This window comes from Pseudomonas ekonensis (assembly GCF_019145435.1).
Classification (GTDB): Bacteria; Pseudomonadota; Gammaproteobacteria; order Pseudomonadales; family Pseudomonadaceae; genus Aquipseudomonas; species Aquipseudomonas ekonensis.
On sequence record NZ_JAHSTS010000002.1, the window covers coordinates 1770001 to 2000686 of the forward strand.

Annotated in this window: 198 protein-coding genes, 2 tRNA genes, 1 pseudogene and 1 riboswitch (1 of these 202 cut by a window edge); of the genes and pseudogenes, 103 read left to right on the forward strand and 98 right to left on the reverse strand. The window is 66.1% G+C overall.

Going from position 1 to position 230686, the window contains the following annotated elements; translation table 11 throughout:
• Positions 1–468: 468 nt before the first annotated feature.
• A complete protein-coding gene (locus tag KVG96_RS21135) occupies positions 469–1962 on the reverse strand; it encodes a CoA-acylating methylmalonate-semialdehyde dehydrogenase (protein ID WP_085640943.1) in 1494 nt (497 codons plus the stop codon).
• Positions 1963–2037: 75 nt separating this feature from the next.
• Complete coding sequence (gene aptA, locus KVG96_RS21140; RefSeq protein WP_217893775.1) at positions 2038–3387, reverse strand: omega-aminotransferase AptA; 1350 nt, start codon at positions 3385–3387, stop codon at positions 2038–2040.
• Between the two features lie 138 nt (positions 3388–3525).
• On the opposite strand from aptA, the gene KVG96_RS21145 reads away from it, so the two are divergent.
• From KVG96_RS21145 to KVG96_RS21155, 3 genes are all read left to right on the forward strand, one after another.
• Complete coding sequence (locus tag KVG96_RS21145) at positions 3526–4446, forward strand: LysR family transcriptional regulator (RefSeq protein ID WP_217893776.1); 921 nt, start codon at positions 3526–3528, stop codon at positions 4444–4446.
• A 134-nt stretch (positions 4447–4580) separates the two neighbouring features.
• Positions 4581–5231, forward strand: a complete 651-nt coding sequence (locus KVG96_RS21150) for a TetR/AcrR family transcriptional regulator (protein ID WP_217893777.1) — start codon at positions 4581–4583, stop codon at positions 5229–5231.
• Positions 5232–5238: 7 nt separating this feature from the next.
• Complete coding sequence (locus KVG96_RS21155) at positions 5239–5820, forward strand: IMPACT family protein (protein ID WP_217893778.1); 582 nt, start codon at positions 5239–5241, stop codon at positions 5818–5820.
• A gap of 437 nt (positions 5821–6257) precedes the next feature.
• On the opposite strand, the gene KVG96_RS21160 is transcribed toward KVG96_RS21155, so the two are convergent.
• Positions 6258–6707, reverse strand: coding sequence for a hypothetical protein (locus KVG96_RS21160; protein ID WP_217893779.1), 450 nt, complete (start codon positions 6705–6707; stop codon positions 6258–6260).
• 83 nt (positions 6708–6790) lie between these two features.
• On the opposite strand from KVG96_RS21160, the gene KVG96_RS21165 reads away from it, so the two are divergent.
• The 4 genes from KVG96_RS21165 (at position 6791) to KVG96_RS21180 (ending at position 10595) form a co-directional block, all read left to right on the forward strand.
• The gene (locus KVG96_RS21165) at positions 6791–7147 is read left to right on the forward strand and encodes a MerR family transcriptional regulator (RefSeq protein WP_217893780.1); all 357 of its coding nucleotides are present in this window, start codon (positions 6791–6793) and stop codon (positions 7145–7147) included.
• 19 nt (positions 7148–7166) lie between these two features.
• Positions 7167–7850 carry an SDR family oxidoreductase gene (locus KVG96_RS21170; protein ID WP_217893781.1) on the forward strand — a complete coding sequence of 228 codons (684 nt, stop codon included), beginning with the start codon at positions 7167–7169 and terminating at the stop codon, positions 7848–7850.
• A gap of 249 nt (positions 7851–8099) precedes the next feature.
• Positions 8100–9458: an 8-oxoguanine deaminase gene (locus KVG96_RS21175; protein ID WP_217893782.1), complete on the forward strand. Its 1359-nt coding sequence runs from the start codon at positions 8100–8102 to the stop codon at positions 9456–9458.
• Between the two features lie 183 nt (positions 9459–9641).
• The gene (locus tag KVG96_RS21180; protein WP_217893783.1) at positions 9642–10595 is read left to right on the forward strand and encodes an adenosine deaminase; all 954 of its coding nucleotides are present in this window, start codon (positions 9642–9644) and stop codon (positions 10593–10595) included.
• 24 nt (positions 10596–10619) lie between these two features.
• Here KVG96_RS21180 and KVG96_RS21185 read toward each other — a convergent pair whose 3' ends face one another.
• A complete protein-coding gene (locus KVG96_RS21185; RefSeq protein ID WP_085582610.1) occupies positions 10620–11351 on the reverse strand; it encodes an ArsR/SmtB family transcription factor in 732 nt (243 codons plus the stop codon).
• 225 nt (positions 11352–11576) lie between these two features.
• Positions 11577–12506, reverse strand: a complete 930-nt coding sequence (gene vimR / locus KVG96_RS21190) for a transcription regulator VimR (protein WP_217893784.1) — start codon at positions 12504–12506, stop codon at positions 11577–11579.
• Positions 12507–12623: 117 nt separating this feature from the next.
• Here vimR and KVG96_RS21195 point away from each other — a divergent pair, with 117 nt between their 5' ends.
• From KVG96_RS21195 to KVG96_RS21205, 3 genes are all read left to right on the forward strand, one after another.
• The gene (locus KVG96_RS21195) at positions 12624–12917 is read left to right on the forward strand and encodes a putative quinol monooxygenase (RefSeq protein WP_085582959.1); all 294 of its coding nucleotides are present in this window, start codon (positions 12624–12626) and stop codon (positions 12915–12917) included.
• A 27-nt stretch (positions 12918–12944) separates the two neighbouring features.
• The gene (locus tag KVG96_RS21200; RefSeq protein ID WP_217893785.1) at positions 12945–13958 is read left to right on the forward strand and encodes a zinc-binding alcohol dehydrogenase family protein; all 1014 of its coding nucleotides are present in this window, start codon (positions 12945–12947) and stop codon (positions 13956–13958) included.
• 137 nt (positions 13959–14095) lie between these two features.
• Positions 14096–14269, forward strand: a complete 174-nt coding sequence (locus KVG96_RS21205; RefSeq protein ID WP_170929978.1) for a hypothetical protein — start codon at positions 14096–14098, stop codon at positions 14267–14269.
• A gap of 10 nt (positions 14270–14279) precedes the next feature.
• On the opposite strand, the gene KVG96_RS21210 is transcribed toward KVG96_RS21205, so the two are convergent.
• Positions 14280–15476 carry a multidrug effflux MFS transporter gene (locus KVG96_RS21210; protein ID WP_217893786.1) on the reverse strand — a complete coding sequence of 399 codons (1197 nt, stop codon included), beginning with the start codon at positions 15474–15476 and terminating at the stop codon, positions 14280–14282.
• Between the two features lie 104 nt (positions 15477–15580).
• Positions 15581–15778: a heavy-metal-associated domain-containing protein gene (locus KVG96_RS21215; protein WP_085582618.1), complete on the reverse strand. Its 198-nt coding sequence runs from the start codon at positions 15776–15778 to the stop codon at positions 15581–15583.
• A 150-nt stretch (positions 15779–15928) separates the two neighbouring features.
• Here KVG96_RS21215 and KVG96_RS21220 point away from each other — a divergent pair, with 150 nt between their 5' ends.
• The 3 genes from KVG96_RS21220 (at position 15929) to cueR (ending at position 19311) form a co-directional block, all read left to right on the forward strand.
• Positions 15929–16312, forward strand: a complete 384-nt coding sequence (locus KVG96_RS21220; protein ID WP_217893787.1) for a hypothetical protein — start codon at positions 15929–15931, stop codon at positions 16310–16312.
• Between the two features lie 195 nt (positions 16313–16507).
• On the forward strand, positions 16508–18901 hold the full coding sequence (locus KVG96_RS21225) for a heavy metal translocating P-type ATPase (protein ID WP_217893788.1): 2394 nt from the start codon (positions 16508–16510) through the stop codon (positions 18899–18901).
• Positions 18898–19311, forward strand: a complete 414-nt coding sequence (cueR, locus tag KVG96_RS21230; RefSeq protein ID WP_217893789.1) for a Cu(I)-responsive transcriptional regulator — start codon at positions 18898–18900, stop codon at positions 19309–19311. Before KVG96_RS21225 ends, cueR begins: the two co-directional genes overlap by 4 nt.
• A gap of 138 nt (positions 19312–19449) precedes the next feature.
• Here cueR and KVG96_RS21235 read toward each other — a convergent pair whose 3' ends face one another.
• Complete coding sequence (locus tag KVG96_RS21235) at positions 19450–20346, reverse strand: PA4780 family RIO1-like protein kinase (RefSeq protein ID WP_217893790.1); 897 nt, start codon at positions 20344–20346, stop codon at positions 19450–19452.
• A 567-nt stretch (positions 20347–20913) separates the two neighbouring features.
• Between KVG96_RS21235 and KVG96_RS27860 the strand changes: the two are divergent.
• Both KVG96_RS27860 and KVG96_RS27865 read left to right on the forward strand, forming a co-directional pair.
• A pseudogene (locus KVG96_RS27860) lies at positions 20914–21846 on the forward strand (HAMP domain-containing protein); the annotation flags it as partial.
• Between the two features lie 129 nt (positions 21847–21975).
• A complete protein-coding gene (locus KVG96_RS27865) occupies positions 21976–22704 on the forward strand; it encodes a methyl-accepting chemotaxis protein (protein ID WP_371856110.1) in 729 nt (242 codons plus the stop codon).
• 143 nt (positions 22705–22847) lie between these two features.
• Here KVG96_RS27865 and KVG96_RS21245 read toward each other — a convergent pair whose 3' ends face one another.
• Positions 22848–24125 (reverse strand): acetyl-CoA C-acetyltransferase, encoded by a 1278-nt coding sequence (locus tag KVG96_RS21245; protein ID WP_217893792.1) that lies wholly within the window; start codon positions 24123–24125, stop codon positions 22848–22850.
• A gap of 347 nt (positions 24126–24472) precedes the next feature.
• On the opposite strand from KVG96_RS21245, the gene KVG96_RS21250 reads away from it, so the two are divergent.
• The 4 genes from KVG96_RS21250 to KVG96_RS21265 all read left to right on the forward strand — a co-directional run bounded on the left by KVG96_RS21250 (position 24473) and on the right by KVG96_RS21265 (position 30419).
• Positions 24473–25825, forward strand: a complete 1353-nt coding sequence (locus KVG96_RS21250) for a 3-oxoacyl-ACP reductase (RefSeq protein ID WP_217893793.1) — start codon at positions 24473–24475, stop codon at positions 25823–25825.
• A gap of 2 nt (positions 25826–25827) precedes the next feature.
• Positions 25828–26682, forward strand: a complete 855-nt coding sequence (locus tag KVG96_RS21255; RefSeq protein ID WP_217893794.1) for a MaoC/PaaZ C-terminal domain-containing protein — start codon at positions 25828–25830, stop codon at positions 26680–26682.
• 357 nt (positions 26683–27039) lie between these two features.
• The gene (locus KVG96_RS21260) at positions 27040–28614 is read left to right on the forward strand and encodes a collagen-like triple helix repeat-containing protein (RefSeq protein ID WP_217893795.1); all 1575 of its coding nucleotides are present in this window, start codon (positions 27040–27042) and stop codon (positions 28612–28614) included.
• A gap of 134 nt (positions 28615–28748) precedes the next feature.
• Positions 28749–30419, forward strand: coding sequence for a ShlB/FhaC/HecB family hemolysin secretion/activation protein (locus KVG96_RS21265; RefSeq protein WP_217893796.1), 1671 nt, complete (start codon positions 28749–28751; stop codon positions 30417–30419).
• Positions 30420–31098: 679 nt separating this feature from the next.
• Here KVG96_RS21265 and KVG96_RS21270 read toward each other — a convergent pair.
• From KVG96_RS21270 to KVG96_RS21280, 3 genes are all read right to left on the reverse strand, one after another.
• Positions 31099–31506, reverse strand: coding sequence for a response regulator (locus KVG96_RS21270; RefSeq protein ID WP_085582640.1), 408 nt, complete (start codon positions 31504–31506; stop codon positions 31099–31101).
• A 69-nt stretch (positions 31507–31575) separates the two neighbouring features.
• A complete protein-coding gene (locus KVG96_RS21275; protein WP_217893797.1) occupies positions 31576–31788 on the reverse strand; it encodes a Flp family type IVb pilin in 213 nt (70 codons plus the stop codon).
• A gap of 104 nt (positions 31789–31892) precedes the next feature.
• The gene (locus KVG96_RS21280; RefSeq protein WP_217894259.1) at positions 31893–32102 is read right to left on the reverse strand and encodes a Flp family type IVb pilin; all 210 of its coding nucleotides are present in this window, start codon (positions 32100–32102) and stop codon (positions 31893–31895) included.
• A 343-nt stretch (positions 32103–32445) separates the two neighbouring features.
• Between KVG96_RS21280 and cpaB the strand changes: the two genes are divergently transcribed.
• From cpaB to KVG96_RS21320, 8 genes are read left to right on the forward strand one after another with little or no spacing between them, the layout of a single operon-like run.
• On the forward strand, positions 32446–33396 hold the full coding sequence (gene cpaB / locus KVG96_RS21285) for a Flp pilus assembly protein CpaB (RefSeq protein WP_217893798.1): 951 nt from the start codon (positions 32446–32448) through the stop codon (positions 33394–33396).
• 20 nt (positions 33397–33416) lie between these two features.
• Positions 33417–34640 carry a type II and III secretion system protein family protein gene (locus KVG96_RS21290; protein ID WP_217893799.1) on the forward strand — a complete coding sequence of 408 codons (1224 nt, stop codon included), beginning with the start codon at positions 33417–33419 and terminating at the stop codon, positions 34638–34640.
• Positions 34637–35827 (forward strand): CpaE/TadZ family protein, encoded by a 1191-nt coding sequence (locus KVG96_RS21295; RefSeq protein ID WP_217893800.1) that lies wholly within the window; start codon positions 34637–34639, stop codon positions 35825–35827. The genes KVG96_RS21290 and KVG96_RS21295 overlap by 4 nt, the downstream gene beginning before the upstream one ends.
• Positions 35824–37107 (forward strand): TadA family conjugal transfer-associated ATPase, encoded by a 1284-nt coding sequence (locus KVG96_RS21300; protein ID WP_217893801.1) that lies wholly within the window; start codon positions 35824–35826, stop codon positions 37105–37107. Before KVG96_RS21295 ends, KVG96_RS21300 begins: the two co-directional genes overlap by 4 nt.
• On the forward strand, positions 37107–37991 hold the full coding sequence (locus tag KVG96_RS21305) for a type II secretion system F family protein (RefSeq protein ID WP_217894260.1): 885 nt from the start codon (positions 37107–37109) through the stop codon (positions 37989–37991). Before KVG96_RS21300 ends, KVG96_RS21305 begins: the two co-directional genes overlap by 1 nt.
• Position 37992: 1 nt before the next feature.
• Positions 37993–38877 (forward strand): type II secretion system F family protein, encoded by an 885-nt coding sequence (locus KVG96_RS21310; RefSeq protein WP_217893802.1) that lies wholly within the window; start codon positions 37993–37995, stop codon positions 38875–38877.
• Positions 38878–38899: 22 nt separating this feature from the next.
• Positions 38900–39622 carry a tetratricopeptide repeat protein gene (locus KVG96_RS21315; RefSeq protein WP_217893803.1) on the forward strand — a complete coding sequence of 241 codons (723 nt, stop codon included), beginning with the start codon at positions 38900–38902 and terminating at the stop codon, positions 39620–39622.
• A gap of 17 nt (positions 39623–39639) precedes the next feature.
• A complete protein-coding gene (locus KVG96_RS21320) occupies positions 39640–39912 on the forward strand; it encodes a DUF3613 domain-containing protein (protein WP_217893804.1) in 273 nt (90 codons plus the stop codon).
• A gap of 156 nt (positions 39913–40068) precedes the next feature.
• Here the strand turns inward: KVG96_RS21320 and KVG96_RS21325 are convergent, their stop codons facing one another.
• The 3 genes from KVG96_RS21325 to KVG96_RS21335 form a co-directional block, all read right to left on the reverse strand.
• Positions 40069–40443, reverse strand: a complete 375-nt coding sequence (locus KVG96_RS21325) for a DUF6124 family protein (RefSeq protein WP_217893805.1) — start codon at positions 40441–40443, stop codon at positions 40069–40071.
• Positions 40444–41467: 1024 nt separating this feature from the next.
• Positions 41468–42241, reverse strand: coding sequence for a response regulator transcription factor (locus KVG96_RS21330; protein ID WP_367617495.1), 774 nt, complete (start codon positions 42239–42241; stop codon positions 41468–41470).
• 123 nt (positions 42242–42364) lie between these two features.
• Positions 42365–42835, reverse strand: a complete 471-nt coding sequence (locus KVG96_RS21335) for a prepilin peptidase (RefSeq protein ID WP_217893807.1) — start codon at positions 42833–42835, stop codon at positions 42365–42367.
• A gap of 75 nt (positions 42836–42910) precedes the next feature.
• Here KVG96_RS21335 and KVG96_RS21340 point away from each other — a divergent pair, with 75 nt between their 5' ends.
• Both KVG96_RS21340 and KVG96_RS21345 read left to right on the forward strand, forming a co-directional pair.
• Positions 42911–43351, forward strand: a complete 441-nt coding sequence (locus KVG96_RS21340; RefSeq protein ID WP_085582663.1) for a TadE/TadG family type IV pilus assembly protein — start codon at positions 42911–42913, stop codon at positions 43349–43351.
• Positions 43348–46089 (forward strand): PAS domain-containing sensor histidine kinase, encoded by a 2742-nt coding sequence (locus KVG96_RS21345; RefSeq protein ID WP_217893808.1) that lies wholly within the window; start codon positions 43348–43350, stop codon positions 46087–46089. The genes KVG96_RS21340 and KVG96_RS21345 overlap by 4 nt, the downstream gene beginning before the upstream one ends.
• On the opposite strand, the gene KVG96_RS21350 is transcribed toward KVG96_RS21345, so the two are convergent.
• The 5 genes from KVG96_RS21350 to KVG96_RS21370 form a co-directional block, all read right to left on the reverse strand.
• Positions 46086–48092 (reverse strand): pilus assembly protein TadG-related protein, encoded by a 2007-nt coding sequence (locus KVG96_RS21350; protein ID WP_217893809.1) that lies wholly within the window; start codon positions 48090–48092, stop codon positions 46086–46088. The two genes, KVG96_RS21345 and KVG96_RS21350, sit on opposite strands and share 4 nt — an antisense overlap.
• Positions 48093–48396: 304 nt before the next feature.
• A complete protein-coding gene (locus KVG96_RS21355; protein ID WP_217893810.1) occupies positions 48397–48954 on the reverse strand; it encodes a DUF4136 domain-containing protein in 558 nt (185 codons plus the stop codon).
• A 54-nt stretch (positions 48955–49008) separates the two neighbouring features.
• Positions 49009–49620, reverse strand: a complete 612-nt coding sequence (locus KVG96_RS21360) for a DUF4136 domain-containing protein (protein ID WP_217893811.1) — start codon at positions 49618–49620, stop codon at positions 49009–49011.
• A 12-nt stretch (positions 49621–49632) separates the two neighbouring features.
• Entirely contained in the window at positions 49633–50382 is a 750-nt protein-coding gene (locus KVG96_RS21365; RefSeq protein ID WP_217893812.1) for a methyltransferase domain-containing protein, read from the reverse strand.
• On the reverse strand, positions 50379–50684 hold the full coding sequence (locus KVG96_RS21370; protein ID WP_217893813.1) for a MazG-like family protein: 306 nt from the start codon (positions 50682–50684) through the stop codon (positions 50379–50381). Before KVG96_RS21370 ends, KVG96_RS21365 begins: the two co-directional genes overlap by 4 nt.
• A 173-nt stretch (positions 50685–50857) precedes the next feature.
• Between KVG96_RS21370 and KVG96_RS21375 the strand changes: the two genes are divergently transcribed.
• A complete protein-coding gene (locus KVG96_RS21375) occupies positions 50858–51151 on the forward strand; it encodes a hypothetical protein (protein ID WP_217893814.1) in 294 nt (97 codons plus the stop codon).
• A 50-nt stretch (positions 51152–51201) separates the two neighbouring features.
• Entirely contained in the window at positions 51202–52551 is a 1350-nt protein-coding gene (locus KVG96_RS21380) for an MATE family efflux transporter (protein WP_217893815.1), read from the forward strand.
• Positions 52552–52555: 4 nt separating this feature from the next.
• On the opposite strand, the gene KVG96_RS21385 is transcribed toward KVG96_RS21380, so the two are convergent.
• The 6 genes from KVG96_RS21385 to KVG96_RS21410 all read right to left on the reverse strand — a co-directional run bounded on the left by KVG96_RS21385 (position 52556) and on the right by KVG96_RS21410 (position 59216).
• Positions 52556–53350 carry a DUF4123 domain-containing protein gene (locus KVG96_RS21385; protein ID WP_217893816.1) on the reverse strand — a complete coding sequence of 265 codons (795 nt, stop codon included), beginning with the start codon at positions 53348–53350 and terminating at the stop codon, positions 52556–52558.
• Positions 53347–54660, reverse strand: coding sequence for a type VI secretion system Vgr family protein (locus KVG96_RS21390; protein ID WP_217893817.1), 1314 nt, complete (start codon positions 54658–54660; stop codon positions 53347–53349). The genes KVG96_RS21385 and KVG96_RS21390 overlap by 4 nt, the downstream gene beginning before the upstream one ends.
• A gap of 233 nt (positions 54661–54893) precedes the next feature.
• Positions 54894–56807 (reverse strand): arginine decarboxylase, encoded by a 1914-nt coding sequence (speA, locus tag KVG96_RS21395; RefSeq protein ID WP_217893818.1) that lies wholly within the window; start codon positions 56805–56807, stop codon positions 54894–54896.
• Between the two features lie 219 nt (positions 56808–57026).
• Entirely contained in the window at positions 57027–57398 is a 372-nt protein-coding gene (locus KVG96_RS21400; protein ID WP_217893819.1) for a translation initiation factor Sui1, read from the reverse strand.
• 189 nt (positions 57399–57587) lie between these two features.
• Positions 57588–58145 (reverse strand): NUDIX hydrolase, encoded by a 558-nt coding sequence (locus tag KVG96_RS21405; protein WP_217893820.1) that lies wholly within the window; start codon positions 58143–58145, stop codon positions 57588–57590.
• 3 nt (positions 58146–58148) lie between these two features.
• The gene (locus KVG96_RS21410; protein WP_085582691.1) at positions 58149–59216 is read right to left on the reverse strand and encodes a DUF2333 family protein; all 1068 of its coding nucleotides are present in this window, start codon (positions 59214–59216) and stop codon (positions 58149–58151) included.
• Between the two features lie 517 nt (positions 59217–59733).
• Between KVG96_RS21410 and gcbA the strand changes: the two genes are divergently transcribed.
• The 13 genes from gcbA (at position 59734) to KVG96_RS21475 (ending at position 77831) form a co-directional block, all read left to right on the forward strand.
• Entirely contained in the window at positions 59734–61404 is a 1671-nt protein-coding gene (gcbA, locus tag KVG96_RS21415) for a diguanylate cyclase GcbA (RefSeq protein ID WP_217893821.1), read from the forward strand.
• A gap of 51 nt (positions 61405–61455) precedes the next feature.
• Entirely contained in the window at positions 61456–63402 is a 1947-nt protein-coding gene (locus KVG96_RS21420; RefSeq protein WP_217893822.1) for a methyl-accepting chemotaxis protein, read from the forward strand.
• 192 nt (positions 63403–63594) lie between these two features.
• Positions 63595–65340, forward strand: coding sequence for a protein-disulfide reductase DsbD (locus tag KVG96_RS21425; RefSeq protein ID WP_217893823.1), 1746 nt, complete (start codon positions 63595–63597; stop codon positions 65338–65340).
• Positions 65341–65472: 132 nt separating this feature from the next.
• Positions 65473–65925 (forward strand): type II 3-dehydroquinate dehydratase, encoded by a 453-nt coding sequence (aroQ, locus tag KVG96_RS21430; protein ID WP_085582699.1) that lies wholly within the window; start codon positions 65473–65475, stop codon positions 65923–65925.
• Between the two features lie 48 nt (positions 65926–65973).
• Positions 65974–66438 (forward strand): acetyl-CoA carboxylase biotin carboxyl carrier protein, encoded by a 465-nt coding sequence (gene accB, locus KVG96_RS21435; RefSeq protein ID WP_217893824.1) that lies wholly within the window; start codon positions 65974–65976, stop codon positions 66436–66438.
• A 17-nt stretch (positions 66439–66455) separates the two neighbouring features.
• Complete coding sequence (gene accC / locus KVG96_RS21440; protein WP_085582703.1) at positions 66456–67814, forward strand: acetyl-CoA carboxylase biotin carboxylase subunit; 1359 nt, start codon at positions 66456–66458, stop codon at positions 67812–67814.
• A gap of 274 nt (positions 67815–68088) precedes the next feature.
• Complete coding sequence (gene prmA, locus KVG96_RS21445) at positions 68089–68967, forward strand: 50S ribosomal protein L11 methyltransferase (RefSeq protein WP_217893825.1); 879 nt, start codon at positions 68089–68091, stop codon at positions 68965–68967.
• Positions 68968–68997: 30 nt separating this feature from the next.
• A complete protein-coding gene (locus KVG96_RS21450; RefSeq protein ID WP_217893826.1) occupies positions 68998–70287 on the forward strand; it encodes a DUF3426 domain-containing protein in 1290 nt (429 codons plus the stop codon).
• 185 nt (positions 70288–70472) lie between these two features.
• Complete coding sequence (gene dusB, locus KVG96_RS21455) at positions 70473–71483, forward strand: tRNA dihydrouridine synthase DusB (protein WP_217893827.1); 1011 nt, start codon at positions 70473–70475, stop codon at positions 71481–71483.
• Entirely contained in the window at positions 71480–71800 is a 321-nt protein-coding gene (fis, locus tag KVG96_RS21460) for a DNA-binding transcriptional regulator Fis (RefSeq protein ID WP_085582714.1), read from the forward strand. Before dusB ends, fis begins: the two co-directional genes overlap by 4 nt.
• A gap of 83 nt (positions 71801–71883) precedes the next feature.
• Entirely contained in the window at positions 71884–73491 is a 1608-nt protein-coding gene (gene purH / locus KVG96_RS21465; RefSeq protein WP_217893828.1) for a bifunctional phosphoribosylaminoimidazolecarboxamide formyltransferase/IMP cyclohydrolase, read from the forward strand.
• A gap of 167 nt (positions 73492–73658) precedes the next feature.
• A complete protein-coding gene (gene purD, locus KVG96_RS21470) occupies positions 73659–74951 on the forward strand; it encodes a phosphoribosylamine--glycine ligase (protein ID WP_217893829.1) in 1293 nt (430 codons plus the stop codon).
• Between the two features lie 102 nt (positions 74952–75053).
• The gene (locus KVG96_RS21475) at positions 75054–77831 is read left to right on the forward strand and encodes a hybrid sensor histidine kinase/response regulator (protein ID WP_217893830.1); all 2778 of its coding nucleotides are present in this window, start codon (positions 75054–75056) and stop codon (positions 77829–77831) included.
• Here the strand turns inward: KVG96_RS21475 and KVG96_RS21480 are convergent, their stop codons facing one another.
• Both KVG96_RS21480 and KVG96_RS21485 read right to left on the reverse strand, forming a co-directional pair.
• On the reverse strand, positions 77832–78548 hold the full coding sequence (locus tag KVG96_RS21480; RefSeq protein ID WP_217893831.1) for a hypothetical protein: 717 nt from the start codon (positions 78546–78548) through the stop codon (positions 77832–77834).
• 62 nt (positions 78549–78610) lie between these two features.
• On the reverse strand, positions 78611–79405 hold the full coding sequence (locus KVG96_RS21485) for a hypothetical protein (RefSeq protein ID WP_217893832.1): 795 nt from the start codon (positions 79403–79405) through the stop codon (positions 78611–78613).
• Between the two features lie 252 nt (positions 79406–79657).
• Between KVG96_RS21485 and KVG96_RS21490 the strand changes: the two genes are divergently transcribed.
• Positions 79658–80254, forward strand: coding sequence for a MarC family protein (locus tag KVG96_RS21490; protein ID WP_217893833.1), 597 nt, complete (start codon positions 79658–79660; stop codon positions 80252–80254).
• Positions 80255–80316: 62 nt separating this feature from the next.
• Here KVG96_RS21490 and KVG96_RS21495 read toward each other — a convergent pair whose 3' ends face one another.
• The 6 genes from KVG96_RS21495 to KVG96_RS21520 form a co-directional block, all read right to left on the reverse strand.
• Entirely contained in the window at positions 80317–87381 is a 7065-nt protein-coding gene (locus tag KVG96_RS21495) for a TcdA/TcdB pore-forming domain-containing protein (RefSeq protein WP_217893834.1), read from the reverse strand.
• 274 nt (positions 87382–87655) lie between these two features.
• Positions 87656–89356: a precorrin-3B C(17)-methyltransferase gene (cobJ, locus tag KVG96_RS21500; protein WP_217893835.1), complete on the reverse strand. Its 1701-nt coding sequence runs from the start codon at positions 89354–89356 to the stop codon at positions 87656–87658.
• On the reverse strand, positions 89356–90090 hold the full coding sequence (locus KVG96_RS21505) for a precorrin-2 C(20)-methyltransferase (protein ID WP_437180512.1): 735 nt from the start codon (positions 90088–90090) through the stop codon (positions 89356–89358). The genes cobJ and KVG96_RS21505 overlap by 1 nt, the downstream gene beginning before the upstream one ends.
• Positions 90087–90713 carry a precorrin-8X methylmutase gene (locus KVG96_RS21510; RefSeq protein ID WP_085582734.1) on the reverse strand — a complete coding sequence of 209 codons (627 nt, stop codon included), beginning with the start codon at positions 90711–90713 and terminating at the stop codon, positions 90087–90089. The genes KVG96_RS21505 and KVG96_RS21510 overlap by 4 nt, the downstream gene beginning before the upstream one ends.
• Positions 90706–92004, reverse strand: a complete 1299-nt coding sequence (cobG, locus tag KVG96_RS21515; protein ID WP_217893836.1) for a precorrin-3B synthase — start codon at positions 92002–92004, stop codon at positions 90706–90708. The genes KVG96_RS21510 and cobG overlap by 8 nt, the downstream gene beginning before the upstream one ends.
• A gap of 143 nt (positions 92005–92147) precedes the next feature.
• On the reverse strand, positions 92148–92798 hold the full coding sequence (locus KVG96_RS21520) for a hypothetical protein (protein ID WP_217893837.1): 651 nt from the start codon (positions 92796–92798) through the stop codon (positions 92148–92150).
• 183 nt (positions 92799–92981) lie between these two features.
• On the opposite strand from KVG96_RS21520, the gene cbiE reads away from it, so the two are divergent.
• The 26 genes from cbiE to KVG96_RS21650 all read left to right on the forward strand — a co-directional run bounded on the left by cbiE (position 92982) and on the right by KVG96_RS21650 (position 118917).
• Complete coding sequence (gene cbiE, locus KVG96_RS21525) at positions 92982–94193, forward strand: precorrin-6y C5,15-methyltransferase (decarboxylating) subunit CbiE (protein WP_217893838.1); 1212 nt, start codon at positions 92982–92984, stop codon at positions 94191–94193.
• Positions 94186–95283, forward strand: coding sequence for a cobalt-precorrin-5B (C(1))-methyltransferase (locus KVG96_RS21530; protein ID WP_217893839.1), 1098 nt, complete (start codon positions 94186–94188; stop codon positions 95281–95283). Before cbiE ends, KVG96_RS21530 begins: the two co-directional genes overlap by 8 nt.
• On the forward strand, positions 95280–96008 hold the full coding sequence (locus KVG96_RS21535) for a cobalt-precorrin-6A reductase (RefSeq protein ID WP_217893840.1): 729 nt from the start codon (positions 95280–95282) through the stop codon (positions 96006–96008). Before KVG96_RS21530 ends, KVG96_RS21535 begins: the two co-directional genes overlap by 4 nt.
• A gap of 159 nt (positions 96009–96167) precedes the next feature.
• Positions 96168–96470, forward strand: coding sequence for a type II toxin-antitoxin system RelE/ParE family toxin (locus tag KVG96_RS21540; RefSeq protein WP_217893841.1), 303 nt, complete (start codon positions 96168–96170; stop codon positions 96468–96470).
• A 3-nt stretch (positions 96471–96473) separates the two neighbouring features.
• The gene (locus tag KVG96_RS21545) at positions 96474–96764 is read left to right on the forward strand and encodes an addiction module antidote protein (protein WP_217893842.1); all 291 of its coding nucleotides are present in this window, start codon (positions 96474–96476) and stop codon (positions 96762–96764) included.
• Positions 96765–96861: 97 nt separating this feature from the next.
• Positions 96862–97263, forward strand: coding sequence for a DUF2946 domain-containing protein (locus tag KVG96_RS21550; RefSeq protein WP_217893843.1), 402 nt, complete (start codon positions 96862–96864; stop codon positions 97261–97263).
• Between the two features lie 48 nt (positions 97264–97311).
• Positions 97312–97791, forward strand: a complete 480-nt coding sequence (locus KVG96_RS21555; protein WP_217893844.1) for a copper chaperone PCu(A)C — start codon at positions 97312–97314, stop codon at positions 97789–97791.
• 21 nt (positions 97792–97812) lie between these two features.
• Positions 97813–98253 carry a DUF2946 domain-containing protein gene (locus KVG96_RS21560; RefSeq protein WP_217893845.1) on the forward strand — a complete coding sequence of 147 codons (441 nt, stop codon included), beginning with the start codon at positions 97813–97815 and terminating at the stop codon, positions 98251–98253.
• Between the two features lie 84 nt (positions 98254–98337).
• Positions 98338–100452, forward strand: coding sequence for a TonB-dependent copper receptor (locus KVG96_RS21565; RefSeq protein ID WP_217893846.1), 2115 nt, complete (start codon positions 98338–98340; stop codon positions 100450–100452).
• Between the two features lie 156 nt (positions 100453–100608).
• Positions 100609–101988, forward strand: coding sequence for a PepSY-associated TM helix domain-containing protein (locus KVG96_RS21570; protein WP_217893847.1), 1380 nt, complete (start codon positions 100609–100611; stop codon positions 101986–101988).
• A 151-nt stretch (positions 101989–102139) separates the two neighbouring features.
• Positions 102140–104263: a TonB-dependent receptor gene (locus KVG96_RS21575; protein WP_217893848.1), complete on the forward strand. Its 2124-nt coding sequence runs from the start codon at positions 102140–102142 to the stop codon at positions 104261–104263.
• Between the two features lie 12 nt (positions 104264–104275).
• Complete coding sequence (locus KVG96_RS21580) at positions 104276–105064, forward strand: ABC transporter ATP-binding protein (RefSeq protein ID WP_217893849.1); 789 nt, start codon at positions 104276–104278, stop codon at positions 105062–105064.
• Positions 105061–106008, forward strand: coding sequence for an ABC transporter substrate-binding protein (locus tag KVG96_RS21585; RefSeq protein ID WP_217893850.1), 948 nt, complete (start codon positions 105061–105063; stop codon positions 106006–106008). The genes KVG96_RS21580 and KVG96_RS21585 overlap by 4 nt, the downstream gene beginning before the upstream one ends.
• On the forward strand, positions 106005–107015 hold the full coding sequence (locus KVG96_RS21590) for a FecCD family ABC transporter permease (RefSeq protein WP_217893851.1): 1011 nt from the start codon (positions 106005–106007) through the stop codon (positions 107013–107015). The genes KVG96_RS21585 and KVG96_RS21590 overlap by 4 nt, the downstream gene beginning before the upstream one ends.
• Before the next feature lie 283 nt (positions 107016–107298).
• A complete protein-coding gene (gene urtA, locus KVG96_RS21595; protein ID WP_217893852.1) occupies positions 107299–108564 on the forward strand; it encodes an urea ABC transporter substrate-binding protein in 1266 nt (421 codons plus the stop codon).
• A 159-nt stretch (positions 108565–108723) separates the two neighbouring features.
• Positions 108724–110226, forward strand: coding sequence for an urea ABC transporter permease subunit UrtB (gene urtB, locus KVG96_RS21600; protein WP_217893853.1), 1503 nt, complete (start codon positions 108724–108726; stop codon positions 110224–110226).
• Positions 110226–111305 carry an urea ABC transporter permease subunit UrtC gene (gene urtC / locus KVG96_RS21605; protein ID WP_217893854.1) on the forward strand — a complete coding sequence of 360 codons (1080 nt, stop codon included), beginning with the start codon at positions 110226–110228 and terminating at the stop codon, positions 111303–111305. Before urtB ends, urtC begins: the two co-directional genes overlap by 1 nt.
• Positions 111302–112174, forward strand: coding sequence for an urea ABC transporter ATP-binding protein UrtD (gene urtD, locus KVG96_RS21610; RefSeq protein WP_217893855.1), 873 nt, complete (start codon positions 111302–111304; stop codon positions 112172–112174). The genes urtC and urtD overlap by 4 nt, the downstream gene beginning before the upstream one ends.
• Before the next feature lie 117 nt (positions 112175–112291).
• Positions 112292–112990, forward strand: a complete 699-nt coding sequence (gene urtE, locus KVG96_RS21615) for an urea ABC transporter ATP-binding subunit UrtE (protein ID WP_217893856.1) — start codon at positions 112292–112294, stop codon at positions 112988–112990.
• Between the two features lie 30 nt (positions 112991–113020).
• Positions 113021–113860 carry an urease accessory protein UreD gene (locus KVG96_RS21620; protein WP_217893857.1) on the forward strand — a complete coding sequence of 280 codons (840 nt, stop codon included), beginning with the start codon at positions 113021–113023 and terminating at the stop codon, positions 113858–113860.
• Positions 113861–113952: 92 nt separating this feature from the next.
• Complete coding sequence (locus tag KVG96_RS21625) at positions 113953–114255, forward strand: urease subunit gamma (protein ID WP_004887254.1); 303 nt, start codon at positions 113953–113955, stop codon at positions 114253–114255.
• A 9-nt stretch (positions 114256–114264) separates the two neighbouring features.
• On the forward strand, positions 114265–114798 hold the full coding sequence (locus KVG96_RS21630) for a GNAT family N-acetyltransferase (protein WP_217893858.1): 534 nt from the start codon (positions 114265–114267) through the stop codon (positions 114796–114798).
• Positions 114799–114804: 6 nt separating this feature from the next.
• Entirely contained in the window at positions 114805–115341 is a 537-nt protein-coding gene (locus KVG96_RS21635; protein ID WP_217893859.1) for a GNAT family N-acetyltransferase, read from the forward strand.
• Complete coding sequence (locus KVG96_RS21640) at positions 115338–115643, forward strand: urease subunit beta (RefSeq protein WP_217893860.1); 306 nt, start codon at positions 115338–115340, stop codon at positions 115641–115643. Before KVG96_RS21635 ends, KVG96_RS21640 begins: the two co-directional genes overlap by 4 nt.
• A 130-nt stretch (positions 115644–115773) precedes the next feature.
• On the forward strand, positions 115774–117474 hold the full coding sequence (ureC, locus tag KVG96_RS21645) for an urease subunit alpha (protein ID WP_217893861.1): 1701 nt from the start codon (positions 115774–115776) through the stop codon (positions 117472–117474).
• A 315-nt stretch (positions 117475–117789) separates the two neighbouring features.
• Positions 117790–118917 (forward strand): sensor histidine kinase, encoded by a 1128-nt coding sequence (locus KVG96_RS21650; RefSeq protein WP_217893862.1) that lies wholly within the window; start codon positions 117790–117792, stop codon positions 118915–118917.
• A 107-nt stretch (positions 118918–119024) separates the two neighbouring features.
• Here the strand turns inward: KVG96_RS21650 and KVG96_RS21655 are convergent, their stop codons facing one another.
• Both KVG96_RS21655 and KVG96_RS21660 read right to left on the reverse strand, forming a co-directional pair.
• Positions 119025–119330, reverse strand: a complete 306-nt coding sequence (locus KVG96_RS21655) for a chaperone modulator CbpM (protein ID WP_217893863.1) — start codon at positions 119328–119330, stop codon at positions 119025–119027.
• Between the two features lie 23 nt (positions 119331–119353).
• Positions 119354–120298 (reverse strand): DnaJ C-terminal domain-containing protein, encoded by a 945-nt coding sequence (locus KVG96_RS21660; protein ID WP_085582797.1) that lies wholly within the window; start codon positions 120296–120298, stop codon positions 119354–119356.
• 289 nt (positions 120299–120587) lie between these two features.
• Between KVG96_RS21660 and KVG96_RS21665 the strand changes: the two genes are divergently transcribed.
• Positions 120588–121856, forward strand: coding sequence for an Hsp70 family protein (locus KVG96_RS21665; protein WP_217893864.1), 1269 nt, complete (start codon positions 120588–120590; stop codon positions 121854–121856).
• A 128-nt stretch (positions 121857–121984) separates the two neighbouring features.
• Here KVG96_RS21665 and KVG96_RS21670 read toward each other — a convergent pair whose 3' ends face one another.
• The 3 genes from KVG96_RS21670 to KVG96_RS21680 all read right to left on the reverse strand — a co-directional run bounded on the left by KVG96_RS21670 (position 121985) and on the right by KVG96_RS21680 (position 124297).
• On the reverse strand, positions 121985–122998 hold the full coding sequence (locus tag KVG96_RS21670; protein ID WP_217893865.1) for an AI-2E family transporter: 1014 nt from the start codon (positions 122996–122998) through the stop codon (positions 121985–121987).
• Between the two features lie 135 nt (positions 122999–123133).
• The gene (locus KVG96_RS21675) at positions 123134–123439 is read right to left on the reverse strand and encodes a PsiF family protein (protein WP_011332224.1); all 306 of its coding nucleotides are present in this window, start codon (positions 123437–123439) and stop codon (positions 123134–123136) included.
• Positions 123440–123502: 63 nt separating this feature from the next.
• Positions 123503–124297: an AraC family transcriptional regulator gene (locus KVG96_RS21680; protein ID WP_217893866.1), complete on the reverse strand. Its 795-nt coding sequence runs from the start codon at positions 124295–124297 to the stop codon at positions 123503–123505.
• A gap of 97 nt (positions 124298–124394) precedes the next feature.
• Here KVG96_RS21680 and KVG96_RS21685 point away from each other — a divergent pair, with 97 nt between their 5' ends.
• Entirely contained in the window at positions 124395–125282 is an 888-nt protein-coding gene (locus KVG96_RS21685) for a DMT family transporter (protein WP_217893867.1), read from the forward strand.
• Between the two features lie 9 nt (positions 125283–125291).
• Here KVG96_RS21685 and KVG96_RS21690 read toward each other — a convergent pair whose 3' ends face one another.
• The 3 genes from KVG96_RS21690 to KVG96_RS21700 all read right to left on the reverse strand — a co-directional run bounded on the left by KVG96_RS21690 (position 125292) and on the right by KVG96_RS21700 (position 127218).
• Complete coding sequence (locus tag KVG96_RS21690) at positions 125292–126182, reverse strand: esterase/lipase family protein (protein ID WP_217893868.1); 891 nt, start codon at positions 126180–126182, stop codon at positions 125292–125294.
• Positions 126183–126273: 91 nt separating this feature from the next.
• Positions 126274–126579, reverse strand: a complete 306-nt coding sequence (locus KVG96_RS21695; protein ID WP_217893869.1) for a DMT family transporter — start codon at positions 126577–126579, stop codon at positions 126274–126276.
• Positions 126580–127218: an FMN-dependent NADH-azoreductase gene (locus KVG96_RS21700; protein ID WP_217893870.1), complete on the reverse strand. Its 639-nt coding sequence runs from the start codon at positions 127216–127218 to the stop codon at positions 126580–126582. It abuts the gene before it with no gap.
• A 92-nt stretch (positions 127219–127310) separates the two neighbouring features.
• On the opposite strand from KVG96_RS21700, the gene KVG96_RS21705 reads away from it, so the two are divergent.
• Positions 127311–128243, forward strand: a complete 933-nt coding sequence (locus tag KVG96_RS21705) for a LysR substrate-binding domain-containing protein (protein ID WP_217893871.1) — start codon at positions 127311–127313, stop codon at positions 128241–128243.
• 101 nt (positions 128244–128344) lie between these two features.
• Complete coding sequence (locus tag KVG96_RS21710; protein WP_085630920.1) at positions 128345–128875, forward strand: ferritin-like domain-containing protein; 531 nt, start codon at positions 128345–128347, stop codon at positions 128873–128875.
• 148 nt (positions 128876–129023) lie between these two features.
• On the opposite strand, the gene KVG96_RS21715 is transcribed toward KVG96_RS21710, so the two are convergent.
• Positions 129024–131102 (reverse strand): AsmA family protein, encoded by a 2079-nt coding sequence (locus KVG96_RS21715; RefSeq protein ID WP_217893872.1) that lies wholly within the window; start codon positions 131100–131102, stop codon positions 129024–129026.
• 357 nt (positions 131103–131459) lie between these two features.
• Here KVG96_RS21715 and KVG96_RS21720 point away from each other — a divergent pair, with 357 nt between their 5' ends.
• From KVG96_RS21720 to KVG96_RS21750, 7 genes are all read left to right on the forward strand, one after another.
• The gene (locus KVG96_RS21720) at positions 131460–131966 is read left to right on the forward strand and encodes a hypothetical protein (RefSeq protein WP_085630924.1); all 507 of its coding nucleotides are present in this window, start codon (positions 131460–131462) and stop codon (positions 131964–131966) included.
• 174 nt (positions 131967–132140) lie between these two features.
• Entirely contained in the window at positions 132141–132773 is a 633-nt protein-coding gene (locus KVG96_RS21725; RefSeq protein WP_302471332.1) for a TetR family transcriptional regulator, read from the forward strand.
• Positions 132774–133047: 274 nt separating this feature from the next.
• Entirely contained in the window at positions 133048–133548 is a 501-nt protein-coding gene (gene ureE / locus KVG96_RS21730; RefSeq protein WP_085582821.1) for an urease accessory protein UreE, read from the forward strand.
• The gene (locus tag KVG96_RS21735) at positions 133545–134219 is read left to right on the forward strand and encodes an urease accessory protein UreF (RefSeq protein ID WP_217893874.1); all 675 of its coding nucleotides are present in this window, start codon (positions 133545–133547) and stop codon (positions 134217–134219) included. The genes ureE and KVG96_RS21735 overlap by 4 nt, the downstream gene beginning before the upstream one ends.
• 23 nt (positions 134220–134242) lie before the next feature.
• Positions 134243–134857 (forward strand): urease accessory protein UreG, encoded by a 615-nt coding sequence (gene ureG, locus KVG96_RS21740; RefSeq protein WP_217893875.1) that lies wholly within the window; start codon positions 134243–134245, stop codon positions 134855–134857.
• 27 nt (positions 134858–134884) lie between these two features.
• Positions 134885–135457, forward strand: coding sequence for a HupE/UreJ family protein (locus KVG96_RS21745; RefSeq protein WP_217893876.1), 573 nt, complete (start codon positions 134885–134887; stop codon positions 135455–135457).
• Between the two features lie 109 nt (positions 135458–135566).
• The gene (locus KVG96_RS21750; protein ID WP_217893877.1) at positions 135567–136700 is read left to right on the forward strand and encodes an AGE family epimerase/isomerase; all 1134 of its coding nucleotides are present in this window, start codon (positions 135567–135569) and stop codon (positions 136698–136700) included.
• A 102-nt stretch (positions 136701–136802) separates the two neighbouring features.
• Here KVG96_RS21750 and KVG96_RS21755 read toward each other — a convergent pair whose 3' ends face one another.
• From KVG96_RS21755 to amaB, 8 genes are all read right to left on the reverse strand, one after another.
• Positions 136803–137567 (reverse strand): SDR family oxidoreductase, encoded by a 765-nt coding sequence (locus KVG96_RS21755; protein ID WP_217893878.1) that lies wholly within the window; start codon positions 137565–137567, stop codon positions 136803–136805.
• A 773-nt stretch (positions 137568–138340) separates the two neighbouring features.
• Positions 138341–139057 (reverse strand): ABC transporter ATP-binding protein, encoded by a 717-nt coding sequence (locus KVG96_RS21760; protein ID WP_217893879.1) that lies wholly within the window; start codon positions 139055–139057, stop codon positions 138341–138343.
• Positions 139054–139926: an ATP-binding cassette domain-containing protein gene (locus tag KVG96_RS21765; RefSeq protein ID WP_085582836.1), complete on the reverse strand. Its 873-nt coding sequence runs from the start codon at positions 139924–139926 to the stop codon at positions 139054–139056. The genes KVG96_RS21760 and KVG96_RS21765 overlap by 4 nt, the downstream gene beginning before the upstream one ends.
• Positions 139923–141224 (reverse strand): high-affinity branched-chain amino acid ABC transporter permease LivM, encoded by a 1302-nt coding sequence (gene livM / locus KVG96_RS21770; protein ID WP_217893880.1) that lies wholly within the window; start codon positions 141222–141224, stop codon positions 139923–139925. The genes KVG96_RS21765 and livM overlap by 4 nt, the downstream gene beginning before the upstream one ends.
• A gap of 3 nt (positions 141225–141227) precedes the next feature.
• Complete coding sequence (locus tag KVG96_RS21775; protein WP_085582841.1) at positions 141228–142142, reverse strand: ABC transporter permease subunit; 915 nt, start codon at positions 142140–142142, stop codon at positions 141228–141230.
• A gap of 240 nt (positions 142143–142382) precedes the next feature.
• The gene (locus KVG96_RS21780) at positions 142383–143516 is read right to left on the reverse strand and encodes a branched-chain amino acid ABC transporter substrate-binding protein (RefSeq protein ID WP_085582843.1); all 1134 of its coding nucleotides are present in this window, start codon (positions 143514–143516) and stop codon (positions 142383–142385) included.
• A gap of 368 nt (positions 143517–143884) precedes the next feature.
• Positions 143885–145168 (reverse strand): L-pipecolate oxidase, encoded by a 1284-nt coding sequence (gene amaA, locus KVG96_RS21785; RefSeq protein ID WP_217893881.1) that lies wholly within the window; start codon positions 145166–145168, stop codon positions 143885–143887.
• Between the two features lie 90 nt (positions 145169–145258).
• Entirely contained in the window at positions 145259–146749 is a 1491-nt protein-coding gene (amaB, locus tag KVG96_RS21790) for an L-piperidine-6-carboxylate dehydrogenase (RefSeq protein WP_217893882.1), read from the reverse strand.
• Positions 146750–146933: 184 nt separating this feature from the next.
• Between amaB and KVG96_RS21795 the strand changes: the two genes are divergently transcribed.
• The 3 genes from KVG96_RS21795 to nadE all read left to right on the forward strand — a co-directional run bounded on the left by KVG96_RS21795 (position 146934) and on the right by nadE (position 150020).
• Positions 146934–147845: a LysR family transcriptional regulator gene (locus KVG96_RS21795; RefSeq protein ID WP_217893883.1), complete on the forward strand. Its 912-nt coding sequence runs from the start codon at positions 146934–146936 to the stop codon at positions 147843–147845.
• 119 nt (positions 147846–147964) lie between these two features.
• The gene (gene pncB / locus KVG96_RS21800; protein ID WP_217893884.1) at positions 147965–149188 is read left to right on the forward strand and encodes a nicotinate phosphoribosyltransferase; all 1224 of its coding nucleotides are present in this window, start codon (positions 147965–147967) and stop codon (positions 149186–149188) included.
• 4 nt (positions 149189–149192) lie between these two features.
• On the forward strand, positions 149193–150020 hold the full coding sequence (gene nadE, locus KVG96_RS21805; protein ID WP_217893885.1) for an NAD(+) synthase: 828 nt from the start codon (positions 149193–149195) through the stop codon (positions 150018–150020).
• A gap of 185 nt (positions 150021–150205) precedes the next feature.
• On the opposite strand, the gene azu is transcribed toward nadE, so the two are convergent.
• Positions 150206–150652, reverse strand: a complete 447-nt coding sequence (azu, locus tag KVG96_RS21810; protein WP_085582855.1) for an azurin — start codon at positions 150650–150652, stop codon at positions 150206–150208.
• A 343-nt stretch (positions 150653–150995) separates the two neighbouring features.
• On the opposite strand from azu, the gene KVG96_RS21815 reads away from it, so the two are divergent.
• The gene (locus KVG96_RS21815) at positions 150996–151583 is read left to right on the forward strand and encodes a cytokinin riboside 5'-monophosphate phosphoribohydrolase (RefSeq protein ID WP_085582857.1); all 588 of its coding nucleotides are present in this window, start codon (positions 150996–150998) and stop codon (positions 151581–151583) included.
• Positions 151584–151722: 139 nt separating this feature from the next.
• Here KVG96_RS21815 and KVG96_RS21820 read toward each other — a convergent pair whose 3' ends face one another.
• The 11 genes from KVG96_RS21820 to rnr form a co-directional block, all read right to left on the reverse strand.
• The gene (locus KVG96_RS21820) at positions 151723–152613 is read right to left on the reverse strand and encodes a transglutaminase family protein (RefSeq protein ID WP_217893886.1); all 891 of its coding nucleotides are present in this window, start codon (positions 152611–152613) and stop codon (positions 151723–151725) included.
• Entirely contained in the window at positions 152613–155099 is a 2487-nt protein-coding gene (locus tag KVG96_RS21825; RefSeq protein WP_217893887.1) for a circularly permuted type 2 ATP-grasp protein, read from the reverse strand. The genes KVG96_RS21820 and KVG96_RS21825 overlap by 1 nt, the downstream gene beginning before the upstream one ends.
• Before the next feature lie 88 nt (positions 155100–155187).
• Positions 155188–158463, reverse strand: coding sequence for a transglutaminase family protein (locus tag KVG96_RS21830; RefSeq protein ID WP_217893888.1), 3276 nt, complete (start codon positions 158461–158463; stop codon positions 155188–155190).
• 239 nt (positions 158464–158702) lie between these two features.
• On the reverse strand, positions 158703–161006 hold the full coding sequence (locus tag KVG96_RS21835; protein ID WP_217893889.1) for a YgiQ family radical SAM protein: 2304 nt from the start codon (positions 161004–161006) through the stop codon (positions 158703–158705).
• A gap of 123 nt (positions 161007–161129) precedes the next feature.
• On the reverse strand, positions 161130–162527 hold the full coding sequence (gene dnaB / locus KVG96_RS21840; protein ID WP_085582867.1) for a replicative DNA helicase: 1398 nt from the start codon (positions 162525–162527) through the stop codon (positions 161130–161132).
• A gap of 135 nt (positions 162528–162662) precedes the next feature.
• Entirely contained in the window at positions 162663–163109 is a 447-nt protein-coding gene (rplI, locus tag KVG96_RS21845) for a 50S ribosomal protein L9 (protein WP_085582869.1), read from the reverse strand.
• 21 nt (positions 163110–163130) lie between these two features.
• The gene (locus tag KVG96_RS21850; protein WP_217893890.1) at positions 163131–164024 is read right to left on the reverse strand and encodes a hypothetical protein; all 894 of its coding nucleotides are present in this window, start codon (positions 164022–164024) and stop codon (positions 163131–163133) included.
• Positions 164025–164061: 37 nt separating this feature from the next.
• The gene (gene rpsR / locus KVG96_RS21855) at positions 164062–164292 is read right to left on the reverse strand and encodes a 30S ribosomal protein S18 (RefSeq protein ID WP_002551829.1); all 231 of its coding nucleotides are present in this window, start codon (positions 164290–164292) and stop codon (positions 164062–164064) included.
• 28 nt (positions 164293–164320) lie between these two features.
• Complete coding sequence (rpsF, locus tag KVG96_RS21860; RefSeq protein ID WP_085582873.1) at positions 164321–164749, reverse strand: 30S ribosomal protein S6; 429 nt, start codon at positions 164747–164749, stop codon at positions 164321–164323.
• A 249-nt stretch (positions 164750–164998) separates the two neighbouring features.
• Positions 164999–165760, reverse strand: coding sequence for a 23S rRNA (guanosine(2251)-2'-O)-methyltransferase RlmB (rlmB, locus tag KVG96_RS21865; RefSeq protein WP_217893891.1), 762 nt, complete (start codon positions 165758–165760; stop codon positions 164999–165001).
• A complete protein-coding gene (gene rnr, locus KVG96_RS21870; RefSeq protein ID WP_217893892.1) occupies positions 165757–168372 on the reverse strand; it encodes a ribonuclease R in 2616 nt (871 codons plus the stop codon). The genes rlmB and rnr overlap by 4 nt, the downstream gene beginning before the upstream one ends.
• A 227-nt stretch (positions 168373–168599) precedes the next feature.
• Here rnr and KVG96_RS21875 point away from each other — a divergent pair.
• The 4 genes from KVG96_RS21875 (at position 168600) to KVG96_RS21890 (ending at position 171783) form a co-directional block, all read left to right on the forward strand.
• Positions 168600–168686 (forward strand) — tRNA-Leu (locus KVG96_RS21875).
• A gap of 165 nt (positions 168687–168851) precedes the next feature.
• Positions 168852–168938, forward strand: a tRNA-Leu gene (locus tag KVG96_RS21880).
• A 272-nt stretch (positions 168939–169210) separates the two neighbouring features.
• A complete protein-coding gene (locus KVG96_RS21885) occupies positions 169211–170221 on the forward strand; it encodes an extracellular solute-binding protein (protein ID WP_217893893.1) in 1011 nt (336 codons plus the stop codon).
• Entirely contained in the window at positions 170221–171783 is a 1563-nt protein-coding gene (locus tag KVG96_RS21890) for an ABC transporter permease (RefSeq protein WP_217893894.1), read from the forward strand. Before KVG96_RS21885 ends, KVG96_RS21890 begins: the two co-directional genes overlap by 1 nt.
• Before the next feature lie 75 nt (positions 171784–171858).
• Here the strand turns inward: KVG96_RS21890 and KVG96_RS21895 are convergent, their stop codons facing one another.
• The 12 genes from KVG96_RS21895 to KVG96_RS21950 form a co-directional block, all read right to left on the reverse strand.
• Positions 171859–173793: a methyl-accepting chemotaxis protein gene (locus KVG96_RS21895; RefSeq protein WP_217893895.1), complete on the reverse strand. Its 1935-nt coding sequence runs from the start codon at positions 173791–173793 to the stop codon at positions 171859–171861.
• Positions 173794–173933: 140 nt separating this feature from the next.
• Positions 173934–175226: an adenylosuccinate synthase gene (locus KVG96_RS21900; protein WP_085582885.1), complete on the reverse strand. Its 1293-nt coding sequence runs from the start codon at positions 175224–175226 to the stop codon at positions 173934–173936.
• Positions 175227–175280: 54 nt separating this feature from the next.
• The gene (locus KVG96_RS21905) at positions 175281–176468 is read right to left on the reverse strand and encodes an ATP phosphoribosyltransferase regulatory subunit (RefSeq protein WP_217893896.1); all 1188 of its coding nucleotides are present in this window, start codon (positions 176466–176468) and stop codon (positions 175281–175283) included.
• 314 nt (positions 176469–176782) lie between these two features.
• Positions 176783–177652: a protease modulator HflC gene (gene hflC, locus KVG96_RS21910; RefSeq protein ID WP_085582889.1), complete on the reverse strand. Its 870-nt coding sequence runs from the start codon at positions 177650–177652 to the stop codon at positions 176783–176785.
• Positions 177652–178827 (reverse strand): FtsH protease activity modulator HflK, encoded by a 1176-nt coding sequence (gene hflK, locus KVG96_RS21915; RefSeq protein ID WP_217893897.1) that lies wholly within the window; start codon positions 178825–178827, stop codon positions 177652–177654. Before hflK ends, hflC begins: the two co-directional genes overlap by 1 nt.
• Before the next feature lie 96 nt (positions 178828–178923).
• A complete protein-coding gene (gene hflX, locus KVG96_RS21920; protein WP_217893898.1) occupies positions 178924–180225 on the reverse strand; it encodes a ribosome rescue GTPase HflX in 1302 nt (433 codons plus the stop codon).
• A gap of 12 nt (positions 180226–180237) precedes the next feature.
• Positions 180238–180498 carry an RNA chaperone Hfq gene (gene hfq / locus KVG96_RS21925; protein WP_003221112.1) on the reverse strand — a complete coding sequence of 87 codons (261 nt, stop codon included), beginning with the start codon at positions 180496–180498 and terminating at the stop codon, positions 180238–180240.
• 94 nt (positions 180499–180592) lie between these two features.
• Positions 180593–181564 carry a tRNA (adenosine(37)-N6)-dimethylallyltransferase MiaA gene (miaA, locus tag KVG96_RS21930; protein ID WP_217894262.1) on the reverse strand — a complete coding sequence of 324 codons (972 nt, stop codon included), beginning with the start codon at positions 181562–181564 and terminating at the stop codon, positions 180593–180595.
• Positions 181564–183486, reverse strand: coding sequence for a DNA mismatch repair endonuclease MutL (gene mutL, locus KVG96_RS21935; protein ID WP_225927440.1), 1923 nt, complete (start codon positions 183484–183486; stop codon positions 181564–181566). The genes miaA and mutL overlap by 1 nt, the downstream gene beginning before the upstream one ends.
• On the reverse strand, positions 183483–184862 hold the full coding sequence (locus tag KVG96_RS21940; RefSeq protein WP_371856111.1) for an N-acetylmuramoyl-L-alanine amidase: 1380 nt from the start codon (positions 184860–184862) through the stop codon (positions 183483–183485). Before KVG96_RS21940 ends, mutL begins: the two co-directional genes overlap by 4 nt.
• Before the next feature lie 51 nt (positions 184863–184913).
• Positions 184914–185384: a tRNA (adenosine(37)-N6)-threonylcarbamoyltransferase complex ATPase subunit type 1 TsaE gene (gene tsaE, locus KVG96_RS21945; RefSeq protein WP_217893900.1), complete on the reverse strand. Its 471-nt coding sequence runs from the start codon at positions 185382–185384 to the stop codon at positions 184914–184916.
• On the reverse strand, positions 185372–186871 hold the full coding sequence (locus KVG96_RS21950) for an NAD(P)H-hydrate dehydratase (protein WP_217893901.1): 1500 nt from the start codon (positions 186869–186871) through the stop codon (positions 185372–185374). The genes tsaE and KVG96_RS21950 overlap by 13 nt, the downstream gene beginning before the upstream one ends.
• Positions 186872–186934: 63 nt before the next feature.
• On the opposite strand from KVG96_RS21950, the gene queG reads away from it, so the two are divergent.
• On the forward strand, positions 186935–187999 hold the full coding sequence (gene queG, locus KVG96_RS21955) for a tRNA epoxyqueuosine(34) reductase QueG (RefSeq protein ID WP_217893902.1): 1065 nt from the start codon (positions 186935–186937) through the stop codon (positions 187997–187999).
• Positions 188000–188006: 7 nt separating this feature from the next.
• Here queG and KVG96_RS21960 read toward each other — a convergent pair whose 3' ends face one another.
• Together KVG96_RS21960 and orn are read right to left on the reverse strand one after the other, a co-directional pair.
• On the reverse strand, positions 188007–188618 hold the full coding sequence (locus KVG96_RS21960) for a trimeric intracellular cation channel family protein (protein ID WP_085582906.1): 612 nt from the start codon (positions 188616–188618) through the stop codon (positions 188007–188009).
• Between the two features lie 157 nt (positions 188619–188775).
• Positions 188776–189318, reverse strand: a complete 543-nt coding sequence (gene orn / locus KVG96_RS21965; protein WP_217893903.1) for an oligoribonuclease — start codon at positions 189316–189318, stop codon at positions 188776–188778.
• A gap of 110 nt (positions 189319–189428) precedes the next feature.
• On the opposite strand from orn, the gene rsgA reads away from it, so the two are divergent.
• Positions 189429–190460 carry a small ribosomal subunit biogenesis GTPase RsgA gene (rsgA, locus tag KVG96_RS21970; protein WP_217893904.1) on the forward strand — a complete coding sequence of 344 codons (1032 nt, stop codon included), beginning with the start codon at positions 189429–189431 and terminating at the stop codon, positions 190458–190460.
• A 48-nt stretch (positions 190461–190508) separates the two neighbouring features.
• On the opposite strand, the gene motB is transcribed toward rsgA, so the two are convergent.
• Both motB and motA read right to left on the reverse strand, forming a co-directional pair.
• On the reverse strand, positions 190509–191576 hold the full coding sequence (gene motB, locus KVG96_RS21975) for a flagellar motor protein MotB (RefSeq protein WP_217893905.1): 1068 nt from the start codon (positions 191574–191576) through the stop codon (positions 190509–190511).
• A gap of 3 nt (positions 191577–191579) precedes the next feature.
• Positions 191580–192431 (reverse strand): flagellar motor stator protein MotA, encoded by an 852-nt coding sequence (gene motA, locus KVG96_RS21980; RefSeq protein ID WP_085582914.1) that lies wholly within the window; start codon positions 192429–192431, stop codon positions 191580–191582.
• A gap of 166 nt (positions 192432–192597) precedes the next feature.
• Here motA and KVG96_RS21985 point away from each other — a divergent pair, with 166 nt between their 5' ends.
• The 4 genes from KVG96_RS21985 to KVG96_RS22000 all read left to right on the forward strand — a co-directional run bounded on the left by KVG96_RS21985 (position 192598) and on the right by KVG96_RS22000 (position 197783).
• Positions 192598–194136 (forward strand): HDOD domain-containing protein, encoded by a 1539-nt coding sequence (locus KVG96_RS21985; protein ID WP_217893906.1) that lies wholly within the window; start codon positions 192598–192600, stop codon positions 194134–194136.
• A 39-nt stretch (positions 194137–194175) separates the two neighbouring features.
• Positions 194176–194991 carry a thiosulfate sulfurtransferase gene (gene rhdA, locus KVG96_RS21990; RefSeq protein WP_217893907.1) on the forward strand — a complete coding sequence of 272 codons (816 nt, stop codon included), beginning with the start codon at positions 194176–194178 and terminating at the stop codon, positions 194989–194991.
• Positions 194992–195010: 19 nt separating this feature from the next.
• Positions 195011–195871, forward strand: coding sequence for an archaetidylserine decarboxylase (gene asd / locus KVG96_RS21995; RefSeq protein ID WP_217893908.1), 861 nt, complete (start codon positions 195011–195013; stop codon positions 195869–195871).
• 157 nt (positions 195872–196028) lie between these two features.
• Complete coding sequence (locus KVG96_RS22000; protein ID WP_217893909.1) at positions 196029–197783, forward strand: cyclic-di-GMP receptor FimW-related protein; 1755 nt, start codon at positions 196029–196031, stop codon at positions 197781–197783.
• Positions 197784–197837: 54 nt separating this feature from the next.
• On the opposite strand, the gene serB is transcribed toward KVG96_RS22000, so the two are convergent.
• On the reverse strand, positions 197838–199052 hold the full coding sequence (serB, locus tag KVG96_RS22005) for a phosphoserine phosphatase SerB (protein WP_217893910.1): 1215 nt from the start codon (positions 199050–199052) through the stop codon (positions 197838–197840).
• Positions 199053–199186: 134 nt separating this feature from the next.
• On the opposite strand from serB, the gene KVG96_RS22010 reads away from it, so the two are divergent.
• Entirely contained in the window at positions 199187–200704 is a 1518-nt protein-coding gene (locus KVG96_RS22010) for an AhpA/YtjB family protein (protein ID WP_217893911.1), read from the forward strand.
• Between the two features lie 406 nt (positions 200705–201110).
• Here the strand turns inward: KVG96_RS22010 and KVG96_RS22015 are convergent, their stop codons facing one another.
• The 9 genes from KVG96_RS22015 to KVG96_RS22055 form a co-directional block, all read right to left on the reverse strand.
• A complete protein-coding gene (locus KVG96_RS22015) occupies positions 201111–201824 on the reverse strand; it encodes a PqiC family protein (protein WP_217893912.1) in 714 nt (237 codons plus the stop codon).
• A gap of 185 nt (positions 201825–202009) precedes the next feature.
• Positions 202010–204265 (reverse strand): DNA topoisomerase IV subunit A, encoded by a 2256-nt coding sequence (gene parC, locus KVG96_RS22020; RefSeq protein ID WP_217893913.1) that lies wholly within the window; start codon positions 204263–204265, stop codon positions 202010–202012.
• A 7-nt stretch (positions 204266–204272) separates the two neighbouring features.
• Positions 204273–204797: a retropepsin-like aspartic protease family protein gene (locus tag KVG96_RS22025; protein WP_085582932.1), complete on the reverse strand. Its 525-nt coding sequence runs from the start codon at positions 204795–204797 to the stop codon at positions 204273–204275.
• Complete coding sequence (locus KVG96_RS22030) at positions 204794–205795, reverse strand: esterase-like activity of phytase family protein (protein WP_217893914.1); 1002 nt, start codon at positions 205793–205795, stop codon at positions 204794–204796. Before KVG96_RS22030 ends, KVG96_RS22025 begins: the two co-directional genes overlap by 4 nt.
• Entirely contained in the window at positions 205795–207702 is a 1908-nt protein-coding gene (gene parE / locus KVG96_RS22035; RefSeq protein ID WP_217893915.1) for a DNA topoisomerase IV subunit B, read from the reverse strand. The genes KVG96_RS22030 and parE overlap by 1 nt, the downstream gene beginning before the upstream one ends.
• A gap of 42 nt (positions 207703–207744) precedes the next feature.
• Positions 207745–208353, reverse strand: a complete 609-nt coding sequence (locus tag KVG96_RS22040; RefSeq protein WP_217893916.1) for a YqiA/YcfP family alpha/beta fold hydrolase — start codon at positions 208351–208353, stop codon at positions 207745–207747.
• A 193-nt stretch (positions 208354–208546) separates the two neighbouring features.
• Positions 208547–209362: a 3',5'-cyclic-AMP phosphodiesterase gene (cpdA, locus tag KVG96_RS22045; RefSeq protein ID WP_217893917.1), complete on the reverse strand. Its 816-nt coding sequence runs from the start codon at positions 209360–209362 to the stop codon at positions 208547–208549.
• 98 nt (positions 209363–209460) lie between these two features.
• A complete protein-coding gene (locus KVG96_RS22050) occupies positions 209461–209913 on the reverse strand; it encodes a DUF1249 domain-containing protein (protein WP_217893918.1) in 453 nt (150 codons plus the stop codon).
• Positions 209904–210521 carry an NUDIX domain-containing protein gene (locus KVG96_RS22055; protein WP_217893919.1) on the reverse strand — a complete coding sequence of 206 codons (618 nt, stop codon included), beginning with the start codon at positions 210519–210521 and terminating at the stop codon, positions 209904–209906. Before KVG96_RS22055 ends, KVG96_RS22050 begins: the two co-directional genes overlap by 10 nt.
• 227 nt (positions 210522–210748) lie before the next feature.
• Between KVG96_RS22055 and KVG96_RS22060 the strand changes: the two genes are divergently transcribed.
• Positions 210749–211495 (forward strand): RsiV family protein, encoded by a 747-nt coding sequence (locus tag KVG96_RS22060; protein WP_217893920.1) that lies wholly within the window; start codon positions 210749–210751, stop codon positions 211493–211495.
• Here KVG96_RS22060 and cytX read toward each other — a convergent pair.
• Positions 211464–212756, reverse strand: a complete 1293-nt coding sequence (gene cytX / locus KVG96_RS22065) for a putative hydroxymethylpyrimidine transporter CytX (RefSeq protein ID WP_217893921.1) — start codon at positions 212754–212756, stop codon at positions 211464–211466. The genes KVG96_RS22060 and cytX overlap by 32 nt on opposite strands.
• Positions 212757–212859: 103 nt before the next feature.
• On the reverse strand, positions 212860–214749 hold the full coding sequence (thiC, locus tag KVG96_RS22070) for a phosphomethylpyrimidine synthase ThiC (protein WP_217893922.1): 1890 nt from the start codon (positions 214747–214749) through the stop codon (positions 212860–212862).
• Positions 214750–214896: 147 nt separating this feature from the next.
• Positions 214897–215002, reverse strand: a riboswitch (TPP riboswitch).
• A 206-nt stretch (positions 215003–215208) separates the two neighbouring features.
• Between thiC and KVG96_RS22075 the strand changes: the two genes are divergently transcribed.
• Complete coding sequence (locus KVG96_RS22075; RefSeq protein ID WP_217893923.1) at positions 215209–216642, forward strand: TolC family outer membrane protein; 1434 nt, start codon at positions 215209–215211, stop codon at positions 216640–216642.
• A gap of 179 nt (positions 216643–216821) precedes the next feature.
• Here the strand turns inward: KVG96_RS22075 and KVG96_RS22080 are convergent, their stop codons facing one another.
• The 6 genes from KVG96_RS22080 to KVG96_RS22110 form a co-directional block, all read right to left on the reverse strand.
• Complete coding sequence (locus tag KVG96_RS22080) at positions 216822–217751, reverse strand: hypothetical protein (RefSeq protein WP_217893924.1); 930 nt, start codon at positions 217749–217751, stop codon at positions 216822–216824.
• Positions 217748–221020, reverse strand: a complete 3273-nt coding sequence (locus tag KVG96_RS22090) for a toxin VasX (protein ID WP_225927441.1) — start codon at positions 221018–221020, stop codon at positions 217748–217750. The genes KVG96_RS22080 and KVG96_RS22090 overlap by 4 nt, the downstream gene beginning before the upstream one ends.
• Complete coding sequence (locus KVG96_RS22095; protein WP_217893925.1) at positions 221017–221847, reverse strand: DUF4123 domain-containing protein; 831 nt, start codon at positions 221845–221847, stop codon at positions 221017–221019. Before KVG96_RS22095 ends, KVG96_RS22090 begins: the two co-directional genes overlap by 4 nt.
• A complete protein-coding gene (gene tssI, locus KVG96_RS22100) occupies positions 221844–223865 on the reverse strand; it encodes a type VI secretion system tip protein TssI/VgrG (RefSeq protein ID WP_217893926.1) in 2022 nt (673 codons plus the stop codon). Before tssI ends, KVG96_RS22095 begins: the two co-directional genes overlap by 4 nt.
• Before the next feature lie 221 nt (positions 223866–224086).
• On the reverse strand, positions 224087–225361 hold the full coding sequence (gene waaA, locus KVG96_RS22105) for a lipid IV(A) 3-deoxy-D-manno-octulosonic acid transferase (RefSeq protein ID WP_217893927.1): 1275 nt from the start codon (positions 225359–225361) through the stop codon (positions 224087–224089).
• An 11-nt stretch (positions 225362–225372) separates the two neighbouring features.
• Positions 225373–226275 (reverse strand): LysR family transcriptional regulator, encoded by a 903-nt coding sequence (locus KVG96_RS22110; protein ID WP_217893928.1) that lies wholly within the window; start codon positions 226273–226275, stop codon positions 225373–225375.
• A gap of 102 nt (positions 226276–226377) precedes the next feature.
• Here KVG96_RS22110 and KVG96_RS22115 point away from each other — a divergent pair, with 102 nt between their 5' ends.
• The 4 genes from KVG96_RS22115 to KVG96_RS22130 all read left to right on the forward strand — a co-directional run bounded on the left by KVG96_RS22115 (position 226378) and on the right by KVG96_RS22130 (position 229831).
• Positions 226378–226710 (forward strand): DMT family transporter, encoded by a 333-nt coding sequence (locus KVG96_RS22115; RefSeq protein WP_217893929.1) that lies wholly within the window; start codon positions 226378–226380, stop codon positions 226708–226710.
• 136 nt (positions 226711–226846) lie between these two features.
• A complete protein-coding gene (locus tag KVG96_RS22120; protein ID WP_217893930.1) occupies positions 226847–228022 on the forward strand; it encodes an NAD(P)/FAD-dependent oxidoreductase in 1176 nt (391 codons plus the stop codon).
• Positions 228019–228831, forward strand: a complete 813-nt coding sequence (locus KVG96_RS22125) for an aldo/keto reductase (protein ID WP_217893931.1) — start codon at positions 228019–228021, stop codon at positions 228829–228831. The genes KVG96_RS22120 and KVG96_RS22125 overlap by 4 nt, the downstream gene beginning before the upstream one ends.
• Before the next feature lie 31 nt (positions 228832–228862).
• Positions 228863–229831, forward strand: a complete 969-nt coding sequence (locus KVG96_RS22130) for a metal ABC transporter ATPase (protein ID WP_217893932.1) — start codon at positions 228863–228865, stop codon at positions 229829–229831.
• A 65-nt stretch (positions 229832–229896) separates the two neighbouring features.
• Here KVG96_RS22130 and hldE read toward each other — a convergent pair whose 3' ends face one another.
• On the reverse strand, positions 229897–230686 hold the 3' portion of the coding sequence (gene hldE, locus KVG96_RS22135; RefSeq protein ID WP_217893933.1) for a bifunctional D-glycero-beta-D-manno-heptose-7-phosphate kinase/D-glycero-beta-D-manno-heptose 1-phosphate adenylyltransferase HldE. Its footprint extends 635 nt past the window's final position; 790 of the gene's 1425 nt are visible here — the last part of the coding sequence; its start codon lies off the right edge, out of view; its stop codon occupies positions 229897–229899.

Below are 230686 nucleotides of genomic sequence, written 5' to 3' on the forward strand. Positions count from 1 at the left end.
GAGCGGTTGGTCAAGTCTTTCGTCCCGACCGAGGCGCGCATTCTACAGCAGCCTCATTTGCTGTCAAGCGGTTATTTTCAGAAGTTTTCAAAATTTCTTTTTCAACTTCAACCACTTGCGCTTTCGATCTCTCGTCAGCGGGAGGCGAATTCTACAGCGTTGCACGCTGCTGTCAACACCTCTTTTCTCCGCTTTCGACCGGGAGGATCGAAACGCCGAAAGGGCCAAACAACGCCACCCTCCTCGACTCCCTCCGGGCTTCGCTGAACTGAAGCGATCCGCTGCCGAAAACTTCATAACTCATTGAATTTCAAGGAGTTTTCCGTTTCGACTGCGCCGGAAGTGGGGCGAATTATAGAGAACTGAAATCTGCCGTCAACACCTTTTTCATATTTCTGTCATATCGATCAAAACACCCCAAAAACAAGAAGGCCGACCTCTTCGAGGTCGGCCTTCTTTTCCCTCTATTTACAAGCTAGGGAACGCGAACTGCGAGGCTTCATGGCTCGAACGCTGCGGCCAGCGCTGGGTGATCGCCTTGCGCCGGGTGTAGAAGCGCACGCCATCCGGGCCGTAGGCGTGCAGGTCGCCGAACAGCGAACGTTTCCAGCCGCCGAAGCTGTGGTAGGCCACCGGCACCGGCAGCGGCACGTTGACGCCGACCATGCCGACTTCGATCTCGTCGCAGAACAGCCGCGCCGCTTCCCCGTCGCGGGTGAAGATGCAGGTGCCGTTGCCGTATTCGTGGTCGTTGATCAGTTGCATGGCTTCTTCCAGGCTGTTCACCCGAACGATGCACAGCACCGGCCCGAAGATCTCTTCTTTATAGATGCGCATCTCGGGAGTGACGTTGTCGAACAGGCAGCCACCCAGGAAGAAGCCTTCTTCGTGCCCCGGTACGCTCAGGCCGCGACCGTCGACCACCAGGGTCGCCCCTGCCGCAACGCCGTCATCGACATAACCGCTGACCTTGTCGCGGGCCTGGCCGGTCACCAGCGGCCCCATGTCCAGGCCGCAGGAAGTGCCGGCGCCGATCTTCAGCGCCTTGATCTGCGGCACCAGTTTGGCCACCAGGGCATCCGCCACCTGGTCGCCGACGCACACTGCCACCGAAATCGCCATGCAGCGCTCGCCGCACGAACCGTAGGCCGCGCCCATCAGTGCGCTGACCGCATTGTCCAGGTCCGCGTCCGGCATCAGCACCGCGTGGTTCTTCGCCCCGCCCAGGGCCTGCACGCGCTTGCCGCGCTTGGTGCCTTCGGCATAGATGTATTCGGCGATGGGGGTCGAACCCACGAAGCTCAGCGCCTTGACTTCCGGCGCCTCAATCAGTGCATCCACCGCTGCTTTGTCGCCGTGCACGACGCTCAGCACGCCCTTGGGCAGGCCGGCTTCCAGCAGCAGTTGGGCGATCAGCAGGGTCGAGCTCGGGTCACGCTCGGACGGTTTGAGGATAAAGCAGTTGCCGCAGACGATGGCCAGCGGGTACATCCACAGCGGCACCATGGCCGGGAAGTTGAACGGCGTGATGCCGGCCACCACGCCCAGCGGCTGGAAATCTGACCAGGCGTCGATGTTCGGGCCGACGTTACGGCTGTACTCGCCTTTGAGGATTTCCGGGGCGGCGCAGGCGAACTCGACGTTCTCGATGCCGCGCTTGAGCTCGCCCACGGCGTCTTCCAGGGTCTTGCCGTGCTCTTCGCTGATCAGTTGGGCGATGCGCGACTCGTTCTGCTCCAGCAGTTGCTTGAAGCGGAACATGACCTGGGCGCGTTTGGCCGGCGGCGTGTTGCGCCAGGCCGGGAAGGCGGCTTTGGCCGCGTCGATGGCGTGCTGGATGGTTTCGCGGCTGGCCAGCGGCAGCTTGTGGATCGCCTGGCCGGTAGACGGGTTGAACACATCGACCGCGCGACCGTTCTCGGTCACCAGTTCGCCATTGATCAAATGCGGGATAACGCTCATCGGGAACTCCTGAATTTGTCCACAGGCACCCGTGACCGGGTGCCTGCCGTTTGTAGGTCTATATAGAGGGAAGAATCAGTCGAGCTTGTTCAGCACGTCGCCGACCGCGTCGAACAGACGGTCGAGGTCTTGCGGCTTGCTGTTGAAGGTTGGGCCGAACTGCAGGGTGTCGCCGCCGAAGCGCACGTAGAACCCGGCTTTCCACAGCGCCATGCCGGCCTCGAACGGACGCACGATGGCGTCGCCGTCGCGGGCGGCGATCTGGATCGCGCCGGCCAGGCCATAGTTGCGGATGTCGATGACGTTCTTCGAACCCTTCAGGCCGTGCAGGGCGTTCTCGAAGTGCGGCGCGACGTCGGCCACGCTCTGCACCAGGTTTTCCTTCTGCAGCAGGTCGAGGGCCGCAATGCCGGCGGCACAGGCCACCGGGTGCGCCGAGTAGGTGTAGCCGTGGGGGAATTCCACCGCGTATTCCGGGGTCGGCTGGTTCATGAAGGTCTGGTAGATCTCGGAGCTGGCGATCACCGCGCCCATCGGGATGGCGCCGTTGGTGACTTGCTTGGCGATGCACATCAGGTCCGGGGTCACGCCGAACGTGGTGGCGCCGAACATGGTGCCGGTACGGCCGAAACCGGTGATCACTTCGTCGAACACCAACAGGATGCCGTGCTGGTCGCAGATCTCGCGCAGGCGCTTGAGGTAACCCTGCGGCGGCACCAGCACGCCGGCGGAACCGGCCAGCGGCTCAACGAAGACCGCCGCGATGTTCGAAGCATCGTGCAGCTCGATCAGTTTCAGCAGCTCATCGGCCAGGGCGATGCCGCCCTGCTCCGGCATGCCGCGGGAGAAGGCATTGCTCGCCAGCAGGGTGTGCGGCAAGTGGTCGACGTCCATCATCGCCTGACCGAACAGTTTGCGGTTGCCGTTGACGCCGCCCAGGCTGGTGCCGGCGATGTTCACGCCGTGGTAGCCACGGGCGCGGCCGATCATTTTGGTCTTGGTCGGCTGGCCTTTCAGGCGCCAGTAGGCACGCACCATTTTCACCGCGGTGTCGGCGCACTCGGAGCCGGAGTCTGTGAAGAACACGTGGTTCAGGTTGCCCGGGGTCAGCGCGGTGATCTTCTCCGCCAACTGGAACGACAGCGGGTGGCCGTACTGGAAGCCAGGCGAATAGTCGAGGGTGCCCAACTGCTTGGCGACCGCCTCCTGGATTTCCTTGCGGGTGTGCCCGGCGCCGCAGGTCCACAGGCCGGACAGCGAGTCGTACACCTTGCGGCCCTTGTCGTCGATCAGCCAGCTGCCCTCGGCGCCGACGATCAGGCGCGGATCGCGCTGAAAGTTGCGGTTCGCGGTGTACGGCATCCAGTGCGCGTCCAGCTTCAGTTGGCTGGCCAGTGGCGACGACGCGTTTTCAGGCATGTTCATGGGCAAAACCTCGCAGGGCGATAAGCGGCAGGGAGATGAAAGTCGTTGTTGCAGCTACGTTGCCACGCCGATAAAGTCGGTGAAATTCAACTTTTCTAACTTTCAGTTAGAACACCGCTAAACATTGAGCCTTTGAACATGAGCAGCCGCCGCCCCGATCCGCTGGCCCAGGTCAGCGACTTTGACATCCGCCTGCTGCGCATCTTCCGCAGCGTGGTCGAGTCCGGCGGGTTCTCCGCGGCGGAGACCGTGCTCGGCATCGGCCGCTCGGCGATCAGCCAGCAGATGAGCGACCTTGAGCAGCGCCTCGGCCTGCGTCTGTGCCAACGCGGGCGCGCCGGGTTCTCCCTGACCGAAGAAGGCCGGGAGGTCTATCAGTCGGCGCTGCAACTGTTGAGCGCGCTGGAAACCTTCCGCACCGAGGTCAACGGCCTGCACCAGCACTTGCGCGGTGAGCTGATCATCGGTCTGACCGACAACCTCGTCACCCTGCCCCACATGCGCATCACCCATGCCTTGGCGCAATTGAAGGAGCGCGGGCCGGACGTGCAGATCCAGATCCGCATGATTGCCCCCAACGAAGTCGAGCAAGGCGTGCTCGACGGCCGCCTGCACGTCGGCGTGGTGCCCCAGGCCAGCGCGCTGTCGGGGCTGGAGTACCAGCCGCTGTACAGCGAACGCTCGCTGCTCTATTGCGCGGTCGGTCATCCGCTGTTCTATGTGGACGACAGGCAACTGGACGACGAACGCCTCAACAGCCAGGACGCCATCGCCCCGACCTTCCGCCTGCCGGCAGAGATCCAGGCGCACTATCAGGCGCTCAACTGCACCGCCAGCGCTTCGGACCGCGAGGGCATGGCGTTCCTGATCCTCACCGGGCGCTACATCGGCTACCTGCCGGATCACTACGCCAGCCTCTGGGTGCAGCAGGGTCGCCTACGGGCGCTCAAGGCGGGCAGCCGCTTCTATGACCTGAGCCTGGCCTCGGTCACACGCAAGGGGCGGCGCCCGCATCTGGTGCTTGAGAGCTTTCTCGACAGCCTGGCGGCCACGCGCTGAAACCCGTGCGCCCCGGCGCCATCGCCAGCAGGCTGGCGACTACAGGGGTTTTATCGCATCAGCTCTTGTCTGGGCGGTGCGGGTGCGCTATCAACGCCACTGGTTGCCCCAACAAAACCGAACCGGAAGCGCCTATGACCCTTGAAGTCCCAGCCCATGGCGGCAAGCCCGCCAGCCGCATTCGTCAGAAGAACGAAGAGACCATCATCAAAGCCGCCGAAGACGAGTTCGCCCGTCACGGGTACAAAGGCACCAGCATGAACACCATCGCCACCAAGGCCGGATTGCCCAAGGCGAACCTGCATTACTACTTCACCAACAAGCTGGGGCTGTACGTGGCGGTGCTGAGCAACATCCTCCAGCTGTGGGACAGCACCTTCAACACCCTCACCGCCGACGACGACCCGGCCGAAGCGCTGACCCGCTACATCCGCGCCAAGATGGAATTCTCCCGGCGCCAGCCGCAGGCCTCGCGGATCTTCGCCATGGAAGTGATCAGCGGCGGCGAATGCCTGACCGAGTATTTCAACCAGGACTACCGCGCCTGGTTCCAGGGCCGGGCGGCGGTGTTCCAGGCCTGGATCGACGCCGGCAAGATGGATCCGGTGGATCCGGTGCACCTGATCTTCCTGCTGTGGGGCAGCACCCAGCATTACGCCGACTTCGCCACGCAGATCTGCCGGGTCACCGGCCGCAGCAAACTGACCAAACAGGACATGGAAGACGCCGGCGACCACCTCATCCGCATCATCCTCAAAGGTTGCGGCCTCACTCCTTCTTTATAAGACGCTTATGCCATTCACCCTCAGCGGCCTTTGCGAATACCGCGAAGAGATTCGCAAAAGCCGTTTCATCACCTTCGCCGCACCGATCGACAGCCCCGCCGACGCGCAGGCGTTCATCGAACGGCACAGCGACCTGAACGCCTCGCACAATTGCTGGGCCTGGAAACTCGGCGACCAGTACCGCAGCAACGACGACGGCGAACCGGGCGGCACCGCCGGCCGGCCGATCCTGGCGGCCATCGAGGCCCAGGACTGCGACCGGGTCGCGGTGCTGGTGATCCGCTGGTACGGCGGCATTCAGCTAGGCACCGGCGGTCTGGCCCGGGCCTACGGCGGCGGGGCCAACAAGTGCCTGCAGGCGGCGGCGAAAACCGAGCTGGTCAGCCGCGTGCCGCTGCGCTGCGCCTGCGCCTTCGGCGAACTGGCCTTGGTGAAACTGCGGGTGGCGGAATCGGGCGGATGGGTGACGGAAGAACACTTCACCGCCAACGGGGTCGATCTGAATCTCGCCGTCGGGCCGGCGCAGATCGAGGCACTGCAAACGCAACTGGCCGATTTGAGCCGCGGGCGGATCGTGCTCCAGCGCTGAGCCCTATCGAGGCGTCGCGCACCCTGACCGCTTATTCCGTACAGTTGCCCACATCGGCTGTGGGCCCGCCTGTGGATAACCTGAGCACATCCCGCTGTAACCCTTCTGTCATGGGGCTTTGCGGGATTTGTTCACTTTTCGCCCACTTTGCCGCTCGAAAAACAAATTCCACACTAAAACAATCAGTTAGCTCGGTTTATCACCTTTGGAAGAAAGCCGGGCGGCGCTTATGCCCGACGTTTGCGCTTGCGCACAAATACTGTGGAGCAACCTGTGGATAAGCCGTTCATGGCTGGCGCAGCCGCCGATTCCGCAAGGTTCACACTGGCTTGATCATTTTTTGATCAAGCCGCGAAGCGCAAAACCTGTGCCGGATCAATGGCCTCGGCGCCAAGTGGCGTTGGCTTATGCAGCCTTCTGCGGTCGAACGCTCTGCCTCACTGGCCGCCGGCCCCTGCCGCAGCGTGGCGCTGACCGGATGGCCAGGAAACAGCTTTATCCACAGGCAACACCTGGGCGATGCCCCACGCCAGCTCAAACAGCAAGAACCCCAGCAGCAACGCGCTGGCGCCGTTAACCCAGGCGTAGGCCTGCCAGGTCGCGAAGGGGAACCTCGCCACCGCGTCGTACCGCCCGTACATCGGTTGCGGATCGCGGATCCGCAGCACCGCCCACACGCAAACCAGCGAGCCCAACAGGTTCGCCATCAGCAAGTGCTCCGGCGCAAACGCCGGCAGTTCTCCGGGCAGACCCAGCGCCCGACCCAGCACCGCCAAACCCTCATGCGCCAGGGCAAAACTCCACGGCGTGGCAAACGCCGCCGTCACGATCAGGTCATACCAGGCACTGCCGCGCACCAGGCGGCGATACTGCGTTGAAGTCCACATCGTCCATGCTCCGAAAATTGAGGGAGCACTCACGCTAAAGCCTGGAGTATGCTCCAGGGTCAAACACTGTCGGGACGTCTCAGATGCGCATCGGTGAGTTAGCCCAGGCCAGCGCCGTCAGCCGCGACACCCTGCGCTTCTACGAGCAGCGCGGGCTGATCGCCGCACTGCGCACGGCCAACGGCTACCGCGACTATCCGCCGGAGACGGTGCAACTGGTGCTCTACATCAAGACCGCCCAGCGCCTAGGGTTCACCCTCAACGAAATCGGCGGCAGCGTCGCCGCGCTGTGGCAGGCGCCCGACCCGGACAACGCCGTCGCGCAACTGCTGCGCGACAAGCTGCAACTGATCGAAACCCGCATCGACGAACTGGGCGCCCTGCGCGCCGAGCTGCAGCAGCGGCTCGGCCAGGCGTGCCCGCTTAACCCACGAGCCTGAACATTCAAGGAAGCCCTTCATGTCCGCAAAAACCGCACTGATCATCGGCGCCTCCCGAGGCCTGGGCCTGGGCCTGGTGAAAACCCTGCTGGCCGACGGCTGGCAAGTCACCGCGACCGTCCGCGATCCGCAGAAGGCCCAGGCGCTGCAAGCGCTGGGCAAGGTGCGCATCGAGAAACTCGACATGGACGACCAGCAAGCCGTGATCGCCCTCAGCCAGCAGCTCAAGGGCGAGACCTTCGACCTGCTGTTCGTCAACGCCGGGGTCAAGGGTCCCGAGGTGCAGACGCCCGGCGGCGCGACGCTGGCGGAAGTGGGCCAGCTGTTCTTCACCAACGCCGTGGCGCCGATCAACCTGGCCCAGCGCTTCGTCGGGCAGATCCGCGACGGCAGCGGCGTGCTGGCGTTCATGAGTTCGGTGCTGGGCAGCGTGACCATGCCCGACGCGCCGGAACTGGCCCTCTACAAGGCCAGCAAGGCAGCGCTCAACTCGATGACCAACAGCTTCGTCACCCAGTTGGCCGAGCAGAAGCTCACCGTGCTGTCGCTGCATCCGGGCTGGGTGAAGACCGACATGGGCGGCGAAGGCGCCGACATCGACGTGGACACCAGCACCCGTGGCCTGGTGGATCAGGTGGACGCGTTCGCCGGCAAGGGCGGCCATCATTTCGTCAACTACAAGGGCGAGACCATTCCTTGGTGATCCCCTGCCCGCGATAGCGGCCTTGCAGGCGCATTCCTGTCGAATGTGCCGCCGTCTTCGCGGGCAAGCCCGCTCCCACGGGGTTCTGCAGTCACCGCATTGGCGGCAGCTGTCCGGTCGGATCCGGCTTGCCCGCGACACGGTTTTGCCCGACACTGCGCACCTCGCCCCCGTGGCGACCCTGGATCAGCAGACAGGGCAACACTGAGCTGGCAACCCTGAACCCCACTTTCAGAGGAGCCGGCCACCATGCCTGCGACCCGTATCTGGCTACAAAATCCCCTCGCGATCTTCACCGCCAACCACCTCGACGCCCGTGGCGGCCTGGTGCTGCAGGACGGCCTGATCGCCGAAACGCTCGCCGCCGGCCAGCGACCGTCCGCGCCGTGCGATCAAGTGTTCGACGCCCGTGAGCACGTCATCCTACCGGGCCTGATCAACACCCATCACCACTTCTACCAGACCCTGACCCGCGCCTGGGCGCCGGTGGTCAACCAACCGCTGTTCCCGTGGCTGAAGACCCTGTACCCGGTGTGGGCGCGCCTGACGCCGGAGAAGCTCGCCCTGGCCACCAAGGTCGCCCTGGCCGAACTGCTGCTGTCGGGCTGCACCACTGCCGCCGATCACCATTACCTGTTCCCGGACGGCCTGGAGAACGCTATCGACGTGCAGGTGCAGAGCGTCCGCGAGCTGGGCATGCGGGCGATGCTCACCCGGGGCTCGATGAGCCTGGGCGAGAAGGACGGCGGCCTGCCGCCGCAGCAGACCGTGCAGGAAGGCCAGGTGATCCTCGATGACAGCCAGCGCCTGATCCGCGAGTACCACGAGCGCGGCAACGGTGCGCAGATCCAGATCGCCCTGGCGCCGTGCTCGCCGTTTTCGGTGACCCCGCAAATCATGTCGGCCAGCGCCGAGCTCGCCGACTCGCTCGACGTGCGCCTGCATACCCACCTGGCCGAAACCCTCGACGAAGAAGACTTCTGCCTGCAACGGTTCGGCCTGCGCACCGTGGACTACCTGGACAGCGTCGGCTGGCTCGGCCCGCGCACCTGGCTGGCCCACGGCATCCACTTCAACCCGGACGAAATCGCCCGCCTCGGCGCCGCCGGCACCGGCATCTGCCATTGCCCGAGCTCCAACATGCGCCTGGCGTCCGGCATCTGCCCGAGCATCGAACTGACCGACGCCGGCGCACCGCTGGGCCTGGGCGTGGACGGTTCGGCGTCCAACGACGCATCGAACATGATCCTCGAAGCGCGTCAGGCCCTGTACATCCAGCGCCTGCGCTACGGCGCCGAAAAGATCACCCCGGAACGGGTGCTGGGCTGGGCGACCAAAGGCTCGGCGAGCCTGTTGGGGCGCACCGACATCGGCGAGCTGGCGGTGGGCAAGCAGGCCGACCTGGCGCTGTTCAAGCTCGATGAGCTGAGGTTCTCCGGCAGCCACGACCCGGTGTCGGCGCTGCTGCTGTGCGGCGCTGACCGGGCCGACCGGGTGATGGTGGGCGGCCAGTGGCGGGTCATCGACGGCCAGGTCGAAGGGCTGGACCTCAAGGGCCTGATCGCCGACCACAGCCAGGCGGCCCGGCAACTGATCGCCGGCGCCTGATCCGGGGGCATCCAGGGCGGGGGCTCTTGCTCCTGCCCTCGGCTGCCTTGATTGGCGCCCCGCCAGCAGGCTGACTGCCACCGTTTTACCCAAGCCGCACGATGATCGCCCGGTCAGGTTTTGCCATCTGTTGCGGCGCACATCTGTAGAATGCCCGCCATCCGCACCTGATGAGAAAAGACCATGTACGACTGGCTGAACGCCCTGCCCAAGGCCGAGCTGCACCTGCACCTCGAAGGCTCGCTGGAGCCCGAGCTGCTGTTCGCCCTGGCCGAACGCAACAAGATCGCCCTGCCGTGGAGCGACGTCGACACCCTGCGCAAGGCCTATGCCTTCAACAACCTGCAGGAATTCCTCGACCTGTACTACCAGGGCGCCGACGTGCTGCGCACCTCCCAGGACTTCTATGACCTGACCTGGGCCTACCTGCTGCGCTGCAAGGCACAGAACGTGATCCACACCGAACCGTTCTTCGACCCGCAGACCCACACCGACCGGGGCATCCCGTTCGAGACTGTGCTCAACGGCATCGCCGCCGCCCTGAAGGACGGCGAGCAGCAACTGGGCATCACCAGCGGCCTGATCCTGAGCTTCCTGCGCCACCTGAGCGAAGACGAAGCGCAGAAGACCCTCGACCAGGCGCTGCCGTTTCGCGATGCGTTCGTGGCCGTGGGCCTGGACAGCTCCGAGATGGGCCATCCGCCGAGCAAGTTCCGGCGGGTGTTCGACCGAGCCCGCAGCGAAGGCTTCCTGACCGTCGCCCACGCCGGCGAAGAAGGTCCGCCGGAGTACATCTGGGAAGCCATCGACCTGCTGAAGATCCAGCGCATCGACCACGGCGTGCGCGCCATCGAAGACGAGCGCCTGATGCAGCGGGTCATCGACGAGCAGATCCCGCTGACCGTGTGCCCGCTGTCGAACACCAAACTGTGCGTGTTCGACCACATGTCCCAGCACAACATCCTCGACATGCTCGAGCGCGGCGTGAAGGTGACGGTCAACTCGGACGACCCGGCGTACTTCGGCGGTTACGTCACCGAGAACTTCCACGCGCTGCACACCCACCTGGGCATGACCCAGGACCAGGCCAAACGCCTGGCGCAGAACAGCCTGGACGCGCGGTTGGTGAAACCCTGACGCCTGACCTGCGGGAACCCATCGCTACGCCATCTCCAGCTCCGGCTCGCGGACAAAACGATGGATTTCCCGCTGCCCCGCCGCCGTCAGCTGCAGCGCCCGGGACTCGTTGAGCAGCATCAGCCAGCCCGACTGCATGAACAGCTGGAGCAAGGCCGCGCCAAGCGAGCCGCCCATGTGCGGGCGGCGTTCGCTCCAGTCGGGACACGCGCAGGCCACCTGCACGTTGCGATGGGCCAGGGCCTGGATGAACACGCCCCGGGCCGCCAGTTGCGTGGCCCCCTTGTGGGTGACCGCGACCCGCTGCTCGAGCTGCTCGATCCAGCCGGCATCGAGCAGGCTCTGGTACAGGTCGGCGGCCAGCGTGCCGCCCAGGTGGTCATCGCAGAAGCGCGCGCGCAGCAGCGGCGACGGGGCCGGTCGCGGCCGCAGGATCGGAGCGGTGCGGGTGAGCGCTGGCGGAATGTCCCGGGGGGCGCTGGCGATCGAAGCGCTGGCCAGTGCCTCGATCGCGGCCCCGACCTCCGGCGCCGCCAGGCGGAAAAAGCGCTTGCGCCCACGGTTCTCGACCTTCAACAGACCACCGGAGGACAACCGCGTCAGGTGCGCGCTGGCCGAAGACGGCGACAGCCCTGCCAGCAGGGCCAGTTCCTCGGTCTGCCGGGCCGAACCGTCCATCAGCGCCCACATCATCGCGCTGCGCTTGGGATCGGCCAGCAACGCGGCGATCTGGCTGATGCAAGGTGCATGTTCCATGTATTCACTCCCTGTTGAATCGATTCGACTACTGCCCGCGGGCATCTTGACCGGTCAAGGACCGACGGCCAAGGCGCGCCGGCCGCCGTGCAGCGGACCGCTCGCGCAAACGTCCGGACAGGCACGAGGCGAGCGTTAGTATAAGCGCGATGGTCGCCGCGTCCCGCGCCGGGACGGGCTGGAGTGGTGATTGATCCTGAGGGAAATTTCTCTATTTGCCTGCGACTAATGATCAATCGTGCGCAAAGCGGGAAACCGGCTACCCACTTCCGCGCATCGGCTGGCGAGCATCACCCGTAAAAGGTTCACCGGCTTACTCAACTGAGCGCGATGGGCGCACAGCAGATTCAGCGGAGCCCGCTCGCACAGCAGCTCAGGCAGCAGCACCCGCAGGCGTCCGGCCTCGACATCCGCCGCCACATCCAGCCAGGACTTGTAGGCGATGCCCGCCCCCGCCACTGCCCACAAGCGCACCACGTCGGCATCGTCGCTGAAGCGGTCGCCGCTGACGGTCAGCCCGACCTCGCGCTTGCCGTCGTGAAAGGTCCAGTGGTCGTGGGCCCGGCCGCCGAGCATGTACAACAGGCAATTGTGCTGCGCCAGTTGCTCCAGATGGCGCGGCTCCCCGCACCGCTTCAGGTAGGCCGGCGCGGCGCACAGCACGCGGCGGTTGTCGGCGGCGACGGGCAGCGCCACCAGGCTGGAGTCTTCCGGCTCGCCGTAGCGCAGGGCGATGTCCACCGGTTGCCGGAACAGGTCGGCGATGCGGTCGCCCAGCAACAGGCGCACGGTGAGCCTGGGGTGTTCGCGCTGGAACTCGTCGAGCCACGGCAGCAGCAGGTTGCGGCCGAAGTCCGAGGGCGCGGACAACTGCAAGACACCGCTGACCTGATCCTGCCCGCTGGCCAGCAAACGCCGGCCCTCATCCAGACTCCCCAGCGCCGCCCGGGCGTATTCGAGAAACCCTTCGCCCTCGGCGGTCAGGCGCAGGCTGCGGGTGGAGCGCGCCAGCAGACGAGCGCCCAACTGTCGCTCGATGCGCTTGAGCGCCGCGCTGGCCACCGCGGCGGACATGTCCATCACCCGGGCCGCCGCCGACAGGCTGCCCAGGTCCGCCGCCCGCACAAACAGCTGCAAGTCATCGAAACGCAGCATCATGACCTCGATTATCAATAAAACATTGAAAGAGACTGTTCTTTTAGCCGGTTTTATCGCGCACCGAAATAGCCAATGATCCACCCCATCGAAAACATCACGCTTGCGGAGCCGAACATGTCCCAGCCCTTCACCGCCATCGCCACCCTGATCGCCAAACCCGGCCGGCAAGAGGCCCTCGAACAGCACCTGCGCGCCCTCATCGCACCGACCCGCGCCGAGGCCGGCTGCAGCCAGTACGACCTGCACCAGGACCTCGCCAACCCGCTGGCCTTCTACATGATCGAACGCTGGGCCAGCGACGAAGCCCTCCAGGCCCACGATGCCAGCGCCCACATCCAGCATTTCCGGGCGCAGGCCGGTGAGTTCCTCGAACACTTCGAACTCAAGCGCCTGCGCGCCATCGCCTGATCCCCTGCCCTTTTCACGGAGCCCCTCATGAAAGCCATCGCCTATTACGCGTCCCTGCCGATCAGCGACGAGAAATCCCTGCAAGACATCGAACTGCCGGAACCGGTCCCCGGCCCCCGCGACCTGCTGGTGGAAGTCAAGGCCATCTCGGTCAACCCGGTGGACACCAAGGTCCGCCAGAACGTGGCGCCGGAAGGCGGCGCGGCGAAAGTGCTGGGCTGGGACGTGGCCGGCACGGTCAAGGCGGTCGGCAGCGAAGTGACCCTGTTCAAGGCCGGCGACAAGGTGTTCTACGCCGGATCCATCGCCCGGGCCGGGGCCAACAGCGAGCTGCATGTGGTGGATGAGCGGATCGTCGGCCACATGCCCAAGTCCCTGGGGTTCGCCGAAGCCGCCGCCCTGCCGCTGACGGCCATCACCGCCTGGGAACTGCTGTTCGAACGCCTGCGGATCCGCGAAGGCGCGCAAGACGAAGGCCAGAGCCTGCTGATCGTCGGCGCGGCCGGCGGCGTCGGTTCGATCCTGACCCAATTGGCCAGCCGCCTGACCGGCCTGACGGTGATCGGCACCGCCTCCCGCCCGCAGACCCGCGACTGGGTGAGCGCACTGGGCGCCGACCACGTGATCGACCACAGCCAGCCGCTGAGCGAAGCACTCAAGCGCGCCGGCATCGACCACGTGACCCATGTCGCCAGCCTGACCCAGACCGACCAGCATCTGGACCAACTGGTCGAGGCCCTGGCGCCGCAAGGCAAACTGGCGCTGATCGACGACCCCAAGGCGCTGGACGTGACCAAGCTCAAGCGCAAGAGCCTGTCGCTGCACTGGGAGTTCATGTACACCCGTTCGCTGTTCGAGACCGCCGACATGCTCGAACAGCACAAGCTGCTCAACCGGGTGGCCGGTCTGATTGACGACGGCACCCTGAAGACCACGGTCGGCGAGCACTTCGGCCGCATCACCGCCGCCAACCTGCGCCGCGCCCACACCCTGCTGGAAAGCGGCAAGGCCAAGGGCAAGATCGTGCTGGAAGGCTTCTGATCCGGACGGACACCGGTGCCGTCCGACGGCGGGCGGCACCGTCAGTCCGAGAGTTGACCCTTGTCACAAATGCGATCGCATTCGGGTCTACAATCGAAACCTCTGCGATGCAATCTTTTACGTACGGGAGGTCAGCAATGAAGATCCTGATAAAAGAAGTGGCAAAGTCCCAGTGGCAAGTCCGTCTTGACCAGCACGCCGTGACATTCCGCAGCGAGGCCGAAGCCTTGGCCTTTACCCGCACCCTCGAAGCGCGCCTTCACGCGCCCCACCGGATCCCCGACCCCGGCCAGCAACGCGCCGCCGGCTGAAGCCTGCGCCTCAGGCCGCGGCCTGCGCCAGCGCACGGGCATTCTGCAAGCGACGGGTGAACACCGCCGCGCTCACCACCAGCAGTCCGCACAGGCTGATGACCATGGCCATCGGCATCGCGCTGCCGTCGTGCAGCACGCCGACCAACGCCGCCGCACCGGACGCGACGCTGAATTGCAGGAAACCGAGCATCGCCGACGCGCTGCCCGCCCGGGCGCCCTGGCCGTTCATCGCACAGGCCGATGCATTCGGCAGGATGCAGCCGAGGCTGGCGATGCAGATGAACAGCGGAATCAGCAGCGGCCACAGCGCAGCGGTATGCAGCGCGCTGACCGCCAGCAGCGTCAGCCCCGCCGCCAGGTACACCCAGACCGCGCGCGCCAGCAGGAACGCCGGGCCACGCTTGGCCAACAGCCGCGCATTGACCTGCGCCACCAAAATGAACCCCGCAGCGTTGGCGCCGAAGAACCAGCCGAAATGCTCGGCCGGGACGCCGTAGAGTTTGATCAGCACGAACGGTGAGCCGGCGATGTAGGAAAACATCCCGGCGATGGCGATGCCGCCGGTCAAGGCGTGGCCGAGATAGATCGGATCCTTGATCAGCCGTCCGTACTGACGCAGCGCGCCGGACAGCGGCTGACGCGGCACATGGGCCGGCAGACTCTCCGGCAGGCCCAGCGCCACCGCCAGCCCCGCCAGCGCGCTGAAGCCGGTCAGCGCCAAGAAGATCGACTGCCACCCCGTGGTGTTGACCAACAGGCCGCCGAGCATCGGCGCCAGGATCGGCGCCAGCCCCATCACCAGCATCAATTGCGAAAAGACCTTGGCCGCCCCCACCGCGTCGCACTTGTCGCTGACCACCGCCCGGGAAATCACCATCCCCGCGCAACCGCCGAGCGCCTGCACGAACCGCGCGCCGATCAGCCATTCCAGGCTCGGCGCATAGGCGCACGCCAGGGAGGCGACGGTGAACAGGCCGATGCCGGTGAGCAGCGGCATGCGCCGGCCGAAACGGTCGGCCACCGGGCCGTACAGCAACTGGCCGAAGGACAGCCCGAGGAAATACGCCGCCAACGTCAGCTGAACGTGTTTCTCATCGGTGCCGAACGCTTGCGCCATGGACGGGAAGGCCGGCAGATAGAAGTCGATCGCCAGCGGGCCGAAGGCGCTCAAGGCACCGAGAATCAGAATTGTACGCAGGTTCATCAGGCATCCAGGTCGGGCTAGGTGTCGGGCATGGGACAAGCCCGACAGTCTAGCCGCGCCGGGACGCCTCGGACAGTCCGGTAGCTCGCTATCTATCGAACCGGTCAGGCGACCTTGACGGCGTAGCCTTCCTCGCTGATGGCGGCGATCACCTGTTCGGCGCTCAGCGCGCTTTCGACGCCGACTTCCCTGGCCGCCAGATCGACCCGCACGCTGGCGGCGGGATCCTTGCTCTGCACCGCCTGGGTGATGGCCCGGACGCAGTGACCGCAGGACATGCCTTCTACCGTGAACACTTGCATGGAACGACTCCTTTTCGAGTGAGGTTGCCGGCAGTCTCAGGCTTGCCACCATGGCAAGGTCAAGTTCTGCGAACAACTGCCGGGCTGGCAATCGACGCTTCAGTCGGCCAAGCTGCGTACATCAATGACTCGATTTCAGGAGATTCAGCCATGCGCTGGTCAGTTTTCAGCCTGTTTGGCTTCCTCAGTCTCTTTGCCGCGATCCCTTCGGCGCACGCCGCCGCCGAGGATTACGGGGTGCTGATCATTTCCCGCGAGCGCCTGGAAGTGTCGACCTCCTGCGAGATCGGCATCTACATCCAGGATCAACTGTCGGCGCGGCTGTTCCAGGAACAGAGCACCTCGTTCAACCTGCCGCCGGGCACCGTGTCGCTGCGCCTGAAACTGCTGCCGGGGCAAATGCCGGGCTGCAATCCGGGCATGCTGGCGCCGGGCTCCCAGGAGATCACGCTCAAGGCCGGCGACGTGCAGAAATACCGGATCGCCATGACCCGCGCCGGCATGTACCTCAAGCGCACCGGCCTGGGCTACTGAGGCTCAGTTCCTGCTTTGCGGCCAGCAGGCTGGCTCCCACGAGTGCTCTGCGCGATCCCCTGTAGGAGCCAGCCTGCTGGCGATAGGGCCCCCAAGGGCACCGCAGCCCCCTGCGACAACCTGGCGATTGGCGCTTGACCTTGCCCGCATGGCAAGGTTGATCCTTGTAGGCATCCACTACAGGGAGTACGACCGATGTCCGAATCAACCACCTTCGACCTGCCCATCGCGGGCATGACCTGCGCCAGCTGCGCCGGCCGGGTCGAGCGGGCCTTGAGCAAGGTCAGCGGCGCCAGCGCCGTGAGCGTCAACCTCGCCACCGAGCAGGCCCGCGTGCAGGCGCCGGGCGACAGCCTGCCGGCGCTGATCGATGCCGTGGCGCACGCCGGCTACAGCGTGCCGCAGCAGACGCTGGAGCTGAGCATCGAGGGCATGACCTGCGCCTCCTGCGTCGGCCGGGTCGAACGCGCGTTGGGCAAGGTCGCGGGGGTGAAGCGCGTCAGCGTCAACCTCGCCAACGAACGGGCCCACCTGGAGCTGCTCGGCGCCGTCGACCCGCAGAGCCTGATCGCCGCCGTGAGCAAGGCTGGCTATTCGGCCAGCGTCTTCGAGCTTGAGCATCCCCCCGCCGACACCCAACAACAACGCCTGAACCATGAGCGCTGGGCGCTGTTCTGCGCCATCGCCCTGGCCTTGCCGCTGGTGCTGCCGATGCTGCTGCAACCGTTCGGCGTGCACTGGATGCTGCCGGCCTGGGCGCAGTTCGCCCTCGCCACCCCGGTGCAGTTCATCTTCGGTGCGCGGTTCTACAAGGCGGCCTGGAAAGCCGTGCGTGCCGGGGCCGGCAACATGGACTTGCTGGTGGCCCTGGGCACCAGCGCCGGTTACGGCCTGAGCGTGTACGAATGGGCCACCGCCGCCGGGCGCATGCCGCACCTGTACTTCGAGGCGTCGGCGGTGGTCATCGCCCTGGTGCTGCTGGGCAAATACCTGGAAAGCCGCGCCAAGCGCCAGACCGCCAGCGCCATCCGCGCGCTGGAGGCGCTGCGGCCCGAGCGTGCCGTCCAGGTCGTCGACGGCCGCGAGCAGGAGGTGGCCATCAGCACCCTGCGCCTCGACGACATCGTGCTGGTCAAACCCGGCGAGCGTTTCCCGGTGGACGGCGAAGTGCTCGAAGGCCAGAGCCATGCCGACGAAGCGCTGATCAGCGGCGAAAGCCTGCCGGTGCCCAAACGGCCGGGGGACACGGTCACCGGCGGCGCCATCAACGGCGAGGGCCGCTTGCTGGTGCGCACCACCGCCCTCGGCGCCGAAAGCGTGCTGGCCCGCATCATCCGCCTGGTGGAGGACGCCCAGGCGGCCAAGGCGCCGATCCAGAAACTGGTGGACAAGGTCAGCCAGGTGTTCGTGCCCGCCGTGCTGGTGCTGGCGCTGGCCACGCTGGTCGGCTGGTGGCTGTACGGCGCACCGCTGGAGACCGCGCTGATCAACGCCGTCGCCGTACTGGTGATCGCCTGCCCGTGCGCCCTCGGCCTGGCCACGCCCACCGCGATCATGGCCGGCACCGGCGTGGCGGCGCGCCACGGGATCCTGATCAAGGACGCCGAGGCGCTGGAGCGGGCCCATGAGGTCAACGCCGTGGTCTTCGACAAGACCGGCACCCTGACCTCCGGCACACCGCGCATCGCCCATTTCAGCGCACTGGACGGTGACGAAGACACCTTGCTCAAACAGGCCGGCGCCCTGCAGCGCGGCAGCGAACACCCGTTGGCCAAAGCCGTGCTGGACACCTGCGCCGAACGCCGGCTGAACGTGCCGGACGTCAGCGACAGCCAGTCCCTGACCGGCCGCGGCATCGCCGGCCACCTCGACGGACGGCGCCTGGCCCTGGGCAACCGCCGCCTGCTGGAGGAAAGCGGGCTGGGCGCCGGCACGCTGGCCGACGCCGCCAGCGCCTGGGAGGCCGAAGGCCGCACCCTGTCGTGGCTGATCGAGCAAGGCCCCGAACCCCGTGTGCTCGGCCTGTTCGCCTTCGGCGACACCCTCAAGCCCGGCGCCCTGCCCGCCGTGCAGCGCTTGGCCGCAGAAGGCATCCACAGCCACCTGCTGACCGGCGACAACCGCGGCAGCGCCCGGGCGGTCGCCGAGGCGTTGGGCATCGAGAGCGTGCACGCCGAAGTGCTGCCGGCGGACAAGGCCGCCACGGTCGCCGAGCTGAAGAAGTCCGGCGTGGTCGCGATGGTCGGCGACGGCATCAACGACGCCCCGGCCCTGGCCGCCGCCGACATCGGCATCGCCATGGGCGGCGGCACCGACGTGGCCATGCACGCGGCCGGCATCACCCTGATGCGCGGCGATCCGCGCCTGGTGCCGGCGGCCCTGCAGATCAGCCGCAAGACCTACGCCAAGATCCGCCAGAACCTGTTCTGGGCCTTCGTCTACAACCTGATCGGCATCCCGCTGGCGGCGTTCGGCCTGCTCAACCCGGTGCTGGCCGGCGCGGCGATGGCGCTGTCCAGCGTCAGCGTGGTGAGCAATGCGCTACTGTTGAAGACCTGGCAACCCGAGGATCCGGAGGACAACCGATGAACATCGGCCAAGCGGCCCGCCACAGCGGCCTGAGCGCGAAGATGATCCGCTACTACGAGTCGATCGGCCTGCTCCAGGCGGCCCACCGCACCGACAGCGGCTATCGGGTCTACGGCGACGGCGACCTGCACACCCTGGCGTTCATCAAGCGCTCGCGCGACCTGGGCTTCTCGCTGGAGGAAGTCGGCAAGCTGCTGACCCTATGGCAAGACCGCCAGCGCGCCAGCGCCGACGTCAAAGCCCTGGCCCGCCAGCACATCGACGAGCTGAACCAGAAGATCCGCGAACTGGGCGAACTGCGCGACACCCTGCAGGATCTGGTGGAGCACTGCCACGGCGACCACCGCCCGGATTGCCCGATCCTCAAGGAACTGGCCTCCGGGTGTTGCGCGCAGCCGGCCCGCGCCTGAGGCCCGTCGCCAGCGGGCCGGGGCTCCCGCATTGGCATCGTGATCCACACATATCCCTGTAGGAGCCAGCCTGCTGGCGATGGCTTCAACCCGGCAGGCACAAAAAACCCGGCCGAAGCCGGGTCTCGGGTCACGCGGTCACTGCATCCATGGCGGCGTCGGCGGCTCGTCGGACTTGCCCGGCGGGGCGTCCTCCGCTTCGCGCATGGCCCGGCGGCGTTCCTCGTCGCGGCGCGCCGCTTCGATCTCGCGCATCACGCCGCCGACGTCCGCCAGCTCTTCGGAGTCGGCGAACTCACCGGTCAGCACGCTGCCCGGATGCAAGGTGCCGGCCTCGTAGAGCGCCCACATTTCCTTGGCGTAGCGGGTCTTCTTCAGCTCCGGGGCGAACCGGCCGAAGTACGACGCCATGTTGCCGACGTCCCGCTCCAGCATGCTGAAGGCGTGGTTGTTGCCCGCCGCGTCCACCGCCTGCGGCAGGTCGATGATGACCGGCCCGGTCGGCGCCAGCAGCACGTTGAACTCCGACAGGTCGCCGTGCACCAGGCCGGCACACAGCATCAGCACGATCTGCGAGATCAGGAACGCGTGGTACTCGCGGGCCTGGTCCGGCTCCAGCACCACATCGTTGAGCCGCGGGGCCGCGTCGCCGTGCTCGTCGGCCACCAGCTCCATCAGCAGCACGCCCTCCAGGAAGTCGTACGGCTTGGGCACCCGCACCCCGGCGTTGGCCAGGCGGAACAGCGCCGCGACCTCGGCGTTCTGCCAGGCGTCCTCGGCCTCCTTGCGCCCGAACTTCGAGCCCTTGGCCATCGCCCGGGCCTGTCGGCTGTTGCGCACCTTGCGGCCTTCCTGGTACTCGGCCGCCTGACGGAAACTGCGTTTGTTCGCCTCCTTGTAGACCTTGGCGCAACGTAACTGATTGCCGCAGCGCACCACATAAACAGCTGCTTCTTTGCCGCTCATGAGCGGGCGCAGCACTTCGTCGACCAGACCGTCCTCGATCAGGGGTTCAATGCGTTTTGGAGTCTTCATCAGCTTTTATTGTGGGTCCTTTATAACCAAACACGCGAATGTCACTCGTTATACGGCAATCCTCGCGTCACGGGGAGGGGTTGCCGACCTGTGAACCGGCAGATGCACACACTGTGCCGAACCGTGGCGAATCATAGCCGAGCCTGCCCGGGCCGTTGGCCCCCGAACCTGAAGGCAATTGCGACAGAATCTGACACGGAAAACCACCGTGCGAAGGATTTTTCCGCGCAGCCCTCAACTTCCCTCCGCACCAGCCGAAGTCATCAGAGACAGAGGATTTTGTCCGACAATCGTTCCCCAAAAAAGAACGACGCCGCCCCGAAGGATCCGGACGCTGCACAACGTTTTTCGGCTGCCAATAACCGCGAGTCATCTGCACTGCGTGGGCTAACAAGAAAATCTGGAGCGCGGATGAACATCAAACAGAAGTTGACCTGGGCGTTTGCGATCATCGCCTGCTTGCCGGTGGTGCTGGTCGCCACCCTGGTGGTACTGAACCTGCGCAGCGATGCCCGGGACGAATTCGTCGACGGCAGCGGACGCGAGATCCGTCAGGTCAGCAACGCCATGCAGCTGTTCTTCGACGGCATCAGCCAGAACGTCGACTACCTGGCGACGCAACCGCTGATCAAGAACACCGACGACAGCCTCAAGACCTACATGAGCGCCAACGCCGAGAGCGTCCCCCAGGGCGAGATGGACAAAAAGGTGTTCGCCTTCCTGCAGGACCTGGGCAACAGCCACCCGGCCTACGCCTACGCCATCGTCGGCACGGCGGCCGGCGGCTACGTGTCGTGGCCCGACGACCCGAAACTGAGCAACTACGACCCGCGCCAGCGCCCCTGGTACAAGGCCGCCCAGGCCAAGCCGGGCAAGCCCCTGCGCACCGCCGCCTACTACTGGGCGCAGGACGACGCGACCTACGTCAGCACCGTGCGCACCATCGACAACAAGCTGGGCGCCAACGGCGGCGTGGTCAGCATCGACGTGACGCTCAAGCAGCTCACCGAGATCGTCAAGCAGATCAAGCTCGGCGAGTCCGGCTACCTGATGCTGCTGGAGAACAGCGGCACGGTGCTGGTGGATCCGAAGCGCCCGGAACACAACTTCAAGGCCCTCGACAGCCTCGGCGACGGCTACGCGCAACTGGCCAAGGCCGGCAAGGGGCTGGTGGAAGTCGAGCTGGACGGCGAACGCTACATGGCCAACGTCTGGCCGTCGGAGCAACTGGGCTGGACGTTCGTCGGCCTGATCAAGCGCAGCGACGTGATGAGCTCCGCGACCCAGCTGACCTGGCTGATCGCAATCATCGCCGCCGTGCTGGCGGTGGTGTTCGCGGTGGTCGGCGCCAGTTTCGCCAGCCTGATCGTGCGGCCGATCCGCAGCGTGGCCAGCGGCCTGGAAGGCATCGCCCAGGGCGAAGGCGACCTGACCAAGAACCTCGACATCCGCGGCAGCGACGAAACCGCGCAACTGGCCAACTGGTTCAACCAGTTCCTCACCGCGATCCGCAGCCTGATCCAGCACATCGGCGGCGCGGCGGGGAAAATCCTCGCCACCTCGCAGAGCTCCACCCGGGTCTCCGGCGACATGGCCGAAGCCGCCGGGCGCCAGCGCGAAGCGGTGGACATGGTCTCCACGGCGTTCCACGAAATGGTCGCCACCGCCAACGAAGTGGCCCGCTCGTGCAGTCAGGCCGCCGAGTCCGCCGACAGCGGCCAGCGCCAGGCGCGCCATGGCCAGCAGCAGATCGACGCGGCGGTGAACAGCGTCGACCAGCTGAGCCAGGAACTGGAGCAGTCGGCCCAGTCGATGCAGCAACTGGAGCGCGACAGCAACGACATCCAGTCGATCCTCGGCACCATCCGCTCCATCGCCGAACAGACCAACCTGCTGGCGCTCAACGCCGCCATCGAGGCGGCCCGGGCCGGCGAGCAGGGCCGCGGCTTCGCCGTGGTGGCCGACGAGGTGCGGGCGCTGGCCAAGCGCACGGCGGACTCGACGGCGGAAATCGACGGACTGCTGGGCAACCTCGCCCGCCGCACCAGCGAGGTCACCCAGCAGATGCGCGCCAGCCTCGACGTGTCGCAGCAGTCGGTGGCGCGCATCGGCGAAGCGCGGGAAAGCTTCGGCCAGATCCGCGAATCGGTGGACGTGATCCGCGACATGAACACCCAGATCGCCACGGCCGCCGAAGAGCAGCACCAGGTGGCCGAAGACATCAACCGTCACATCAGCCAGATCCACGGCGATGCGCAACTGGTGGCGGAACTGGCGAACTCGGCGCGGCTGGATTCCCAGAGCCTGGCAGGGCTGTCGAACGAGCTGGACGGGTTGGTCAGGCGCTTCCGTACCTGACGTTTCCTGCGGCGCCTTTACCGGCGCCATCGCCAGCAAGCTGGCTCCCACAGGGTTTCGGGGTGAATGCAACACCTGCGGTCACCGCAAGCCCCTTGTGGGAGCCAGCCTGCTGGCGATGGCGGCCGAGAGGCCGCCGACCCTCAGCGTTCGAGGATGGCGGTGACGCCCTGCCCGCCCGCCGCACAGATCGAGATCAGACCGCGCCCCTGGCCCGCCGCGTCCAGCAGCTTGGCCAGGTTGGCCACGATCCGCCCGCCGGTCGCGGCGAACGGATGCCCGGCCGCCAGCGAACTGCCCTTGACGTTCAGCCGGCTGCGGTCGAGGGCGCCCAGCGGCGCGTCGAGGCCCAGGCGGGTCTTGCAGTAGTCCGCGTCTTCCCAGGCCTTCAAGGTACACAGCACCTGCGCGGCGAACGCCTCGTGGATTTCGTAATAGTCGAAGTCCTGCAACGTCAGGCCGTTGCGCGCCAGCAGGCGCGGCACCGCATAGACCGGCGCCATCAGCAGCCCTTCGGCGCCGTTGACGAAATCCACCGCCGCCGCTTCGCCGTCCCGCAGGTACGCCAGCACCGGCAGCCCCCGCGCCTGGGCCCACTCCTCGCTGCCGAGCAGCACCACCGAGGCGCCATCGGTCAGCGGCGTGGAGTTGCCGGCGGTCAGCGTGCCCTTGGCGCTTTTCTCGAAGGCGGGCTTCAAGGTCGCGAGTTTTTCCAGGGTCAGGTCCGGGCGCAGGTTGTTGTCGCGGGTGAGGCCCAGGAACGGCGTCGTCAGATCGTTGTGCCAGCCTTCGCCGTAGGACGCCGCCAGCTTGCGGTGGCTGTCCAGCGCCAGCAGGTCCTGGTCTTCGCGGGAGATGTTCCAGGTCTGCGCCATCAGCTCGCAGTGCTGGCCCATCGACAGGCCGGTGCGCGGCTCGCCGTTGCGCGGAAACTCCGGGATCAAGTGCCGGGGACGCAATTGCAGAAAAGTCTTGAGCTTGTCGCCCGTGGTCTTGGCCCGGTTGGCCTGCAGCAGGATCTTGCGCAGGCCTTCGCTGACGCTGACGGGGGCGTCCGATGTGGTGTCGACGCCACCGGCCACGCCGCAGTCGATCTGGCCGAGAGCGATCTTGTTGGCCACCAGCAGCGCCGCCTCAAGGCCGGTGCCGCAGGCCTGCTGGATGTCGTAGGCGGGCGTGGCCGGCGACAGCCGCGAGCCGAGCACGCATTCGCGGGTCAGGTTCATGTCCCGCGACAGCTTCAGCACCGCCCCCGCCGCCACTTCGCCCAGGCGCAGGCCGTGCAGGCCGTAGCGTTCGATCAGGCCTTCGAGCGCGGCGGTGAGCATCGCCTGATTGCTGGCGGTGGCGTAGGGCCCGTTGGAGCGGGCGAACGGTATCCGGTTGCCGCCGATGATCGCGACGCGGCGCAGCTGAGTCATGAAAAGCTCCTTGTTGGATTGCAAACCTAAGCAGTTCCTGGGGCATGGCTGTCTTGATCCAAACCCTGCGACGCCAGGTCCGCCGCCATCGCCAGCAGGCTGGCTCCCACAGGGGTTTGAGGTGAAGGCAGAACTCACGGTCACTGCAGAGCCATGTGGGAGCCAGCCTGCTGGCGATAGCGTCAGCCCATGCGCCACCGAGCAGGACTGTTGCGCCTGCCCGATCCGCATTTCTGCGCAAGACCTGCTAAACCTCAGTGTTCAAGCGTAGGCCCTATTGCACGGACCGAACGATTGTTTGCCTTGGGCAGTCCACACTCTGAGCATCTTTTTCCGGAGAGCGTTCCATGTCTGACCGCTATATCGACTTCGCCAACTCGTCCCTCGGCCACCGCCTGGTCGGCGCCCTGGGCCTGCCGTCGCCGGTGCGGCTGGAGCGCTGGCAGGCCGGGCGCCTGCGGCCGGTGGAGGGCGCGCTGCTGATCGGCGGCGGGCCGTTGGCCGCCCGCGTCAACGCCTTCGCCAACCGCCTGACCGACGCCATCTACCGCTACGGCGACGAACCGGCCGGCGCGGCCGAGTGGATTCCCGGCGCCGGCCCGAAACTCAAGGCCGTGGTGTTCGACGCCAGCGACCTGCAGCGCACCGATCAGCTCAAGCGCCTGCGCGAGTTCTTCCAGCCGCTGATGAAAAGCCTCGACCGCTGCGCCCACCTGGTGATCCTGGGCCGCGCTCCGGAGTCGCTGGACGATCCGTTCGCCGCCAGCGCGCAACGGGCCCTCGAAGGGTTCTCCCGTTCGCTGGCCAAGGAACTGCGCAGCGGCGGCACCCTGCAACTGATCTACGTCGGCGACGGCGCCGAGGATCAACTGGAAGGCCCGTTGCGGTTTTTCCTGTCGCCCAAGAGCGCGTTCGTGTCCGGGCAGGTGATCCGCCTCCAGGCCTGCGACACCCAAGTCAGCGACTGGACGCGCCCCCTGGCCGGGCGCAAGGCGCTGGTGACCGGCGCGGCGCGGGGCATCGGCGCGTCCATCGCCGAAACCCTGGCCCGCGACGGCGCCGACGTGATCCTGCTCGACGTGCCGCCGGCCAAGGCCGACCTCGAAGCCCTCGCCGCGCGGCTGGGCGGGCGCGCCGTCACCCTCGACATCTGCGCCGGGGACGCCGCCGCGCAACTGACCGAACAACTGCCCGAGGGCCTCGACATCCTTGTGCACAACGCCGGCATCACCCGCGACAAGACCCTGGCCAACATGACGCCGGACTTCTGGGACGCGGTGCTCGCCGTCAACCTCAACGCCCCTCAAACGCTGACCCAGGCCCTGCTCGACAGCGGCGCCCTGCACGACCACGCACGGATCATCCTGCTGGCCTCGATCAGCGGCATCGCCGGCAACCGCGGGCAGACCAACTACGCGGTAAGCAAGGCCGGGCTGATCGGCCTGGCCCAGGCCTGGGCGACGACGTTGCAGGCACGGGGCATCAGCATCAACGCCGTGGCGCCTGGCTTCATCGAGACCCAGATGACTGCGCACATTCCGTTCGGACTGCGCGAGGCCGGCCGACGCATGAGCTCCCTGGGCCAGGGCGGTCTGCCCCAGGACGTCGCCGAAGCCGTGGCGTGGCTGGCGCAGCCGGGCACCGGGGCATTCACCGGGCAGGCCTTGCGGGTCTGCGGACAAAGCGTACTGGGGGCCTAGGCATGAGCATCGACTGGCAGGCACTCGACCGCGAACCGGGCTTGCCCGGCCTTTACCTGCGGGCCGCGACCCGCCGCAAGATCACCGGCACCACCCTGCCCGACCTGGGCCTGCGCTGCTGGGTGGACGTCGATGGCCGGCGGTTGGCGGCCTACCGCAACGTCTGCGGTTTTGCCGATGACGGCCTGCTGCCGCCGACCTACCCGCACGTTCTGGCGTTCGCCTTGCAGATGCGCCTGCTGACGGACAAGGCGTTCCCGTTCCCGCTGCTGGGGCTGATCCACCTGAGCAACCGGCTCCGCGTGCTGCGGCCGATGGGTGGGGTCAGCCGGGCGCTGGTCGGCGTGCAGGTGCGCAATCTGCAGCCCCATCCCAAGGGCGCGACCTTCGACCTGCTGACCACTCTCGACGATCAGCTCGGGCCGCTGTGGGAAGCCGAAAGCCGGATGCTGTGCCGCGGCGTGAAGCTTGAGGGCGAGCCGCAGGCCTCGGCGTGGGAACCGTCGCTGCCCCTGGCGGAAGTGGCGCAGTGGAACGCCCCGGCGGACATCGGCCGGCGATACGCCAGGGTGTCCGGCGACTGCAACCCGATCCACCTGAGCGGCCCCAGCGCGAAGCTGTTCGGCTTTCCCAGCGCCATCGCCCACGGCCTGTGGAACAAGGCCCGCACCCTCGCCGCACTGGCCGACCGGCTGCCCAAGGCCAACCTGGAGGTGACCGTGCACTTTCGCAAACCGGTGCGGTTGCCCAGCGGGGTGACGCTGCTGGCCAGCGCCGCCGGCTCCAGCGGCGAATTGCGCCTGACCGGAGCCGCAGAACTGGAGCACATGGTGGGCGACTGGCGGCCGGTCGCCTGAGCGGGGTTCTGGTCGGCGGCTGCGCCGCCTGGCGGGAGCTAGCGCCCCCGCCGCCAGCCGTGGGTCCGACCTGGAAATTGTGTGTATATCACTAAAGTTTTTCCGCACCGCCCGCCCCTGCCGCGCCAAACGCCGCCGTTGATTTCCAAGGCTTTTTGGGGCGCACCTATCACCACAGGATTAGTCCTTAGGCAGCATCCGCCGCCCCTTGCAGGAAGGCGTTAATACCAACTTGAGAATGGCGTGGATCCAACCGCTCGATTGAGATGGCCACAACGGACGAAGGCATCGCCGGCGACAGAACCGGGGAGCCCTCGACAACAACAAACGTTGTGACAGGTGCAAGGACTCTCAATCATGAACAATCAAGCGTGGTGCAAAACAGCGACAGCTCTGGCATTGATCCTCTCCCTCGGCCTCGCCGGCTGCAGCAGCGGCGGTGGCGGCCATCACAGCAGCTCCGGCAGTGCCTCGTCCGACGGTGCCGCCGCCGGCACCAGCGGCACCGGCAGCACAGGCGGCTCGACCGGAACCGGCGGCTCCACCGGCAGCGGCGACACCGCCGGCACCGGAGGAACCGGTGGTACGGGGGGCACCGGCGGTACGGGTGGAACAGGAGGTACCGGCGGCACCGATCCGACCAACCCCACCAACCCGACAGACCCGACCGGCCCGACCAATCCCTCCACCCCTCAAGCACTGGTGACCAGCACCCTGGTGCAGGACGTGGGCAGCACCCTGTCCGGCGTCGGCAGCGGCGTCGGCCAGGTCGGCGATGCGCTCAGCGGCCTGCCGGTGGCCGGCGGCGTCGTGCAGAGTTTCGCCACCACCGCCGGCAATGTGGTGAGCACCCTGGGTGACGGCGTGGCCAACGGCCTCGGCAAGCTGGGCACCACGGACAACGGCCTGGGCGTGACCGCCTCGGCGGTCGGCGGCGTGGTGCAGGATGCGGGCAACGGCGTGTCCGACCTGAGCGGCAAACTGGCCGGCGCCACCGGCAGCATTCCGGTGGTCGGCGGCGTGGTCACCAAAGTCGCGCCGGTGCTCGACGGCGTCGGCGAAAAAGTCACCATGCTCGGCGACACCCTGAGCACCGCCACCACCAGCGGCCCGCTCGGTTCGGCCACCCAACAGGTGAGCAAGCAACTGGTGCCGGTGATCGCCATGGTCGAAAGCACCACCGACAAGCTGGGCAGCGCCACAGGGCTGGGCGCGCCCCTCAACGGTGTGCTGCAGAAAGTCGGCGGCGCCGTCGACGGCCTGGGCGACAACGTCAGCGGGGCCGGCAGCGGCAATGCGCTGACCGGCACGGTGGGCGGCGCCTTGAGCAACGTCGGCACCACGGTCGCCAAGGCCGGCGGGCTGACCGACAACGGCACCGGCGGCTCGACCGGCGGCATCGGCGGCGGCCTGGGCGGCACCGGCCTGCTGCAGACGGTCGGCGGCGCGGCGGTCAACGTCGGCGGCGGGGCGGCGGCCGGCAACGGCAGCCTGACGGCGCCCGGCGGTGTCGTGGCCTCGGTCGGCAACGTGGTGGCCTCGGTCAACACCGCGCTCGGCGGTTCGGGCACCCCGATCACCAGTCCCACCACACCGCTGGCGACCCTCGGCACCAACGTGGGCAGCGGACTGGCCCCGGTCACCACGGCCGTCACCAGCCTGACCCAGAACGTCGGCGCCGCCACCGGCGTCGGCAGCCCCGTGGCCAGCCTCACCGGCCAGGTCGGCGCCACCGTCGGCAATGTGGGCGGCGCCATCGCCGGCACCGGCAGCAACCCTGTCGTCACCGCCGTCGGCAACACCGTGACCGCCGTGGGCGGCACCGTCTCCGCCGTCGGCGGCCTGGTCAACGGCGGCACCGGCAGCACCGGCGGCGGGCTGGGCGGCGCCCTCGGCGGCCTCACCGGCGCGCTGGGCGGCACCCAACGCTGAATTGCACCTGGCCGATTCGACGGCCATCCCTACAGCGCCTACGCTTGGTTGGAGGCGGAAGATCCCCGCGGATCTTCCGCCTTTTTCTTGGGAAAGCATCAGCCAAGTGCTGCGGTCTGAACATGGAGTGTCCTATGCGCATCATGGCGTCCTTGCTGTTTCTCGGTCTCAGTTGCACGGCCCTCGCCGACACCCTGCCCAGCTTCCTCAACAGCAACGAAACCATCCGCAACCTGCCGGTGCCCAACCTGCCGGCCGACGCCTACCGCCCCAGCGCCGCGCCGTTGCAGGTGCCCGAGCCTGGCGCCGCGGCTGCGCAACCGTTGATGATGGGCACAAAGCTCCATTTGAAGACCGTGCAGATCGAAGGCGGCACGCTCTACCCGCTGAACGAACTGGCGGCCATCTACCAGCCCCTGATCGGCCGCGAATCCAGCCTGGCCGACCTGATCGAAGCGACCCGCAGCATCACCCGCCGCTACCAGCAGGACGGCTACCTGCTGTCCTACGCCTTCCTGCCGCAGCAGACCTTCGACGACGGCGTGGCGCGGGTGGTGCTGGTGGAAGGCTACGTGCGCGACGTGCAGGTGCAGGGCGACATCGGCCGGGTCAAGGCCCTGCTCGACCGGCTGGCGGCCAAGATCCAGGCCGAGCGCCCGCTGACCCGCAAGACCTTCGAACGCTACACCACCCTGATGACCCGCATCCCCGGCGTCACCCTGCAGGCCCAGGTGCCTCCGCCCGGCACCACCGACGGCGCCACCACGCTGCTGGCCCAGGCCAGCCGCAAGCCGTTCACCAGCACCCTGAGCACCACCGAGGACAACCGCAACGGCACCCAGGCCCTGCTCGGCGTCAGCAGCAACTCGCAGACCTCGATGGGCGAACAGCTGACCCTCAGCGGCCTGTTTCCGCCGGGGGACGACCACGAGCATTACTACCGCGCGGACTACAGCCAGTTCATCGACGACGAAGGCTCGCAACTGAACCTGTCCGCCTCGCGCTACCGCGCCGACCCCGGCACCAACGTGCTGCTGGCCAACGGCCTGCAACTCAAGCCGCACCGCGAGAACGACCGCTACTCCTTCGGCTTCAGCCTGCCGCTGATCGCTTCGCCCAACGAACTGCTGACCGCCGGCTCGCGCCTGTACGCGGTCAACGACAAGACCCGCTACAAGGTCATCGGCTACCCGCTGAGCGTCGAAGAACGCACCGACATCCGCGCCCTCGCCTTCGAAAGCGACTGGCGCAAGGCCGACGCCCGGCAACTGCGGATCCTCAGCGGCGGCGTCTACCAGGGCTTCGACAGCATGGGCGCCCACACCAACAACGACGCCATCGACCTGAGCTTCTTCCGCCTGCGGCTGTCCGGGGTGCAGAGCGACAAGTTCCTCGACAACTGGCAGGGCGTGGCGTCGGCGGCGCTGTACTGGAGCGACGACACCTTGCCCGACAGCGAACGGGCGGTGTTCGGCGGCCAGAACTTCGGCCGCGGCTACCCCGACGACCAGGCCTCCGGCGACAAGGGCTGGGGCGTGGCCTACGAGATCAACTACAGCTTCAACCGCGAGGGCAACTGGGTGCGCATCCTGCAGCCGTACGTGGTGCTGGACCGCTCGCGCAGCTGGTTCAACCGCTTGCCGGTGCAGGCCAACAGCCTGTCGTCGGCGGCGCTCGGGCTCAGGTTCGGCGACGCGAAGTACTACAACATCGCCCTGGAGGCAGCCAAGCCGATGTCGGACGAGGCGCTGGACACCTTCAACCGGCGGATGCGGTACAGCATCAGTTTCAGTTATCAGCTGTAGGTTGGTTTTCACAGGGGATTGAGGTGGTCAGAGAGAGACTGGTCGGCTGGCAGGCCGTCATCGCCAGCAGGCTGGTTCCCACAGGGAATTGAGGTGATCTGGGAGGGATTGGTCGGCTGTCAGGCCGCCATCGCTGGCAAGCCAGCTCCCACAGGGATTGAGGTGGTCTGGGAGGGATTGGTCGGCTGGCAGGCCGCCATCGCCAGCAGGCTGGCTCCTACAGTGGGATTGGGTGCACTCAGGGAGGGGTTGGTCGGCTGTCAGGCCGCCATCGCGTGCTCTTCAAAAGGCCGAGTGTCAGCTCGCCTCGCTTTTGATCTTGATCTGCCGGCCCCTTCGGAAGGCTGAGTGGAGGGGTTCATCCGGGGGTGGGCGCGCAGCGCCGTTTGGCGCAGCCAAACACATCGGAAGGAGGTGCAGCGAAGCAAACCGTAGCCGATGCCCCCGGATGAATCCCGGAGCGAAGGAACCCCGAGCCTCAGCGAGGGGCCGAACGCCGGGGCCCAGACCTTTTGGTTACTTTTGGGGCGTCTGCCAAAAGTGACCCGCCGTAAGGGCGGAACCGCCAGAGGCAGCACCCGCAGCAACGGATATACACACAAAACAACCCACAACCTGGTCGGCCCAGAGGCCGCCAAGGCTAAAGGGTCAAAAGGCCAAAAGGCCAAAAGGCCAAAGCTCAAGACACATTCACCTTCGGCTTAGGAAACAAATTATCCAACGTCTCCAACAACCTCACGTGATAGATCGGCTTGCGAAACAGATCCAGCACCTGCAACCGCAACATGTCGCTGACATCCTCCATGTCCGCATGCCCCGACGTCACGATCACCGGCAAATGCTCGCGGGACGTATGCTCGCGCAGCCGCCGGATCAGCGACATGCCGCTCTCCTCCGGCATCCGCAGGTCGGTGATCACCAAGGCGATGTCGGGATGCCGGGTCAGGTGGTGCAGGGCCAGCTTCACCGACGTCGCGGTGTGGCAGACAAACCCCTCGCCCTCCAGCAGTTCCGCCAGTTCCAGCAACGCGTCCTCCTCATCGTCAACCAGAAGCAACTGTTGGCGCGGCAAAGAGGAAGCAGTCATGGGCAATCCCTGAAAGGCAAAAGGTGGAACCGAGTGTAGCGGGGCATTCGCCGCAGGCGACCGGTCCGGCTACGGCGTCTGCACCGGAGCGGTCTGTGCCGCGCCGCCCAGCGCCACCAGGATGTTGTTGAAGATCGCCAGCACCCGGCCCCCCACGGGGGTCACGAACACCACGACCACCACCGCCACCATCGCCACGACAATCGCGTACTCGATGGCCGACGCCGCATCGGTGCGGGCCAGAAACAGACGCACACGCATCATCAGGTATTCAAGAAACATGATCGTTCTCCTTCCGACACCGGGGACCCGGTCGCTTGGGCAATGCCTGCACGCGCCCTTTCAAGGGCCGCGGGCAGGCACCGACGAGAACAGGGGGCATTCGCTCAAGGGATCGTCGGACGGGTCACCGCAGCGCCGCCGAGGGACGTCAGGACAGCGTTGAAGATGCCCAGCACCCTGGCGCCGACCGGGGTCACGAACACCACGACGACGACCGCCACCATCGCCACCACAATGGCGTACTCGATCGCCGACGCGCCGTCGTCCTTCTTGAAGAACAGCAGGGCCCGGGCCACCAGATAATCAATGATCATGCGAAGCATACGTCCACTCCTTTGCGCGCCTGGCGCCGATTCATGCATCAGCGGCAAAGCCTCCACCGTGCCATTTGAGCATTGCCAACAAAGCCCGGCGCAACAACTGTAAGAACGGATTAATCACAAAGGATTAATCCGTTCGTGGCACCGCGGATTTCGTCTGTTAATTGGCCGCCGCCCCTACTTTCGTAGGTTATTTTCCGGGCAGTAATGGCGTTTTGGCTCGGATCAGCTAGCGTGGAAATAGCCAAATCGTTGCATGTTCATAGCTGCCTGATTGCGAAGTTCCCTTGTTCAGGAAAGTGCGGGCCAGAGGTGCAGCAGGAAAGGGAGAGCCGTCATGAACAGTCGCGTCACCTTGGGCCTTGCGGCCTTGCTTATGCTCGGGGCAATCGTGGTGGGTTACTGGGGCCTGGTGCTCAGCCGCCAGCCGGCCCCCGTCGCCGAGGCCCCTGCCGCCCCCGCCGCACCGGCGGCCACCGTCGAGAAAACCGTCGCCGCCGCCGAAGACCAGGCCCGTCAACCGGTGGTGGTGCTGCTGCATGACGTTCCCCCCTTCACACCGCTGACCGCCGCCGACCTTGCCATCGAAAAGCTGCGCAGCGCGCCGGCCGGCAGCCTGGCCACCCTGGAGCAGGCGGTGGGCCGCATGCCCTGGCGCCACCTGAGCGCCGGCACCTGGCTCAACGAAGACAGCTTCACCGCCGGCGGCACGCTGGCGCGCATGATCCACCGCGACGAGCGCGCCCTGGCGGTGTCGGTCGATGAGGTGATCGGCGCCGCCGGGCAACTGATCCCCGGCGACTACGTCGATGTGTTGCTGTACCTGCGCCAGGACGCCAGCAACCCGCAGCAGTCGGCGCAGACCGTCGTGCCGGCCCTGCGCGTGCTGGGCGTCGGCGAGCAGTACGGCCTGACCAACGACGGCCAACCCGCCTCGCCGGCCCTGGGCGCCGACGAAAAGCTCAAGCAGGACCAGCGCCGGGTCGCCGCGCGCACCGTGGTGCTGGCCGTGCCCGAACCCCTGCTGAGCCGGCTGATGCTCGCCACCCAGGTCGGCACCCTGCGCCTGGCGGTGCGCAGCAGCGAAGAACAGCGCCTGGCCAAGTACTGGGCCGGCGAACACGAGGCGCCGCAACACTTCGACGCCGCCGACAGCCAACTCTTCCAGTTCACCCAACTGGCCCTGGGCAGCGCGCCGAAACCGCCTCCCGGCGAACACCGCACGGGCAGCCCGCGGGCAGCGGTGGAGATCATCCGCGGCAACCAGATCACCCAACAAACCCCATGACTGAGCAAGGATCCAAGTGCATGCAGAGTCGCTTCCGGCCGACGTTCAAAAACGCGCTCACGGCCTTGCTGCTGACCGGGCTGTCGATGGACACCGCCCTGGCGGCCACCGGCAACTGCGCGAGCCTGGGCCGGTTGCCGCCGGTGATCGAGATCGGTGAAGGGTTGCAGCAGGACATGCAGTCGCCGGTGGCGATCACCCGCCTGGCCATCGGCGACCCGAAGATCGCCGACGTGCATGCCAATGGCAGTTCCTCGTTCCTGCTCACCGGCATGGCCCCCGGCGCCACCAGCCTGATGGTCTGGACCGCCTGCGCCAAAGAGCCGCGCCAGAGCATGGTGTTCGTCCAGGGCGCCGCCACCGCCGCCCTGACCAGCGCCGGCGCGCTGCCGTCGGATGACCCGCAGTTGCCGTCGCAGGTGCAGACCGACATCCGCTTCGTCGAAGTCAGCCGCACCAAGCTCAAGCAGGCCACCGCCTCGCTGATCGGCACCCGCGGCAACTTCCTGTTCGGTTCTCCCGGCACCCTGCCGCCGGTGGACGGCGTGCCGACGCCGAAACTGCCGGTGGACAACTCGCTGTTCAACTTCTCGTGGATCGGCGGCAAGACCATGGCGATCATCAACGCCCTGGAAGGCAGCGGCTTCGCCTACACCCTGGCGCGCCCCAGCCTCGTGGCCCTCAACGGCCAGAGCGCGAGCTTCCTGGCCGGCGGCGAAATCCCCATCCCGGTGCCCAGCTCCGGCAGCGACAGCGTGTCCATCGAGTACAAGGAATTCGGCATCCGCCTGACCCTGACCCCGACCATCATCGGCCACGACCGCATCGCCCTGAAGGTCGCGCCGGAAGTCAGCGAACTGGACTTCAGCAACGCCGTGAACATCGCCGGCACCACCGTGCCGGCCCTGACCATCCGGCGCACCGACACCAGCATTTCCCTGGCCGACGGCGAAAGCTTCGTCATCAGCGGCCTGATCAGCACCACCAACACTTCCCAGGTCGACAAGTTTCCGGGCCTGGGCGACATCCCGGTGCTGGGGGCGTTCTTCAAGAGCTCGCAGATCAAGCGCGAAGAGCGCGAACTGCTGATGATCGTCACCCCGCACCTGGTGCAGCCGCTGTCGGCGCAGGCGCAGCTGCCGGCGCTGCCGGGGGAGAAACTGCGCAACTACGACCCGAACTTCTACCGCATGTTCTTCCTGGAAAACGGCAACTTCGACAAGCGCAGCGGGTTATCCCAATGAGCCAGAGCCTGAGCCAGACGTTCCTCGCCATCACCCGCAACAGCACCGACCTGGAATGGCTGCAGAACGCTCTCGCGCCGCTGGGGCAAGTGGTGAGCGCCGGCGGCGGCAGCCTCGACGAGCTGCTGGCGCTGGTGGACGTCACGTTCGCAAGCCTGGTGTTCGTCGGCCTCGACCGCGACCACGTGGTGGCCCAGTGCGCCCTGATCGAAGGGGCGCTGGAGGCCAAGCCGATGCTGGCCATCGTCGCCCTCGGCGACGGCATGGACAACCAGCTGGTGCTCAACGCCATGCGCGCCGGCGCCCGGGACTTCGTCGCCTACGGCTCGCGCTCGAGCGAGGTCGCCGGGCTGGTGCGGCGCCTGAGCAAACGCCTGCCCCCGGTGGCGCCGAGCACCCAACTGGGCGGCCTCACGGTGATGTACGGCGTGCAGGGCGGCTCCGACGGCGCGCTGCTGGCCAACCACATGGCGCTGGTGGTGCAGAAGAGCGGGCAGCAGACGCTGCTGCTGGATCTGGGCCTGCCCCGGGGCGACAGCCTGGCGCTGCTGGGGCTGGAGAGCTCGTTCCACTTCGGCGACGCCCTGCGCCACCTGCGACGGCTCGACGCCACCCTGATCGACAGCGCCTTCACCAGCGCCGAAGCGGGCCTGCGCATCCTGGCCTACGCCGACAACGACGAACCGCTGGAAAGCACCAGCGCCGCCGAGCTGTACATGCTGCTCAGCGCCCTGCGCCAGCACTTCCAGCACATCGTGGTGAACCTCACCGGCCAGCCCGACAGCGAAGCCCTGCGCACCTTCGTCAGCCACTGCGACAAACTGCTGTGGTACACCGACCAGAACGTCCTCGACTGCCGGCGCAACCTGGCGGTGTACAACCTGTGGCGGGAAAAGGGCATGAAGCTCGACCACGGCCGCCTCCTGATCGACCGCTACCTGAACAACGTCGCGCCGGACTCGGACACCCTCGGCAAGACCTTCAACCTGGAAGTCATCGCCGTGCTGGCCTTGAGCCCGGAACTGCGCCTGAACGCCAAGAACCAGGGCGTCAGCCTGTTCGAGCTGGCCCCGCGGGAGAAGCTCACCCAGAGCCTGCGCAGCCTCGGCGAGCGGCTGGCCAAACGCTCCGAAGGCCTTTCCAAACCGAAGGTCACCTGGTTCGACCGCCTGCGAGGCACCTCATGAGCCCGGAAAAACTGTTCGGCGCCCCGGCGCGCGGCCCCGCCGGCAACGCCGACCACGAAGGCCTGAAACTGGTGCTGCACCGCTACATCATCGACGCCATCGAGGAGTCCGGGAAAAACCTGCTCGAAGGCTCGCGCCAGCAACTGGCGCAGTTCGTCATCGACAAGGTCGCCGAATACATCGCCCGCCTGCACCTGGCCATTTCCCGCTACGAGATGGAACGCCTGGCCGAAGAGATCGTCGACGAGCTCACCGGTTTCGGCCCCCTCGAAGTGCTGCTGCGCGACAGCGCCGTCACCGAAATCCTGGTCAACGGCCCGCACCGGGTGTTCATCGAACGCGACGGGGTGCTGCACCAGAGCGACCTGCGCTTCATCGACGCGCACCATGTCGAGCGGGTCATGCAACGCATCCTCGCGCCCCTCGGGCGGCGGCTGGACGAGTCGTCGCCGATGGTCGACGCGCGCCTTCCGGACGGCAGCCGGGTCAACGCGATCATCCCGCCCATCGCCCTCGACGGACCGTGCCTGTCGATCCGCAAGTTCCGCAAGGACATGCTCAAGAGCAGCGATCTGATCGCCATGCAGACCATCGACCTGCCGATCTTCGAGTGCTTCCAGGAGGCCGTGGGCCGGCGCTGCAACATCCTCATCAGCGGCGGCACCGGCACCGGCAAGACCACGTTGCTGAACATCCTCAGCCAGCTGATCAACCCCCACGAGCGGCTGGTGACCATCGAGGACGTCGCCGAACTGCAACTGGGCCACCCCCACGTGGTGCGCCTGGAAACCCGCCCGCCGAACGCCGAAGGCCACGGCGAAGTGAAGGCCAGCGACCTGATCCGCAACGCCCTGCGGATGCGCCCGGACCGGATCATCCTCGGCGAGATCCGCGGCGTCGAAGTGCTCGACGTGCTGACGGCGATGAACACCGGCCACGACGGCTCCATGAGCACTGTGCACGCCAACAACGCCCAGGACGCGCTGCTGCGCCTGGAGACCCTGGTGGGCCTGACCGGCCGCAGCGTGGCCGAGCGCACCCTGCGCCAGATGATCTGCGCGGCGCTGGACCTCATCATCCAGCTGACCCGCATGCCCGACGGCCGCCGCTGCGTCAGCGAGGTGGTGGAAGTGGTGGGCGTGCGCGAGGACATCTACGTCACCAACACCCTGTTCCGCCTGGACCGGCGCACCGGGTTCGGCTTCCTGCGCGAGGCGGTCAACCCGGCCGGCGACAAGCTGCGCCACGAAACGGGCCTGGGCCGCACGGAGCTTTCATGATGATGGGGCCGGTGATCCTGATCGCCATTTGCCTGCTGTTGCTGGGGCTGTCGATCCGTCTGTTCCTGCACGGCGTGCACAAGACCGCCAACGAACGGGTGCTCAACCGCCTCGCGGCAGGCCAGCCGCAGACCGCCGTGGCCAAACCCGCCTGGGCACCGCTGGAGCGGATGTTCCTGCAGGCCGGGCTGGGCCGGCCGAGCGAGCGTTTCGGGGTGTGGCTGACCCTGTGGACCGTCGCCCTGCTGCTGGGCTTCCTGCTGGCCGACTGGTTCGGCCTGCTGACCGCGTTGCTGGCGCCGCCCCTGGCCCTGCGGCTGTACATCGCCTGGCTGTACCGCAGCCGCCTCAAGCGCATGATCGAGCAACTGCCGCAGTTGCTCGACCACACGGTGCGCAGCCTCAAGTCCGGGCGCACCCTGAGCGACGCGGTGCTGGGCGGCATCGAGAGCAGCGAGGATCCGCTCAAGAGCGCCATGGGCCGGGTGCAGCGCAACGTGCAGCTGGGGGTCAACCTGCCGGACGCCGTGAGCGACTTCGCCGAACTCTACGAGCAGGATGAACTGCGCATGTTCGCCCTGGGCCTGAAGGTCAACCACCGCTACGGCGGCAACGCCAGCGAACTGCTGGAGAACCTGATCAAGCTGATCCGCGAACGCGACCAGGGCGCCCGCCAACTGCGCGCCCTGACCGGCGAAACGCGGATGACCGCCTGGGTGCTGGGCTCGTTGCCGGTGCTGCTGGTCAGCTACTTCATGCTCACCAACCCCGGCTACATGCTGGGCATGTGGAACGACCCGGCGGGCCACACCATGCTGATCGTCGCGGTGCTGCTGCAGGTGGCGGGCAGCCTGCTGCTGTGGCGCATGCTGAGGAGCGTCTGAGATGGTGATCCTGGCCGCCTTCATGCTGTTGCTCGGCGCCCTGCTGCTGGTGGCCAACCACCTGCTTTCCGAACGGCGCCGGGTGCGCCAGGTCAACGAACGCCTGCAAGGCCACCTGGTGCGCGAGAACCGCGTCGGCCAGTGGCTGCGGGCCCTGGGCAGCAGCCGCTTCGGCCAGCGCTCGGTGAGCATCGACAGCGAAACCCAGACCCTGCTCGCCCGCCTCGGCTGGCGCCGCGCCAGCGAGCGTTCGCTGTACGCCGCCTGCCAGATCGGCACGCCGCTGTTGACCCTGGGGCTGGGCCTGTTCCTGCGCGAAGTGTTCTTCCCCCAGGCGGCCAACGGCTGGCTGGTGCCGATGCTCGCCACCGGCGCCGGCTACCTGCTGCCCAAACGCCTGCTGGCCTACGCCGCCGCCCGCCGGCAAAGGACCATCGCCGTGGAAGTGTCCACCTTCATTCCGCTGCTGCGCATCCTGTTCGAATCCGGCATGGCCGTCGAACAGGCCCTGCGCGTGCTCAGCCTCGAAGGGCAGAAGCTGTTGCCGGAGCTGACCCGCGAACTGCGCCTGATCCTGTCCCGCGTCGATTCGGGCCTTGAGCTCGGCCAGGAACTGAACAAGGCCGCCGCACAGCTGGCGGTGGACGAATTCACCGACACCTGCGTGATCCTGCAACAGCTGATCCAGCAGGGCGGCGGCGCGATGAAATCGCTGCTGGCGCTCAAGCAGTTGCTGGACGACCGGCGCCTGACGCGCCTGCAGGAATACATCTCGAAGATGTCGGCCAAGATGTCGGTGGTGATGATGCTGTTTCTGTTCCCGGCCCTGCTGATCGTGCTGGCCGGCCCCGGTTTCACCGCGATTACCCGGGCGTTCGCGTCCTGAACCTGGCTAAGGAGAGCGTTTGATGAAAGCACTGATGGTCGTGGCGACCCTGTTGATGCTCGGCGGCTGCGCCACCGACGGCCAGGCGCCGTGGACGGCGATCCTCGCGCCGGCCGGCTGCAGCAAGCTGAGCTCCGAACAGGAACTGGCCCTGAACCTGGCCGACGACCTGGCCAACGACGGCAAGCTGCACGCCAGCCTGGCCAACCTGCAAAGCCTGCCGGACAACCTCGGCGAGGTGCGCCTGCGCAAGGCCAAGGTCTATCGCCTGCTCGGGCGCAGCGAAGCCGAACCCCTTTACCGCAGCCTGCTGGGCTCTTGCCTGAACGCTGACGCCGAACACGGCCTGGGCCAGCTCTACGCCGCCCGGGGCGACAACGGCCAGGCCCAGGCCCACCTGCAACGGGCCGCCCGCCTGGCCCCGACCAACGAGAAGATCCGCAACGACCTGGGCGTGGTGTACCTCAACCAACTGCGCCTGGAAGACGCCCGCTTCGAATTCCTCACCGCCATCGAACTGCAGCAGAACAACCCGCTGGCGACCCTGAACCTGGTCACCCTGCTGCTGTACCAGGACAACTGGCAGCAGGCCGCCGAAATCGTCAGCCGCGCCCACCTGACCCCGGAACAGTTCACCGAAGCCCAGCAGCGCGCCGAACGGCTCAAGGCCCCGGCCACCACCCGGCCCGCCGCCGGCAACCAGGTCGCCGTCGTCGCCGACCCGCAGCCGTCGACACTCAAATGAACCCCAAGGAGGCCGCCATGAACACCCTCAAAGGCCTGTGCTGCCTGACCCTGCTCTGCCTGCCCCTCGGCGCCCACGCCATCGACGCCGGCCCCGCCTCGGCCCAGCAGCAAGAAACCGAAGGCTGGCTGCTGCTGCAAAGCCGCAACAAGGCCGCCTCCCCCACCCCACAAACCGCCACGGCCACCGAACGGGAACTGGCGATGCAGCGCTGGCTGAAGAAATACAAATACGAGATCCCCGACTTCTACGACCCGGATGCGGGCGGGAAGATCGAGACCAAGAACTGACGGTGGGCTGACCGTCGGGTTTGACTGCACCTGAAATCCCGCGGGAGCGGGGTCGGCTGGCCGTCCGTCATCGCTGGCACTGCCGACATCTGTGGTGCCTGCCAGCGAAAGCGGCAGGCCAGGCACCGAAGATGCCGGCTTGCCTGCGCCGAACGGTTACACGATGCCCAGCCCGTTGGGCTTGACCCGATCCAGCGCCCGGTTCACCGACAGCTCGGCCAGCATGACGATCTGCTGGATCGCCAGCGCCGTGCTGCGTTGCGGGCCGTTGAGCGCGTTGGCGAAATTGCCGGACATGACATTGGCCGAGGCCAGGGACTCGCAGGCGTGGGCCAGCAGGCTTTCGGAATCGATGTTGGGGTGCACCATGAACATTTCGCTGGGCTGACGCAGGTTGGCGGGCTCCGGATTGAGATAGAAATCGAGGGCCCGGCGGGAGGCGTTGCGGTCTTTGATGAGGTCTTCGGCGCGTTTGTCTTCGGCGAAGGGGTTGGTGATGTTGTAGGGGGGATCGGGGATGACTTTGCTCATAAATACCTCTGCTCGTTATCGAAGCACCTCCAACCGCCGTTTCTCACGCGGCGAATAGAGGTGGCAACCATGTGCGGAGTGAGAAACCGGTGAGCAGAAAACCGGCCAGACCGAAGTCTGCCCGCACACAGCCGCCATAGAGCATTGCGACAGCCGATCAGCTGGCGGCAATTATGGTGGTACTGGCGCTAGTTTCAAGCTCATGCGGGTTCTCACACCCGATCGCTGAGGTGTCAGCGACAGCCCAAGACTAGAGAGCGGGCTTCCGACGGACAACCTGAAAACCTTGTGGGAGGGTTCGGCAAATCTGCAACAGCCTTAAACATTTCGGTTCTGAGATGCGGCCCGGTTTCACACAGGGATTGGGGTGGTCTGGTAGAGATTGGTCGGCTGGCAGGCCGTCATCGCTGGCAAGCCAGCTCCCACAAGGATTGAGGTGGCCTGGTAGGAATTGGTCGGCTGGCAGGCCGCTATCGCTGGCAAGTCGAGTCGTCGCACCGCAGCTCCCACAGGGTTTGATGTGGTCTGGGGGAATTGGTTGGCTGGCTGGCCGCTATCGCCAGCAGGCTGGCTCCTACAAGGATTGATGTGGTCTGGTGGGGATTGGTCGGCTGTCAGGCCGCCGTGGCGTGCTTCCCAAAAGGCCGAGTGTCAGCTCGCCTCGCTTTTGATCTTGATCTGCCGGCCCCTTCGGAAGGCTGAGTGGAGGGGTTCATCCGGGGACGGGCGCGCAGCGCCGTTTGGCGCAGCCAAACACATCGGAAGGAGGTGCAGCGAAGCAAACCGTAGCCGATGCCCCCGGATGAATCCCGGAGCGAAGGAACCCCGAGCCTCAGCGAGGGGCCGGACGCCGGGGCCAGACCTTTTGGTTACTTTTGGGGCGTTTGCCAAAAGTGACCCGCCGTAAGGGCGGAACCCTAAGCCGCCGTTACCGCAGAAATGGATATGTACCCACCCCAGCCACAACCTGGTCGGCCCAGAGGCCGCCAAGGCCAACACCTAAACCGCTCAACCCCGCAAAGACTCAGTGCGCCGTCACCCGCTGCCGCCCCGCCACCCCGCCGGGCGAAAGCGCCAACGCCAACTGCGTCCGGTTATGCATATGCGTCAACCGCAACACCTGCGACACATACAGCTTCACCGTGTTCTCGGTGATCCCCAACTCACAGGCAATCTGATAGTTGGTCTGCCCCTTGCCCACCAGCCGCGCCACATCGAGCTGACGCGGCGACAACTGATGGAAGATCGCCGGCATCTCCAGCTCATCGCCCTGCAGCGGCTCATCCTCGCGCACCGCAGGCCCGCGCCGAACCTTGTCCAGGTCCTGGTACAGATCGTCGATCGAGGACGACAGGTCCTGCAGCTTCTGGTTCAGGTGCCCCAGCTGCAGCGTCTTCTGCCGCTCCTGCAAGGCCGCCTCCTGGCGTTGCAGCCCTTGCAGCAGCTCGTCCAGGTCGATGGGCTTCTGGTAGTAGTCGGCGATCCCGGCGCGCAACGCCTTGATCACGTCCTGCTTGTCGGCGCGGCCGGTGAGCATGATCGCCTCGAACACCCGCTGCTTGCCCGCCAGGCGCTGCATCGCCTGCACCAGTTCGATGCCGTCCATCTCCGGCATGTGCAGGTCGCACAGCACCAGGCCGATGCCCGCGTCATCGTTGAACCGTTCGAGGGCCTCCACGCTGGAGACGCAAGGGACGCAGCGGTAGCCGCTGCTTTCGAGAAATTCGCAGAGTTCTTCGACGATCAACGGCTGATCGTCGACCACCAGAACCTTCACCGCCGATGTAAGCTTGTTCACGTCCCACTCCATGCCCAGGCCAAAGCTGACCATTCCTGTACTGCCAACCGGTGGCAGAAATACCCTGCTTTGAAAGTAGACGCACTTTCCGACTATGTACATAAGACTAGTGGCGTTTCGCGACTAATGGATCCAGGGCCAGGCCAGCCCGACACCAACCAGCACAAACGGCGCATATGGCAGCTTTTTTGACGAATCTGGCCCCAGATAGCGCAAACGCTCCCTAAGCCCTTGACTCATATGCAGCCAGACTCTTGGCGCCAGCAGCCACCAGGCCACGCTCGCGAGCGCCGCGCCGATCACCGCCGCCAACACCCAAAGACCGTCCGTCGCCAGGCCCAGGGCTGTCATTAGTTTCACATCCCCGGCGCCCATCCGGCCCATGAGGTAGCCCGGCAGCGTGAACGCCAGCGCCAGCCCGAACGCCCAGCCGCCCTGGGCCGCGTCCGCGCCGATCCAGGTGCGGCCGGTGAGCAGCAGACAGGCCAGCGCCAGTGCGCCCGCACCGAGGGTCAAGGCATTGGCGATCCGCCGCTGGCGGGCATCCTGGGCGGCGCACAGCGCCAGCCAGGCCAGGAGGACGATAGTCTGCATCGGGTAAAAACCGTCCGTTTCCGCTGAATGATTCTATGCTGATACTACGCAGTGACTGTCAGGGTAGACGCACTCATGAAAACCGGCTTCCGGAAGTCGCAAAAAGGCGCGGTGGCGATCGAGTTCGCCCTGGTGTTCGTGATCTTTTTCGCCGTGTTCTATGGGCTGGTCAGTTACAGCCTGCCGTTCGTGCTGATGCAGTCGTTCAACCAGGCCACGTCCGAAGCGGTGCGCCGCGGCGTGGCGGTGGATCCCGCCACGGCCAACTACTCCACGGTGCTGGTGAACACCGCCAACACCACCTTGCAGCAGCAACTGGCCTGGGTGCCGGCGTCGTTCAACCTGGTGATCGGCGTGGACACCAGCGCGGTCTACAGCGCCGGCACCCTGACCGTCAGCGTCAACTACCCCACCAGCAAGCTGAACCAGGTGCTGCCGTTCCTGGTGTTGCCCGGCGTCGGCACGGTGCCCAGCCTGCCGGCCAACCTGACCGCCACCTCGAGCCTGCAATTTTGAGTTCGGGGGACAAGTTCCTCGGCCGCCTGCTCAAACGCGCACCGCCCGCCGCCCTCGACCTGCCCGACCTGCTCGGCTCGCCCGCTTCGGGCCTGCACCTGTTCCTGGACGCCGACGGCCGCGTGCTGCAGGCCGCCGGCCCGCTGCGGCACCTGCTGGGTCAGCAGGCACCGACGGACAGCCCCCTGCCGCTCAACGCCTGGGTGCTGCCCCACAGCACACTGGCCATCGAAGGCCGGCCGGCGGACTGGCAAGGGCAGCCGCTGGACCTGGATTTTCCCGGCCTCGGCGGCCAGCCCCTGCACCTGCGCGGCTGGGTGCAGCCCCAGGGCGACGGCTGGCTGATGCAACTGATGGACATCGCCGACCTGCTGCTCGAACGCCAGCAGTCGCGCCAGCGCGAAGCCTGCCAGCGGATGGCCGGGCACATCGCCGAGCAGTTGCGCGCCTGCAGCCTGCTGCGTTTGCCGAGCGTCGTGGCCGAGCAGTTGCAGGCCATCGCCCAGCGCTGGCGCATCCCCTGCCTGGCGCTGGCCCTGCCGGACGAGCACGAACAAGGCTGGCGCATCCATGGCCGCTACGTCGCCCACGACGCACCGGCGCTGTGGGAGGACGGGCAACGCCTGGGCACGCCGCTGGACAGCCTCAACGGCAGCGCCCCCCAGCGGATCGGCGCCCACCACGGGCTGGATGAGCACACCCGGGTGCAGGCCACGTTCGGCAACGCCGACGGCCTGGCCGTGCCTTACAGCGACGACCGCGGAACCGTGGCCTGGCTGCTCTGCGGCGTCTACCGGGCGGAAGACGGCGCGCCGCACCTGGCCGACCTCGACTGGATGCTGCTGGCCAGCGCTCTGGCCGGGCCGTTGCTCGGCCGCCTGCGCGAGCAGGAACACCATCGTCAACTGGAACGGCTGGAGTCTTTGCAGGGCCTGCTCGGCACCGGCTGGTGGGAACTGTCCGGCAACGGCGAGTCGGTGCAGCTGGCGCCGGCCCTGGCGGCCGACCTGCAACTGGACACCGAGGCCCTGCCGCTCGGGCACTGGCTGGAGCAGATCCACCCCGCCGACCGCGAAGAGTTGCGCAGCCGCCTCACGGCCCTGCAACTGCACGGCGAGGCCCTGTCGCTGTGCGTGCGCCTGCGTCGTCCCGACGCCTGGTACCGCGTGCAGGGCCAGGTGGCCGGCAGCGGCGAGGGCCGGCGGCTGGTGGGTTTCATGCTCGACATCAGCGACATCAAGAACCAGCAACAGCAGACCGCCGCCGCCCATGCGCGCCTGGACAACCTGATCGCCAGCTCGCCAGCGGTGATCTATGTCCAGCGCTACGTCGAAGGCGCGCTGCTGCCTTCGTTCTTCAGCGCCAGCCTGCAACCGTTGCTGGGCTGGCGCCTGGAAGACCTCGACGCGGCGGCGCTGGCCGAGCGGATCCACCCCGACGACCGCGACGGCTACTTCGAGCGCTGCCGGCAGTTGCTGCGCGAAGGTTCGGTGCGGGCCCGCTACCGCCTGCGTGACCATCGCGGCGACTACCACTGGCTGCTCGACGAAGCCCGTCTGCTGCGCAACGACCTCGGCCTGCCGGTGGAAGCGGTCGGCCTGTGGCTGGACGTCACCGACGCGACCCTGGCCGCCGAGCAGATCCGCCAGAGCGAGGAGCGCTACCGGATCCTGGTGGAGGACTCGCCGGCGATGATCTGCCGCTACCGTCCGGACCTGATCCTGACCTTCGGCAACCAGCCCCTGGCCCACTACCTGGAGTGCACGCCGCAGCAGTTGCCGGGCATCGATCTGGGCAGTTGGCTGTCCGACGAACAGCGCGCCGCCTTCCTCCAGCGCCTGGCCGCGCTGACCCCGGACAACCCGGTCAGCACGGCGGAGATCAGCCTGCAGTTGCCGGGGCGCGAGCATGCCTGGTGGGTGTGGTCGGACCGCGGCGTGTTCGATGAGCAGGGCCGGTTGACCGAAGTGCAGGCCGTGGGCCGCGACAACACCGAAGTGCGCCGCTCCCAGCAGCAGCTCACGCAGAGCGCGAAAATGGCCACCCTCGGCGAAATGGCCACGGGCCTGGCCCACGAGATCAACCAGCCGCTGAACGTGATGCGCATGGCCATCGTCAACGTGCTCAAGCGCCTGGGCAACGGCGATGTGCAGGTCGACTACCTGACCGACAAGCTCAACCGCATCGACGCCCAGGTGCAGCGCGCCGCGAAGGTGGTGGACCACATGCGGGTGTTCGGCCGCCGCTCGGAGATCGAGCGGCAACTGTTCAACCCGGCCACCGCCATCGAAGGCACGCTGTCGCTGCTGGCCGAAGGCATGCGCGGCAAAGGGGTGGACCTGCGCATCAGCGAAACCCCGTTCGCCGTGCACTGCCGCGGCTACGTCGATCAGCTTGAGCAGGTGCTGATCAACCTGATGGTCAACGCCCGGGATGCGCTGCTGGGCAAGCGCGAATCAGACCCGGCGTTCAAGCCGTGGATCTCGATCTATGCCGAGCGCGACGAGCACAAGGTGCGCCTGTGGGTCGAAGACAACGGCGGCGGCATCGACCCGCGCCTGCTGGAGCGGATCTTCGAACCGTTCTTCACCACCAAGCCGGTGGGGGTCGGCACCGGGCTGGGGCTGTCGGTGAGCTACGGCATCGTCGAGAACATGGGCGGCCACCTGAGCGTGCGCAACTCGGCGGACGGGGCGCGGTTCTGCATCGAACTGCCCATCGCCCCGGACGAGGCCTAGATGACCAGATAGGCCTTGCCGCTCTGGCCGCAGGTCATGTTGGCGCCGACGTCCACGCTCATCAGGTTGATGCCGAGGCTGGCCAGGAGGTTGTTGAGAAGGGGGTCGAGCAGTGGGCTCACCAGCCCCGTGATCAGCGGCTGGAGAATGTTGCTGACGTCCACGATCAAACTCGCGACGCCGGTTAGAGCCGTGCCCAACGGATTGCTGCCCACCGGTTTGTAGACGATCAGATTGATGCCGGCCAACGTGTTGGACAGGCTGGCGACGATGTTGCTGGTGGGCGTGGCGGACAGCACGCTCGGCGGCAGTTTGAGGTTAGGTGGCGTGGCGAACGGGGTGCTGCTGGAGAACAGCAGATCTTGGGTGTTCTGGGCCACGCTGGTATCGGCCATGATCGCGATGCCACCCGCCCCGTATTTAACGTGGGTCGTCGGGTCGCAACTGCCGATCCCCAGGATCTTGTGGCAAGTCACGATACCCAGGTCCACCAGCGGCAACGGCGTGACCGTGGGTTCGGCGGCGGACGAAAACGCATTGGTCGGATCGATCTGACCGAGCTTGAGGTCAGCCAGAGAGCTCTCGGTGCGGGCCGTCAGGCTCTTGGTGCCGGTGTTGCCCGTGGGGCAACTGTAATCGGTGACATAGCTATTCGCGCCGCCGGCATCCAGGCTGATATCAATCCGCGGCGGCGACGGCGACGGCAGCAACTGCGGATCCAGCTGCTGGCAACCGGCCCCCAACAGACAACCGACCGAGTTCAGCGTGGCGACCAGGTTCAGGCTCAGCAGCGCATTGAGCGTCGGCGTCAACGTGCCCACCAGCCCCAGCACCGCGTTGGTCAGCCCGGTCACCCCGGACAGCACCGGCAGGTTCACCGACAGCATCGTGCGCACCTGGGCCGTGCGCACGTAGATCCGGTTCGGCCCCTGCGGATCGGCCTTGGCCAGCGACGGATCGCCCACGGCAGACAGCTGCGGCGGCTCGATCACCTTGACCCGCACCGTGACGTTGGCCAGCCCCAGCACGTTGACCGGCAGGGTCGCGGCCACCGCGCTCTTGCTGTTGGCCAGTTGCACCACGCCCTGGATCAGTTGCAGCAGTTGCAGGTTGGCGTCCAGTCCGGCCGCGGTGGTGCCGCTCTGCAATTGCAGGATGTCCCCCAGCTTGACCGGGGCGGCGCTGCCCGCCGCCACCTGCAGTGTGCCCAGCGCCGTGATCACCTCGGCGGTGGCGCCGTTGAGCTGCACCACCTTCGCGGCGGCCTGGATCAGTTGCGTCACCGTGGCCTGGGTGTTGAGCAACTGGCTGTAGTTGCCGGCGGCCACGTTCAGGTCGATGGCCAGTTGGTTCAGGTAGCTGAGCAGGTTGATGTCGGTGTTGAGCAGCCCGTTCCAGCCCAGGGCGGTCAGGTTGACGTTGCCGCCCAGCAGCCCGGAGAACAGCGGATTGAGGATGTTCGACTGGGCGGTGCTGATGGTGGCCAGGTTGCTGCGGATGCTCAGCTGGGCGAGCGGCGGCTGCGGCTTGGCGGCCACCGCCGAGGCGGTGAGCTGGGTGTTCAGGCTGACCGGCGTGCCGCTGAACAGCGCCTGGACACCGCCGGCGAAACTGGTGGTGAGGGTGTGCGTGACGACGACTTTGACCGCGCCGGTCTGGGTCGCGTCGACGGTGAAGGTGCGCAGGCCCGAAGCGGCGGTCTGCACGGTGCCGCAGGTGGCGGCGAGGGTGTTGTCGGCATCGGGGGTGAAGCCGTTGCGCGCGGCGTTCTGCGTGGCGTACGCAGCCGCCGTCAGCCCGCCGGCGCAGGTGCCGCCGCGGCTGACCGCTTCCAGGGCGGCATTGTCCGCCACCCGCTGCAATTTGCGCTGTTCCATGTACAGGCGGCCGCTGTCGACCACCAGCAGCATCATCACCACGGCCAGGCTCAACGTGGCGGCCGCCATCAGGCCGATGGCCCCCCGCTGCCGGGCGGGGCCGCAAAACCGCGAACGAGGCGACATTGCGCACTCCTTTGCCGGCGCACGGCCGAGCGCTACCTCCATTGATGCACATCAGTGTAGACGCGGCGCGGCGACACTGCTGGCAACGCGCCAGCCTATGGGTTGGCGATGTGGAACCGGCTGATGCATTGATGGGGGATGGGGGCCTCATCGCGAGCAAGCTCGCTCCCACAGGTTTTTGTGGTGGCCGCAGGCTTGGCGGTCACCCGAGATTTCCTGTGGGGGCCAGCCTGCTGGCGATGGCGGCCGGTCAGGCAACGGAAATGCCGGCCTGATCGCTTGCAGCCAAGCCCCCGCAGGGAGCCTAACGCGGCGGGTAGTTGGCCAGGATCCGGCCGACGGTCTCGCGGATCGCGCTGCTGCGGTCGGACGGGTTCGGCGTGCGGCTGAGCATCTGCTCGTCGCTGCCGCGCCAGACCAGTTTGCCGTCCTTGCCGTCGAGCAGGTCGATCTGGATGGTCGCGACCTTGTAGGTGACGTTGCGGGTTTCGTTGTACATCGGCGCGCCCCAGTAGCCGTTCCAGGGGCCGCCCCAACCGCCGCCGTAGTTGGTCGTCACCTGCTGCTGGCGGTCCTCGACGATCAGGTAGGTCTGTACGTTCAGGTCGCCCCGGGCCCCTTGGGCGGCAGGGCGCAGGCCGCGTTGGTCGAGCTGGTCGGCGACGGCCTGGCGGATGCGTTGTTCGGTGAGGTCGCTCTTGATCCGCGGATCGTCGGGGCGGTATTGCAGGGCCGGTTCTTTCCAGCTCCAGCTGCGGTAGGCGGCAAAGTCGCGGCTGGCGTCGAAGTCATGGTTGACCTGGTTGGCGGCGCAGGCACTGAGCAGCGCGGCCACGGCCAGTGAAACGAAAGGGCGGAACATGGTTTTTCTCCGGTGGAAGACATGAACCTGGGGAAGCTTCGCGCAAACGGGAAGCTAACCGGGAGGATACGCCGACAGCGCCTTTTCCACAGCTTCGCGCAGGGCATCGGTGTGGTCGCTCTGGTTGCCGCCGGTGCCGGTTTCGGCGCTGGCGCTCCAGACCGGCTGGCCGGTGCCGGCGTCGAACAGGTCGACCCGCACCACCACGACCTGCTCCCGATACGTGCGCACCACCGGCACGGTGTTGTACATCCCGTAGCTGCGGCCGTACCGGTCATAGCCGCCGTATCCGCCGTAGTAGCCGTAATCGTCCTGCACCTGGCGCAGGCGGGTCTCCAGCCTGAGGTCGGCGCTGACGAACAGGTCGGCGGGGCGGTTGTCGTGCAGCGGCCGCAAGCCGCGCTGGTCGAGGGCGCCGCTGACGGCCTCGGCCACTTGCGCCGAATCGGCCCAGGCCGAGCCCGGCGGCAGGCGGCCATTGAGCCACGCCCAACTGCGGTAGCGCCCGTAGTCCCGCGGCGGCGCCGGGTAGGCGCTGCGGTCGAACACCGTGGCGGCCTGCGGCGGAGCCGGCGGCAAGGGGCGCGATTGCGCCACGTAAGGATTGCTGCCCTGGCAGGCGGCCAACCCCAGGCAGATCAGCAGTAACCCGCAATGCGTCTTCATTTCGTGCTCCGATCAGATCGGCCGGCAGATCCAGTGCAGGTAACGCCCAAGCCCGGCGAAGCTTGGGTGGCGGCGGTGGGCAAGTTCCATTTCCAGCAAGTCCGGCAGTGCGGCGCGGGCCTGGAACTCCACCGGCATGTAATCGTGGAAAACCCGCACCCCGCTCTGGCTTTCGACCTGCCACGCGCCTGCGAGTTGCGCGGCCAGCTCACGCGGATCCAGCGGCTGCTGCGGCGTGAGGCTCTGCTTCTCGCCGGCCATGTCGTTCTTGCGCAGCTTCTTGAAATGGCCTTTGAGCAAGTTGCGGTACACCAGCGCATCGCGGTTGTAGAACGCCAGCGACAGCCAGCCACCGGGGCGGGTCAGCTGATGCAGCACCGGCAGGATCGTGTGCGGTTCGGCCAGCCATTCCAGCACCGCATGGCAGACCACCAGATCGTAGGGTTCGCTGAGCAGCCCCGGCAGTTCCTGCCACGGCGCCTGGATGAACGTCGCCTGCCGCCCGGCCTCGGCGAAGCGCTGGCGCGCGCCTTCGAGCATCGGTTCGGCCGGCTCGGCCAGGGTCACGTCGTGCCCGCGCTCGGCCAGCCACAGCGACATGTGGCCCAGCCCCGCGCCGATGTCCAGCACCCGCAGCGGCCGCTCCGGCAACGCGTCGGCAAGGTCGGCCTGCAGCACCGCAAGACGGATCGCACCCTTGGCGCCGCCGTAGATCTTTTCGGCGAAGCGGGTCGCCAACCGGTCGAAGTGACGGTCGCTCATGCGCCGAACCGCCGTTCGCTGTCGGCCAGTTTGCTGCGCACCACTTCGTTCATGTCCAGCCCCAGCTCGCTGCACAGCAGGAGCAGATAGAGGACGATATCGCCGACTTCCTGGCCGGCATGGGCGAGCGTGTCCGCCGGCAGTTCGCGCGACTGGTCTTCGCTCAGCCACTGGAAGATCTCCACCAGCTCGGCCATTTCCACGCTGGCGGCCATGGCCAGGTTTTTCGGGCTGTGAAATTTCCGCCAGTCGTTGCGGTCGCGGATGGCGTGCAGGCGTTCGGTCAGTTCAACAAGGTTCATCGGGCTCTCCTGAATGCGCATAGCTTCGGGGGGATGCCCGGCGAAGGCAAGGGGCGCAGGTCCGGCGGCGCTGTGGGATTCACTGTGGGAACGAGGCAAAACCTCTATGCTTGCAGGGAACCGGGCCGCGCTCGCGGCGGCCCAAGGTTCGGCCTTTTGATCAGGATGGATACATGCAGGCAGAAAGCTTTTTCGAATGGCTGGGCCAGGCGCTCGGCTCGGTCATCCGCTTCATCGTCGACGGCCTGAGCGGCCTGTTCAACCTGCTGGGCAACGCCGGCGGCAACTTCATCGACGGCCTGGCGCGCACGCTGGGCATGGACACGTCGATCATCAGCATCCTCACGCTGATCGTCGGGCTGATGCTGCTGTGGTCGGCGATCCGCGCCTTCATGAACGTGCGGATCGTCGCCGGGATCATCTGGCTGCTGCTGGGGCTGTGGCTGCTGAGCTGGATCATCCACTGACGCCATCCCTGCAAGCAGCCGCTACAATGCGGGCACCTCAAGGAGCCCGCATGTCCAACCTGACCGCCGACTGGCGTGACCGTCCGACCCACCGCCGGGTCTGGGCCCTCGCCGCCCCGATGATCCTTTCCAACATTTCCGTGCCGCTGGTGGCGCTGGTCGACAGCACCGTCATCGGCCACCTGCCCCATGCCCATCAGTTGGGCGCCGTGGCGGTGGGCGCCAGCCTGTACACGTTCCTGGCCTGGGCCATGGGTTTCCTGCGCATGGGCACCACCGGGTTCGCGGCCCAGGCGGCGGGACGCCGCGACGGCGCCGCGCTGCGCCAGATCCTGCTGCAAGGCCTGCTGCTGGCGATGGGGCTGGCGGTGCTGCTCGGCATCCTGGGCGTGCCCCTGAGCGGCGTCGCCCTGCACTTCATGCAACCGTCGGCGGAACTCGACCAACTGACCCGGGAATTCTTCCACACACGCCTGCTCGGCCTGCCGGCGGCCCTGGCCACCTACGCGCTGGTCGGCTGGTTCCTCGGCACCCAGAACGCCCGGGCGCCGCTGGCGATCCTGCTGACCACCAACCTGATCAACATCGTGCTCAACCTGTGGTTCGTCATCGGCCTGGACTGGGGCGTGGCCGGTTCGGCCCGGGCTTCGGTGGTGGCCGAATGGTGCGGCGCCCTGCTCGGCCTGTCGTTGACCGCCAGGGCCCTGCGCGCCTATCCCGGCCACATCGTCTGGGCGACCCTGAAGCGATGGGGCAGCTGGCGGCCGCTGCTGACGGTCAACCGCGACATCTTCATCCGCAGCCTGGCACTGCAATCGGTGTTCTTCCTGATCACCGTGCAGGGCGCGCGGCTGGGCGACGCCACCGTGGCGGCCAACGCGCTGCTGCTCAACGGCCTGCTGCTGACGGCCCACGCCCTCGACGGCCTGGCCCATGCGGTGGAAGCCCTGTGCGGACACGCCATCGGCGCCCGCGACCGCTCCGCCCTGCGCCGCTCGCTGGTGGTGGCCGGCGGCTGGTCGTTGCTGGCCAGCCTCGGCTTCGCCGCGGGGTTCCTGTACGCCGGACACCTGTTCATCGACCTGCAGACCGACATCCCGAGCGTGCGCAGCACGGCGTACCTGTACCTGCCCTACCTCGCCGCCCTGCCGCTGATCGCCGTGTGGAGCTACCTGCTCGACGGCCTGTTCATCGGCGCCACCCGCGCCAGGGAAATGCGCAACTGCATGCTGCTGACGGTGGTGGCGCTGTTGCCCCTGGCCTGGCTGCTGCAGGATCTGGGCAATCACGGGCTGTGGATCGCGTTCCTGCTGTTCATGGCGCTGCGCAGCCTGACGCTGGGCGCCCAGGCGCTGCGGCTGCGCCGCGACGACGGCTGGTTCGCCGCCGGCGCCCACTGAACCCTCAGGGGGCGTCGCGCTGCCACAGGCGATGCAGGTGATCGAGCCGCTGCTGCGGGGTCAGGCCCGCCGGCGGCGGCACCAACGGCGCGCGGGGATGCTGCAGCCGCAGCCACAGCCAGCCGTCGAGCACGGCGCGTTCGCTGAAGCCCAGCCCCAGCCCCTCCTGGACATGCCGCCACAACGCCGCGTAATCGGCGTTCAACGCCCGGCTCCAGCGCCAGGCATGCTGCTCCAGCAGGCACGTGCGCAAACGCTTCTGCTGAAGCGCCGTGAGGCTCTGGTCCACCGCCAGCGGCGTCACCGCCAGCCCCGGATTGCGCAGTTGCTGCCAGCCCAGGCTGCCGAGCGCCCGGTCGGCCCAGGAGCCGCCGTACCAACGCAACCGGTGGATCGGCCCGAGCCAGCAGCTCAATTGCGCCGCATCGCAGGCATCGAAGAAGTAACTCGCGGTCTGGGTGTTGTAGAACCCGAACAAGGCCCGGTGATGCAGGCCCACCGAGACGGTCAGCATGCAGCGCAGATGCGCCAGCAACCGCTCGACCGGCGCCTCGCAGCCGATCAGCAGACCGCGCCAGGTCTGCGGATCGCTGTGGCACAGGGCCGTCAACGCCGGGCTCCCCGCCAGCGCGACCAGCAGCGGCCCTTGCTCGCGCACCGGCTGAAACTCGGTGGCCTCGAACAGCCACACCTGATGCTGATGCGCAAACCCCTGACGCAGCGTGGCCTGCACCTGAGGCGCCAGAGGGGCGTCCAGCAACAGCCATTGCGCCAGCGGCTCCGGCGACCGGCCGCTCATCCGGCGCCGCCCGGCCCGAGCGCGCCGAGCAACCGGCAACTGCACACCGGCTGCGGGCAATGGGCCAAACTGCCGCCGCCGGGGATCAGGCACAGCAACAGCAGCGGCTGCGCCGAGTCCAGCCATTGCGCCAGCCCTTCGCTGTGCGACGCCTCCACGGGCGGGTCGTCCTCGCCTTCAGACCCGGCATCGGATCCGGCATCGGCCGGCGCCTGAAGAATGCCGCTGATGACGGGACGGTCAGGATCCCCCTCCAGAAACCCCACCACCACTTCGACGCCGTCGCGCAACGCCGCCGGGGGCACATCGGCCAGCCCCGGCGCCAGGGGAAGCCAGCAATGGCTGGGCGCCGCGCCTTCGCCCTGGTAGAGCCAGTCGAACTGCACCGCCACCCGCCGCTGAGGTCCGGGCGGCGGTTCGTCCACCCCGACCACCCAGGCCCGCTGCAGGCTGTGCAGCGTCGGGACGGCCGTCGGCAGCGGGACAGGCACCGGACTGCCGGGCGCAACGCAGGCGATCCGGTTGCGGTAAGGAGGATCCAGGGCCGTGCAGGCCTGATGCTCGACCCGCGCCACCAGCCAGTCCCGCCCGCCGTCCATGGCCGCCGGACCGTTCAACGACAGCCGCCGGCCGCTGCGCAGCAACGGCAGTTGCGTGCCGCCCTCAACGGTCTGCGCCCGGCCGTCGGTGCGCGCCTGCCACGGGTGCACGCCCGCCCCGTCCAACAGGCCGGCGCGCACCTGGGGCAGTTTCGCCGGGTCGTCGCCGAACACCAGGCAATGCCCGTCGCGCCGGTGTTCGAAGTGATAGTGGATCTGCGCCTGCGCGCACAGGCGCTGGACGAACTGCAGGTCCGACTCGCGGTACTGGGTGCAGAACGTGCGGGCCGGGTATTCGCCGCAAAGCCGAAACCGCCGCTGGACGCCGACGATGCCGTGCTCCTTGAGCACCTGATCGAGGATCTGCGGCACCGAACGGCCACTGAACATCCGCTGGCTGCAGCGCAGCGCCAGGCAGCTCAACGCCGGGGCCAGGCGCACCCGGCACAGCCGGGCCCCGGGGCCGTGCTCATGCTGGACAAGACTGTGCAGACGCCCGTGCACCCCCTCGGGCGCCGGGCCGAACTGCAGGAACGCCGCGCGGAACATCAGCCCGGCCAGGTCGAGGTGCGGATCGTCGATCAGCACATCGACCTCGAAGGCATACGGTTCGGCGAACCCTTCCCGACCGGTGAACGCCAGCACCTCCAGGGGCTCGGGCAGTCCCGCGACGTCGAGACGAAACAACGGCTCGTTGACTGGATCGAACATGGGGCGGATCTCTACAGGAGGGACAGCCGGGGATTCTCGCCGAGAGCCTTGGCCGAGTAGAGAGCCGAAGTACAACTTAGGAAATGACCTACGCGAAAAGCAGACCGCTTCGCGTTGCCGGCCTGGACAGCGAACTGTTTCGCGCGGAATTAGAGAAAAGCCCTACCGGGCCATCCGAATTTTCCACAACGTCAGGAAAAGATTCAGATGGCCCGGCAGGGCTGTGCCGTGTCTCAGGAAGACAGGTAGGAGGAGCGGGTCAGGCCCAGGCGCAGGGCATCGAGGAACTGGGTGCGCTCGTTGGCGCTGATGCGGGCACTGGCGCACTTGTCGCGGTAGTGGGTCATCAACTCCTCCGGCGACAGGTGCACGTAGCGCAGCATGTCTTCGATGGTGTCGTGGGTTTCGATGCCGGCGTGGTACACGCTGCCGTCGGCGTTCTGGTAGATGTTCACCGAGTCGGTGTCGCCGAACAGGTTGTGCATGTCGCCGAGGATCTCCTGGTAGGCACCGACCAGGAACACGCCCAGCAGATAGTCCTCGCCCTCGTTCAGCGCGTGCACCGGCAGGCTGGTCTCGATGCTCTGCTCGTCGACGTACTGGTTGATCTTGCCGTCGGAGTCGCAGGTCAGATCCTGCAGCACGGCGCGGCGCAGCGGCTCTTCATCCAGGCGGTGCAGCGGGATGATCGGCAGCACCTGGTCGATCGCCCAGGTGTCCGGCAGGCTCTGGAACACCGAGAAGTTGCAGATGTACTTGTCGGCCAACTTGTCGTTGAGTTCGTCCAGCACCTGACGGTGCGAACGCTGACGGGCCTTCAGCGAGTTGTGCAGGCGACGGCACACGGCGAAGTAGCACTGCTCGGCCAGGGCCTTTTCGGCCAGGGTCAGCTTGCCGTCGGCGTACTGGGCCGCCACGTCGCTCATGTAGTGGGTGGCGCGCCAGTAGGTTTCGGTGACCATCTCGATGTCGGTCGGGCCGAGCAGGTCCACCAGCCACTGCACGGTTTCCGGCAGCGCGTCCTTGTTTTCGATCTGCGGCACGTCGTCGTTATGTTTCTCGACGTCGGTCACCTGCACCACCAGCATGGCGTGGTGGGCGGTCAGCGAACGGCCGCTCTCGGAGAAGATGTGCGGGTGCGGCAGGCTCTGCGCGTCGCAGAACTCCTTGAGCATGCCCACCACCACGCCGGCGTAGTCGTCCATGTCGTAGTTGATCGAGCTGGCGTTGCGCGAGTGGGTGCCGTCGTAGTCCACGCCCAGGCCGCCGCCGACGTCGATGTGATCGACCGGCAGGCCGAGGTTGCGCAACTCGCCGTAGTAGCGGATCGCTTCCTTGAAGCCGTGCTGGTAGTCGGCCAGGTTGGCGATCTGCGAACCCATGTGGAAGTGCAGCAGGCGAATGCCCTGGTCCAGGCCCGCCGCGCGGAAGCGCTCGACCACCGACAGCAGCTGCGCCGCCGACAAGCCGAACTTGGACTTCTCGCCACCGGTGTCCGCCCACTTCGACGAGGCCAGCGACGACAGGCGCACGCGCAGGCCGACCTGCGGCTTGACGCGCAGGGAGGCGGCCTCTTCGATCACCAGGCCGACTTCCGATTCCTTCTCGATCACGATGAACACGTTGTGGCCGAGTTTCTGGCCCATCAGCGCCAGGCGGATGAACTCGCGGTCCTTGTAGCCGTTGCAGACGATGGTGCCGCCCTTCGGCGCCAGCGCCAGCACCGCCAGCAGCTCAGGCTTGGAGCCGGCCTCAAGGCCGATGGACACGTTCTGGGTGGCGATGATGTTCTCGATCACCGCTTCCTGCTGGTTGACCTTGATCGGGTACAGCGCGGTGTACTTGCTCTGGTACTCCAGACGCTCGATGTTCGCGTCGAAGGCGCCGGTCAGCTGACGGACGCGGTCTTGCAGGATGTCGGGGAAGCGCACCAGCAACGGCAGGGACAAGCCGCTCTTGCGCAGCTGGTCGACCTGTTCGAACAGGTCGATGGGCGAACTGCTCGGGCCGTTCGGACGAACTTCGACGCGACCGGCGTCATTGATCGCGAAATACCCGGCCCCCCAATGGCGGATCCCGTAAACACTGCGGCTGTCCGCAACTGTCCATTGGCTGCCATCGTCTTTGCGTGTGCGTCGTACGGACATCGAAGTCCCCTATAAAGAAGTCATGAAGCGTCGCCTGACAGTCAGGCCGGCGCAGTCTAAAGAATGAAAATGACGGTTCGTCAGCGGGCGGTAGACCGCGCCCGCTGTCACGAGTTTAGAGACCGGTCATGAACAGGCTCTGTGAAAACCAATGAGACGACGCCGGACCTGAAGGCGTTCAGGGCCGGATCAAGCCGCGAGTGGCTTTCACAGAGGCTGCTAGCCGCCGGACTTCTTCGCCTTGAAACCTTGCTTGATCAGCTCGGCCAAGAGTAGCTCGACATGATCGCCCTGGATTTCGATGATCCCGTCCTTCAGCGCACCGCCGGTGCCGCAACGTTTCTTCAACGTCGCCGCCAGCTCCTTGAGCGCGTCGATGGCCAGCGGCACGCCGGTGATGGTGGTCACCGTCTTGCCGCCACGGCCCTTGCTCTCGCGTCGCACGCGGGCAATGCCGTCGCCGGCCGGGATTTGCGTCTGTCTGCAGATGCAGGCGTCCACCGGTTTACTGCATTCCGGGCAATGACGACCTGCGTCGGTGGAAAACACCAGGCCGCCCAGGGCGGCGAAGGATGCGGCTTTTTTGGCCACCGGCAATCCTCTCGGGAGGACAAAAGACTGGCCGCCGCCTTGGACAAGGCGATCGACCGCGAAGCCCCACTCAGGCAGGGGCAGCGCTACTGCACCGCACGCTTTCGGGAAAGCGGGCCGGCGCAGCTTGAAAAGGTCGCGCAGTGTAACGGCAAAAGTCCGACTTGCTAAGAGCCAATCGGCGCCAATTTACACCTTCTTTGCGACGTCGTTGCCCTGGGCCTTCAGGTAGCGCTCCAGCGCCGCCAGGGAGTCCGGGCAGTAAGGCTTTTGCGTGATTTCCAGCATGACCTGTCCAACGGGCATGAAGCACGCCTCCAGCACCTCTTCCGGCTGCAGTTTCAGGGGGCCGTCCCACACGGCGGAGAACGCCGAGCACCACAGGCGGCTTTCGCTGTCCTCGAAGAAGAAGTGATCGTGGGCGGTCAGTTCGACGCCGCTCACGCCCAGTTCCTCTTCCAGCTCGCGGGCCGCCGATTCGGCGTAGGTTTCGCTGGCCAGCACCATGCCGCCGGCGGCCACGTCCCAGTACCCGGGATAGATCGCCTTGCTCAAGGTGCGCCGGTGCACGCACAACTCGCCGGCGGAGTTGAACAGCATGATGTAGGTGCCGCGGCCGATCAGCCCGCGCTCACGCAGTTCGGCCCGTGCCAGGGAACCGAGCAGGTTGTCCCGCTCGTCGACCCAGGCGATGCGTTCGGCGTCCGAGGCGGCGCGGTGGGCCGCCTCGTCGAGGGTGTGGCTCATGGTTCAGCCCTGGTTGAGCAGTTGGCGCAGGTCGATCACGGCTGCGTTGGCCCGGGAGATGTAGTTGGCCATCACCAGCGAGTGGTTGGCCAGCACGCCGAAACCGCTGCCGTTGAGGATCATCGGGCTCCACACCGGCTCCTGCGAGGCTTCCAGCTCGCGGATGATCTGACGCACGCTGACCGTGGCGTTCTTCTTGGCCAGCACGTCGGCGAAGTCCACCTCGATGGCGCGCAGCAGGTGCGACAGCGCCCAGGCCTGGCCGCGGGCTTCATAGAAGACGTTGTCGATTTGCATCCACGGGGTCTCGACCACTTCCTCGTCGACCTGCGGCACTTCGCCCACGGCCGGCACTTCGGTCTTCAGCGCGGTGTTGAGCTTGACCCGGCCGACGCTGGCCGACAGCCGCTGCGACAGCGAACCCAGACGGGTGCCGACATCGCCCAGCCAGTTGTTCAGGTTGTCGGCGCGGGCATAGAACAGCGCGCTCTTCTGATCAGGGCTCGCCAGGCGCGCCTGATAACGGGTCAGGGAATTGATGCCTTCCTGATACTCCGACTCGCTGGACGGCAGGATCCAGCTCTTGTTGTCGAAGTTGAAGCGCGGCTCGGCCTTGGCCAGGTCGGCGTCTTCGGCCGACTGCGACTGCGAACGGGCGAAGTCCTTGCGCAGGGCCCGGGTCAGGTCGCGCACCTGCACCAGCACGCCGTATTCCCAGCTCGGCATGTTGTCCATCCACAGGCCGGGCGGGAAGCGGTCGTTGGAGATGTAGCCGCCCGGCTTGGTCAGCAGCGTGCCGGCCACGGTCTTGAGGGTCTCGACGGTGGTGTAGCCGACCACCATCTGCTTGCCCTCCTTCTCGGCGGCGACCTGCGCGTTCTGCGCCACGGGAAACAGCGCCGGCTCCTGGCTCCAGTACCAGCCCAGGCCGATGGTCACCAACAGGTAAATGCCGACCAGGGTGGCCAGTGCACGGCTGAACAGCAGGCCGCCCAGATAGCTGCGGGTGGCCGACTTGGGTTCGGCGGCACGTTCAGGCGCGCTGCCCGCGCGGTTCTTCCAGTCCAGCATGGCGATTTCCTTTCAGACTTGGGTTCAACGGTTCGACAGCAACCATACAGCAACGTGCCTTGCCCCGGCACCCGCCGTTGCGGGCATCCGGGAAAAACAGCGATGCCGCGCCCGCAAAAGGATAGACGCGCCCCGTCGGACGTTGGTGAAGGCGCCGGGCATCGCTGGCCTGTCCGTTGAAGCGTGGGGTCATGGCCGGGCAAACGTCTTCTAGGGGTTTCCCTGACCCTGCCCGCGATAAACATCCTGGAAACCGCCTCTGGAGAAAATCAGAAGCACCCGCAGGACAACGTCCGAAACGCGTCGGGAAATCTCATCAACCATGAGAGGAAACTTCTTGCCAGCCCTGCCCACGGGCACTTTCTGGACAGACGCATCCCGGCCGAAACCGCCGGGTCGAAAACTGAATGGTGCTGCGCCGCAGATTATTGACGTACGACACTCATGTAAGGGAAAAGAGGTGCTAGCATAGAGCCACCAGTCGATCTCAGCATGCACCCTAACTAGTAGTCAGGATATGACCGAGCCAGAAGACCCCAGCCGTGAGCGCCTCAAGCACCACTTTGCCCAGCGGGTAATTCATCAGGCACGTCAGATTCTTGAGATATGGCAGCGCCTGCAACGCAGCGAATGGTCCACCGCCGACCTCGCCGAGCTGAGCGAAGCCAACCTGCGCCTGCTGCGTTTCGCCGAGCGCTTCGAACAGCCTGAGCACACGCAGCTGGCCCGTCACATCAGCCAGTCGCTGGAGGCCGTCGACGCCAACCGCGGCCGGCTGAGCAGCGGCCTGATCACCGACCTCAACCGCCTGATGCAGCGCCTGTCGCGCACCGGCCTGCGCCACGGCGACCAGCTCGACCAGACCTTCCTGCCGCCGCTGCGCAAACCGATCTATGTCTTGCTGCAGGATCACGACCGCGCCGAGCGGCTGGCCAAGCAACTGGAGTTCTTCGGCCTCACCGCCCAGGCGCTGGACAGCGTGTCGGCGTTCCGTTCGTCGATGGTCGAGCGCCTGCCCGCCGCCATCGTCATGGACGTGGACTTCAGCGCCCCCGGAGTCGGCCTGACCCTGGCCGCCGAAGCCCAGCAGGGCCTGGAGGAGCCGCTGCCGCTGCTGTTCTTCAGCCTGCACGAAACCGACACCCCGACCCGACTGGCCGCCGTGCGCGCCGGCGGCCGGGAGTTCCTCACCGGCACCCTCGAAGCCTCGAGCCTGCTGGAAAAGATCGAGGTGCTGACCTGCGTCGCCCAGTACGAACCCTACAAAGTGCTGATCATCGACGACTCCCGCGCCCAGGCCCTGCACACCGAACGCCTGCTCAACAGCGCCGGGATCGTCACCCGCACCCTGATCGAGCCGATCCAGGCCATGGCCGAACTGGCGGATTTCCAGCCGGACCTGATCATCCTCGACATGTACATGCCGGCCTGCACCGGCACCGAGCTGGCCAAGGTCATCCGCCACAACGACCGCTATGTCAGCGTGCCGATCATTTACCTGTCGGCCGAGGACGACCTGGACAAGCAGCTCGACGCCATGAGCGAAGGCGGCGACGACTTCCTGACCAAACCGATCAAGCCGCGCCACCTGATCACCACTGTGCGCAACCGCGCCGCCCGGGCGCGCAACCTCAAGGCGCGGATGGTGCGTGACAGCCTCACCGGCCTGTACAACCACACCCACATCCTGCAACTGCTGGAAGACTGCTCGTTCCGCGCCCGCCGCGAGGGCAAGCCGCTGAGCTTCGCCATGCTCGACATCGACCACTTCAAGCGGGTCAACGACAGCCACGGCCACCCGATGGGCGACCGGGTGATCAAGAGCCTGGCGCTGTTCCTCAAGCAGCGCCTGCGCAAGACCGACTTCATCGGCCGATACGGCGGCGAGGAATTCGCCATCGTCATGCCCGACACCGATCTGGCCGCCGCGCACAATGTGCTCGACGAGATCCGCCAGCGCTTCGCCGAGATTCACTACCCGGCGCAGCCGCAGGATCTGTGGTGCACCTTCAGCGCCGGCGTCGTGGAAATGGGCGAGGACTCCGACAGCCTGATGATGGCCAGTCAGGCCGACGAGGCGCTGTACCGCGCCAAGGGCGAAGGGCGCAACCGGGTGCAGGTCGCCCGGGACTCAAAGCAAAGTGCCACTTTTTCACCGGAATCCACCGATTCGGTCATAACCCTGTAACAGAACCGCAATAAATTCAGGCGCTTACCATTTCTGCCGTTGGTAGCCGTCATGCGCCTGAAGTTGCTCACCAATCTCAACACGCTGTTGCTGGTCGCCGTGTGCGTGGCCCTCGGCGCCACGCTGTGGTGGTCGCAGAAAGCCCTGGAGCGCCCCTACCTGCTGATGGAGCGCTACCTGGGCCTGTCGCAGCGCTTTCAGAACGATGCGGCGCGCAACGTCGAGGACTACCTCGCCAGCGGCGACGCCCTGCGCCTGAGCGGCGCCACCGCCGCCCTCGACGAGCTGCAAAAGGAACTGGGCGAACTGCCGCCCGCCCTGGCCGAGACCCTGCGGCCGAGCCTTTCGGGCCTGGACGAGTTCAGCAAGACCGACCTGCTGGCGGCCGGCAAGCTGGCCGGCGACCCGCAGGCGCTGCTGGTGCAGGCCGAACGGGAACTGAGCGCCAGCCTCGACCAGCTCAGCACTTACGCCAACGGCAATGCGGCGTACCTGCTGCCGCTGCTCAACGCGGCGCAGCACCTGGGCAAACTGTCGCTGGCCCGTGACAAGCTGGTCAGCAGCGGCCGCAGCGAACTGGCCGCCGACGTCGAACGGGAAGTCGCCAACCTCCGTGCCCAGGCTCAGGCCATCGATGCCCTGCCGTTGCTCGGCGTGATCAGCCAGAGCGAATCCGGCAGCGACGACTTCGCCGCGATGATGGGCATCGAAAGCACCGAAAAGGCCGCCGCCGAGGACGCCGGCGTCGGCCTCAAGCGTGAACTCAACAGCCTGCTCGGCCGTTACCCGGCGGAGCTTTCGCGCACCCGCGAACAGATCCAGAAGCGCACTGACCTGGCCGCCGCCACCCACCAGAAGATCGCCGCCGTGCAGCAGGCCATCGCCGGGCTGGAGCCGGCGGTGCGCGCCCAGCACGGCCAGATCCAGGGCGAGGTGCGGCTGATGCAAGGCGTGATGATCGGCCTGATCCTGCTGATCGCGTTGCTGATCGACACCTTGCAGCGGCGCCTGGCCCGCACGCTCACCAACCTCGCGCCGGCGCTGTCGACCTGGGCCGAAGGCGACTTCAGCCACGACATCCGGCTGGGCAAGACCAACCGCGAACTGCACGACATCGAAGCCTCGCTCAACCGCTTGCGCGCCTATCTGGTGGATCTGGTCGGCACCATCCGCGGCAACGCCGAGCAGGTGGCCGGGAGCAGCCGCACCCTGGCCGAACTGAGCAACGACCTGCACAGCGGCGCCGAACACCAGGCCGGCGACACCGCGCTGATCCGCGATTCCCTCAGCGAACTGGAAGCGACCATCCAGCAAGTGGCCGGCGACGCGCGCCAGGCCGCCGACGCCAGCCGCCACGCCGGGCAAGCGGTCGAGCACGGCCAGCAGGTGATCGGCCAGAGCCTCACCGGGCTGCATGCGCTGGTCGGCGAGGTGCAAGGCAACGCGCAGATGATCGAACACCTGGCGGAGGAGTCCGCCACCATCGGCGGCGTGCTGACGGTGATCCGCTCGATCGCCGACCAGACCAACCTGCTGGCCCTCAACGCCGCCATCGAAGCGGCCCGGGCCGGCGAAATGGGCCGCGGCTTCGCCGTGGTGGCCGAGGAGGTCCGCTCGCTGGCGCTACGCACCGCCGGGGCCACCGCAGAAATCCAGACGCTGATCGCAGGCCTGCAGACCGCCGCCCGCCAATCGGTCGAAGGCATGCGCACCCAGGTCGAACACGCCGAAGCCACGGCCAACCAGGCCCAGGCGGCGGACGGGGCGCTGGACAAGATCGTCGGCGCGATCCAGACCATCGCCGCCACCGCCGTGCGCATCGCCGACGTCACCGCCCAGCAGAGCGGCGCGGTCAGCGAGATCCGCGACCACAGCGAGCGCATCCACCAGTTGGGCGGGGACAACCTGCTGCGCATCGGCCAAGGGCGCGAGCAAGGCGAAAACCTGCTGGAGCTGGGCGGACAACTGCACACGGCGGTGCAGGCTTTCCGGGTCTGACCGGCGGCCTGCGCGGGCAGGGCCTGCGGGAGCAGCCGTCTTGCCCTGCCGGGCCCCATCGCCGGCAGCCGGCTCCCACGGGCACGGTATCGCACACACCATTGCGCTGCGTCAGGCCAATCGCCGCAGCGCGTCCAGCAGCCCCCGGCACCGTCCGCTATCATGCCCTCAATTCCGATACGCGAGATTGTCATGCGCCGTTTGCTCTGCCTGCTGCTGTTCGCCTTCACCCTGCCGGCCGGCGCCGCCGGGCTGTTCGACAGCAAACCCAGCGCCTCCCTGGGCTCGATCAACAACAGCGCCGACTTCCTGCCGGTGCGCGAAGCCTTTCGGCTGAGCCTGGTCGAAGCCACGCCGCAATCGGTCAGGCTGCGCTTCGTCGCCACCGAGGGCTATTACCTCTACCGCCACCGTTTCCAGTTCCGCACCGACCCGGCCGACGTGCCGCTGGCTGCCGCGCAACTGCCGCCGGGCGAGCAGAAGCACGACGAGTTCTTCGGTGACGTGGAGGTCTACCACGGCATCACCGATGTCGAACTGCCGCGCAACGATGCGCGTCCCTTCACGCTTGCCGTCACCTATCAGGGCTGCGCGGACAAGGGCTTGTGCTATCCGCCGGAGACCGAGCGGCTGAACATCGAAGGCAGCGCTTCGGCCGGCACGGCGGCGCCTGCCTGGGACTGGCGCGACCTGGCGCTGTTTTTCCTCGCGGGCCTGGGCCTGACGTTCACGCCTTGCGTGTTGCCGATGCTGCCGATCCTTTCCGGCGTGGTGCTGCGCGGCCAGGTCGGCGGGTGGCGCGGGTTCAACCTGTCGCTCGCCTATGTGCTGCCGATGGCCGCGTGCTTTGCCCTGCTGGGGGCGCTGATGGGGTTGTTCGGTGCACAGCTCAACCTCCAGGCGCGGTTGCAGTCGGCGTGGGTGCTGGTGCCGTTCGCCCTGTTCTTTGCGGTGTTCGCCCTGGCGATGTTCGGCGTATTCGAACTCAAACTGCCGCACTTCATCAGCAGCCGCCTCGACCGCATCGCCGGGCGCACCGAAGGCGGTTCGCTGTGGGGCGCGGCGGTGCTGGGCGTGGTGTCGAGCCTGCTGGTGTCGCCGTGCGTCTCGGCGCCTTTGGCCGGTGCGCTGCTTTATATAAGCGCCAGCGGCGATGCCCTGGGCGGCGGGCTGAAGCTGTTCATGCTCGGCCTGGGCATGGGCGCGCCGCTGTTGCTGGTGGCCACCGGCGGCGCCGCGTGGCTGCCGAAAAGCGGTCCGTGGATGATGTACGTGAAGAACGGCATCGGTGTGCTGTTGCTGGGGCTGTCGATCGGTTTGCTCAGCCGCGTGCTGCCGGGCCAGGTCACGCTGCTGCTGATCGGGCTGCTGGCCGGCGGCGCGGGCCTGTTCCTCGGCGCGCTGGAGTTCGTCTACAAGCCGCCGCGCAAACGCCTCGGTCAGTTGCTGGGGATGTTCCTGGTGTTCTATGCGCTGGCCTGCTGGTACGGCGCGTTCAGCGGCCAGACCGACCCGCTGAACCCCATCGCCCCGCGCATGGCTCAACGTGACGCACCGGCCCAGGACAGCAGCCGGTGGCAGACCGTCAGCACCCCGGCGGAGCTGGACCGCGCGCTGTTGGAGGCAAAGTCCGCCGGCACCCCGCTGCTGCTCGACTGGTACGCCGACTGGTGCATCAGTTGCAAGGTCATCGAACACGAAGTGCTCAACGACGCCACGGTCATGGAACGGCTCAAGGGCTACCGGCTGATCCGTTTCGACATCACCGCAAGCACCGCCGAACAGCGCACCCTGCTCGACCGCTACGCCTTGTTCGGCCCGCCGGCGCTGATGTTCTTCGGCAAGGACGGCAACGAACGCCTTGATGTGCGGGTGATCGGCGAGATCGGCGCGGCCGGCTTCCTTGAGCGAATCCGCCGGGCGAATGACCGGATTTAATCACTCGGTCACATACTTTGCGCAAACATCGGGCATCGTGCTGGCTATTGCAGAGAACTGGACAGTCACAAAGTCTTTGCGGCATAGTCGCCGGGTTCCGATGAAGGCTCACCCCAAACAAGGTACACGCAGATGGCAACGCTATTGGTGCTGCACGGCCCCAACCTGAACCTGCTCGGCACCCGGGAACCGGGCACCTACGGCTCGACCACCCTGGCGCAGATCAACCAGGACCTGGAGCGCCGCGCCCGCGAAGCCGGCCATCATCTGCTGTACCTGCAGAGCAACGCCGAGTACGAACTGATCGACCGGATCCACGCCGCCCGCGACGAGGGCGTGGACTTCATCCTGATCAATCCGGCGGCTTTTACGCACACAAGTGTCGCATTACGTGACGCGCTGCTGGCGGTGAGCATCCCATTCATCGAAGTGCATCTGTCCAACGTGCACAAACGCGAACCTTTCCGCCATCACTCCTACTTCTCCGATGTTGCGGTGGGAGTGATCTGCGGCCTTGGCGCCAGCGGTTACCGACTGGCCCTGGAGGCCGCCCTGGAACAGCTTGAACGACAGGCAACGGCTTGAACAACAAGCGTTAAACGCCCCTGACCGACCCTTGGGAGTTGATGATTCATGGATATCCGTAAAGTTAAGAAATTGATCGAATTGCTGGAAGAGTCCGGCATCGACGAGCTCGAGATCAAGGAAGGCGAAGAGTCCGTACGCATCAGCCGCAACAGCAAGGTTGCGCCGCAGCAGTACTACGCACCGGCACCGGCTCCGGTCGCCGCCGCAGCGCCAGCCGCTCCGGCCGCCGCCCCTGTGGCCGCTGCCCCGGCCGCCGCTGCCGCGCCAGCGCTGAACGGCACCGTCGCCCGTTCGCCGATGGTCGGCACTTTCTACCGCAAGGCATCGCCGACCTCGCCGGCCTTCGTTGAAGTCGGCCAGACCGTGAAGAAAGGCGACACCCTGTGCATCGTCGAAGCCATGAAGATGATGAACCACATCGAGGCGGAAGCCAGCGGCGTGATCGAATCCATCCTCGTCGAAGACGGTCAGCCGGTTGAGTTCGACCAACCGCTGTTCACCATCGTTTGAACTGCGGAGAGCCTTTGATGACTGCGAAGTTGGAAAAAGTTCTGATCGCTAACCGCGGTGAGATCGCCCTGCGGATTCTGCGTGCCTGCAAAGAGATGGGCATCAAGACCGTCGCCGTTTACTCCAAGGCCGACAAAGAGCTGATGCACCTGGGCCTGGCGGACGAATCCGTCTGCATCGGCCCGGCTTCCGCCGCGCACTCCTACCTGCACATCCCGGCGATCATCGCCGCCGCCGAAGTGACCGGCGCCACCGCCATTCACCCAGGCTACGGCTTCCTCGCGGAAAACGCGGACTTCGCCGAGCAGGTCGAGAACTCCGGCTTCGCCTTCATCGGCCCGAAGGCCGACACCATTCGCCTGATGGGCGACAAGGTTTCGGCCAAGCACGCGATGATCACCGCCGGCGTTCCGACCGTACCGGGCTCCGACGGCCCGCTGCCGGAAGACGAAGAGACGGCGCTGCGCATCGGCCGTGAAGTCGGCTACCCGGTGATCATCAAGGCCGCCGGCGGCGGCGGCGGTCGCGGCATGCGCGTGGTGCACAAGGAAGAAGACCTGATCGCCTCGGCGAAACTGACCCGCTCCGAAGCGGGCGCAGCGTTCGGCAACCCGATGGTCTATCTGGAAAAGTTCCTGACCAACCCGCGCCACGTCGAAGTGCAAGTGCTCTCCGACGGCCAAGGCAACGCCATCCACCTGGGCGACCGCGACTGCTCGCTGCAGCGCCGTCACCAGAAGGTCCTCGAAGAAGCGCCGGCACCGGGCATCGACGAGCAGGCCCGCAAGGAAGTCCTCGCCCGCTGCGTCCAGGCGTGCATCGACATCGGCTACCGCGGCGCCGGCACCTTCGAGTTCCTGTACGAGAACGGCCGGTTCTACTTCATCGAGATGAACACCCGCGTTCAGGTGGAGCACCCGGTTTCGGAGATGGTCACCGGCATCGACATCGTCAAGGAGATGCTCAGCATCGCCGCCGGCAACAAGCTGTCCTTCACCCAGGACGACGTGGTCATCCGCGGTCACTCCCTAGAGTGCCGGATCAACGCCGAAGACCCGAAGACCTTCATGCCGAGCCCGGGCACGGTCAAGCATTTCCACGCACCAGGCGGCAACGGCGTTCGCGTCGATTCGCACCTGTACAGCGGTTATGCGGTTCCGCCGAACTACGACTCGCTGATCGGCAAGCTGATCACCTACGGCGCCACCCGCGACGAAGCCATGGCACGCATGCGCAACGCCCTGGACGAAATCGTGGTGGACGGGATCAAGACCAACATCCCGCTGCATCGTGACCTGACCCGCGACGAAGGCTTCTGCAAAGGGGGCGTGAACATTCACTACCTCGAGCACAAGCTGGCCGGCGACAAGCACTAAGCTTCAGCCTGCGCACGACAAGGCCGCCTCCGGGCGGCCTTGTCGTATCCGCAGATTTCTTGCCCCTTCCCTTGTGGGAGCGAACCTGCTCGCGATGACGTCGGCACATTCAACACATACGGTGACTGGCACACCGCCTTCGCGAGCAGGCTCGCTCCTACAGGGGAAAGGCTGCGGTTAACACTGCTCCCACAAACGCCGTGCGCTCGCGTAAACTTGCGCGCTTCGCGCAGACCGCTAGGCTGCACATCAATCTTTTTCACAGGTGCCCGCCATGCCTTGGCTGCAAGTCCGTCTCGCCATCAGCCCAGAACAAGCCGAAACCTACGAAGACGCTTTCCTTGAAGTGGGCGCCGTGTCGGTGACCTTCATGGACGCCGAAGACCAACCGATCTTCGAGCCGGAACTCAACACCACCCCGCTGTGGTCGCACACCCATCTGCTGGCCCTGTTCGAGGGCGGCACCGAAGCCGCCGCCGTGCTGGCCCACCTGGAACTGCTGACCGGCAGCCCGCTGCCCGAGCACCACAGCGAAGTGATCGAAGACCAGGACTGGGAACGCAGCTGGATGGACAACTTCCAGCCGATGCGCTTCGGCCAGCGCCTGTGGATCGTGCCGAGCTGGCACGCCGCACCCGAGCCCGGCGCGGTCAACCTGCTGCTGGATCCGGGCCTGGCGTTCGGCACCGGCACCCACCCGACCACCGCCCTGTGCCTGGAATGGCTCGACGGCCAGGACCTCAAAGGCTGCAACGTGCTGGACTTCGGCTGCGGCTCGGGGATCCTGGCCATCGCCGCCCTGCTGCTGGGCGCCAAGGAAGCGGTCGGCACCGACATCGACGTGCAGGCGCTGGAAGCCTCCCGCGACAACGCCGGGCGCAACGGCATCGCCGACGAACTGTTCCCGCTGTACCTGCCGCAGGATCTGCCGCAGGAAAAGGCCGACGTGCTGGTGGCCAACATCCTGGCCGGCCCGCTGGTCTCCCTCGCTGCGCAACTGTCCGGCCTGGTCAAGCCCGGCGGACGCCTGGCGCTGTCCGGCATCCTCGCCGAACAGGGCGACGAAGTCGCCGCCGCCTACGCCCGGGACTTCGACCTGGATCCGATCGCCAACCGTGACGGCTGGGTGCGCATCACCGGCCGTCGGCGCTAGAATGGCCGCCTGCACAATCCGGATCCTCGCATGACCGACAGTTTCGTCACCCAGTGCCCGCATTGCCAAACCAGCTTTCGCGTCAGCCACGCCCAATTGAGCGTGGCCCGCGGGGTGGTTCGTTGCGGCTCGTGCCTGCAAGTGTTCAACGCCGCCAAACAGCTGCTTGAACAACGGGCCGGCAGGGAAACGGCTGCACAGGCAGCGCCGGCGCCGGCCGAACCGCCGCGCCCCGCGGAACCTGCGGTCACTGCGCCGCAGCCGGCCGCCCCCGTCGAACCGGCAGCGCCGCGCGCCATCAGCCAGAAACAATGGAGCGCCGCCGAGCTGGATCTCGACAGCCTGGACCTGGACGAAGAGCTCGCCCGCCTCGAACAGCGGGAAATCCAGCCGATCACCGAGTCCGGCCGCCCCCGCGAAGAGTCCCTGAGCGCCCGCCGCGACAGCCACGAGCCGGATGACGGGGCATGGCCCGACAGCCTGTTCAGCGAACCGGCGGACGAACGGATGGCCGCGCCGGAGCCGGACGACGAACCGCCGGCCGTCGAGCCGGAACCGGCCAGAGCGCAGCGCACGGAGCCGTCGCTGTCGCTGGAGCCGGTGGATCTGGATGACGAGCCGCCGATCCCGCAACTGCGGCTGCACGACCCGATCGACCCCGCCGCCCGTCAGGAGCGCCTGTCCGCGGACGACGACCCCGAAGGCGAACTGCCGTCGGTCGAGCCCCTGCGCAAGAAACGCGAACGCGGCGAGCGCGCAGCCTCCGGCGTACGCGCCGAAGTGCTGCAGGAACTGACCGACGACCCGCTGCAGCTGGACTGGCAGAAACGCCGCTCCCCTTGGGGCCGGCGCTTTCTCTGGCTGCTGCTGATCCTCCTCGCCGCCGCCGGCTTGGCCGGCCAGTACGTGGCCTACCATTTCGACGAACTGGCCCGCCAGGACCAGTACCGTCCGTGGTTCCAGCAACTGTGCCCGCAGATCGGCTGCACGGTGCCGTCGAAGGTCGACATCGCCAAGATCAAGAGCAGCAACCTGGTGGTGCGCAGCCATCCGGAATTCAGCGGCGCGCTGGTGGTCGATGCGATCATCTACAACCGCGCCCCGTTCTCCCAACCGTTCCCGTTGCTGGAGCTGCGCTTCGCCGACCTCAACGGGCACCTGATCGCCAGCCGTCGCTTCAAGCCCGGCGAGTACCTCAACGGCGACCTCGAAGGCATGGCGGAGATGCCGCCGCAGACGCCGATCCACATCGCGCTGGACATCCTCGACCCCGGGGCCAAAGCGGTGAACTACAGTCTGAGTTTCCACTCCCCCGAGTGAAACGCCCGGCCGCTGCGCGATTGGCGGCGGTTTTCTGACTTTGCCCGGCTCGACCAAACCGCTGGCGATAATAGAATAACTGTTCAGATTTTGTTCAATTCAGCCTTTATCCAGTCATCGAGAGCGGGTATCATGCCAACCCTTTTTCGAACTCTCATGATCCGGCCCCACTTCAGGGAAGTCCTATGTCGGCGGTACGCATCGGCCCATACACATTGCAGAACGGCTTGGTCCTCGCCCCGATGGCGGGGGTCACCGACCAGCCCTTCCGGCAGCTTTGCAAGCGTCTGGGCGCCGGGCTCGTGGTCTCGGAAATGGTCACCAGCGACATGAGCCTGTGGAACACCCGCAAGTCGCGCATGCGCATGATCCACGAAGGCGATCCCGAGCCGCGCTCGGTGCAGATCGCCGGCGGCGATGCGCAGATGCTGGCGGACGCGGCCCGGGCCAACGTCGAGCTGGGCGCGCAGATCATCGACATCAACATGGGTTGCCCGGCCAAGAAGGTCTGCAACAAGGCCGCCGGCTCCGCGTTGCTGAAGGATGAGGCGCTGGTCACCGAGATCCTGCACGCCGTGGTGGCGGCGGTCGATGTGCCGGTGACCCTGAAGATCCGCACCGGATGGGATCGCGAGAACAAGAACGGCCTGACCGTGGCGAAGATCGCCGAACAGGCCGGCATCACGGCGCTGGCGGTGCATGGCCGCACCCGCGCCGACCTGTACACCGGTGAAGCCGAGTACGACACGATCGCCGCGATCAAGCAGGCGGTGTCGATCCCGGTCTTCGCCAACGGCGACATCGATTCGCCGGAAAAGGCCCGGCACGTGCTTGACGCGACCGGCGCCGACGGCCTGCTGATCGGCCGGGCCGCCCAGGGGCGGCCGTGGATTTTCCGTGAGGTCGAGCATTTCCTGCGCACCGGCGAAAAGCTGCCGGCGCCGGAGCTGATCGAGGTGGAACGCATTCTGCTTGAGCATCTGGCCGCCCTCCACGCGTTCTATGGGGACGTGATGGGCGTGCGCATCGCCCGCAAGCATGTGGGCTGGTATCTCGCAACCCTGCCGGGCGCCAGGGAGTTCCGCGCCCGCTTCAATCGTTTGGATGGTACGGAAACACAATGCGCCAACGTTCGGGAGTTCTTCGCCGAACGTTACAAGAGCCTGACAGGGGACGGAGAAGGGGTGGCCGCATGACGATGATGACCGAGACTTTAGTGAGTGGAACAACACCCGTGAGCGACAACGTGAATTTGAAACAGCACCTCAATACGCCGAGCGAAGAAGGCCAGACCCTTCGCGGGAGTGTCGAGAAGGCGCTGCACAATTATTTCGCCCACCTCGAGGGCGCAACCGTCACGGACGTGTACAACCTGGTGCTCTCCGAAGTCGAGGCTCCCCTGCTCGAAAGCGTGATGAACTACGTCAAGGGCAACCAGACCAAGGCCAGCGAGCTGCTCGGACTGAACCGCGGCACGCTGCGCAAGAAACTCAAGCAGTACGATTTGCTGTAAGCATTCAATACCAACCAGAAAGGCGCCCGCGTAAAACCGGTCGCCTTTTTTGCTGACTTCCCTTGCTTTTGATGGAAATTGAGATGACCGACCAGACTACCCGCCTGCCGATCCGCCGCGCCTTGATCAGCGTTTCCGACAAGACCGGGATCCTCGAATTCGCCAGGGAGCTGGAAGCCCTGGGCGTGGAAATCCTTTCCACCGGCGGGACCTTCAAGCTGCTGCAGGACAATGGCGTGTCCGCAGTGGAAGTCGCGGACTACACCGGTTTCGCCGAGATGATGGACGGCCGGGTGAAGACCCTGCACCCGAAAATCCACGGCGGCATCCTCGGCCGTCGCGGCACCGACGACGCCATCATGAACGAGCACGGCATCAAGCCGATCGATCTGGTCGCGGTCAACCTCTACCCGTTCGAAGCCACCATCAGCAAGCCCGGCTGCGACCTGCCGACCGCCATCGAGAACATCGACATCGGCGGGCCGACCATGGTGCGTTCGGCGGCGAAAAACCATAAAGACGTCGCCATCGTGGTGAACGCCAGCGACTACGCCAACGTCCTGGAGAACCTCAAGGCCGGCGGCCTGACCTACGCCCAGCGCTTCGACCTGATGCTCAAGGCCTTCGAGCACACCGCCGCCTACGACGGCATGATCGCCAACTACATGGGCACCGTGAACCAGGCCAGCGACGTGCTGAGCACCGAAGGCCGCAGCGAATTCCCGCGCACCTTCAACAGCCAGTTCATCAAGGCCCAGGAAATGCGCTACGGCGAGAACCCGCACCAGAGCGCGGCGTTCTATGTGGAAGCCAAACCGGCCGAAGCCGGCATCGCCACCGCCACCCAGCTGCAAGGCAAGGAACTGTCGTACAACAACGTGGCCGACACCGACGCCGCGCTGGAATGCGTGAAGAGCTTCGTCAAGCCGGCCTGCGTCATCGTCAAGCACGCCAACCCGTGCGGCGTGGCCGTGAGCCCGGACGCCGAAGGCGGCATCCGCCAGGCCTATGAACTGGCCTACGCCACCGACACCGAGTCGGCGTTCGGCGGCATCATCGCCTTCAACCGCGAACTGGACGCCGAGACCGCCAAGGCCATCGTCGAGCGCCAGTTCGTCGAAGTGATCATTGCCCCGAGCGTCAGCGAAGAAGCCCGTGCCGTGGTGGCCGCCAAGGCCAACGTGCGCCTGCTGGCCTGCGGCGAGTGGTCGGCCGACCGCAGCCCGGCCTGGGACTACAAGCGCGTCAACGGCGGCCTGCTGGTGCAGAGCCGCGACATCGGCATGATCAGCGCCGACGACCTGAAGGTCGTGACCAAGCGCGCGCCGACCGAGCAGGAAATCAACGACCTGATCTTCGCCTGGAAAGTGGCCAAGTTCGTCAAGTCCAACGCCATCGTCTACGCCAAGAACCGTCAGACCATCGGTGTCGGCGCCGGCCAGATGAGCCGCGTGAACTCCGCCCGCATCGCCGCGATCAAGGCCGAGCACGCCGGTCTGCAGGTCGCAGGTTCCGTGATGGCGTCCGATGCGTTCTTCCCGTTCCGCGACGGTCTGGACAACGCGGCCAAGGTCGGCATCACTGCGGTGATCCAGCCGGGTGGTTCGATGCGCGACAGCGAAGTGATCGCAGCGGCCGACGAGGCCGGCATCGCCATGGTCTTCACCGGCATGCGCCATTTCAGGCACTGAGTGCAGTTCCACGCTTCAAGCTGCAAGCTGCAAGGAAGAGCAGACGGGTGTCGCTCTTCCTTGCAGATGCAGCCTTTTCAATTCAGAGCCATAAGCTGTAATCGAGAGCCACGCATTCGCTCTTGCTTGCGGCTTGTAGCTAGCAGCTTCTCCGAAGGAGTCTTTCTTTGAACATTTTGATCATCGGCAGCGGTGGCCGTGAACACGCCCTGGCCTGGAAAGTGGCTCAGGATCCGCGCGTGCAGAAGGTTTTCGTGGCGCCGGGCAACGCCGGCACCGCCATTGAGGCCAAGTGCGAAAACGTCGCCATCGACGTGCTGGCCCTGGAGCAACTGGCCGACTTCGCCGAGAAGAACGTTTCCCTGACCATCGTCGGCCCGGAAGTGCCGCTGGTGGCCGGCGTCGTCGACCTGTTCCGCGCCCGTGGCCTGGACTGCTTCGGCCCGACCCAGGGCGCCGCGCAGCTCGAAGGCTCGAAGGCCTTCACCAAGGACTTCCTGGCCCGCCACAAGATCCCGACCGCCGACTACCAGAACTTCACCGAGATCGAGCCGGCCCTGGCCTACCTGCGTGAAAAAGGCGCGCCGATCGTGATCAAGGCCGACGGCCTGGCCGCCGGCAAAGGCGTGATCGTCGCCATGACCCTGGCCGAAGCCGAAGACGCCGTGCGCGACATGCTCGCCGGCAACGCCTTCGGCGACGCCGGTTCGCGCGTGGTCATCGAGGAATTCCTCGACGGCGAGGAAGCCAGCTTCATCGTCATGGTCGACGGCAAGAACGTCCTGCCGATGGCCACCAGCCAGGACCACAAGCGCGTCGGCGACGGCGACAGCGGCCCGAACACCGGCGGCATGGGCGCCTACTCCCCGGCCCCGGTGGTCACCGCCGATGTGCACCAGCGCGTGATGGACCAGGTGATCTGGCCGACCGTGCGCGGCATGGCCGCCGAAGGCAACGTCTACACCGGCTTCCTGTACGCGGGGCTGATGATCGACAAGGCCGGCAACCCGAAGGTCATCGAGTTCAACTGCCGCTTCGGCGACCCGGAGACCCAACCGGTGATGCTGCGCCTGCAGTCGAGCCTGGTGCTGCTGGTCGAGGCCGCCCTGGCCCAGGCGCTGGACAAGGTCGAAGCGCAGTGGGATCCGCGCCCGAGCGTCGGCATCGTGCTGGCCGCCGGCGGCTATCCGGGCGACTACGCCAAGGGCGCCGCGATCAACGGCCTGGACGCTGCCGCCGCGCTGGAAGGCAAGGTTTTCCACGCCGGCACCGCGCAGAAGGACGGCCAGATCGTGACCGCCGGCGGCCGTGTGCTCTGCGCCACCGCCATGGGCGACAGCGTCGGCGCGGCCCAGCAGCAGGCCTACCGCCTGGCGGCGGCGATCGACTGGGAAGGCTGCTTCTACCGCAAGGACATCGGCTACCGCGCCATCGCCCGTGAGCGCGGCGAATCCCGCTGATCCGTTGTCCGTGACGGCCGGTCGGGGGGCCATCCCCCGGCCGGACTGTTCCGACGCTGCGCATCGTTATATTCTGGCACCAACCTACGAAGGGATTTCGCCGTGCGCTGGCTCAGGATCGCCATAGGCTTCACCGTCACACTGTTGACCCTGCTCTGCATGCTGCCGGCCCAGGCCGGACAAGGCAGTGGCTGGGCGGTATTGCTCGACGAACAGGGCAACCTGCAGCTGAGCGACATCCGCTCGCCCCGCTACACCAACCAATTCAGCCCCATCGACCTCGACCGCCTCACGGCGGCGGAGCCCGACGGCGCACTGTGGCTGCGTTTCAGGCTGGCCGCCGGCAAGCACGAGCAAGTGCTGCGGATCTTCGCCCCTGACCTGTCGCACCTCAATCTCTACGTGCTGGACGGCGACACGCTGATCGACCAGCGCGAAAGCGGCACCGGCCAGCCCCAGGTCGACCGCCCCCTGCCCAGCAGCGACTTCCTGGTGCCGCTGCCCCAGCGCGACAAGCCCCTCGAGGTCTACGTGCGGCTGGTCTCCGACCACCAGCTGCGCCCGCACATCACCCTGCAATCGGCGGTGATGTCGGCGGCCAACCAGAACCAGACCCTGCTCTACGGCCTGCTGTTCGGCTGCCTGGGCATGCTGATCCTGCACAACCTGATCCGCTACGGCTATACCCGCTCGCGCAGTTGCCTGTGGCTGGCGGTCTGCGAGGGCCTGCTGGGGCTCAGCCTGTTGCTGCTGCTCAACCTCGCCGGGCCCTGGCTGCCTGACTGGCATGCGATCCAGACCCCGGGCGCCTATCTGGCCCTGCTGCTGACCGCCCCGGCCGGCCTGATGTTCGCCTTCCGCTTCTTCGCGCCGATCGGCCCGCACCCGCTCAACAAGCTGCTGCTGGCCGACATCTTGATCACCGTGATCTGCGGCCTGCTGCTGTTGTTCGTCAACACCCTGCCGCTGAACATCATCACCTATGCCCTGGTGGCCCTGGCCGGCCTGAGCATGCTGCTGGTCGGCGGCTACCACTGGCAGAAAGGCTACCGCCCGGCCCGCCTGTTCGTCGCCGCCATGGTGGTGTTCAACATCGGCACGCTGATCATCCTGCCGGCCCTGCTGGGCCTGACCCTGGTCGCGCCGCAGGGCCTGATCATGACCCTGATGGGGTTCATCTGCATCAGCGGCCTGCTGATGAGCATCGCCCTGGGCGAGCGTCAGCGCAGCATCACCGAAAGCCGTTTCAGCATCAGCCGCGACCTGGCGGCGAGCAACGCCGAGATCAACGCCAAGGCCGAGTTCCTGGCCAAGATCAGCCACGAGATCCGCACGCCGATGAACGGCGTGCTGGGCATGACCGAACTGCTGCTGGGCACGCCGCTGTCGGTCAAGCAACGCGACTACGTGCAGACCATCCACAGCGCCGGCAACGAACTGCTGACCCTGATCAACGAGATCCTCGACATCTCCCGCCTCGAGTCCGGGCAGATCGAACTCGACGACGTGCAGTTCGACCTCAACGCCCTGATCGAAGACTGCCTGAGCATCTACCGCGCCAAGGCCGAACAGCAGAACGTCGAGCTGATCAGCTTCATCCAGCCCCAGGTGCCGCGGGTCATCAGCGGCGACCCGACCCGCCTGCGCCAGACCCTGCTGAGCCTCCTGGAAAACGCCCTGAAGAAGACCGACGAAGGCGAAGTGCTGATCGTCGTCGCCCTCGACGACCGCAGCGTCAAGCCGCGCCTGCGCATCGCCGTGCAGGACAGCGGCCAGCCGATGGAGCAGGAAGAGCGCGACGCGCTGCTGCACGCCGAACTGCACAGCAAGCACTTCCTGTCGGCCAACCGGCTGGGCGGCAACCTGGGGCTGGTGATCGCACGGCAACTGATCCGGCTCATGCAGGGCGAATTCGGCATCAAGAGCGGCGCCAACCAGGGCAGCACCCTGTGGCTGACCCTGCCGCTGGATCCGGACCGCCTCGAACATCCGACCTCCGACCTCGACAGCCCGCTGCAAGGCGCGCGGGTGCTGGTGGTGGACGACAACGACACCTGCCGCAAAGTGCTGGTGCAGCAGTGCAGCGCCTGGGGCCTGAACGTCAGCGCCGTGCCGTCGGGCAAGGAGGCGCTGGCCCTGCTGCGCACCAAGGCGCACCTGCGCGACTACTTCGACGTGGTGCTGCTGGACCAGAACATGCCGGGCATGACCGGCATGCAGCTGGCGGCCAAGATCAAGGAAGACCCGAGCCTGAACCACGACATCCTGCTGATCATGCTCACCGGCATCAGCAATGCGCCGAGCAAGATCATCGCGCGCAATTCCGGGGTCAAGCGCATCCTGGCCAAGCCGGTGGCCGGCTACACCCTCAAGACCACCCTGGCCGACGAGCTGAACCAGCGCAACAAGGGCCAGACCGTGTTCCAGCCGCAGCCGGCCGTCCCCGGCGCGGCGGTCAAGGTGCCGAGCGACTTCCGCATCCTGGTGGCCGAAGACAACACGATCTCCACCAAGGTGATCCGCGGCATGCTCGGCAAGCTCAACCTGCAGCCGGACACCGCCAGCAACGGCGAGGAGGCCTTGCAGGCCATGAAGGCCCAGCGTTACGACCTGGTGCTGATGGACTGCGAAATGCCGATCCTCGACGGCTTCTCCGCCACCCAGCAGCTGCGGGCCTGGGAAGTCGGCAACCAACGCACCCGCACGCCGATCGTGGCCCTGACCGCGCACATCCTCGCCGAACACAAGGAACGCGCGCGGCAGGCCGGCATGGATGGCCACATGGCCAAGCCGGTGGAACTGTCGCAGTTGCGCGAACTGATCGAACACTGGGTGGCCCAGCGCGATCAGCAGAACCGCAACACCGTGCGAACGCTCTGATCAACCGGCCGGTTCGCAGCGAACACTGTCCGGCTGGCTGAAGTCGATCGCCTTGATGAGGTCGACATGCGGTTCCAGCCGCTTGGCCAGCGTGTCACGAACGGGGTCGAACAGCGGCGCCGCCAGGTCCGCCTGAAAGAAGCGTTGCTCCAGCGGCCCGCGGAGCGAATCCGCAGAGAAAGTCCGGGCGTACGGATTGCCTTCGGCGCCAGCCGCAGACGTCAGCGTCACGTAGGCGGCGCTCAAGCGAGGGCCGGGTTGCGCCACCACCACCAGAAAACGATGCCGTTGATTTGCGTTAATCTGATCCGCCCCTTCGCAACTCGCCGGTTGCCGGATCCTCTCCTGAAGAAACGCGATGGCCGGATCCGTGACCGGCAACGCCGCGACGGCCTGCAGGATCGGCACCCAGTCCCCTGCCTCGGCCAGCGCCGGCCGCAGAACGCCGATCATCCCGTCCATCGCCTTGAACCCGATGCCCGGACCCGGCGTGACCGTGCTCCATTCCACTCTCCTTTGCAGCCATTGGCCCTTCAGAACTTGCTGCCAGATGGAATACCAATCATCCGGATCCGCCGTGAGCGGAAACTTCTTGTTGGCCGCCAACTGCGCAAACAAGACCGAATGTTGAACATCTTGTTTTTCCTGCTCATCCATTGCGCACGGAAACAAAACAATGGCGCCTGAGTTGGCATAAGCCGAGTATTGCTCTTTCATCTTTGCCTCCTGCACATGAAAAAGTGGCGACCACTGTGTGGTCGCCACTCGATGACGTCAAATCAGATGTCCCATTCGCTGATTTGCTTGACGGCACGGTCACCCAACTTGCCGGCGATAATGTCACGGGTCTTGCCGATGATGGCCGGCACCATGGTCAGGCTGGATTCGCCCTTGTACAGGTCCACCGAACTGCTGTCCCAATTCACGAACAGCACCTTGGTCTGGTTGACCCGGTTGATGAAGCGCACCGCGCCCAGGGTCAGGATCACTTCCCGCCCCTCGGTCTCAAGGCAGGAACCCACCGCAAAACCGCCGTTGCCCTTGTTCTGGATGTTCTGGTCGAAGACCTGAAGCGGCTTGTCGGTGGCCTGCAGCGAAGCCATCGCATCGGTCGCCACCTTCAGCAGGAGCGCCGAGGTCGGCCCGGGCACCGCCGCAGCGGCCAGGGCGGAACCCAGGATGGTCAGCGCCAGTTGATCCATCTTGAAACTCTTTCCGGACGCCGAAGTGGAATCGTAGTACTTCTTCAGGATGATCCAGCCGGCGTCCTGCATGACGGTGAGGAAGGTCTGGTACCACTCTTTGCCCTGGCTTTCCAACGGGTACTTCTTGTTGGCGGCCAACGAGGCGAACAGATAGGTGTTCAGCACATCCGAGCGGTTCTGTTCGGACATGCCCGACACGAACGCCAGAATGGCATCGCCCACGACAGAGGCACGGTCAGGCACTTCGATGTTGAAAGGCGTCAACCCGTTGAGGCTGCGCGGGGCCAGGGTGATGTCCGACGGGGACACATCATAGGCATTCAGTCGCTCCAGGCGGTCGGCTACGGTCACAACAGTATTTGCATTCATCTTTTGTCTTCCCTATTTAATTAACCCGGCTCTTCCCGAACCGGCAGGACTAACTTACGAAACTCATCAAAACCCCACAAGCCAACAAATATTGCCAATAGATAACAATAAAAACTTACAACCGCCGAAAACCCTTAAATAGCGCATCAAACAATAAAAACAACTAACCGATAAACAAAATACCGAATGCGCCGACAGACCGTCCGGCGCCTGATAGACTCCGCTCAACTTTCGCCGACGCGGGTTTCCATCATGCTCCACGAGTTGTTCAGCGTTTACCTGAAGATGCTGGTGCTCTACAGCCCGTTCTTCGTGCTGTCCTGTTTCATCAGCCTGACCCGCGGCTATTCGCGCAAGGAACAGCGCCGGCTGGCGTGGAAGGTGGCGATCGCCACGCTGGTCTCCAGCGTCCTGCTGTACCTGTTCGGGCGGGTGATCTTCGATGTGTTCGGCATCACCGTGGACGCGTTCCGCATCGGCGCCGGCAGCGTGCTGTTCATCTCGGCGCTGGGCATGGCCCAGGGCAAACCGGCGGTGCAGGCCGACAACGTGCAGCAGGACGTGACCATCGTGCCGCTGACCATTCCGCTGACCGTCGGCCCCGGCACCATCGGTGCGCTGCTGGTGATGGGCGTCAGCCAGCCGCACTGGGACGACAAGCTCACGGCGATCATGAGCATCGCCATGGCCAGCTTCACGGTCGGTGCGGTGCTGTACCTGTCGAACCGCATCGAGCGGATTCTCGGCGACCAGGGATTGCAGATCGTCAGCCGCCTGATGGGGCTGTTCGTCTGCGCGCTGGCGGCGCAGATCATCTTCACGGGGGTGAAGGGTTATCTGGTGCCTTGAGCCGGTCACGAAAAAAGCGCCGCAGGCCGGCAAGCCTGCGACGCCTTCCGGTCGGCGGGCCGTCAGTCGCTCACGGCGCTGACGAGACGCTTCCGCGACCGCAACAGCTTCTGCAACGTAGCGCTGCCCGTCGCCTCCTTTCCCTTGCGCAACAACCGGACAAGGTGCGAAGCCGGCATCGACGAAAGATGCCCCAACGCAAGAAACACGTCGCCGCGCAGCAGGGGATCCTCGCTGCATACGTCCCTGAGGATCAGGCAGTGTTCGCTGTCGGGATCGGTCAGCACCAGATGTTCGCCGACGATCTGCAGCTGCAGCCTCAGCGGTTCGTCCAGCGACCAGACCAGCTTAGGCGGAACCGTCGCGGTCTCTCCCGGCAACGGCCGACAGTCGGCGATGACTGAATCGCGCTCCAGCCAGAGCGCCGTGGGCAGATAGTAGGTCACCGCACCCTGCCCCACCCGCAGGACCAAGGTGCTGACGCCGTCGGGCACCAGCGCAGGCAGACCCGTCACCCGGTTCCGCCCCTCGATCACCATCACCCCGGCATCGCGTTGCACATGCGTGAACGGCCCGAAGCGCGCCGCCCCCGGGTAGACGAGCACGCACTCGTCACGTCGGTCATGCAACAGCACCTGCGTGCGCTGTCGGGTGCCCAGCAGTTCGTCATCGTCGCGCAGGGTCGTGCCGAGGACACGGACCAAGCAAGCGTTCTCCACGTCGTACCATTGACGCACACCGGGCTCCGCTTCGGTGGACACAAACCCGTCGTGCTCGACGGTGCGCAGCAGGGCTTGAAGGTTGTGGATCAGATGATCCCCTTGGGCAACTACCCAGGCGTGGTTGACGCCGGTCACACGCTCAGTTTCCCCGAAGCGCAGGGCCAGTTCCACGCCGTCCACGGTGGTGCCTCTGAGCCCGGCGCCGTCGCGCCTGACGTCGCTGAAGCGCCAGTCCTCCCACTCCTCCTGCGGCGCGGGCAGTAGACCGCTGCGCAGCAACTGCGCACCGTTGGCGAACGCTTGTTCCAGAAGTCCGGGATCGACAAAGCCCTGAGAAAGGATCCTGGCGCCGGACGGATCGAACAGCCAGGCCTGGCGCCTGTCCGGCGTCAGACCGAGCAAGCGGATCCGTTCACCGTTCGCCGACGTGCACAGCAGCAGCCGTTGATCGATGTACCAGGCGCCCAGATGACCATTCCCGCCATGGTCGAGCAGGCCGATGAGGGCGAAGCGATCCACCGGATAATGCTGCGCCACCGCCCCGAGCGCCTCCCACCAGCGAGGGCGGCCCTGCAACCAGTGCTCGGCAAGCCCGCCGAACTGCAACCGGCCGTCGGTGTTCAGGTTGAAGAAATGCCCGTCTTTGGTGATCGCGACATACCCTCCCGGCGTCGTGACGACCTGTTTGAGCCGTTCGGGCGCTATCCATGTGTGCGACCAGCTCCCCGCCCGTTCCCCGGGCGTGTGCTGCAACCGACACAGGGTTTGCGCCGAACGGTCGTAAACGACGTAGACCTCTTGGCCCTGCGCCGGAACCAGCAGCGTCAGCCGGTTCAGTTCCTTGATCGCGTCCTCCCAGCCCCGAGGCTGCCCCGGCGCCGGCAACGGATTGATCAGCAGACGGTCGCGGCTGCGGATCCAGACCAGATCACGCCGCACCTCATCCAATTGCCAACACACCGAAACGTAGGGCGCAGGCGACCACTCGATCTTCGTATCGCCCTCTTTCGCGGATACATTCCCGTAAATCCCGTACTCGCCCAGCACCGGCCGCCAATCCGCCAGCCGGTCACCGGCCAATGCCTGCGCCCGCAGGTTCGGGGCTGATCCGCACGTCACCGAGCAGAGCAACAATTGCCGGTCATGAATCAGGTAGCCGATCTCCCGGACGCCCAGTTCGTCGACATACCGCTGCACCACGTGAATCACCCCTCGGGCACCGGCTTCGATGCGCTGGATCGAACCGTTGCCGAGCAGCAAGCGGTACTCCGCCTGGGGCAGGCCGCTGGTGGCATCGACCTGCCAGATCAAAAAGGACGCCGGATCATAGAAATAGGCAGAACCACCGGATACCAACGCCAGCCGGGTCTCGTCGGATTCGTCGATCTCCAGGTCGCGCATGTACAGGAAACGGTCTTCCTGCGCGTCGTACCAGGCCTTGGTGTAGCGCGGCGCCTGCGGCGGCTCGAACGGGATCAGGTAACGGTTGACCGGTGTGTACGGCAAGACCAGGCGATGGTCGTGCGCAAGCTTTTTATAGCGTTCGAGCAGCGCAGACTCGTCGAGGCCGTCAGGCGCCGTGTCCTGCAGCAGATCCAGTTTTCCGGTAGACAGGTTGACGCTGAAGACGCGCCGGTCGGCCAGGGCCAGCACGACATCATGCCGCCCCTTGCCGGTGAACTTGACGAGGATGCCATCGATCGCCAGATCTCCAGAGGCAACCTTGATCGTCTGCTCACTGACCCAATCGGCCCGCAGCACCCAGCGGCATCGCGTCAGGCTGGCCGAATGCAACTCGACCGACACCCCCGGATTGAGCAACAGCGTGCAGGTGCCGCCTACGCCCTTGAGCGCGTAGTTCAGCAATCCGTGCCAGGCCGGCGGCACCAGCGGTACAGCCAACCGCCGTTCGGCCGTATCCAGCCGCACCTCGATGGTGGTGGGGCGGTAGTTGGGAAACAGGCGATGCACGATGTAGTGACTGGGGAAGGAGTAAAAGGAGAAGAGGAATTTCCATTGTCCGCTGCCATCCCGACGCTCGAGACGGCGCGCCGCGTCGAAACCGGGGTCATGACGCCATGACGCGAACGGCAAGGCCTTGTACTCGTAGCTGTAATACGTATTCGGCGTGCACGGCAGAACGATGCACTGCCCTGCTGGCAACGGTGCCTTGATCCGGCTGGAGATCCCCCAGGTCGCACGGATACTGAAGGCTTGCCCTTCATCCGGGTTGATGTCCGGCACGCCGAAGTGATCGCGCAGCCTGAACAGCTTCGGGCTGCCGAGCGTCAATGTTCCGCTGCTCAAGTCAACGCATTCGATGATCAGGGAAGACGGATCCACGACCCATGCCTGCAGTGCGTCGTCGAAGCGGTAGACGGCACCGTTCCAGGCCTTTTCCAGATGGTCGAAAAACAGGCCGACCGTTTTCGCCTCTTCGGCGATCATGGCGAAGCCCTGGGCGAGCGCCGCCGCCCCGATCGCCAGGCCGCCCAGCATGACGCCCGCCCCGCCCAGCACCGCAGCGGCCGCACCGGCCCCCGTGGCGGCGGCCGCCAGACCGCCCAGCCCTGCCGTGAGGCCTGCGGAGTCGAACGCCAGCTGCGTACCGAAACGGGCCACGTCCACCTCGCTCTTCGCCGTCGCCAGCTGGTAGATGTCAAATCCCACGTTGGCCAGCCCCAGCAACGATCCCACCCCTTCATCGGCGACATGGCCCAACGCTTCGCCGACCAGCGGGGCGCAGGTACGGGCAATGGCTTCGGGCTCGTTGATTGCGGCGCCGTACAGCTTCATGAGCCCGGCCGCATCAACGGCCAGGCCATGGGCGAGCTGCGCATAATTCACGTAGCCGTGCAGGCGCACCGCCAGGGTCAGCGTGCGGCCATCCCCTTCACGCCCACGCAAGGCCATCATCAGCGACTGGAGGGCGAAGCCGGCGTTGAGCGTGTGGACACTGCCCGCCTCAACGGCCTCCGACGGCACGCCTGCCCCGTGGGGCTTGCTCGCCAGCGTCGAGAACCGCTCGGTCAGCCACTGCTTGATGCGCAACAAGCGGTGATCCTTGCTGACGACCTGCACCACATGGGTCGCGTCCAGAGGATCGACCAGGGTTATCCGGTAGGTGCTTTCAGGCGTGACCTCCAGGGTTTCGAACAGCGGCACCCAAGGCTTGGACGAGGCGTGCAACGCTTGCAGCCCCGACGTCGCATCGGCGATCTGCCGGGCCCACCAGCGGCAGTCCAGATCAAGCAGAGAGCGCCCAAGGTGGGCATTTTCGTTCAGCGATTTGCCACGGGCACGTGCCACGCGCCGCTGTACCGGCAGAGTGGAGGGATGCCCCGGCAACGTGTCGGACTCCAGCAGTTGCGCCAGCCTGAACCCGGCGGACAGCGGCACGGCGGACACGCGTTCGCCCTGAAGCTCGATCACGTCGAACTGCGGGCGGGCGGGCTCGCCGAAGGCGGCATAGTAATCGGCCATGCCGGCATCGATGAAAAAGTCCGCCAGCGCCTGCTCAAACGCGGCGGGATCCTCAAACTCGAACAGACCGAAGTTGGGGTCGAAGAAATGCAGCGTTGCACCACCCTCGGCAGTGACCGTTTTCGCCGCGAGCAGCACATGATTGTCGGAATTGAGCATCAGGCCGAGATGGCCGCCGGAGGTCTCCAGTCGGGCGCGGATCTCGCTCAAGTCGGCTCGCCCCCGTGACTGCCCCACCTCGCTCAAGGGCACATCGCGCAGTTCCTCCAGCGCTTGCAGGAATGCGATGGAGTCGTCTTGCTCAGGCTCCACGACCGCCAGGTAAAAACGCTCGCGCAGGCGTCGCGACGCCTGCCCGTCTTTCGCAAGGGCGGCCCCCATCACCAATGACAAGGGATAGCAACGCCCTGCGATGGCGTCCCCCGAACCTTGCAGCAGCAGATCCTGGGGCACCAGTTTGACGCTGGACGCTTCGAAGCGCCGAAGCACCTGCTCCACGCGCTCCTGCACCTGAACCCGGTGCTCGAGCGTGGCAAGCTGCCGGATCCGCGCCACATGGCGCCCCCATTGAAACGGCGTATGCGCGTTGAGCATTGCGCGCTTTTTCAGCTCCAGCGCACTGCCGGAGGACTGGGCCGGCTCATCGGCGACGCTGGCCAGCCCCTCCACAAAGCCCGGTGGACGACGCTTGTACAGATGCCGTTCGAGGACGGTGTAACGATTGGACGCGCCCTGTTCGCCAACGCTGTTGGCCAGGTTGTCCAACTCGCCATGCAACTGCATCAGGCTCCGGTTATCCAGCGAGCCCGCCCCCATCAGAACGCCCAGTGCCAGGCGCTGAACGGGGTCGGCCTGCACGATGCTCAAGGTGCCTTTGGCGATTTTGGCCAGGACTTCGTCCACGCCTGCGTCCGCGCTCCCGGCATCGCTCAGGAAGGCCGGCGGCAGAATGTCAGCGGGCTGAGCCTTGATGGCTTGCCGGTCGGCGAAACTGAGCGGCAGCGGCTTGCCGAACGTGATTTTGCCGTCATGGCCGCTGCGCATGGCCTGCACCAACGGCTCTCCCAACGCATCGACCAGGCGCTGCAGCACGCCGCTCAAGAGCACCGCCCGTCCTTCGATCACAGGCCAGCCGGACTGGAACTCGACCGTCGAATGCTTGAGCAGTTGGACGATGTCGCCGCCGTAACGGGTGGCGTACCGACCGCTCCGCCAATGCGCCTGTTCGTCGCTGACCCACTGCAACGGATCGGTTCCGTTGTCTTTCCAGGAATGGTCCTGTTCCTCTTCCGTCGTGCGGTTGACCGTCGCCAAAGGGACGATGACCAGGTCTTTGCCCAACGCCGCAGCGCCCTGCGGCGTGAAGTGCCGCTTCTGATAGTTGCGCATGCCGTCGCGCATGGCGGCGGGCCCGGTCAGGTAGATGGTGCCCTCGCTTTGCGGGCGGATACCGTCACGGAAGTAACCGGCAGCGGCGGCGGCCAGTAAGCCGGCGAAGATTTCCTCTTCTTCCATCGGCAGCTCGCGCAACGGCCCCAACGCCTGCTCAACGGTCTCGTGCGAAAGCGACACCATGCTCTCGTTGTCGCTGATCGCCACTCCCCTCTCCCAGGCCAGCTTCGTTGCGCCATCGATGACGTCGTAGCTCAGGCGCATGCGATCCAGCACAGCGTCGATCATCCCGGCACCGGGGTGAGCCATCAGGAAAGCATTGCTCAACGAATTGGACTCAGCGACAGCACGCAATTCGAACGGTCTCGCCGACCGGTCTGCCGGTTGCCGGAAGACGTCATTCAGCGACGGCTGGCTGCTGGCGAACACATCGAGGAGGGCCCTGGACGGTTCGGGTATACACTCGAAGTAGGAGGTGTAGCGCTCGCGAACGGCATGCCGGCCCGGCATCCAGCCAGGGTTACGGTCCAGCAGCAGTTGCAAGGCCCCGAGCCGGGCATCGGCGCCCCAGCCGCTGATGTCGACAGCGCCGAGCCGCTCCGCCAGCGGCGGCAAGCCGTCGACATCCGCATAGCTGCCGCCCTCGCTGGCCAGCGCATGCAGGCGTACGATGTCGGAGGCCGCCGCCAGGTTGCCGCGCAGGCGGGTTTCCCGTTCGTAGAGGTGCTGCAAGGCCATCGGCGTCTCGAGATCGCCAAGGTCGCGCAGCGTCAGGACATCGTCCCCCAGGGCCGTGACGGTGAGCAGGTTTTGCGTGATGCGTTCCTGCAGCGCATCGGCATCCTGGCCGTAGGCTCGGACCAAAAGATCGATCCTGGCGTCATCCGCCGATTGGCCGGCGGCAACCGCCGCCTCGATATGGGCCTGCATCTGCTGCTTGAGCACGATTGCGCGCTCTTCGTACAACGTCGCCAGTTCGTCCCCATCGATACGTCGGCCATCGCTCTGTCGCAGCGCATCGGCCTTCGCGGCTTCGACGATCAACTTGTGGGTCTGGTGGGCCAGCAACGCATCGCTGTCGTACCAGAGATTGAGGACATAGCCACGTCCTTCCATCACCTGTTTCCAGAGGTTGAGATAATCGCGCTGAATCTCGCCCACGCCCCCGCCCAGCCAGACGAAATGCATGACCTTGGGCACTTCGGTGGCGGGTGTCCGCAGTTGTTCAAGGCTGTTCTGCACGCGGGTTTCATACGCGGCGATCTTTTCGCAGATCGGCGACAGCGAGTCGGTCTCTTGCCGGGCCGGAATGCTGTCACGCATCGGCTCCAGTGTTTGCCTCAACAGCGCCAGCGGCTCCTGCAACCTGTGCAACTCGGGTTTTGCGATACAGGCGAAGTAGTAACGCAACACCGCGTCATATTCCTGACTGCCCTTGAATGGGCTCAGTGCCTGTTCCAGCGTGCTCAGCTTGAACAGTTCGATGAACTCACAGTACCCCTCATCCTTTCTGGCTTTTGCATCCTGCATGGTATGTATGCCTCGACATCGCTGATCATTTTTGAAGTACGCAGAACTGCGTCCAACGGCAAACTACCCAGCGCAGGCACCCGGCTCCATTGGCAACGAATGCAATTCTTTTCAGAAAACAGAACAACGAAACATGATCAAACCAAATGACGCCGACAATGTTTACCGGCACTTTTCGAGCCTGTTTTGAGCACTAATGTTTGCACCACAAAAAAGGCCGTGAAACTTTAGGTTTCACGGCCTTTTTAATACAACGACACAGTTTACTCCGTTGTCACGAGGTCGGCTTTTCACCGTACCAGCGCGGCGTGTAGACCCACTCCCCGCCTTCGGCCCGAGGGAACGTGCACGTGGTGGAAGAGCCGATCAGCACCATGGTGCGCATGTCAACCTGATCCGGCGTCAGCACGCCCAGCGTGGTGGTGCGCAGGGTCTGGCCGGGACGGCCGATGTCGCGCCCCAACACCACCGGCGTCTGCGGCGTGCGGTGCCGGGCGACGATCTCCAGCGCACGGCCCAACTGCCAGGGACGTGCGCGGGAGATTGGGTTGTAGAACGCCAGGGCCAGATCCGCTTCGGCGGCCAGGTCCAGACGCTTCTCGATGATCGACCACGGCTTGAGGTTGTCCGACAGCGACATCACGCAGAAGTCATGCCCCAGCGGCGCGCCGGCCTGGGCAGCCGTCGCGAGGGACGCGGACACCCCCGGCAGGATTTCCAGCTCGACGCTGTGCCACGCCGGGTCGTTTGACTCGTGCAACGCCTCAAGCACCGCCGCCGCCATGGCGAACACGCCCGGATCGCCGGACGACACCACGATCACCGAACGCCCCTCGGCCGCCAGCCGGAACGCATGACGGGCGCGCTGCATCTCTTCGCGGTTGTCGGTGCAGTGCCGGATCTGATCGTCGCGGAACGGACCGGCCATGCGCACATAGGTTTCGTAGCCAAGCACGTCGGTGGCCCGGGCCAGTTCGGCCTTCACCGCCGGCACCATCAACTCGGCGGCGCCGGGGCCGAGGCCGATCACCGCGAGGCGGCCGCGCGGGCGGCCGATCTGCGCGATGTCCAACGGCTGGCCGGCCACGGCGACGGCCATGCGCGAGGACACTTCAATGACCTTCGCGCCAGGGACGGCCCCGCGGGCCAGCCCGGCGATGTCATGCGCAGCGGCGACAAAACGCAGCGGCACACCCAGTTCCAGCGCGGTTTCGCGCAGTACCGGATCCGACATGTGCTCGTCAGCGGCGACAAGGCAAGCCAGCGACTGCAACGCCACATCGGCCGCTTGCAGTGCGGCGCGAATGCTCTGCGCGCCTTCGCCATTCACCGCCACCGCCACCGCCACGCTGCGCGGATAGATCCGCAATTCATCGGCGCTCACCGCCTGCGCATCGCTGCCGACATGGATCGAGCGCTGCGCCTGGGGATCCTGCGGCAACTGCGCCTGATCCAGCCACGGCGCAGCGCCTTCGATGCGCACGCGGTGCCCGGCCAGCAGATCGGAGACAAAGCGTTTGCCGGACTCCAGGTCGCTCAGCACGTAGCCTTCCGGCGGATTGAGCAGACAGGTGCCGAAGCGCAGCTCGCCGCTGGTGGTGATCGCCGCCGCGACCTCAAGGCCGGCCGCGATCTCCCGGGCCATGACGTTGACGCCGCCCAGGCCGCCCAGCAGCGGCACCACGGCGCTGCCGTCTTCGGCGACGGCCAGCACCGCAGGCTCCTCGCCCTTCTCCAGCAGCAACGGGGCCAGGGTACGGATGACGATGCCCGCCGCGCACAGGGCGACGATCGGCGTGCCTTGCCGGTACAGCCCGCGCACGGTGTCGCCGAATTCGGTGTAGGTGCGGTCGGCGCCGTCGACCCGCCCGGCCAGGCCCAGGATCTGCGCCGCCGGGTAGACCTGCTGAATGCGCCGGGCGGTGGCCAGGCTGCCCTGGCCGAGGATAACGATGGCTGGAGGCATGGGAGTCATCAGCCTTGCCACCGTTCGCCGGGGACGATGATCAGCGAGAAGTACGGCGACGACATCGGCTCGACCTCATCCAGCGGCACGATCTTCTGGTTGGCCATGGTCGCGCGTTCGACGTAGAGCGCGCGTTCGGCCAGGCCGAGTTCGTCCAGCACCTGGCGCACCTTGGGGAAATTGCGCCCCAGCTTCATGACCACCGCCGCGTCGGCATCCGCCAGACGCCGCTTCAGTTCTTCGTGCGGCAACACGCCGGAGAGCACCGACAGGCTCTGGTTGCGGTACACCAGCGGCGCACCCAGCACCGAGGCGCCGCCGAGCATCGAGCACACGCCCGGCACCACTTCGGCTTCGTAGCGCACGGCGAGGCGGTCGTGCAGGTACATGTAGGAGCCGTAGAAGAACGGATCGCCCTCGCAGATCACCGCCACGTCGCGGCCGGCGTCCAGATGCGCGGCCACCTCTTCGGCGGCGCCGTCGTAGAAGTCGCTGATCACCTGTTCATAGGACAGCGGCGCCGGCAGCGCCTCGGTGGTCACCGGGTACACCAGCGGCAGCAGGTTCTGCGCGTCCTGCAGGTGCGCCTCGATGATGCCGAAGGCATTGCCCTTCTTGCCCTTGGCCACGAAGTAGGCCACCACCGGCGACTCGCGCAGCAGGCGCAAGGCCTTCACGGTGATCAACTCGGGGTCGCCGGGGCCCACGCCCAGGCCGATCAAGCGTCCTTTTGCCTGCATCATTCGATCTCCGTGGCGAGTGCGTTGACGGCGGCGGCGGCCATGGCGCTGCCGCCGAGGCGACCCTGCATGATCACGAACGGCACGCCACGGCTGTCGGCGGCCAGCGCGGCCTTGGATTCGGCGGCGCCGACGAAGCCCACCGGGAAGCCCAGGATCAGCGCCGGTTTCGGGGCACCGGCATCGATCATCTCCAGCAGGTAGAACAGGGCGGTCGGCGCGTTGCCGATCACCACGACGCTGCCTTCCAGATGCTCGCGCCACAGTTCCAGCGCGACGGCGGAACGGGTGTTGCCCAGCTCGCGGGCCAGTGCCGGCACACGCTCGTCGCGCAGGGTGCAGATCACCGGGTTGTCCGCCGGCAGGCGCGCGCGGGTGATGCCTTCGGCCACCATGCGCGCATCGCACAGGATCGGCGCCCCGGCGGCCAACGCGTCGCGCCCGGCCTTGCCTGCGCCTTCGGAGAACTGCAGGCCGTCGACCGCCTCGACCATGCCGCAGGCGTGGATCACCCGCACCGCGAGTTTTTCGAGGTCGGCCGGAATGCGCGCCAGGTCGGCCTCGGCGCGGATGATCGCGAAGGAGTTGCGATAGATCTCCTGACCGTCGCGGATGTAATCAAGCATCAAGGGGGCTCCGTGAGCGGGCGGCGAGCAGGGTCGCGGCCGCGTCGATAGTGAGGTTTTGGGCGTGCAGCGCGCCGAAGCCGGGCAACGCCGCATCGCGCAGATAAAGATCATAGTGGCCGGGACTGACGGCCAGCAGTGTCGCCGGGGCACGGTGCGCGGCGGCGCAGGAACGCGGGCAGCCGGACAGGTGCACGGCCTGGGCCTGCGGCAGCAGCGCGGCCAGCCGGCGGGCGTCGGCCTTGGTGTCGGCCAGGCCTTTGCCGCAGCCGCTGGCGCCGGTGCAGGCGATCACGGCGGTGAGCGGATCGCTCGCCTGGGTACGCAACCCCAAGTGTTCGAACCCGAGCAGCACCTGCCCGGCGTCGGACTCGCAGACATTCGGCAGCAGCAGGCTTTGCCACGGGGTGAACCGCAGGCTGCCGTCGCCGAAACGTCGCGAAAGGTCCGCGGCGCCACGCAGCATCGCCGGGTCAATACGCCCCAACGGCGGCACCGCGCCGACGTAGACCCGCCCCGCCGCGTGTTGCCGGTGAACGCCGATGTGCAGCGCGCCGTCGGCCTGCGGGCGCTGCCAGCCGTCGAGGGCCTTGAGCGGCAAGCGCGCTCCGAGCCGTTCGAGGAAGGCCGGCAGCGGCAGTTCATCCAGCAGATGGCGCATCCGCGCCTGCTCCGGGCGCGCCGACTCGAGGAACAGTTCCAGCACCGCGACAATCAGTTCATGACCGTCTTCAAGCGCTACCGCCGCCGGCGCAGGCTCCGTCGGGCAACCGGCCAGGCCGAACGCCAGCAGTACCTGACCGTCGCGTTCGCAGGCCGACAGCCACAAATCATGGGGGTGCTCAAGCATCGCCAGGGCTTCGCCGCCGTCCAGTTGCACGGCGAACTTGGCGCTCAGCTCGTGAAAGCGCGGATGGCATTGCAGGGTTTCGAGAATCTGCCGCGCCAGCGGACGGGTGTCGAAACGCATCTGCCGGTCGATCCCGGCGGATGGGCTGAGCATCAGGTTGCGCACATCGTCGCCGGCGGCGGTGCGCGGCCCGAGCCCTGCGCCCAGCAGCCGTTCGACCAGGGCCGCGGAACGGTCGCCGATCCCGCGGATCTGCAGGTTGGCGCGGTTGGTCGCCTCGATGACGCCGCCGGCGAAACGCTCGGCGGCCTCGGCCACCGCTTCGGCCTGATCCGCCGTGACCGATCCGCCGTCGAGCTTGATCCGGCAAATGCCGCCGTCCAGCGCCTGGACGGTGCGCAGCAGCCCCGGACAGGCCGAGGGGCGAAGGGCGGTGGACATCGGACGTTCGTTCAAGGGTTGACCGGCTGACTGGGCACGTGGGCGGGCGAAAGGCGGCCATTATGCCTGCTTTGCCCAAGGCCATGAAAAGCCTGACGGTCGGAAACCCTCCACGAGGCTGCACGGCGCAGCCCGAGGCGCGGCTACAGCTCGTAATCCTCAAAACCGAACGACAGGTTTTCCATGGCCTTGGCCACGCTCGGCCGCCGGGCCTCCATGACCCTGCGCGAGATCACCACCCGCCGGGCCCGGATGTCCAGTTGGGTCATCGCCTGCGAGATGTCCCAGAACAGATAGCGGGTGTTCAGGCTGGATTTGATGAACCGCACATGGGTCACGACCAGTTCCATGTCGCCGGCCGCGTTGTAGCTGACCGGCACGATCTTCAGGTCGAAAGCCTTCCCGCTGAGCCCTTGGGTCGTTTCCAGCAGATCGGCCCTGCGCTCGAGCGAGGTCAGCCCGGCCTCCACGCCGGCCACCTGTTCACGGGACAGCAGCCTGTCGGCGACCCTGATCCATGCCTGCTTCACGCTGCCGGAAAACTGCGGCTGAACGTATTCCACGGACGGCTGGTCACGGTTCCAGCCATGGGACCACAGCAGATCGGCGAAATAGTCGATCCACCGTCCCGGCTGGGTACCGCTGTCATAGACGCTGTCGGCCTGTCTCTTGGCCAGATAGGTGCAGTCGAGCGCAAACCCGTAGTCCGCCATCGGCTGCCCCCGAACGCCGGTGAGCAAGACATCGCCCACCAGCGTCGCTTCATGCCCGAACGCCCCTGTTCCTTCATGCATATTCCTGCTCCTTGCTGCCAACCCTGGCATGCGTGTCTGTGTAGGCCTGCACCCTAACAAACGCCTCGGGCAGGACAACCTGCTTTCCACGACATGAAGTTTCACCGGCAACCGGCCGGCGCCAGACGCCGTCAGCCGCGCTATCATGCCGCCTTGACCCATAACCCCGGATTGAGGAGCGGCATGGCGCCCTGGCTGACAGTGGTAGGTATCGGAGAAGACGGCTTCAAGGGCCTGGGCAGAAATGCCCGGCGCGCCCTGATGGACGCCTCGCGGATCGTCGGTGGCCAGCGCCAGCTGGACTTGCTGCCGGTGTGCATCCGTGGCGAGCGCCAGCGGTGGCCGAGCCCGTTTTCGCTGGCGCCGGTGCTGGAGCGCCGGGGCGAGGCGGTATGCGTGCTGGCCAGCGGCGATCCGATGTTCTACGGCGTCGGCGCCAGCCTGGCCCGTCAGGTGCCGGGCGACGAGATGAGCGTCCTGCCGGCGCCGTCCTCCTGCTCGCTGGCCGCCGCGCGGCTCCGCTGGCCGTTGCAGGACGTGGTGACGCTGTCGCTGGTCGCCCGTCCCCTGGCGGCGCTCAACGCGCAGTTGTCCAGCGGCGTGCGCCTGCTGCTGCTGAGCAACGATGCACAGAGCCCTGCGGCGGTCGCGGCGCTGCTGCGCGAGCGCGGGTTCGGCCCGAGCCGCCTCACGGTGCTCGAACATCTGGGCGGTAACGCCGAGCGCCGCATCGACGGCACCGCCGACGACTGGAACGCCCCGGCCGTCGCCGACCTCAACGTGATCGCCCTCCAATGCCTGGCCGACACCGGCGCCCCACGCCTGTCGCGTCTGGCCGGGCTGCCGGACTCAGCGTTCCGCCACGACGGCCAGTTGACCAAGCGCGACGTGCGCGCCGTCACCCTCGCCCGCCTCGCGCCGTGCCCCGGCGAGCTGCTGTGGGACGTCGGCGCCGGCAGCGGCTCCATCGGCATCGAATGGATGCGCGCCCACCCCAGCTGCCGGGCGCTGGCCATCGAGGCCGACGAGGGCCGCCAGCAACTGATCGAACACAACCGCGACGCCCTGGGCGTGCCCGGCCTGCAATTGATCCGCGGCCGCGCGCCCCAGGCACTCGAAGGCCTGGAACGGCCGGACGCGGTGTTCATCGGTGGCGGCGTCACCCGCCAGAACGTGTTCGAAACCTGCTGGGCGCAGCTCAAGCCCGGCGGTCGTTTGGTCGCCAACGCGGTGACCCTGCAGAGCGAGACCGCTTTGATGCACTGGCGCGAACGCCACGGCGGCGAACTGACCCGCCTCCACGTCGCCCAGGCGCAACCGCTGGGCGACTTCGACACCTGGCGCCAGGCGCTGCCGATCACCCTGCTGGAACTGGTCAAACCCCTCGATGCGTGACGAAACCGCCGAACAACCCGCCCCCCTGCGCAGCGGCCTGACCACCGGCAGCTGCGCCACCGCCACCAGCCTCGCCGCCGCGCGGCTGCTGCTCGGCGGCGCCCCGGCGGACGCGGTGCAGATCACCCTGCCCAAGGGCAAGCAGGTGCAGATGCGCCTGGAGTTCTGCCGCTTGACGGACGACGGCGCCGAGGCCGGCACGATCAAGGACGCCGGCGACGACCCCGACGTGACCCACGGCGCCCTGCTGTACTCGCAGGTGCGGCTGTCCGCTGAACCCGGGATCCGCTTCAACGCCGGCAAAGGGGTCGGCACCGTGACCCGGCCGGGGCTGGTGCTGGCCGTCGGCGAGCCGGCGATCAACCCGGTGCCGCGCAAGATGATCAGCGACCACCTGACCCTGCTCGCCGAAGAGACCGGCTATGGCGGCGGCTTCGACGTCACCGTCAACGTCGAGGGCGGCGAGGCCCTGGCGCTGAAGACCATGAACCCACGCCTGGGCATCCTCGGCGGGTTGTCGATCCTCGGCACCAGCGGCATCGTCCGGCCGTTCTCCTGCGCGGCCTACATCGCCTCGATCCATCAAGGCATCGACGTCGCCAAGACCAACGGCTACCTGCACATCGCCGCCTGCACCGGCAACGCCAGCGAAGACACCATGCGCCGGGTCTACGGCCTGCCGGAAATCGCCCTGATCGAAATGGGCGACTTCGTCGGCGCGGTGCTCAAGCATCTGCGCAAGGTGCCTGTGGACAAGCTCAGCCTGTGCGGCGGCTTCGGCAAGATCAGCAAGCTGGCGGCCGGGCACATGGACCTGCATTCGCGCCATTCGAGCATCGACCTGCCGCAACTGGCCGGCTGGGCGGCGGCGGTGGGCGCCGATGCGGCCTTGCAGCAACGCATCCGCGAGGCCAACACCAGCCAGCAGGCACTGGCGATGGCCAGCGCGGCGGGCATCGCCCTCGGCGACGAGGTCTGCCGCCACGCGCTGGCATTCGCCCGCAGCGTGGTGCCGGCGCAAGTGCAGGTCGAGGTGTTCGCGATCGACCGCCAGGGCGGCATCGTCGGCCATGCGGGAGCGTTTCGATGAAGCGGATCCTTCTGCTCGGCGGCGTCACCGAAGCGCTGGCCATCGCCCGCACCTTGGGGCCGGCACACATCTACAGCCTGGCCGGCATCGGCCGGGTGCCCACCGACCTGACCTGCCGGGTGCGCACCGGCGGCTACGGCGGCGCCGAAGGCCTGGCACAGTTCATCCGCGACGAGGGCATCGGCCTGCTGCTCGACGCCACCCATCCCTATGCCGCGCAAATCAGCCGCAACGCGGCAAGCGCCGCGCAACGGACGGGCATTCCTTGCTGGGCCCTGCGCCGTCCCGCGTGGCAAGCCGAGCCCGGCGACGACTGGCGCGAAGTCGCCGACTGGAGCGAACTGGTCAACGCGCTCCAACCCTTCCGCCGCCCGCTGTTCACCCTGGGCCGCGAGCCCTTGCAGCACCTGGACGAAATCCCCGCCCACCAGTTCTGGACCCTGCGCGCCCTGGACGCCTGTCCCGGCAACGAACGCTGCGAAGTCATCGGCGCCCGTGGACCGTTCCTGATCGAGGACGAACGGGCGCTGTTCGAGCGGCGGCAGATCGACGTGCTGATCAGCAAGAACAGCGGCAGCGCGGCGACCGAGCCGAAGCTTGCGGTGGCGCGGGAGCGAGGGGTGCCGGTGATTGTTTTGGGGCGGCCGGCGTTGCCGGAGGTGGATCGGGTGTTTTGGCGTACGTCTGAAGCCCTTGAAGCCCTGACGATGTCAGACTTTTCCTGAGTTCGAACTCGTCTGCGACTTTGCCCGCAAATTTTGAAGATGCAGCCGACTGTTTTTCACTCCCCCCTCACTCCAATACTTCGTTTCCTTTAATCCAGACATTCAGGCGGCCAGAAAATACGGCTTGCCTGCCTGTATCCCAAGGAATACGATCCCGACATGATCGCCTTTGAACGATCCCGTATTTTTTCCGAATGGCTCGATTCCCTAAAAGACATCACCGGTAAAGGCCGAATCCTCTCCAGGCTCAGGGCGGCCGAACTGGGCAACTTTGGCGATTGCAGGTTCGTCGGTGACGCCGTTTATGAAATGCGTGTTCATTGCGGCCCCGGTTACAGGGTGTACTTCACACGTCGAGGGGAAGTGATTTATCTGTTGCTGACGGGAGGCGACAAATCGACACAAAGGCGAGACATCAAACACGCCGTGCAGATGGCACATAGCATCGGTAATGAGGAGTAAGTCATGACCGAAGAATTCACCCGTTTTGACGCTGCCGAGTACCTCAAAACCCCTGAGGACATGGCGGCCTATCTGGATGCCTGCTTTGACGAAGACGCCGGTGACGGGGTTCTGATACGCGCGGCGCTCAATGACATCGCCCGTGCCCAAGGCATGACCCAGGTCGCTCGGGACGCAGGTCTTGGTCGTGAGAGTCTGTACAAGGCGCTGAGCAGCACTGGCAATCCTGAATTCGCAACTATCATGAAAGTCATGAAGGCATTGGGTTTGAGATTGCATGCCGTGGCGCTGTAAGCATGCTGCGACACCAAACCGCACGACGCTTTTTTACTTATCGGCCCTGATCAGGCTAAATAGCCGCGCCTGATCGCCCACCCGACGGATCCGTCCCATGAACCGACACCGGCTTGCCATTGCCTGGATCGCCTGCTTCGCAGTGCTGTTCAACATGCTCGCCATGCCGTTGACGGGATCGATGGCCCGGGCGGCGCAGTCGCCCGCCGAACAATTGCTGTGGAGCAGCTTCTGCACCGGCAGCGGGACGAAAATGGTGGCGGTGTCCATCGGCACCGTCGACCAGAAGGCGCCCCAGGGCGGCGACGAGCATTCCGCCATGCAGCATTGCTGGTGCTGCTCAGGCGCAGCGCCGGTGCTGGCGTTGCCCGGGCACTCGCCGCAGCTGTATTTCGCCCGCTACGAAAGCAACCGCAGCGTGGCGCCCGTCACGATGCAAGCACCAACGCCCCGCCAGCAATGGCCCGACCTCAATCCCCGCGCTTCCCCTCTGGCTTGATTTGTTGCCGCATTTGACCTGCGTTTCAAATCGATCTGGAGAACCGTCATGTTGAACAAACTCATCGTCCTGGCCGCGCTGCTGTTGCCTGCCTGCTTCGCCCATGCCCACGAATACAAGGCGGGCGAACTGGAAATCGCCCACCCGTGGTCGCAGGAACTGCCGCCCAACGCCCCGACCGTCGCCGCCTATTTCGTGATCCACAACGCCGGCAAGACCGACGACCGCCTGCTCGGCGTCGACTCTCCGATCGCCCCCAAGGCCGAACTGCACGAGCATGTGATGCAGGGCGACCTGATGAAGATGCAGCAGGTGCCGAACGTGGCGATTCCTGCCGGCGGCAACGTGACCTTCGCGCCGATGGCGTACCACGTGATGCTGATGAACCCCAGTGACCGCAGCCTGCTCACCGACGGCAAGCGTTTTCCGCTGACCCTGCACTTCGAGAAGGCCGGTGACGTGACCGTCGAAGTCGCCGTGCAGAAGGAAGCGCCGCAGGCCATGCCGGCCCACGCGCACGCCCAGTAACCGCAACGGCAGACGCCGGCCATGCGCCCGCTGAGCGCCAGGCCCTCCCTGCAACGCCGTCAGGCCAGAGACCTGACCCGCGGCAGCTGGATCGCCCTGTTCGCCATGTTGATGATCTTCATCGGCCCGCTGGTTTCCCAGTCGATGCCGATGGACTCGCACGCCTCCATGAACATGCCGATGGGCATGACGATGGACATGCCGGGCATGGATCACGCCGCGCCGGACGCGCAACCGGCCGCCGAACACTGCCCGCCGCAGTCGTCCCGCCATGTGATGTGGGAGAAGTGCGGCTACTGCAGCCTGCTGTTCAACTGCCCGGCGCTGACCGGCGGCGGCACCTTCGCCACGTTCAGCATCCCGCTGGTCAACACCTTCACGCCACCCTCCCCGCGCCTGGGCCATGCCCGGCAGACCTTCTTCCCCGGCGCCCGCCCCCGCGCCCCGCCCGTCGCAGCGTAAACGCCCACTGCTGATTGCACACGGTCGAGAAGACAGCCACAGGCTGCCGGCCGTGTCGTTTACGACTGTCCGATGGAAATTGTCATGTCCAGGTTTTCCGCTGTCCCGCGTTTGAGCCCTGCCCGAACGTCTTTTGCCCTGACCGAATCCCGCGTTCGTTTCAGGCACGCCACCGCCGTCCTTTGCGGCGTCCTGCTGTCCCCGCTGGCATTGGCCGACGAACATGCCGGCCACAGCGCCGTCAGTGAGGAACTGAGCCCGACGGTGATCACCGCCCTGGCCCCGAGCTCGCCGCTGACCGTCGTCACCAATCCCAAGGATCCGCGCCAGCCGGTGCCGGCCAGCGACGGCGGCGACTACCTCAAGACCATCCCCGGCTTCGCCCTGGTGCGCAACGGCGGCACCAACGGCGATCCGGTGCTGCGCGGCATGTTCGGCTCGCGCCTGAACATCCTCACCAACGGCAGCGTGATGCTCGGCGCCTGCCCCGGCCGGATGGATGCGCCCACCTCGTACATCTCGCCCGAGACCTACGACAAACTCACCGTGATCAAAGGCCCGCAGACCGTGCTCTACGGCCCCGGCGCCTCGGCCGGCACGATCCTGTTCGACCGTGAGCCGGAACGCTTCGGCGAGCTCGGCACCCGGGTCAACGCCAGCGTGCTGGCGGGCTCCAACGGGCGCTTCGACAAAGTGCTGGATGCCGCCGCCGGCGGCTCGCTGGGCTACGTGCGGGTGATCGGCAACACCGCCCATTCCGACGATTACCGCGACGGCAACAACGACACCGTCGCCTCGCGCTACGACAAGTGGAACGGCGATGTGGCGCTGGGCTGGACGCCGGACGCCGACACCCTGCTGGAACTGACCGCCGGCCGCGGCGACGGCGAAGCGCGCTACGCCGGGCGCGGCATGGACGGTTCGCAGTTCCTGCGCGAAAGCCTGGGCCTGCGCTTCGAGAAGTCCAATATCACTGACGTGCTGGAGAAACTGGAGGCGCAGGTCTACTACAACTACGCCGACCACGTGATGGACAACTACACCCTGCGCACGCCGTCCGGCACCGGGATGATGGCCGGGCCGATGGCCTCCAACGTCGACCGGCGCACCCTCGGCGCACGGATCAAGGCGACCTGGCGCTGGGCCGACATCCAGTTGGTCACCGGCCTCGACGCGCAGACCGACGAGCACCGCCAGCGCGCCGCCATGGGCATCGACGCCTACAAGGATGTGCCGCGCAACAAGGACGCCGATTTCCACAACTACGGCGTGTTCAGCGAACTGACCTGGTACGCCGCCGACCGCGACCGCCTGATCACCGGCGCCCGGGTGGACCGCGCCTCGGCCAAGGATTACCGCCAGCGCATCGGCTCGGGCATGATGTCCCGTCCCAACCCGACCGCCGACGACACCCGCGCCGACACCCTGCCCAGCGGTTTCGTGCGTTACGAGCATGACCTGGCCGACACCCCGGCCACGCTGTATGCGGGCCTGGGCCACGCCCAGCGCTTCCCGGACTACTGGGAGCTGTTCTCGCCCAAATCGGGCCCGGCCGGTTCGCTGAACGCGTTCGATTCGATCAAGCCGGAAAAGACCACCCAGCTCGACTTCGGCGTGAACTACAAGAGCGCCGACCTCGACGCCTGGGCCTCGGGCTACATCGGCCAGGTGCGCGACTACATCCTGTTCGACTACACGGGCATGGCCTCCCGCGCCGAGAACATCGACGCCCGGATCATGGGCGGCGAGCTCGGGGCCGCCTACCGGCTCACCGAGCGCTGGAAAGCCGACGCGACCCTGGCCTACGCCTGGGGCAAGAACAGCAGCGACGGCACGGCATTGCCGCAGATGCCACCGCTGGACGCGCGGTTCGGCCTGACCTACAGCGAAGACGACTGGAGCGCCGGCGCCCTGTGGAGGGTGGTGGCCGCGCAGAACCGCATCGACCAGAACAAGGGCAACGTGGTCGACAAGGACTACGGCAAGAGCTCGGGCTTCGGCGTGTTCTCGCTCAACGGTGCCTACCGGATCAACCGGCACTGGAAGGTCAGCACCGGCGTCGACAACCTGTTCGGCAAGGCTTACGCCGAACACCTGAACCTGGCGGGCAACGCCGGGTTCGGCTACCCGGCCAACGACCCGCAAGCGATCAAGGAGCCGGGGCGCACGCTCTGGACCAAGGTGGACATGAGTTTCTGACCCCCTGTAGGAGCGAGCCTGCTCGCGAGGGGACGGCACAGGCGACCATCGATGTCGCCTGATGCGGCGCTTTCGCGAGCAGGCTCGCTCCCACAGTGACCACAGTTCAACAGATACAGAACAACTAAAAGATCCAAGCCAAGCGGAGCACACGTGATGAAACAGCCCAAACCGAATTTCTACAACCTGGCCTGGCGCTGGCATTTCTATGCCGGTCTGTTCGTCGCGCCATTCATGGTGATGCTGGCCCTGACCGGCATCATTTACCTGTTCAAGCCGCAGCTCGACTCGCTGATGTACGGCAGCCTGCTCAACGTCCCGGCCGGGCACCACACCGTGCCGGCCGATGACCTGCTGCAAAGGGTCAAGGGCGCTTACCCGCAAGGCCAGGTCACCCAGTACCTGCCGCCGGCGGCCGCCGGACGCAGCGCGCAGTTCGTGGTGAAGGACGCCGGCCACGAGCTGAACGTGTTCGTCGATCCGTACCACGGCGACATCCTCGGCGAGCAGGACGCCAAGCGGAACCTGCAAGCGCTCGCACGGGCGATCCACGGCGAATTGATGATCGGCACTGTCGGTGACCGACTGATCGAACTGGCCGCCGGCTGGGGCGTGGTGCTGGTGGTGTCCGGGGTGTTTCTGTGGTGGCCGCGCGGTCAGGCGGCCGGGATTCTGTGGCCACGGCTGAACAGCCGCGGCCGCGTGCTGTGGCGCGACCTGCACGCGGTCACCGGCTTCTGGGGCGCGGCGTTGCTGCTGGTGATGCTGCTCAGCGGCATGACCTGGACCGGTTTCTGGGGCAAGCAATACGCCCAGGTGTGGAACGTGTTCCCGGCGGCGATGTGGGACAACGTGCCGACCTCCGACGTCGAGGCCGGCAGCCTCAACGACGCCGCTCGCCAGACCGTACCGTGGGCCATGGAAAACACCCCGATGCCGATGTCCGGCGACCACGCCGAACACATGGCCCACGGCGGCATGCAACACGGGCCCGCCGCGCCGGCCATCAGTCTGCAGGCTGTGCAGAACATCGCCCTTGAGCGCAAGGTCGAGCCGGGCTACAGCATCACAATGCCGACCACCGCCACCGGCGTGTTCACCATCGCGGTGTTCGCCGACGACCCACGCAACGACGCCACCCTGCACGTCGATCAGTACACCGGCAAGGTGTTGGCCGATGTGCGATTCGAGCACTACGGCGCCGTCGCCCGGGCCACGGAGATCGGTGTGATGCTGCACGAAGGCAAGATGTTCGGCACCGTCAACCAGATCGTCGTGCTGCTGATCTGCCTGATGATCCTGCTCAGCGCCGTCAGCGGCGTGGTGATCTGGTGGAAGCGCCGCCCGCAGGGCAAGTTCGGCGTTCCGCCGCTGCGCCACGACCTGCCGAAATGGAAAACCGGCGTGGCGATCATGCTGGCGCTGGGCGTGGCATTCCCGCTGGTGGGGGCTTCGCTGGTGGTGGTGGGACTGCTGGACTGGCTGTTGCTGTCGCGGTTGGGGCGGCAAACTGAATCGGCTTCAACTTCATCATGAATCAGGCGAGATGCGTGATTTAGACGCTTCTATACACTTTCGGGGCTTAGCCCCCCGGACATTTTAGTGTTACTGTATAACACTAACTGACCGCTTTGCCCGCCGTCGAAGGACGGCGGGCTTTCTTTTGAAGAAGCGATTTGAAGCTCAGATGAACAAGTACCTCCTGTCCGGCCTTTGCCTGTTCGCGGCGAACGGCGCCCATGCCGACGCCCCGCCGCTGACGCTGCCCACCGGCACCATCACCGCGCCGGCGGTGGATGACGATGCCGTCAGCCTCGCCACCCCGACCGGCGCCGGCTCGCGCTTGAACCTCAGCGCGCTGGAGACCCCGGCCAGCACCGAAAGCCTCACCGGCGAGCGGATCCGCGCCCGGGGCGATCGCAGCGTGCAGGACGCCGTGTCGCGCAGCACCGGCATCAGCCGCACCGGCACGCCGGGCGATGGCGGCACTTCGTTGCAGGCCCGGGGATTTACCGGACAGAGTTCGGTGATGCAGTTGTATGACGGCAACCGCCTGTACACCGGCATGGGCACCGTGACGTTCCCTGTCGACACCTGGTCGGTGGAACGCGTCGACGTGCTGCGCGGCCCGGCTTCGGTGCTGTATGGCGAAGGCGCCACGGGCGCGGTGGTCAACACGATCCCGAAAAAGCCCTTCGAGGGCGAGATCGAAAACCGCCTGCGCGTCGGCTACGGCTCCTTCGACACCCAGCAGCAGGCGCTCGACAGCGGCGGTTCGCTGAGCGACACCCTGAGCTACCGCCTGAACCTCAACCGCCTGCGCAGCAGCGGCTGGATCGACCGCGGCGACTCGTCCGGCGACTTCGTCAGCGCCGCCCTGCGCTGGCAGGCACGCGACGACCTGACCTTCACCCTGGCCCACGACTACGGCGACCAGCGCCCGCAGAACTATTTCGGCACCCCGCTGATCGACGGCCGCCTGAAGGACAGCCTGCGCAACAAGAACTACAACGTGCGCGACGACAAGCAGCACTACAACGACCAGTGGACGCGCTTGACCAGCGACTGGCAGATCAACGACTCGGTCAGCGCCAGCAACGAACTGTATTACCTCAAGGCCCGACGCCGCTGGCAGAACGCCGAGAACTACAACTTCGACCGCGACAGCGGGCAACTGAGCCGCAGCGGCTACTTCGGCATCGGCCACAAGCAGGAGCAGGTCGGCGACCGCCAGAGCTTCACCTTCAAACACTCGCTGTTCGGCCTCGACAGCCAGACCGTCACCGGCGTCGACCACAACCGCATCCGCTTCCGGCTCGACAGCAACTCGCCGTTCAACGACGTGTTGCCGGACGGCCAGCCGCTGGATCTGTACCGCCCGCAACCGGGTTATTTCGAAAGCGCCGACCCTTACCGCGGCCAGTTCCGGAGCACCACAAAGCAAATGTCGGCGTTCGCCGAAAACCGCACGCAACTGAGCGAGCGCTGGTCGCTGGTGACCGGGGTACGCCGCGACTACGTGCACGTGGACCGCGACAACCTGGTCAACGACAGCCGCAGCGACAAGACCCTGACCGGCAACAACTGGAAGGCCGGGTTGGTGTTCGCCCTGACGCCGCAGACCTCGTTCTACGGCCAGTTGGCCACCAGCACCGACGGCGTCGGCGGATTGATTTCCCTGAGCCCGGGCCAGCAGCAGTACGACCTGGCCACCGCCCGGCAGACCGAGATCGGCATGAAGCAGCTGTTCTGGGACGATCGCGGCGAATTCACCCTGGCGGCCTACCGCATCGTGAAAAAGAAATTGCTGACCGACGATCCGGGCAATCCGACGCTCAAGCAGCAGGTCGGCCAACAGTCATCCAACGGCCTGGAAGCCAGCCTCGACCTGCAACTGCCGCACGCCTGGCGGATGCAGGCCAACGCGGCCATAGTCAAGGCCAAGTACGACGACTTCGAAGAGGTGGTCGCCGGGGTGCCGGTCTCGCGCAACGGCAACCGTCCGGTGGACGTGCCGCGGCGCACCGCCAACCTGTGGCTGGACAAGGCCCTCACCGATGACCTGAAGGCCGGCGCCGGCGTGCGTTACGTCGATGCGCGCTACGCCGACATGGCCAACCGCAACGAGCTGCCGGGCTACACCGTGGTCGATGCGACGCTGTCGTGGAAAGCCCTGCGCAACACCACGCTGGGATTGCAGGTGAACAATCTGTTTGACCGGACCTATGCGCAAAGCCAATACAATGAGGGCCAGCAGTGGATTCTGGGTGAGCCTCGTTCGTTCTTTGTCACGGCTGACTACACCTTTTAGAACAGGAACGAAATGACCTCACTGACCCTCACCGACCTGAGATGGTCCCCCCTGGGCCACGGCCACTGCCATCACCGGTTCCAACTGCGTGACGCCTCGTTGCACGTGGCCGCCGGTGAGTTCGTCGGGCTGATCGGGCCCAACGGCAGCGGCAAGACCAGCCTGTTGCGCTGCGCCTACCGCTTCAGCCAGCCGGAACGCGGTGAGGTCAAACTCGATCATCACAATGTCTGGAAGCAATCTTCACGCTGGTGTGCGCAACGCATCGCCGTGGTGCTGCAGGAGTTCCCCGATGCCTTCGGCCTGACTGTGGAAGAAGTGGTCGCCATGGGCCGCACGCCGCACAAGGGCCTGTTCGACGGCGACACGCTTGAAGACCGCCACCTCGCCACTCAGGCCCTCAAGTCCGTGGGGCTGGACGGCTTCGAAGATCATGCGTTCGCCACACTGTCCGGCGGTGAAAAACAACGGGTGATCCTTGCCCGCGCCCTGACCCAGCAACCGCAACTGCTGATCCTCGACGAGCCGACCAACCACCTCGACCCGCGTTATCAGCTGGAACTGCTGCAGCTGGTCAAGCGTCTGCAGATCGGCACCCTGGCAAGCATTCACGACCTGAACCTGGCCGCCGCGTTCTGCGACCGGTTGTATGTGATCAACCACGGTCGCATCGTCGCCAGCGGCGCCCCGCAAGAAGTCCTCACTGTTGAATTGCTGCGCGACGTGTTCGGCGTCGAAGCATTGATCGATTCCCACCCCCTCCACGGCTACCCGCGAATCACCTGGATAACCCGACCATGACTGTGCGCTCCCTGCTTTGCCTCGCTCTGCTGCTGGGCACCCCCCAAGCCTTCGCCGAGGCCACGAAGTACCCGCTGACAATCCAGAGCTGCAACCGCGAAGTGACCTTCAAGGAAGCGCCGAAACACGCGGTCAGCCACGACATCAACATGACCCAGATGATGCTCGCCCTCGGTCTCAAGCCGCAGATGGCCGGCTACAGCGGCGTCAGCGGCTGGAAATCGGTGACGCCGCACATGCAGTCGCTTCTGGACGGTTTGCCGGAACTGGCAGCCAAGTACCCGTCGGTGGAAACCCTGCTCAACGCCAACGTCGATTTCTTCTTCGCCGGCTGGGACTACGGCATGCGCGTCGGTGGCGACCTCACGCCGCAAACCCTGCAACCGCTGGGCATCAACGTCTATGAGCTGACCGAATCCTGCGCCTTCGTGATGAAACGCCCGGCCGCCACGCTGGACGACACCTACAACGACCTGCGCAACCTCGGAAAGATCTTCGACGTGCAGGACCGCGCCGACGCGCTGGTCGCCGACATGCAAAGCCAGGTCGCCGAAATCCGCAAAGACCTGCCCGCCGAAAAACCGCGTGTGTTCCTGTACGACAGCGGCGAAGACCGCGCCATGACCTCCGGCCGCCTCGGCATGCCCCAGGCGCTGATCGACGCCGCCGGCGGACGCAACGTGCTCGATGACGTCGAGGCGAGCTGGACGCGGGTCAACTGGGAAACCGTGGTCGAGCGCAATCCGCAGGTGATCGTGATCGTCGACTACAGCGAAATCACCGCCGAGCAGAAGATTGAATTTCTGCTGAAGAACAAGGCGCTGCAATCGGTGGACGCGATCAAGAACCAGCGCTTCATCGTCATCCCTTACGTGCAGGCCACGCCAGGGATCGACAACGTGCTGGCGGTGGAAACCCTGGCCAAGGGGTTCCACGGCGAATGAGCGACCGTCGCTACGCGTTGCTGCTGACCGCGCTGGGCGCCGTGCTGCTGGTGTCGTGCGTGGTGTCGCTGGGCGCAGGTCCTGCGCGGGTGCCGGTGGACGTGGTGTGGCGGATCCTGCTGCACAAGCTGTTCGCCGTCGGCGTGCCGGACTGGAGCGCCGGCCAGGTACACATCGTCTGGCTGATCCGGGTGCCGCGCATGCTGCTCGGCGCCCTGGTCGGCGCCGGGCTGGCGCTGATCGGCGCGGTGCTGCAAGCGGTGACGCGCAACCCGCTGGCCGATCCGCACCTGCTCGGCGTCACGTCCGGCGCGACCCTGGGCGCGGTGATCGTCGTGCTGCACGTCGGCGAGATCGCCGGGCTGCTGACCCTGCCGGCGGCTGCGTTCATCGGCGCGCTGCTGAGCATGCTGACGGTGCTGGCCATCGCCAACCGGCACGGTCGGCTCGACAGCGACCGCTTGCTGCTGTGCGGCGTGGCGGTGTCGTTCGTGATGATGGCGGTCGCCAACCTGCTGCTGTTCATGGGCGACCACCGCGCCAGTTCCGCGGTGATGTTCTGGATGCTCGGCGGCCTCGGCCTCGCCCGCTGGGAGTTGTTGGCGGTGCCGGCGCTCAGCGTCCTGCTCGGGCTGATTTTGCTGATCGGCATGGCCCGACCGCTGAACGCCTTGATGGCCGGCGAACAGACTGCCGTCACCCTCGGCCTGAATGCCCGGTCGGTGCGTCTTCGGGTGTTCGTGATCGCCTCGCTGATGACTGGAGTGCTGGTGTCGATCAGCGGCTCCATCGGCTTTGTCGGGTTGATGGTGCCGCACATCGCCCGGCGCCTGATCGGTGCAGAACATCGGCGCCTGCTGCCGGTGTGCGTGTTGCTCGGCAGTGTGTTCCTGGTGTGGGTCGATGTCGCCGCACGCACGCTGATCGCTCCCGAAGACCTGCCCATCGGCGTCGCCACCGCGGCCCTCGGCGGACTGTTCTTCATCGGCCTGATGCGTCGCCGCTGATCCGGCGCAGGCCGGCTCGTGAATGGGGTGAGCACTCGCCCCTGATGTCGGCCGGCACGGCCCCGTCGCGAGCAGGCTCGCTCCCACAGGGATGCCCTGATCTGGCGCACGCACGTGCACCGTTGCATGCAATCCGTCCTCTCATGGTGCGCTGCGCCATGCGGCAACCGCTCTAAACCGGTATTTCCCTGCCCGTCCCAGACCGGGCACAGCCCTTGCAAAACCTCTCCGGTCGTCCGCCTCTGCCAACCCAGAAAATTCGAACGTTCATGGAGATCGCACAATGAAGCGTCGCAGTTTGATCAAGGCTTTCACACTCTCGGCAAGCATTGCCGCGATGGGCATGACCTGGACGGCCCAGGCCGCCGAGACCATCAAGGTCGGGATTCTGCATTCGTTGTCCGGCACCATGGCGATCTCCGAGACGTCCCTCAAGGACATGGCGCTGATGACCATCGACGAAATCAACGCCAAGGGCGGCGTCAACGGCAAGCTGCTGGAGCCGGTGGTGGTGGACCCGGCGTCGAACTGGCCGCTGTTCGCCGAGAAGGGCCGGCAACTGCTGACCCAGGACAAGGTGGCAGTGGTGTTCGGCTGCTGGACCTCGGTGTCGCGCAAATCGGTGCTGCCGGTGTTCGAGGAGCTCAACGGCCTGCTGTTCTACCCGGTGCAGTACGAAGGCGAGGAAATGTCGCCGAACGTGTTCTACACCGGCGCCGCGCCCAACCAGCAGGCGATCCCGGCGGTCGAGTACCTGATGAGCGAGGACGGCGGCGGCGCCAAGCGCTTCTTCCTGCTCGGCACCGACTACGTCTACCCGCGCACCACCAACAAGATCCTGCGTGCGTTCCTGCACTCCAAAGGCGTGGCCGACAAGGACATCGAAGAGGTCTACACCCCGTTCGGCCACAGCGACTACCAGACCATCGTGGCCAACATCAAAAAGTTCTCGGCCGGCGGCAAGACCGCGGTCATCTCCACCGTCAACGGCGACTCCAACGTGCCGTTCTACAAGGAACTGGCCAACCAGGGCCTGAAAGCCACCGACGTGCCGGTGGTGGCGTTCTCGGTGGGCGAGGAAGAACTGCGCGGCATCGACACCAAGCCGCTGGTGGGCAACCTCGCGGCGTGGAACTACTTCGAGTCGGTCGAGAACCCGGTGAACAAACAGTTCGTCGATGACTGGAAAGCCTACGCGAAGAAACACAACCTGCCGGGCGCCGACAAGGCCGTGACCAACGACCCGATGGAGGCCACCTACGTCGGCATCCACATGTGGGCCCAGGCGGTGGAGAAAGCCAAGTCCACCGACGTCGACAAGGTGCGCGAAGCCCTCGCCGGCCAGACCTTCGCCGCGCCGTCGGGCTACACCCTGACCATGGACAAGACCAACCACCACCTGCACAAGCCGGTGATGATCGGCGAGATCCAGCCGGACGGTCAGTTCAACGTGGTCTGGCAGACCGAAGGCCCGGTGCGCGCCCAGCCGTGGAGCCCGTTCATCCCGGGCAACGACAAGAAGCCGGAGTATGCGGTGAAGAGCAACTGACCCCTTGAACGTCAGGCTTGGGCACAACGCCTGAGCCTGACACCGATCCTGTGGGAGCTGGCTTGCCAGCGATGGCATCACCTCGGTTCGCCAGGTGCACCGGGTCGCCTGCATCGCCGGCAAGCCAGCTCCCACACAATCCAAGCAAGGCGCCTCTCTATGCCCACTGCCCTTATCCGCTTGATCCTGGCCGTCGCACTTTTGCTGCCGATGGCCACCCACGCCGGGGACGCCGAAGACTTCGTCGCCGCCAACCCCGCGCAACAGGCCAAACTGCTGGAAGCCTGGGCCGCGCAGCCCGATCCGGCCCGCATCGAATTGCTCGGCGCCCTGCAGCAAGGCGAGCTGACGGTCGACGGCCAGACCAGGATCCTGCGCCTGAACAACCGCCTGCGGGGCCTGACCGACACCGCCCTGGCCAGCCACCAGTTGCTCGCCGCCGACGCGAAGATCCGCCTGGCCGCCGCGCAGCAATTGCAGAAGAGCGCCAAGCCCGCCCAATTGAACTTCCTCGACCGGCAACTGGCCGGCGAAACCGATGAGCACGTCCACGCCGCCCTGAGCCTGGCGCTGGCCAACCTGCAACTGGCGGACGCCGCCCCGGCGGTGCGCCTGGCCGCCGTGCGCCTGCTCGGCGAGACCGGCGACCCGCTGGCCCGCACCCGTCTCGAAGGCTTGCTCGAACCCGGTGCCGAAACCGACGCCGGCGTGCGCACGGCGGCCGAAACCAGCCTGGGCCAGGTCAAGCGCAAGCTGCTGGTCGGCGACCTGCTCGGCCAGGCGTTCAGCGGCTTGTCCCTGGGCTCGATCCTGCTGCTGGCGGCGCTGGGCCTGGCGATCACCTTCGGCCTGCTCGGCGTGATCAACATGGCCCACGGCGAAATGCTGATGCTCGGCGCCTACTCGACCTACGTGGTGCAACTGCTGATCCAGCGCCACGCGCCGCAGGCCCTCGAGTTCTATCCGCTGATCGCGCTGCCGGTGGCGTTCTTCGTCACCGCCGCCATCGGCATGGCGCTGGAGCGCACAGTGATCCGCCACCTCTACGGCCGGCCGCTGGAAACCCTGCTCGCCACCTGGGGCATCAGCCTGATGCTGATCCAACTGGTGCGGCTGGCGTTCGGCGCGCAGAACGTCGAGGTGGCCAACCCGGCGTGGCTGTCCGGCGGGGTCCAGGTGCTGCCGAACCTGGTGCTGCCCTACAGCCGCCTCGTGATCATCGGCTTCGCGCTGTTCGTGGTGGCGCTGACCTGGCTGCTGCTGAACAAGACGCGCCTGGGCCTGAACGTGCGCGCCGTCACCCAGAACCGCAGCATGGCCGCCTGCTGCGGCGTGCCTACCGGGCGGATCGACATGCTCGCCTTCGGCCTGGGCTCGGGCATCGCCGGCCTCGGCGGCGTGGCGCTGAGCCAGATCGGCAACGTCGGGCCGGACCTGGGCCAGAGCTACATCATCGACTCGTTCCTGGTGGTGGTGCTCGGCGGCGTCGGCCAACTGGCCGGCAGCGTGTGCGCCGCTTTCGGCCTCGGTGTGGCCAACAAACTGCTCGAACCGCAGATCGGTGCGGTGCTCGGCAAGATCCTGATCCTTGCGCTGATCATTCTGTTCATTCAGAAGCGTCCGCAAGGCCTCTTCGCTCTCAAGGGACGGGTGATCGACTGATGAACCAGCCACTGCTGCTCACGGCCACGCAAAAGGCCGGCGCCACCCTCACCGCCGCCGTCGGCGCGGCGGTGTTCGCCCTGCTGATCGCCCTGGCGCTGCTGTCGCTGCTGCCGGCGGACAGCCCGCTGCACGTCTCGGCCTACACCCTGACGCTGGTCGGCAAGATCCTCTGCTACGCCGTCGTCGCCCTGGCGCTGGACCTGGTCTGGGGCTACGCCGGCCTGCTGTCCCTGGGCCACGGCCTGTTCTTCGCCCTCGGCGGCTACGCCATGGGCATGTACCTGATGCGCCAGGCCGCCGGCGACGGCTTGCCGGCATTCATGACGTTCCTGTCGTGGAGCGAATTGCCCTGGTACTGGAGCGGCACCGACCACTTCCTCTGGGCCCTGTGCCTGGTGGTGCTGGCGCCGGGGCTGCTGGCGCTGGCGTTCGGCTTCTTCGCCTTCCGCTCGCGGATCAAGGGCGTGTACTTCTCGATCATGACCCAGGCCCTGACCTTCGCCGGCATGCTCCTGTTCTTTCGCAACGAGACCGGGTTCGGCGGCAACAACGGCTTCACCAACTTCCGCACGATCCTGGGCTTCGGCATCACCGAACCCGGCACCCGCGCCGCGCTGTTCCTGGCCACCGTGCTGTTGCTGGCGGCGAGCCTGTTCATCGGCTGGCGCCTGGCCCGGAGCAAGTTCGGCCGGGTGCTGACCGCCCTGCGCGATGCGGAGAACCGCCTGATGTTCTGCGGCTACGACCCGCGCGGCTTCAAGCTGTTCGTCTGGGTGTTGAGCGCGGTGCTGTGCGGACTGGCCGGCGCCCTGTACGTGCCGCAGGTGGGGATCATCAACCCGAGCGAGATGTCGCCGACCAACTCCATCGAAGCTGCGGTGTGGGTCGCCCTCGGCGGCCGCGGCACCCTGGTCGGCCCGTTGCTCGGCGCCGGCCTGGTCAACGGCATGAAGAGCTGGTTCACCGTGGCCTTCCCCGAATACTGGCTGTTCTTTCTCGGTGCGCTGTTCATCGGCGTGACCCTGTACCTGCCCAAAGGCGTGATCGGCCTGCTGAAAAAACGAGGTGAGCCATGAGAGTGACCGCCAGCGCCGAGTTCATGCTCGAACCGGCCTTCTTCCCGCCGCTGGACCCGAACCGCGACGCCGGCACCGGCCGCGATGCCCTGGGCCTCGGCCAGCGTGCGGGCCCGGGGCTCGACACCCGCCACGGCACGATCCTGACCCTGGAAGACATCAGCGTCAGCTTCGACGGCTTCAAGGCCCTGAACGACCTGAACCTGTACATCGGCGTCGGCGAGCTGCGCTGCATCATCGGCCCCAACGGCGCGGGCAAGACGACGCTGATGGACGTCATCACCGGCAAGACCCGCCCCACCCGCGGCAAGGCCTGGTTCGGCGAAACCCTGGACCTTGCGCAAATGAGCGAGGTGCGGATCGCCCAGGCCGGCATCGGCCGCAAGTTCCAGAAGCCCACGGTGTTCGAGGCCTTGAGCGTGTTCGAGAACCTGGAGCTGGCGCAGAAGACCGACAAGTCGGTGTGGGCCAGCCTGCGGGCGCGCCTGAGCGGCGAGCAGAAGGACCGCATCGCCGAGGTGCTGGAGACCATCCGCCTGAGCGCCTCGGTCAATCGCCCGGCGGGCCTGCTGTCCCACGGCCAGAAGCAGTTCCTGGAGATCGGCATGCTGCTGATGCAAGACCCGCAGTTGCTGTTGCTCGACGAGCCGGTGGCGGGCATGACCGACGCCGAGACCGAGTTCACCGCCGAGCTGTTCAAGTCGCTGGCGGGCAAGCATTCGCTGATGGTGGTGGAGCACGACATGGGCTTCGTCGGCGCCATCGCCGACCGCGTCACCGTGCTGCACCAGGGCAGCGTGCTGGCCGAAGGGTCGCTGGAGCAGGTGCAGGCCGATGAGCGAGTTATCGAAGTTTACTTAGGAAGGTGAATCGGCCAGCTCCAAGCCGCAAGCTTCAAGCGGCAAGCCAAAAACAAATCCGTACACCCTCCCGTTCTAACTTGCAGCTTGAAGCTTGCCGCTTGAAGCCCAACTAACGGAGTTCCGATGCTACAGGTCCAAAAACTTCATCAGTATTACGGCGGTAGCCACATCCTGCGCGGCCTGAGCTTCGAGGCGAAGGTCGGCGAAGTCACCTGCCTGCTCGGGCGCAACGGCGTGGGCAAGACCACGCTGCTCAAATGCCTGATGGGCCTGTTGCCGGCCAAGGAAGGCACGGTGAACTGGGAAGGCCGAGCGATCACCGCGCACAAGCCGCACCAGCGCGTGCACGCCGGCATCGCCTACGTGCCCCAGGGCCGGGAAATCTTCGCGCGGCTGAGCGTGGAAGAGAACCTGCTGATGGGCCTGTCGCGCTTTCCCGGCCGTGAGGCCAAAGAGGTGCCGGCGTTCATCTACGAGCTGTTCCCGGTGCTGCAGCAAATGAAGCAGCGGCGCGGCGGCGACCTGTCCGGCGGCCAGCAGCAACAGCTGGCCATCGGCCGCGCCTTGGCCAGCCGCCCGCGACTGCTGATCCTCGATGAGCCCACCGAAGGCATCCAGCCGTCGGTGATCAAGGAAATCGGCGCCGTCATCAAGCGGCTCGCCGCCCGCGGCGACATGGCGATCCTGCTGGTGGAGCAGTTCTACGACTTCGCCGCCGAGCTGGCCGACCAGTACCTGGTGATGTCCCGCGGCGAGATCGTGCAGCAGGGCCGCGGAGAAAATATGGAGGCCGAGGGTGTGCGCGGGCTGGTAACGATCTAGTCTGTAGCGTCCCGGCGATCATCGAAGAACATGAACTCACCCGTCCCCACCGCCCTGTTCACCCCGAGCTGGCACGCCGAACTGGAGCTGGCCTACGCCCGCTCCGGCGACTGCACCCGCCCGACCCGGCGCCGCCACCTCGGCCCGTTGCGCGTGCAAAAGCACCTGTACGCCGAAGGGCCCGAGGTCTGCCAGCACATCATCGTGCACCCGCCGGGCGGCATCGCCGGCGGCGACCGGCTGAACATCGACGCCCATGTCGAACGGGACGCCTGGGCCCAGATCACCAGCCCCGGCGCGGCCAAGTGGTACCGCGCGGCCGGGCCGGCCTTCCAGCGGCTCGACCTGCGCGTCGGCCCCGGGGCGACCCTGGAATGGCTGCCCCAGGAAACCATCGTCTACAGCGCCGCCCAGGCCGAACTCACCACCTCGATCGACCTTGAAGGGGACGCCCGCCTGTTCTACTGGGACGTGGTGGCGCTGGGCCGCCCGGCCGCCGGCGAGCGCTTCGACCGCGGCCACTTCCAGGCGCACCTGGACATCCGCCGCGACGGTCGGCCGCTCTGGCACGAACGCCAGCGCATCGCAGGCAGCGACGGCCTGCTGGACTCGCCGATCGGGCTGGACGGCCATCCGGTGTTCGCCACGTTGCTGGTCACCGGCGAGATCGACGCCGGGCTGCTGGAGCGCTGCCGTGCCCTGGCCCCTGACGTGCGCGGTGACCTGACCCAATTGCCGGGGTTGCTGGTGGCCCGTTGCCTGGCCGCCGAGGCGTTGCAGGCCCGCGCCTGGCTGATCGGCCTGTGGCGCCTGCTGCGCCCGGCGCTGCTGGGCCGCGAGGCCGTGCCGCCACGGATCTGGAACACCTGAATGGAGATTTTCCGGGGGAGCGGGCTCGCTCCCACAGGGATCGGCACCCGCCGCTCCGACACCTTTTCGAACTGCCCTGACGGATGTCTACGATGGACCTGACCCCACGCGAAAAAGACAAGCTGCTGATCTTCACCGCCGGCCTCGTCGCAGAGCGGCGCCTGGCCCGCGGCGTGAAGCTCAACTACCCCGAAGCCATGGCCTACATCTCCGCCGCGTTGCTCGAAGGCGCCCGCGACGGCCAGACCGTGGCCGACCTGATGCACTACGGCACCACCCTGCTGACCCGCGAGCAGGTGATGGAAGGCATCCCGGAAATGATCCCGGAGATCCAGGTCGAAGCGACATTCCCCGACGGCACCAAACTGGTCACCGTCCACCAACCGATCGCCTGAGGCCGCGCCATGACCTACACCCTGCGCGATGCGCTGCACGCCGACCTGCCGGCGATCCGCGACATCTACAACGACGCCGTGCTCAACACCACGGCCATCTGGAACGAACAGGCGGTGGACCTGGGCAACCGCCAGGCGTGGTTCAGCGCCCGCCAGGCCCAGGCCTACCCGATCCTGGTGATCACCGACGCCGACAACACCGTGCTCGGCTACGCTTCCTTCGGCGACTGGCGGCCGTTCGACGGTTTCCGCCACACCGTCGAGCATTCGGTCTACGTGCGCAGCGACCAGCGCGGCAACGGCCTGGGGCCCAAACTGATGACGGCGCTGATCGAGCGGGCGAAGGCCTGCGGCAAGCACGTGATGGTCGCCGCCATCGAAAGCGGCAACGCGGCGTCGATCCGCCTGCACGAGCGCACAGGCTTCATCGTCACCGGGCAGATGCCGCAGGTGGGCACCAAGTTCGGCCGCTGGCTCGACCTGACGTTCATGCAACTGACCCTCAATCCCGGCGCGCAGCCACCGGCCGCCCACAAGGAGTGACACCCGATGAACCCCGCCCAACTGCGACGCGTCAATGCCGAGAGTTTTGCGCACTACCGCCAGGGCCTGATCGACCTGCTGCTCGACGCGGTGGGTTACGGCGCCAGCGTCGGCTTCATGGCCGGCCTCGACGCCGCCCAGGCCCGCGCCTACTTCGACGATGTGCAGGACAGCGTGAACAAGGGCAGCGTCCTGCTGTGGGTGGTGGTCAAGGACGAACAGGTACAGGCCAGCGTGCAATTGAGCCTGTGCCAGAAGGCCAACGGCCTGAACCGCGCCGAGGTGCAGAAGCTGCTGGTGCGCGAAAACGCCCGCCGCCGCGGCCTCGGCCAGCAACTGATGGACGCGCTGGAGCAGACCGCTCGCCAGCACAAGCGCGGCATGCTGTACCTCGACACCGAGGCCGGCTCGCCGGCCGAGGAATTCTACCGGTCGCTGGGGTACACCAAGGCCGGGGAGATTCCCGACTACGCCTGCGACCCGACCGGCACCTACCGGCCCACGGCCCTCTACTACAAGATCCTGCAAGGAGCGAACGGATGATTCCCGGCGAATACCAGATCCGGCCCGGCGACATCGAACTCAACGCCGGCCGCCGCACCCTCAGCCTGACGGTGGCCAACCGCGGCGACCGGCCGATCCAGGTCGGCTCGCACTACCACTTCTTCGAGACCAACGACGCCCTGGCCTTCGACCGTGCCGCCAGCCGCGGCATGCGGCTGAACATCCCGGCCGGCACCGCCGTGCGCTTCGAACCGGGGCAGAGCCGGGAAGTCGAGCTTGTCGAACTGGCGGGGTTGCGTCGGGTTTTCGGGTTCGCGGGAAGGGTCATGGGCGACTTATAGGTCGACTTCAGCTGCAAGCTGCAAGCTGCAAGCTGCAAGCTGCAAGAAAGAGCCTCTTGCGGCGCCCCTATCTGCTTTTTCTTGAGGCTTGCAGCTCAAAGCTTGCAGCTCAAATACGAGGAACGAGTGATTGAAGATTTCCCGTCAAGCCTACGCCGACATGTTCGGCCCCACCGTCGGCGACAAGGTGCGCCTGGCCGACACCGAGCTGTGGATCGAAGTCGAGCGGGACTTCACCACCTACGGCGAAGAAGTGAAGTTCGGCGGCGGCAAGGTGATCCGCGACGGCCAGGGCCAGAGCCAGCGGCTGGCCGCCGAGGTGGTCGACACCGTGATCACCAACGCGCTGATCGTCGACCACTGGGGCATCGTCAAGGCCGACGTCGGCCTCAAGGACGGGCGCGTCAACGCCATCGGCAAGGCCGGCAACCCGGACATCCAGCCCGGCGTCACCTTCGCCATCGGCGCCGCCACCGAAGTCATCGCCGGCGAAGGCATGATCCTCACGGCCGGCGGCATCGACACCCACATCCACTTCATCTGCCCGCAGCAGATCGAAGAGGCGCTGATGAGCGGCGTCACCACCATGATCGGCGGCGGCACGGGGCCGGCCACCGGCACCAACGCCACCACCTGCACCTCGGGGCCGTGGCACCTGGCGCGGATGCTCCAGGCCGCCGACGCGTTCCCGATGAACATCGGCCTCACCGGCAAGGGCAACGCCAGCCTGCCGGAGCCGCTGATCGAGCAGGTCAGGGCCGGCGCCATCGGCCTCAAGCTGCATGAGGACTGGGGCACCACCCCGGCGAGCATCGACAACTGCCTCAGCGTCGCCGACCGGTTCGATGTGCAGGTGGCGATCCACACCGACACCCTCAACGAATCCGGTTTCGTCGAGACCACCCTGGGCGCGTTCAAGGGCCGCACCATCCACACCTACCACACCGAGGGCGCCGGCGGCGGCCATGCGCCGGACATCATCAAGGCCTGCGGCTTCCCCAACGTGCTGCCGAGCTCGACCAACCCGACCCGGCCGTTCACCCGCAACACCATCGACGAACACCTGGACATGCTGATGGTCTGCCATCACCTGGATCCGAGCATCGCCGAAGACGTGGCGTTCGCCGAAAGCCGCATCCGCCGCGAAACCATCGCCGCCGAAGACATCCTCCACGACCTCGGCGCGTTCTCCATGATCAGCTCCGACAGCCAGGCCATGGGCCGGGTCGGCGAGGTCATCACCCGCACCTGGCAGACCGCCGACAAGATGAAGCGCCAGCGCGGCCCGCTGCCCCAGGACGGGGAAGGCAACGACAACTTCCGCGCCAAGCGCTACATCGCCAAGTACACGATCAACCCGGCGATCACCCACGGCATCAGCCATGAGGTCGGTTCGGTGGAAGTGGGCAAATGGGCCGACCTGGTGCTGTGGCGCCCGGCGTTCTTCGGGGTCAAGCCGACGCTGATCCTCAAGGGCGGCGCCATCGCCGCCAGCCTGATGGGCGACGCCAACGCCTCGATCCCCACGCCGCAGCCGGTGCATTACCGGCCGATGTTCGCCAGCTACGGCGGCTCGCTGCACGCCACCAGCCTGACCTTCATCAGCCAGGCCGCCCACGAGGCCGGGCTGCCCGAGGCCCTGGGCCTGAAGAAGACCATCGGCGTGGTCAAGGGCTGCCGCGACGTGCGCAAGACAGACCTGATCCACAACGACTACCTGCCGGCCATCGACGTGGACCCGCAGACCTACCAGGTCAAGGCCGACGGCGTGCTGCTGTGGTGCGAACCGGCGGACACCCTGCCGATGGCCCAGCGGTACTTCCTGTTCTAGGCTCTGTGTGAAAAGCCTTGATACTCGGTGATGCTGCGTTGAAAACAGCCTCGGAATGCTCATTTACAACCCGTAAACTCCGCTTCCTCGGCTGTTTTCGCCTTGCCTGACCTTCGTCTCAAAACTTTTCACACAGACCCTAGGCTCGCCGACGCACGGCTCGAAGGTCCCGGATCCGCGCATGCCGCGCGGGCCGGGGCCTTTTGCGCGGTCGCTTGCGGCCCGGTGCCGACCGTGCCCCGGCGGTCGTGAAAATCCTGCCAGACGGACTACGCTTCGAAACGCTGCCCCGTGAATCGCATCAGGTAACCGTTTATGCGTCTTTCCGAATTCATCATGGCCAACGTCGATCCCATCGTCGAAGAATGGGAGACCTTCGCCCGCACCATCACACCGGCGGCCGACTACCTGGACGGCCCGGCCCTGCGCGACCACGCCCGCTCGCTCCTGCTGGCCGCCGCCCGGGACATGGACAAACCGCAGACCGCCGACGAACAGGCCGACAAGTCCAAGGGCGAAGGCCCGGCCAAGACCCCGAGCCTGGACCAGGCCGGCGCCAGCCATGGCGAAATGCGCCACTCGGTGGGCTTCGACCTGGTGCAGATGACCTCCGAGTTCCGCCACCTGCGCGCCTGCGTCATCCGCCTGTGGGTCGACAGCCTGCAAACGCCGGACCGCACCGGCCTGCGCGACATGATCCGCTTCAACGAAGCCATCGACGAAGCCCTGGCCGAGTCCACGGCGGCCTACGCCGAACAGGTCAACCGCTCGCGGGACATCTTCCTCGCCATCCTCGGCCACGACCTGCGCGCGCCGCTGCAGGCCGTGACCATCTCCACCGACATGCTGCTGCGCAAGACCGCGCTGCAGGAGGACGCCCTGCCCTTCGTGCAGAACATCAAGGACGGCTCGCGGCACATGGCGGCCATGGTCAGCGACCTGCTGGAGCTGGTGCGCAGCCGCCTGGGCAAGAGCCTGCCGATCGAGCCGGCGCCGATGGACCTGGCGGATACGGCGCGGGCGGCCATCGCCGAAGCCTTCGCCGGCAATCCGGACAGCGACACGGTCCTGAAGGTGGAGGGCGACACCCATGGGGTCTGGGACGCCGGACGGCTGGCCCAACTGCTGCAGAACCTGATCGGCAACGCCTTGCAGCACGGCACCGGCCCGCAGGGCGTGGTGGTGAGCCTGCACGGGGAAGCCGACAGCGTGCGCCTGACCGTGCACAACCACGGCGAGCCGATCTCCGAGGACGCCATCGGCACGATTTTCGACCCGCTGGTGCGCAGCGCCGACGAAGTGCTCGGCCAGACGTCCACCAGCCTCGGGCTGGGGCTGTTCATCGTCAAGGAAGTGGTGACCGCCCACGGCGGGACGATCGAGGTCAGTTCGAGCGGGGAGGAAGGCACGCTGTTCAGCGTGGTGTTGCCGAGAAAGGCCTAGCCTGAAAGTCAGCGTTGCCGTTCATCGCGAGCAGGCTCGCCCCCACCGTCACCGCGTACCGCTGCGGCAGCGGGCCGACGAAGAGGCCGATGAGAACCTCGCAAAGATCACTCGGCCACCAACCGCGCCAGGCGCTGGCGCAGCATCCGGTTCTCCGCCCGCAGTGCCTTCACCTCTTCCAGCAGTTCCATCGCCAGCGCCACCCCTTCCCACTCAAGCTCCAGGTCGCGCCGCAGCTTGGCCGCGCGCCGGGCCAGGGTCAGCTCGACATCGGTGAAGCGCCACTCCCGGGGCTGCGCGCCCTGAGGTTCGAGGATGCCGTGCTCGACGATCTCGATCACGTAGGCGTCCGACAGGTCGGTCGCCTCACAGAATTCTGCCATGTCCAGTTGAACGATCAGGGGGCTGCTCATGCCGGGCTACTCCGTCGCTGGGTTCAGAAGTTCTCTCGCGGGTTGAAGGCGGCTTTCTTGGCCAGTTCCTGCCACAGGGCCTTGACGTCGTCGCCCGTGGCCTTCGGCATCACGGCCTTGAGCTGGACGAACAGGTAACCGCGCTCGCCGGCCTTGTTCTTCAGGCCATGGCCCTTGGCGCGCATGCGTTGGCCGTTCTGGCTGCCGGCCGGCACCTTGAGGTTGATCTTGCCGGTCAGGGTCGGCACCGCCACCTCGGCGCCCAGCGCCAGTTCCCACGGCGCCAGCGGCAGGGTGATGATCAGGTTGTCGCCTTCGACGTCGAACTTGGGGTGCGGCGCGAAGCGGATGGTCAGGTACAGGTCGCCGTTGGCCCCGCCGCCGACACCCGGTGCGCCCTGGCCCTTGAGGCGGATGCGCTCGCCGTCGGTCACCCCCGCCGGGATCTTCACGTTCAGGCTCTTGCTGGTGTTGCTGACGTGCTGGCCCGCCGCGTTGTGCTGCGGCACCTGGAAGGTGACCTTCTTCGACTCGTTCGAGAGGGTTTCCTCAAGGAAGATCGGCAGTTCCATTTCCACGTCCTGTCCCCGGCGCCCGGCGCTGCGCGATTGCCGGCCGCCACCGCCGAAGCCGGGGCCGCGGTTGCCGAAGATCGAGCTGAAAAAGTCGGAAAAGTCGCCGCCGTCGGATCCGCCGCCGAAGCCGCCGCGGCTCTGCCAGCCCGGCGGCCCCTGGAAGGGCTGGCCATGCTGGCCGTAGCGGCGCAGGTCGTCGTACTCGGCGCGCTTGTCGGCGCTCTTCAGCGCCTCATAGGCTTCCGAGGCGTCCTTGAACTTGGCCTCGGCGTCCTTTTCCTTGCTGACATCGGGGTGGTACTTGCGCGCCAGCTTGCGATAGGCGGCCTTGATCGCCTTGTCGTCCGCCGTCGGCTCCACGCCGAGTATCTTGTAATAGTCTTTGAAGTCCATCTAAGGAGTCACCATCGTCATCGGTTTCGCGCCCGTATCAGCTTGCGCCGATTCGCGCAGGCCGGTTTGACCGATCTCAAGCGTGTGACCGGTCGGCGCAGCAGAAGTTTATCGGCAGTGGACGGCGGTTCTTGCGACCGCCGGTGATCTGCCGGCCCATGCCAGCAAGTTTGGGGCGATGCGCAGGCTTTCAAGGCATCCGGGCGGCAAATTGCGGATGACCGGCCTTCGAATCTGCCGCGCACTGGCATACACTGCGCGGCCGTTTTTTTGACCGGAACCGAAAGACATGAAAGACGCCTCTCCAGCCCGTGCCTGCGGCATCGACTTCGGCACGTCCAACTCCACCGTCGGCTGGCTGCGCCCCGGCATGGAAACGATGATCGCGCTGGAAGACGACAAGATCACCCTGCCGTCGGTGGTCTTCTTCAATATCGAGGAACGCCGTCCGGTGTACGGGCGCCTGGCGCTGCACGAGTACCTGGAAGGCTACGAAGGCCGCCTGATGCGCTCGCTCAAGAGCCTGCTCGGTTCCAAGCTGATCAAGCACGACACCAGCGTGCTGGGCACGGCCATGCCGTTCAAGGACTTGCTCGGGCTGTTCATCGGCCAGCTCAAGGGCCGCGCCGAGGCCTCCGCCGGCCGCGAGTTCGAGCAGGTGGTGCTGGGCCGCCCGGTGTTTTTCGTCGACGACGACCCGCTGGCCGACCAAGAGGCCGAAGACACCCTGGCGGAAGTGGCGAAGAAGATCGGCTTCAAGGACGTGTCGTTCCAGTACGAGCCGATCGCGGCGGCGTTCGACTACGAGTCGACGCTGGAACGGGAAGAACTGGTGCTGATCGTCGACATCGGCGGCGGTACGTCGGACTTTTCCCTGGTGCGCCTGTCGCCCGAGCGCCGGGCTGTGGATAACCGTCACGACGACATCCTCGCCACCGGCGGCGTGCACATCGGCGGAACCGACTTCGACAAGCAACTGAGCCTGCAAGGCCTGATGCCGCTGTTCGGCTACGGCAGCCGGATGAAGAGCGGCGCGCTCATGCCCACCAGCCACCACATGAACCTGGCGACCTGGCACACCATCAACTCGGTGTACTCGCAGAAGTCGACCTTGGCCCTGGGCAGCATGCGCTACGACATCGAGGACACCGGCGGCATCGACCGCCTGTTCAAGCTGATCGAGCAGCGCGCCGGCCACTGGCTGGCGATGGAAGTGGAAGAGACCAAGATCCAGCTGACCCACAGCGACAGCCGCCGCGTAGCGCTGGACCGGATCGAGCCGGGCCTCGACGTGGAACTGACCCGGACGCTGTTCGAGTCGGCCATCGACACCCAGCTTGCGCGCGTGCGCGCCAGTGTCACCCAACTGCTGGCGGACGCCGGCGTGGCGGTGGGCCAGGTCGACACGGTGTTCTTCACCGGCGGTTCCAGCGGCATCCCGGCGCTGCGCAACAGCGTCGCGGCGATGCTGCCCAACGCGCGGCATGTGGAAGGCAACATCTTCGGCAGCATCGGCAGCGGGCTGGCGATTGAGGCCATGAAGCGATATGGCGTTTAACGGCAGCTACAAGTTGCGAGCTTCAAGCTGCAAGTAAAAGCAAAGGCAAGAGCAACCGCCGCTCTTGCCTTTGCTTGCGGCTTGCAGCTTGCCGCTTGCCGCTTGCCGCTTGCCGCTTGCAGCTGCCTCTAAACCATCCCGCCCAGCTTCAGCTCACTCTTCAGATACGCGTAATAGATCGGCCCCGCCACCACCCCCGGCAGACCGAACGCCGCCTCGAACACCAGCATCGCCAGCAGCAGCTCCCACGACTTGGCGCTGATCTGCCCGCCGACGATGCGCGCGTTGAGGAAGTATTCCAGCTTGTGGATGAAGATCAGGTAGCCCAGCGCCGCGATCGCCACCCAGATCGACAGCGACAGGCCGACGATGGTGATCAGGGTGTTCGACATCAGGTTGCCGATCACCGGCAGCAGGCCGAGCAGGAACGTCAGCACGATCAGGGTCTTGGTCAGCGGCAGCTTGATGCCGAACAGCGGCAGGATCACCGCCAGGAAGATCCCGGTGAAGAAGGTGTTGAGCAGGGAGATCTTGATCTGCGCGAAGACGATGTTGCGAAACGCCTGGACCAGCAGGTGCAGGCGGTCGAACAGCGCGGCCGCCAGCGGCTTGCGCTTGGTGACGTCCGGCACCCGTTGCAGGGCGATGATCGCGCCGAGCACCATGCCGATCAGCAGGGTCACGAACATGTGCGCCGCGTCCTTGCCGACCAGTTGCAGGTCGGCCAGGTGTTTGCTCATCCATTCGCCGATCGCCACCCGGAACTCGGCGGCGCTGGCCGGCAGGTAAGCGTCGACGAAGGGCGGCAACTGACCCCGCGCGCGGTCGACCACGCCCATGAACTTGTCGAGGGAAGCGCCGGGGTTTTCCGCCTCGTGCAGCAGAAAACTGATGGCGCCGGCGAAGATCAGCGCCAGCACGCTCACCACCAGCGTGCCGAGCAGCGCCACCGCCAGCCAGCGGGCGCGCCGGCCTTCGATCAGCCGCTGCAGTTGCGGGGTGAGCATGTTGACCAGTTCGAACACCAGCAGCCCGGCCAGCAGGCTGGGCAACAGGCGCAACGGCAACACCAGCAGCAACCCGCCGAAAATGATGATCCAACTGGCCCACAACACGACATGACGCTCAGAAAACGTTGGCATACAGCCTCAAAACGAACGGCGTAAAAGGATTGGCAGTCTGCCAGCGATCCGGGGGGAGCACTAGGGAAATGCACGGCTTGTCAGGGTTGCCGCGCTTGTCGGCCTCTTCGTCGGATCGCCGCCAGGTTCAGCCGATCATTTTTTCTTCAGGCAATCGCTCATGAAGGTCTTGCGCGCATCGCCGGTCAGGGCCTTGGTCGCCGCATCGGCGTTGCAGGTCTTCATCTTCTGCTGCTGCGGGGTCAGGGCCTTGGCGTCGTTGGCCGCCGGCGCCGCTTTCAGGCAGGTGCTCATGAAAGCCTTGCGCTCGTCGCCCTTGAGGCTCTTGGCCGTGGCGTCGGCGTTGCAGGTGGTCATCTTGTTCTGTTGCGCCGTGGCGGCGAACCCCTGGGAGCACAGCAGCAGGCCGATCATCAGCAAAGGGACACGCAACATCTTCATGGAGTTTTCTCCTGGTCGCCGCACCGACGGGTGCGGCCTCTCCGGCAGTGTAGTCAAAGCTTGTTACACCTTCCTGCCGTCCAGGTGGCTGCGCCGGTACTGCTCCGGCGTGCACCCGGCCTGACGGGCGAACATGGCGATGAACGCCGAGCCGCTGCTGTAGCCGAGGTCGAAGGCGATTTCCTGCACGCTGCGCGGGCTCTCCAGCGCTTCGATGGCCGCCAGGTAACGCAGGCGCTGGCGCCATTCGCCGAAACTCATCCCCAGCTCACGCACGAACTGGCGCGCCAGGGTGCGCTCGCTCACATGCACCTGCTGCGCCCAGTGCGCCAGCGGCTGGTTGTTGCCGGGCTCGGCCTGCAACGCGTCGAGGATCGCCAGCAAGCCCGGGCTGCTGGCGTAGGGCAGGTAGCACTCGTGCACCGGCGCCTGGCGCAACTGATCTACCAGCACCTGGGCCAGGCGCCGGTCGGCGTCGAGGTCGGGGATCTTCACGTCGCGGGCGGCGAAGTCCTTGAGGATCGCCTTGAGGATGTCGCTGATCGCCAGGGTGCAGGCCCGCGCCGGCAGGTCGGCGCACACCGACGGATCCAGGCACACCGCCCGGTAGTTGACCGGCTGATGGCTGTAGAAGCTGTGCTCGACCTGCGGCGGCACCCACACCGCGTACTGCGGCGGCGACATGAAGCGGCTGCCGTCGACGTCCATGTGCAGCACGCCATGGGCCGCGTACTCCAGGGTGCCCCAGGGGTGGCGGTGCGGCGCGGCGTATTCGTGGGCGTTGAAGTCGGCGTAGCGGAAGTACACCGCCGACGGCAGTTCGCTGAAATCCAGCAGGTCGATGTGTTTGCTGTTCATGCTGTCCGTCATCAGGGGCAGGTTGTCCGGTTCGCAGTATAGGGCTGGATCCGGACAGGGGATAATCGGCCATCCTTCAACGTTTCGGTTTCTCCCCATGCAATACGCGTTTCCCCTGCTGGCGATCTTCATCTGGGCCGGCAACACCGTGGTCAACAAGCTTGCGGTCGGTGCGATCTTCCCCGCCGAGATCGGCTTCTACCGCTGGCTGCTGGCCGGGCTGTTCTTCACGCCCTTCATGCTCAAGGGCGTGATCGCCCACTGGCCGCAGATCCGCCCGAACCTGGGCAAGATCTTCGTGCTCGGCGTGTTGGGCATGGCGGTCTACCAGAGCCTGGCCTACTTCGCCGCGACGATGACCAGCGCCACCAACATGGGCATCATCCTGTCGCTGATGCCGTTGATGTCCCTGGCCATGGCCATCGCCAGCCTCGGCCAACGCCTGACCGCCGGGGCGCTGGTGGGCGCGGTGCTGTCCTTCGCCGGGGTGCTGGTGGTGGTGTCGTCAGGCAGCCTCGGCGCCCTGCTGCAGCATGGGGTGAACCTGGGCGACGCGATGATGCTGATCGCCACCCTCGCCTACGCGGTCTACAGCACCTTGCTGAAGAAGTGGCAGCTGCGCCTGCCGCCGCTGGTGCTGCTGTACCTGCAGGTGCTGGTGGCGGTGGCGGTGCTGTTTCCGCTGTATGCCGCCTCGCCGAAGACCGGCCTGACCCTGCACAACCTGCCGCTGGTGCTGTACGCGTGCCTGCTGGCCTCGATGCTCGCGCCGCTGGCGTGGATGCAGGCCGTACAGCGCCTGGGCCCGAGCCGCACGACCCTGTTCTTCAACCTGCTGCCGCTGATCACGGCGCTGATTGCGGCGGCGGTGCTCAAGGAGCAACTGGCGATGTACCACCTGGTGGGCGGGCTGCTGACGCTGGGCGGGGTGATCCTGTCCGAGCGCTGGACCACCGTGATCGGCAAAAGGGTGAGCCTGGCCTGATTCCACAGGTCAGACTCCCGCTGCCTTGAGGCGCGCGGCATGCTCGACGAATAGCCGCACCGGATCCGCGCCCTTGCCCACCAGCCCCAGCGACTGGTTGACGATGTCGAAGTGATCCATCGGGTAGTCGTCGCCGATCACCGTGCCCAGGTGCGCGCTGCAACGCCCGACCATGCCGTCGCATTGCCCGGCCTCGCGCACGAAGGTCTTGGCGAACAGCCGGCAACTGCGGTGGGTGCCGTCGAACAGGTTGCCGCCCCGGTCGGTCTTGCCCGGCTGCAAGGTGCCGGACCAGGAGTAGTAACGCACGCCGTCGACCTCCTCCGGCCCCTGCCCGCCCCAGGTTTCGGGCAGCCCCTGTGGATAACGCAGGTTGAACAGCGCCACCCCCGCCGTCGTGAGCGACTGGTGCGAGGCATGGATGTCCACCGGCAGCTTCGGCCCGCGGTAGCCGGTCTCCAGCAGGCCCATCAGCCAGCCGACAAACCGCAGCAGCGCCTCCAGCAGGCGGCCCCGGGCGCTGTCCGCCGGGTAGTGGCGTTCGAGGTAGTCCGCCAGTTCCGAACCGTGGTTGGGCCCGGCCACCGACGTCACCGACGCCACCCGGTCCGGCCGTTTGGCCGCTGCGTAGCGGGCGGTCAGCGAACCCTGGCTGTGCCCGATCAGGTTGACCTTCTCGGCGCCGGTGTCGCGCAGGATCTCGTCGATCCGCGCCAGCAGCTGCTCGCCGCGCACCTCGGTGGAGTTGAGCGGCGACACCTGCACGGCGATCACCGTGGCGCCGCCCCGGCGCAGCGCGCTGATGATCCCGTACCAGTAGGGGTACAGCACCAGGCGGATAAACCCGAGCATGCCCGGCACCAGCACCAGGGGATAACGGGTGGCCGAGGCTTGCGACATGGGCGGACTTCCTTGTGAAGGTTGAGGGAATGCGAGGCCAGCAAAACGCCCGCCCAGCATCCGCGCCGAAGATGACAACTCAACCGGCAGCCTACTTCAGCCCCGCCACCCCCGCCACAATCAGCCCCACCGACAGCAGCTTGACCAGGGTCAGGCTCTCGCCCAGCAGCACGCCCCCGAGCAGCACCGTGCCCAGCGACCCGATGGCCGTCCAGACCGGGTAGGCGACGCTCACCGGCAGCTCGCGCATCGCCAGCGTCAGAAAGTACACCCCGCCCACCGCCGCAGCCACCGTGATCAGCGACGGCCACAAACGGGTGAAGCCGTCGGCGTACTTCATGCCCATGGCGAACGTGACCTCGAACGCCGCCGCCACCAACAGCAACAGCCAGGCCACTCAGAACACCCGGGCCAGGCCGAGCAGGCGCTGCTCGGCCTCGGCCACCGACACCGCGAAGGTGCGTTCGGCGGATTCCTCGCCCTCGGCCGCCACCACCGTGACGTCGTTGATGCCGATGAAGCCCAGCGCCGTGCGCAGCCACGGATCGGCGTGGTTCAGGGCCTCCAGCTCGCCCCCCGGGCCGAAGCCGAAGCCGCCGCGGGTGGTGACGATCAGGGCTTTCTTGCCTTGCAGCAGCGGCGTGTACTGGGCGATGCCGTTGTCCAGCGTGTGGTCGAAGGTCAGGCCCAGCCGCACGATCTGGTCGACCCAGGCCTTGAGGCCGCTGGGCACGTTGAAGTTGTACATGGGCGTGGAGATCAGCAGCAGGTCATGGTCGAACAGCTCGCCGACCAGTTGGTCGCTGAGCGCCAGATCCGCCTGCATCGTCAACGGCCGCGCTTCGGGCTCCGGGTAGAACGCCGCCGCGACAAAGGCCTCGTTGACCGCCGGGATCAGCGCCCGGCCGACTTCGCGGCGAGTCACCCGGGCCTGGGGGTGGCGCGCCTGCCAGGCACTGAGGAACCCTTCCGCCAGGCGCCGCGAATGGGAACGCTCGCCCCGTGGGCTGGCATGGATCGCAAGAATTTTGCTCATCTGTATATCCTCCACACTAGAATCAGACTGCTTATGGCTTGCAGCTTGAAGCTCGCAGCCACCTTCCATCAAATGAGCAAAAATCAGTCTGGATGAATTCATTTCACCCATGGAGTGTTCCCATGTTCGCCTCGTTGCCGCTGACCGCCCTGCGCGCGTTCGAATCCGCCTCGCGCCTGCTGAGCTTCAAGGCCGCCGCCGAAGAACTGGCGGTGACGCCCACGGCGATCTCGCACCAGATCCGTTCCCTGGAGGACTGGCTGGGCGTCGCCCTGTTCGAACGCCTGCCGCGCCAGGTGCGCCTGACCGAAGGCGGCGAGCGGCTGTTCCGCAGCCTCCACGGCGCCCTGCTGGAAGTGGCGCAAAGCGTCGACACCCTGCGCCCGCAGCGCAGCGGCAGCAGCCTGACGCTGTCCACCACCGCCGCGTTCGCCGCGCTGTGGCTGGTGCCGCGCCTGGGCCGCTTCTATGCGCGGCACCCGAACATCAACGTGCGTCTGGACACCCACTGCGAAGTGATCGACCTGCACCAGGACGCCAGCGTCGACCTGGTGCTGCGCTACAGCCTCGACGACTACCCCAACCTGTACGGCCTGTGCCTGTTCGACGAATCCTTCGGGGTGTACGGCTCGCCCGAACAGGTGGCGCTGGCCGCCCGGCGCACCCCGGCGCTGATCAGCGTGCGCTGGCACAACTCGAAGCTGTACGCCCATGGCTGGGAGGCCTGGTGCGCCCTGTCCGGCGAGACCTGGTTGAGGCAGCAGCCGGCGATCCGCGAGTACGACGAAGAGCATTACGCCCTGCAAGCGGCCATCGCCGGGCAGGGCCTGGTGCTGGCGAGCAACATTCTGGTGTCGGAGAGCGTGGCCGGCGGTCTGTTGGTGCCGTACAAGGGCGCCGTGCAGGTCGACGGCGCCGGCTACAGCGCCCTGTGCGTGCCGGGGCGCGAGCGGCATCCGCCGGTGAAGGCGTTCTTCGCCTGGCTGCAGGAAGAGGCCCGGCTGTCGGGACACGTGCCGCGCTGAAATCCGATAAAACTTTTTGCCTCGCCCGACACTCACAACCAGGGAAGCGACCGCGTCGGCAGAACGTGGCGCACTTACGGATTAGCCTCCAGGAGACCGACATGAGCGACCTGCATCTATCGGATGTGCAAACCCTGCGCGAACGCGCACGGCAACATGTGGAAAACGGCGCCGTCACCGAAACCTACAGCGCCGACCGCCAGGAAGTGCTGCGCCTGCTCAACGAATCGCTGGCCACCGAACTGGTCTGCGTGTTGCGCTACAAGCGCCATTACTTCATGGCCAACGGCCTGAAGGCCAACGTGGCCGCCGACGAATTCCTCGAACACGCCACCCAGGAAGCCGCCCACGCCGACCGCCTGGCCGAACGCATCGTGCAGTTGGGCGGCGAACCGGAATTCAACCCCGACCAGCTGTCGAAGCTGTCCCACGCCCAGTACGTGGCCGGCAAGACCCTCAAGGAAATGGTCTACGAGGACCTGGTGGCCGAGCGGATCGCCATCGACAGCTACCGCGAGATCATCCAGTACCTGGGCGAGAAAGACCCGACCACCCGGCGCCTCTTCGAAGACATCCTGGCCCAGGAAGAGGAGCATGCCGACGACATGGCGGACATCCTGAAAGACCTGTAGCGCCAGTACCGCATCCGAAGACCTGTAGGAGCCGGCCTGCTGGCGACGGCGTCACTCGCAGCACCGCAAGCCACTGTTTTGCTTGGCTATGCGCCGCGCTTGCTGACGTCATCGCCAGCAGGCTGGCTCCTACAGTTTTTGAGCTGCCCTATGGCTTGGTGGGCTTGACCGTGACCGGCGCCTTGCCCGCCTTCATCTGCTCCAGCAACGGCGCGCACTGGTTCGGCTCCCCGCCGCTGGGCGCCACCAGCGCCAGCAGGCCCGCCGCCGGCGCCGCGATCACGCCCAGCGCCACCATCCCCGCCCCGCGCAGCATCAACGGCACCGCCTTGACCCCGGCGTCCGGCTTGATGAACTTGCCGCGCACGTACAGCGGCGAACGCAGGGAGATCAAGCGCCAGCCCTTCGATTCCGGGGTGATGGTCAAATCCAGCTGTTCGGTGGCCATGTTCGCCGTGCCGTCGATGTAGACGATGGCGTTCTCGGTGTCGAACACGAACAGCCGCGTGGTGGCCAGGCCGGTCTTGATGTCGAAGTCCGCCGCCGCGCAGTTGATCTTCACTTCCTTGTCGCCGAACACCTTGCCGACCACGTAGTTGCCGACGTTGAGCCCCGCCAGCTCCATCAGTTCGCGGCTGATGGCGCCGTCGTTGATCAGCATCTTCAGGTTGCCGTTGGCGCCGCCCAGGAGCTTGGCCACCGAGTTGCCGCGGCCGCTGAGGTCGGCGTCGCCGTTGAGTTCGCCGAAGCTGGTCTTCATCGGCTCGAACGTCGGGAACAGCTGCTTGAGCTTGAACTTGCGCGCCGTCAGCCTGGCCCGGCCCTCCAGCGGCTCGGCGCGCCCGTTGAGGCGGATCTGCGCGTCCAGGTTGCCGCCGGCCACGCCGAAACGCAGCGGCTCCAGGCTCAGCTCGCCGTCGTTGAGCTTGAGGTGGGTGTAGAGGTCGCTGAACGGCAGCTTCTCGCTGTGGACGATGCGCTTGCCGGTGAATTCGACATCCGCGTCCATGTCGCGCCAGCGCTCGGTCTTGAATTCCTCGACCGGCAGCACCTTGTCCGCCGGTTGCTTGCTCTCGCCGCCCCGGGCCTTTTGCTTGGCGTTGGAGTCGGCACCGATCAGCGGCGCCAGGTCGCTGAACAGCAGTTGATTGGACAGCAGCGCGCCGCTGAGCTTGGGGCGCGGCTGGCTGGCGACGTAGGCCAGGTCGCCGTGGATGTCGCTGCTGCCGATCTTGCCGTTGAACTGCTCATAGCGGAATTGCGCGCCGCCGGGCTCGTGCAGCTTGGCGGTCAAGTGGCCGTCGGTGGCATAGGGCGGGGTGTCCGGCAGGGTCACGCCGGTCAGCGGATAGAGGTTGCCGAGGCTGGCGCCGGCCAGTTTCAGGCGCAGATCGAGGGCGCCGAGGTCGAGCGGGTCGGTGAGGGTGCCCGCCAGCTCGACGCTGGTTTCGCCGATCTTCGCCTGGGCCTGCAGCGGGAACGGCTTGCCGGCGTCCTGCAGGGCCAGCAGCCCGCCGATCTTGCCTTGCCCGGCGAGCGCCTGGCCGTGGTACTGGCCGGTGACCTTCAGGCCGAACGCGTAGTCCTGCGGCGCGGCGCCCTTGTCCTGGGCGGTCTTCGCCGCTTTTTCGCCGACGATGTCGCTGAACGGGATCGGCTTGCCCAGCGGATCGATCAGCACATCCAGCCGGGTCTTGAGGTGTTGGTCGTCCAGGGTGACATGGCCCTTGTCGAAACCGATGGCGCCGATGTCCACCACCCAGTTCGACGGTTCGGCATCCGGATCCTTCGGGTCGAAGGTAAACGTCCAGTTGGCGCGGCCGTCGGCCAGCCGCTGCAATTGGGCTTCGGGGCCGGTCAGGTCGATGCGCGGGATCACCACCCGCTGCGCCAGCAGCGCCAACGGCGAAAGGCGCAGCTCGACGCGCTTGAGGGTGACCATCTGCGGCTGCTTCGACCAGTCCGGGTTGCCCAGGCTCAGGTCCTCGGCCACCACGTGCGGCCACGGCACCCAGGCGCGCCAGCCGCCCTCGTCCGGCTCGCGCCGCCAGACCACCGACAGGTCGCCGTTGATGGCGAACGTGCGGTGCAGTTCCTCCGAGACCTTGGCGTTGAGCGGCGGCTTGATCCGGTTCCAGTCGAAAAACACGATGATCAGAACCAGCACCGCCAGCAGCAAGACAAGGGTGGCGAAGGTCCAGGTAACGATCTTTTGGGTGCGCGTCATTGCACAAAGCTCCTGAAGACGGCGGCGGGCCACAACAGGCCCTACATGGAATCTACGACTGGCAAACCGGACGCAGGTTTAATCGAAAGGCTGTCGGCGGCGGAAAAAACCGCGCCGATCCTGACCGAACGGTCGAGGAAGCGTTACCGCCCCCCGCACTTTTGCGAGGCAAGAGTGGGTGGAAAATACCCACCACGGTGCAAAACCGATCGGCTGAAAGGCCCGGGCTAGAGCCTCCCGGACGAACAATCAATTCTGTTGATTATTACCATTGTGTTTATGAACTTTTATATCGACTTATCGAGAGTAGCATTGCCCTCGTACCCACTTTATCGCCCTCCCAAGGAGCAACCCATCATGAAACGCCAATTACTCTTCAGCCTTACCCTGTCCATGCTGGCCAGCACCGCTTTCGCCCTGCCGGCCGCCGACCAAGCCACTCCGCAAGCCAAGGCCAGCCACTCGGTGTTCAGCCAGACCGTCGCTGCCGACGGCTCCGACCGCACCCCGCAAGGCCAGACCCTGGCAGAAAACGGCCGTAACCGCCTGGAAGAGAAAGGCCTGGTGCAAGACGGCTACGACAAGACCCCTCAAGGCCAGTTCGTCGCAGAAGGCGGCCGCGACCGTCTGGAAGAGAAAGGCCTGGTTCAGGACGGCTCCGACCGTACCCCACAAGGTCAGACCCTGGCAGCCGACGGCTCCGACCGCACTCCACAGGGCCAGACCCTCGCAGCCGACGGTTCCGACCGCACCCCACAAGGCCAGACCTTGGCGGCTGACGGTTCCGACCGCACCCCACAAGGCCAAACCCTCGCCGAAGGCGGTGGTGACCGTGTGATCGAACGCAACGCCGCGCTGAGCTGAGCCCATGACGGCCCGGAAAAAAAGCCCGATCAACCGATCGGGCTTTTGACTTTTCGGCCCCCGGCCCCCAAGCCCCTGCCTGCCCCTGCCTGAACCACATCCCCGCCAGCGTTCGACGCCGGCAAAGCCGATTTGCTAGAGTGCGGCGCTTGTCCTGCCCAGAACCCACCTTTGATGCTGCCCCGCGCCGAACAGAAACAACAGACCCGCAACGCCCTGATGGACGCTGCCCGCCACCTGATGGAAAGCGGCCGAGGATTCGGCAGCCTGAGCCTGCGCGAAGTCACGAAAACCGCCGGCATCGTGCCCACCGGTTTCTACCGGCATTTCGCCGACATGGACGAACTGGGCCTGGAACTGGTGCGCGAAGTCGGCCAGACCTTCCGCGAGACCATCCGCCTGGTGCGCCACAACGAATTCGTCATGGGCGGCATCATCGATGCGTCGGTGCGGATCTTTCTCGACGTGGTCAGCGCCAACCGTTCGCAGTTCCTGTTCCTCGCCCGCGAACAGTACGGCGGATCGCTGCCGGTGCGTCAGGCCATCGGCCGCCTGCGCGAGGGCATCAGTTCGGACCTGGCGGCGGACCTTGCGCTGATGCCCAAGCTCCAGCACCTCAACGCCGCGGCGCTGAGCGTGATGGCCGACCTGATCGTCAAATCGGTGTTCGCCACCCTCCCGGACATCATCGACCCGCCGGCCGAAGCCTTGCCGGAGCACCTGACCCCGCAGGCGAAGATCACCCAGCAACTGCGCTTCATCTTCATCGGCCTCAAGCACTGGCAAGGCCTGGGCAGCACCGAGTAATCCCCCGCCGCTCCGCTCTTGCGCTGTGGGAGGCAGCCGGCTGGCGATGGCGCCATCCATAACGCCGCAAGCCCGCATCAATACAGTTGCCTCCAAAAACGCGGCATCACAGCCTTCATTTGGTGCATGTAAAAATCTTCACGCACCAAAACGCCTCACATTTCTGCAACATCTTGAAACATCCACTACGCTCCGACAGGGTTTTCCTACGCCTCGGCCGATTGGCAAGCCCCTTGCTCTAGCCTGAGCATTGTCCACTGCCGGAAGCGCTCCAATGCTGGTGATCCATCGCCGAATCGCCCCTCAGCCCGCCTGGGCCGCCGAGCTCCACCTGACCTTCGAGGCCCGGAGCAAGAGCCGCCTGCGCTGTTTCAGTGCCGACGGCGAGGATGTCGGGCTGTTCCTGGAGCGCGGCCAGCCGCCGCTGCACGACGGCGAATGCCTGGAGGCCCAGGACGGCAGGATCGTGCGGGTCTGCGCCCGTCCCGAACAGTTGCTGCACGTCACCTGCGCCAGCGCCTTCGAGCTGACCCGCGCCGCCTATCACCTGGGCAACCGCCATGTCGCCCTGCAAGTGGGCGACGGCTGGCTGCGCCTGCTCGACGACTACGTGCTCAAGGCCATGCTCGAACAGCTCGGCGCACAGGTCCAGGCCATCGAAGCGCCCTTCCAGCCGGAGCACGGCGCCTACGGCGGCGGCCATCACCATTCGCACCACGGCGACGCGGACTTCAACTACGCGCCGAAACTCCACCAGTTCGGCGTGCGCCTGTGAACCCGGCCTGGGCGCTGCTGCGCCTGGCCAGCCCGCAACTGCCGATCGGCGGCTACAGCTATTCCCAAGGGCTGGAAATGGCGGTGGACAACGGCCGCGTCGACAGCCCGGACAGCGCCCGACGCTGGATCGGCGACCAACTGCTGCTGAACCTCGCCCGGTTCGAGGCGCCGCTGCTGCTCGCCCACTGCCAGGCCGCCGCCGACGAACGCTGGGACGACCTGCTGCACCTTGGCGACGCCCACCGCGCCAGCCGCGAGACCCGCGAACTGCACCTGGAGAGCCGGCAGATGGGCTATTCGCTGCAGCAACTGCTCAACGGCCTGCCGGAGCTGGATGCCCCGGCGCGGAGCGTGCTCGAACGCTGCGCCGAACCGCACCTGGCCCTGGGCTGGGCCCTGGCCGCCCGCGCCTGGCGGATCAGCCCCCAGGACGCCCTCGCCGCGTGGCTGTGGGCCTGGCTTGAAAACCAGCTGGCCGTATTGATGAAAACCCTGCCGCTGGGCCAGCAAGCCGCCCAGCGCCTGACCAGCGAACTGCTGCCGCTGCTGCAACAGGCCCAGCACGACGCCACCCGCATCGACCCCGAACGCCTCGGCAGCGCGACGTTCGGCCTGTCCCTGGCGTGCATGGCCCACGAGCGCCAGTACAGCCGTCTGTTCCGTTCCTAGGGCCTTTCAATTTGGAGAACCGCATGAACACACAACCTTTGCGCGTCGGCATCGGCGGCCCGGTCGGCTCCGGCAAGACCGCCCTGACCCTGGCCCTGTGCCTGGCCCTGCGCGAGCGCTACAACCTGGCCGTGGTCACCAACGACATCTACACCCGCGAAGACGCCGACTTTCTGGTGCGCAACCAGGCGCTGGCGCCGGAACGCATCATCGGCGTGGAGACCGGCGGCTGCCCGCACACGGCGATCCGCGAGGACGCCTCGATCAACCTGGAGGCGGTGGATCAGCTGAACCGGCGCTTTCCGGGGCTGGACCTGATCCTGGTGGAGTCCGGCGGCGACAACCTGTCCGCCACGTTCAGCCCGGAGCTGTCGGACCTGACCCTTTACGTGATCGACGTCTCGGCCGGCGACAAGCTGCCGCGCAAGGGCGGCCCCGGGATCTGCAAGTCCGACCTGCTGGTGATCAACAAGATCGATCTGGCGCCGCTGGTCGGCGCTTCGCTGGAGATGATGAACAGCGACACCCAGCGGATGCGCAACGGCAAGCCGTTCGTGTTCAGCAACCAGAAGACCGGCCAGGGTCTGGAAGAGATCATCGCCTTCATCGAACGCCAGGGTCTGCTGACGGCAGCCTGATTCATCCAACGACAAGGAAGCTTATCCATGACGCTCAAACGCATTTTCGCCGCCGCAGCCCTGCTGCTCGCCCCGGCCCTGGCCTTCGCCCATCCGGGCCACGGCGACAGCGGCCTGGTGGCCGGCATCAGCCACCCCGTCGGCGGCCTCGACCATTTGCTGGCGATGCTGGCCGTCGGCCTGTGGGCCGCCCAGCAACGGGGCGCGGCCCGCTTGGCGCTGCCGTGCACCTTCGTCGGCACCATGCTGATCGGCGGCCTGCTCGGTTTCGAAGGCCTGGAACTGCCGGCGCTGGAAAGCGGCATCGCCGCCTCGGTGCTGGCGCTCGGCCTGGCCGTGGCGCTGGCGGTGCGCCCGCCGCTCGTGATGGCCGTGGCGGCGACGGCGCTGTTCGCCCTGTTCCACGGTGTGGCCCATGGGCTGGAACTGCCGGACATGTCGAGCCCGTGGGCGTATGCCGCCGGCTTCGTCGTGGCGACGGCGGCGCTGCATGCGGCGGGCTATGGCGTGGTGCGCGCATTGCCACAGGCCGCCGCGCCGCTGGTGCGGCTGGCGGGTGCGGCGTCAGCGGCGACGGGGGTTTGGCTGTTGGCGGGTTGATGCCTGAGCGCCCTCTCCGACGATAGCGGCCTGACAGACACGGCGTCTCTCAGGCCAAGCTCTCTGCTACCATGTCGCGCAATCGCCCCAGCCGTGACGACGTCCGCCCATGCCGCAAGCTTCCCGTTCCGCCTCCCTGCCTGAAATGACCGCCCTGTTCGGTCAGGTGCAACAGCACTTTCTCGACGTGATCGTGCCGCTTTGGCAGGGCCCTGGCTGGAACGCCGACCTGGCGCTGCCCTTCGAGGCACTGGACGCCGCGCACAGCCCATTGCCGCCGCAACGCTACCGGGCGATGGCCTGCGCACGGCAGCTGTACCTGTTCGCCGGCCTGATCGGCCAGGTCGAGGGCGCCGAAGCCCGCGCAGCGGCGCTGTTCCGCTCGCTGCAGCGGCACTTCCACGACGCCGAGCACGGCGGCTGGTTCTACAGCATCGACCCGCAAGGCAAACCGCTGGACCGGCGCAAGGATCTCTACACCCACGCGTTCATCCTGTTCGCCTGCGCCCATTACTGGGACAAGGTGCGCGAACCGCTGGTGGAATCGACCCTCGACGCCGCCCTGGAAATCATCGCCCGGCGCTTCGCCACCGGTGACGGCCTCTACGAAGCCTGCCTCGAACCGGACTGGATCACCCTGGAGACCGGCCCGCTGCAGAACCCGCTGATGCACCTGGCCGAAGCGTTCCTCGCCACTCTGGCCGTGCGTGAAGACGCCGCCGTGCAGCAGGCGCTGACCGAGTTGTGCACAGCCATGCACGCGCGCTTCATTGACCCGCAGCAGAGCGTGCTGCTGGAGAAACCGCTGGGGGCTGTGGATAACTGGTATGAGCCGGGGCATCAGTTCGAGTGGTATTTCCTGCTCGCCTCTTCGCCGCTGCTGCGTGGCTCGAAGCTGCATGGCGCGCTGGAGCAGTCGTTCGCGTTCACCGAACGGCACGGCGTGGAACCCGCCACCAGTGCCGTGCTGGCGATGCTGGATCCGCAGCCGGAACGTCCCGCGAAGGACTCGACCCAGCGCATCTGGGCCCAGGCCGAATACCTGCGGGCGCTGACCTTGCGGCCGGACGCCGGAGCGGCGGTGCTGCGCCAGTTGCAGGCATTGCAGCAGCGCTTCCTGCATGAGGGTGGCTGGCACGAGTGCCGCGACGCCGACGGCGACGTCAGCCGCAAGGACATGCCGTCCACCACGCCGTATCACCTGGCGACCTGCTACCGCGGGCTGGCCGACTACCTGAATTGACCCGTGGCGAGCGAGCTTGCTCGCGCCGGGCTGCGCAGCGGCCCCGATCGGGCGTGGGCGCTGCGCACTCAAGCGCAAGCAAGCTCGCTCGCCACAGGGGTCTTAAGCCTTGTTGCGCTCGATGGCGAACCCGGCCCAGCTCTGGCTCACCGGCATCAGTTCCAGACGGTTGATGTTGATGTGCGCGGGCGCGTTGAGCACCCAGAAGATGGTCTCGGCGATGTCCTGCGGCTGGATCGGCTCGGCGCCGGCGTAGGTGGCGTCGTAGCGCGCCTGGTCACCGGCGAAGCGCACCAGCGAGAACTCGCTTTCGCACAGGCCCGGCTCGATGTTGCTCACGCGAACGCCGGTGCCTTGCAGGTCGCAGCGCAGGTTCAGGGAAAACTGCTTCACGAACGCCTTGGTCGCGCCGTACACATGGCTGCCCGGGTACGGGTAGTTGCCGGCGATGGAGCCGAGGTTGACGATGCCCGCGCCGCGGCCGTGGGCGATCAGGCGCGGCAACAGCAGGCGGGTGCTGTACATCAGGCCTTTGACGTTGGTGTCGACCATGGTGTCCCAGTCGTCGAGGTCGCACTTGGGCGCCGGATCCACCCCCAGCGCCAGCCCGGCGTTGTTGATCAGGCCGCGCAGGGTGGCGAAGGACGGCGGCAGGTTGGCGATCGCCTCCTCCATGGCCTTGCGGTCGCGCACGTCCAGCACCAGGCCGTGCACTTCGGTCTGTTCCGACAATTCTGCGCACAGGGCCTTGAGGCGTTCTTCACGACGGCCGGTCAGCACCAGTTTCCAGCCGGCCTCGGCAAAACGTCGGGCGCAGGCTTCGCCGAAACCGGAGGTCGCGCCGGTGATAAACAGGGTGTTGGACATCGTGTTCTCCTTGCTTCGGCCGCCGTGGGCGGCCCTTGGAATGGACAATCAGCGGGCAGCATGCCCGGCCTTTACCCTGTGGGCAACCTCCTCCCCCTGTACAAAAAACGCTCAATCGCCTGAACAGCCCTGCCGCCGTGGCCTGTAGCCGGATGCCCGCATGTTATCCACAATCCCTTCCACAGTTTCCGGGGGCAACTGGAACGGCGCAAAGCCGCGCCGCACAAGGCTTTGCGGGCCAAAAGCGAAGTTTTTCCCTTGACCCTGGACAAGCACTTGTGCCGCACCGGGCATTCTGCACGACCGGCCGGTCACGGCCATGATTGCGCGAGGCCAGTAACCACGGCCCTCTGCGGCGTCTTTCCAGAGATTGCCCACAGAGTTATCCACAGGCTTGCGCACACCCTGACGGGCCCTTTGCCGCCCTGACAAAAAGGTTGACAAATGGGTCAGCCCCCCAGCAAAAAATCGCTGGTCAAAAAACACCCATCGAGCTGCAAGCCACGGTTTTAAAGGCTTTCAGCCAGCTACTCCCACGTTATACACAGCCGGTTCCACAGCCGGTGGGGACAAGTCAAAACCGTGCAAAAACAGCCGTTTGCAGCGTCTTTATGTCGCGCTTCGGCAGGTCGGGATTTTGGTTTTCCACAATTGAGGCGTTCGCCAAAAGTCAATGGCGGGAGCAAGCTCGCTCCCACGGGGTTCAAGGCGCCTTCCGGGCATGAAAAAGCCCCGGGGCTTGCGACCCGGGGCTCTGTCTTGCTGTGGAAAACTCAGTGCCCGCCCAGGTAAGCGCTGCGCACCTCCTCGTTCACCAGCAGCTCCTGGCCGGTGCCGCTCAGGCGGATCTCGCCGTTGACCATCACGTAGGCCCGGTCGGACAGCTTCAACGCGTGGTTGGCGTTCTGCTCGACCAGGAAGATGGTCATGCCGGTCTTCGCCAGCTCGCGCAGGGTGGCGAAGATCTGCTTCACCACGATCGGCGCCAGGCCCAGGCTCGGCTCGTCGAGCAGCAACAGCTTGGGTCGGCTCATCAGCGCACGGGCGATGGCGAGCATCTGCTGCTCGCCGCCGGACATGGTCATGGCCCGCTGGCTGCGCCGCTCCTCGAGCCGCGGGAACAGCTCGAACATGCGCTGCATGTCTTCCTTGGCATGCTTGTCGCCGATCGGGATGGTGCCCATCAGCAGGTTTTCCTCGACGGTCATGTCGGGGAACACCCGCCGCCCTTCCGGCGACTGCGCGATGCCGTTGGAGGCGATGTAGTGGGACGACTTGTGGGTGATGTCCACGCCCTGGTAGAGGATCTGCCCGGACTCCGCCCGGGGCTGGCCGAAGATCGACATCAGCAGGGTGGACTTGCCGGCGCCGTTGGAGCCGATCAGGCTGACCGTCTCCCCTTCGTCGATGTGCAGCGAAACGCCCTTGAGGGCCTGGATCGGCCCGTAGTACACGTTCAGGTCCTTGAGTTCGAGGATCGGTCGGCTCATACCACTTCCTCTTCGTCGGCGCCCAGGTAGGCGGCAATCACTTTCGGATCGTGACGGATGTCTTCAGGGCCGCCCTCGGCGATCACCACGCCGTGGTCCAGCACCACAATGTGGTCGGAAATGCTCATCACCATGCCCATGTCGTGTTCGATCAGCACCACGGTCAGATCGTGCTCGTCGCGCAGCAGCCGGATCATCGCGCTCAGCGCTTCGGTTTCCTGAGGGTTGAGGCCGGCGGCCGGTTCGTCGAGGCAGATGATCTGCGGCCGCGTGCACATGGCCCGGGCGATCTCCAGGCGGCGCTGCTGGCCGTAGGACAGCTCACCGGCCAGGCGGTTGGCGCAGTCCACCAGGTCCACCACCTCGAGCCAGTAGAACGCGCAGTCCAGCGCGTCGCTCTCGGCCTTGCGGTAGCCCTTGGTGTTGAGGATGCCGGACAGCATGTTGCGGTTGACCCACATGTGCTGGGCCACCAGCAGGTTCTCCAGCACCGACATTTCCTTGAACAGGCGGATGTTCTGGAAGGTGCGGGCCAGGCCTGCGCGGTTCACCAGGTGGGTGCCACCGAACATCTTGTAGTACAGGCGGCTGGCGAAGGTCTTCGGCGAGACGAAGTCGGTCGGCTTGAACGACTCGCCCAGCAGCTGGATGACGTTGGTCTGCCGGCCGCGCACGTTGAGTTCGATCTTGCCGCCGGAAGCCTTGTAGAACCCGGTCAGGCAGTTGAACACGGTGGTCTTGCCGGCGCCGTTGGGGCCGATCAGGGCGAAGATCGAGTTGCGTTTAACTTTCAGGCTGACGTCGTTCAGCGCCTTGATGCCGCCGAAATGCATCATCAGTTTTTCTACAGAGAGCACGACTTCACTCATGGCGCAGCCCTCTCATAGTGAATGGCACCTTTGCGTGGGGTGACGCCGGTCCGGCTGATGCGGATCAGCCCCCGCGGTCGCCAGATCATCATCAACACCATCAGGATGCCGAACAGCAGCACGCGGTATTCGGCGAAGCTGCGCAGCAGTTCCGGGGCGACGGTGAGCACGAACGCGGCGATCACCACGCCGATGGTCGAACCCATGCCGCCGAGCACCACGATGGCGAGGATCAGCGCCGACTCGAAGAAGGTGAACGAGGTCGGGTTGACGAAGCCTTGGTAAGTGGCGAAGAACACCCCGGCCAGGCCGGCGGTGGACGCGCCGATGGTGAACGCCGAGAGTTTGACCAGCACGTGGTTCAGGCCCATCGAGCGGCAGGCGATCTCGTCTTCGCGCAGGGCTTCCCAGGCGCGCCCCACCGGCATCTTGACCAGCCGGTGCTTGATGTACAGCACGGCCAGCACCACCAGGAACAGCACCGCGTAGATGAAGTAGTACTTGATGTCCGGGTTGTAGGCGATGCCGAAGAACTCGTGGAACGGCACCCCGCCGTCCTTCGCCCGCTTGCCGAACTCCAGGCCGAAGAAAGTCGGCAATGGCGCCGGCATGCCGTTCGGGCCGCCGGTCAGGGACAGCCAGTTGTTGAGGATCAGGCGGATGATCTCACCGAAGCCCAGGGTCACGATCGCCAGGTAGTCGCCGTGCAGGCGCAGCACCGGGAACCCGAGGATGCAACCGGCAAGGCCGGCGGTGATCGCCGCCAGCGGCAGCACGGTCCAGAAACCCAGCCCCAGGTACTGGTAGCCGAGCGCCAGGCCGTAGGCGCCGATGGCATAGAACGCCACGTAACCCAGGTCGAGCAGGCCGGCCAGGCCCACCACGATGTTCAGCCCCAGCCCCAGCAGCACGTAGATCAGGCCGAGGATGACCACGCCCAGCAGGTAGGAGTTGGAGAAGAACGGCAGCGCCACGGCGACGGCGATCATCAGCGGGATGATCCAGCGCAGCCGCGACTTGTAGTCCGGCGGCAGCACGTGCACCCCGGAGCCGGTGCTCTCGAAGCTGTCGAGGATGCGCAGGCCCCTGGGCGTCTGCAGGAACAGGCTCAGGGCGAAGCGCCCGGCCATGACGATGGCGATGATCCACGCCACGCGGGTGGGTTCCAGGTTGAAGCTGTAGCCGTCGAGCACGACGCCGACGATCGGGCCGAACACGATCAGGGCGATCAGGCCGGCCAGGATGGCCTCGACCACACTCTTTTTCACATCAATGGATTTGGCAGTGGTTGAAGACATCGCTTACACCTTCGACACAAGAGGACGGCCCAGCAGGCCCTGAGGCCGGAAGACCAGGACAAGCACGAGCAGCGAGAAGCTGAACACGTCCTTGTAGTCGGAGTTGACCAGGCCCGAGAACAGCGACTCGGAAATGCCCAGGATGATCCCGCCGAGCATCGCGCCGGGCAGCGAACCGATCCCGCCGAGCACCGCGGCGGTGAACGCCTTGATGCCGATGACGAAGCCTGCGTAGAAGTCGAAGGTGCCGTAGTTCATGGTGATCAGCACGCCGGCCAGGGCCGCCATCGCCGCACCGATGATGAACACGTAGGAAATCACCCGGTCGGTGTTGATCCCCAGGATCGAGGCCATCTTGCGGTCTTGCTGGGTCGCGCGGCACATGCGGCCGAGCTTGGTGTACTTGATCACGTAGGTCAGCAGGCCCATGCCGATGAACGCCGCCACCAGGATGAAGACCTTGGTGTAGGTGAGCTGGACGAAGCCGGTGCCGACGTCGATCCGCCAGGCGCCGGTGAGCAGCGTGGGCACGCCCTGTTGGCGGGCGCCCTGGCTGATCTGGGCGTAGTTCTGCAGGATCAGGGAAATGCCGATGGCGCTGATCAGGGGCGCCAGCCGTGTGGAGTTGCGCAGGGGTTTGTACGCGATGCGTTCGATGACCCAGCCGTACACCCCGGTGACCACGATGGTGAAGACCAGGGTGCCGAGCATCAGCAGCGGGAAGGATTCGATACCGAAGTAAGCCAGCAGTGCCAGACTGATCGCCGCGAGGTAAGCGGAAATCATGTAAACCTCGCCGTGGGCGAAGTTGATCATGCCGATGATGCCGTAGACCATTGTGTAGCCGATGGCGATCAGGCCGTAGACCGACCCGAGGGTCAGGCCGTTGACCAGTTGCTGCAGGAAAATACCATCCATAACGCAATCTCACGCAGTGAGAACCTGCACGCCCGAGGGCGCGCGGCTCTTCTAGGAAAAATACAGATTTACGTCGGAGCAGGGTCAGCCGCGACCGGTCAGCCCCCGCGCCCCTTGTGGGAGCTGGCCTGCCAGCGATGACGGCCTCACATTCGGCACCGCTGGCGCCTGTCGGTCCGTCATCGCGAGCGGGCTCGCTCCCACACGGGTTCTGCGGGGATCAGCCGGTCGGGCCGACGCTTATTTCTGTTTTTCCAGCTGGTGGTATTTGCCGGTCGCGTCCCACTGGTAGACCACGTAGTCGGACACCTTCAGGTCGCCCTTCTTGTCCCAGGCCTTCTCGCCCATGACGGTCTTCACCGGGTTGGCCTTCAGCCACTCGGCGGCCTTCTCGCCGCTGTTGGACTTGGCGCCGTTGAACGCGGCGGCCAGGGTCTGCACCGAGGCGTAGGCGTACAGGGTGTAGCCCTCAGGCTCGGTGCCGGCCTTGCGGAAGGCGTCCACGACGGTCTTGCTGTCCGGCAGCAGGCGCGGGTCGGCGCCGAAGGTCATCAGCACGCCGTCGACGTATTGCGGGCCGCCGGCGGTGGTCACCAGTTCGTCGGTCACGATGCCGTCGTCGGACATGAACTTCACGTCCTTCAGGCCTTCGGTGCGCAGTTGCTTGACCAGAGGGCCGGCTTCCGGGTGCAGGCCGCCGAAGTAGACCACGTCGGCACCGGCCGCGCGGATCTTGGTGACCACGGCGCTGAAGTCTTTTTCGCCGCGGGTCAGGCCTTCGTACAGCACCGGCTTCACGCCGCGCTTCTCAAGCTGGGCCTTGGTGGCGTCGGCGAGGCCTTGGCCGTAGGTGTCCTTGTCGTGCAGCACGACGACCTTCTTGCCCTTGAGCACGTCGACGATGTAGTCGCCGGCCACGATGCCTTGCTGGTCGTCACGGCCGCACATGCGGAACATGGCGCTCAGGCCGCGCTCGGTGACCTGCGGGTTGGTGGAGCCTGGAGTGATCGCGATGATGCCGGCTTCGTCGTAGATCTCCGAAGCAGGGATGGTGGAGGAGGAGCAGAAGTGACCGACCACGCCGGCGACCTTCTGGTTGGTGAGGTCCTTGGCGACCGTCACGGCCTGCTTCGGCTCGCACGCGTCGTCGCCCTTGACCAGCACGATCTTCTCGCCGTTGACGCCGCCCGCCGCGTTGATCGCGTCTGCCGCCGCCTGTGCCCCCTTCATGTACTGCTCGCCGAATGCCGCGTTGGCGCCGGTCATCGGGCCCGCCACACCGATCTTCACATCAGCTTGTGCAAACGCAGAGACACCCAGCGCAGCAGCCACTGCGAGGGCCAGGAAGCCTTTCTTGTAAAACGTCTGGGACATGAGGTGGTGCTCCAAGGTTTTTTTTAGTTGGCACTGCGACTTCACTTCACGAAATGCTCAGAGCAAGGGCCGTGCCATCGGTTTTTTATTCTTCAAAAAGTCGCTGCTTTCTTGTTATTTCGACTGTTTCGTTCCCATTTTCATTGGGCGTGCAACCGTCTAAACCGCGGAAGGTGAAACCAAGGTTTTTTTGAGGCGCAACCTTCGTGCGCCATCATTGCAACCGCGGCGCCAAACGACGTGCAACCCACCTGTAACAGCCCGCGTCACCGAACTGCACACTGCTGGTGCGGGACTGCTACGGCCCGCACCATTACAGGCTAGTCGCTGCGCCGGAAAGCGCCGCGTGGAGCAACAAATTTCAACACTCAGATGACGATGCGCAGGCACTGGCCCGCGTGATACAGCGAGAACCCGGCCTCGTACAGGCAACTGCGCAGGCCCGCGCCTGCCAGGGGCTGCATCGCGGCGAAGGGGATCGGCAGGGCCTGAGGATTTCCGTTACACAGGTAGTCGGCGAAGGCCTTGCCGACCACGGTGCCGGTGGTGACGCCGCGGCCGTTGTAACCGGTGACGGCCACGATGCCGGGCGCCGGCTCGAACAGGCGCATCAGGTGATCGGGGGTGAAGGCGATGCGCCCGGTCCAGGTGCATTCCCATTCCACCGGCTTGAGGTTGGGGAAGTAGTGGCGCTGCACCCGGTCGGCCCAGGCCTTGAGGAACCAGGCCGGCTTCTGGTTGCCGTTGCCCAGGCTGCCGAGCAGCAGCCGGCCGTCCTTGTCGCGGCGGATGCTGCTCAGCACCTGACGGGTGTCCCACGAGCCCTGCCCGCCCGGCAGGATCTCCTGGGCGGCGTCCTCGGTCAGCGGCACCGAAGCGACCTGATAGTAGTAGCCGGGGAAGAAATTGCGTTTGAGCTCAGTCCAGTCGCCCTCGGTGTAGGCGTTGGAGGCGATCACCACCTGCTCGGCCAGCACCGAACCTTGCTCGGTCTGCACCGACCACTGCGCCCCTTGCCGTTCCAGCCGGACGACCGGCGAATGGTCGAACACTTGCCCGCCGAGGCCGGCGACCGCCTTGGCCAGCCCTGTGACGTAGCCCATCGGGTTGAGCGTGCCGGCGCGGCGGTCGAGCAGCGCGGCGGCGATCTTGCGGGTGCCGGTGGCCCGTTCGCAGGCCTGCCCGGTGAGCAGTTCCACCGGCGCGCCCCGGCGCTTCCACTGTTCTTCGCGGCTGCGCAGGTCCGCCTCGCCCCGGGCGTTGTGCGCCATGTGCAGGGTGCCTTCGCGGCGCAGCTGGCAATCGATGGCGTACTTGTCCACCAGGCTGAACACCAGCGCCGGCGCCGCCCCCAGCATGCGGTTGAGCTGGCTGCCCACCGCCTCGCCGAACCCGGCCTCGATCTCGTCCGGCGGGATCCACATCCCGGCGTTGACCAGCCCGACGTTGCGCCCCGAGCCGCCATGGCCGGCGCGGTGGGCTTCGAGCACGCAGACGCGCTTGCCCTTCTCCAGCAGGTGCAGGGCCGCCGACAGCCCGGTGAACCCGGCGCCGACCACGCACACATCGACCTTGACTTCACCCTTGAACGCCGCGTTGTCGGGCCTTTGCGGCGTGAGGGTTTCCCACAGACATTCTTCGCGTAACGGCATTGCCAAGCTCCTGTCGGAGCAGTTGCACGCGACAAGCCACACGCCGCAAGCCAGTTCGCTTGTCGCTCGTAGCCTGTCGCTTGCCGCTGCTTAATCGAACGTGATGCCCTGGGCCAGCGGCAGCTCCAGCGAATAGTTGACGGTGTTGGTCTGGCGGCGCATGTAGGCGCGCCAGGCGTCGGAACCCGACTCGCGGCCGCCGCCGGTCTCCTTCTCGCCGCCGAACGCGCCGCCGATCTCCGCGCCGCTCGGGCCGATGTTGACGTTGGCGATGCCGCAGTCGCTGCCCACCGCCGACATGAATTTCTCGGCCTCACGCACATCGGTGGTGAAGATGCACGACGACAGGCCTTGCGGCACGGCGTTGTTCAGGCGCAGGGCCTCGTCGAAGTCCGTGTAGCCGACCACGTACAGGATCGGCGCGAAGGTCTCGCTGCACACCACGTCGCTCTGCTCCGGCATCTCGACGATGGCCGGCGACACGTAGTAGGCATTGGGGAACTGCTCCTGCAACTGGCGCTGGCCGCCGAACACCCGGCCGCCCTCGCTCAGGGCCTGCTCCAGCGCATCCTGCATGTTTTCGAAGCTGTGCTTGTCGATCAGCGGGCCGATCAGGTTGCCTTCCAGCGGATGGCCGATGCGCACCTTCGAATACGCGGCCTTCAGGCGAGTGACGATTTCCTCCTTCACCGATTCGTGGGCGATCAGCCGGCGCAGGGTGGTGCAGCGCTGGCCGGCGGTGCCGACGGCGCTGAACAGGATGGCGCGCACGGCCATGTCCAGGTCGGCGCTCGGCCCGAGGATCATCGCGTTGTTGCCGCCCAGTTCGAGGATGCTGCGGGCGAACCGCGCCGCGACCTTCGGCGCCACTTCGCGGCCCATGCGGGTGCTGCCCGTGGCGCTGATCAGCGCCACGCGCGGGTCGTCCACCAGCGCTTCGCCGGCGTCGCGGCCGCCGATCACCACCTGGCTCAGGTGCGCCGGGGCGTCGCTGAAGTTCTTCGCCACCCGCTCGAACAGCGCCTGGCAGGCCAGTGCGGTGAGCGGGGTCTTCTCCGACGGTTTCCACACCACCGGGTTGCCGCAGACCAGCGCCAGCGTGGTGTTCCACGCCCACACCGCGACCGGGAAGTTGAAGGCGCTGATCACCCCGACCACGCCCAGCGGGTGCCAGGTCTCGCGCATATGGTGGCCCGGACGCTCGGACGCGATGGTCAGGCCGTACAGCTGGCGCGACAGGCCGACGGCGAAGTCGCAGATGTCGATCATCTCCTGCACTTCGCCCAGGCCTTCCTGGGTGATCTTGCCGGCTTCCCACGACACCAGCTCGCCGAGGTCGGCCTTGTGCGCGCGCAGCACTTCGCCGAACTGGCGCACCAGCTCGCCGCGACGCGGGGCCGGCACCTGGCGCCACAGCGCGAACGCATGATCGGCGCGACTGATGTGCTGCTCGACCTCGGCCGGGCCTTCCCAGTTCACGGCGGCGATGCGACTGCCGTCGATGGGGGAATGCACCGGCACTTTGCCGTTCTGGTACAGGGCCGGGTTCACACCAAGACGATCAAGCAATGCGGCAACCATGGGTCACTCCTCAAGCGGAAACTGAATGTGGGCGGCCACGCCGAGGCGGCCGTGCGGGCCTTTAGTTGTAGCCTCAGGGCGGCTGTGCAACAAACGACCTTTACGCGAGATATCATTCCGTTTATTCATGCTGCGTCATGCCTGCCAGAGAATGCCGGCCAGAACACAAGAAAAAGGATTGCCCATGCTCAACAAACGCCACCTGCCGTCGATCACCGCGCTGCAGTGCTTCGAGGCCGTGACCCGGCACCTGAGCTTCACCCGGGCCGCCGAGGAACTGAACCTGACCCAGAGCGCCGTCAGCAAACAGGTGGCGCAGCTGGAGGAATTGCTGCAGCACCTGCTGTTCCGCCGGGTGCGCCGGCGCCTGCAGATGACCCCGGCCGGCGACCTGTACCTGGTGGAGGTGCGCAAGATCCTCACCCAGGTGGAGATGTCCACCCACTACCTGCGCTCCTACGGCGGCGAGACCGAAGTCCTGCGGGTGTCCACCCCCTCGACCTTCGGCGCCCGCTGGCTGGTGCCGCGCCTCAAGGGCTGGCGGCTGCGCCATCCGTCGATCCACCTGGACCTGTGCAACGAGCACGAGGCCGACGACTTGCTGCAAGGGCGCAGCGACCTGGCGTTCTACTTCGGCCAGGGCTCGCGGCCCGGCACCGAGTGCCTGAAGCTGTTCGGCGAAGAGCTGGTGCCGGTGTGCGCGCCGGGCAGCCTGCCGGCCACGCCGTTCACCGACCCCACGCAACTGACCGACCTTGTGCTGCTGCAGAACGCCTCGCGCCCGCAGGCCTGGCACGACTGGTTCGACAGCCAGGGCCGCCAGACCGAACACAGCTACCACGGCCCGCGCTTCGAAACCTTCTATATGTGCATCCGCGCCGCCCAGGTCGGCTGCGGCGTGGCGCTGCTGCCGCGGTTCCTGGTCGAAGAAGAGCTGGCCGACGGCAAGCTGGTCATCCCCTGGCCCCACGCGATGCCCAGCACCGACGCCTACTACCTGGCCTACCCGGAGCACGCGGCGGAGGTGCCCAAAGTGCGGGATTTCGTGAAGTGGATGCTGGAGCAGGTCGACAGTCCGGATCCGCTTGCGCACTGAACCGCCGCGGCAACGTGCCTCGTCCGGCAAATTTTGCTGGCGTTTCCTGGCGCCGATGTGCGCCACTAGCGCCATTGATTGATACCGCGCCAATGCGCGGCCCGTCTGGAGACCCCGTTATGAGCGAGAGTGTGTTTGCCGATCGCATCGTGCAGAACCTGCTCGACACCGACTTCTACAAGCTGACGATGATGCAGGCGGTGCTGCACAACTACCCCAACGTCGAAGTCGAATGGGAGTTCCGCTGCCGCAACGCCGAAGACCTGCGCCCTTACCTGGCGGAGATCCGCTTCCAGATCGAACGCCTGGCCGAACTGAGCCTGAGCGCCGACCAGTTGGGCTTCCTGGAGCGCATCTCCTTCCTCAAGCCGGACTTCCTGCGCTTCCTCGGCCTGTTCCGCTTCAACCTGCGCTACCTGCACACCGGCATCGAAAACGGCGAGCTGTTCATCCGCCTGCGCGGGCCGTGGCTGCACGTGATCCTGTTCGAAGTGCCCCTGCTGGCGATCGTCAGCGAAGTGCGCAACCGCTACCGCTACCGCGACATCACCCTGGAGCTGGCCCGCGAGCAGCTGTACCGCAAGTTCGACTGGCTGAACGCCAACGCCTCGACCGAAGAGCTGGCGCAACTGCAGGTCGCTGACTTCGGCACCCGCCGCCGGTTCTCGTACCGCGTGCAGGAAGAAGTGGTGAACGTGCTCAAGCACGACTTCCCCGGCCGCTTCGTCGGCACCAGCAACGTGAACCTGTCCCGGGAACTGGACATGAAACCGCTGGGCACCATGGCCCACGAGTGGATCATGGCCCACCAGCAGCTCGGCCCGCGGCTGATCGACAGCCAGAGCGCCGCCCTCGACTGCTGGGTGCGCGAGTACCGGGGCCTGCTGGGGATCGCCCTGACCGACTGCATCACCACCGACGCGTTCCTCGGCGATTTCGACCTGTACTTCGCCAAGCTCTTCGACGGCCTGCGCCATGACTCCGGGGATCCGGTGCTGTGGGGCGAAAAATGCATCGCCCACTACCACAGGCTCGGCATCGACCCGATGAGCAAGACCCTGGTGTTCTCCGACAGCCTGACGTTGCCCAAGTCGCTGGAGATCTTCCGGGCGCTGCACGGGCGGATCAACGTGAGCTTCGGCATCGGCACCAACCTGACCTGCGACATTCCGGGTGTCGAACCGATGAGCATCGTGCTTAAAATGGCCGCCTGCAACGGCCAACCGGTGGCGAAGATCTCCGACGAGCCGGGCAAGACCCACTGCAAAGACCCGAATTTCGTCGCCTACCTGCGACACGTTTTCCAGGTTCCTGCCGTTTCCAGCCTATCTAGCAAGGAGTGAATTCATGCAAGCCGTACAGCGTGAGATTGCTGAACAGCTCAAGGTCCAGCCGCCGTTCGCGGACCAAAAGGCCCTCGAGGCGGAAGTCGCCCGACGCGTCGCCTTCATCCAGGACTGCCTGGTCAACGCCGGCCTCAAGACCCTGGTGCTGGGCATCAGCGGCGGCGTCGATTCCCTGACCGCCGGCCTGCTGGCCCAGCGCGCCATGCGTGAGTTGCGCGAACGCAGCGGCGATGACGGCTACAAGTTCATCGCCGTGCGCCTGCCCTACGACGTGCAATTCGACGAGCACGACGCCCAGGCCTCGGTGGACTTCATCGACCCCGACGAGCGCCACACGGTCAACATCGGTCCTGCGGTGAAGTCCCTGGCCGGTGAAGTGGCGGCGTTCGAAGGCAAGCAAGCGGTGCAGAAAGACTTCGTGCTCGGCAACACCAAGGCGCGCATGCGCATGGTGGCCCAGTACACCATCGCCGGCGCCGCCCATGGCCTGGTGATCGGCACCGACCACGCGGCGGAAGCGGTGATGGGCTTCTTCACCAAGTTCGGCGACGGCGCCTGCGACCTGGCGCCGCTCAGCGGGCTGGTGAAGAACCAGGTGCGCGCGATCGCCCGCAGCTTCGGCGCGCCGGAACCGTTGGTGGAGAAGATCCCGACCGCCGACCTGGAAGACCTGGCGCCGGGCAAGCCGGACGAAGCGTCCCACGGCGTGACCTACGTCGAGATCGACGCCTTCCTGCACGGCGAGCCGGTGCGCCAGGAAGCGTTCGATATCATCGTCAACACGTACAACAAGACCCGTCACAAGCGGGTAATGCCGTTTGCCCCGTGATTGACGAACGGTCCGGCTGACGTCATCGCCAGCAGGTTTGCCGCGGCCCTGTGGGAGCGAGCCTGCTCGCGATGAACGATGACGCGGTCAATAGCCGGGCACATGAAAAAGCCCGCCGGGGAGTCGATCCCCGGCGGGCTTTTGTCTGGCCTGAACGTCGGTCGCCGCCGACGGCCCCTTCGCCGTCACTTGACGGTGACGGTGCCCTTCATCATCGAGATGTGGCCCGGGAACGAGCAGAAGAAGCCGTAGGCTTCACCGGCGGTCAGCTTGGACACGTCGATGGTCAGCGAGTCCTTCTCGCCGGCGCCGATGATCTTGGTGTGGGCGATGACGCGGGCGTCGCCCTCTTTCAGGTAGTTCTTGTCGATGCCGGCGGCCAGGCCGTCGGTGGCGATCGGCTGCATGTCGGCTTCTTTGCTGATCACCAGGTTATGGCCCATCACGTTCTTCGGCAGGCTGCCGGAGTGGGTCAGTTCGACGGTGAAGGTCTTGCAGCTCTTGTCGATTTCAATGGCCTTGGTGTTGAAGGACATCTGGTCGGTGGAATCTACGGTGGTTTTGCACTCTGCAGCCATCAGTTGGCCGCTGGCCAGGGCCAGCAGGGATACCGCAACAACTTTGGAAAACATGGTGAATCTCCAAGGCAGGGTTAACAGAAACAAGAGTGGTTGGAAGACTGCCTGAAATCTTCGCAAGTTCCTATGACCTGAGTCAAAGATTGTATACAACTTTCAGGCTATGACACTTATCGAAACAATCTACCGGCCAGAACCGCGGCCCGGGCCTATGATCGGCCCATCCCACTGAAACGGAGTGCCGATCATGTTCTTTAACGGTTTGCTGCGCAGCCTGCTTGCCGCCTACGCCTGCGGTGCCAGCGGTACCTGTGAAACGCCGGAACGCGAAGTCTAGTCCTTGGACAGCGGCCCCGCTGCCGCTACCCTGTGCGACTGATCGACACAGGAGCAAGGCATGTCTCTCACTTCCGTATGTGTATTTTGCGGCGCCAACGCCGGCACCGACCCGGCGTACACCGAAGCCGCCGTCGCCCTCGGCCGGGCATTGGCCGAACGCAAATTGACCCTGGTCTACGGCGGCGGCGCCGTCGGGCTGATGGGCATCGTCGCCGACGCTGCGCTGGCGGCCGGCGGTGAGGTGGTCGGGATCATCCCGCAGGCGCTGATGGACAAGGAGATCGGCCACAAAGGGCTCACCCGCCTGGAGGTGGTCGACGGCATGCACGCCCGCAAGGCGCGGATGGCCGAGCTCAGCGACGCGTTCATCGCCCTGCCCGGCGGCCTCGGCACCCTGGAAGAACTGTTCGAGGTCTGGACCTGGGGCCAGCTCGGCTACCACGGCAAGCCGCTGGGGCTGATGGAAGTGAACGGTTTCTACAGCAAGCTCACCGCGTTCCTCGACCACCTGGTCGGCGAAGGCTTCGTCCGCGCGCCGCACCGGGACATGCTGCAGGTCAGCGATTCGCCGCAGGCGCTGCTCGACGCCCTCGACCGCTGGCAGCCGACCGTAGCCCCGAAGTGGGTGGACCAGAAGCCGAAGTGAGGCTTCACGCCTGGCATCGCTCCCCCATGGCCATGCAAGGTGCCGACCCTGTGGGAGCCAGCCTGCTGGCGATAGCGTCAGTGAGGGCGCCGCAAATCGCTGCTCCCGCACTGGACAGGTGAACCTCACCGCATCGCGCTCAGTCCAGCGGCATCACCGTGACCCGCACCTCCGGGTCATGGCTGCCCCCGCCCAGAATCACCCCGCGCAGCGGCGACACATCGGAGAAGTCGCGGCCCCAGGCCAGGGTGATGTGCTCCAGCGCCGGCTGCACATTGTTCGTCGGGTCGAAGTCCACCCAGCCCAGCACCGGGCAAAACACCGACACCCAGGCATGGGACGCGTCGGCGCCGATCAGCCGCGGCTGCCCCGGCGGCGGCCGGGTCAGCAGATAGCCGCTGACGTAGCGCGCCGCCAATCCCCGGGAGCGCAGGCAGGCCAGCATCAGGTGGGCGAAGTCCTGACAGACCCCGCGCCGCCGTTCCAGCACCTCCACCAGCGGCGTCGCGACCTGGGTCGCTTCGGCATCGAAGGTGAACTCGCTGAAGATCTTCTGCATCAAGGCCTGCACCGCCGACAGCATGGCCCGCCCCGGCGGGAAGCAACTGTCGGAGAACTCGACGAAACGGCGCTTGAGGTGCACATAGGGCGATTCGAACCGATAACGGCAGGCTTCCAGCACGTGGGGCGACAGCGGCCGGCCGCTGTAGGCCAGCGCAGCGCACGTCGACTCCCAGGCCGGAGACAGGGCAAAGTCCGCTGCCGGCCGTGCCAGCACCTCGACCGTCAGCCGAGCATCGACCTGCAACTCGTCGTGGGGCCGTTCGAACGCCAGGCGGGTCAGCGGGTTGCCGAACACGTCCTGCTCGTCCCGGCGGGCGGTCGGTTCCGGGCTGATCAGCAGACGCTGCCCGGTGCAGCGCTGCCAGGCGCACTCACGGGGCCACAGGTGCGCCAGCTGCTGCGCCAGCGAAACCGGGCTGTCGTAGCGGTAGCAGGTGTCGTGGAGGACTTGGTAACGGGCATTCATCAGACGGACACCGTGCGCTGGCTGACATCGTCGACATGGGCGAAATGGCGCAGGGCCAGGCGGTCGGACACCTGCGCGCTGACATCGGCGATCTCTTGCAGCAGGTCGGCCAGCCCGTCGAGCGCCGCACGCACGCTGGTCTCGCCGAACAGCGGGTTCTCCAGGCAGCCGAGGTCAATGCGCGCCAGTCGCTCGGCCAGTTGCGCCAGCCCGGCTTCCCCCGGCGCGCCGAAATCATCGTTCAGCCGCTTGACGGTGCGGGCCACCAGCTTCAGCTGGAACAGAACCGCATGGGGGTTCTGCTCGTCCAGCAGCAACAGGTCGAGCACCGGGATCAGCTGGGCCACAGCCAGGTAGCGCGAGCGGTAGGTGATGCTGCTGTTGCCCAGCTCCAGCAACCACGCAAGCCCCGCCTGATCGAACGCGCCGGCCCCCCTCAGGAAGGCCGCCAGGCTGGTGCTGAGGAACTGCAGGCGCTCGATCCGCCGCCCGATCATCAAGAAGCGCCAGCCCTCGTCGCGGGTCATGTCGTCCAGGGCGAAACCGGACAGCGCCGCCAGCGAGGTCACCAGCCGGTTGAGGAAATCCAGCAGCTCGCCGAAATCCGGCTCGTCGCCGTCGAGCTCGGCGGCCTCGCGCTGCAGTTCCACCAGCGCCTGCCAGTTTTCCCGCGACAGCTTGCCGCGCACCTGGGACGCCGCCCATTGCAGGCGCTGCAGGTTGGCACGCAGGCTGAACGACCAGTCTTCGCCGAGCAGCGCCGCCAGCAGGCGCTGCGGCAGTTCGCCTTCGTCCGGCAGCAGCATCAGCCGTTCGCCGAGGTCCACGGCGGCCTGCAAGGCCTGCGGGTCGTCGCCGTCGATGTAGCGCGCCAGCACGATCCGCAGCAGCCGCGCACTGTCGTCGCAGCGCTCGCAATATCGGCCGAACCAGAACAGGTTCTCCACCACCCGCGACGGCAGGTAGGGGTCGCGCCGCACCAGGTCGTGCACGCCGATGTTGCGCTGGGCCTTCCACTGCTCACCGCTCGGCGGTCGGTCGCCCAGCACCCAGGTGTCCTTGCTGGCGCCGCCGCGCTGCATCGACACCACTTCGGCGTCGGCCTCGGCGGCCACCCGGGTCAGCCCGCCCGGCAACACCCGGTAGCCCTCGTGGCTGGCCACCGCGTACAGACGCATGCCGATGGCCCGGGCCTGCAGCTGGCCGTCCTCGGGGTGCCAGACCGGCGCCTGGGACAGCTGCGCCAACTCTTGCGCGACATAGGCATAAGGCCGCGCCTGCATGCGTTCAGCGAGGGCCTGGCGCTGTTTTTCACTCAAGTCGCGGCCAAACACGGGCGCGAAGCTCTGCGAGGGAAAGGCCGGTTTGATCAGCAGATCAGGTAGTTTTTCCATGGCCTGGGCCAGCACCGGCGCCTCACCGCACCACCAGGTGGCGATGGACGGCAGGATCAGTTCTTCACCGAACAGGTGCCGGCAGATCTTCGGCAGGAACCCCAGCAATCCCGGCGATTCGAGCACGCCGCTGCCCAGCGCGTTGGCCACCAGCACCCGCCCCCGGCGCACCGCCTCCAGCAATCCGGGCACGCCGAGGGCCGAGTCGGTGCGCAGTTCCAGCGGGTCGCAGAAGTCATCGTCGAGCCGGCGCATGATCGCGTGCACCCGGCGCAGGCCGCTGAGGGTCTTGAGGTACACCGTGGCGTCGCGCACGGTGAGGTCGCCGCCCTCCACCAGCGGATAGCCCAACTGCCGCGCCAGGTACAGGTGTTCGAAATAGCTTTCGTTGAACCGCCCCGGCGTCAGCAGCACCACCAGCGGCGTCTCGCTGTCGCCCGGCGCCTGGCGCACGAGGGTTTCCTGGAGCGTGCGGAAGAAGCCCGCCAGGTGCTGCACCCGCAAGTCCCGGTACAGCTCGGGGAAAGCGCGGGACACGATGGTGCGGTTCTCCAGCGCATACCCGGCCCCGGACGGCGCCTGGGTGCGGTCCGCCGTGACCCACCAGCGGCCGTCCGGCGTGCGCGCCAGATCCGCCGCGTACAGATGCAGGAACGCCCCGTCCGGGGGCGAAATGCCCTGACAGGGCCAGAGGAAGTTGTTGTGGCCGAACACCAGCTCCGCCGGCAGCAGCCCTTCGCGGATCAGCCACTGCGGGCCGTACAGGTCCGCCAGCACCGCATTGAGCAGCCGCGCCCGCTGGGCGAGCCCGGCGGACAGTCGCTGCCACTCGTCGGCGGCGATCACATGGGGCAGCAGATCCAGCTCCCACGGGCGGTCGGCGCCCTTGGGGTCGGCATAGACGTTGTAGGTGACGCCGTTCTCCTGGATCTGCCGCGCCAGCAGCGCCTGACGCTGCGCCAACTGCTGCGGCGTGCTGCGCTGCAACTGGTCGAACAGCCGGCGCCAGTGCGGACGCACCGCGCCGCTGCCGTCGAGCAGTTCGTGGTAGGTGCCCGCCGTCAGCGGGTAGCGGTCAAGCAGGTCTGGCATGGAGAGCTCGGCAACCGGCAAGGAACGGTCAGACTAACGCAGGCACGTGACACCCGGATATACGAAAAATCCGAGCGTCGCGTACGGTTCAGAAACGTCGCAAATCGAGAGTCAGCGGAAACTCGTCGTCCGTTTCCGCTTGCGCTATCGGAATGTTTCCCGGCGTGTGCCCGATGCGGAAGAAACGCGCCAGGCGCCGGCTCTCCGCCTCGTTGGCGTTGACCGGCAACGTCTCGAAGTTGCGCCCGCCCGGATGGGCGACGTGGTACTGGCAGCCGCCGAGGGAACGCTGGGTCCAGGTGTCGACCAGGTCGAACACCAGGGGCGCGTGCACGCCGATGGTCGGTTGCAGGCAGTTGGCCGGCTGCCAGGCGCGGAACCGCACCCCGGCCACGTATTCGCCGACCCGCCCGGTGGGGTGCAGCGGCACCGGCACGCCGTTGCAGGTCAGCCGATGACGCTGCGGCACCCATCCTGCGACCTTGACCTGCACGCGCTCCAGCGAGGAGTCGACGTAACGCACCGTACCGCCCGCCCCGCCCTCTTCGCCCAGCACATGCCAGGGCTCGAGGGCCTGGTGCAGTTGCAGTTCGATGCCGTTGACGGCGTAGTCGCCGAGTTTGGGGAAGCGGAACGCCTGATGCGCCGCAAACCATTCGGCCCGCAACGGATAGCCGGCCCGGTCGAGGTCGTCGATGACCTCGGCGAAATCCTGCGCGATGAAGTGCGGCAGCATGAAGCGGTCGTGCAGTTCGGTGCCCCAGCGCGCCAGTTTCGGCGGCGCATAGGGCTCGCGCCAGAACCGCGCCACCAGCGCCCGCAGCAGCAGTTGCTGGACCAGGCTCATGCGCGCATGGGGCGGCATCTCGAACGCGCGCAGTTCCAGCAGGCCGAGGCGTCCGCTGGCGCCGTCCGGCGAATACAGCTTGTCGATGCAGAACTCGGCGCGGTGGGTGTTGCCCGTGACGTCGATCAGCAAGTTGCGCAGTAGCCGGTCCACCCGCCACGGCGGGCATTGCTCACCCGGCGCCGGCATCTGCGCAAAGGCGATCTCCAGCTCGTACAGGGAGTCGTTGCGCGCCTCGTCGACCCGGGGCGCCTGGGACGTCGGGCCGATGAACAGGCCGGAAAACAGGTAGGACAGCGACGGGTGGTTGTGCCAGTAGCCGATCAGGCTGCGCAGCAGGTCGGGACGGCGCAGGAACGGCGAGTCGGCCGGCGTCGCCCCGCCGAGGACGAAATGGTTGCCGCCGCCGGTGCCGGTGTGCCGGCCGTCGATCATGAATTTCTCGGTGGACAGCCGGGTCAGCCGCGCCTGCCCGTAGAGGAACTCCGTGCGTTCCACCAATTCGTCCCAGGTGGCGGACGGCTGGACGTTGACTTCGATCACCCCCGGATCCGGGGTGATGCGAAAGTTGGCCAGGCGCGGGTCGGCCGGCGGCTCGTAGCCTTCCAGTAGCACCGGGCAGTCCAGCTCCTGGGCGGTGGCCTCGATGGCCGCCACCAGTTCCAGATAGTCCTCCGCCTGCGGCAGCGGCGGCATGAACAGGTACAGGCGCCCGCCCCGCGGCTCGGCGCACAGCGCGGTGCGGGTCAGCCAGTCGGCCGACGCATCCACCGCCGGCCGGCGCTCGTCGGCCTCGGCGGGCTCGCCGTGCCGGTTGAGCTGCGCCGTGTCCGGCAGGTCGGGGAAGTCCTGGTTCGGGTCGTTGGGATGGACGTACGGATACTCCGCCGCCTTCACCCACGGCTGCGACGCCAGCGGCAGGCGATAGCCCAGCGGCGAATCCCCCGGCACGAGCCGGCAGTGGTCGTCGCGCAGGTACCAGCGCCCGCTCTGCCACTGGTCGCCCTTGGCGGTGCGCGCCAGCGGTAGCACCTGGCCGATCACCTTGCCCAGCCCCTGGCCGAAGACCTTGCGCAGGCGCGCCCGCTCCAACGGATCTTCCAGCCGTGGGTCTTCGGCGCTGACGTTGACCGGCAAGGCGCCCTCGCGCCACAGGTAATGGAGATTGTCTTCGTAGGCCGCGAACACGAACCGCGCCGGCAACCTCAAGCGTTCGGCGACGCTCGCCAGAAAGCGCCCGGCCAACGCGCTGTCGGCGCCGTAATCCTGCCGCTCGTCGGCGATCAGCGCGCCGTTGCGCCAGACCGGCACGCCGTCGTGGCGCCAATGGCAGTTCAGCGACCAGCGCGGCAATTGCTCGCCGGGATACCACTTGCCCTGCCCGAAGTGCACCAGCCCGTTTGGGGCGTAACGTTCGCGCAGGCGCCGGAACAGTTCGGCGGACAGCCGGCGCTTGTCCGGGCCGAGGGCGGCGGTGTTCCATTCGGCGCCGTCGGGGTCGTCGATGGAGACGAAGGTCGGCTCGCCGCCCATGGTCAGGCGCACATCGCCTGCGAGCAGGTCGGCGTCGATCCGCCGCCCCAGCGCCTGGATCGCCTGCCACTGCCCGTCGGTGTAGGGCTTGGTGACCCGCGGGGTTTCCCGGATCCGCTCCACGGTCATTTCATGGCTGAACTCGCACCCGCAAGGCTCCACCAGCCCGCTGACCGGTGCCGCCGACGACGGATCGGGACTGCATGCCAGCGGAATGTGGCCTTCACCGGCGAACAGCCCGGACGTGGCGTCCAGGCCGATCCAGCCTGCGCCGGGCAGGTACACCTCGCACCAGGCGTGCAGGTCGGTGAAATCCGCCTCGGTGCCGGACGGGCCGTCGAGGCTTTTCACATCCGCCGTCAGTTGAATCAGGTAACCGGAGACGAAGCGCGCCGCCAAGCCGAGATGGCGCAGCAACTGCACCAGCAGCCATGCCGAATCGCGGCAGGAACCGGAGGCGCGTTCGAGGGTGTCCTCCGGGGTCTGCACGCCCGGTTCCAGGCGGATCAGGTAGTTGATGTCCTGGCTCAGGCGCTGGTTGAGCGCCACCAGAAAGTCCACGGCCGGCAGCGGCGTGCGGTCGATGCCGTCGAGGTAGGCCTTGAACTTCGGTGTCGGCGCCAGGGTTTCGAGGTACGGCGCCAGTTCCTTGCGCTCGTCGGCCCCGTAGGCGAAGGGGATCCGTTCGGCGTAGGGCTCGAGGAAGAAGTCGAACGGGTTGAACACCGCCATCTCCGCCAGCAGGTCGACTTCGACGCGCAACGTGTCGGTCTTTTCCGGGAACACCAGCCGCGCCAGGTAGTTGCCCTGGGGATCCTGCTGCCAGTTGATGAAGTGCTGGCCGGGCATGACCTTCAGCGCATAGGACAGGATCCGCGTGCGGCTGTGGGCGGCCGGGCGCAGACGGACGATCTGCGGCCCGAGCTCGACGGCGCGGTCGTAGCGGTAATGCGTGACGTGGTGCAAGGCGACTTGAATCGACACGGCGTGCCTCCTGCGGGCCTGGGCGTAGTCAACGGCGCGCAAGACTTGTGCCATGCGGGGGCTGGGGCGCCGTAGCGAAAATGCACAGGGCAGTACAGCACCGAAATCGGGCGGCGGGCGGAAATGGGCCAGGGAAATCGCGCCTGAATGTGGCAGGCCGGTACGGGCAACCCGTTTCTTGGGGCCGGAATGCAGGACGCCAACCCGAAGGTTGGCGTCCTGTTCAGCTCACATGCCCGTCAGCGCGGCACCACCGGCTTGCGCGCAGGCTTGGGCCCCTTGCCCTTGGCGGCGTCCTTGCGTTCCTTGGCCGCCTGCTGGTTGCGGGCGAACGCTTCGGCCTTGGCCTTCTCGCGCTTGTCCCACGGGTTGCCGCCGTCGCTGCCGCGGGGCGGCAGGCCGGTGTGCTGGGTGAGGATCTTGGTGGTCTTTTCCTTGGCCACCTTGTGGCTGCCGGCCGGCGTCGAGTTCTTGCGCCGGGCGCTCTGGTAGCTGTCGGTGGCCGGCTGGTGCGCCGGGATCAACTGATGCTTGCCCGAACCGATCAGGTCGCCCCGGCCCATGCGCAGCAACGCTTCGCGCAGCATCGGCCAGCCCTTCGGATCGTGGTAGCGCAGGAACGCCTTGTGCAGGCGGCGCTGCTCCTCGCTCTTGACGATGGTCACGCCGTCGCTCTTGTAGGTGACCTTGCGCAGCGGGTTCTTGCCCGAGTGGTACATCGCGGTGGCGGAGGCCATCGGCGACGGGTAGAACGCCTGCACCTGGTCGGCGCGGAAGCCGTTGCCCTTGAGCCACAGGGCCAGGTTCATCATGTCTTCGTCGGTGGTGCCCGGGTGGGCGGCGATGAAGTACGGAATCAGGTACTGCTCCTTGCCCGCTTCCTTCGAGAACTTCTCGAACATGCGCTTGAAGCGGTCATAGGTGCCGATGCCCGGCTTCATCATCTGGTTGAGCGGACCTTCCTCGGTGTGCTCCGGGGCGATCTTCAGGTAGCCGCCGACGTGGTGGGTCACCAGCTCCTTCACATACTCCGGCGACTCGACCGCCAGGTCGTAGCGCAGGCCGGAGGCGATCAGGATCTTCTTCACGCCCGGCAGCGCGCGGGCGCTGCGGTACAGCTGAATCAGCGACGAGTGGTCGGTGTTCAGGTTCGGGCAGATGCCGGGGAACACGCAGGACGGCTTGCGGCACGCGGATTCGATCTCCGGGCTCTTGCAGGCGATGCGGTACATGTTCGCGGTCGGGCCGCCGAGGTCGGAGATGACCCCGGTGAAGCCCGGCACCTTGTCGCGGATCTCTTCGATCTCGCGGATGATCGACTCTTCCGAGCGGTTCTGGATGATCCGCCCTTCGTGCTCGGTGATCGAGCAGAAAGTGCAGCCGCCGAAGCAGCCGCGCATGATGTTCACCGAGAAACGGATCATCTCGTAGGCCGGGATCTTTTCCTTGCCGTACGCCGGGTGCGGAATGCGCTGGTACGGCATGCCGAACACGTAGTCCATTTCCTCGGTGGTCATCGGAATCGGCGGCGGGTTGAACCAGACGTCAGTCTCGCCGTGCCGCTGCACCAGCGCACGGGCGTTGCCGGGGTTGGTCTCCAGGTGCAGCACGCGGTTGGCGTGGGCGTACAGGACCGGGTCGTTGCGCACCTTTTCCATGGACGGCAGGCGGATCACGGTCTTGTCCCGGGTCATCTTCGGGCTCGCCAGGATCTGCACGACCTTGGCTTCCTGCGGGTCTTCGACCGGGCCTTTTTCCTGCTCGATGGCGCAGGCGGCGGTGTCCTGGGTGTTGACGTACGGGTTGATGATCTTGTCGATCTTGCCCGGGCGGTCGATGCGCGTGGAGTCGACTTCGTACCAGCCCTGCGGGGTGTCGCGGCGGATGAACGCGGTGCCGCGCACATCGGTGATGTCTTCGATCTTCTGGCCGTAGGACAGGCGCTGGGCGACCTCGACGATGGCCCGCTCGGCGTTGCCGTACAGCAGGATGTCGGCGCTGGCGTCGATCAGGATCGAGTTGCGCACGCGGTCTTGCCAGTAATCGTAGTGGGCGATGCGGCGCAGCGAGGCTTCGATGCCGCCGAGCACGATCGGCACGTGCCTGTAGGCTTCCTTGCAGCGCTGGCTGTAGACCAGGCTCGCGCGGTCCGGACGCATGCCGGCCATGCCGCCGGGCGTGTAGGCGTCGTCGGAGCGGATTTTCTTGTCGGCGGTGTAGCGGTTGATCATCGAGTCCATGTTGCCGGCCGCGACGCCGAAGAACAGGTTCGGCTCGCCGAGCTTCATGAAGTCGTCCTTGGACTGCCAGTTCGGCTGCGCGATGATCCCTACGCGAAAGCCCTGGGCTTCCAGCAGGCGGCCGATGATCGCCATGCCGAACGACGGATGGTCGACGTAGGCATCGCCGGTGACGATGATGATGTCGCAGGAGTCCCAGCCGAGCTGATCCATCTCCTCCCTGCTCATCGGCAGGAACGGCGCCGGCCCGAAACATTCGGCCCAGTACTTCGGATAGTCAAATAACGGCTTGGCTGCTTGCATGTCGATAACCGGTGTTGGCTTTCATGGAATTTCGCGGGCGCGGAATATAGCACAAATTTTGACCAATTCCGACGGCCATGGTCGGAAATTCTCAGCCGCCACACTTTCCCCCTGTGGCGAGGGTTATTCGTCGTCGTCGAAGTTGTAGCTGCCCGGCGCCAGGTTCTCGAACCGGGTGTACTTGCCGATGAACGCCAGCCGGATGAAGCCGATCGGGCCGTTACGCTGCTTGCCGATGATGATTTCGGCGATGCCTTTGTGCTCGGTCTCCGGGTGGTACACCTCGTCCCGGTACACGAACATGATCACGTCGGCGTCCTGCTCGATCGCTCCGGATTCCCGGAGGTCGGAGTTCACCGGACGCTTGTTCGGACGTTGCTCCAGGGAGCGGTTGAGCTGCGACAGCGCCACCACCGGGCAATTGAATTCCTTGGCCAGGGCCTTCAGGGACCGGGAGATCTCGGAAATCTCGTTGGTGCGGTTGTCGCCGCTGGAGCCCGGAATCTGCATCAGTTGCAGGTAGTCGATCATGATCAGGCCGATGTCGCCGTGCTCGCGCACCAGGCGCCGGGTGCGGGCGCGCATTTCCGAGGGGCTGATGCCGGCGGTGTCGTCGATGAACAGCTTGCGGTCGTTGAGCAGGTTGACCGCCGAGGTCAGGCGCGGCCAGTCGTCGTCCTCCAGCTGGCCGGAACGCACCTTGGTCTGGTCGATGCGGCCCAGGGACGAGAGCATACGCATGATCAGCGATTCGCCTGGCATCTCGAGGGAGTACACCAGCACGGCCTTGTCGCTGCGCAGCACGGCGTTTTCCACCAGGTTCATCGCGAAGGTGGTCTTGCCCATCGACGGACGGCCCGCGACGATGATCAGGTCGGCGGGCTGCAGGCCGCTGGTCTTCTCGTCCAGGTCGGTGTAGCCGGTGGACAGGCCGGTGATCGCGTCGGACGTGTTGAACAGGGTGTCGATGCGGTCGATGGCCTTGGTCAGCAGGTCGTTGACCCCCACCGGGCCGCCGGTCTTGGGACGCGCCTCGGCGATCTGGAAGATCTGCCGCTCGGCCTCGTCGAGGATCTCTTCGGCGGTGCGGCCTTCGGGGTTGAAGGCGCTGTCGGCGATGTCGTTGCTGATGCCGATCAGCTGACGCAGCGTCGCCCGCTGGCGGACGATCTGCGCATACGCCTTGATGTTGGCGACGGACGGCGTGTTCTTCGCCAGTTCACCCAAATAGCCGAGGCCGCCGACCTGGGCGGTCTGGCCTTCCTTGTCCAGCTGTTCGGACAGGGTCACGACGTCGATCGGCAGGTTCTGGTCGGCCAGCCTTGCGATCGCGCGGAAGATCAAACGGTGGTCATGCCGGTAGAAATCGCCGTCGGAGACTTGATCGAGCACGCGTTCCCAGGCGTTGTTGTCCAGCATCAAACCACCGAGCACGGCCTGTTCGGCCTCGATGGAGTGCGGCGGCACCTTCAGGGCGGCGGTTTGCAGATCGTATTGCTCGGGAGCAGAGATTTCGTTCATGGCCACTTGGTTATTCAGGAAAAGCAGGGGTGTGGAAACGGGATATGCCAGAAAGACAAAGGGCACGACCTGCGAACAGGATCGTGCCCGATGTTAACCGTCTGACGGACAAGCCGCCAGCCGATCAGGTGTCGCTTAAGCCGCTACCACGACAACGCGTACGGTGGCTTCGACTTCGGCGTGCAGGTGCACGGCCACGTCGAATTCACCCACGTTGCGGATGGTGCCGTTCGGCAGACGAACTTCGCTCTTCGCGACTTCAACGCCCGAGGCGGTCAGTGCGTCAGCGATGTCGTGGGTGCCGATCGAACCGAACAGCTTGCCTTCGTCGCCAGCGGTGGCAGTGATGGTCACTTCCAGCTCGGCCAGTTGGGCAGCGCGGCTTTCAGCCGAAGCCTTACGGTCTGCTGCGGCTTTTTCCAGCTCGGCGCGACGCTCTTCGAACGCAGCCAGGTTGGCGGCGGTCGCAGCGGTGGCCTTGCCGAAAGGCAGCAGGTAGTTACGACCGTAGCCGGCCTTAACCTTTACTTTGTCGCCCAGGTTGCCCAGGTTGGCGATTTTTTCCAGCAGGATCAGTTCCATTTGGTATTAACCTCTTAACTTTTAACCTTCACCGTTCGCGTTATCGGTGTCTTTCGACACGTGACGACCGCGAAAATCAATCAGGCTGTCGACAATGGCCAGAACCACGAGCAACGGATAGATCAGCTGCATGAACAGCAACAGCGTCACGTACAACCCCACCAGCCAGAAACCGGCCAGTCGCTTTTGCGCCACCAGCCCGTGAATCAGGGCCAGCCCGGCGAACACCAGCGGTACGCTGCACAACGGCGTCAACATGGCCATCTGCGCACCGAGGTTCGGGCCCAGAAGCATCAACGCCAGCAGCAACATCGCCGGCCCCAGCGGGATCCGGATGGCGCGGAACTCGCGACCAAAACCACCCGGGTTGTACAGCATCGCCTGCCAATAACGCCCGACAATCAGGCTCAGCACGCTGACGATCTGCAACAGGGCCGCAATCAGGCCGGTCAGGACCGGTGCGATCAGCGACGCGAAACGCGCTTGCTCGTCCACCGACAACTGCCGGTAGGCATCACCGAGAAGCGCCGGCATGACCTTTATCAAGGCCTGCGCGAGCATCTCGATCTGGGGCGCGAACGCTGCCCCGAGCACCACTGAAAACACCACGCCCATCGCCACGCTGACCAGCAGCACGCGGAACCAGGACTCGCTTGCGCGCAACACCAGCGCAAGCCCCGAAGACCCCAGCAGCACCAGAAGCGCCCGCGGGTCATCGGCAAACAGCCACCAGAGCAATGCCGGCAGCAGTCCCAGCGACAGAACGCCCAGGGCGTCCGTCAATCCGCGCCGCAGAAGCACCAGGCTCCCGGCGGCGGCACCCAACCAATACAACAACGGCAATGTTGCACATCCGGCCACCACGAGAGTGGCCTGCATACGGCCGCGCATGATGAATTCAGCTAAGGCGCGCATGCATTCAATCCTTTGCTACTTGTCGACTGACCCGGTCTCAGCGGCCGTGGCTGTCGGTGTAGGCCAGCAGGGCCAGGAAGCGGGCGCGCTTGATAGCGGTGGCCAGCTGACGCTGATAACGAGCTTTGGTACCGGTGATGCGGCTTGGAACGATTTTGCCGGTCTCGGATACGTAGGCTTTCAGAGTGTTGAGATCTTTGTAATCGATCTCCTTCACGTCTTCAGCGGTGAAGCGGCAGAATTTACGACGACGGAAGAAACGTGCCATGTAATAGGCTCCTCAAAAGATCCGTGGATTACTCGTCAGCGTTATCGCTGTTGTCGCTGTCGCTATCGCTGTCGTCGCCGTCGGCGTTGACATCGTGCTCAGGACGCTCGCGACGCTCACGGCGCTCACTGCGGTTTTCTTCAGCCTTGAGCATCTCGGACTGGCCGGTGATGGCTTCGTCGCGACGGATGACCAGGTTACGGATCACAGCATCGTTGTAGCGGAAGTTGTCTTCCAGCTCGGCCAGGGCCTTGCCGGTGCACTCAACGTTCAGCATCACGTAGTGAGCCTTGTGAACATTGTTGATTGCGTAGGCCAGTTGACGACGGCCCCAGTCTTCCAGACGGTGGATTTTGCCGCCGTCTTCTTCGATCAGCTTGGTGTAACGCTCAACCATGCCGCCGACTTGCTCGCTCTGGTCAGGGTGGACCAGAAAGATGATTTCGTAATGACGCATGAATGCTCCTTACGGGTTGTAGCCTGCCGCTTGAAAACGGTCAGACAAGGAGTGAATGACACTTGTGGACTTGCCGGCGCGGGGCACATGCGTGCCTGCCGTCACAGCAAGGGGCGCAATTGTAGAGAAGGGGCTGCGCAGGCGCAAGGCAATTGGTGATTATTTGAGCAGCAGCGGCAAGCATTGAGCCGTAAGCCGCAAGCATTGAGCCTCAGGACCGTTTTTAGCTTGAGGCTTGCAGCTCGGCGCTTACGGCTTGCGTGAAGCAGCCTTGGCCCGACGCTGACGCTGGGCCTCGAACAGGCACACGCCGGTGGCCACGGACACGTTGAGGCTGCTGACGCTGCCGGCCATCGGCAGGTTCACCAGGTAGTCGCAGTGCTCGCGGGTCAGGCGACGCATGCCCTTGCCTTCGGCGCCCATGATCAGGATGGTCGGACCGGTCAGGTCCTGGTCGTAAAGGCTGGTTTCAGCCTCGCCCGCCGTGCCGACGATCCACAGGCCGCGCTGCTGGAGTTTCTCCAGGGTGCGCGCCAGGTTGGTCACGGCCACCAGCGGAATCACTTCCGCCGCACCGCAGGCGACCTTGCGCACGACAGGGGTCAGGGTCGCGGACTTGTCCTTGGGCACGATCACCGCCAGCGCACCGGCGGCATCCGCCGAACGCAGGCAGGCGCCTAGGTTGTGCGGGTCGGTCACGCCGTCGAGCACCAGCAACAGCGGCGCGCCTTCGGTGCGGTCGAGCAGTTCGTCGAGCATCGCCTCGCCCCAGACCTGGCTCGGGCTGACTTCCGCCACCACGCCTTGGTGAACGCCCTCGACCCAGGCGTCCATTTCGCGGCGCTCGGCCTGGCCGACCGGAACGCGGTTCTCGTTGGCCAGCTCGATCAGCGGCTGCACGCGCGGATCATTGCGGCTTTCGGCCAGCCAGATCTGCTTGACGCGCTTGGGATGGTGACGCAGCAACGCTTCTACCGCGTGCACACCGTAGATTTTTTCCAGCTGACTCATGATTTGGCCTTGGGTTTACGCGCCCCGCCGCTTTTGGCCGGAGCGGAGCCCGACTTCGGCGGGCCCTTGCGGTGTTTGCTTGGCTTGCTGCCCGGCGCCGACCGTCCGGCCTTGCCCCCGGCTGGCGCCTTGCCGCCGCTCTTGGCTTCCGCCAGCAGCGCTTTCTTCATTTCGCGGCTTTTGCGCACTTCGGCGTTCTTCGCCACCGCATCGCTCGGACGGTAGGCATCGGACGCCTTTTCCTTGGCCGGACGGCGGCTGGCGGTCTTCGTCGGCGCCGGAGCCGGTTCGGCGGCGGCCTTGGCGGCCGGCGCGGCGGTTTCGGTGCTGCGTTTCTTGCGGCCGACCGGTGCGTTGACGGTCTTCTCCGCCATCTCGAAGTCGATCTTGCGCTCGTCGAGGTCGACGCGCATGACGCGCACTTCCACGGTGTCGCCCAGGCGGAAGCTGCGACCGGTGCGCTCACCGGCCAGGCGGTGGTGCACAGGGTCGAAGTGGTAGTAGTCGCCCGGCAGCGCGGTGACGTGCACCAGGCCTTCGACGTAGATGTCGGTCAGCTCGACGAACAGGCCGAAACCGGTCACGGCAGTGATCACGCCCGGGAACGATTCGCCCACGCGGTCTTTCATGAACTCGCACTTGAGCCAGTTCACCACGTCGCGGGTGGCCTCGTCGGCACGGCGCTCGCTCATCGAGCATTGCTCGCCGAGCTGCTCCAGCGCCGCCTCGTCGTACGGATAGATGCGCGCCTTCGGAATGCTCATCGCACCGGCACGGCGTACGTGCGGAGTGTTCTGCTTCGAATGGATCACGCTGCGGATGGCCCGGTGCGTGAGCAGATCCGGGTAGCGGCGGATCGGCGACGTGAAGTGGGTGTAGGCTTCGTAGTTCAGGCCGAAGTGGCCGTCGTTCTCGGCGCTGTACACCGCCTGGCTCAGGGAGCGCAGCATCACGGTCTGGATCAGGTGGAAATCCGGACGGTCCTTGATCCCCGCCAACAGGGCTTGGTAGTCCTTCGGCGTCGGGCCTTCCTTGCCTTTGTGCAGGGACAGGCCGAGCTCGCCGAGGAACGCGCGCAGCTTTTCCAGACGCTCCGGCGGCGGGCCGTCGTGGACGCGGTACAGCGCGGGGATCTCATGCTTCTGCAGGAATTCGGCGGTGGCCACGTTGGCCGCCAGCATGCATTCCTCGATCAGCTTGTGCGCGTCGTTGCGGGTGGTCGGACGGATTTCGGCGATCTTGCGCTCGGAACCGAAGATGATCCGGGTTTCCTGGGTCTCGAAATCGATCGCGCCGCGTACGTGACGGGCAGCCAGCAGCACTTTGTACAGCGCATACAGCTGCTTGAGGTGCGGCACGATGTCGGTGTATTCGCCGCGCAGCTTGCGCCCTTCGGCGGCTTTCGGCGTTTCCAGCATCGCGCTGACCTTGTTGTAGGTCAGGCGCGCGTGGGAGTGGATCACCGCTTCATAGAAGCAGTAGTCGGTCATTTCGCCGGACTTGGAGATGGTCATCTCGCAGACCATGGCCAACCGGTCGACGTGCGGATTCAGCGAGCAGAGGCCGTTGGACAGCTCTTCCGGCAGCATCGGCACCACGCGCTCGGGGAAGTACACCGAGTTGCCGCGAACCTGGGCCTCGGCGTCCAGCGCCGAACCGATCTTCACGTAGCTGGAAACGTCGGCGATCGCCACATACAGCTTCCAGCCGCCGGAGAACAGGCGCAGCTTGCCGGGCTTGGCTTCGCAGTAGACCGCGTCGTCGAAGTCCCGGGCGTCTTCGCCGTCGATGGTGACGAACGGCAGATGGCGCAGGTCGATGCGCTTCTCTTTGTCCTTCTCTTCGACTTCAGGCTTGAGCTTGCGGGCTTCCTTGACCACCGCCTCGGGCCAGACGTGCGGAATGTCGTAGGTGCGCAGGGCGACATCGATCTCCATGCCCGGCGCCATGTAGTTGCCGACGACTTCGATCACATCGCCCTGGGGCTGGAAGCGCGGGGTCGGCCAGTGGGTGATCTTCACCTCGACGAACTGACCGATCTGGGCATTGGCGTTGCGGCCCGGCGTCACCAGCACTTCCTGCTGGATCTTCGGGTTGTCGGCCACGACGAAACCGATGCCGCCTTCTTCGAAGTAACGGCCGACGATGCTTTCGTGGGCGCGGGAGACCACTTCGACGATCACGCCTTCACGGCGGCCGCGACGGTCGACACCGGACACCCGGGCCAGGGCACGGTCGCCGTCGAACACCAGGCGCATCTGCGCCGGGCTCATGAACAGGTCCTCGGAGCCGTCGTCCGGCACCAGGAAGCCGAAGCCGTCGCGGTGACCGCTGATGCGGCCCAGGATCAGGTCGAGCTTGTCCACCGGCGCATAGGTGCCGCGGCGGGTGTAGATCAGCTGGGCGTCGCGCTCCATCGCACGCAGGCGGCGGCGCAGGGCTTCGATCTGGTCTTCGGTGGTCAGACCGAACTCTTCGACCAGCTCTTCGCGGGCAGCGGGCGAACCCCGGTCAGCAAGGTGCTGCAGGATCAGTTCGCGGCTGGGAATGGGGTTTTCGTATTTTTCCGCTTCACGAGCGGCCTCGGGATCGAGGGACTGCCAATCGGCCATTAGAGAGTTTTCACCTTGTCTATATGCGGGCTAGTTTGGCATAGGCGCCATGAAACGGGAAATTTCACGCTCTATAGAGGCCCATCTGATGCCTTGTATCGGCCCCGCCAAAGCGTTTTGCACGCCGCCGGTAAAAAAAACCATTTTTTTGCGCGCCAGGGGTTTACAGTTAAAAAGACGCTCCGTATAGTGCGCGCCATCGACAACGCAGACACGTTGACGAAGCTGCCCAGGTGGTGAAATTGGTAGACACGCCAGCTTCAGGTGCTGGTGACCTTACGGTCGTGGAAGTTCGAGTCTTCTCCTGGGCACCAATTTCGAGTCTCGTGACTCACACAAAAAACCCGCGAAAGCGGGTTTTTTGCATTCTGCCCTCCCGATTTGCAAAAGAAGATTTATTAAAATCAAATCAGGGGTTTACAGATCAAAATGCGCTCCGTATAGTGCGCGACATCAACAGCGACATCGCTGATTGAGAAGCCCAGGTGGTGAAATTGGTAGACACGCCAGCTTCAGGTGCTGGTGACCTTACGGTCGTGGAAGTTCGAGTCTTCTCCTGGGCACCAATTCAGAAAAACCCGCGAAAGCGGGTTTTTTCGTTTCCGGCGTTTGAAAGTTCCTGTGGTGAGGGAGCTTGCTCCCGCTGGCGGGCATAGCCCGCCTCAGTTTAGCCATACGCCAGATGTCGACTGCTTCGCAGCCGAGCGGGAGCAAGCTCCCTCGCCACAGTCTCCCTCCCCTTAACAAACCCTCGCCCCAACCTCAAGGCGCATTTGAGAACAAAACTCGTTTATCATTGTTGCAAGTTTTTGCAATGCGACAGTGAGGAACCCTGCGAATGATGCTTCGAAATACCCTGCGCCGCGGCTTGACCTTCACCCTGCTCGGCCTGGCACTCGCCACTCCCCTCACCCAGGCTGCCGACGCAGTCGCCCTGACGCTCTACAACGGCCAGCACAAGGAAGTCGGCGACGCGGTCGCCAAGGCCTTCGAAGCCAAGACCGGCATCCACGTCAACGTGCGCAAAGGCAGCAGCAACCAGCTCGCCAGCCAGGTCATCGAAGAAGGCGACCGCTCTCCCGCCGACGTGATCTACACCGAAGAGTCCCCGCCCCTGAACAACCTGGGCGAACTGGGCCTGCTGGCCAAGGCCGACGACACCACCCTGGCGGTGCTGCCCAAAGAGTACGTCGCCGGCAACGGCACCTGGATCGGCGTCACCGCGCGGGTGCGCGTCGTGGCGTTCAACCCCAAGCTGATCGATGAGAAAGACCTGCCCAAGTCGGTGCTGGACTTCGCCGACCCGCAATGGCAAGGCAAGGTCGGCTTCGTCCCGACCAGCGGCGCCTTCCAGGAACAGGCCGTGGCCATCATCAAAAAGCACGGCCGCGAAGCCGCCGAAGAATGGCTGACCGGCCTGCGTGCCTTCGGCAAGACCTACAGCAACAACATGGTCGCCCTCAAGGCTGTGGAAAACGGCGAAGTGGCCACCGTGCTGGTGAACAACTACTACTGGTTCGCGCTTCAGCGCGAGAAAGGCAAGCTGGATTCGAAACTGCACTACTTCACCGGCGGCGACGTCGGCGGGCTGATCACCGTGTCCAGCGCCGCGGTCCTTAAATCCAGCAAGCACCCCACGGAAGCCCAGCAACTGCTCGCCTACATGGCCAGCGAAGAAGGCCAGCGCGTGATTACCCAGACCACCGCCGAGTACCCGCTGCACAAAGGCATGGAATCGGATCGCGGGCTCAAGCCGTTCAGCGAGCTGGAAGCGCCGGACGTGACCCCGGCCGACCTCGGCAACGCCGAAGAGGCGCTGGACCTGGAACGTGAAGTCGGCCTGAACTGATGGACACCCCGCTCTCCGCCCCAACGCGCGGCGACTACATGCCGCGGCGCAGACGGCCATCGGTCTGGCTGCTGTTACCGGTGTTGCTGCTGGTGGTGCTGAGCCTGCTGCCGCTGGCCTATGTCGGCCTCAAGGCCTGGCAGGCCGGCTGGTCACAGGCGCTGCACCTGCTGTGGCGCCCCTACGTGTTCGGCCTGCTGCGCAACACCCTGGCGCTGATGGTCGGCGTGACGCTGGCCTGCGGCGTGATCGGCCTGTCGCTGGCCTGGCTGCTGGAGCGCAGCAACCTGCCGGGACGGCGCCTGTGGGGTGTGATCCTGTGTCTGCCGTTCGCCGTGCCGGCGTTCGTCAGCAGCTTCACCTGGGTGTCCCTGAGCGCGCAGTTCGAAGGTCTCGGCGGGGCGATCCTGGTGATGAGCCTGTCGAAGTATCCGCTGATCTTCCTGCCGGTCGCGGCGACGCTGCGCAACCTCGACCCGTCCCTGGAAGAGTCGGCCCGCACGCTGGGGCAGAGCCGCCGGGGTGTGTTCTTGCGCGTCACCCTGCCGCTGCTCTGGCCATCGCTGCTGGCAGGTTCGCTGCTGATTGCGCTGCACATGCTGGTGGAGTTCGGCGCGCTGTCGATCATCGGCCTGCAGACCTTCACCACCGCGATCTATCAGCAGTTCGAACTGGAATTCAGCAACGCCAACGCGGCCATGCTGTCGGCCGTGCTGCTTGCCCTGTGCCTGACCCTGCTTTGGCTGGAACTGCGCATGCGCGGCAAGGGCCGGCACGTGCGCACCGGCCAGGGCGCCGCGCGACGGGCCGAACAGGTGCGCCTCGGTGCCTGGGCGATCGCCGGCCAGTCGTACTGCCTGTTGCTGGCGGTCGCGGGCAGCGGCATCCCCCTCGGCATGCTGGGCTACTGGCTGGCCGTGGGCTCCTCGGCCGCGTTCCCGGTCGCCGCCATCACTGAAGCGTTGCTGTCGTCGCTGGCGCTGTCGCTCGGCGGCGCGGCGCTGTGCCTGGTGCTGGCGGTGCCGGTCGGCTTGCTGGTGGTGCGCCACAAGGGCCGGCTGGCGATCTGGGCCGAGCGCCTGCCGTACCTGCTGCATGCGCTGCCGGGCCTGGTGATCGCGCTCACGCTGGTGTACTTCGCCCTGCATTACGTGCCGGCGCTCTACCAGACTTGCGCGCTGCTGCTGATCGCCTACGCCTTGCTGTTCCTGCCGCTGGCCCAGGCACCGATCCGCACGGCGCTGAACAAGGCCGCGCCGCAGCTGGAAGAGGCGGCGCGCACGCTGGGCGCATCGTCCTTCACCGCGTTCTGCCGGGTGACCTTGCCGATCATCTTCCCGGCGCTGGGCGCAGCGTTCGCACTGGTGTTCCTGGATGCGATGAAGGAACTGACCGCGACGCTGCTGCTGAGCCCGACCGGACTCAACACCCTGGCCACCGAAGTGTGGGCGCATACGGCGAACGTGGAGTTTGCGGCAGCGGCGCCTTATGCGGCGCTGCTGATCGTGGTGTCGGGGTTGCCGGTCTACCTGCTGACCACCCGGATGTACCTGAGCCGCTGAGCACGCTCCCCACACGGAATCTGTGTCGCGCACAGATCCCGTGCGGGGGCCAGCCTGCCGGCGATGGCGTCAGCCCTAGGCCCGGAACTGCCCCAGGCTCGCCTTGAGCTGCGCCGCCAACCCGTCCAGCACCTTGCCGCTGGCCGTGGTCTCCTGCACCGCCTGAGCCGCTTTCTCGGCCTGGGCATGGATCGTCTCGACCCGCCCGCGCACCGCCTGCGCGCCCTGCGCCTGATGCGCCGCCGCCTGGGTGGCCAGGCCGATGGCCGCATGCACCTGCTCGACCGACGCCTGCACCGACTGCTGCAACCGCGCGCTGTCGCGCAGCACCAGCAAACCTTCGCTGGCCTGGCGCCCGGCCTGGCCGATAGCGTCCACCGCCTCGCGGGCGCCCTGCTGCAAGGCCACGATGTGCGCCTGGATGTCGCCGGTGGAGCTTTGGGTCTTGCTCGCCAGCGCCCGCACTTCGTCCGCCACCACCGCGAACCCGCGCCCGGTCTCGCCGGCCCGCGCCGCCTCGATGGCCGCGTTGAGCGCCAGCAGGTTGGTCTGTTCGGCGATGCCGTGAATCACGGTCAACACCACTTCGATCTGCTCGCTCTGCTGGGCCAGGCGCTCGATGACTTTCGCCCCGGTGTCGACCTGCCCCGCCAACGCCTCGATCAGGCCGCCGACCTTGGCCGAAGTGCGGGTGTTCTCGTCGGTGGCCTGACGGATGTCGACCACCTGCTGCAGCGCCGCCTGCATGGCCTGGCTTTCCGACTGCGCCTCGTCGGCCATCTGCGACAACGCCCGCAGGCTTTCGGCGACCTCATCGCGCTGCATGCCGGCCGCCGCGTCGGCGCCGGCATTGCGCAGGGTCATCGCGCCGATCTCCACGCCCGTGCGCTGGGCCACATCCCCCGCCTCGCGCACGATCGGCTGCAACTTATCCACAAAGCGGTTGACCGCCGAGGCCATGTCGCCGATCTCGTCCTTGCTGTTGATCTGCACACGCTTGGTCAGGTCACCCTCGCCCGCCGCCAGGTCGTCCATCGCGGCGTTGAGCATCTTCAGACGGTTGACCACCCGGTGCCCCAGCACCACCGCCAGCAACAGCAACACGCCGCACCCCACCAGCGCCAGGCCCATGCCGATGCGCCAGCGCAGCGTGGCGGCGGCATCCTGCACGGTGCTGGCGGTGTTGGCCTTCATTTCCGCGGCCGTGGTCTGCGCCGATTGCAGGCGCGCACGCATGGCCGCTGCGCTGTCGGCGGCGGCGCCCTTGAGGCTGTCGCCGACCAACTGGTCGCTGCTGGCGATCAGGGCCGAGAAGCGCTGGTCGAGGGCGGCCAGGTCGGCATCCACCGACGCCGTCGAGACGCCCATCAGCACTTTGCCGATCTCCACGCCGTTGGGGTTGATCGAGGCCTCGAGGTAAAACACCGACGGATCGCGCTTGGCCGCATCCAGCAGCTTGTCCAGCGCCCGCTCGCCCTGGCCTTTCTCCAGCAATGTCTTGTTGATCGGGTTTTCGCGGTTGAGGTAACGGGTCAGGTGCTGGCCGGTGGCGTCGTCGTAGACCACGAACAGCACGTTGGGATTGCGCTGGGCCCGGCGGGCGAACTCGGACAGGGTCGGCACGTCGCTGTCCCACATGGCGCGGGGCGCGACCGAGGCCAGCAATTGGGCCATGTCGTTGGCCGAGTCCTTCAGGTCCTTTTCCAGGGTCGCACGCAGTTGGGCCTGCTCGTCCTTCAGGCGCGAGGACAGGCCGGCGGTGAGTCGCTGGCGGGTATTGGTCGAGAGCGTATCGAGGCTGGAGGTGACTTCGCGCCCGGCCTGCTCCAGTTCGCCGGAGAGTTTCTGGCTGTCGGCGCCCAGGCGTGTGCCGAGGTCGGCTTCCAGCGCCGTGACGGTGCTCCGTGTCAGGGCAACGGCCACCAGCACTTGCACCAAAAGGGCGATACCGAGGGTAACGAACACAGGCCGCAGCAAACGGCTTTGTAACAGTGAGAGAACGGCCGACACTTTGAATCCCTCTACTTTGACGCCATTAAATTGATGGCACTTCTTGTGGGGATATTTGCAGCAAAGGTCATGCCGTCCAACAGGCATAAACGACAAAGGCCCCGATCAAGGGGCCTTTGTGTTTTTACATCAACGACTTATCAAGCAAACGGATGGCGCAGAACGATGGTTTCGTTGCGGTCAGGACCCGTCGAAATAATGTCGATCGGCGCGCCGACCAGCTCTTCGATGCGCTTGATGTAGTTGCGCGCGGCTTGCGGCAGCTCTTCCAGGGTCTTGGCGCCCAGGGTCGACTCGCTCCAGCCCGGCATCTGCTCGTACACCGGCTCCAGGCCGATGTAGCTGTCGGCGTCGGTCGGCGCGTCGATCACTGCACCGTCCTGGTTCTTGTAGCCGACGCAGATGTTGATGGTTTCCAGGCCGTCCAGCACGTCCAGCTTGGTCAGGCACAGGCCCGAGATGCTGTTGACGTCGATGGCGCGACGCAGGATCACGGCATCGAACCAGCCGCAGCGGCGGGCACGGCCGGTGGTGGCGCCGAACTCATGGCCGCGCTTGGCCAGGAACGCACCGACGTCGTCGAACAGTTCGGTCGGGAACGGGCCCGAACCGACGCGGGTGGTGTACGCCTTGGTGATGCCCAGGATGTAGTCCAGGAACATCGGGCCGACGCCGGATCCGGTGGCGATGCCGCCGGCGGTGGTGTTGGAGCTGGTCACGTACGGGTAGGTGCCGTGGTCGATGTCCAGCAGCGAGCCCTGGGCGCCTTCGAACATGATGTCCTTGCCGTCGCGGCGCAGGCTGTGCAGCTCGGCGGTGACGTCGAGCATCATCGGCTTGAGCAGCTCGGCGTACTCCATGCACTCGTCCAGGGTCTTCTGGAAGTCGATGGCCGGCTCTTTGTAGTAATTGACCAGCACGAAGTTGTGGTAGTCCAGCAGCTCGCCCAGCTTGGCGGCGAAACGCTCGCGGTGGAACAGGTCACCGATGCGCAGACCGCGGCGCGCGACCTTGTCTTCGTAGGCCGGGCCGATGCCGCGGCCGGTGGTGCCGATCTTCAGCTCGCCGCGGGCCTTTTCACGGGCCTGGTCCAGCGCCACGTGGTAGGACAGGATCAGCGGGCAGGAAGGGCTGATGCGCAGGCGCTCGCGCACCGGCACGCCTTTCTCTTCCAGCTTGTTGATTTCCCGCAGCAGGGCGTCCGGTGCAACCACCACGCCGTTGCCGATCAGGCACTGCACGCCTTCGCGCAGCACGCCCGACGGAATCAGGTGCAAAACGGTTTTCTCGCCGTCGATCACCAGGGTGTGACCAGCGTTGTGGCCACCTTGGTAGCGCACTACGGCGGCAGCATGTTCGGTCAGCAGATCAACGATCTTGCCTTTGCCCTCATCACCCCACTGGGTGCCCAGGACTACGACATTCTTACCCATAACACTTGTCCTCATTCGCGCAAACTTGGTGCCGGCACCTGCCGGCAGGAAAACTCAAGAAGCCAGTGGCGATACTTGCCAAAGCCCGTTCTGCTGGATCAATTGACGGTCGCAGTCCGCTTCACGGGCGGCGGCCAAAGGTTGCCCAGGCAAGGCCTGGACGACACGCTGACCCTCACTGCGCAACTGGCAGACCTGCTGCCAGAGTGCCGCATCCGTACTGTCAGGCATCCAGATACCGCCGGACGGTAGCTCGATCTCAGCACGCCCCAGGGTCACCAGGGTTTTCAAATCGGTGGAGAAGCCGGTGGCCGGACGGGCGCGGCCGAAGTCGGCGCCGATATCGTCGTAGCGGCCGCCCTGGGCGATGGACTGACCCACGCCCGGCACGAACGCCGCGAACACCACACCGGTGTGGTAGTGGTAGCCGCGCAGCTCGCCCAGGTCGAAATACAGCGGCAGCTGCGGGAATCGCGCCGCCAGGCGCTCGGCGATCGCCAGCAGATCCTCCAGCGCCGCCAGCACCGGCGCCGGTGCGTTGGCCAGGAGCTCGCGGGCGGCGGTCAGCACCTCACGGCCGCCGCACAGGTCCACCAGCGCGCGCAGCATGCCCGCCAGCTCCGCCGGCAGGCCTTCGGTCAAGGCTGTGACCTCGTCGATGGCCTTGCGTTGCAGCGCGTCGAACAGCTGTTGCTCGACCTCGCCGGACAGTCCGGCGGCACGGGCCAGGCCGCGGTAGATGCCGACATGCCCCAGGTCCATGTGCACGTCCGGCACGTCGGCCAACTGCAGCATGGCCAACAGCAGGCTGATGACTTCGACGTCGCTGCTCGGGCTGGCGTCGCCGTAGAGCTCGGCGCCCAGCTGGATCGGGCTGCGCGAGGACGACAGCGCACGCGGCTGGGCGTGCAGCACGCTGCCGGCGTAGCAGAGACGGTTCGGGCCTTCGCGACGCAGGGTGTGCGCGTCGATGCGCGCCACCTGCGGGGTGATGTCGGCACGGAAGCCCATCTGCCGGCCCGACTGCGGGTCGATGACCTTGAAGGTACGCAGATCCAGGTCCTGGCCCGCGCCGGTCAGCAGGGATTCCAGGTACTCGATATGGGGAGTCACGACGAACTCGTAACCCCAGCTCTGGAACAGATCCAACACCTGACGACGCGCCACTTCAATGCGCGCCGCTTCCGGTGGCAGCACTTCTTCGATGCCATCTGGCAGCAGCCAGCGGTCTACCGTTGCCATTACGCCATTCCCCTTTGATCCGGGCGGCCAGCCCGAGGGCGAGCCTTGAGTGAAGCAGAAAATGACCGGCCTGCGCAAAAGACACGCGCATGGGCGACGAAGCGAAAAGCCCTGTCACCGGCTTCGCCAATCACTTTCCTCGAAAAACCGTCGGGCCCTTGAGCCCCGCGCCCTGCACCAAAAACAGCAATCAAACGTGCAGACGCAAAAAAGCCGGGAATTTCCCGGCTGCCGCATCATACACACGTTTTCCAAAAGGATCACCCCGCCCGAGGTTTTAGCCGCCGGGCGGAATGACGCAGGTCAACGTCGAATCAAGGCTTGGCCTTCTCCAGGTACTTGAAGAAGTCGCTGCTCGGGTCGAGCACCATGACGTCGGACTTGTTCGCGAAGCTTTCACGGTAGGCGCGCAGGCTACGGTAGAACGCGTAGAAATCCTGGTCCTGGCCGTAGGCCTTGGAGTAGATCGCAGCGGCCTGGGCGTCGCCGTCACCGCGAACCTCTTCGGACTCACGATAGGCTTCGGCCAGCAGCACGCGGCGTTGGCGATCGGCGTCGGCACGGATGCCTTCGGCCAGCTCGTTACCCTTGGCGCGGTGCTCGCGGGCTTCACGCTCGCGCTCGGTGCTCATCCGCTCGAACACGCTGCGGTTGACTTCCTTCGGCAGGTCGATGGCCTTGACGCGGACGTCGACCACTTCGATGCCCAGTTCCTTCTCCGCCATCTTGTTCAGCGACGCGGTGATGTCGGCCATCAGCGCATCGCGCTCGCCCGACACCACTTCGTGCAGGGTGCGCTTGCCGAACTGGTCACGCAGGCCCGACTCCAGGCGACGGGACAGACGCTCGTCGGCGATCTGCTTGAGGCCGGAGGTCGCGGTGTAGAAACGCTCGGCGTCCTTCACCCGCCATTTGGCGTAGGCATCGACCATGACGGCTTTCTTTTCCAGGGTCAGGAAGCGCTGCGTCGGTGCGTCCAGCGTCATCAGGCGGGCGTCGAACTTGCGCACCTGGTTGACGTACGGCACCTTCACATGCAGGCCCGGCTGGACATCGGCCTGGACCACGCGACCGAATTGCAGCAACACCGCACGCTCGGTCTGAGCCACGATGTAGAAGCAGTTCCAGGCAGCGATCGCCACGACCACGCCGACGATAAGGGCGATCAGCGATTTATTGCTCATCAGCGACTCTCCCGGGTACGTGCCTGCTGTTGCTGCAGATCCGCTGCGGCACGCACATTGGCTTCATTGCTGGTGGCTGCCGCACCGCCGCTCACCGGAGCGCTGGTGTTGCGGCCACTTTCGACCATCTTGTCCAGCGGCAGGTAAAGCAGGTTGCTCTGGCCGTTCTTGTTGCCGGTCACGAGCACCTTGCTGGTGCTGCTGAAGACTTCCTGCATGGTGTCCAGGTACAGGCGCTGACGGGTGACTTCAGGTGCCTTGCGGTACTCGGCGACCAGCTTGGTGAAGCGGTCGGCCTCACCCTTGGCGCGGGAGATCGTCTCGTCGCGGTAGCCGTTGGCGTCCTCGATGATGCGCTGGGCCTGGCCACGGGCTTCCGGCACCACGCCGTTGGCGTAGGTCTCGGCCTGGTTGCGCGAACGCTGCTCGTCTTCGCGGGCACGGATCACGTCGTCGAAGGCTTCCTGGACCTCACGCGGCGCCGCGGCGCTCTGCACGTTGACCTGGGTGACGGTGATGCCGGTGCGGTAGGTGTCGAGGAAGCGTTGCAGGCGTTCCTTGATCTCGCTGGCCATCAGCTCACGGCCTTCGGTCAGCACCTGGTCCATGGCGGTGGAACCCACCACGTGGCGCAGGGCGCTGTCGGTCGCATGCTGCAGGCTGATTTCCGGCTGGTCGACGTTCAGCACGAAGTCCTGCAGGTTGCTGATCTTGTACTGCACGGTCAGCGGCACTTCGACGATGTTCTCGTCTTCGGTCAGCATCTGGCCCTGCTTGGTGTACGCACGCTCCCGCGTGACGTTTTCCATGTACTTCTTGTCGATCGGCGGGAAATAGATGTTCAGGCCCGGGCCGACGGTCTCGTAGTACTTGCCGAAGCGCAGCACCACGGCCTGCTCCTGCTCGTCCACCACGTACACCGCGCTGTACAGCCACACGGCCGCGAGCACGACCAGACCGATGCCGAGCAGGCCGCCAAAGCCGCCGCCCTTGCCCGGTCCGCCCCCGTCGTCACCCCGTTTCTTGCCACCACCGAACAACCCGTTAAGGCTTTCCTGCAGCTTGCGGAAGGCCTCGTCGAGATCCGGCGGGCCCTTGCGGTCGCCATTGTTGCGACGCTTGCCACCCCAAGGATCCTGATTGTTCGAGTTGCCACCCGGCTCATTCCAAGCCATAGCGCTCTCCATCTGATAAAGCAAAGACGCGCCCACGGCGCGCCGCCCCATGCTACAGAATGCCTGTCACCGCGGCACAACCGCTTTTTCAGGCTTTTATTGCAAAGTGTGTTGCTCGATGAAGTCCACCGGCTGCAATCCTTCGCGGCTCACCAGCCGGTTCAGCTCGATCCGCGGCAACCGGACGGCCAGCAGGCTGGCGCCTTCGTCGTCATGTTCTTCTTTCTGCACCGCGCCCAGTTCGAAGAACTGCGCGCGCAACCTGGCGAAACGTTGCGGCAAGCGCAGCGTGCCGACGAACAGGTCATCGCCGAGCAGCTCGGCCACCGCCTGCTTGAGCAGGTCCAGGCCGGAGCCGTCCCGCGCCGACAGCCAGACCCGCTGCGGCCGGCCATCGGCGTCGCGCTGGATCTGCGGCTCAACGCCCTCGAGCAAATCGAGTTTGTTGTATACCTCCAGGATCGGCAAGTCTTGCGCCCCGATCTCCTCGAGCACCACCATCACCTGCTCGATCTGCTCCATCCGGTCCGGCTCGTGGGCGTCGATCACGTGCAGCAGCAGGTCGGAGTTGCTCGACTCTTCGAGCGTAGCCCGAAACGCCTCGACCAGTTTGTGCGGCAGGTGACGGATGAAGCCCACGGTGTCGGCCAGCACGATGGGCCCCAGGTCTTCGAGGTCCAGGCGGCGCAGGGTCGGGTCGAGGGTGGCGAACAGTTGGTCCGCCGCATACACCTCGGACTCGGTCACCGAGTTGAACAGCGTCGATTTGCCGGCGTTGGTGTAACCCACCAGCGACACCGTCGGGATGTCCGCACGCTTGCGTCCGCGCCGCGACTGCTCGCGCTGGCTGCGCACTTTCTCCAGCCGGGACTTGATCTGCCGCAGGCGTACCCGCAACAGGCGCCGGTCGGTCTCGAGCTGGGTCTCGCCCGGGCCGCGCAGGCCGATGCCGCCCTTCTGCCGCTCAAGGTGGGTCCAGCCGCGCACCAGCCGCGTGCTCATGTACTCAAGCTGGGCCAGTTCGACCTGGAGCTTGCCTTCATGGGTGCGGGCGCGTTGGGCGAAAATATCGAGGATCAGACCCGTGCGGTCGATCACGCGGCACTCGAACTCGCGCTCGAGGTTGCGTTCCTGACTGGGTGAGAGGGTGTGATTGAAAATCACCAGGTCGACCTGTTCGGCCTTGACCAGGTCGCGCAACTCCTCGACCTTGCCACTGCCAATCAGGGTCTTGGCGGTTGGCCGATGACGCGGCACGCTGAAAAACGCGACGGTCTCGGCGCCAGCCGAAATTGCCAACTCCTGAAACTCCTGCGGATCTTCGCGCGCCTCAGGGTCCTGACCATCCAAGTGAACGAGAATGGTTCGTTCACCACCACCGTGGCGCTCAAAGAACAAAGGAGACTCCTATCAGGCGTTACCAGGCTCTGCGTCACCTGCATCGGATTCGGTTGCGCTTGGCAGACGAATTGGACGAACCGGCACGACGGTAGAGATAGCGTGTTTGTAGACCATCTGGCTGACGGTGTTCTTCAGCAGGATGACGAACTGGTCGAACGACTCGATCGTACCTTGCAGCTTGATGCCGTTGACCAGGTAGATGGAAACCCCCACTTTCTCTTTACGTAAAGTATTCAGGTAAGGGTCTTGTAGCGAATGCCCTTTTGACATGTGCCGCACTCCTTTAAGGATTCAATAATAAAAAATAGGTAAACGGGTGGCTTTTGCCGCCACACCCCCAAGGATAGACGGCAATTGCAGGGACTCAGCTCAATATGGAGATCGTCCCAAGGTATTTCAAGGCGCGTGGCAGATTGTCGCAATCCAGACTGTCAAGCCAATGCAAACCATCCCAGCTGCGCAGCCAGGTGAACTGGCGTTTGGCCAATTGGCGCGTGGCGATGATGCCCCGCTCCTGCATTTCGGCCGACGTCAGCCTGCCGTCCAGATAATCCCAGACCTGGCGGTAACCCACCGCACGTATAGACGGCAACCCGGCATGCAGGTCACTTCTATTGCGCAGGGCTACGACCTCGTCGATGAATCCCTGTTCCAGCATATTTGTGAATCTTTGTTTAATGCGCTCGTGCAGTACCTGGCGATTTGCCGGAGCGATCGCCAGATTCGCGACAGTATAGGGCAATTGTTGCCGCCCCGATGCGGCTGCGTCGGCACTTTGCGCAGATTGTTGCTGGCGCAGCGCGGTCATGCTCTGACCGCTGACCCGGTAAACCTCCAGCGCACGACTCAGGCGCTGCGGATCGTTCGGGTGAATCCGCGCCGCCGACACCGGGTCGATGGCCGCCAACTGCTCGTGCAGGGCTTGCCAGCCGAGGCGCGCCGCCTCTTCTTCGATCTGCGCACGCACTTCGGGATCGGCCGCCGGCATGTCGGCCAGGCCTTCGACCAGCGCCTTGTAGTAGAGCATGGTGCCGCCCACCAGCAGCGGGATCTTGCCCCGGGCGGTGATGTCGGCCATGGCGATCAGCGCATCGCGGCGAAAATCCGCCGCCGAATACGCCTCGGCCGGGTCGAGGATGTCGATCAGGCGGTGCGGAAACTCGGCCAGCAGTTCCCTGGACGGCTTGGCGGTGCCGATGTCCATGCCGCGGTAGACCAGCGCCGAGTCGACGCTGATCAGCTCGCACGGCAGCACCTTGGTCAGCTCGATGGCCAGGTCGGTCTTGCCCGCAGCGGTCGGGCCCATCAGGAATATCGCTGGAGGAAGCTGGCTCATCAACGACCGCGCAAAAACAGTTTGTCCAGGTCGTCCAGGCCCAGTTGGGTCCAGGTCGGCCGGCCATGGTTGCATTGACCGCTGCGCTCGGTGTTTTCCATGTCGCGCAGCAGGCCGTTCATTTCCGGCAGGGCCAGGCGCCGGTTGGCGCGGACCGCGCCGTGGCAGGCCATGGTGCCCAGCAGTTCGTTCAGGTGCGCCTGGATCCGGTCGCTGGTGCCGTACTCCATCAGATCCGCCAGCACGTCGCCGACCAGCCGGTTGGCCTCGGCCTGCTTGAGCAGCGCCGGGATCTGTCGGATAGCCAGGGTCTCCGGGCCCAGGCGCTGCAGCTCGAAGCCCAGGCGCTGGAACCAAGCCGCGTGCTCTTCGGCGCAGTCGGCCTCGCGCTGGCTCACCGCCAGCGACTCCGGCACCAGCAGCGGCTGGCCGCTCAGGCCTTCGCTGGCCATGGCGATCTTCAGGCGTTCGTACATGATCCGCTCATGGGCGGCGTGCATGTCCACCAGCACCAGCCCCTGGGCGTTCTCGGACAGGATGTAGATGCCCTTGAGCTGCGCCAGCGCGTAGCCCAGCGGCGGGATGTCGCCCTGGCCGCTCGGCAGCGCATTGCCGCTGGCCGGGGTTGCGGCTTCCGGCAGCGGCGCGAAGAACTCGCGGTAGGCGGCCTGGGCCTCGGCGGCCGGCACGGCGGACTGCGGACGCGGCGTGTACTGGTACTGGTAGCCCGCACCGCTGCCGCCGCCGGCCGGCGCGTTGAACGACGGCTGCCCTTGCGGCTGCTCCAGCAGGGTGTTGGCCGCCAGGCGCATTTCGCCCTGGGGGCCGAACTCGCCGGCCTCGAGGCCGGTCGGGCGGACGAAACCGCTGGAGGCGACCGGCGCCGCCACCTGATCCTCAGGACGCACATCGCCCAGCGCCCGGTGCAGGGTGCCGTAAAGGAAGTCGTGCACCATGCGCCCGTCACGGAAGCGCACTTCGTGCTTGGTCGGGTGCACGTTGACGTCCACCGCCGCCGGATCGACCTCGAAGAACAGCGCGAAGGTCGGATGACGGCCGTTGAACAGCACGTCGCGGTAGGCCTGGCGCACCGCGTGGGCCACCAGTTTGTCGCGCACCGCACGGCCGTTCACGAAGAAGTACTGCAGGTCCGCCTGGCTGCGGTTGAACGTCGGCAGGCCGACCCAGCCCCACAGGCGCAGGCCGTTGCGCTCGATCTCGATCGGCAGCGCCTGCTCCAGGAAGCCCGAGCCGCAGATCGCCGCCACGCGCCGGGCGCGGGCCGCTTCATCGTGGGCCTCGTGCAGGCTGAGGATGGTCTTGCCGTTGTGGCGCAGATGGAAAGCCACGTCGAAGCGGGCCAGCGCCAGGCGTTTGATCACTTCTTGCAGGTGATCGAACTCGGTCTTTTCGGTCTTGAGGAACTTGCGCCGCGCCGGCGTGTTGAAAAACAGGTCGCGCACCTCCACCGAGGTGCCCACCGGATGCGCCGCCGGCTGCACCCGGGGCGCCATGTCGCGGCCTTCGGTCTCGACCTGCCAGGCCTGGTCGGCGTCACGGGTGCGCGAGGTCAGGGTCAGGCGCGCCACGGAGCTGATCGACGCCAGCGCCTCGCCCCGGAAGCCCAGGCTCATCACCTGCTCGAGGTCTTCGAGGTTGCGGATCTTGCTGGTGGCGTGCCGGGCCAGCGCCAACGGCAGGTCGTCGGCGGAAATGCCGCTGCCGTCGTCGCGCACCCGCAGCAGCTTGACGCCGCCCTGCTCGACGTCGACGTCGATGCGCCGGGCGCCGGAGTCGAGGCTGTTCTCCAGCAGCTCCTTGATCACCGACGCCGGGCGCTCGACCACCTCGCCGGCGGCGATCTGGTTCGCCAGCCGGGGGCTGAGCAGTTCAATACGGGCCGAACTCAACACCTGATTCATTCCTTGGACGCCAGTTCAGTGCCGGGAATGGTCAGGTGCTGACCGACCTTGAGCTCATCGCTGCTCAGGTTGTTGGCGCTGCGCAGCGTGGCCGGCGACACCTGGTAGCGCACGGCGATCATCGCCAGGGTTTCGCCCGGGCTCACCCGGTGGTCGCGCGGCCCTTGGGCGATCTTGCCCGAGTCACGCAGCCAGGCGATGTAGGTGCCCGGCGGCGGGTTCTGCTGGAAGAACTGGCGCACACCGCTGCTGATTGACCGCGCCAGCGCCTGCTGGTGGCTCGACGCCGCCAGCTTGGAGGCCTCGTTGGCGTTGGAGATGAAGCCGGTCTCGACCAGGATCGACGGGATGTCCGGCGACTTCAGCACCATGAACCCGGCCTGTTCCACCCGCTGCTTGTGCAGCGGCGTGACGCGGCCGATGTTGCTCAACACCTTCTGGCCGACGTTGAGGCTGGAGGTCAGCGAAGCGGTCATCGACAGGTCGAGCAGCACGCCGGCGAGCATCCGGTCCTTGTCGTCGAGGCTGACGTTGCCGGCGCCGCCGATCAGGTCGGAACGGTTTTCGCTGTCGGCCAGCCAACGGGCGGTCTCCGAGGTGGCGCCACGGTCGGACAAGGCGAACACCGACGCGCCGAACGCGGCGGCCGAAGGCGCGGCGTCGGCGTGGATCGAGACGAACAGGTCGGCGCCCTTCTTGCGGGCGATCTCGGTGCGGCCGCGCAGCGGGATGAAGTAGTCGCCGGTGCGGGTCAGCTCGGCGCGGAAGCCTTTCATGCCGTTGACCTGACGCTGCAGCTCGCGGGCGATCTGCAGCACCACGTCTTTTTCACGCTGGCCGCGCGAGCCCGAGGCGCCGGGGTCTTCGCCGCCGTGGCCGGCGTCGATCACCACGATGATGTCGCGCTTGCCGGCCGGGGCCGGCGGCAGCTTGATCGCCGGTTCCGCCGGGGTCACCGGCACGGCCGGCACGGTGGCCACCGACGGCGTCGGCGCAGGCGGCGGCGCGGCGTCGGCCGGGTTGTCGAACAGGTCGACCACCAGACGGTTGCCGTACTGCGCATTCGGCGCCAGGGAGAAGCTTTTCGGGGTGACGGCCTTCTTCAGGTCGATGACCACCCGCAGGTCGGTCGGCGTGCGCTGGGCCGAACGCATGGCGGTGATCGGCGTGTTGGCGGTCTGCACGTTCAGCGGCGCGCCGAGGGTGGCGCCGTTGATGTCGATCACCAGCCGATCCGGCGCGGTCAGGGTGAATACGCTGTGCTGCACCGGGCCGCTCAGGTCGAACACCAGCCGCGTGTTGTCCGGCGCCCGCCACAGGCGCACGCTGTTGACCTTTGTGTCGGCCACAGCGCTGACGGTCACTGCCATCAACATCAGCCCAGCGGCAGCCACCAACGCGCGAAAGCGCATACCTAACCCCATCATTTATTTGGATTCCAACGCCAAAGCGGCACACCAGGCCTCGCCGCGCGAGCCCTGGGACAAAATGGTCAGCGAACGCCCGCTGTCTTGCGGGCTAATGGTAATGGTCAGGTCAGGCTTTGGCAAAAAGCCTGCACCTTTGTCGGGCCACTCGATCAGGCACAGGGCATCGTCTTCGAAGTAGTCGCGGATGCCGAGGAATTCCAGCTCCTCCGGGTCGACCAGCCGGTACAGGTCGAAGTGGAAGGCGCGGATGTCGCCGATCTCATAGGGCTCGACCAGCGTGAAGGTCGGGCTCTTCACCGCGCCCTGGTGGCCCAGGCCGCGGATCAGGCCGCGGGACAGGGTAGTCTTGCCCATGCCCAGGTCCCCCACCAGGAAAATCAGGCCATGCCCCCCGGTGGTGCGGGCGATCCGTGCGCCAAAGTCGGTCATGGCCTGTTCATCGGCCAGGTACAGGGTTACTTCAGACACGGTGCATGCTCCTCCAACAACTGACGAATGGCTGGAATCAGATCACTGGCCGCCAGCCCACGGCCGAATTTACCTTGTTGCAGGCCCGCATTGGCATGCAGCCAGACCGCCAGGCAGGCGGCCGCGAAACTGTCCATGCCCTGGGCCATCAGCGCGCCGAGCAACCCGGCCAGCACATCGCCGAGGCCGGCGGTCGCCATCGCGGGGTGGCCCTGATGACACACGGCCAACCTCCCGTCAGGGTGGGCGATCAGGCTGCCGGCGCCCTTGAGCACCGTCACCGCTGCGTATTTTTTGCTCAGTGCCAGGGCCGCCGCCGGCCGGTCGGCCTGCACTTGCGCGGTGCTGACGCCGAGCAGGCGTGCCGCCTCCCCCGGATGCGGCGTGATCACGCAATCCTTCGGCAGGCTCACCCAGCCTGCGGCCAGCTGGTTCAACGCATCGGCGTCCCACACCTGGGGCAACGGCGCATTGGCCGCCGCCGACAGCAGGCTGCGCCCCCAACCGGCCTGGCCCAGCCCCGGCCCGGCCACCAGCACCGAGGCCTTCTCCAAAAGCCCCATCAACTGATTGGCCGACGAGGCGCCCAGCGCCATGGCTTCCGGCACCCGGGCCAGTACCGCCGACACATGCTCTGCGCGGGTCGCCAGCGACACCATGCCCGCACCGCTGCGCAGCGCGCTTTCGGTACTGAGCACGATCGCCCCGCCGAACCCGAGGTCGCCGCCGATCAGCAGCACATGACCGAACCGGCCCTTGTGCGCCGTCGCTGCCCGAGGGGCCGGACGCGGCAGATTAGCGGCGTCGAGACGACGGGCGGCAACGGGAATGTCACAGAAGGTTTCGGCCGGCGCCTGCAGATCGTTGAACGCCAGTTCACCGACATGATCGGCCGCGTCGCCGGTGAACAGCCCCAGCTTGAGGCCGATGAAGGTCACGCAGAGGTCGGCGCGCACCGCCACACCCGACACGCACCCGGTATCGGCGCACAATCCGGACGGCACATCCACCGCCGCCACCGGCAGGCCGCTGGCGTTGATCCCGCGGATGGCCGAGGCATACGGTTCGCGCACCTCGCCGCTCAGGCCGGTGCCGAGCAGCGCATCGAGGATCACGCCGCGCAGTTCGCTCTGCGCATTCCAGCCCTGCACGGCAACCCCTTCGGCCAGGGCCTGGCCATGGGCCTGCGCCGCATCCCCCTGCAAACGCTGCGGATCGCCGACGGCCAGCACCCGCACATGCCAGCCGGCACGGTGCGCCAGCGCCGCCACCAGATAACCGTCGCCGGCGTTGTTGCCGTGGCCGGCCAGCACCGTCAGCTCGTTCGCCGCCGGCCAGCGGCGCACCAGCGCGCGCCAGGTCGCCCGGGTGGCGCGGTGCATCAGTTCCAGGCCCGGCGTGCCGGCAGCGATCAGCCGCGCGTCGATGTCCCGCACCTGGGCGGCGCGGTACAGCGCGTCGGGTAAATGATCTTTCGTGTGCGGCATGCGTCTTCGGGCTCCGATGTCTGGCAGAATTATACGCACCTCAGTTCCGGTTTCTCTCGCCTCATGTCCGCCATCACCACAGACCTCCCCGCCCTGGCCCAATCCATCAAGGACTGGGGCCGCGAGCTGGGCTTCCAGCAAGTCGGCATCAGCGGTCTGGACCTGGCTGAGCATGAGGGACACCTGCAGCGCTGGCTCGCGGCCGGCTACCACGGCGAAATGGACTACATGGGCGCCCACGGCAGCAAGCGCTCGCACCCCGAAGAGCTAGTGCCGGGCACGCTGCGCGTGGTCTCCCTGCGCATGGACTACCTGCCGGGCGACACGCACATGGCGCAGAGGCTCGCCCAACCGGAAAAGGCCTACATTTCCCGCTACGCCCTGGGCCGCGACTACCACAAGCTGATCCGCAAGCGCGTGCAGCAGCTGGCGGACCGGATCCAGGCACAGATCGGCCCGTTCGGCTTCCGCGCCTTCGTCGACAGCGCCCCGGTGCTGGAGAAGGCCATCGCCGAACAGGCCGGCCTGGGATGGATCGGCAAGAACACCCTGGTCCTGAACCGCAAGGCCGGCAGTTACTTCTTCCTCAGCGAACTGTTCGTCGACCTGCCGCTGCCGGTCGACCCGCCCCACGCCACCGAACACTGCGGCCGGTGCAGCGCCTGCCTGGACGTCTGCCCGACCAACGCCTTCGTCGGCCCCTATGTGCTGGACGCCCGGCGCTGCATTTCCTACCTGACCATCGAGCTTAAGAACGCCATCCCCGAAGACCTGCGGCCGCTGATCGGCAACCGGGTGTTCGGCTGCGACGACTGCCAGATCGTCTGCCCGTGGAACCGCTTCGCCCGCGCGTCCGGGGAAAGCGACTTCAAGCCACGGCACAACCTGGACAACGCCGAACTGGCCGAACTGTTCCTGTGGGACGAAGACACCTTCCTCAGCAGCACCGAAGGCTCACCGCTGCGCCGCGCCGGCTACGAGCGCTGGCTGCGCAACCTGGCGGTGGGTCTGGGCAACGCGCCGTCGAGCATTCCGGTGCTGGAGGCGCTGAAGGCACGCCGCGACCATCCGTCGGAACTGGTGCGCGAGCATGTCGAGTGGGCCTTGAAGCGGCACGGTGTCGCGTAGCGCCGGATCAATGCTCGTCGTTGTAGACGAACTTCGGCATTTCCCAGTGAAAACGAATGGCCAGCAGCCGCAGCAGGAAACCGCCGAACAGGGTGATCAGGATCGCCTGTTCGCTCGGTACGTTCAGGAACAGGCAGAGCATGTAGCACCACGCGGCGGCGAACGAGACGCTGGCGTACAGTTCGCGCCGGAAGATCAGCGGGATGTCGTTGCAGAAGATGTCCCGCAGGATGCCGCCGAACACCCCGGTGATCACGCCGCTGACCGAAGCCACCAGCATGCCGTGGCCCATTTCCAGGGCGGTCATGCAGCCGATCAGGGTGAACGCCACCAGGCCGACGGCGTCGAGCACCAGGAACAGTGAGCGCAGGTGGCGCATCCAGCGTGCGGTGAACACGGTGAGCATCGCGGCGGCCGAGGTCAGCACCAGGTATTCGGGATGCTTCACCCAGGTCAGCGGATAGTGCCCCAGCAGCACGTCGCGCACCGAACCGCCGCCGAGCGCCGTGACGCAGGCGATCAGCACCACGCCGAACCAGTCCATGCCGCGTCGGCCGGCGGACAGGGCGCCGGTCATGGCTTCGGCGGTGATGGCGATCAGGTAGAGCATCAGCAGCATGGTGGCGGTCCTGGCAGGAAGGCGCGCAGTCTAGCCATTTCGCGGCCGCACCAGAAGGGGGCGGATGCGCCGTGGCGAGGGAGCTTGCTTGCGTCGGAGGGCGGAGCACTCCCATGCGCCCTTTCAGGCAGGACGCGCCTGCGGGGACTGCGGCGGCTCAGAACTTGATGAAGTGCTCGCGGTAGTGGCGCAGCTCGGCGATGGACTCGCGGATGTCGTCCAGGGCCAGGTGGGTGCTGCCTTTCTTGAAACTGTCGCGCACGTCCGGCGCCCAGCGCGCAGCCAGCTCCTTGAGGGTGGAGACGTCGAGGTTGCGGTAGTGGAAGTAGCTTTCCAGCGACTTCATGTGGGCGAACAGGAAGCGCCGGTCCTGGCAGATGCTGTTGCCGCAGATCGGCGACTTGCCCTTCGGCACCCACTGCTCCAGGAAGGCGATGGTTTCGGCTTCGGCCTCGGCCATGCTCACGCGGCTTTCGCGCACGCGCTGGGTCAGGCCCGAGTTGCCGTGGGTGCGGGTGTTCCACTCGTCCATACGGGCGAGGACGTCGTCGCTGTGGTGGATGGCGATCACCGGGCCTTCGGCCAGGGTGTTCAGTTCGCTGTCGGTGACGATGGTGGCCATTTCGATGATGACGTCGGTGTCCGGGTTCAGACCGGTCATTTCCAGGTCGATCCAGATCAGGTTCTGCGGGTTCTGCATGATTCGGCTCCTAAGCAATGGTGCGCAGTTTAGCCTAGGCGGGTGGCCGGGCGTGCTAAACTCGCCGCCGTTTTACCCATTCGATGCATTCTTTTTATTACGGAACACCCATGGCCAAACGCCAACTCAACCGCCGCCAGAGCTGGCGCATCGAAAAGATTCAGGGCGAGCGCGCCGCCCGCGCCGCCAAACGCGAGTCCTCGGCCGTCGAGGCCCTGGAGGGCGGCGACCTGGGCCCGGAACAGCACGGCCTGGTGATCGCCCACTTCGGTGTGCAGGTCGAGGTCGAGGCGACCGACGGCGATCAGGCCGGCCAGGTGTTCCGCTGCTACCTGCGCGCCAACCTGCCGGCGCTGGTGACCGGCGACCGGGTGGTCTGGCGCGCGGGCAACCAGGGCATCGGCGTGATCGTCGCGCAACTGCCGCGCAGCACCGAGCTGTGCCGTCCGGACAGCCGCGGCCAGCTCAAGCCGGTGGCGGCCAACGTCGACATGATCGTCATCGTCTTCGCCCCGCTGCCCGAACCCCACGCCAACCTGATCGACCGCTACCTGGTGGCGGCCGAGCACGCCGGCATCCGCCCGCTGCTGCTGCTCAACAAGTTCGACCTGATCGACGAGCAGAACGCCCCGGCGCTCAATGCGCTGCTGGCGGTCTACCGCACCCTCGGCTATCCGGTGCTGGAAGTCTCGGCGCACCACGGCAACGGCATGGAGCAGCTGCAGCAGTTGCTCGACGGCCGCATCAGCGTGTTCGTCGGCCAGTCCGGCGTCGGCAAGTCGTCGCTGGTCAACAGCCTGCTGCCGGAGGTGGAGACCCGCGTGGGCCCGTTGTCGGAATGGTCCGGCCAGGGCACCCACACCACCACCACCGCGCGCCTGTTCCACTTCCCCGGCGGCGGTGAGCTGATCGACTCGCCGGGCATCCGCGAATTCGGCCTGGGCCACGTCAGCCGCGCCGACGTAGAGGCCGGCTTCATCGAGTTCGAAGACCTGCTCGGCACCTGCCGCTTCCGCGACTGCAAGCACGACCGCGAACCCGGCTGCGCCTTGCTCAAGGCCCTGGAAGACGGGCGCATCCAGCAGCAGCGGATGAACAGCTACCGCTCGATCATCGCCAGCCTGCCCGACAACGGCTACTGAACCGCCGGACACAAAAAAGCCGCGAGACCATCGCGGCTTTTTTGTGGGTCACTGCTTCGGCGCAGGCGCGGCGGGCGCCGCCGGTGCCGGAGCCGGCGCATGGGCGCCCGGCTCGGTCGGTTTCGGCAGCGGGTCGTCGAACAGGTTCAGCCGTTCGCGCAACTCGTGCGGCGCCACCGGTTGCTGATCCGCCGGCAAGGCGTTCGGATCGGCCGGGGTGGCCGGTGCGGCGCCTTCCTGGCCGTCGGCCGGTTTCGCCGGGTCGGCGCCCTGGGAGCCTTCGATGGCGGCCTGGGCCTTCTTGGTCAGCACCACGATGTCGATGCGGCGGTTGACCGGGTTGAACGGGTTTTCCTTGTCGAACAGCGCCGACGAGGCATAACCCACCACCCGCGCCACCTGCGACTCCGGATAGCTGCCCGCCACCAGGGCACGCCGGGCGGCGTTGGCGCGGTTGGCCGACAGCTCCCAGTTGCCGAAGTCGCCGTTGCCCACGTAAGGCTTGGCGTCGGTGTGGCCGCTGATGCTGATCTTGTTCGGCACCGCTTTGATGGTGTCGGCCATGGCCAGCAGGATGTCTTCGAAGTACGGCTTCAGGCGCGCAGAGCCCGAGTCGAACATCGGCCGGTTCTCGGCGTCCATGATCTGGATGCGCAAGCCGTTCGGGGTGATCTCGAACAGGATCTGATCCTTGAACTTCTGCAGCTGCGGGTTCTCTTCGACCTTGTTCTGCAGTTCCTGCAGCAACAGCTCCAGGCGTTCCTTCTCGACCTGCTCGGCCATGCCCTCGACCTGCTCGGTGTCGACCGTGACCTTGTCCGGCTGCGGCTGCGACTTCACCTCAGGGTTGAGGGTGTTTTCCGGCGCCAGGGTCGGCGTGCCGCCCAGGTCGATGATGTACGGCGTACCGCTTTCGGAGAAGCCGACCGGATCCTTGAAGTAACCGGCGATAGCGATCTTCTGTTCGGGGGTGGCGGTGGACAGCAGCCACAGCACCAGGAAGAACGCCATCATCGCCGTGGCGAAGTCGGCGAAGGCGATTTTCCAGGCGCCGCCGTGATGTCCGCCACCGTAGCGCTTGACGCGCTTGATGATTATCGGCTGGTTGTTTTCCATGGCTTAACGACCGCGAACCGCTTGTTCCAGCTCGGCGAAGCTCGGACGGTGCGCCGGGTACAGGACCTTGCGGCCGAACTCCACGGCCAGCGACGGCGGCATGCCGGAAGCCGAAGCCACCAGCGAGGCCTTGATGGCTTCGTAGACGTTCAGCTCTTCCTTGGCGTCATGGGCCAGGGAATGGGCCAGCGGGCCGAAGAAGCCGTAGGCCGCGAGAATACCGAAGAAGGTACCGACCAGCGCCGCACCCACGTGCAGGCCGATGGATTTCTGGTCGCCTTCGCCCAGGGAGGCCATGGTCACCACGATACCCAGTACCGCCGCGACGATACCGAAGCCGGGCATGCCGTCGGCGATGCCGTTGACCGCGTGGGACGGGTGCTCCAGTTCTTCCTTGAGGCTGAACAGTTCCATGTCGAACAGGCCTTCGAGCTCGTGCGGGGCCATGTTGCCGGAGGACATGATGCGCAGGTAGTCGCAGATGAACGCGGTCATGCGCTCGTCTTTGAGCACGGCCGGGTACTTGGCGAAGATCGGGCTCGCGGCGGCGTCTTCGATGTCGCCTTCGATGGCCATCATGCCTTCGCGGCGGCTCTTGTTGAGGATCTCGTAGATCAGGCCCAGCACTTCCAGGTAGAAAGTGTGGCTGAAGCGCGAACTGAACATGCCCAAGGCTTTCTTGAACACGTGCATCGTCATGTAGCCGGGGTTGGCCTGAAGGAAGGCGCCGAGGGCCGCGCCGCCGATGATCATCACCTCGAAGGGCTGGATCAGGGCCGCGATCTTGCCGTGGGAAAGCACGTATCCGCCGAGCACGCTCGCGAATACGACGATGATGCCGATAATTTTAGCCATAGATAGAAAGTACTTGTTTAAGTCGGGTTCAAGGTCATATTCGGAAGTTAAAAAATCTCTTCTTCTACTTATCGGCAAAACTGCGCCAGACTATAGGCAGTTCAGGCGAAAAGCCAATTTAGCCCATGCCGGGCGCGTCTTTTGCAGATCAAGATCCCGTCCCGACATGGCTAATGAAACGAACGTCCCACACGCAACACCGAATACCCTCGACGGTTGGGTCAAGCTGCTCGACGGCGTCCGCCTGCCGGTGCCGCAGTCGGCCCACGACCGCGTCTGCCGGGCGATCCGCGACAACCGCAGCTCGCTGCGCGACATCGCCAACCTGATGCAGGACAGCCCCGCGCTGGCCCTGAGCATCATCCGCGAAGCCAACCGCCACACCCAGGGCAGCATGGCGGAGCCGGCGGAGAACCTCGAAGTCGCCATCAACCGCCTGGGCCTGGCCCGCACCGAAGAACTGCTTGCGCGCCTGCCCGCCGAGCCCGACGGGCAGATTCCCCAGGCCCTGCGCCAGCTGCAGATGATCAGCCAGCACGCCACGCAACAGGCCAACGGCTTCTTCGCCGGCCGCCTGGCGCGGCTGTGGCAGGACATCCACTGGGGCAGCCTGCTGTTCCTGTCGCCGCTGTGGCCCCTGGCGCTGACCCACCCCAAACTGCTTGAAGAATGGGAACTGCGGGTGATCCACAAGGGCGAATCGGCCCGCAACGTGGAGCGGCAACTGTTCGGCGTGCGCCTGCTGAAGATCGGCCAGGCGCTGGTCGATGCCTGGCGTCTGCCGATCTGGGTGCAGCAGGGCTACCGGCTGCTGCTCAACGAGCGGCGCGAACTGGTCAAGGTGCTGCGCATCGCCCGCGACAGCGAGCATCCGCTGCGCCAGCAGAACCGCCTCGACGACGACCCGACCCTGCGCCACTGGCTCAACCAGCCGGCCAACACGGTGCTGCTGGCCAATGGCCTGGCGCTGTCGGCGCAGCAGGCCTGGGACTGCCCCCACAGCGAGCGCTGGCAGTACCTGACCAGCCTCTACCTGCAGATCCCCATGGACGAGGTGCAGCAACAACTGCACCAGCAGGCCGCCAACAGCGCGCGCCAGCATTTCATGCCGGACCTGTGGCACCCCGCCGTGTCGCTGCTCTGGCCGTGGGGCACCCGCCGCGTCCCGGCCGGACTGCTGCCGCCCGCCGCCCCCAGCGCCGAAGAGCTGGCCAAATGGCGCCGGCAATGCGCCGAGCTGCTGGCCGAGCCAAGCCGCTTCACCAACGCCATGCACCTGACCATCGCCGCCCGCGACGCCCTGGTGGCCAGCGGCATGCGCCGGGTGATGATCCTGATGGCCGACCGCACCCATTCCAACCTGCGCGTGCACCAGACGGCCGGGCTGCCGCCGGAGGCCGCCGCGCTGAATTTTGCGGTCAGCCAGAGCACCGTGCTGCAGCGCCTGCTCGCGCAGCAGGCCCAGGTGCGCATCACCCCGGACAACAACGCGCAGTTCTCCGCCCTGCTGCCGCCGGCGCTGCGCACGCTGTTCCGCGGCGAACACCTGTTCCTGCGCTCGCTGGTGAACAACGGCCGGGTGATCATGATCGTGGTCGCCGACCAGGGCGGCGGGCCGTTCGCCGACGTCACCGTGCAGGCCTTCGGCAAAACCGCGCAGTGCATCGAGAAAGCCCTGCACAGCTTTAGCCACCGCAGCCAATGACAGCTACAATCGTTTCCCTTTGTGCTCTGGAGACCTCACATGTCTGACTTCTCTGGCCTGGCGCTGGTGATCGAGCCGAGCGACCTGCTCCCGCGCCTCGATGCCCCCAACCTGATCCTGGTGGATCTGACCAGCCCTGCCCGCTACGCCGAGGGGCACATTCCCGGCGCACGCTTCGTCGACCCCAAGCGCACCCAGCTCGGCCAGTTGCCGGCGCCGGGCCTGCTGCCGTCCCGGGACAAGCTCGAAGAACTGTTCGGCGAACTGGGCCACCGCCCGGATGCGGTCTACGTGGTCTACGACGACGAAGGCGGCGGCTGGGCCGGGCGCTTCATCTGGATGCTCGACGTGATCGGCCACCACCACTACCACTACCTGGACGGCGGCCTGCCGGCCTGGCTGGCGGAAGGCTCGCCGATGTCGATCCAGGTGCCCAAAGCGGTCGGCGGCCCGGTGCCCCTGACCCTGCACGAAGAGCCCACCGCCACCCGCGAGTACCTGCAAAGCCGCCTCGGCGCCGCCGACCTGGCGATCTGGGACGCCCGCGGGCCGCTGGAATACTCCGGCGAGAAAGTGCTGGCGGCCAAGGGCGGGCACATCCCCGGCGCGGTCAATTTCGAATGGACCGCCGGCATGGACCGGGCGCGCCAGTTGCGCATCCGCACCGACATGCCGGAAATCCTCGAAGGCCTCGGCATCACCAAGGACAAAGAAATCATCACCCACTGCCAGACCCACCACCGGTCGGGCTTCACTTATCTGGTGGCCAAGTCCCTCGGTTATCCGCGGGTCAAGGGCTACGCCGGTTCCTGGGGCGAATGGGGCAACCACCCCGACACGCCCGTCGAGCTTTAAAGGTTTTTAAGGACAGTCAATGAAAGAGCGTTTGTTCATCCTCAGCCAGTACCTGCTGCCCCACCACCTGCTGTCGCGCCTGGCCGGCTGCATCGCCGAGTGCCGCGTACGCTGGCTCAAGAATGCCTTCACCACCTGGTTCGCCAAGCGTTACCAGGTGGACATGTCCCAGGCGCTGGTGGAGGACGTGACGGCCTACGAGCACTTCAACGCCTTCTTCACCCGGGCCCTGAAGGACGGCGCGCGTCCGCTGGACACGACGCCGGGCGCGGTCCTCAGCCCTGCCGACGGCGCCGTCAGCCAGCTCGGCCCGATCGAGCACGGCCGCGTGTTCCAGGCCAAGGGCCACAACTTCAGCGTGCTGGAGCTGCTGGGCGGCGACGCGGCCAACGCCGCGCCGTTCATGGGCGGCGATTTCGCCACCATCTACCTGTCGCCGAAGGACTACCACCGCGTGCACATGCCGCTGGCCGGCACCCTGCGCGAGATGGTCTACATCCCCGGGCGCATCTTCTCGGTCAACCAGACCACCGCCGAGAACGTGCCTGAGCTGTTCGCCCGCAACGAGCGCGTGGCGTGCATCTTCGACACCGAGCGCGGACCGATGGCCGTGGTGCTGGTGGGCGCGATGATCGTCGCGTCGATCGAAACCGTCTGGGCCGGTCTGGTGACCCCGCCCAAGCGCGAACTGAAGACCTTCCGCTACGACGAAGCCGCCCGTGCGCCGATCCACCTGGAAAAAGGTGCGGAACTGGGGCGCTTCAAGCTGGGTTCCACCGCGATCGTGCTGTTCGGCCCGGACCAGGTGAAGTGGGTCGAATCCCTGTCCGCCGGTTCTGCGGTGCAGATGGGCCAGGCCCTCGCCCTGCCGAACGCCTGAGCCTGACGCCGCGCCCTTTCGCACCGTTGCGAAGGGGCGCGGCGCACCTTGCCTTCCCGCCTTCCGAACGCAAAAAACCTTCCGCAAACCGGCGAAGCAGAGCACAACTGCTAGAGTTCTGGGCATTGCCCCATTCGCCGCCGGAGGCCGTCACGGCATGAGCGAACCTCGACTCCAACCGCAGTTGCAGGCCCCTGTCCCGACCCAATTGCGCCTGACCTTCTGCGACCCCGCCCCACGCGACCTCAAGCGCTGGATCGCCGCCCTGCCCAAGGCCAACATCGGCGAGACCGCGCGCCAGCTCTACCAGGGGCTGGGCGAACTCAACCAGTTGCTCACCCCCAGCGACAACCGCCTGCAACTGCTGGAGCTGCTGCGCCCTGAGGTGTATTTCGTCTGCCAGCACCTGGAGCGGCACTTCCTGCACCAGGCGATCATGCTCGACGACCGCTCACGCAAGATCAGCAACCTGTGCCAGGCCCTCCAGGGCCAGTTGGCGACCGGCTACAAACAGATCGTCCTGCGGATCGCGCCGAAATACGCCAACCCTCGCGCCGCCCTGCTCAGCGCCGCGCTGCAACGGGCCACCCATGCGCTCAAGGGCCAACTGCTGCGCGCCACGCAACTCTACAGCCCGGCTCCGGAGGGCCTGTGGTTCGAGCTGCACCAGCTGTTCCACACCGCTGCCTGGCTGCAGCTGCAGCATCGGCGGGTGCGCGACGACCTGGCCAGCCTCACGGCGGAGCTGAGCGTCGAACAGACCTACATCGCCGCCCTGCTGCTGGGCAGCGCCCGCTGCAACCAACTGCGCCAGAACCAGATCGCCCGGCTCGGGGAAGTGCTGGAGCCGTGGACCGCCTGGCTGAAGTTGCATCCCGGGGTGACGGGCGACGGCCTGTTCGCCGCCTCGGCCGAACTCGACACAGGACCGCGCTACCGCAGCATGTTCCGCAGCGAGCAGCAGGCCGGCCTGCTCGGCTTCGACCCGCAGCCCCTGGTGGACGCCATCGAAGCCCACCTGCTGCACCAGGACACGCCGAACCCGCTGCCGGTGCCGTCGGGCCTGAGCCACGACAGCCTGCAGCACCTGCACGCCACTTGGGGGCAGACGGCCGAACGCAGCTTCCAGCGCACCGTCGGTCAGGGCAACCTGACCGTGTGCATCGGCATGAGTGCGCTGCATTTCTATTTAGGGGGTGAGCGCACGTTCAGCGAGTTGCTCAGGCATCCCGGCGCCCGCACGGCGAACTTCAGCCAGGCGGTGGCCAGGAGCGAAAAGGACAGCTGGAGCCAGGCCTTCGATGCGGCGCCCCAGAGCCCGTCCGACGGATTGCTGCCGTATGAGGAAATCAGCTACGAACCGCTGGCCGACGACAGTGACGACGCCGACAACCCGCCGCATTACCCGACCTACGCCTTGCCGGTGATCAACCACAGCCCCGGCGGCTATTGCCTGGCATGGCCCAAGGAAGTGCCCGCCGAATTGCAGGCAGGCGAAATGGTCGGCATCCAGGACAGCGCGAACCAGGGCTGGAGCATCGCCGTAGTGCGCTGGATCCGCCAGGTGCGCGACGGCGGCACGCAGATGGGCATCGAACTGGTGGCGCCCCATGCCCAGCCCTGCGGGCTGCAACTGGTGCGCACCCGGGACGACCACAGCCATTACCTGCGCGGCCTGCTGCTGCCGCAGATCAGCGCGATCGACCTGCCGGCGACGCTGCTGGCGCCGCGCCTGCCGTTTCAGGAGGGCAACAAGGTGCTGATCAATACGCTGGGGCAAGAGCACCGCGCAGGGTTGGACCGGCGGGTGGCCAGCACCCACAGCTTCAACCAGTTCGCCTACCGCTCGCTGGAGGCCGCGCAGAACGGCGGGAGCGAGGAGGAATTCGATTCGTTGTGGAAGTCGCTGTGAAGATGGCAAGGGAGCAACCTCCCTTGCCACAAGCCCTTGCGGGCAGCGTACCCGTCAGAGCTGCCCGTCGCGGTCGCGGAAACCCAACAGGTACAGCACGCCGTCCAGGCCCAGGGTGGAAATCGCCTGCTTGGCCGACTGCTTGACCAGCGGCTTGGCCCGGAACGCCACGCCCAGGCCGGCGATGGCCAGCATCGGCAGGTCGTTGGCGCCGTCGCCCACCGCGATGGTCTGCTCCAGGCGCAGGCCTTCCTTGTGCGCCAGTTCCTTGAGCAGGTCGGCCTTGCGCTGGGCGTCGACGATCGGCTCGACCGCCACGCCCGTGCACTTGCCGTCGACCACTTGCAGTTCGTTGGCGAACACGTAGTCGATGCCGAGCTTGGCCTGCAGTTGCTTGGCGAAGTAGGTGAAGCCGCCGGACAGGATCGCGGTCTTGTAGCCCAGGCGCTTGAGCTCGGCGAACAGGGTTTCGGCGCCCTCGGTCAGGCGCAGCGAGGCGCCGATGGCGTCCAGCACGCTGACGTCCAGGCCCTTGAGCAGCGCCAGGCGCTCCTTGAAGCTTGCCCGGAAGTCCAGCTCGCCGGCCATCGCCCGCTCGGTGATCGCCGACACCTGGTCGCCGACGCCGGCGGCCTTGGCCAGCTCATCGATGACTTCGGCCTCGATCAGCGTCGAGTCCATGTCGAACACCGCCAGACGGCGGTTGCGGCGGAACAGCGAGTCTTCCTGGAAGGCGATGTCGACGTTCAGCGCCTGCGCCACGCTGAGGAACTCGGCGCGCAGCGCCTGTGGGTCGGCCGCCTCGCCGCGCACGGAGAACTCGATGCAGCCCTTGCCCTTGTCGTCCGGGGTGTCCAGCGGCATGCGCCCGGACAGGCGGTCGATGTGGTCGATGTTCAGGCCGTACTTGGCGGTGATCGAGCTCACGGCCTGCAACTGGCCGGCGGTCACCTTGCGGGTCAGCAGGGTGACGATGTGGCGCTGCTTGCCCTGGTTGCCCACCCACTGCTGGTAGTCCGCTTCGGACACCGGGGTGAAACGCACCTGCTGGTCCAGCTCGTAGCCCTTGAACAGGATGTCCTTGAGCACGGACTTGCCCTGTTCGCTGTCGGGGATCTCGACCAGGATGCCGAACGACAGGGTGTCGTGGATCACCGCCTGACCGATGTCGAGGATGTTAACGCCACCCTGGGCCAGAACGCCGGTAATGGCCGCGGTCAGACCCGGACGGTCGGACCCTGTGATGTTAATCAGGACGATTTCGCGCAACGCGCACCCCCGCAACTGGAAAAAAACCGCATTCTACCCATTTTCAGTGACCATCGGGCACCGCAGGCGCTTTGCCGGTCTGGGGCCTGTCGCTATACTGCGCGTCAACTTCACGGACAAAAGAGCCGAGCTCAGTGAACCGGCCCACGCCAGTAAAAACCGACAACTTCTTCCTGCTGATCTTCCGTGCGCTGCGCCACCGCCGTGTGCCGATCGCATTGCGCATCGCCAGCCATAACGTGATCCTGGTCGCCCTGGCCCTGGTGATCTACGCCTGCGTGATGGGCTTGCAGTTCAAGCAGGCCATGCACGAGCAGGCCGACGCCCTGGGCGAGAGCCTGACCACGCAGACCGCCACCTCCGCCACCGAGCTGCTGGTGTCCAACGACATCCTCAGCCTCAACGTGCTGCTCAACAACCTGACCAAGAACAAGCTGGTGGCCCACGCCGCCATCTACAGCGTGGACAACCGCATCCTCGCAGAGTCCGGCCAGCGGCCCAAGCACGGCCTGCTGGGCGAAGCCGAGGGCATGTACCAGAGCAAGATCACCTTCCAGGACGTGACCGCCGGCCAGCTGCGCATCAGCCTGGACATGGATCAGTTCCAGCAGCCGATGACCATCAGCCTGCAGAGCATGGGCATCCTCAGCGCGATCCTGCTGGCGCTGTCGCTGGCCCTGAGCCTGCGCCTGGGCCGTCACCTGTCCACGCCGCTGCTGCAGTTGCGCGTCTGGCTGCGCAACATCGACGAATACACCCCGGGCACCGACCGCCAGGACGAGATCGGCGACCTGGCCCGCCAGCTGCACGCCAACTTCGCCCCGGAGCCGGTGGCGCCACCGCCCGAGCCGGAACCCGAGTTCGAGGACGATGACGTCGACCCGGCCTTCGAGGTGCGCAACCTGCGCGACCCGAGCTTCGACGAAAGCCGCCCGGTGGAGGCCCGCAAGCCGGCGCCCCGGCAGGTGGTCAGCACGGTGGAAGACGACGAGGACGACGAAGACCCGTTCGCCGACCTGCGCGACGACTCGCTGAACGGTTCGGCCCAGCCGGCCGCCCGCAAGGCCACGCCGAGCGTGCCCCAGCACAGCGCGGTGCTGGCGGTGCAGCTGGGTTCGCAGGAGCAACTGCGCCGCCTGCCCCGGGCCCGCCTGGAGGAACTGCTCGACCGCTACCGCGATTGCCTGGACCAGGCCGCTTCCCTGTATCAGGGCGAGATCGAAACCCTGAACGACGGCAGCACCCTGATGCTGTTCCACACCGAGGACAGCGGCGACGACTACCTGACCAACGCCATCTGCTGCGGCGAACTGCTGCGGGCCTTGAGCCATCAGTTGCAGATCGAAGTGGCCGACAGCGGCATCACCCTGCAATTGCAGTTGGGCCTGACCCTGGGCGACGAGCTGTTCGGCCTGAGTCAGATCGACCTGCTGCTGACCGACTCGGCCCAGGACGCCTTGGCCCTGTCGCAGCACAGCCGCAACCTGCTGCTGGTGGAGCGCAAGATCAGCGATGACGCGCTGATCCGCCAGCGCGCACGGATCCGCCCGATCGCCAGCCCCGAAGGCGCCTGCTGCGTGGAGCGGCTGATGGAGCCTTACCCGTCGATGCTGGAGCGGCAACTGGCGCGGATGCACGAACGCCGGGCGTAAACCTCAGGCCCGATGCGCAAAAGCCCGCAGGCAAGTCATTGCCTGCGGGCTTTTTGTTGCCCCCCACAAAACCTGTGGGAGCTGCGGTGCGACGACTCGACTTGCCAGCGAAGAGGCCTACACTGCCGACCTCTCCGGCGCCTGCCCCTCCGCCATCGCTGGCAAGCCAGCTCCCACAGGTATCCCGGACAAGGATCCCGGGCGTATGCAGAATCTGCGGCCACTCCAAAACCTGTGGGAGCTTGCCTGCAAGCGATGAGGCCGGTTCAGCCGACATCTGTGGAGACTGATCCGCCGCTATCGCCAGCAGGCTGGCTCCTACAGGGAATTGCGGCGTCATCAGAACTGAACCGACAGGCGAGAAAAAGCCCGCACATGGCGGGCTTTTTCCTGGACCGGTGCGACCTCAGAAGCGGAACACTTCCATGTCGGTGCGGATCGGCGAAGCCATCGGGATCTTCGGCTGCTTTTCGGCTTCCGCCGCCGGCGCTGCCGGTTTGGGGGCCGGTTTGCGCGGCACTTCCGCCACCGGAGGCTGGTTGGCCAGCGGCTTGAGCGCCACCGACAACTGCTCCGCCAAGCGCTGCAGCAAGATGCCCTGGGCCTGGACCTGCGAGGCGGTGCTGCCGGCGTGCAGCTCTTGCAGGTGGACGATGCGGTTGTCCCGCACCTGGCCACGGCGGTCGAGCAGACGCCATTGCGCATCGAGGATCGCCGGCTGCGAAGTGCCGGAGTCCAGCCGGGTGATGGTCAGCAGCACCTGTACGTCCGGGGTGAAACCCTGGGTGGCGGGCGCCAGCACCACACGCTGGCTGTCCAGATGGCCGGCGACCTGGCGCAGCAGCAACTGGTCGATATCCGACGAAAGGCTGCCGGCCCAGCGGCCGTCGGCGGAGGCCTGCAGGCTGCCGTCGGGCTGGCGCTGCAACAGGGTTTCGCGTTGCAGGTAGTCGGCGACCACCACAGGGCCCAGCAAAACCGCCATGCCCGCGCTTTGCGCAGGCTGAGCCGGACTTCCGCTGTCCAGCTGATACAGCGACACCGGTTGGTGAACGCTGCAGCCCGCCAGGCCGAGAACGCCGGCGAGCAACAAAATTAGAGGAAGGCGCAGAGCAGTCATCGTCCCGTCCAGGTGGCCGCCACAAGGCTGACCACAGTGAAAATACTCAATAAACATGAAGAACGCGCGGCCACGCCGGCGCTTGAAAGGCCATATCATCCGTGAATATGCGTTCCGACTCCAGCGCCAAAGCGTCGATCCACGCGTTAAATCGTGGATCGGGCGCTCTGGGACGCCTCATTGAGTTATTCGACGAGCAGCGCATCCACCCGCTGGAAGCCACGCGGCAACTTGTTGCCCCGCCGGCCGCGCTCACCCTTGTAGTGTTCGAGGTCGTCGGCCTTCAGCGACAAGGTCCGTTTTCCGGCCTGCAGCACCAAGGTGGCGCCTTCAGGAAGGACGGCGATGTCCGTGACGTATTCTTCGCGGCTGGCCACGCGCTCACCGGGAATGCCGATGATCTTGTTGCCCTTGCCCTTACCCAATTGTGGCAGATCGCTGATCTTGAAGATCAGCAGGCGACCCTCGGTCGTCACCGACGCCAGCCAGTTCTGCTCGCGGTCGGCCACCGGGCGCGGCGCGATCACCTTGGCGTTGTTCGGCAGGCTCAGCAGGGCCTTGCCGGCCTTGTTCTTGGCCTGCAGGTCCTCGCCCTTGACCACGAAACCGTAGCCGGCGTCGGACGCGATCACGTACATCGCATCGTCGTCAGGCATCAGCACGCATTCGAAGGTGGCGCCGGGCGGCGGCGTCAGACGGCCGGTCAGCGGCTCGCCCTGGCCCCGGGCCGACGGCAGGGTGTGCGCGGCCACCGAGTAGCTGCGGCCGGTGGAGTCGATGAACACGGCGAACTGGTTGGAGCGCCCCGCCGCCGAGGTCTTGAAGCCGTCGCCGGCCTTGTACGACAGGCCGGTGGCGTCGATCTCGTGGCCCTTGGCCGAGCGGATCCAGCCCTTTTCCGACAGGACGACGGTCACTTTCTCGTTCGGCAGCAGGTCGTGCTCGGTCAGCGCCTTGGCCTCGGCGCGCTCGACGATCGGCGAGCGACGGTCGTCGCCGTAGGTCTCGGCGTCCTTGAGCAGTTCGCTGCGCACCAGTTTCTTCAGTTTGGCTTCGCTGCCCAGCAGGGCTTGCAGCTTGGCCTGTTCCTTGAGCAGTTCGTCCTGCTCGTCGCGCAGCTTCATCTCTTCCAGCCGCGCCAACTGGCGCAGGCGGGTGTCGAGGATGTAGTCGGCCTGGATTTCGCTCAACGCGAAACGCTCGATCAGTTTGGCCTTGGGCTGGTCCTCGGTGCGGATGATGTGGATCACTTCATCCAGGTTGAGGTAGGCGATCAGCAAACCGTCCAACAGGTGCAGGCGGCGCTCGACTTTGTCGAGGCGGAACTGCAGGCGGCGACGGACGGTCTGCACGCGGAATTCCAGCCATTCCACCAGCAGCGCGCGCAGGTTTTTCAGTTGCGGCCTGCCGTCCAGGCCGATGATGTTGACGTTGACCCGGTAGGTCGACTCCAGCTCGGTGCTGGCGAACAGGTGCTGCATCAGCGCCTCATGATCGACGCGGCTGTTGACCGGGATGATCACGATGCGGCACGGGTTCTCGTGGTCGGACTCGTCGCGCAGATCGGCGATCTGCGGCGCCTTCGACGGCTTGGCCTGCATCAGCGCGGCGATCTGCTCCAGCACCTTGGCCCCGGAGACCTGGTGCGGCAGCGCGGTGATGACGATGTCGCCGTCCTCGACGTGGTACACGGCGCGCATGCGCACCGAGCCCTTGCCGGTCTCGTACATCTTCACCAGGTCGGCGCGCGGCGTGATGATTTCCGCTTCGGTCGGGTAGTCCGGGCCCTGGATGTGCTCGCAGAGCTGCTCGACCGTGGCCTTCGGCTCGTCGAGCAGGCGCACGCAGGCGCTGGCGACTTCGCGCAGGTTGTGCGGCGGCACGTCGGTGGCCATGCCCACGGCGATGCCGGTGGTGCCGTTGAGCAGGATGTTCGGCAAGCGTGCCGGCAGCACCAGCGGTTCCTGCAGGGTGCCGTCGAAGTTCGGGCCCCAGTCCGCCGTGCCCTGGCCCAGCTCGCTGAGCAGCACTTCGGAGTAGCGCGACAGCCGGGCTTCGGTGTAGCGCATGGCGGCGAAGGACTTCGGATCGTCCGGCGCACCCCAGTTGCCCTGGCCGTCCACCAGCGTGTAGCGGTAGCTGAACGGCTGGGCCATCAGCACCATCGCTTCGTAGCACGCCGAGTCGCCGTGGGGGTGGAACTTGCCGAGCACGTCGCCGACGGTGCGCGCCGACTTCTTGTGCTTGGCGTCGGCATCCAGCCCCAGCTCGCTCATGGCGTAGACGATACGCCGCTGCACGGGCTTCAGGCCGTCGCCGATATGCGGCAGGGCACGGTCCATGATCACGTACATGGAGTAGTTGAGGTAGGCATTTTCGGTGAAGTCAGCCAGCGACCGGCGTTCCACACCGTCCAGGCTGAGATCAAGGGAGTCGCTCATGCGGGCCTCATCGGTTCGTTGTCTGGCGCAGCAGCATGGTGCCGCCGCGCTGGGTGAATTCAAGTTTGTTCAGGGCGCTCATGCCGAGCAGCACCTGTTCGCCGTGCAGGCCGGGCGCCACCAGTGCACGGACGTCCCGCAGCACGATGTCGCCCAGTTGCAGGCGGTCGATCCGGGTACGGTAGCCCTGGCTCAGGCCGTTGGCCGTGCTCAGGGTCACGCCGAACCCCTCTTCCAGTTTCAGGCGCGCGGCCAGGTCCGCCGGGATCGACACGTCGGTCGCGCCGGTGTCGAGCATGAACTCCACCGTCTGACCGTTGATCTGGCCGCTGGCGACGAAATGCCCCTGGGCATTGCCGGCCAGCTTCACCTCGATGTAGCCGTCGCCCTGTTCCGAGCTGACCACCACGTTGGGGTTCTGCTGACGCTCTTCCCACTGGCCGAAGAAGCGCGTGGCCAGAAACAGCGCCGCGCACCAGGCCAGGATCATCATCACCCGGCCGGCGCGCTTGCCCGGCGGCTGCGGGCTCATGGCTTGGCGCTCCAGCCGCCGTCAGGGGCGGCAAAGCGCCAGACGATCGGGCGCTTCTCGCCGTCGGCGCGGGCGCCGTCGTTGTTGTCGAGGCCGATCCAGGCGCCCTGGGCGTCGATCACCAGCGCCTCCGCCAGCCCGTAGGGCTGCGGATAACGGCGTTTTTCCTGCAAGGCGTCCTCGGCGAACGACCAGCAGCGTTCGACCTTGGCCGTCTCCAGGTCGCGCCGGCAGATCTGGAACGCATTGCGCTCCAGGGTGAACAGCTTGCCGTCGAACAGCGACAGGTCGGCGAAGTCACGGGTGACCGCCCGGGCCTTGGGAAACTGCGGCGGCTGCATCTCGACGCCGGCTTCGCTGAGCAGCACGCAGCCGCCGTCGCAGTCCCACACCGTCTGCCGGCGCTGGATCCGCAGCAGCCCCCGGCGCTCGCGCTCGGCGGCCAGCCACATCCGGTCGCCCGCCGGGTTGATCGCCAACCCTTCGAACAAGGCGTTGAAGTGCAGCAGCATGCCGCTGGCCCGGGCTTCGCGCACCAGCAGCGGCGAGATCTTCAGCCACGCGGCCGGCCCTTGCGCCGGCACTTGCAGCACCGCCGCATGGGCCTCGCTGACGATGTAGCGGTTGCCCGCGCCGTCGCAGGCGATGCCTTCGAAGTCCAGGTCGCCGCCGCGCACGAACGAAGCCGCCCAGGTGCGCGAACTGATGCCCCACGGCAAGCCGCTGTCCGGCACCGGCGGCGGATCGATGCGCACGGTTTCGGCGCGCCAGACCGGGTCGCGGGTGTCGAGGCGGTAGATCCGGTCATCGTCACGGTCCGACACGGTCCACAGCTCGTTGCCGCACAGCGCGAGCCCCGACAGGTTGCCGCCGCGCATGCCTTCGACCGGATGCTCGGCCAGCAGCCGCAGCTGCGGCGCCGGTTCGGCCGCCGCAGGCGCCGCAGCGAACGCCGAAACCAGCAGCCATGCGGCCGCCAGGGCCCCGCCAAGCCGCATCAGGCCTGCACCTCGGCGAGGTTGCCCTTGGACTCCAGCCAGGTCTTGCGGTCGCCGGCGCGCTTCTTCGCCAGCAGCATGTCCATGATTTCCGAGGTCTGGGCGAAGTCTTCGCCCAGCGTCAGCTGCACCAGGCGCCGGGTGTTCGGATCCATGGTGGTTTCACGCAGCTGCGGCGGGTTCATCTCGCCCAGGCCCTTGAATCGGGTGACCTGCGGTTTGCCGCGCTTCTTCTCGGCCACAAAGCGGTCGAGGATGCCGTCGCGCTCGGCTTCGTCCAGGGCGTAGTAGATCTCTTTGCCCAGGTCGATGCGGAACAGCGGCGGCATCGCGACATAGACGTGGCCGGCATCCACCAGCGGGCGGAAATGCTGGACGAACAGTGCGCACAGCAAAGTCGCGATGTGCAGGCCGTCGGAGTCGGCGTCGGCGAGGATGCAGATCTTGCCGTAGCGCAGCTGGCTCATGTCCTCGGCGCCGGGATCGACACCGATGGCCACCGCGATGTTGTGCACTTCCTGGCTGGCCAGCACTTCGCTGCCGTCGACTTCCCAGGTGTTGAGGATCTTGCCGCGCAGCGGCAGGATCGCCTGGAATTCCTTGTCCCGCGCCTGCTTGGCCGAGCCGCCGGCGGAGTCGCCCTCCACCAGGAACAGTTCGGAGCGCATCGGATCCTGGCCTGCGCAGTCCGCCAGCTTGCCCGGCAGCGCCGGGCCCTGGGTGATGCGCTTGCGCTCGACCTTCTTGCTCGCCTTCAGGCGGCGGCCGGCGTTGTTGATCGCCAGCTCCGCCAGGGCCAGGCCGGTCTCCGGGTTGGCGTTGAGCCACAGGCTGAACGCGTCCTTGACCACGCCGGAGACGAACGCCGCCGCCTCGCGGGACGACAGGCGCTCCTTGGTCTGGCCGGAGAACTGCGGCTCCTGCATCTTCATCGACAGCACGAAAGCGATGCGTTCCCAGACGTCTTCCGGCGCCAGCTTCACGCCGCGCGGCAGCAGGCTGCGGAATTCGCAGAACTCGCGCATCGCATCGAGCAGGCCCTGGCGCAGGCCGTTGACGTGGGTGCCGCCCTGGGCCGTGGGGATCAGGTTGACGTAGCTTTCCTGCACCGCGTCGCCGCCCTCGGGCAGCCACAGCAGCGCCCAGTCCACGGCTTCCTTGTTGCCGGCCAGGCTGCCGCAGAACGGCTCGTTGGGCAGGCGTTCGAATTCGCTGACCGCGTCCACCAGGTAGGAGCGCAGGCCGTCTTCGTAGTGCCACTCGACCTTCTCGCCGGTGCTCTTGTCCTCAAAGGTCACCGACAGGCCCGGGCACAGGACGGCCTTGGCCTTGAGCACGTGCTTGAGGCGGCTGATGGAGAACTTGGCGGAATCGAAATACTTCGGATCCGGCGAGAAGAATACGCTGGTGCCGGTGTTGCGCTTGCCGACGGTGCCGACGATCTCAAGCTCGGAGGCCTTGAAGCCGTCCTTGAACGTCATCTGGTATTCGTTGCCGTCGCGCTTGACCCGCACGCGGACTTCGGTCGACAGGGCGTTGACCACCGAGATGCCCACGCCGTGCAGGCCGCCGGAGAACTGGTAGTTCTTGTTGGAGAACTTGCCGCCGGCGTGGAGCTTGGTGAGGATCAGCTCGACGCCCGACACGCCCTCTTCCGGGTGGATGTCCACCGGCATGCCGCGGCCGTCGTCGCAGACCTCCAGCGAGTGGTCGGGGTGGAGGATGACCTGCACCGACTTGGCGTGGCCGGCCAGGGCTTCGTCGACGCTGTTGTCGATGACTTCCTGGGCGAGGTGGTTCGGCCGACTGGTGTCGGTGTACATGCCGGGGCGCTTGCGCACCGGGTCGAGGCCCGAGAGGACTTCGATGGCGTCGGCGTTATAGGAGCTAGCGCTGGGAGTGGCCATAGGGTCTCGTCGTCAGTGATTCAGTGAAAATGGGGCAAGGCTTCACAGTGCGGTGAAATCGATTGCCTGATACATATCGGCGCCGATGCCGGCAAACCCGAGCAGCGCCGGCAATTGCGCGGCAAAACCTTGATAGCCGTGGTCGCCGCCGGCCTGGATGCGCAACGCACAGGCCCGGTAATACCGCTGGGCGTGGCGATAGTCCAGCGTTTCGTCGCCGGTCTGCAGCCACACCTGGTAGCGCTGCGGATCCTGGGGCGCCGGCACTTCCAGTTCGGCCAGGGCCGTGACGTGGTCGTGGGTCAGCTCCCAGGTTTCGTCGGTGTACAGGTTTTTCTGCGTGCCCAGGAACCCGTCGAACATCCGGTGCGGGCTGACGGCCGGGTTGACCAGCAAGGCTTTCAGGCCATGGCGCTCGGCCAAGTGAGTCGCATAGTAGCCGCCGAGCGAACTTCCCACCAGCAGCGGCCGGCCCAGCTCGGCGATCGCCTGTTCCAGCTGACCGATGGCTTCGCGGGGATGGTGATGCAGCGCCGGAACCCGCAATTGGCCGCCCAGGCCCAGCCGCTCCATCACTTCGACCAGCTGACAGGCCTTTTTCGAGGCCGGAGCGCTGTTGAAACCGTGGATGTAGAGGATCGAACCGGACATTTGAGCTCCCTGGGCGTCGGCGAAGAAATGCGGAGTCTACAGGGAGTCAGGGGCTGGGCATAAGCAAAAACCCTGTGGCGAGGGCGCGTGCTCCCGCCGGATGCGCAGCGGCCGCAACCTGACGAGGCGAGCCGGCGAAGAAATCGGGTCTGCTGCGCCGCCCGGCGGGAGCACGCGCCCCCGCCACAGGGGCTCAGTAGCCGTTGGAGCCGTAGTCGATGGTGAAGTCGAACCCGGTCACGCGTTCCACACCGGTCTCCAGCCGCCCGTCCGGCAGCAGCCGCAGCCAGCGGTAGCCCGGCGCCTGTTCGCCGACCTTGAAGTCGTCGCTGCCCGGCTCGAACTGGATGCAGGTCGAGGGCGAGGCGATCAGCCGCACGCCGTTGCGCTCGCGGTCGATCTCCTGGTGCACGTGCCCCCACAGCACCGCCCGTACCTGGGGAAAGCGGTCCAGCACCTCGAAGAACGCCTCGGGGTTGCGCAAGCCGATCGGCGCCATCCACGCGCACCCGATGGGCACCGGGTGATGATGGAAGCACACCAGATGATGGCGCTCGGGCGCCTCGCTCAGGGCGCGGGCGAGCAGTTGCAACTGTTCGTCCTGCAAGTACCCCGGCACCGAGCCGGGCACCGCCGAGTCGAGCAGCGTCACCCGCCAGTTGCCGATGTCCACCACAGGCTCAAGCAATGCGCTCTGCACGGCCGCCTCGGCCATGACCTGCGGTTCGTCGTGGTTGCCGGGGATCCACCGCGAAGGGGCGTCGATCTGCGCCGCCATGCGGCGAAACGCCTGGTAGGACTCCAGCGTGCCGTCCTGGGACAGGTCGCCGGTGGCGATCATCAGGTCGATCCGCGGCTGCTGGCCGAGCACGAGTTCGATGACCTGCTGCAGGCTGTCGCGGGTGTTCATGCCCAGCAGGGTGCCGTCCGCTTCGGCAAACAGATGGCTGTCGGACAACTGCACCAGCAACGCCGCATCGGCGGTGGTCAACGTGGATACGCTCGGCAAGGCGTTCTCCCAGGCGGAATCACAAAGGGTGCGGCAATTATGCTGGGGGATCGGCAAAAGGGGAAACCGGCGAACCGGACGCAGTTCACAACTCGCCGCTATCGGACCGCCGCGTACTCGTGGCCGCAGGCCAGGCAATGGCTCAGCCACTCACCGAGGAACAGATTGAGCTGGGCCTTTTCGTCCGGCTGGTGCATGGCCGCGTTCGGATAAGGATAGATGCCGCGAAAGCGCCGCGAGTGCTCGGCGCTGATGACTTCGGCCATGCGCGCGTCGTGGTAGACCTGCACCTCCAGCTGCGGCACCGGCAGCCACGGCAGGCTGTGTTCCTGGCGCACCTGCAGGGTCGTGGTGTACGGGCAGGCCTGCAGCACTTCGAGGGTCAGCACGCCGAGCATCTGGTCGCCCTGGGTCATGGCGATGCGCCGCGCCTGAGGCTCGCTGCGCATGTCCGGCAGCAGGCGCATCAGGCGCGCGTAGTTCGCCTCGCAGGCGGCCTGCAGCCCTGCGAGATCGACCCGGTAGCGGTCGCGCAGCAGGTTTACGACCATAGCCCCCTCACTTCGGCGCGGTTCAGCGCCAGCCACTGCAACGCGATGATGCTCGCCGCGTTGGCGATGCGACCGTCGCGCACGGCCTGCAAGGCATCTTCGAAGGCCCAGACCGTGACGCGGATGTCCTCGGCCTCCTCGACCAGCCCGTGCAGGCCGCCGACGCCTTCGGTGCTGCAGCGCCCCAGGTACAGGTGGACGAATTCGTCGCTGCCGCCCGGCGAGGGAAAGTAGCGGGTCATCGGCCAGAGGGCCTTGATGTCCAGCCCGGCCTCTTCCTGGGCCTCGCGGCGGGCGACCTCTTCCGGCTGTTCGTCCTTGTCGATCAGGCCGGCGACCAGTTCCACCAGCCAAGGGTTGACGGCCTTGTCCAGCGCGCCGATGCGGAACTGTTCGATCAGCACCACTTCATCGCGCTGCGGATCGTAAGGCAGCATGCACACGGCGTCGTGGCGCACGAACAGCTCGCGGTCGATCTCGCGGCTCATGCCGCCGGCGAACAGTTCATGGCGCAAGTGCAGCCGGTCGAGCCGGTAAAAGCCCTTGTAGCACTGCTCGCGGCGCACGATGTCGACGGCGGTCGGAATGGCGTTGGCAAAATCGGTCATGAGCGTCCTCTTTACTGCAGATCCAATGCGAGGTTCCCCTTGAGACTTGCAACCTCGACGTCGCGCCATCCTAACGCGCCCGCACCGTTTGATGCAGCCCCTTTACCGTCAGCGGGATGGACGGTGGAGGCGAAACCCACTCTAATTAGCTTAGTGGCGAACTGACTGCTCCGTTGAGAGTCGAAGCCGTAACTTTTTCGCCTTCCCCTGCTTTCGAAAGGACGTCCATGTCGCTTTTCAAAATCGCTTCCGTGGCTGCCGTCGCCCTGACCCTGGGCGCCTGCGCCAGCCTGTTCCAGCCCAACTACCGCACGCCGCTGGAAACCGTCCGCGACGCGTCCGAACAGCTCAAGCCCGGCTGCGCCAACGCCGACTGCCCGCTGGTGAACATCGACACCCTGCGCTTCCCGGCAGAGCCTGCGCTGGACGGCATCATCGAAAAACGCCTGCTGCAGATGACCCGCACCGAACCGGGCGCATCGGGCGCGCCGACCCTGGCGGCCTACCGCGAGCAGTTCCTGCGCGACGCCGGCCCGCGCAACAGCAGCTACCTGCAGGCCAAGGTACGCGAGCAGCATGACGGACTGGTGATCGTCGAACTGTCGAGCTACCTCGACACCGGCGGCGCCCACGGCACGCCGGGACGCGGCTTCATCAACTATTCGCGCCAGCAGCACAAGGTGCTGACCCTTTCCGACATGCTGCTGCCGGGCCAGGAAGAGGCGTTCTGGAAGGCTGCGCAAGTGGCGCACAACAGTTGGCTGATCAGCACCAAGCTCGATCAGGAAGCGGATTTCGTGAAGAACTGGCCGTTCGTGAAGACCCCGAACGTGGCGCTGACCTACGGCGGCGTCATCCTCAAGTACGACGTGACCACCATCGCGCCTTACGCCCTGGGCCACGTCGAACTGAAGATCCCCTACCCGCGCCTGAACGGCATCCTCAAGCCTGAGCTGTTTCCCGGCCGTAACTGAAGGCCCGGCCGAGCACGAGTTGCAACAGCCCTGCCAGCACCAGCGCCGGCAGGGTCGCGCCCACGTCCGGATACAGGTTGGCCAGCAGGTGGTAGGTGCTGATGCCGCCCAGCCAGGCCAGCAGCGCCGGCCAGCGCAGCGCGGCTGAAGCGGTCTGGCCGCTGCGCTTGCGCAGGATGAAGTGATCCACCAGCACCACGCCGAACAGCGGCGCGAACACCGAGCCGATCAGCAGCAGGAAGTTCTGGTACTGGGCCAGCGGCGCCAGCAGCGCGATCAGGGTGCAGACCACGCCGATGGCCAGCGCCAGATGCTCCACCTTCAGCCGCAGCAGGATCCCGCTGGACACCGCCGCCGAGTGGATGTCGGCGAAGGCGTTCTCCGACTCGTCCAAAAGGATCAGCAGCAGCGGAATCCCCAGCCCCGCCCCGGCCAACGCCAGCAGCAGCGCGTTGACTTCACCGCTCGGCGCGAACGCCAGGGTGTAGGCCACGCCCAGGCTCATCAGCCAGAAATTGCCGATGAAGAAACCGATGGCGGTGCCGCCGAACACGCTCTTCGCCCGCTTGCCGAAACGCGAGTAGTCGGCGATCAGCGGCAGCCACGACAGCGGCATGGCGATGGCGATGTCGAAGCCCACGGCGAACGGCATCGAACCGTCGCCCGAATGCGCCCACAGTGCTGCCAGGTCGGCCTTGGCGAACAGGTTCCAGGTCAGCCAGACGCACGCGGCCAGCAGCAGCCAGATGCCCCACTTGCGCAGGATCTTGCGCACGAAGGTCAACGGCCCGCTCACCGCCAGCAAGGTTGCCAGCGCACCGAAGAACAGCGTCCACAGCACCGGGTCGGCCCACGGCGAACCTTCGCTGAACGCACGGGTGCCGAGCAGGCTGGCGGCGTCGCGCATGACGATGATCTCGAACGAGCCCCAACCGATCAGTTGCAGCAGGTTGAGCAGCGCCGGCAGGCTCGCGCCCTGGCGGCCGAGGCTGAGCTTGAGCGCGGCCATCGACGACAGGCCGGTGTCGCTGCCGATCACGCCGACGGCGGCCAGCAGCAGGACGCCTGCCAGCGTGCCGAGGAAGATCGCCAGCAACGAGCCCGACAGGCCCAGGCCCGGCGCCAGCAGCGCGCCGGTCTGCAGCACCATCAGGCCGATGCCGAGGGAGAACCACAGGGAAAACAGATCACGGCCGCCGAACACGCGCTTGTCGGCGGGCACGGCGAGGTCGGGGGAATAGGTGCTGGGTTGAATGCTCAAGGGTGTTATCTCAGAGGATTGATAGCTTCAAGTTGCGAGCTACAAGCTGCAAGTAAAAGCAGGTTCTGCATCTGCTTCCAACTTGCAGCTTGTAGCTTGCCGCTTAAACTTTTTTATAAAGCTGACTGCCTTCCTTCTTGAACCGCTCGGCCTGTTCGGCCATGCCCTGGGCGACGTCCACGTCCACCGCGTCGATCCGCTGGTTGGCCGCGTACTCGCGCACTTCCTGGGTGATCTTCATCGAGCAGAACTTCGGCCCGCACATCGAACAGAAATGCGCGACCTTGGCCGAGTCCTTCGGCAGGGTCTCGTCGTGGAACGAACGGGCGGTGTCCGGATCCAGGCCAAGGTTGAACTGGTCTTCCCAGCGGAACTCGAACCGCGCCTTGCTCAAGGCATTGTCACGGATCTGCGCGCCCGGGTGTCCCTTGGCCAGATCGGCGGCGTGGGCCGCGATCTTGTAGGTGATGATCCCGGTCTTCACGTCATCCTTGTTCGGCAGGCCCAGGTGCTCCTTCGGCGTCACGTAGCAGAGCATGGCGCAGCCGAACCAGCCGATCATCGCCGCACCGATGCCGGAGGTGATGTGGTCGTAGCCCGGCGCGATGTCGGTGGTCAGCGGGCCGAGGGTGTAGAACGGCGCCTCGTCGCAGCACTCCAGCTGCTTGTCCATGTTCTCCTTGATCAACTGCATCGGCACGTGGCCCGGGCCTTCGATCATGCATTGCACGTCGTGCTTCCAGGCGATCTTGGTCAGCTCGCCCAGGGTCTCCAGCTCGCCGAACTGCGCTTCGTCGTTGGCGTCGGCGATGGAGCCCGGACGCAGGCCGTCGCCCAGCGAGAAGCTGACGTCGTAGGCCTTCATGATTTCGCAGATTTCTTCGAAGTGGGTGTAGAGGAAGTTTTCCTTGTGGTGCGCCAGGCACCACTTGGCCATGATCGAACCGCCGCGGGACACGATGCCGGTCACCCGCTTGGCGGTCAGCGGCACGTAGCGCAGCAGCACGCCGGCGTGGATGGTGAAGTAGTCCACGCCCTGCTCCGCCTGCTCGATCAGCGTGTCGCGAAACAGCTCCCAGGTCAGGTCTTCGGCCACGCCGTTGACCTTCTCCAGCGCCTGGTAGATCGGCACCGTGCCGATCGGCACCGGCGAGTTGCGGATGATCCACTCGCGGGTCTCGTGGATGTGCTTGCCGGTGGACAGGTCCATCACGGTGTCCGAGCCCCAGCGGATGCCCCAGGTCAGTTTCGCCACTTCTTCTTCGATGGACGACCCCAGGGCGCTGTTGCCGATGTTGCCGTTGATCTTCACCAGGAAGTTGCGGCCGATGATCATCGGTTCCAGTTCGGTGTGGTTGATGTTGGCCGGAATGATCGCGCGGCCCCGGGCGATCTCCTCGCGCACGAACTCAGGGGTGATTTCCTTGGGGATGCTCGCGCCGAAGCTGTGGCCGGCGTGCTGCTGCTTCAGGAGGCCGGCGGCGCGGGCCTCCTGCAACTTCATGTTTTCGCGGATGGCGACGTATTCCATCTCCGCGGTGATGATGCCCTTGCGCGCGTAATGCATCTGGCTGACGTTGGCCCCGGCCTTGGCGCGGCGCGGGTTGTTGACATGGGCGAAGCGCAGCTTGGTCAGCTCGGGGTCGGCGAGGCGCTGCTGGCCGAAGTCCGAGCTCAGGCCGGCCAGGCGCTCGGTGTCGCCGCGGTCCTCGATCCAGGCCGAACGCACGTCGCCCAGGCCTTTGCGCACGTCGATCACCACGTTCGGATCGGTGTACGGGCCCGAGGTGTCGTAGACGGTGACGGGGGCGTTGATCTCGCCGCCGAAGTCGGTGGGGGTCACATCGAGGGTGATTTCGCGCATCGGCACGCGGATGTCCGGGCGCGAGCCCTGAACGTAGACCTTTTGCGAACGGGTGAACGGCTGAACCGACTGCTCATCGACCTTGGCCGAATCACTTAGGTTGATCGCGTTTTTTTCTTTTGTCGTCATCACGGGCTCTCCAGACAGCATCCAGGCAGTGGATTGTCGGGGAAGAACCTGAAAGGCACGGACGCACCGGGGGCGGTGCTGTGCATCGTCGTCGAGCGTTCGATTGTCGAACAATATCCCGGACGAAGCACAAGAGGACTCGCCGGGCTGACGAGAAATCTTGTTCCCTACGCAGGCGCTAACCTGATCAGGTTCAACGGGATCCGAAATGATTCGATCTCAGCCTCACAGCAAGGCACCCCGACAAGAACCCGGCCAGTCTAGACACAACCGCCGAAGAACGCCAACGCCACGGCAAACACCATGATGAATGGCGCAATCGCACGGCTCGCCAGGATTGTGAGGGGCCCGAAGCGCTACTACACTCGCCTTGCCCCGCTGCGCCTTGACGCTGCACGGGCCGCGCCTTACCTTTGGCGCCCGGATTATTCTCATAATATTCAAGCTAGGGATCGCCTCATGCTGCGCAAACTCTCACTGGCTGTCGCCGTGTCCTGTGCGTCCAATGCCATGGCCTGGGCAGCGGAAGCGCCGTTGTCGACCAAGACCGATCTGGTCAGCGTCTACCAGGAAGCGGTCGACAACAACGCCGACCTGGCCGCCGCCCGCGCCCAGTACGGCGCCCAGAAGGAAGTGGTGCCCCAGGCCCGCGCCGGGCTGCTGCCCAACCTCTCCGGCGGCGCCGAAGTGGCCAACGTGCGCACCAGCATCGACCAGCCTTCGGCCACCGCCAACCGCAGCGCCCATTCCTATCAGGCGACCCTGGCCCAGCCGCTGTTCCGCGCCGACCGCTGGTTCCAGTACCAGGCCGCCAAGGACGTCAACGAGCAGGCCGCCCTGCAACTGTCGGCCACCGAGCAGAACCTGATCCTGCAATCGGCGGAAAGCTACTTCAACGTGCTGCGCAGCCAGGACAACCTGGCCTCGACCAAGGCCGAGGAAGCCGCTTTCAAGCGTCAGCTCGACCAGTCCAACGAACGCTTCGACGTGGGCCTGTCGGACAAGACCGACGTGCTCCAGTCCCAGGCCAGCTACGACACTGCCCGGGCCAACCGGATCGTCGCCCAGCGCCAGGTGGATGACGCGTTCGAGGCGCTGATCACCCTGACCAACCGTCAGTACAACTCGATCCAGGGCATCGTGCACACGCTGCCGATCCTGCCGCCGGCGCCGAACGACGCCAAGGCCTGGGTCGACACCGCCGCCAGGCAGAACCTCAACCTGCTGGCCAGCAACTACGCCGTCAGCTCGGCGGAAGAGACCCTCAAGCAACGCAAGGCCGGCCACTTGCCGACCCTCGATGCGGTGGCCAAATACGAAAAGGGCGACAACGACGCCCTCGGCTTCGCCAACCCGAACGCCTTCGGAACGCCCTACCGCGGCAACGTCGAGCAGAGCACCGTGGGCCTGCAACTGAACATCCCGATCTACAGCGGCGGGCTGACCAGCTCCCAGGTGCGCCAGTCCTATGCGCAACTGGACCAGAGCGAGCAGCAGCGCGAATCCCTGCGCCGGCAGATCGTCGAAAGCACCCGCAACCTGCACCGCGCGGTCAACACCGACGTCGAGCAGGTGCAGGCGCGCCGCCAGTCGATCATCTCCAACCAGAGCGCGGTGGAAGCCACGGAAATCGGTTACCAGGTGGGCACGCGCAACATCGTCGACGTGCTCGACGCCCAGCGCCAGCTCTACACCTCGGTGCGCAACTACAACAACACCCGCTACGACTACATCCTCGACAACCTGCGCCTGAAGCAGGCGGCCGGCACGCTGAACCCGGGCGACCTGCAGGATCTGACCCGCTACCTCAAGCCTGACTACAACCCGGACAAGGACTTCCTGCCGCCGGACCTGGCCAAGGCGGCCGAAGAGCAGCTCAGGGCCCGTCCTTAAGGACTTGAGTGTCATGTGGCGAGGGAGCTTGCTCCCGCCGGGCCGCGAAGCGCGCTCCGATCTCCCTGATGCTGCGGACGACCGTCAGAGTTCACGACTGCTGCGCAGCCGAACGGGACGGTGCGGCGATCCGACAAGTTCCCTCACCAAAAACCTCGTGGTGCCGGCCGCTGGCGTGCTCATGCCGGCGCCTCGGCTTGAGCGGCCAGTTCCGCTTCGCGCCGGGCGATGGCGGCGGCAAGCTCCGGGGAGCGCTGGGCCCATTGGTCGGGGGGCAGGGGTTTTGACCATTCGAGGATGTCGGGGTGGGGCAACTCCGGCGGATGGGAAAGCTTCCAGTCCTGCAGTTTTTCCGCCAGATAGGTGCCCAGAATCACGATGCAGAAAATGCCCCACAGAACACCCAGTATTTCCCCTTTGCGCAAATCGGTGATGAGCGATCCAATTTGCGTTTCTCCATAAGGCGCTATGCCGACCCGACTTTCCGGCACGGAATCTGGCCCGATCTCCATGTAACTGCGCATGCACTCCCACAACGCCATCGCCGTGGTGCCGCCGCCGCAAGGAAAGCCCAACGAAAAATGCCTGTTGTCCTCGCTGGCGGTCGGGTCGGGGTTTTCGAAGCCGATCACCAGCAGGCCCATCGTGACCCTGCCGCCCTGACTGACCGATGAATGCTGGGTGGCGGCGGCGGTCACGGTTTCCCAGGGGACGATCCAGTATTCGCCGTTGTCGCGGGGGACGCAGACTTCGCGGCGCTGGCGGTTGAAGCGCACGGGCAAGGGGACTTTGCGGAGGAGGCCTTGAATGAGGAAGAGTGCTGGAATGCCGGTGATGATCCCTCCGCCAACTAGCGCAAACATACTGAGATCTGGTGCGATGTTCCGAAATCCATAGGCCATTCCTAAAAACAGCATCACCATGGGCCAAAGCACCATCACCGCAGAACCGATGCTGTAGTTGCCGATGTCAATGAAGACGTCGTTCTTGCGCCAGATGGTATTGAGCACGTCACAGGGTTTTTCCCCCGTAGGGATCGGCAACGGCGCCAGATAGTCATTGCGCGAAAACATCCCTTTCTTCGTGGTGCCGGCCGGTGGCGTGCTCATCGCTTGTCCTTGGGTTGCAGGTAAAGGGCGCCGGGGTGACCGTCGCCGAGCGGATAGTTCGGCACACGGTCCAACTCGGGGGTCGGGTCGCCTCGCAGCGCGACGACGCCGGTGTCGTAGTTCAGGGTAAACGCCAGCCCTCGCTCCCCGCCGATGAACGTGCGGGCACCGAGCAGCCCGGTCAGGGGCGTGCGGTAACGCAAGCGAAACGACACCGTGCTCGGTGGAGAACCGAGCACGTTCGCCAGTTCCTTGAACGGCCCGCTCAAGCGTAACCCCTGGCCTTCCTTGATCGGTATCCACCCGCACTGGCTGCCGGCCAGCCAGTGCGGCACCAGGTCTCGCCATGGCCGTGGCGCCTTGTAGCTGTTGGTCGGGCTGTTCTTGATCAGGTGCCTGTAGCCCTGGGTGTCGATGGGATCGCCGATCATGCTCAACTCCAGGTAGACGCCGCCGGGTTCGGCGCCCGGCAGGTCGATGGTCAGCGACTCGACGGCGCTGACGAACTTCAGGCCGGAGGGGCCGTCATCGCTGGCCGGCCTCGCGCTACCGGTCATGCTGACCCGAGGCGTATAGAGGATCAGGTACAGGCGGTCGAGCTCGTCCTGCTGGGCTTTCGGCGCGATGGGCGTCAGGTCGCCTGCCCCTGCCTTGGACCAGCAGCAGGTGTTCAGGAAGTGCTGCAGCGGCGTTTTCTCGAAGATCCAGGCCGTCAGGTACAGCACGCCCAATGCGGCGATGATCCAATTCAGCGGGCCCATGTACAGCGTGTACCGCAGGATGGCGACATCCACGGTTATTGAACCGGCCAAGGCTCTCATTGTGTAAGAAGCGCCCAATAATGCTTGAGTGCCAAAAGCAGAAATTTGCCCTCCAACCGCGCCCTGGCGTATTTGCAGCCATGGATCGACTTGGTTTTGGGCGTTTTCAATCTGCATTTGCAAAGACTTGAACTCTGCTCCCGCTGCCACAAATGACAACCCACCCATCACCCCACCAAACAACGTAAGCGTCGGAACCACCGAATGTCCTTTGCCAAACTCTTTAATCCCCAACCCCACCCTAACCTGACTGTCCACCACCGCCACCAACGCCGCCGCCCCGTACAGGCTCGCCGAAACCGTGTCATTCACCCGCCGGCCTTCCATCCCCTCCAGCACCCCGGCTTCGCTCAAGTAGTTGTGCACATTCACCACGTTCACCAGCAACGCCGCCAACGGCACCACGCCGCCGCTGTTGACCACCGCCGGCGAGTTCAGGATCCGCTCTCCCCGCCCGGCCCCGATCGCCTTGCCGGTCTGGCGCGCCCATTCATCCAGGGCTTCGGCCCGTTGCCCGAGCAGCGTCCACACCTGCCGCGCGCCCTCGTTCACGCGCAGCAATCGGCTGTCACCGCCCAGCCTCGCGGCGATGAAGATGCTCATCCATGACGCGCTGAAGCTGCTGTCGCCCTTGAGCAACAGCAGCGCGGCGCCGAGCCGGTTGACCAGCACGTTCCATTGGCTGGCGGTGTCCCGGGCCATGCCGGCGATGTCGTCGAGGACGCTGCTGGCCAACGGCGCCAGCGCCTGATGGGTGGCGCTGATGTTGTCGGCGGACAGCGCGGCCATCAGCTCGCTCAGGCGCGAGGCGTTGTTGACGGCCGCTTCGAGCGAGGGCGTCCAGGCGTTGAACAGTTGCCGCAGGGCACCGCCGTCGGCCGAGCGCACATGGTCGGCGTACTGCTCGGCGCCCTGGGCGCGGATGCATTGGGCGCTCAGGCAGCCGGCGGCCAGTTCGCTCAGCCACCGGCGCGTCGGCAGGTCGTCGTAGTCGACGAACCAGGTGCCGCGGGCCGAGCGTTTGAGGTACACGCCGCGGTCGGCGAACAACGCGTTGTGTCGCTCCTCGAGTTGTTGAAAATGCACGGCGGCGGTGTCGCTGAACCAGGTGTCCATCGCGTCGAGGTCGATGTACTCGCCGACCTTGGCGCTGAACGGACGATTGTTCAGGTTGGCGAGTTTTTCCGCGCGATATTCGCGGACAAACGCCTCGGCTTCGCGGTACAGGTCTGCCGGAATGAAGGCCCGCACCGGGGCGACAATCGCTTCGATGCGGGCATCGCGGGCGGCGGATTCTGCCTGGGTCGGCTGACCGCCGTGCTGCCGGGCCCGGGTTTCGGCCCTGAGCTCTTCATCCAGCCGGTGCTGGGCGTCGAGCATGACCTGCCCCTGCCCGGGCGTGAGCCGGATGTCGCGGTCCTTGTAGCGGTAACTGAGGCTGCCGGCCAGTTCGGCGCCATCCTCGGTGACCAGGCTGCGCACGAAGCCGCCGATGCTCAGGCGCAGAGCGTTGTCGCCCAGCCACTGTTCATGATCGGCCTCCAGCCATTCCTGTTCGTGGTTGATGTCGCGCAAGACGCCCAGGTCGTCGTCCAGGCAGGCGAACACCGCATGCAGCCCCTCGGCTTGGGCCTTGGCATTGTCCAGCCAGTCGCGGGTGCCTTGCCCGTCCCATGGCTCGGCGCTCCACTCGCCCGGCGGCCGGTCGCTGGCGTCGGGGTGTTGCGCAATGACGCGCTCGCGTTCCCGGGCGCGGTGCATGGCATCGGTGTAGGCCTTGATGTTGGCCACGGTCGGATCCTTCAACAGCGTCGCGCCGAGGGCGTCGGTGTCCTCGGCGTTGTTCTTCCGGTCGGCCTTCATCGAACGGGCATAGGTGCCGGGGATGAGTTCGGCCATGACCTGCTCGCCGTTGTCCAGCGGTGGGCAATGCGGCGCCTGCAGTTCGTCGGCCACGGTGCGCAAGGCGATCTGGCGCATGTGCCGGCTGCGTTCGGCGCCGCTGTCGCTCAGCGCCCGGCAGTGTTCGGCATTCAACGGAAATTCGCTGAAAAGCATCCAGGCGTCGTGGATTTTCGCCAACGGCAGGCCGGCCGACGACGCATCGGCCACCGGGCCGGGGGCAGCGTCCAGCGCCTGTTCCTGCAACAGCCCCTGCGGCGAGACGGCAAAACGCCTGAGCGGGCCCTGATGCTGCCAGAGGTACACGAAACCCTCCCGCAGGCGACGGGCCGCCATCGGGCGGCTTCCGGGGGTGACGCCGGGAATGACGCAGGCGCTTTCGGCCCGTTCGTGCGCCAGCGCGTAACGCACCGGCACGACGAACAGCTCGGCCTGGCTCGCCGGGCACGGCATCACCGGGCTGTTGATGTCCACATGGGGCTGGGCCCAGGCCGCACGCTCGGCCTGAGCAGCCTGGTCAACCATGGCCAGTTTTTCGGCGCTCATAGGGCGAGGTCCTTGTCAGCCAGCAACTGCTGCGTCAATGCGTTGTTGAGGGTGTCCAGACGCTGACGGGGCAAGACGGGGTCGGCCAATAGCCGCCGATAGGCGCCATGCTCCGGACCATCGGGAAAATCCCTGCCCAGCACGGCCGGCAATCGAGACCAGCTCAGCACTTCATCGACGGCGCTGAAACCGCTGCGTGCAGCGCTCGACTGACAGTCCGATGCCCATTGCCGCAGCGCGCAGGCGTCCAGGGAGTTGAGCGATCCGGGAAAGTGGCGCTGAACGTGCTCGATCAGTTGTCGGGTGAAAGACTCACGCCTTGCGGTGTTGAGGTGATCGAGTTGCTCGGCCGCCAGCACCAGCCAAGGCCGTTGCGCATAGGGGACTGCCGGTTGCGCGGTTTGCTGACGGAACTCCAGCCCCGGCAAACGGATCAGTCGAACGGGGCCCATCAGGCGATCCCGCTCAAGGGAGGGCAAATCCGCCAGCCAGGAGGCTGTGATGCGTGGATCGTAGAAGCGGAAGAAAACCGTCGCGCCTCCCTCGGCCCGTGCGTGGATCAGACCGCGCAGATGCTCCAGCACCTGATGTTCGTCGGCCTCCGATTCAAGCCAGATACCCGCTGTCGCGCTCCACGCCTGCCAGAAAACCTGTTCCAGGGGGCTGTCGGGCGTCACTCCCGTCAACAAGGGCCCGACACTGTCCAGGGCGCTGTAAGCGGTGTGCTGATAAAGCGAATGAACCGCCGCGCTGCCCGTCAGCTCGAAAAGGCGATCGGCAAGGTTGGCGATCTGGATTCGATCCAGTAACAGATAGGCCCGGCTCATGCGCCCACCTGAGCCAGTTTTTCGCACACGGCGCACACTGGAGAGGCCTGCCCGGCGGCCTGAGCCAGCGCGGCCTTTTGTGCGGTCACGGACAACAAGACCTGCGCGTGCAGCTCCTCGGGCACCGCCGCCAAAGCGGTCTGCGCCACCACACCCGCCACCGGTGCACCGCCCTCGACGATGGCGACGCTGCTGAAGATCCCGCCCGAATGGAGCACGATGTGATGACCGCCTGCCGTCAGCGTCAGGCTCGTGCCCGCATCGATCACCACCTGGCTGGCGGTCATCCGTGCATGCGGGCCGGCCTGGATGACCAGCGTGCCGCTCGCCGTGGTGCTGCTGTTACCGCTGATGCTGAGCAGATCGTCGGTGCCGATGACCGTATGGCGCGTTCCGTCGGTGGTGTGTCGTTCATCCGCCTTGATCAGGCTGGTGCTCTGGTTGTCCACCTGCTGGAAACGGTCGCGCCGGATCTGGCTGCGGCTGTCATTGAGGATCAGTTGTTCGAAGTCGCGCTCGGCCCGCAGGCAGATTTTTTCCTGGCCGGCGCGGTCTTCGATCATCAGTTCGTTGTAGCCGCCGGTGTGCGGCGAACTGTGGCTACGCAGCACGGTTCTGGTCTTGTGGTCGGGCAGGGCGAAGGGCACCGACTTGACCTTGTTGACCACGCAGCCGGTGATCAGCGGCTGATCCGGGTCACCCTCCAGAAAGGTCACCAACACTTCCATGCCAATGCGCGGCACGGTCACCGAACCGAAACCTTCCCCGGCCCAACTCGACGACACCCGAATCCAGCAACTGCTGCGTTCGCTGTCGAGTTCGGCGCGGTCCCACGGGAACTCGCATTTCACGCGGCCAAACTCATCGCAATAGATCTCTTCGCCGACGGGCCCGGTCACGCGGGCGGTCTGACTGACCAATGGACGACGAGGCGCCGGCAGCGGGGGACGAAAAACCACCTCGGCAGGGATCACGCTGAAGGTGTTGCGATAGCCTTGGGTGAAACCGTCGGTGTCTTGCGCATCGCTGGTGGCCGACTCTTCGAGCACCTGGGGCTGACGGCCTTCGTGGGAAACGCTGAGCAACAGCCACAAGTCGTTGCAGTGTTGGCGCGGGTGTTCGGCCAGTTCAAAGAGATGGCCGCTGCGCAGGTTGGCTTGATCGCTTTGGCCTTCGCCCAGTTCATGGTCGCTGCGATGACGCTCCAGCGCCTGCCGTGCGAGCTGCTTGCCGCGCCTTTCGCTCTCGATCAACAGCGGATAGCGGTAATCCTCCAGCACCGGGGTGAAATCGGCGGTAAAGCGGCTTTCGATCAGCAGACTCGGACGCTTGAGGTCATAGTCGCGGCGCACGACCGTGCTGGTGCGGGTGCCGGTACGAATGCTGAAACGGCTGACCACCGGATGCTCGGCCACCATGCCGGAGTCCTGCCGATAGGACGTGGTGCCGAGTTTGGGCAAAAACACCTGATCATCGGTGAACACCAGCAGATGCCCGTCCACCGAGTGCTGGTGATGCCAGGCGATACCGTCCTCGGCGCACAGTCGCTGGATGAATTCCAGATCGGATTCGCCGTACTGGGTGCAGTAATCACGGGGTGGATTCGCCGCGACATGAAAGCTGAAGGCATCCGCTTGAATACCGTGCCCCTTGAGCACCTGTGCGATGATCTGCGGCACCGTACGCTGCTGGAAAATCCGCTGATCACGACTGAACTGCAAGTAGTGCAGCGCGGGCACCAGTGTCAGGTGGTAGCGGGTCAGACGCTTGCCCGACTCACCCGCCAACACCTCTTCGATATGCCCGTGAATGCCTTCGCCGTTGTGGCCAAACTGCAGAAACGCGGGCCGGGCAAGCAAGCTTTCCAGATCGAAATCCGGGTGTTCGCTGACCAGTTCAATGTGAATGCCGTAGAGGGTGCTGATGGCTTCGGTGCCGCTGAAGGCCAGCACCTTGAAGTCGTGGCGGATCGCAGGAATCTGCAACGCGAAATGCGCCGCATTGGCCGGCCGGAACATACGCTTATCCTTAAGCAAAGAGGAAAAGAGCGCGATGTCCAAACCGTCCGTGGTTCGTGCTCGCGAAAACTGGCGGGCACACTAACAAAGCAGGAAATGACCGAATGTAGGACAGGTCTTGAAACAAGGAAGGACGCTTCCCAAGTCGGCAAACCTGTTCGGTGCCCACAAAAAAACCGACATCGCTGTCGGTTTTTTTGGGTTGAGAGTGGAGCGGCGAACTATTTCATCAGCCGGCCCAACCCGTCCAGCAACCGCTGCAACGCCCCCTGATTGCGGCGCATCACGTCCAGGCCCGCCTCGGCCATGCGTTGCGCATCCCGCGGCAGTTCGAACAGGCGCTGCACTTCAACCGCCAACCCTTCGGCGTCATCCACCTCGGCCAGCGCCCCGGCGCTGCGCAGCTGCGCGGCGATGTCGAGGAAGTTGAACAGGTGCGGGCCGCTGATCACAGGCTTGGCCAGCGCCGCCGGCTCCAGCAGGTTGTGCCCGCCGTTGGGCACCAGGCTGCCGCCGACGAAGGCGCTGTCGGCCAGGGCATACAGGAACAGCAGTTCGCCCATGGTGTCGCCGAGCAGCACCGATGTGCCGGCGTCGACATTCACGCCCGTGGAACGACGCACCGTGGCGAAGCCTTGCCCTTGGCACAGTTCGAACACGGCGTTGAAACGCTCCGGATGACGCGGCACCAGGATCAGCAACGCATCGGGATGGCTGGCCAGCAGGCGGCGGTGGGCGTCGAGCACCACCTCGTCCTCTCCGTCGTGGGTGCTGGCGGCGATCCACACCGGACGCTCCAGCGCCTGCCACTGCCCACGCAGTTCGGCGGCGCGCTGCAGCAATTGCGGGTCAACGGTCAGGTCGAACTTGATCGAGCCGGTGACTTCGACCGTCTCCGGCCGCGCGCCCAGATCGCGGAAACGCTGGGCCTCGGCCTCGGTCTGCACGGCGAACAGGCTCATCTCGGCCAGCATCGGTCCGGTGAGCTTGCCGAACCGCGCATAGCCCCTGGCCGAACGCTCGGACAGCCGCCCGTTGGCCAGCGCCACCGCAATCCCGCGCTTGGCGCACTGGTGGATGTGGTTGGGCCACAGTTCGGTTTCCATGATCACCGCAAGCTTGGGCTGCGCGCGGTCCAGGAAGCGCGCCGCGGCGCACGGCAGGTCATAGGGCAGGTAGCAGTGCTGGATGCGCGGCTCGTCGGCGAACAGGGCGCGGATCCGCTCCGAACCGGTCGGGGTCATGCAGGTCACGGTGATCGGCAGCTGCGGATAACGCTGCAGCAAGGCGCGGATCATCGGCGCGGCGGCGATGCTTTCGCCCACCGACACCGCGTGCACCCAGATCCCGCCGTGCCGCAGCGCCGGCATCCCGTAGGAGAAACGCTCGCCGATGCGTTTGGCGTAGGCCGGCGCCTTGCGCGAACGCAGCCACAGCCGAATCGCCACCAGCGGCAGCCCCAGGTAAAACAGCGCGGAGTAAAGAGTTCTATTCATGGCGGCGCAGTCTATCGGCTTTTGTCGCCGATCGCCCGCAAGTGCACGGCAAATCGTTCGGCCAGCCAACGGGCCGCCGGCCCCAGCGGTTCGTCGCGGCGCCAGACCAGCTCCACCACCAGCGCCGGCGGCGTCCATTCGCTGTCGAGCTCGACCATCAGGCCCTGATACGCCGAATACTGCACAACATGGCGCGGCAACCAGGCCCAGCCCAGGTCCCGCACCAGCCATTCGGCCATCACATAGAAGCTGTCGGCCCGCCACACCTGCGGGCTGGCGGGCTCGTTGCCGGGGTAGACGCTGGTCTGGGTCGACATCAGCAACTGCCGGTGCTGCGCCAGTTGCCGAGCGTCGACGCAGGGCTGCGTCGCCAGCGGATGGTTGACGCCGCACACCGTGACCATGTCGACGCTGCCCAGCACCCGGCGCTCCAGCGCTTCGGGGATTTCATCGTGATAGAACAGCAGCCCCAGGTCGGCGCGGCGCTCCACCAGCTTGCGCGCCACTTCGCCCTGGGCGGCGCTGGTCAGTTGCACTTCCAGGCTGGGGAACTGCTCGGCCAGCGCGCCGAAACTTTCCACCAGGGCCTGATAGGGCATCGCCTCGTCCTGGGCCACCCGCAGTTGCGCTTCTTCGCCGCGCATCATCGCGATCGCCCGGCCGTTGAGGCGTTCGCACTGGCGCAGCACTTCCCGGGCGTCCTCCAGCAGCGCCCCGCCGGCCTCGGTGAGGCTCGGCTGGCGCCCGCTGCTGCGCTCGAACAGGCTGACGCCCAGGTCATCCTCCAGCTGGGCGACCGCGCTGCTGATCGCCGACTGCGCCTTGCGCTGCCGGCGCGCCACGGCGGAAAACGAGCGCTGCTCGGCCACGTCCACAAACACCCGCAGCTGGTCCAGGTTCCATTGCATGTTCATTGCGCAACCCATCTTCAGAACAGATAGGTAATGACTTTACCGCATCCGGACAATCCCTAAAATGCCGACTCGCAAAGCAACGTTTCGCATGAGGATCGAACCATGACCGCCTACGCCTACCTGGCCATTGCCATCTGCGCCGAAGTGATCGCCACTGTCTCGATGAAAGCGGTCAAGGGCTTCAGCACACCCCTGCCGCTGCTGCTGGTCATCGTCGGCTACGGCATCGCCTTCTGGATGCTGACGCTGGTGGTGCGCAGCGTGCCGGTGGGCGTCGCCTACGCGGTGTGGGCCGGCATGGGCATCGTGATGGTCAGCGTGGCGGCGCTGTTCATCTACGGGCAGAAACTGGATATGCCGGCGATGCTGGGCATGGCGCTGATCGTGTTGGGCGTTGTCGTGATCCAGCTGTTCTCCAAGACCGCCGGCCACTGACGGCCAACCCGCGGCGAGGGAGCGTGCTCCTTCGCCGCGGGGTTTTGTCCGGCCTTGCGCACGGATGATCAGCAGCAAATCCCCTTTCCCCCGAGTCTGTATACTGCGCCCTCGTCTTGAACACTGAGGTCGTCGCATGCCATCCACAATTTCCACCGACGTGCTGATTGTCGGCGCCGGTGTCGCCGGCCTCTGGCTGAACGCGCGCCTGCGCCGCCAGGGCTTTTCGACCGTGCTGGTGGAAAGCGCCAGCCTCGGCGGCGGGCAGAGCGTGAAGTCCCAGGGCATCATCCACGGCGGCGCCAAGTACGCGCTGCACGGCGCCCTGACCGGCGCCTCGGAAGCCATCGCCGACATGCCGCGCCGCTGGCGCGAAGCGCTGGCCGGCGACGGCGAGCTGGACCTTGCCGGCGTGCGCCTGCTGTCCGAGGCCCATTACCTGTGGTCGCCGGGCACCCTGGCGGGCAACCTCACCAGTTTCTTCGCCAGCAAGGCCGTGCGCGGGCGGGTCGATCAGGTCAAGGGCGAGCAATTGCCGCCGGCCCTGCAGGACAAGCGCTTCAAGGGCAAGGTCTACCGCCTGGCCGAACTGGTGATCGATGTGCCGAGCCTGATCGCACGCCTGGCGGAACTGGCCGGCGACGGCCTGCTGTCCGGCCGGAAGATCGAACCGCTGCTGGAAAACGGAGCGCTGGCGGGCCTTAAGGTGGACGAACGCGAGATCCGCGCCCAACGCATCGTCCTCAGCGCCGGCGCCGGCACCGCCGACCTGCTGGCGGCGCTGGGCCTGAGCCAGCCGGCCATGCAGACCCGTCCGCTGCACATGATCATGGTCAAGGGCCCTGGCCTGAAGCCGCTCTACGCCCACTGCCTGGGCGGCGGCACCAAACCGCGCATCACCGTGACCACTCACCCGGCGGCCGACGGCCAGTGGGTCTGGTACCTGGGCGGCGACATCGCCGAAGCCGACGGCGTGGCCCGCGAGCCGGCCGAGCAGATCGCCACCGCACAGAAAGAGCTCGGCCAACTGCTGCCGTGGATCGACCTCGACAACGCGCAATGGGCGACCCTGCGGGTGGACCGCGCCGAACCGCTGCAGACCGGCCTGACCCGCCCCGACAACGCCTTCCTCGCCGAACAGGACCGCCTGTTGGTGGGCTGGCCGACCAAACTGGCCCTGGCGCCGGACTTCGCCGACCGGGTGCTCGCCGCCCTGGAGCGCGACGGCATCAAGCCGGGCGCCCCCGCCGCCCTGCCGGCCCTGCCCAAGCCGCCCCTGGGCGTGCCGGCCTGGGAGCAGCTGCTGCCATGAGCCAAGCGACCCTGCACGATCTGCGCCGCCCCCTGGGCAGCACCGGCCTGAGCGTTTCGCCGCTGGGCCTGGGCACGGTCAAGCTTGGCCGCGACCAGGGCGTGAAGTACCCCAACGGCTTCCGCATCCCCGACGACGACGAAGCCCGCATGCTGCTCAAGCTCACCCGGGACCTGGGCATCAACCTGATCGACACCGCCCCGGCCTACGGCCGCAGCGAAGAGCGCCTCGGCCCGCTGCTGCGCGGCCAGCGCCATGAATGGGTGATCGTCAGCAAGGTCGGCGAAGAGTTCGCCGACGGCCAGTCGCGCCACGACTTCAGCGCCGCCCACACGCGGATGTCGGTGGAGCGCAGCCTGCAACGGCTGGAGACCGACTTCATCGACCTGGTGCTGGTGCATTCGGACGGCAACGACATGGCCATCCTCCAAGGCTGCGAAGTGTACGAAACCCTCGCGGCGCTCAAGGCCGAAGGCAAGATCCGCGGCTTCGGCATTTCCGGCAAGACCGTCGAGGGCGGCGTGAAGGCGCTGGAGCAAGGCGACTGCGCGATGGTCACCTACAATCTGAACGAACAGAGCGAAAGGGCCGTCATTGACTATGCTGCTGCCCACGGCAAGGCCATTCTGGTGAAGAAAGCCCTGGCCAGCGGTCACATTTGCCTCGCTCCCGGCGTGGATCCGGTGCGCGCCAGTTTTGAGCTGCTGTTCGGGCAGCCCGGCGTTGCCAGCGCCATCGTCGGGACGATCAACCCGCTGCACCTCGCCCACAACGTCGCGACCGTTGCACAGGTCCTTCGTGGTCTCTGACGCCGCCCCGCGGCCTTAAGCAGGAGCCGACATGCCGCGCACGCTCATCAGAAAGAACCCGAGCAACTTCAAGACCCTGCCGCTGTTCGTCGAAGCCACCCCGGAAGGCCTGACCTACCAGAGCGTCGGCATGCCGCTGAACTTCGCCCAGACCCTGCAGCGGCGGCGCCCGGTCACGGTGCCGGACGCCGAGCGCTTTGCCCTGGAGCTGGCCAACCTCGGCGTGTCGGTGCGCCTGACCCTGCGTTGGCAGAGCCGCGACTACTGGGTGCTGGTGCGCCAGCGCCGGCAGGACCGCGGCGATGTGGTGCTGAAGCTGATCTCTGGCTATGTGCCGGCCCATGAGCTGAACCTGCCGCTGCACACGGCCATCCAGGAAATCGCCGAGGAATGCCTGCTGGAGACGCCCGAAGGCTGGCTCGGCGGGCGCTTCAACGACACCTGGCTGCCGGCGCCTTACGCCTCGGCGCTGCATTACCGCGAAGCCCTGCCGTTTCGCCTGACGCCGGAGTCCGGCTCGGCACGGCCGGTGCGCTGCGCCAGCCTGCAACTGCTGGAGCGCCCGCGGGCCTACGTGCACCTGCCGACCGCCTCGTTGCAGTTGATCTACGACCTGCGCCTGGACGTGCCCAAGGAAGCCAAGAACCTGAGTCTGTTCCATGTGGATGAACGTCTGGAAGGCGACCAGTTGGTGGCGCGGCTGGACCGCAAGCGCCCGGATCTTTACCTGATGCCGCTGCAGGACGGCGAGCCGCTGGCCGAGCTGTACACGCTCAAGAAAGGCCAGCTGCACCCGGCCGGCACCCGCGGCCTGTACCTGGCCGAAAGCTTCGCCCGGCAGGACGGCTGGCTGGTGCGCGATGAGCGGATCCGCTGGAAGGACTGGCTGCGCCAGCAAGGGCTGACCGCGCCCGCCAAGGACACGGGGCTGGCCCGGTTGCGGGGCAAGGCGACGCAACTGCTCAAGCGAATCGTGCCGAGCAAGAAAGCGGGTTCCTGAAAGCCAAAGACCGCGCCGGCGATGGCTCTTGCGAGCACATCACCGGCGCGGTCTTTTTCAGGGCTTCACTCGGACTTGCGGATCTTTTCCACAATCGCCGTGGTGGAGCTGTTTTCCACCAGCCCCAGCACCTTCACCGTGCCGCCGTAGGCCTTGACGATGTCGGCGCCGACCACTTGGTCGATCCCGTAGTCGCCGCCCTTGACCAGCACGTCCGGCTTGACCTCGCGCAACAGGTTTTCCGGGGTGCCTTCAGGGAAGCTGATCACCCAGTCCACCGCACCGAGGCCGGCCAGCACGGCCATGCGCCGGTCGACGCTGTTGATCGGACGGCCCGGCCCTTTCAGGCGGCTGACCGAAGCGTCGTCGTTGATCGCCACGATCAGGCGGTCGCCCTGGGCCCGCGCCTGCTCGAGGTAGGTCACGTGGCCGGCGTGGAGGATGTCGAAGCAACCGTTGGTGAAGACGATCCGCTCGTTGTGCGCGCGGGCATCGGCCACCGCCAGCAGCAGTTGCTCCAGCCCCAGCACGCCGCGCTCGGAACCTTCTTCGCGCTGGATCGCGCGGCGCAGTTCCGGGGCGCTGATCGCCGCCGTACCGAGCTTGCCCACCACGATGCCGGCGGCCAGGTTGGCCAGCGCCACCGCATGGGGCAGGTCCTCGCCGGCGGCGATCGCCGCCGCCAGGGTGGAAATCACCGTGTCGCCGGCGCCGGTCACGTCGAACACTTCACGGGCCCGGGCCGGCAGGTGCAGCGCCGGATGCTCCGGACGCAGCAGGGTCATGCCGTGTTCGCCGCGGGTGACCAGCAGCGCGCCGAGCTCGAGGTCGTGCATCAGCGCCGCGCCCTTGCTC

What these genes read in the sequence shown, in the direction of transcription:
- KVG96_RS21135 (WP_085640943.1), bottom strand. Translation starts at nt 1,962, where the DNA reads ATGAGCGTTATCCCGCATTTGATCAATGGCGAACTGGTGACCGAGAAC.
- aptA (WP_217893775.1), bottom strand. Translation starts at nt 3,387, where the DNA reads ATGAACATGCCTGAAAACGCGTCGTCGCCACTGGCCAGCCAACTGAAG.
- KVG96_RS21145 (WP_217893776.1), top strand. Translation starts at nt 3,526, where the DNA reads ATGAGCAGCCGCCGCCCCGATCCGCTGGCCCAGGTCAGCGACTTTGAC.
- KVG96_RS21150 (WP_217893777.1), top strand. Translation starts at nt 4,581, where the DNA reads ATGACCCTTGAAGTCCCAGCCCATGGCGGCAAGCCCGCCAGCCGCATT.
- KVG96_RS21155 (WP_217893778.1), top strand. Translation starts at nt 5,239, where the DNA reads ATGCCATTCACCCTCAGCGGCCTTTGCGAATACCGCGAAGAGATTCGC.
- KVG96_RS21160 (WP_217893779.1), bottom strand. Translation starts at nt 6,707, where the DNA reads ATGTGGACTTCAACGCAGTATCGCCGCCTGGTGCGCGGCAGTGCCTGG.
- KVG96_RS21165 (WP_217893780.1), top strand. Translation starts at nt 6,791, where the DNA reads ATGCGCATCGGTGAGTTAGCCCAGGCCAGCGCCGTCAGCCGCGACACC.
- KVG96_RS21170 (WP_217893781.1), top strand. Translation starts at nt 7,167, where the DNA reads ATGTCCGCAAAAACCGCACTGATCATCGGCGCCTCCCGAGGCCTGGGC.
- KVG96_RS21175 (WP_217893782.1), top strand. Translation starts at nt 8,100, where the DNA reads ATGCCTGCGACCCGTATCTGGCTACAAAATCCCCTCGCGATCTTCACC.
- KVG96_RS21180 (WP_217893783.1), top strand. Translation starts at nt 9,642, where the DNA reads ATGTACGACTGGCTGAACGCCCTGCCCAAGGCCGAGCTGCACCTGCAC.
- KVG96_RS21185 (WP_085582610.1), bottom strand. Translation starts at nt 11,351, where the DNA reads ATGGAACATGCACCTTGCATCAGCCAGATCGCCGCGTTGCTGGCCGAT.
- vimR (WP_217893784.1), bottom strand. Translation starts at nt 12,506, where the DNA reads ATGCTGCGTTTCGATGACTTGCAGCTGTTTGTGCGGGCGGCGGACCTG.
- KVG96_RS21195 (WP_085582959.1), top strand. Translation starts at nt 12,624, where the DNA reads ATGTCCCAGCCCTTCACCGCCATCGCCACCCTGATCGCCAAACCCGGC.
- KVG96_RS21200 (WP_217893785.1), top strand. Translation starts at nt 12,945, where the DNA reads ATGAAAGCCATCGCCTATTACGCGTCCCTGCCGATCAGCGACGAGAAA.
- KVG96_RS21205 (WP_170929978.1), top strand. Translation starts at nt 14,096, where the DNA reads ATGAAGATCCTGATAAAAGAAGTGGCAAAGTCCCAGTGGCAAGTCCGT.
- KVG96_RS21210 (WP_217893786.1), bottom strand. Translation starts at nt 15,476, where the DNA reads ATGAACCTGCGTACAATTCTGATTCTCGGTGCCTTGAGCGCCTTCGGC.
- KVG96_RS21215 (WP_085582618.1), bottom strand. Translation starts at nt 15,778, where the DNA reads ATGCAAGTGTTCACGGTAGAAGGCATGTCCTGCGGTCACTGCGTCCGG.
- KVG96_RS21220 (WP_217893787.1), top strand. Translation starts at nt 15,929, where the DNA reads ATGCGCTGGTCAGTTTTCAGCCTGTTTGGCTTCCTCAGTCTCTTTGCC.
- KVG96_RS21225 (WP_217893788.1), top strand. Translation starts at nt 16,508, where the DNA reads ATGTCCGAATCAACCACCTTCGACCTGCCCATCGCGGGCATGACCTGC.
- cueR (WP_217893789.1), top strand. Translation starts at nt 18,898, where the DNA reads ATGAACATCGGCCAAGCGGCCCGCCACAGCGGCCTGAGCGCGAAGATG.
- KVG96_RS21235 (WP_217893790.1), bottom strand. Translation starts at nt 20,346, where the DNA reads ATGAAGACTCCAAAACGCATTGAACCCCTGATCGAGGACGGTCTGGTC.
- KVG96_RS27865 (WP_371856110.1), top strand. Translation starts at nt 21,976, where the DNA reads ATGGTCTCCACGGCGTTCCACGAAATGGTCGCCACCGCCAACGAAGTG.
- KVG96_RS21245 (WP_217893792.1), bottom strand. Translation starts at nt 24,125, where the DNA reads ATGACTCAGCTGCGCCGCGTCGCGATCATCGGCGGCAACCGGATACCG.
- KVG96_RS21250 (WP_217893793.1), top strand. Translation starts at nt 24,473, where the DNA reads ATGTCTGACCGCTATATCGACTTCGCCAACTCGTCCCTCGGCCACCGC.
- KVG96_RS21255 (WP_217893794.1), top strand. Translation starts at nt 25,828, where the DNA reads ATGAGCATCGACTGGCAGGCACTCGACCGCGAACCGGGCTTGCCCGGC.
- KVG96_RS21260 (WP_217893795.1), top strand. Translation starts at nt 27,040, where the DNA reads ATGAACAATCAAGCGTGGTGCAAAACAGCGACAGCTCTGGCATTGATC.
- KVG96_RS21265 (WP_217893796.1), top strand. Translation starts at nt 28,749, where the DNA reads ATGCGCATCATGGCGTCCTTGCTGTTTCTCGGTCTCAGTTGCACGGCC.
- KVG96_RS21270 (WP_085582640.1), bottom strand. Translation starts at nt 31,506, where the DNA reads ATGACTGCTTCCTCTTTGCCGCGCCAACAGTTGCTTCTGGTTGACGAT.
- KVG96_RS21275 (WP_217893797.1), bottom strand. Translation starts at nt 31,788, where the DNA reads ATGTTTCTTGAATACCTGATGATGCGTGTGCGTCTGTTTCTGGCCCGC.
- KVG96_RS21280 (WP_217894259.1), bottom strand. Translation starts at nt 32,102, where the DNA reads ATGATCATTGATTATCTGGTGGCCCGGGCCCTGCTGTTCTTCAAGAAG.
- cpaB (WP_217893798.1), top strand. Translation starts at nt 32,446, where the DNA reads ATGAACAGTCGCGTCACCTTGGGCCTTGCGGCCTTGCTTATGCTCGGG.
- KVG96_RS21290 (WP_217893799.1), top strand. Translation starts at nt 33,417, where the DNA reads ATGCAGAGTCGCTTCCGGCCGACGTTCAAAAACGCGCTCACGGCCTTG.
- KVG96_RS21295 (WP_217893800.1), top strand. Translation starts at nt 34,637, where the DNA reads ATGAGCCAGAGCCTGAGCCAGACGTTCCTCGCCATCACCCGCAACAGC.
- KVG96_RS21300 (WP_217893801.1), top strand. Translation starts at nt 35,824, where the DNA reads ATGAGCCCGGAAAAACTGTTCGGCGCCCCGGCGCGCGGCCCCGCCGGC.
- KVG96_RS21305 (WP_217894260.1), top strand. Translation starts at nt 37,107, where the DNA reads ATGATGGGGCCGGTGATCCTGATCGCCATTTGCCTGCTGTTGCTGGGG.
- KVG96_RS21310 (WP_217893802.1), top strand. Translation starts at nt 37,993, where the DNA reads ATGGTGATCCTGGCCGCCTTCATGCTGTTGCTCGGCGCCCTGCTGCTG.
- KVG96_RS21315 (WP_217893803.1), top strand. Translation starts at nt 38,900, where the DNA reads ATGAAAGCACTGATGGTCGTGGCGACCCTGTTGATGCTCGGCGGCTGC.
- KVG96_RS21320 (WP_217893804.1), top strand. Translation starts at nt 39,640, where the DNA reads ATGAACACCCTCAAAGGCCTGTGCTGCCTGACCCTGCTCTGCCTGCCC.
- KVG96_RS21325 (WP_217893805.1), bottom strand. Translation starts at nt 40,443, where the DNA reads ATGAGCAAAGTCATCCCCGATCCCCCCTACAACATCACCAACCCCTTC.
- KVG96_RS21335 (WP_217893807.1), bottom strand. Translation starts at nt 42,835, where the DNA reads ATGCAGACTATCGTCCTCCTGGCCTGGCTGGCGCTGTGCGCCGCCCAG.
- KVG96_RS21340 (WP_085582663.1), top strand. Translation starts at nt 42,911, where the DNA reads ATGAAAACCGGCTTCCGGAAGTCGCAAAAAGGCGCGGTGGCGATCGAG.
- KVG96_RS21350 (WP_217893809.1), bottom strand. Translation starts at nt 48,092, where the DNA reads ATGTCGCCTCGTTCGCGGTTTTGCGGCCCCGCCCGGCAGCGGGGGGCC.
- KVG96_RS21355 (WP_217893810.1), bottom strand. Translation starts at nt 48,954, where the DNA reads ATGTTCCGCCCTTTCGTTTCACTGGCCGTGGCCGCGCTGCTCAGTGCC.
- KVG96_RS21360 (WP_217893811.1), bottom strand. Translation starts at nt 49,620, where the DNA reads ATGAAGACGCATTGCGGGTTACTGCTGATCTGCCTGGGGTTGGCCGCC.
- KVG96_RS21365 (WP_217893812.1), bottom strand. Translation starts at nt 50,382, where the DNA reads ATGAGCGACCGTCACTTCGACCGGTTGGCGACCCGCTTCGCCGAAAAG.
- KVG96_RS21370 (WP_217893813.1), bottom strand. Translation starts at nt 50,684, where the DNA reads ATGAACCTTGTTGAACTGACCGAACGCCTGCACGCCATCCGCGACCGC.
- KVG96_RS21375 (WP_217893814.1), top strand. Translation starts at nt 50,858, where the DNA reads ATGCAGGCAGAAAGCTTTTTCGAATGGCTGGGCCAGGCGCTCGGCTCG.
- KVG96_RS21380 (WP_217893815.1), top strand. Translation starts at nt 51,202, where the DNA reads ATGTCCAACCTGACCGCCGACTGGCGTGACCGTCCGACCCACCGCCGG.
- KVG96_RS21385 (WP_217893816.1), bottom strand. Translation starts at nt 53,350, where the DNA reads ATGAGCGGCCGGTCGCCGGAGCCGCTGGCGCAATGGCTGTTGCTGGAC.
- KVG96_RS21390 (WP_217893817.1), bottom strand. Translation starts at nt 54,660, where the DNA reads ATGTTCGATCCAGTCAACGAGCCGTTGTTTCGTCTCGACGTCGCGGGA.
- speA (WP_217893818.1), bottom strand. Translation starts at nt 56,807, where the DNA reads ATGTCCGTACGACGCACACGCAAAGACGATGGCAGCCAATGGACAGTT.
- KVG96_RS21405 (WP_217893820.1), bottom strand. Translation starts at nt 58,145, where the DNA reads ATGAGCCACACCCTCGACGAGGCGGCCCACCGCGCCGCCTCGGACGCC.
- KVG96_RS21410 (WP_085582691.1), bottom strand. Translation starts at nt 59,216, where the DNA reads ATGCTGGACTGGAAGAACCGCGCGGGCAGCGCGCCTGAACGTGCCGCC.
- gcbA (WP_217893821.1), top strand. Translation starts at nt 59,734, where the DNA reads ATGACCGAGCCAGAAGACCCCAGCCGTGAGCGCCTCAAGCACCACTTT.
- KVG96_RS21420 (WP_217893822.1), top strand. Translation starts at nt 61,456, where the DNA reads ATGCGCCTGAAGTTGCTCACCAATCTCAACACGCTGTTGCTGGTCGCC.
- KVG96_RS21425 (WP_217893823.1), top strand. Translation starts at nt 63,595, where the DNA reads ATGCGCCGTTTGCTCTGCCTGCTGCTGTTCGCCTTCACCCTGCCGGCC.
- aroQ (WP_085582699.1), top strand. Translation starts at nt 65,473, where the DNA reads ATGGCAACGCTATTGGTGCTGCACGGCCCCAACCTGAACCTGCTCGGC.
- accB (WP_217893824.1), top strand. Translation starts at nt 65,974, where the DNA reads ATGGATATCCGTAAAGTTAAGAAATTGATCGAATTGCTGGAAGAGTCC.
- accC (WP_085582703.1), top strand. Translation starts at nt 66,456, where the DNA reads ATGACTGCGAAGTTGGAAAAAGTTCTGATCGCTAACCGCGGTGAGATC.
- prmA (WP_217893825.1), top strand. Translation starts at nt 68,089, where the DNA reads ATGCCTTGGCTGCAAGTCCGTCTCGCCATCAGCCCAGAACAAGCCGAA.
- KVG96_RS21450 (WP_217893826.1), top strand. Translation starts at nt 68,998, where the DNA reads ATGACCGACAGTTTCGTCACCCAGTGCCCGCATTGCCAAACCAGCTTT.
- dusB (WP_217893827.1), top strand. Translation starts at nt 70,473, where the DNA reads ATGTCGGCGGTACGCATCGGCCCATACACATTGCAGAACGGCTTGGTC.
- fis (WP_085582714.1), top strand. Translation starts at nt 71,480, where the DNA reads ATGACGATGATGACCGAGACTTTAGTGAGTGGAACAACACCCGTGAGC.
- purH (WP_217893828.1), top strand. Translation starts at nt 71,884, where the DNA reads ATGACCGACCAGACTACCCGCCTGCCGATCCGCCGCGCCTTGATCAGC.
- KVG96_RS21480 (WP_217893831.1), bottom strand. Translation starts at nt 78,548, where the DNA reads ATGAAAGAGCAATACTCGGCTTATGCCAACTCAGGCGCCATTGTTTTG.
- KVG96_RS21485 (WP_217893832.1), bottom strand. Translation starts at nt 79,405, where the DNA reads ATGAATGCAAATACTGTTGTGACCGTAGCCGACCGCCTGGAGCGACTG.
- KVG96_RS21490 (WP_217893833.1), top strand. Translation starts at nt 79,658, where the DNA reads ATGCTCCACGAGTTGTTCAGCGTTTACCTGAAGATGCTGGTGCTCTAC.
- KVG96_RS21495 (WP_217893834.1), bottom strand. Translation starts at nt 87,381, where the DNA reads ATGCAGGATGCAAAAGCCAGAAAGGATGAGGGGTACTGTGAGTTCATC.
- cobJ (WP_217893835.1), bottom strand. Translation starts at nt 89,356, where the DNA reads ATGACTCCCATGCCTCCAGCCATCGTTATCCTCGGCCAGGGCAGCCTG.
- KVG96_RS21505 (WP_437180512.1), bottom strand. Translation starts at nt 90,090, where the DNA reads ATGATGCAGGCAAAAGGACGCTTGATCGGCCTGGGCGTGGGCCCCGGC.
- KVG96_RS21510 (WP_085582734.1), bottom strand. Translation starts at nt 90,713, where the DNA reads ATGCTTGATTACATCCGCGACGGTCAGGAGATCTATCGCAACTCCTTC.
- cobG (WP_217893836.1), bottom strand. Translation starts at nt 92,004, where the DNA reads ATGTCCACCGCCCTTCGCCCCTCGGCCTGTCCGGGGCTGCTGCGCACC.
- KVG96_RS21520 (WP_217893837.1), bottom strand. Translation starts at nt 92,798, where the DNA reads ATGCATGAAGGAACAGGGGCGTTCGGGCATGAAGCGACGCTGGTGGGC.
- cbiE (WP_217893838.1), top strand. Translation starts at nt 92,982, where the DNA reads ATGGCGCCCTGGCTGACAGTGGTAGGTATCGGAGAAGACGGCTTCAAG.
- KVG96_RS21530 (WP_217893839.1), top strand. Translation starts at nt 94,186, where the DNA reads ATGCGTGACGAAACCGCCGAACAACCCGCCCCCCTGCGCAGCGGCCTG.
- KVG96_RS21535 (WP_217893840.1), top strand. Translation starts at nt 95,280, where the DNA reads ATGAAGCGGATCCTTCTGCTCGGCGGCGTCACCGAAGCGCTGGCCATC.
- KVG96_RS21540 (WP_217893841.1), top strand. Translation starts at nt 96,168, where the DNA reads ATGATCGCCTTTGAACGATCCCGTATTTTTTCCGAATGGCTCGATTCC.
- KVG96_RS21545 (WP_217893842.1), top strand. Translation starts at nt 96,474, where the DNA reads ATGACCGAAGAATTCACCCGTTTTGACGCTGCCGAGTACCTCAAAACC.
- KVG96_RS21550 (WP_217893843.1), top strand. Translation starts at nt 96,862, where the DNA reads ATGAACCGACACCGGCTTGCCATTGCCTGGATCGCCTGCTTCGCAGTG.
- KVG96_RS21555 (WP_217893844.1), top strand. Translation starts at nt 97,312, where the DNA reads ATGTTGAACAAACTCATCGTCCTGGCCGCGCTGCTGTTGCCTGCCTGC.
- KVG96_RS21560 (WP_217893845.1), top strand. Translation starts at nt 97,813, where the DNA reads ATGCGCCCGCTGAGCGCCAGGCCCTCCCTGCAACGCCGTCAGGCCAGA.
- KVG96_RS21565 (WP_217893846.1), top strand. Translation starts at nt 98,338, where the DNA reads ATGTCCAGGTTTTCCGCTGTCCCGCGTTTGAGCCCTGCCCGAACGTCT.
- KVG96_RS21570 (WP_217893847.1), top strand. Translation starts at nt 100,609, where the DNA reads ATGAAACAGCCCAAACCGAATTTCTACAACCTGGCCTGGCGCTGGCAT.
- KVG96_RS21575 (WP_217893848.1), top strand. Translation starts at nt 102,140, where the DNA reads ATGAACAAGTACCTCCTGTCCGGCCTTTGCCTGTTCGCGGCGAACGGC.
- KVG96_RS21580 (WP_217893849.1), top strand. Translation starts at nt 104,276, where the DNA reads ATGACCTCACTGACCCTCACCGACCTGAGATGGTCCCCCCTGGGCCAC.
- KVG96_RS21585 (WP_217893850.1), top strand. Translation starts at nt 105,061, where the DNA reads ATGACTGTGCGCTCCCTGCTTTGCCTCGCTCTGCTGCTGGGCACCCCC.
- KVG96_RS21590 (WP_217893851.1), top strand. Translation starts at nt 106,005, where the DNA reads ATGAGCGACCGTCGCTACGCGTTGCTGCTGACCGCGCTGGGCGCCGTG.
- urtA (WP_217893852.1), top strand. Translation starts at nt 107,299, where the DNA reads ATGAAGCGTCGCAGTTTGATCAAGGCTTTCACACTCTCGGCAAGCATT.
- urtB (WP_217893853.1), top strand. Translation starts at nt 108,724, where the DNA reads ATGCCCACTGCCCTTATCCGCTTGATCCTGGCCGTCGCACTTTTGCTG.
- urtC (WP_217893854.1), top strand. Translation starts at nt 110,226, where the DNA reads ATGAACCAGCCACTGCTGCTCACGGCCACGCAAAAGGCCGGCGCCACC.
- urtD (WP_217893855.1), top strand. Translation starts at nt 111,302, where the DNA reads ATGAGAGTGACCGCCAGCGCCGAGTTCATGCTCGAACCGGCCTTCTTC.
- urtE (WP_217893856.1), top strand. Translation starts at nt 112,292, where the DNA reads ATGCTACAGGTCCAAAAACTTCATCAGTATTACGGCGGTAGCCACATC.
- KVG96_RS21620 (WP_217893857.1), top strand. Translation starts at nt 113,021, where the DNA reads ATGAACTCACCCGTCCCCACCGCCCTGTTCACCCCGAGCTGGCACGCC.
- KVG96_RS21625 (WP_004887254.1), top strand. Translation starts at nt 113,953, where the DNA reads ATGGACCTGACCCCACGCGAAAAAGACAAGCTGCTGATCTTCACCGCC.
- KVG96_RS21630 (WP_217893858.1), top strand. Translation starts at nt 114,265, where the DNA reads ATGACCTACACCCTGCGCGATGCGCTGCACGCCGACCTGCCGGCGATC.
- KVG96_RS21635 (WP_217893859.1), top strand. Translation starts at nt 114,805, where the DNA reads ATGAACCCCGCCCAACTGCGACGCGTCAATGCCGAGAGTTTTGCGCAC.
- KVG96_RS21640 (WP_217893860.1), top strand. Translation starts at nt 115,338, where the DNA reads ATGATTCCCGGCGAATACCAGATCCGGCCCGGCGACATCGAACTCAAC.
- KVG96_RS21650 (WP_217893862.1), top strand. Translation starts at nt 117,790, where the DNA reads ATGCGTCTTTCCGAATTCATCATGGCCAACGTCGATCCCATCGTCGAA.
- KVG96_RS21655 (WP_217893863.1), bottom strand. Translation starts at nt 119,330, where the DNA reads ATGAGCAGCCCCCTGATCGTTCAACTGGACATGGCAGAATTCTGTGAG.
- KVG96_RS21660 (WP_085582797.1), bottom strand. Translation starts at nt 120,298, where the DNA reads ATGGACTTCAAAGACTATTACAAGATACTCGGCGTGGAGCCGACGGCG.
- KVG96_RS21665 (WP_217893864.1), top strand. Translation starts at nt 120,588, where the DNA reads ATGAAAGACGCCTCTCCAGCCCGTGCCTGCGGCATCGACTTCGGCACG.
- KVG96_RS21670 (WP_217893865.1), bottom strand. Translation starts at nt 122,998, where the DNA reads ATGCCAACGTTTTCTGAGCGTCATGTCGTGTTGTGGGCCAGTTGGATC.
- KVG96_RS21675 (WP_011332224.1), bottom strand. Translation starts at nt 123,439, where the DNA reads ATGAAGATGTTGCGTGTCCCTTTGCTGATGATCGGCCTGCTGCTGTGC.
- KVG96_RS21680 (WP_217893866.1), bottom strand. Translation starts at nt 124,297, where the DNA reads ATGAACAGCAAACACATCGACCTGCTGGATTTCAGCGAACTGCCGTCG.
- KVG96_RS21685 (WP_217893867.1), top strand. Translation starts at nt 124,395, where the DNA reads ATGCAATACGCGTTTCCCCTGCTGGCGATCTTCATCTGGGCCGGCAAC.
- KVG96_RS21690 (WP_217893868.1), bottom strand. Translation starts at nt 126,182, where the DNA reads ATGTCGCAAGCCTCGGCCACCCGTTATCCCCTGGTGCTGGTGCCGGGC.
- KVG96_RS21700 (WP_217893870.1), bottom strand. Translation starts at nt 127,218, where the DNA reads ATGAGCAAAATTCTTGCGATCCATGCCAGCCCACGGGGCGAGCGTTCC.
- KVG96_RS21705 (WP_217893871.1), top strand. Translation starts at nt 127,311, where the DNA reads ATGAATTCATTTCACCCATGGAGTGTTCCCATGTTCGCCTCGTTGCCG.
- KVG96_RS21710 (WP_085630920.1), top strand. Translation starts at nt 128,345, where the DNA reads ATGAGCGACCTGCATCTATCGGATGTGCAAACCCTGCGCGAACGCGCA.
- KVG96_RS21715 (WP_217893872.1), bottom strand. Translation starts at nt 131,102, where the DNA reads ATGACGCGCACCCAAAAGATCGTTACCTGGACCTTCGCCACCCTTGTC.
- KVG96_RS21720 (WP_085630924.1), top strand. Translation starts at nt 131,460, where the DNA reads ATGAAACGCCAATTACTCTTCAGCCTTACCCTGTCCATGCTGGCCAGC.
- KVG96_RS21725 (WP_302471332.1), top strand. Translation starts at nt 132,141, where the DNA reads ATGCTGCCCCGCGCCGAACAGAAACAACAGACCCGCAACGCCCTGATG.
- ureE (WP_085582821.1), top strand. Translation starts at nt 133,048, where the DNA reads ATGCTGGTGATCCATCGCCGAATCGCCCCTCAGCCCGCCTGGGCCGCC.
- ureG (WP_217893875.1), top strand. Translation starts at nt 134,243, where the DNA reads ATGAACACACAACCTTTGCGCGTCGGCATCGGCGGCCCGGTCGGCTCC.
- KVG96_RS21745 (WP_217893876.1), top strand. Translation starts at nt 134,885, where the DNA reads ATGACGCTCAAACGCATTTTCGCCGCCGCAGCCCTGCTGCTCGCCCCG.
- KVG96_RS21750 (WP_217893877.1), top strand. Translation starts at nt 135,567, where the DNA reads ATGCCGCAAGCTTCCCGTTCCGCCTCCCTGCCTGAAATGACCGCCCTG.
- KVG96_RS21755 (WP_217893878.1), bottom strand. Translation starts at nt 137,567, where the DNA reads ATGTCCAACACCCTGTTTATCACCGGCGCGACCTCCGGTTTCGGCGAA.
- KVG96_RS21760 (WP_217893879.1), bottom strand. Translation starts at nt 139,057, where the DNA reads ATGAGCCGACCGATCCTCGAACTCAAGGACCTGAACGTGTACTACGGG.
- KVG96_RS21765 (WP_085582836.1), bottom strand. Translation starts at nt 139,926, where the DNA reads ATGAGTGAAGTCGTGCTCTCTGTAGAAAAACTGATGATGCATTTCGGC.
- livM (WP_217893880.1), bottom strand. Translation starts at nt 141,224, where the DNA reads ATGTCTTCAACCACTGCCAAATCCATTGATGTGAAAAAGAGTGTGGTC.
- KVG96_RS21775 (WP_085582841.1), bottom strand. Translation starts at nt 142,142, where the DNA reads ATGGATGGTATTTTCCTGCAGCAACTGGTCAACGGCCTGACCCTCGGG.
- KVG96_RS21780 (WP_085582843.1), bottom strand. Translation starts at nt 143,516, where the DNA reads ATGTCCCAGACGTTTTACAAGAAAGGCTTCCTGGCCCTCGCAGTGGCT.
- amaA (WP_217893881.1), bottom strand. Translation starts at nt 145,168, where the DNA reads ATGCCGTTACGCGAAGAATGTCTGTGGGAAACCCTCACGCCGCAAAGG.
- amaB (WP_217893882.1), bottom strand. Translation starts at nt 146,749, where the DNA reads ATGGTTGCCGCATTGCTTGATCGTCTTGGTGTGAACCCGGCCCTGTAC.
- KVG96_RS21795 (WP_217893883.1), top strand. Translation starts at nt 146,934, where the DNA reads ATGCTCAACAAACGCCACCTGCCGTCGATCACCGCGCTGCAGTGCTTC.
- pncB (WP_217893884.1), top strand. Translation starts at nt 147,965, where the DNA reads ATGAGCGAGAGTGTGTTTGCCGATCGCATCGTGCAGAACCTGCTCGAC.
- nadE (WP_217893885.1), top strand. Translation starts at nt 149,193, where the DNA reads ATGCAAGCCGTACAGCGTGAGATTGCTGAACAGCTCAAGGTCCAGCCG.
- azu (WP_085582855.1), bottom strand. Translation starts at nt 150,652, where the DNA reads ATGTTTTCCAAAGTTGTTGCGGTATCCCTGCTGGCCCTGGCCAGCGGC.
- KVG96_RS21815 (WP_085582857.1), top strand. Translation starts at nt 150,996, where the DNA reads ATGTCTCTCACTTCCGTATGTGTATTTTGCGGCGCCAACGCCGGCACC.
- KVG96_RS21820 (WP_217893886.1), bottom strand. Translation starts at nt 152,613, where the DNA reads ATGAATGCCCGTTACCAAGTCCTCCACGACACCTGCTACCGCTACGAC.
- KVG96_RS21825 (WP_217893887.1), bottom strand. Translation starts at nt 155,099, where the DNA reads ATGCCAGACCTGCTTGACCGCTACCCGCTGACGGCGGGCACCTACCAC.
- KVG96_RS21835 (WP_217893889.1), bottom strand. Translation starts at nt 161,006, where the DNA reads ATGCAAGCAGCCAAGCCGTTATTTGACTATCCGAAGTACTGGGCCGAA.
- dnaB (WP_085582867.1), bottom strand. Translation starts at nt 162,527, where the DNA reads ATGAACGAAATCTCTGCTCCCGAGCAATACGATCTGCAAACCGCCGCC.
- rplI (WP_085582869.1), bottom strand. Translation starts at nt 163,109, where the DNA reads ATGGAACTGATCCTGCTGGAAAAAATCGCCAACCTGGGCAACCTGGGC.
- KVG96_RS21850 (WP_217893890.1), bottom strand. Translation starts at nt 164,024, where the DNA reads ATGCGCGCCTTAGCTGAATTCATCATGCGCGGCCGTATGCAGGCCACT.
- rpsR (WP_002551829.1), bottom strand. Translation starts at nt 164,292, where the DNA reads ATGGCACGTTTCTTCCGTCGTCGTAAATTCTGCCGCTTCACCGCTGAA.
- rpsF (WP_085582873.1), bottom strand. Translation starts at nt 164,749, where the DNA reads ATGCGTCATTACGAAATCATCTTTCTGGTCCACCCTGACCAGAGCGAG.
- rlmB (WP_217893891.1), bottom strand. Translation starts at nt 165,760, where the DNA reads ATGAGTCAGCTGGAAAAAATCTACGGTGTGCACGCGGTAGAAGCGTTG.
- rnr (WP_217893892.1), bottom strand. Translation starts at nt 168,372, where the DNA reads ATGGCCGATTGGCAGTCCCTCGATCCCGAGGCCGCTCGTGAAGCGGAA.
- KVG96_RS21885 (WP_217893893.1), top strand. Translation starts at nt 169,211, where the DNA reads ATGATGCTTCGAAATACCCTGCGCCGCGGCTTGACCTTCACCCTGCTC.
- KVG96_RS21890 (WP_217893894.1), top strand. Translation starts at nt 170,221, where the DNA reads ATGGACACCCCGCTCTCCGCCCCAACGCGCGGCGACTACATGCCGCGG.
- KVG96_RS21900 (WP_085582885.1), bottom strand. Translation starts at nt 175,226, where the DNA reads ATGGGTAAGAATGTCGTAGTCCTGGGCACCCAGTGGGGTGATGAGGGC.
- KVG96_RS21905 (WP_217893896.1), bottom strand. Translation starts at nt 176,468, where the DNA reads ATGGCAACGGTAGACCGCTGGCTGCTGCCAGATGGCATCGAAGAAGTG.
- hflC (WP_085582889.1), bottom strand. Translation starts at nt 177,652, where the DNA reads ATGAGCAATAAATCGCTGATCGCCCTTATCGTCGGCGTGGTCGTGGCG.
- hflK (WP_217893897.1), bottom strand. Translation starts at nt 178,827, where the DNA reads ATGGCTTGGAATGAGCCGGGTGGCAACTCGAACAATCAGGATCCTTGG.
- hfq (WP_003221112.1), bottom strand. Translation starts at nt 180,498, where the DNA reads ATGTCAAAAGGGCATTCGCTACAAGACCCTTACCTGAATACTTTACGT.
- miaA (WP_217894262.1), bottom strand. Translation starts at nt 181,564, where the DNA reads ATGAGCCAGCTTCCTCCAGCGATATTCCTGATGGGCCCGACCGCTGCG.
- mutL (WP_225927440.1), bottom strand. Translation starts at nt 183,486, where the DNA reads ATGAATCAGGTGTTGAGTTCGGCCCGTATTGAACTGCTCAGCCCCCGG.
- KVG96_RS21940 (WP_371856111.1), bottom strand. Translation starts at nt 184,862, where the DNA reads ATGTTGATGGCAGTGACCGTCAGCGCTGTGGCCGACACAAAGGTCAAC.
- KVG96_RS21950 (WP_217893901.1), bottom strand. Translation starts at nt 186,871, where the DNA reads ATGCCGCACACGAAAGATCATTTACCCGACGCGCTGTACCGCGCCGCC.
- queG (WP_217893902.1), top strand. Translation starts at nt 186,935, where the DNA reads ATGTCCGCCATCACCACAGACCTCCCCGCCCTGGCCCAATCCATCAAG.
- KVG96_RS21960 (WP_085582906.1), bottom strand. Translation starts at nt 188,618, where the DNA reads ATGCTGCTGATGCTCTACCTGATCGCCATCACCGCCGAAGCCATGACC.
- orn (WP_217893903.1), bottom strand. Translation starts at nt 189,318, where the DNA reads ATGCAGAACCCGCAGAACCTGATCTGGATCGACCTGGAAATGACCGGT.
- rsgA (WP_217893904.1), top strand. Translation starts at nt 189,429, where the DNA reads ATGGCCAAACGCCAACTCAACCGCCGCCAGAGCTGGCGCATCGAAAAG.
- motB (WP_217893905.1), bottom strand. Translation starts at nt 191,576, where the DNA reads ATGGAAAACAACCAGCCGATAATCATCAAGCGCGTCAAGCGCTACGGT.
- motA (WP_085582914.1), bottom strand. Translation starts at nt 192,431, where the DNA reads ATGGCTAAAATTATCGGCATCATCGTCGTATTCGCGAGCGTGCTCGGC.
- KVG96_RS21985 (WP_217893906.1), top strand. Translation starts at nt 192,598, where the DNA reads ATGGCTAATGAAACGAACGTCCCACACGCAACACCGAATACCCTCGAC.
- rhdA (WP_217893907.1), top strand. Translation starts at nt 194,176, where the DNA reads ATGTCTGACTTCTCTGGCCTGGCGCTGGTGATCGAGCCGAGCGACCTG.
- asd (WP_217893908.1), top strand. Translation starts at nt 195,011, where the DNA reads ATGAAAGAGCGTTTGTTCATCCTCAGCCAGTACCTGCTGCCCCACCAC.
- KVG96_RS22000 (WP_217893909.1), top strand. Translation starts at nt 196,029, where the DNA reads ATGAGCGAACCTCGACTCCAACCGCAGTTGCAGGCCCCTGTCCCGACC.
- KVG96_RS22015 (WP_217893912.1), bottom strand. Translation starts at nt 201,824, where the DNA reads ATGACTGCTCTGCGCCTTCCTCTAATTTTGTTGCTCGCCGGCGTTCTC.
- parC (WP_217893913.1), bottom strand. Translation starts at nt 204,265, where the DNA reads ATGAGCGACTCCCTTGATCTCAGCCTGGACGGTGTGGAACGCCGGTCG.
- KVG96_RS22025 (WP_085582932.1), bottom strand. Translation starts at nt 204,797, where the DNA reads ATGAGCCCGCAGCCGCCGGGCAAGCGCGCCGGCCGGGTGATGATGATC.
- KVG96_RS22030 (WP_217893914.1), bottom strand. Translation starts at nt 205,795, where the DNA reads ATGCGGCTTGGCGGGGCCCTGGCGGCCGCATGGCTGCTGGTTTCGGCG.
- parE (WP_217893915.1), bottom strand. Translation starts at nt 207,702, where the DNA reads ATGGCCACTCCCAGCGCTAGCTCCTATAACGCCGACGCCATCGAAGTC.
- KVG96_RS22040 (WP_217893916.1), bottom strand. Translation starts at nt 208,353, where the DNA reads ATGTCCGGTTCGATCCTCTACATCCACGGTTTCAACAGCGCTCCGGCC.
- KVG96_RS22050 (WP_217893918.1), bottom strand. Translation starts at nt 209,913, where the DNA reads ATGGTCGTAAACCTGCTGCGCGACCGCTACCGGGTCGATCTCGCAGGG.
- KVG96_RS22055 (WP_217893919.1), bottom strand. Translation starts at nt 210,521, where the DNA reads ATGACCGATTTTGCCAACGCCATTCCGACCGCCGTCGACATCGTGCGC.
- KVG96_RS22060 (WP_217893920.1), top strand. Translation starts at nt 210,749, where the DNA reads ATGTCGCTTTTCAAAATCGCTTCCGTGGCTGCCGTCGCCCTGACCCTG.
- thiC (WP_217893922.1), bottom strand. Translation starts at nt 214,749, where the DNA reads ATGACGACAAAAGAAAAAAACGCGATCAACCTAAGTGATTCGGCCAAG.
- KVG96_RS22075 (WP_217893923.1), top strand. Translation starts at nt 215,209, where the DNA reads ATGCTGCGCAAACTCTCACTGGCTGTCGCCGTGTCCTGTGCGTCCAAT.
- KVG96_RS22080 (WP_217893924.1), bottom strand. Translation starts at nt 217,751, where the DNA reads ATGAGCACGCCACCGGCCGGCACCACGAAGAAAGGGATGTTTTCGCGC.
- KVG96_RS22090 (WP_225927441.1), bottom strand. Translation starts at nt 221,020, where the DNA reads ATGAGCGCCGAAAAACTGGCCATGGTTGACCAGGCTGCTCAGGCCGAG.
- KVG96_RS22095 (WP_217893925.1), bottom strand. Translation starts at nt 221,847, where the DNA reads ATGAGCCGGGCCTATCTGTTACTGGATCGAATCCAGATCGCCAACCTT.
- tssI (WP_217893926.1), bottom strand. Translation starts at nt 223,865, where the DNA reads ATGTTCCGGCCGGCCAATGCGGCGCATTTCGCGTTGCAGATTCCTGCG.
- waaA (WP_217893927.1), bottom strand. Translation starts at nt 225,361, where the DNA reads ATGAATAGAACTCTTTACTCCGCGCTGTTTTACCTGGGGCTGCCGCTG.
- KVG96_RS22110 (WP_217893928.1), bottom strand. Translation starts at nt 226,275, where the DNA reads ATGAACATGCAATGGAACCTGGACCAGCTGCGGGTGTTTGTGGACGTG.
- KVG96_RS22115 (WP_217893929.1), top strand. Translation starts at nt 226,378, where the DNA reads ATGACCGCCTACGCCTACCTGGCCATTGCCATCTGCGCCGAAGTGATC.
- KVG96_RS22120 (WP_217893930.1), top strand. Translation starts at nt 226,847, where the DNA reads ATGCCATCCACAATTTCCACCGACGTGCTGATTGTCGGCGCCGGTGTC.
- KVG96_RS22125 (WP_217893931.1), top strand. Translation starts at nt 228,019, where the DNA reads ATGAGCCAAGCGACCCTGCACGATCTGCGCCGCCCCCTGGGCAGCACC.
- KVG96_RS22130 (WP_217893932.1), top strand. Translation starts at nt 228,863, where the DNA reads ATGCCGCGCACGCTCATCAGAAAGAACCCGAGCAACTTCAAGACCCTG.